Here is a 230,686-nt window from a genome sequence, read left to right as displayed (position 1 = left end):
TGCCCCATCATTAGAAACACGTGCCCTATGTGTTACCTGCTGTATCTAATACCTAAAATCTTACCGCTAGAACCCCAAGCGAAAATACTTGCCATTTTATCTAGAGTCCAGTTGCAAAGGCCGAGTGAAATCGGGCTAATTATGGCGAAGAGAGATACCTCTAGCTGCTGACATCCCTGACCAAGGGCCATGGCCCTTGGGGATCAAAATTCTGAGGACAGCCAGTCGCCCTGGATAGATTTCGTCCAAAGCAAAAAGAAATGATTTCAGAAGCGACCAACAAAGACGATACAGATATAGAAGATTAAACGAAGAAGGAGGCGCTATGCGCCTCCTTGACTTCCCCCATCCAGAAAAAGCAAGCGCCTGGAAATCCCCACTACACTGACCAAACTCCCCCAAGTTGCTTTCGCACGGCCTGTGAATTTCCTTGCGCTTCACTGAGAACCAGTATACACACCAGTGACTTAAGTCACAAATCACTAAAGGTAGAAACCTCTAAAAAAAATTAAAATCTGATGAAATTATTGCCGCAGGGAAGGATTTATCAGCCACAAAGAGGAATTTCACCTCTTTTTTGGACCATAACCTGTTCGTTCAAGCTCGAAAGCCAACTCCGGACCACCGCTACGATTTATGTGTCCATCTTCAAAGACGTGCACAAAGTCAGGCTCGAGCTCACGCAGAAGGCGGGAGTAATGAGTGATGACAAGTACACCTAGCCCCTCTTCCTTAACCATCAAAGCGATACGGCGAGAGACGTCACGCAGAGCATCAATATCTAGACCGGAATCGAGCTCGTCCAAGATCGCAATCTTCGCGCCGAAGGTAGCCAGCTGAAAGGTCTCGGCCCGCTTTTTCTCGCCACCAGAAAATCCAACGTTTACACTTCGCGAAAGAAGCTCTGGCGAAAGACCAATTGCAACTGCCTCTTTACTTAAGTCTTTAGCAGCCAACCTAGCTTCGTCCAAATTCAGCTCACGGGCAAGGTCATCAAAGCTCACGCCCACCAGTTCGGGAGGGTACTGGGCAATCATGAACAACCCAGCCCGGGCCCTTTGGTAGGTCGGAAGATTAGTAAGTTCCAAATCATTCAAAAAAATCCCGCCAGAGGTCACCACATATGGATTCTTTCCCATGATGGTAGATGCAAGCGTCGTCTTGCCTGAGCCATTAGGGCCCATTATCGCGTGGACTTCGCCGGCCTTTATAGTCAAATCAACGCCCTTGACTATCTCTTTGTGGTCTATCTCAATATGAAGATCCACAAGGCGCATGACCGAATCTACTGAGGTCTTGGCAGCTATCGTCATTTGATTGTCACCCATAACTTTCCATCTTCTACGTGAACGTCATAGACGGGCACAGCACGCGTTGCAGGTAGCGTAGTGGGCTTGCCTGTGACAAGAGAGAAAGTACTTCCGTGCTTCCAGCACTCCAGTTCCTTCTCTTGCGAATAGACTTCACCTTCGCTCAATGCATAATCTGCGTGGCTGCATTTGTCTCCAATGGCATAAAAATCATCGCCTATTCTGACAATTGCTATTCGATGACCACCGACCTCGACGCTTCGCGCCTTTCCGACCTCGAACTCTTCAACCGTTCCAAGAGCGATACTATCGTGCATTACAAGGTCTCCCTCAATTTGATATCAACCAATTCATTGATTACCTCAACCGCCTCTGACGAAGCGATCCCCTCCATAATCTCGTTGAAAAACCCCTTAACGATAATCCGCTTGGCACGTTCTGGGTCAATTCCGCGAGATTCCAAATAAAAGACCATCTCTGGATCGATCGGTCCTACTGCTGACGCATGCGAACATCGAACATTGTTCTCTCTGATATCCAAATTTGGCACCGAATCAGCGCGCGCGCCTTCAGAAAGCACGAGGTTTCGATTTGTCTGAAAGGCATCGGAACGCGAGGCGCCCTCTTCAATGCGGACTAAACCAGAGTATACCGAGTGCGAATTCTCCGAAACTGCCCCTTTGAAGAGCAACTCCGAAAAGGTATTTGGAGCATGATGATCCTGGAGAGTGCGAAAGTCTAGCATCTGGCTACCGCTTGCAAAATAAGCAGCCTTCAGGTAGGCCTTGGCATCGGCTCCATCCAAGTGGCTCTCCGCGCGAACACGAGCGTAGCTACCGCCAAAGCTAAAAACGCCAAATTCAAGCTTGGCATGATCGCTAATGCGTGCCGAGCAGTTGGCAACGATATAACCATCTTTAGAAAGGTCTTGAATCTGATAGTGATAGAGGTTGGAGCCTGCCCCTAAGCAACTAAGAAAGTTTGCCCCTACGAAGGAGACAGAAGGCTCCGAAGATATGAACTCAATGACATTTGCTTGGGATCCATCTCCCAAAACCACGACAACGCGTGGCAAAAACGCCACATCCTCACCAGGCACCCTGTAGCTTATGACTATCGGTTCATCAATCTTCGCATTGTCGGCAATCGATATGACGTAATGATCTTGCGAGTACGCCAAGGAGTATGCAGAAAAAAAGTCGTCCATCAATAGATACTCGTCCCAATGAGGTTTTGTTATATCAGAGATATGAGAGACACTGAGAACCTCAGAGTTTTTAGCCCGGTCATAGATGTCCAAAGAACCTGGAGCAACTTCTAGATACAGTGAAGAAGATGCCACGAGAGATGCTTTTAGGCCATCTAATAGCGGTGGAACTCCATCGAATAGCTTGATTATTGGCTTTGAAAGGCCAACTCTTAACGAGAGTGAAGTCAAATCCTCAACTCTCGAATAACGCCAAATCTCCTCGCTGGGAGCTGGAAAGCCAATTTCGATCGCCTTTTTCCGGGCGTCCTCCCGAAGAGAGGTTAGCCAAGAGCCATCCCCTCCTAAAACAGTCTGGTTTTCAAGTTCGAATGCTTGGACGCTGCCAATTTCGCTCGACACGGTCACCTCGATCGCAATTTCAAAAATAATTTCTCCTATCACGATAGTAGAATCCCAATTGGAATTCGCCTACAAACGGATTGTCAAACCTAGTTCTTCAAATTTGCAAAGGAATATCGGCGACTTCAGCCCATTTGCAAGCCAATCCTTCCAGACCGAATTAATGGATCTAACCCGGCCAAGAGCCACAATGTAGGGCAAATCTAGATAATCGAAAAAACCGACAATTTGTTGATGTTAGCATTATGAAATGTCTAGTAACCAATGTATCGAATACAAAATCAATGGCCACATTGGTCACGTAATCCTCTCACGTCAAGAGCGAAGAAATGCAATGAATCCTGCATTCTTCGAAGAATTCCCTCTAGCCATCAAAGAGTTAGTTAAAGATGGCCAAGTCAGAGCCATCGTAATTAGTTCAAGTGGAAATGACTTTACAGTCGGCCTAGATCTAAAAGAGTCGATACTCCATTCACCTGGTGGATCAGTAGCTAAATCGGCTTCGATCATGTACGAAAGAGTCAAAGCTCTGCAGGACTCTTTTTCAGTCTTAGAAAATACTTCGATTCCTGTAATCGCCGCGATCAGCGGATATTGTATCGGTGGCGGTGTCGATTTGATTGCTGCATGTGATATCCGAATCGCATCTGCGGATGCAATCTTTTCCATAAGGGAAGCCAAGATCGCTATCGTTGCCGACCTGGGATCTCTGCAAAGGCTTCCCTCGATAATTCCACGAGGCCACCTTTATGAGCTCGCACTAACGGCTGAGGACTTTGGAGCCGACCGAGCCCTAGAGATAAACTTGATCAATAGGATACTCCCGACAAAAGAAGAAGTAATTGAAGCAGCCTTTGAGGTTGCTAAAAAAATCGCTGCCAACTCGCCGCTCGCCACAGCTGGCACAAAAAATATTCTCAATTCAGTTTATGGTCACCACCTATCTGAAGACCTTGACAGGGTTGGCCTTTGGAACTCAGCCTTCCTGCGCTCAAATGACCTAAACGAAGCCATTGGCTCCTTCATAGAAAAGCGACCCCCTAACTTTACCGGAGAGTAGTAAGGTAGCTGGCAAGGCAGATGGGCCACAAAGACCCAACGTAGTAAGAGGCGGACACCACAGCCAAATAAAAGATCTAAATCACCTTATTGGATTCTCGCTCAATAAGGTGATTTAGCACCTTGTCGAACCGCCATTTCCAAGGTATCCATAAATTGAGCGAAATGGAACGCGACGTGCTAGACCTCAGATTGGGCTTGGTTCGCCCATCGCGTACAACACATCCAGTACGACAAAAGACGAGCTTTTATCGCCGAATAAGCTACCTTACCTAGTCGCGATCTTTGCGTCGGAAAAGGCCTCGCCGTTTCTTCGATTCTTTTAATTCGTTCATCGTGTCAAAGACTGCGGAATTGACAACATCTTCAGCACGATTTAAGAGCTCCTCGATATCGCGCTCTTCGTCTTGCGGGATATCGATAGGAACCACAGGCGGCGAAACCAATTTTCCATGTTGCCAACCAACATCTGCAAGTCTTCGCTCATATTTCGGACAATTATCTGGACACTTCCATGGTGCCTCTGGGGCAAGGCCCAAAACGCAATACCTCGCAACATCGCCCGTATCATATGTACGGCTCTGATAGTTTTTACACTCTTGACGCATCCCCATCCGACATTTCCTTCTTCCAGCGTCGAACCCTTTTGGCAAAGACTAGTCCAAGCTCAACACTTTTGACGAACAATGAAAAATTACATGCTCATTTAACTATGAATACGACCTCAAAACGACCAACCTAAATGGCTCCTAAATCGATCGAATATCCAGTTCAAATGGGCGAAATCAAAGATGGCCAATATGGAGAGACTCAATAACAAAAATATCGGAAACTCAATTCGTTCACGAAGATGCCCCATGGATTATCCATTTAAAAAAACAGATGACTGATTACGTCACCAAGATGAAATCCCGACAAAAACTCAACTAAGAAAATTACCAAGATATTGGGCCGCCTTGAAAACACGATGTTAGAACCCATGGTCTTCCTATGGCAAAATCGAAACTTGCTTTGGTAATGCTTTAATGGGGACCAATTGCCCCAAGGCTCCCCTACGAGCGGGTTGCTTGATCCACATCTAAGTTAGGAGGGCCCAACTTTCCCAAATGATTTAACGGATTAAAAAAAATAGTGATGGGGGAAATCATCACAAAAAGCACTACAACTAATATCTGTCGACCCTTTAGAGGGAGAGAGTGGGGCCCCTTTTAGACTCTCATTGGGTCGCATATTTATTATCGGCAATTATACGCGATCCTTTAGCGATATTTCAGAATCCTCAAAGGTTCAACCTCGATAGTGGTCTCATAAGGTTTTTTCAAAACCCAAACGATGACAAGACGAGACAAAAACGAGGGATACGCAATGGAAGAAAACTTTACCCCCCAAGGTGACACCCCAAACGACAAGAGTTCCGATATTGATCCATTCGACGAAGCGCTCAGCTCACTGGCAGAAAGTGGACCAAAACCAACTTCAGAAGAAGCAATCATTACGAGCCAGAGTTTCGAAGATTTTGAGCCAACAACCTCATTTGAATCCCAAGGCGATCAACCTTCCCAGGAGCAGGCACCGAAGTTCACAAACCCGGGATATCTAAACGAACCGACAGATACGTCAGCAGGTACCAGCTTCAATGGGCAAAACCTCTACACTGCAGCACCCATAGCGCAAAAACAGAGAACGCAAAGGCGAAGAAGAGGAAATGGTCGCCTCTTTGCTGGCGTCGCACTAACAGCCCTAGTGGTCAGCGCAGTTGGTGGATATGGCGGCTACAAGCTAGCTAGCTCCACCACCACAAGCACAACCGTTCCCTCTGCAGTCCAAACAAATGCAACCACAACAGCTCAGGCTGCTGCCGCAATTACGTCGGCCAATGGAGCGATGAGTATCCAAGCTATCCTCGCGAAGGTTGAACCTGCGATAGTGGACATCTCTACCACCGGCGTTCAATCCAATGGCTTCTTCGGAGGCTCTAGCAGCTTCTCGGCTGCCGGTACAGGAATGATAATGACACCCAATGGTAAGGTGCTAACAAATGCACACGTTGTCGCGAATGCAAGTACAATTCGCGTGACTTTACTTGGTCAATCCAAATCATACAACGCTACCGTCATAGGCCGAGATACGGCCCACGATGTAGCTGTACTTCAAATTCAAGGCGCATCCAATCTGCCTACTGTAACATTTGGAAAGTCATCAGCCCTTCAAGTTGGAGACAGCGTTGTCGCTATTGGTAATGCACTGGCACTTCAAGGAATGCCGACTGTGACCCAGGGAATCGTCTCTGGCCTTAATCGAACGCTACAGTCGTCAACTAGCACCCTTAGCGGTCTCATCCAAACCGATGCACCGATCAATCCTGGCAACTCAGGCGGACCGTTGGTAAATGCATCCGGGCAAGTAATTGGAATGAATACCGAAATCTTGACAGGAACCGGTACCGAACCTGCTCAAAATCTAGGATTTGCCGAATCAATAGACTCTGTACTTCCAATCGTCGCCAAGATCGAAGCTCACCCGAACACATTTACTACAACTACCCCTGTCACTGGACAAACGGCATACCTCGGTGTAGCTGTGGAAACACTGACTCCTTCCATCGCTAGCCAACTCGGTCTACCAACATCCCTAAATGGCGCTCTAGTCGACCAGGTCACAGCAGGAGCACCAGCAAATCAAGCTGGAATTACCCCAGGATCCGTAATCACCAACGTCAATTCGAAGGCCATTACCAGTGCATCGAGCCTTGTCACAGCGATACATTCACACAAGCCTGGGCAATCTCTGACTGTCAAATGGGTCAACGCACAAGGCACCAATTCTGCGACGGTGACCTTGGCAGCAGCCCCGACCGCCTAGTCGTCATGACGCACAATAAAAAGCCGATAGGATCAAAGTGACGAATCTCATTCCCAAGGTTTCAACGAGCAGAGAGCCAAAATTGAGCGAACCAACCACAGCCCCTAGAGTTCTAGTTATCGATGACGAAAGCTCCATAACCGATCTGGTCTCACTAGCCCTTGGTTTCCAAGGATACAAAGTAGAAAAGGCATCGGGTGCCAGAGAGGGACTTGAAAAAGTTCGCTCATTCTCTCCAGATATTATTTTGCTTGACGTAATGATGCCAGAGTTAGACGGCTTCGAAGTGGCAAGACGCTTGCGAATGGAAAAGATCGATACGCCGATAATCTTTCTAACAGCCAAAGATACGACTGAGGACAAGGTCTCAGGCCTCAAAATCGGCGGCGATGACTACGTAACAAAGCCATTTTCGCTTGAAGAACTAGCTGCCCGAGTCGATGCAATCATCAGACGCACTAAGAAAGATAATGAGATTTCGACGAGGTTGGTCTTCGCGGATCTCATCCTCGATCTAGAAACGCATGAAGTATTTAGAAAAGGACAACAGGTCGAGCTCACCTCAACCGAGTTCAATCTACTTCAATATCTGATGGAAAATGCCCGACGGGTCGTATCTAAATCACAGATCCTCGATCACGTCTGGCATTACGACTTCGGTGGGGACGCTAACATCGTGGAGACCTACATCTCCTATCTGCGAAGAAAGATCGACTCAGATAGCGAACCTTCGCTCATTCGAACCGTTCGAGGAGCTGGATACTCAATGCGAATGCCCAATAGCTATGACGCTCAATGAGAGATCCAAATACAAAATTTAGGCACTTCATTCAACCAAAATGAAGTGCCAATTTCGAGATGAAAGACATTGGATTGGTTGCAGTAAAGGAAATCCTAAGGCGAAGAATTGAAGCAACTCAACAAAGCCAAGCAGACGCTCGAAATAAAAAACCGAAATCAACACTAAAAGCTAAGCTTCTAATAACAGTGGCACTACTGGTGGCCTTTGGACTTGGGATAGCTGATCTCGCAACGTATACAGCCTTGCAATCTTTTCTCTACCAAAAATTAGACCAGCAGCTCCAAACTACAATTGGATCCACGGCGCAAGCACTTTTCGAATCATTTCAGGGAAGACCTGGCAACGGTTCTATACCAGCCATGGTACCCGATGGGTCTTGGGGAGAAATAGCTTCGGGCGGTAGAATAGTTTTTAGCGTTGCATTCGTTCAACCCGGAACTCTCCAAGGTTCGCCACCCAAGATCCAACTAAGCGGCTCACAGGCAATTAAAGTGAATCACCCAACGACCGTTACAGCTTCCAACGGTAGCCAAATTCAATATCGCGCGTTAGCCATTACTACCTCAGTTGGAAATGTTACAGTCATCTTAGCTATTCCAGAGACTGGTCTACATGCGACCCTATCACGTCTAGCCATAGTCACAACGCTCGTGTCGCTGACCTTACTGGTAATTCTGATCGCACTTGGATTCTATCTAATTGGGATTGGTCTGGCACCTCTTGATCGAATGACCGAGACTGCTGATCAAATCTCAAAGGGCGATTTCTCGCGACGAATCGAAGCAGAATCACGAGATGCAGAAGTTGAAAAACTGGCGGACGCCCTTAATTACATGTTGGGAACGATTCAAGCCGAGATTGAAAAACGCGAAGCCTCCGAAGGGCGTCTAAAGCGATTCGTTGCTGATGCATCTCACGAATTACGGACGCCGCTTACCTCAATCAGAGGTTATGCAGAGCTAATCGAAACCGGCTTGATCTCTAAACCCGAAGATATATACTCCGCCGCCGAACGTATCACAACTGAATCGGTTAGGATGGCGGGATTGGTCGAAGACCTTTTACTTCTTGCTCGGTTGGACCAAGCTCGAGCCCTGCAAAAACTCGACGTAAACTTTTCTCAAATAGTCGCAGCTGTAGTGGCCGATGCCCACGTAGTGGAGCCCAACAGACCACTTAATGCATCTATCGCGCCGGATATACATGTAATCGGAGACCAGCCAAGGCTCACCCAAGTCGTCTCGAACATTATGTCGAACCTAAGAACACATACGACAGAAAATACCCAGGCTGAAATTACCCTAGGGGTGACAGCAGATGAACAGGGGGCTCCAATCTGTCAGCTATCAGTGAGGGATTGGGGACCAGGTCTCTCAAAAGAGCAACTTGACCACGTATTTGAGCGTTTCTACCGAGCTGACCCATCTCGAACGCGATCCCAAGGTGGAGCAGGACTAGGTCTTTCCCTCGTTCAATCGATTACCGAATCGCACAATGGAAAGGTTTGGATAACCTCTGGCGGAATTGGAAAAGGCATTACCATTGGAGTAGAACTTCCAATCGCCAATCAGGGCCCAAACACCGCCCAAAACAACCTGGGATCGATCGATTCACCTTTGAGCGGCGACCCCCCGGTCTCATTCGGTAGCGGATCGTAAAATTCGCCATCACAATCTACTCACTCCTAGATATTATAAATATTAAAGCTACGATAAGACTAGAGCAGCTCATAAAATAGATAAATTAAAAGACAATGCATTCATCTTCATCGGAGCTTCTTCTAGGAATTCAGTCAACTGGCGAAGGTGCTCGTTTGGAAGGACCTTTCCATTGTTTTTTATCAATTTCTACCCGCGGAACACCTTCTGACTCATACTAAGGATCGAAATGGCAATAGAAACATCTGAATTGATAGATGAATTAGAGAAATACGCTGCCCAGATTAGCGAACAGGCCCCCTCCAATCTCGACTTGGCCTTGGCTCACCTTGGGTCGTGGCGTGTAAGCGACCTACTCGAACACCTTTCGTTAGTCTTAGAGAGGGCAATAAATCGCATTGGAAAGACCGAAGAACCCAAAGCTGGCGAAAGTGCGACGGGAACCATCGACCATCTTGAGCAATACACCGAGACTTCGAATCGTCTTATTGCAACGTTGAAAACCACGAGCGATCAAACACCTGCCTGGAATTGGACGGGATCAAATCAAAATAGCGCTTGGTTAAAGCGTCGTACGGCCCACGAAGTAGCGGTACACTCTCTCGACATTGCACTCGCATTGAATTTAGTCCAAGATGTCAATAAATATTTCAATCCAAAATTTGCCAGTGACGGAATCGCGGAATTTGTTAATGTATTTCTGGGCCGATTAAATGCCAAGTACGAAGGGAGTTCCGAGCCATTTTCCATCCATATCCATGCAAATGATGTCTCAGATACCGAATGGGTCTTCCTCTTTGGCACTACGACCATAGAAGCAAAGCAATTGCACCAAAAGTGTGATCTTGCGCTACGCGGTACCGCAAGCGCGCTTTATGGGTGGCTATGGAATCGATTCGCCTACGAGAATCTAGAGCTAATCGGCGATCATACCTTGGCGGACAAATGGCACGAAATCGTAAAAATCTAGTTAACCCTTTACCCCGATGAGCCACTTGCTCAAGAATCGTCTTATTTGATATCGACTAACCCAGCTTTAGAAAAAGTTATCGCAAGATCGCTCTGTTTTGGGTTGGAGTAGCCAATTTTTAGAGCACGCAAAAAAATAACATCTGGTCTGGCGTGTGCCAGTAATGACGAAATAGAGATAGGCCATTGCCAATCAGCAAGCAAACCTTTCACAACGCCAAAGAGAATATCTCCATTTAACATCATGGAGACATCTTTCGACGGCGCCGCCAAAACTAGCCACCGAGCCTAATTCGACCACTCTCAAAAAAGAAGCTACCTTGAACTATTGCTCTCGTTTGCGCTTTTGATAGATCATCGGAGCTTAAAGATTTAACCAGGGATTCACCCAGGATTCATGATCACAAGACCTGCGAACCAAGACCATTATTTAATGGCCACCTTGACCATCTTGGAATTAGCTGATAGAACGTTATTCAACAGAGCATCATTATCTGTTGGAGACTCATCTGGCGAAACCTCTCAAACGATCGAAATAGCGCATCAGGTAGAGAAATCGCAACAAAAGACAATGTTGTGCTTCTAACCAATTATGACCCCTACTTATCCATGCCTATCTCGAACGAGCAAAAAGATTAAGTTATCCACCAAGGTCAATTTATCGAGATGGATGCCCACACAAAGACAACCGATCCCTGAAATTCACAAGCACAACCAACCATGACCGATACCCGCAGTACCATCGAGGTGCTCCCCAGGAGAACTGGAAAATTCCAAGGAGAAGGCAATTATCGTCAAAGAGCTCGCGAGAAAGTCAAAGACCTAAGTGCCGAGCCTCTTTGATGCCAACCAGCCAGCTAAGATCGCCCGAATAACGAACTCACTCCGGCCTTGGAGCGCAATTGAAGCCCTATCCACCCATGATGCCACAGCCCAAACCAAGCCACCCTTAGCCCTAGCTTTCTCTTTTCCTCGAACCACATAATGACTAGGAGAGCCAAGCAAAGCTTCCTTAGGTTTCATGTTTTATACATGGTTCCCAACAATGCCATGGACGAACGCGCCTTTGATTGCCATGTCCAAAAAGCCGCGGGAAAGCCTCAGTACACTTTTATCAACAACCCACTTTACCTAAGTGAAAAGCAATAATGATTTGTATTAAACAACCAAAGCATTCCTTTTGAAAAAATTCATAAAGTAACAAAAATCATAAAGTAACAAATAAGTACTTGGTAGACAACTAATCAACTTCCCGTATTGGCCAGATAGGCCTCTACGATAAGCTAACTCGATAAAAATCTAATAGATCCATCGAACGCCACCTATGGTCTCAACGCGAAGTAAACACCAACCTAACCGGAGATGGTTTTGAAACAAAATAGCCAATCTTAAATCATATTTCTAGCAAAACTGGAGTAATCTTGCCATCAATCTCCCCGATTGCTATAAACGTCTACGAAAATATTGACATAGAGACCTACATGTGATTCTGCCTTCAATAGGGATCTCCCTTCAATAGGTCCAAGTCACGATGGCTAATGTGCTCTACGACAATGTCAGATACTTGAAAAAATAATCTTTAAGGTTGCTAAATGGTTCAACTTAGTCAGAAATTCATTGATTTAGACAGAAAATTTAACGACAATTTATATTTTCTAGAATCAGCAGAACCTGAAAAATTATTTAAAAGATAAATCATACATTGACTACAGCTAGCTTACGTAATCTTTAATAATTCTAAATTTGCCATTTATGACTAAGATTATCCAACTAAGACCTTTTTACGAGCTAGATCACGGCGGATCGATGCAAAAAGATATTTATCCAATCAAAACTCACCAGAATCCACTTCTCGTATCGCCCAGTATGGCTAAAACCCACACAAAAGTATTACCAATGAACTTTAGTAATGACGCCGAGGTGTAATTGACAATGTCAAAGGATTGCTAACATTGGAATGATTGAAATTTCAAAATATTTACTGATATGTTTAACCCAGGCTCAAAATCCGCCGAAAAAAGAGATATTGAAGATAAACCTGACCTAAATCTTCAAAGACAATTTGCACCTTCGAGTCAAAAAGAAATGAGCTGCTTCGAGGACACATCGCCCGACGTAACAAAAGACACACCATCGAACCCGCCGCCAGGGATAGAAATGTCTAGCCGAATCGCACACATCAAGGAATTATTCCGGAATATACATCAATGGAGCTTCCAGAGATCAACAGCCATGTGGGCAGGTCTTAGATTCGATCATCAAAAAGTAACAAATCTTCCAACGTTAAAGATCTTGAGCACCCGAGCCAAAAAGACCCGAAGCTACGGATAAAAGAAAATTGATCATCAGTCGGTCAACAGAGATGAGATCGTGACCGCCCTAATCGAAAAGAATAGTAGAAACCCTGTGAAAACTTCTCTAAGAAAAGCCGCCTTGCTAGGCTCGTCACTTACGATGATAGGTGCCGCGAGCCTAGCTACCGTTTTCTCCAGCACAAATACAGCCTCCGCAGATCCCGCATCGAACACGAAATACACGCCTATTGCCTTCAACCTTTCGAATCTCATCACAAGTCAAGTTGTATCTTCTAGCACTCACTTTGAGCAAACCCTCAAAACCTCCGATGGCAACTACTGGGTATCAACAACGAGTGGGTATTTAATTGAATTCTCCGGTATCTCGGATTCTGCAATAGGCTATATCCATACCGCCGATCAACTCTACGATGGCGTAGTAGTACCTGTTGCTGGAAGTTCTGATCGTCTATATTTCATAAACCAAGGATCAAGCAATTGCACAGTCGTTGAGCTCTCACTAAGCGGATTAACTTTTACTAGCGCTGGATCACTTCAATACACCACTCCGAAATTAAATTGCGTAGTAAATAGTTCAACGGGCAAAGCCCTAAGTGGCCAGTCCTCATATTCGATTGCAACAGATGGAACCAACGTCTATCTAACGCAACCTTCCCTAGTTCTGAACCCTGCCACTACGCGCACTTATTATAACGTTCTATGGGAAATCAAGAATGCAAACAGCACGACAACCACCTCTCTGGCTGCTACTGCATTTATTTTGGACCCCACCGAAACAATTGGGTCAGCGATGGGCATCTACGGTAAATACGCCTATATCGGCGGCGCATCGCACCACATCTATTCCTATTTACTCAGCACTCTTTCCCCTGCAAATAACACTGCATCAAACCCAAATACCCCAAATGTCGTCTATAGCGTACCCTCAAACGGAGGAGGATTCGGAGACTTTCAAGGGGTCACCACCAACGGAAGTAGTTCCGAGCTATGGTTCGTGCGTGAATTCAACAAACAAGTCGGTTATATCCCAATTGCAACCACCGGAAGCATAACTGGGTACGACTATCAGATAGGAGGTAGTCCTAACAACGAAATTGAATCAATGACTTATGATCCACATTCAGGCAATCTATGGATTGCCTCTGGCAACGTAAATGGGGTCCCATATTCCAATGTGAGTTTTGGCTATTTCAACATAAACGCATTGTCAAGTTCAGTAACAGGGACATCTAGCGTAAAAACCCTCACTCCAACTTGGTACAAAACTCCAACAGGAGTAAGTGAAGGAGCCGACGACTTTGCGCTTTACGCCAACGGTAACCCAATCTACTATTTTGGAGGACCAACACTTTCCATCAAAAAGACTGATAGCGTTGGCGGAATAGCTAGTACCTCAAGCTTCACTACCACCGGCGGAAGCACGACGATAGATAGCAACTTCAACTTTACCGTAACTGTCGGTTTGCCGACTCAAATTGGAAATATTCAAAACAGATCCGAATCGAAAACAATAACTGTAACTGACCCCGTACCATCACAATTTAGCCTCGACACCGTTAGCGGCCCTAGCGGAGCAACGCCAAATTGGAATTGTCAAATTAATCATCCGCAAAACTCATTCAGCTGTTCATACACCCCGGCATCGCCGATTGCCCCGGGCACGACACTTCCACCCATAACCGTAGGAGTAAAAGCAAACGCGACTGGAAGCTTTACCAACACCGCCACAGCGGAATCAGAAGACGCCAATCCAGTACAATGGAGTGACACGGTAACGGTCTCCTCGCCCGCTACCACCACGACCACGACGGCTCCGCCAACTACAACGCCGGTAACCGCGCCTAGCCTTTCGACCACGACCACGACGGCTCCGCCAACTACAACGCCGGTAACCGCGCCTAGCCTTTCGACCACGACCACGACGGCTCCGCCAACTACAACGCCGGTAACCGCGCCTAGCCTTTCGACCACGACCACGACGGCTCCGCCAACTACAACGCCGGTGACTGTGCCTAGCTTTTCTTCCTCGACCACGACGCCTCCGACAACACTGGTACCGGTGACAGCACCTTCGACGGCCAATCCGGCAACTACTGTGCCAAAATCAGCTTCACAAGTAGTCGTACCCTCAACCCACACGGGCAAACCATGGGAACCCTGGTCTATTGGTACCTGGCAGCACTATTGGCAATAGTTGGTTCAGTAATTCTCTGGCCACGAGGAAAACAATATAAAAGTAACTCCTAGGATTTCGATCAGCTAGATCTTCGAAAATACCATTAGAGATATTTGGAACAAAAGCCCCGGGCTAGGTAACTCAAACTTTACCTGGACCGGGGTGTCCAAGATAAATAACGCTGAAACTGGTATTTGAACTAAAGGTGCTCGTAGTTGAAATTACATGTCATCTACCACCTTCGAAGCGCCCATAGCGCCACCTTTTGAAACCAAAAGCATTTGGCACCCAAGGCGCCATATCCATACAGAACTTCCACCCGCTGGCTTAAGATTTTCCAATCTAGATCTCAATCGATTTTCCAAAAATAGAAATCACTGCGCATCAAAAAGCATGATAACTAAATCTGATTGGCTTTTCTGCCATCTGAACCCACGGTTACCGAAATCGATGCATGGGAGCCCTCCGTTTTTGGCTCGTGTTCTAAAAAAGTTACGCGGGAATTACCACCATGTAAGCTACGGTTCAGATAAGCAAGCAGATCCCGTCCTGGAGTGAAAAGGTAAGATTTCGGTCAAATCGACGCTCTCTTGAGTTTGCTCTAATTGATAAAGCTAGCTAACACAATGACCATCAAGCAATAGCAACATGGATACGCGTAAATATGTAGCACCTCCAGTAGAGATCCAAACAACAAGGCGCCACGAAGGCGCTCATACTCTTGGTTCTTACCCAAGCTTTTTGCTTGGCACCTACAAAAAGTAGGTACCGGCCCAACTGAACTTTAAGGAATCGACACCCGAAGAAAACACTAACATTGACTCCGACATCTCGCACCAATATGGTCCTAAATCAAAGGTTTACAATCGATATGAAATTGATCGTCGCCATTATAAAGCCGTTCAAACTTGAGGACGTCGCAAACGCACTATCAAAGATAGACATTAAAGGCATGACCGTCTCCGAAGTCCAGGGGTATGGCCGTCAAGCCGGACATACCGAGGTGTACCGAGGAGCAGAGTACCAGACAAGATTTGTCCCAAAGCTCAAAGTGGAGATAGTCGTGGCCGATGAAGCCCTCGATGAAGTTATGGAACTCGTTGTGACCGCAGCCCGAACTGAAAAGATCGGTGACGGCAAGGTTTGGGTGATAGACCTAGACGAACTAATACGCGTTCGAACCGGCGAACGCGGCATTGATGCAATTTAGACAACGACCAGGCAAGTCGGTCTATATGAAATCTGAGATTCGCCCCGCTCTCCTGTCTCATTAAGGCCAGGAGCCACACAAGCATTGTCTATTTTTATACCTTTAAATTTTCCACCAGCGACACTGTCTAAAGCCAATTCATCTCAAAAAAACAAGACGAAACATTTTGGAAACATTCTGGAATTCTGTTAGAAACATTTCCCATTTATTGTGACACGAATCGGGAGTTATCCTAAGCGCAAGCGCCGCCTTCGCTCGGAAAATCACCAGTCGCCGATCAGGGGAGAGATATGAATTTCAATTCGGGAGATACCGCATGGGTCCTAATCGCTGGAGCATTGGTCATCTTTATGACTCCAGGCCTTGCATTCTTTTACGGCGGCATGGTTCGATCTAAAAACGTTCTAGCCATGCTCATGCAAAACTTTGTCGTAATGGGCATAGTTAGCGTTCTTTGGGTCTTTGTAACCTATTCATTGGCATTTGGTGTGGACCTAGGCGGATTTGGAGTGATTGGAACTCTCCATTTCTTTGGGCTGGGTCACATAACACAAGCCGTACCGGGTTACTCTGGCCCGCTGACTCAACATATACCTCCATTGGTCTTTGTCATTTTTCAAATGTCTTTCGCAATCATAACTCCGGCGATCATAACTGGATCCTCTGCAGATCGTCTGGCGTTTGGACCGTTCGTGGTCTTTATAATTCTTTGGTCAATCCTTGTCTATGCGCCTGTGGCGCACTGGGTATTTTCCCCCAACGGTTGGCTATTTAAGCTCAAAGTAGAAGATTTCGCCGGTGGAAATGTCGTTGAAATTAATTCAGGAGCCGCTGGTGTAGCTCTAGCAATTGTTATAGGAAAACGACGAGGGTGGCCACACAAACCGATGGCTCCACATAGCGTGCCATTGGCCCTCTTGGGTGGTGGCATCCTATGGTTCGGTTGGTTCGGATTCAACGCTGGCTCGGCACTAGCCGCCAACACATTAGCTGCCCACGCCTTTATAAATACCAATACTGCAGGCGCATGTGGAATGTTGAGTTGGTTGGTATTTGAGCGACTTCGCGGAGGAAAGTCTACTACCTTAGGCGCGGTCTCGGGTGCAGTAGCAGGGCTCGTAGCTATCACTCCATCGTGTGGCTTTGTTGACATCTACGGTGCCAGCGCAATCGGACTTATTGCCGGATTGGTTTGTGCCTATGCGATCACTTTGAAGTTCAAAGCCGGCGTGGATGATGCACTTGATGTAGGCGGGGTCCACCTTGTAGGTGGAATAGTCGGAACGTTACTTATCGGAGTTGTTGGCACCTCAGCCGTCTCTGGAATCAACGGCATACTCTACGGAGGCAGCGCATTGCTCCTCCTGCATCAGTTGATAGCAGTCCTGGCATGCGGGCTTTATTCGTTTTCGATGACATGGCTGATCGCAAAAACTATCGACAAGACAATGGGCCTAAGAATTTCTCAAGAGCAAGAGAACGAAGGAATGGATACGTCCTTGCACGCAGAATCAGCCTATGAATTTGGCAGTTCCATCCTTGAAGCTTTCAAGTAGCTAGCATAAAACAGCTATGGTAGTTGCCAAACCCACGCCCCTGATTCAGGCCACTACCCAAGGACCATTAGTGCAAGGCACCAAACTCGCTATAGGCAATTTTGATCCTTTTACGAATCGCACGATAAGAAGGCTACTCCAACTATTCAATGTAATTCAGACCGACAAATTACCCCAAAGGTCTCAAGGTGGCGAATCAGACAGTTCCCTTTTCAATCCCTGTCCAAAGCCTTCTGGGCGACGATTCGGGGCTGAGCAATATCTTTCACTCGGTGCCCAAATAAGATCTCCACCACGAGCTCCTAGGGTCCAAGTCGGCAAGATGCAAATATAAAAATGGACCCGATTATAACGTCGGGCCCATTTTCATATACAGGAAATCATCGTGAGATGGCACTTCAAAGGATCAATAAGACTTCAGAACTAGCCTATAGAACCATCCATTTGCAATTCAATCAGACGACTCCATTCAACGGCATACTCCATTGGCAACGTCTTGGTGACTGGTTCGATAAAGCCATTTACAATCAAGCTCATAGCCGCAGACTCGCTCAAGCCACGACTCATGAGGTAAAACAATTGATCGTCACCGATCTTAGAAACTGTCGCTTCGTGGCCAATTTGCGCGTTCTGCTCCTGTACTTCCATATATGGCTTAGTTTCAGAGACGGAGATATCATCCAAAAGAAGCGCGTCACAACGAACAAAGCTCTTAGACCCCTTAGCTCCCTCATCTACGTGCACCAATCCTCGATAGGTGGTCTTTCCACCGTCCTTTGAAATTGACTTGGAGATGATGGTAGATGTAGTCTCTGGAGCCGCATGAACCATCTTGGCTCCTGCGTCTTGGTGCTGACCCTCTCCTGCATAAGCGACAGACAGAACCTCACCTTGTGCTTTAGGCCCCATAAGATAGACCGCGGGATACTTCATCGTCAACTTGGAACCAATGTTGCCATCGATCCATTCAACGCGTGCTTCCGTCTCGGCAATTGCCCTCTTGGTTACCAAGTTGTAGACGTTCGAAGACCAGTTCTGAATCGTTGTATAGGTGATCCGCGCTCCCGGCTTAGCGATTAACTCGACCACAGCCGAGTGAAGCGAATCCGTAGTATAAACAGGCGCAGAGCAACCTTCGATGTAGTGGACCTTTGAACCTTCGTCTGCAATGATCAAGGTTCTCTCGAACTGCCCCATGTTCTCAGCATTTATACGGAAATATGCCTGAAGTGGCATATCCACCTCTACGCCAGGAGGCACATAGATAAACGAGCCCCCAGACCAGACGGCTGAGTTTAATGCAGCAAATTTATTGTCATTTGGTGGGATCACTGTGCCAAAATACTGTCGGACAAGATCGGAATGTTCCCTAACTGCAGTATCCATGTCGCAAAAGATGACACCCATCTCTTCTAGGTCCTCACGGTTTCGGTGGTAGACGACCTCAGACTCATATTGAGCCGTAACTCCAGCTAAGTACTTTCGCTCTGCCTCTGGTATCCCGAGCTTCTCGTAAGTTGCCTTGACCGATTCTGGTAACTGATCCCAGGAAGATACCTGCTTTTCGATTGGCTTTATGTAGTAATAGATATCATCGAAATCAATATCAGGCATATTTACTGCAAACCATTGTAACATCGGCTTGCGCTCGAAGTTAGCCAAAGATCGCATCCGAAAGGCCTTCATCCAATCGGGCTCATTCTTCATCCAAGACATCTCTTTGACGATCTCAGAGTTGATACCCTTCTTTGGCTTGAAGACATAGTCTTCCCGGTCGGACCAACCGAGCTTGTACTTACCAAGATCTAGATCGACAGTACTCATTGGACCTCACTTGAAAATAATAAAAAAGAAAACCAAACGCATTCAAGAATTACTTTAAGACTAGCCCATCTAAGTAATTTCTCCTATACAGATAGGAGAAAATATTTCAAATATCTAAACTAGCTTCAGCTAAAGCAGTCGTCCTTCTGAAATCTCTATCGCCGAAGGTAAATTTCTATCTAGGATCTCGCCGAAACCAAAAAAGGCCAGCACTTAGAAATGGCACCTGCGAATCCAGCGTAATATAAATTTAGTGCAATCGGTATAAACAAATCAAAGCGCCTATAAGGTCATAACTGTGTCAGCAGTTTCAAAGATCTTCAAATCACTAACCCCGCCTAAACTACCACCCAAGAATCCATCCATCCTGCTGGGCCTTGGTGAGCCCCGTATCGACAACTACTTCTGGATGAACGAGAGTGAAAATCCCTCTGTACGCACCTTTATTGACGAGGAAAATGCCTTCGCGCGCACAGTTCTGTCAAATCTTGAACCTCTGCGAGAGAAGGTTTACTCCGAATTTCTAGAGAGAATTGAGCTTGAAGATCACGGTGTACCTCAGCGAAGAAAACATTTCTGGTATTACGGCGCCACTGATAAAGAGTCGCAGTATGAGATTCACTTTCGATACAAAGACAGAGGTTACGGTGAACCCACAATCGTAGAACAAGATGTAGAAGTTGTGCTCAACGAGAACGAACTTGCCCAAGGTCATGAATTTTTTTCGCTAGGATCAACGGCCCTCTCTGACGACGAAAACCTAATCGCCTATGGAATAGATACCACTGGAGCAGAAAACTATGAGATCTACATCAAGGATCTATCAACGGGCAAGACGATCCACATTCCAACTCAGAATGCCACATACGGTTTGGAATTCGATATCCAAGCAAAACGACTCTTCTGGGTCGAAAGCGACGACGCGACTAGGCCATACAAAGTCAACGTCATTGATCTGAACAATATAGAGCAGGGTTCTATGGAACTATACAAAGATGATGACCAGTCGTTCGGAGTTTCAATAGGCCGCTCCAAAGACAACAAGACTCTCATCGTTGACTCAAGTTCAACAACATCTTCTGAGGCGTACTTCCTAGATCTGAGCGATCCACAGGCACAACTAGAGCTATTCCAGAGGCGCACTAACGGCCTGGAGTACTCAGTGGAGCCAATAGGCGATCAGATTTACATCCTCTCAAATCTAAAAAACGATAACTTCCATATCTCAATCTGTCCAAGAGGCCAGATGTCACTGGAAAACTGGAGCGATCTACTGCCCATTGAACCCAATATAAAGATCGAAGCAATCGAGATCTTCGACCATCATCTCGCAATCGAAGAACGACGAGATGGGTTCGCCAGAATTAGAATTGTGGATCTTTTGGATCAAAGTTCATTTGAGATCCCAGTTCAAGACGAAGCTTCGACGCTAGAGTTGAGTGCAAATCCCGAGATGGACGCCAACTCGCTGCGTTATAGCTATACCTCGATGACGACACCACGATCGACTTTCGAAATAGACCTAAAGTCCAAAGAGATCAAACTCCTCAAGCAAACTAAGGTCCTCGGAGGCTTTGATCCGAGCGACTATTCTTCGGCAGTAATAAGAATACGAGCCCGAGATGGCGTCGAAGTTGGCGTATCTTTGATATATCCCCGCGATATCTCACAGGATGGCAACAATCCGGTCGTTCTCTATGGGTATGGCTCGTATGAACATTCCATCGACCCGAGGTTTTCAACTCTTAGGTTATCGCTCTGTTCTCGTGGAGCCATCTTTGCAATCGCCCACATCAGAGGAGGCGGAGAGTTAGGGCGTCAATGGTACCTGGATGGAAAACTCGTTAAAAAGCATAACACTTTCAACGACTTCGTCGATGTCGCGCGAGGCCTAGTAGACCTGGGTTGGACCCAACCAGGCAAGATTATGATCATGGGCGGCAGTGCTGGCGGGATGCTGGTAGGAGCGGCTCTAAACCAAGATCCATCACTCTTTGGAGGAGTGATCGCAGAAGTTCCCTTCGTAGATTGTCTCACCACTATTTCAAATCCAAGCCTACCCCTTACAATACCCGAATGGGAAGAGTGGGGAAATCCATTAGATGACTACACAATTTACAAAGAGATGCTCTCGTACTCTCCATATGATAACGTCGCAGCTGGAGTCGAATATCCTCCGCTTTTAGTCACCTCTGGGTTGACAGACCCAAGAGTCTCCTACGTTGAACCATCAAAATGGGTCGCAAAGATAAGAGAAATAACCACCAATCCAAAGGTGATTTTATGGACAGAGACCTCAGCGGGACATTTTGGCACTTCCGGGCGTTTCAACGAGTGGGAGATGGAATCTCGAATCTACGCATTTGTCTTGGGATGCCTCTTCGACGATATCGAAGAGCTAAATAACAAAGTCAACTAGGCACAATTGTCCATTTGTTCAATAGAGAAAGCTCGCCATCCAAAGCCACCTCAAGAGAGATCCCAAATCGACTGTGAATTAAACCCAAATAGATACCAATAAAGTTCCTCTTGGTACAATTCATAGCCATAGCGCCATTGAGGCAATAAAGATTTTAGGATCCCAAAGCAAAGAAAGGCGCGAATCGGCCACTGGATAGGCATTCCAATTGGGCTACTCCGGCAAACTCAAGGACTTGACCTTTTGGATAACCTTGTAATTGGACAGGTTATCGACTGGCCAAAACACGCAAAATAACTTATCCACCGAATCGAAGTGAGCACTAGGGGCTACTACAAAGTTTAGATCTGCGACCCTTGACTTGGCACAAATGTGAAATTGTAGGGTCCAGGCTTCGATGTAAAGTGAAGCGGTACCCCATTTATCGACAGCGTAGCTACTGTGGAATTTCCCACTCGGATCCACAAAGGACCGGTTGTTGAGATAGTTCGAATCTGGCCAGCCTGCAAGACAGCTTCCCAAGATATCACAGCGCCCGCCGCAGTGCTCTGGGCAACCCAGCACGCACCAGATGTTACTGAGACAACAACGCTATAGCTACCTGTCGGTGCTGGATAGCTGGCCCCCAAATAATTCGAGCTTGATGGCGCGAGAAAAGACGGAACCGTGGTGGTGGTTGAAGCTGTGGTCTTGTTTTTAGGTACTGGCGGAACGGTGGTTGTGACTATATTCGACTTGACTGTCGCCGGGGACTTAGAGAAGGCGAAAAAACCTATAATAACTATCAAAACCAGAGCTACCGAACTCGCTGCTAAAACTGGAGTTGCAGAACCCCTCCCCAAACCTCGTGGCCTATTCCAACCAAAGCGGGGTGAACGACCAAGGCTTTTGTTAGACAGAGATGGATCTAGTGAAGCAGTCTCATCAAAAACAAGTGGAGCGCCAAATCGAGGAGCGAACTCACCCGTTGAATCGAGATTGAACTCATCTAAATTCGGCTCTTTCTTGAAATTGTTAGAAGCAGAAACTAGGCGCCTCGAAACGCTAGGTTCGTCTCCTGAGATACCATCACTAAAACCAACCGACTTCGCAGCTGGGAGTGAAGGTGGATCAGGAACTTTCTCTATGGAATCAGCAGGCAAATTTTGCGGGGGTACCGCGTCACTGGATGCTTTAACTACAAGATCATCACCCTCATGGTTACCACCGGGCTTTACTACTCTAATATGAGGATTCGCCTCGACCGGTATAACCCCAGCGACACCAGGTGCATCACCAGAAATCTTATGCATAACGCCCATAGCCTGATTGTGACGAGCGATTGATCGCCTTTCGCGCGAGTAAGCCGTCGCAAGCCACGACATCAAAAATCCGCCAACTCCGAAAACAATCAGGAGTAGTAGTAGTAGTTTCACTCCAACTCCAGTCAATTAGTCCATGACCCAAATAGGGGAGTATACAAACAATACTCTAGTAGGACTGACCAAATATCTTACGGAGTATCTTCAAGTTGCAGGGGCTTCCTTCAACTTTCCCTCAGGTCAAGCACCTCAGCATCCCCTTGAGGCAAAAGCTCATAAAGCTGCTCTTTCGTCAACTCCTCATGCAAAAGTAATTCGTCTGCCACTTTCGAGACAAGGTCCCTGTGGACTTTGATTATCGCAACTGTCTCGGCATACATCTTCTCCAATAGGTCCTCGAGCAGATCACGTGCCTTAGCATCGTTGACGACATTAGCTACGTCGTCGTTGGGACGCCCAGTGGACGCTAACGAAAGAAAGAGGCCCTCCATTCCATATGTGCCGACGCATCTCGCACCGATCTGAGTTGCATTTATCAAATCTCCAGAAGCTCCAGAACTAGACTCGCCGAGCAGTACCTCCTCGGCGACCATCCCACCAAAAGATATCTTCATCATCGCATGAAGTTCACTTCTAGTCTCAACAAATGACTCCTCTATTCCATCATGAAGGGTCGCACCAAGCGCTGGGCCTCTCTTTAGAATTGAAACCATCTCAACTGTGCGATTCTTTCCACATGCCCAGGTCATAATGGCATGGCCAGCTTCATGGGTGGCGATGGCAACCCTTTGAGAAGTTGGATACGGTTCGACCCTAGCTATGCCAATCGAGACGGTGAGAAGAGCTTCTTCAATATGAGAGTAGCGCATCACAGAAATGCCATATCTAGTTGCAACCACAAGTGCTTCGTCAAAGAGGCGCTCGAGCATCGCAGGAGAATAGCCCGAAGTCTTAGCAGCAATTCGCTCGCGATTGAGCTCGACATCCAAATCATAATCATGAGATCGACTGGTCAGAAAGAAGTCAATCAACTCCATTCTTTCAGAACGAGAAGGGAGTCCAAAACTAATGATGCGGTCAAAACGACCTGGTCGAACCAATGCTGGATCCAGATCAGAGGCCCTATTGGTTGCGGCAACCATCAAGACGTTAGGCACATATGTAGCCTTTGGGCTTCGCCGGGCCAACAAAGGTATGCCACGACCAATACTTGCTCTCCACCGAGCAAAACGACTTGGGATCTCGAAACTCTGCATCTGAACCAGAAGTTCGGAGACAACGCCAGTCACTCCCTCGGTACTTCCGGAACCCAATCCCCTGCGCGCAGCACCAATTGCATCAAACTCGTCTATAAAGCCGATAGCGCCCCCATAGCGAGTTGCCAAGGTTCGCAACGACTTAAAGTAGGCTCTAATCTTTCGGTTCGTCTGACCATAATACATTGCTTGAAATGAGGATGCAGATGCGTACAAAAACGGCACCCCGGCCTCTTTGGCCATAGCCTTTGCCATCATGGTCTTTCCGGTCCCCGGAGGGCCTTCGAAGAGGACTCCCCTTCTAGCCTGTCCACCCATCTCGCTTCCAAAACGATCCCGATACATAAAGAGCTCAAGCGTCTTTTTGATTTCCGCAACCTCAGGAGCTAGGCCTTTGACGGATCCAAAGTCAACGCTAATATCGCTAGGATCAAACCGAACGTGAGGCGATCGTCCAAGCGCCAAAGTCGGCAGAAGCATTACCAAGATAAGCACAATTATCAAAAGCGCTGGGATCAGATAAGGCGAAGAGCCAATATGTATCGACGGGAACGAAATCAGATTATCGAACCACAAATAGGTGCCAAGTCTAGCAAGGCTAAGAAGAGCAACTGGAACCAGTATTCCCAACCATATCAACGAACGTCTCCGACGCCATCTTTTGTGGGTGATGTCGACGTCGGTAGGCGGAACAAACAGCCATGGGCCTGCTTCTTGAATTGTTCGGGTTACGTTAACCATAGTAAATATAAATTAGCACAACACCAGTAGAAAAACACCACTCTGAGCGTTAAATTCCAGAATTAAACTATTTCTTAGGTCCTAAGAGTAACTCTGGGTCGCAAATGTTCAGGAATCGCTGCTCTTAAGGGATTTTTACGATCACGCTCCGAGACCACGGGTTCAGAGACGCCCCAATCTGCGGCAATCTCAGGATCATCATAGGCCACGCCAAGCTCATCAGATGGGTTGTAATAACTATCGACTAGATAGGTTAAGACCATATCGGAGATTGCTGCAAATCCGTGAGCTACGCCAGGGGGGATATAGAGCCCAACTGGGTTCTCCTCCCCTAGTTCGATATTCAATGTAGCACCATTGGTCGGTGATCCAACTCTAAGGTCGTGCAGCACCACCTTGGCTCTGCCAGTGACAACGTACCAGTAATCAGCTTGGTGCAAATGGTAGTGAAGACCTACAAGACTGTCGGCTATCTTATCCGACCTCGAGCCTTGCACCATTTCACGCCCAATTGGAAACCAAGATCGACGGTAAGTTTCAGTGAATTTACCTCTGTCATCGCCGAATGCGATTGGCTCGATGACAATAACGTCAGCAATCGTCGATGATGGATTTATCTGAGACATTTTAATTGAACCTCTTATTTCGACACGCAAAGCCCGAACTTCAAGATCGATATTAGTGGCTCGGCCTCTAGATCTTGGTCAGTCGAACTCCACCACTTTACCTTGCTTTGCGACAAAGACCTCTTTCAAGCTCCCACTTCCGTTGACAAATCCATAGCGCTGCTGAACCTCGCGTAGATATTCATCGTTGTGTGATGGATCGTGGTGAAACATCGCTAAGCGCTTTACATTGGCCGACCTGGCGAAATCTATCGCAAATTCAAAGGTGGAATGCCCCCAAGTGGACTTGGATTCAAACTCATCCTGAGAGTATTGCGCATCATGGATCAAAAGATCTACATCGTCGGCCAAGGCCAAGGCAACTTTATCGACGCCTTGGGCGCCATAGGGCTGCTGATGATCTGGTAGGTAAGCGATCGAGTGCGAACCCATCTCGATTCGAAAGCCAAACGCCAAATTAGAGTGCGCAATCACTCCACAAGTTATCCGAGCAAAAGACCCCTCTAGCCAGAACGAACCTGGCTCATGGCCTACAAATCTCAGCTCTCCGGCGAAATCGTCATAGGGAGAGACTGGGAAATACGGTGGAGTAAAAAGGGCACGGAGAGGATCGAATTCGAGATTGGGACCGTGCACTTCGAGCCATGCTCCGGGTTGATCCAACGGAACAAAAAAGCCAAGCCCTTGAATGTGATCAAAATGAAAGTGACTCAATAGGACGTAGGCGCCGAAGCTACTAAGTGGATCTAACTCCTGTGCAAAATTGCTGAGTCCTGTTCCTAAATCCAAAATTACTGGAACTCCCGCTCCAAAAAGGACTACCGTAGAGGTGTCGCCTCCAAAAGTTGCGAAATCATCCCCAGCTTTTGGCGTCGAACCGCGAGTTCCGTAAAATTTAACTTTTATTGCCACTGGTTTTACAAACTACCCCAAAGATTCCCAAGACAAACGATTTGAGACATCAATCACCTCTTAGGCCGCCTCTAAATGAAGCCAAAATCGTCCGGGTCCACTCAAACTAAGCCGCTTCGCTGCAACATAACCTGAAGATCTTGTGGAGAAGTCGCTGAAAGCATCGCCTCGCTGGAGGAGATAAGCCCACTCTCGATCAGATCAAAAAGAGACCTTTCAAATGTTCGCATTCCATAGTACTCCCCCTCTTTGATAATCACAGGTATCTCCGAACCTTTGGAGGGCTCGAGAATGCACTGGATTATTCGTCCATTTGCGACCATAACCTCCAAAACTGGACGCAACGATGAATCGTTAACTCGAACCAATCGTTGACAGATTACTCCTCGCAAAGATCCAGCCAACGAGGATCTAATCTGTTGATGTTGATGAGAGGGAAAGAAGTCAATAATTCTAGAAACTGTCTCCTTTGCATTTAAAGTGTGGAGCGTTGAAAGCACCAAATGACCCGTCTCTGCCGCCGAAATCGCGGCGCGAACCGTCTCTTCGTCACGCATTTCTCCGATCAAGATAACATCTGGGTCCTCACGCATAGCCGCCCTTATCGCGTCTAGAAATGTAGTGACGTCAAATCCAACTTCGCGTTGATTTATCAAAGAGCAGATGTCGCTATGCAAGGTCTCTATTGGATCTTCGATTGTGATTATATGAGCACTTCGAGTCTCATTAATCCTTTGAACCATCGCCGCTAAGGTAGACGACTTCCCTGAACCGGTCGGTCCAGTCACTAAAATCAGGCCTCTTCTCTCATTGGCAAGCGCAGATACCACCTCCGGTAGATACAACTCTTCGATCGATGCCGGTGAAGAGGCGACCAAGCGAAACGCGATAGAGATATTCCCTCGTTGAAAGAATGCATTCACCCTAAATCGGTTACCATCATGCGATTGGTAGGCATAATCGGCCTGCTTTGAATGCAAGAACTCATCCCACATCTCTGCAGGTATCGATTTGCGAACCAGTTCTTGGACCAAAACTGCAGTTGCCGGGGGTATTCCCCCAATCTCGCTCAACAGTCCCTTGACTCGAATTCTCGGAGGAACGCCGACCTTAACGTGCAGATCGGAACCCTTCCGGGAAACTAAGATCCGCAATAAACCATCTAACACTTCAGGATGCACAACCATGAAATCGGCATTAATACAGCCGCACTTTAAAGTCGTACATCCTACCATTAGCAGCTTTCAAAAGCTAACGGCCACAAGGTTTCTAATCCCAAAACAAAGATCACACCGCTAAAACCCAAGGCAAGACAAGCAAAAAAGGAAAGATTGATCCGCCTGCTGTCTCGCTACTTACGTGTGGGCACATTTGACAGAATAAATACAATGCGGACGATGGGCCAAAAAACAGCAGTAAAAATGTGGAAACGACTAAAAGCGCTTGTTAGTAGCCAAATATAACTAGCCGAGAATGCTTCGCGGAGCCACCAGGCAATAATTTATCGGCTTTGTGCAAAGCTATCCACCAAGAACGCTAACGTCTTTGATCGGCTAGCCCCTTAGGAATTTCGCCAAAAATCAAAGCTACTCTAAAAGATGACTAGATGCCTTTCGATTCGCCCCGTCAAGCGCTATCCAGCTAGTAATCTCGCTCGCAATAGCGGGCTTTGAGATGTAAAACCCTTGCGCCATAGAGCAACCTAACCCGCGAAGTGAATCCATAACGTCAAAGGTCTCAACACCCTCTGCTACAGTAGTCAAACTCAAATTTCTAGCCAAGTCGATTATGGCTCGCACGATCGCATGTCCGCTCTCATCGACATTCATTGAGGTCACGAAAGACGAATCTATCTTTACACTTGAAATTGGCAAATTCTTCAAATACGTAAATGACGAATAGCCAGTGCCAAAGTCGTCTACTGAAACCGCTACGCCCAAATTTCGGAGATTCTCTAAAATGGCTTTAGATCTGCCTGGATCCGCCATTACGGAACTCTCAGTGATCTCGATCTCCAACCACTGCGGACTCACTCCAAATCGCCGCAGGGCAGAGTCAACCACTGCGGGAAATTCAAAATCATGGAGATTTCTAGCAGACCCATTTACCGAAACCCCAATCCTCAATCCCGCTGCATGCCAACGTGAACACTGGTCCAGCGCCGACTCCAACACCCACTTGGTAAGAGGTATCATCAATTCGGTCTGTTCTGCAAATGGCATAAATTGAGATGGCGAAATTGATCCCAACTTAGGATGATCCCAACGAAGAAGGGCCTCGACCCCCGTTACACGATCCGTCGCTAGATCAACTTTAGGTTGATAAACCAGATGGAGTTGGTCGGAGCCTATGGCAGCCGATAGATCTGCGAGTAACGAGAATCTACCTCCATTGAAGCGCTCCCCATTGCCGGCATATATTCCCACTCCGCTATTGGACTGCTTCGCCCTATAAAGTGCCACATCGGCCATCCGAAGTAACTCAAATGCCGTACCAGCGTGATCTGGAAAGATTGCAGCACCAATCGTACCTCGCAATACAACCGGAAAGCCATCAACATCCAGATCCAAAGATATTAGAGCCCTAAGCCTTTCCGCTACTGCTTTAATGTCACCGTCGGATTTAATCTCAAAAGCCAAAAAGCCAAATGTGTCATCACTCAATCTTGAAACTAAATCGCTCGGTCTCTTGGTGCCATCAAGTCGGCCTGCCATTGCTCTTAGCGTTGCATCTCCTGCGGCACTTCCCAATTTGTCATTCAACTCACCAAAATCATCTAGATCAATCAACAAAACGCCAAATCGACCATGACGACGAGACGCTTCAAGAACATAACGTTCGATTTGACGCTCAAATGCCCATCGATTGGGAAGATTCGTAAGCGAATCCAGACCTCTACTTCTCTTAGCTTCAATCGAAAGAGATGCTCCAATGGATATAGCAAAACCGATGACTCCCGCCAATGGGAGAGATTCCAACCCGCTCAAGACAAATGTCGTTACCAAAACGCCAAGCATGATCAGAACTAGGTCGTATACGGTAGTGTCGAAGGTCTCACTCCTGAGGCCCAATATCCATGATGAATCTCTGGAGTTGGACCAATAAATTGAACGTAGCACTCCATGAAAAACCGCGATAAACAAACCGGCAAAGACAACCGTGAAAAGATCCACCCTGTCAAGGGCCAGGCTAGGTACCGCCTCTGGGATCACGCGAAAAACTCGTAGGATCAGTTCTCCAAAGCTAAGTGAGATCATGAGTGACGCACCTGAAAATATAGCTGTCCCAACAGATCGCCTTGCGATCAGCTCAATAAACACCTTGGCAATTGCAATCCCCATAACAAATAGAGGCGATGGATTAACCAAAATCAAAGCGAACAAAAAAGTCCATGAATAGACCTCGGAAGGTCTTTGCTTATTATCTGATCTCCTAAGCACCGAGAAGGATTCTGTGGCTAGATACAAGCCAAAAAGAGTTGTTGTTCGGACCATATGAACCGAAAATGCACTAGCAAAGAGATTGCCGCCGCTTAGGACAATATCTAGGCAAAAAAGGGTTAGCGCAACAATCGAGATGACGATAGAAAACCTACCTTTATGCCACGATCTCGAATCGATCATATTAAACTCTCTTTTTTGAGAAACGACTAACGGCTTATTAATCATTGGCTAAGACGCTGTGCTTATTTTCGAACAATTCAAGGCGCGGGTTTAGCCAAAAATACGATTATCTTTTATGTGCTTGAATATTAAACTAACAAGACTACCACAGTGGAACTCAGCCATCCACTTCAAGAAAAACACAAAACAAAGTGCGTATAAATCGACCCTAAAGCTCTCAAAGGATGAGAGACAATCGATGTCTATGGGGATAAACAAAGGCGTCGACCGAATTACTTCTGTCGACGCCTAGGCCATTTTTATCTTTTGCAGGAGGTGAAAATGGAAACTTTATTATAAATCTGTAAAGCTTACTGAGCCAGTAATCCAGACGACGGGTTCGCAGCGCTATAAAGACGATCGGTATTCGATATCGCGCTAATTCCGTTTCCCGAGGCGATCCGAACATCATAAGAAGCACCACTTACAACAGCCGAGCCAAGATAGATATTCAATTGGGTCGAGTTACCGCTCACATCTGAGGTAGAAATAGATACCGGCCCGATCGCCTCGCCCGCTAAAGGACAGAGCAGGATCTGAGTAACGGGCGCCAAATTTTGACCCTTTACTAAAATCTCCAGGTTCGCATTGTAGATAGTTGAGCTTGGGTTTTGAACTTGAGTCAAGACTGGGGAATCTAAAGACGAGCTAGATGTGCAGTTGTAGACGACAGGAGCGGTTTGAGATGAAGAAACAACCAAAGAGTTTGATTGTCCTGTCGTAGATGGAGAAGGAGTTTGGCTCGGTGACAAAGCAGGAGCAGAAGTTGTATTAGAAATTGTGGCGGGTGTGGAAATTGTGGCGGGTGTGGAAATTGGAGATTGAGACGACGCAACTTGAGTTGTACTAGAACTAAGTATAGGCTGAACTACAGTCGTCGTTGGACGATCATTTGATGAAACGAGACTTGAGAAGTTACCCGAGGCAAGTGTTCCATGACCACCACTGGGAATATAGGTTGTCACTATGAGAGTAGCGAGCAGTGCACCTGCAACAGAAACACTGCTCGCAATCGCGGCCCTCGTTCGAAACTTTAACGTCATCTTATCCCCTGATTTGGTAACCACCTTTTCCTACCACTCATGGTAGGAAAAAAGCTTATGAAGCCATTATATCAAAGATTTATCACTTTTAGTGATATTTTGCTAAAGTTTCTAGTGAATTATGCCGATTAAGGTCAATCCCAAATTTCGCCGGCATAGGGGCGCTGTCGCGCTGGAGCAAATTCTGTCTTCCAAACCATTACTCGTCGCCGGAAATAGCACACTTCAAGGCCATTTTGATTGATTCCCTTGGTTTCAACCACAACGATACCCCTATCTGGTTTGGACTTAGATTCAATCAACTCAAGTACGCGGGTTTCGGCATAGATCGTATCTCCATGGAATGTGGGATTTCTATGGATCAACGATTCGATCTCTAGGTTCGCAATCGCGGCGCCTGAAACATCAGGTACAGACATACCCAGAATCAGAGAATAGACCAAATTCCCCACCACAACATTTCTTCCCTGAACGCTTTCGTGCTCAGCAAAATATAAATTGGTGTGAAGTGGATGATGATTCATAGTGATCATACAAAAAAGGTGGTCGTCCGCCTCTGTGATCGTCTTTCCTGGCCAATGTTTCAATATGTCACCAGGGACAAAATCTTCAAAATAGCGCCCGAACGGACGATCGTAGGTTGTCACTGATTGCCTTCCATCATTGTGAAGTCAGGCATTGCTCGTGTGGCAAAAAAAGCGCTCCAGCTTGGATCGCTATAGCCATTAACTGTCAGTCTCCAAACAAATGACTTACCTGGCTCGAGGGGAAGGGGGCCCAAGTTGATGGCAATATTGACTGGAATTGCCGCTTCAGCAGGCATCTCCTCTGGTCTGCCAACACGAAAGTCACCTCTAACTTCAATTGGACGCGGGCCATCCGGAGTCTCAAAGATAATGGGGTCGCCATTTTGCTCTTCGAGAAATAGTTCCCAATGATGCTCGTCGTCGACGGCGTTAAAGTCAACGTCAATCTTTAGAGCAATTGCCATTGGGGTCGGTCCAGGGCCAACAAGGCTCCAGCCGCCACCGAGGATAAATAGCTTGGCCTCAGAGACCACAGCGGAGTCGCATAAAAGTAATGTAGCATTCACGTCAGATACGCTAGTGTCTTTAGCGTGACATTTGCCATTCCATATCAACTTCGCGACGATCTTTATAAAAGTCCGCTTCTTCGAGCACTCCAACACCTGCGCGATATGACAGGATTTTCCTGCGTAGACGTAGGAGCTGGCGGTGGTGATGTCTCAATTGCTCTGGCAGAACTTTGCGGACAAAATGGGCGTATCTACGCAGTTGATATCGATCCAGTCCGTCGAAATGAGATCGCAACCCATGCGGCACAATTCTCTCAAGTGATCGCGCTAACTCAAGCCGCCCAGGAATTAACGTTGCCAGAACAAGTCGATTTAGCCTACTGCCGATTTCTCTTGTTGGCGGTGCCAGAGCCAAAGATAGTCATATCTCGAATGATCAAAGCGACTAAAAAAGGAGGTTGGGTGATTCTCCAAGAACCGATCACGAGCTGCGGACGAGTAGGTCGCTTACCTCTAAGCATGGACAGTGATTTTGTGGTAGACCCCGATATTGGGGCATCTCTCCTTGAACTTCTCGTAGACCAAGATCTCGAAGTAAAAGACGCATGGATTGAAGCTCCAGTGGGAATTGGCCCAGGAGCAGTATCGTCATACCTCGAGGCCCTTACGGACACTGAAGTACTAGATGAACAGATCGTGCTTCCACCAGTGGTGACAGTAGTAGGACGAGTTAATCGTTAGCCCAAAAGGAAATAGTGCGCCAGAAAAGAGCACTGGGCACCATGAAAGCAAAATAGTGATAACCATTGAGGGAAAAACTAATTTGTATAGACTTCTTCCGTAGTCGAAATTGCCAAATACGCCTTGGCTGCTCCATTTAGGCAGCTGAATCTTTGATCGCAGAAATGGCCCTTGCGACGTAGCGATGGATCTCAAAATAACGAGTGAAGTCGCAAGCTACGCACAAGCTACGCAATCGATACCCGAGAAAGCAAAGATGGCTAGATGAATAATCCATATCTTGAGAAAATGAATAATTTTTGCTATTTGGCAATTCAAAAATAGTGGCGAAATAGGCTAAAATCTCCTTTCATGTACGAACCTGATATGCAGTTAGCGGCCACTGCCGTTGAAACAGCGAAAAAAATTGTCGCTAGCGCAATTGTCGAAATGAAAAACTCTGGAATAGACGCCAACCAAGTGGTAGCTTACGATCTCGCGCATGCGGCATCTGGAGTTGAGGCGGCAAAGGCAATGATCACCTATGGTGCTAACGGTGCGATCGAGGCACGCCTAGCGTGTGCCTTTATCGCAGAAGTAGCTGGAGATCTGGTATCGCGAGCCTTTGGCCGAGAGTCACTCTGGGGTATAAATGAAAATCAATTGGAGACCCTGCACGATTTTGTCCGTCGTTTCCGCGATCCAAATTACGTAAGCAGCCTTGCAAATCAGATGGGACCAACACACCTAGACGTTGACTTCGAGCTGGTAAGAGATACATTTCGCAAATTCGCCCAAGACCAAATCGCACCGCTTGCCGATGAGATTCATCGTAAAAATCTTGACGTACCCGAATCTATAATTTCGGGCCTAGGCGAGATGGGAGCCTTTGGCCTTTCAATTCCCGAGGAATATGGAGGCTTCTCCACCGGCAACGAGAACGACTATCTTGCTATGGTAATAGCCACCGAAGAACTCTCACGTTGCTCTCTTGCGTCTGGTGGATCATTGATCACCCGACCTGAGATACTAGCTCGGGCACTCCTTAGAGGAGGGACACAAGCCCAAAAAGAGTACTGGCTCCCGAAACTAGCCTCAGGAGAGATAATGGCCGCCGTAGCTGTCACCGAGCCAGACTATGGTTCAGATGTGGCTGGATTAACTACGAGCGCGGTTCGCACTGAAGGTGGTTGGCTCTTGAACGGAGTAAAGACCTGGTGTACCTTTGGAGCTCGAGCCGACGTATTGATGGTCCTTGCCAGAACAGACCCGGATCGCTCAAAGGCTCATCGTGGCCTCTCCCTCTTTATTGTTCCCAAGCCCCACGGAGATTCAGGCGGATTTCTCTTTGAGCAAGCTAGCGCCGATGGAGCACCTGCCAAAATGGAAGGCAGGCCAATCGACACTATAGGTTATCGAGGCATGCACTCGTATGAAATTGCCATCGAAAACTGGTTCGTGGCCAACGAAAACCTAGTTGGAGAAGATTCCGGCCTTGGAAGAGGTTTCTACTACCAGATGGAAGGCTTTGAAAACGGAAGAATTCAAACCGCAGCACGAGCAGTGGGAATCATGCAGGCAGCATATGAAAGTGCCGTCGTCTACGCACAAAATAGAAAGGTCTTTGGGGCACCGATAATTGACTACCAGCTAAGCCAATACAAGCTAGGAAAGATGGCGGCGATCATCCAAGCATCGCGCCAACTCGCCTATCAAGTCTGTATTTTGATGGCCAAAGGCGAAGGGGCTCTAGAGGCATCTATGGTAAAGGCCTATGTATGTCGAGCCGCAGAATGGGTAACTCGTGAGGCAATGCAGATACACGGTGGCATGGGCTACGCCGAAGAGTTCCCCGTAAGTCGCCTTTTTCTAGACGCACGAGTCCTTTCAATCTTTGAAGGTGCCGACGAAACCCTCTCTTTGAAGGTCATAGCACGAAAACTTATCGACAGCATAAGTTAATCGTCGAAAATGAAATACTCCAAAATCTCTAAATAGTTCACGAAGACGGCCACAGCCACAAGATTTCAGTAAGTTCCACGCTTTGGACTATCCCGGGATTTGTGGCTGTCGGCTGCAGATGCATCTTGGTTCCTTGGGTAATTTAAGCGAGAATGCTTTGGATTGGACACCTGCACCGCGTTGAAAATGCGCCAACAGATTTTAGCTTTCAAAGCGACTCTAGATAGTCATCGGCGCTATGGCATACAAGGGCTTTCGGTTCGTAAAAAATTTAGATCCATCGAACTTTACAGGGAGACCTCGAACTTTATCTTGAGAGAGTCAACCACAAAGTGGCAAATATGTACTATCGATCGACCATTTAGCCATCGCAGCTTCTAAAAAACTATTTATTCGGGGGCATAAACGAGCCGAAATATCTTATATTGATAGAAACTGTAATATTAATTCGTTCCGGTTGCGATATTTAACCGTTAACTAGATGTGACCTATATCTAACAGCGACACGAGGTTTAGATTCAATGAAACAAGCACGAGACGCTGTTGCCTGGATCGCTATGAATATTGGTATGGTCTTTGCCCTTGTGGGCATCTTCAGCTTTCTGGCAACGCAGAGCATCTTCCAACAGGGTACTCTCGCGAATTCTGCAAAGACAATTATGGCAAGTTCCGCGGTTAGAGCCGACATCTCCAATGCAATCACTTCATCAATAACCAATACATTGGGAATGACATCGCCACAAAGTGCAAACGAGGTAAATCTTGCACTCCAAAAGACCTTCGAAAATGCCTCCGTCCAAAACATATTTGCAAATGCGCTATCGGAGGCTCAGTCGCACTTGAATGGCGCCTCACTTGGCCCCATCACCATAGGAGGTCCAACATTTCAAAACACCCTAGCATCGTCTCTCCAACCGATTGACCCATCCCTAGCGTCTCTGGTACAAAAGACTCCTCTAGTAATCAACATACCTGGCACCTCCCTTCCGAATCTTGGAATTATAAAACGAGCACTTCCTCGAGTCGAGCGTGATGCCTTTGTTGGCGCGGGACTGCTGCTTGGATTCGCATTTATCATTGCAGCTAAGCGAAGACATGTCATTGAAGCGATCGGCTGGAGGCTAATTGCAATAAGCTTCTTCAACGCCTTCGTCTTCTTCATACTTCCACAATGGATAATACCAATGCTCGCAATATCGTGGGGACCAGTGGCCTCCATAGTACTAAAGGCCATCGGTGGACCCGTTATCGCCACCTACATCACGATCTTTGTGACTGGCATTGGTTGCATTAGTTTGCCAAGATTTATTCCATTTCTATAGCCAATATGGCAATCATTCGTATCCCCAGCCACATTCGATCAAATCTATCGCCAAGCTATAGTCGTCATCGCTTGGCCCCTAAGATCTTGGTTTAGCCAAAACTGGTACCAAAACCGGCATAAGCCTAAATCCATCCAAACCAAGATCGAAGGCTCGCTTATCTCTTTTGGAACTGATCCTGGATCTACAACCATCTACCAAAAGGTGACCCACGCAAGAAACCTCCGGCTCCACCTAGTCCTACAAGAACAATTCAACCGCAGTTCAAAGTCACAAAGCTCAATCCAGCTGGTCTCAACTTCAATCAGCGCTCGCCTTTAGGTCGGAGTGCGACCTAGACCTTGACGATAAGAACGATCCAAAGACCCCAGATGCAATCGCCGTTGCACTCTCATACCACCAGAGATCTTGAAAATTACCGAAATTCCCAGATCTCCGTGACGAACCCGCCAAAATTACGACCAAAATAGCAACGCCCACGGCCCCACCAATCTGGCGAGCTGTTTGATTCAACGCGCTTCCAACTCCGAAGTCCGAAGGAGAAAGGTCAGCGACTGCAGCGGCGCTCAGGATGGGAAAGGTCGAACCTATTCCAACTCCCACAATTAAAGACGAGGGCAACCAATGAAAAAGGTAGTTAGGAACTCCTCCGGCAAATATTCCAAAGGAAGCTAAGCCGCACGCATAGATAACAGAACCAAAGATCATCACTATACGAAACCCATATCGTCGGGCTACCTTTCCTGCGAAGCCAGAAACCAGGGCAACGACTATAGGAGTAGGTGTAATAGACAACCCCGCGTCCAATGTAGAAAAATGCCACACGCTAGTCAAGAACAAGATATTGCCCAGTAGCATCGCGAAAAAAGCCATCGCATAGAGAAAGGTAGCCGCATTCGCTGCACTGAACGAACGAATCCGAAAAAGACTGAGATCTACAACGGGTTGTAGATGATTCATTGACCGCCTAATAAACCAGTATCCACTAACCAAAGAAAGAGCAAAGGCCGATAGGACAAAACGAGAGGTCCACCCCCATGATGCACCCTGGGATATTCCAAAGACGACACTCGCAATTGATGTTGTCACTAAAACCACACCGAAATAATCCGGTCGAATTGTCGAAACCGAACGCTCAGATTCAACCAAGCATCGCCTACCAAGAACAAGTGCGACTATCGCGATTGGAATATTTACCACAAAGACCAATCGCCATCCACCAAGAGAGATCAATCCAGCCCCAAGAGTAGGACCGGTAGCGACCGCCAATGCACCAATTCCAGCCCAAAGTGTAACCACCTGCGAACGCCGCTCGGGTGAGAATGCACCTAGAAGCAGACCCAAAGACGCTGGAAGCAATGCCGCCGCCCCGAGACCCTGTACGACCCTTCCCAGAATTACAGTAACCACCGAAGGTGCAAGCGCACATAGCGCCGATCCCAAGGAAAAGATAACGAGTCCGAGATAGAAGGTCCTCCTACGTCCCGATCGATCACCGTATCTACCAGCGCTAACCAGTAACGCTCCAAAGATTATGGTGTAGCCGCTAACCACCCAGGATAGGGCTGCCCGTGAATCATATGGAAATGATTGTTCGATCGAAGGAAATGCGATATTTACGATCGAGAGATCCAACGAAGCCATATAGGTGCCCAATGCAGTAACGAAAAAGGTAAGTCGTTCTGTCTTTAACCTTGGCGCCGAGCTATTGTTATGCAACTATCAATCTTCCATTCCGTAGACCATTGCCCTCTGCACAAAAGTGGCCGAAACCATCGATCTGATCAAGTAAAACCTATAACCGCCAAGTAGTCGAGATCAGCTAGACGTTTGGTCGATTCACAACTTTGCTAACAAATCCTCAACGATAACCCGCAATGCACAAAGTCTAAGACCTAATGCCTAGCCGAGCCACCTGCATTGGCGAAAACCATTTGATATTACCCAACCAAATCGAAGAGTAAATCTATCTCGGAAATCGTCCGCTATCCAAGATATTTTATCAAACTTATGTAGCTCAAAATAGCAAATATCATTTAGAAAAAGCGATTCAACCACGGTCATAAATCCAAATTTATCAATGGTTTTACCTTGAGTAAATATAGTATAATATAGCGAGATAGGTATCTATAATGCATATCCAATCAGATCAATATTCAAAAATGACTACAAGCATGAAATCGTCAACCAAGCAGCCGCCAAGGTCAACTCAGTCTCTAAAAATATCCTATTTTAAATGAACAATCACAATATTCACCTCCGAATCAATGGAATTGTTCTTATGAATATCGATCTTTGAGAAAAACTTTTGCAAGGGCGACTACTGTCCACTGTCCTATCTCATAGAACGAAGATACCTACGGTGCCTACCGACATCCCAAATTAGTTTCCAACTTCCGCTAGTTAGCCCAGTTCAAGTTAGCCCAGTTCAAAAAGAATGCTATTAGTTCGGCCACGTTCTAGCGATTCAAACCCATTTCTTTCATTTTTCTAACCGCATTATCTGCTCAAATTAAATCGCAAAAACAAATTATAGATAGAGTATCTATTATAAAACTTTATTCATTCTATATTAATAATCACAACCTATCATTTGGCTACCTCCGAAAATATCACTCATCATTTATAAAATTCTAGGACAAATTACTCATAAAACGTGTTAAAAATTCGACACTATCTCGAATTTCAACTCATCAATAAAAGGGTTCATCTCTAATCAAAAATGACCCCATTGTTAATTTGATGCAACCAAACTCACAGAGCTTAGTCAAACGATGACCAGGGCGCGGGTTTGAGACTATGCATTAAAAATCAAATCGCCTTCCTCACAATCAGGCCGATCATGGCAGTGGTCTGTCCAACATTCTTCACAGCCCAAAAGGCGCTCCAAAAAAGCAATAGGGCACGAAGACCTTGCCATTCGATTACAGGAATAGATATATACCATAGGGGGTATATATCTATATAGAAAGGAGATCTCAATGAAATTTATTACCTTTATGAACAGCACCACAGGGAGATCCTCGCGAATTATAGCCGGACTAATCTTGATTTTCGCGGGCTTGATTCCAGGAAAGGCCTGGATAGTGATCTCGATAGTTGGACTTGTACCTTTCGTAGCCGGAATTGCCAACAAGTGCATTCTGACTCCGCTCACCCACAACACACCAAGCAACCGATGAGTGAGCGATGGTGGCGATCCCAAGAGCTTAAGCTAGGGTAATGCCACTAGCTTAGCCACATTGCAAGCTCGATTAATTTAATCATAATGCATTAAGGCGAGCCGAAGAGAAGAGGTATCTCCATTTCATCGTCTTCCTACTTAAAGATATAAAATTCCCCGTGTATTCATGCTCTGAACAAATACACGGGGAATTGGTCAATAATCTATCGCCCTAGAGCTGTGGCGTCTTGTATTCAGTCCTCGACGACTCTCTTCATGCCAGCTCTCTCACCTCGAGTAACGAACTTGGTAGCCATCTTTCTTGATGCTTCATCGATCATCTCATCTCCGAACATTACTGCACCTTTTCGATCACCCTCGGTGGCAACTTTGTAAGCGTCCAAAATTGACCAAGCTAGCTCAAACTGTTCGGCGGTTGGCGAATACATCTCGTTTATCACTGTTACTTGATCAGGATGCAAAGCCCATTTGCCGTCATAGCCCAAGGTTACAGTACGATTGCAGTAGTCTCTAAGCGCTTGGCTGTCTTTTACCTTCAAGAATGGTCCATCAATGACCTGCAACCCGTAAGCACGTCCCGCCATCAAAATCTTCGAGAAGACATAATGAAAATGATCACCAGGGTAATTAGGAATCTGAACACCACCCGTCAAAACAGGCATCTCCATCGAAGCTGCAAAATCAGCCGGTCCAAAGACAATTGTCTCGAGGCGGGGAGAAGCCGCACATATCTCTTCGACATTTATCAAACCTAAAGTCGATTCAATCTGTGCCTCGATCCCAATATGACCCTTAGGAAGGCCAGCGTTGATCTCAACTTGGGTTAATAGGCGATCCATGGCTATCACGTCTGCTGCACTCTGGACTTTCGGGAGCATAATCTCATCAAGACGCTCACCAGCATTTCCCACCACTTCAATAACATCGGCGTAAGTCCACTTGGTATCCCATGCATTCACACGCACGCACAATACACGATCATCCCATTCGAGGTTACGTATCGCCTCTACCACCTTGGTCCTAGCACCCTCCTTTTCCAGAGGTGCTACCGAGTCCTCGAGATCCAAAAAAGACATATCGGCCGGAATCGTTGGCGCCTTTGCAAGAAAGCGCTCAGAAGATCCGGGAACTGAAAGGCAGGAACGCCTTGGTAAATTTCTACTTCTATCAGACATTCAAAAATAATAACTCAATTTGATCACGCACTACTAGTCAAAGACCTAAAACTAAATGTCAGCCCCAAAATAAATACCAGCAAAATCCCACTAAGAGATGGGTTTGTTGAAGATAAGTGACAAACTTCACATGACACACAAACAAAAGGTCATCGATCTCAGCCGTATGCGAGAGGGCTTTTCCAGTCTCGGAAAAAAAATACTCCTTCTGTTTTCATCTGTGGCCTCTAGTGAATCTCCAATAGCCCTATAAACAAGGAAGGCCGCTCAAAGGTATCTATCAATAAAAATCCAAAAAGAGTTCAGTTTTCTCGTTGATTCCAATTGAAGCCATCATTGCCCGAACTATAAAAATAATCCCAATGGATTACCTCATAAGGCAACCCATTGGGATTATTAAAAAGCAGAAAACGACTGCTACATCGACCCTGGAGAGCAACTTCCACTCAAAAAAAGCACATCACTAATGAGTAAGCACTTTGACCTTGCACCGGTGGCTACCTAAGGGATTCCTCTAAAAACGGAATCAACCTATCCCAAGCCTGATTTGATGCAGCTGCATCATAGACCTCAGGTCTCGCATCATTGAAAAATGCGTGCTCAGTATTTGGATACACAAAAAACTCCGCATCTTTACCAAGTTCGACCAAGCTGCGTTCCAGTCCCCTGGATACCTTTGGCGGAGCAAAATCGTCGATCTCGGCATAGTGACCTTGGATGGATGCAGTTATCGCCGAATAATCTGGCGCCGCCTCTGGCCAAGGTATTACTCCATAGAACGGTGCAACCGCACCAACCGCATCTGGTCTATTGGCCGCCAAGACTAATGCCAAGCCTCCGCCCATGCAAAACCCAACGACACCGACCTTAGATGTCTCGGCCCGAACCATCAGTTCATCCACAGCACCAGAAAGATCCTTGGCGAATTTATCGATCTCAAGAGCCATCATGTACTTGCCCGCTTCGTCTGGCTCTGTCGCGACTTTGCCGTGGTACAAATCTGGTGCGAGAGCCAAATACCCAAGGGCGGCGAAACGGTCACACACGTCCTTTATGTGATCGACAAGACCCCACCACTCTTGAATTACGACTATTGCTTTGCCATTGCTAGTGGTCGGCGTCGCGAGATAACCAACGCCATTTGTTCCATTACTTGGAAACTCAATCATTTTGCCCATAATTCTAAAGATAGCAGAAAAGTAGATCCAATTAGTTCGATGACCAAAAGACTGTGAAGCAAATGCCACAAAATTCCTCAGAAAGGAATTGAACGATTCAAAACTCAATGAACCAAAGGCGTTTTATCGGCTCATCCCTGGGTTGAAATAGTATTTGGACAGAGATGAAAGCTCTCTGGATCTCAAAAATCTAACGTTATAATCACTCCTTCTTACAAGCAACTCTTTCGAAAGTAATTCTTAGAGCTTTGAAAACCCTAGTCGCTAGAGGTGAATGGCTGAATTCTCAATAAGCGCCGGCCAACTTCGAGTGATCCCATGAAACCATCTTCGTTGCTTTAATTATGACACCAACTCTCTTTGGAGTACTAGAGAGAAATACGAGCGATGCAGCAGGATCAGCCTCTGGGTAATATCTCGAAAAGACTGAATTTCCGATGCTCCTAACGACCTCTAAATCTCGAACTATCTCACAAGTGCCCACTATCTCGACGCCTCTAAGCTGATCATAGCTATTGCCACTCTCCACCAAACAAGTAATAGATGAGTTGCGCTCAAGGTTCTTTACCTTTTGACTCTTGGAATAGGTCCAAAATGCAAGATCATCGCCGTAAAATCCATACCACATAGCGACAAGGTGAATTGCGTTAGACGGCGAGTGAGTTGCGACCGACATTGAAGACGGAAGGTGCAAAAAGGCCGCTAATTCATCCTCGGTCATCTTGATCAGGTCTCTTCTGGTGGCCAATGTGATCTCCTATCGTAAAAAGCGTCCTAAAGTTCCAACATTAGCCAGCAAAAGCGTGGTGTGTCTTGGACCTCACGGATAATTGTCAACATATCCAAGATTTGCACGACATTGCAGGGCAATAGGAGGGAAAACTTGAGGCAAAGTGGCAAATCGAACTTCTCATTGCTAGGCTCTGGCGCGAAAAAGCAGTCAGACAAAGATACGAGATCTGTTACCTGAAGATCCCCACCTGGGGTTTCGGCATTTGCGAATCGACTCGTTCAAAATTTCAAAAGGAAAGTCAAACCCATTAAAATCGAGCGGAAGCCCAACCGAGATGGAGAGCTTTGACTTCAGAGAGCATCGATAGAGATCCTTACTTCGACCCTAATCAGAAAGCCAAGATCACCAAATTAAAATAAATAGGAGATCGAACCAATCGCACGCATTGCCCAAGTGGTGAGTTTATTGCACAAACGGACTTCAAGGGTCCAATGGTTTTTCTCTCAAAAAATAAATAGCACTAGAGATATAAAGTCGCACCAAGAGTCTCTCGCGCAAACCTTTTAGCAATGTCAAAAAGCAAGGATAGGAACTCTCCGGATTACAACGGCATTGCCTTGTCAGACATACCTTTATACGCCGTGAACATATATGCTGTGAATAAATCTCTCTTCTAAATGTAAAGAGATGAGATCCTTATCCTTGATTGTTACTAAGAGACTTGATATCACCTTAAAAAACCAATAGATCGCCTCCCGCTCCAAATCTAGAGTTGGGGAGCCAAGGTCTCAATTGAAGACCTTGAAGAATAGAGTCATAAATATCAAATCAGCCATGTTGGTATGTATAGCCACCTAAGGGCCCAACCACTAGTTACAAAAACGGACGTCAGATCAGTTCGGAGGCAACAGCATCGTTTCTTGTGCTTCTACGTGACCCCATCACATAGGTGACGCTCTCAGGATTAGCCCTAAAACCAGGCAACTCACTGAGGGTAGTTACCTCCTTGTGGAGCTCGCTACCACCTTCAGAACTCCCCAAAGCGAGGGCTCTAATTTGGGCGTCAAATAGCTCGCTAGGTAGCTCAAACCCGAACGGAATTCGGATAATAACCCTAACTCCATCCCCCAGGACTTGGTTGGCTATCGAGATTATGTGACTCGCAATTACAACCCGACCGCCTGAAAAAGAAGATGGCTCCAAAACCAATGCTGAACGATTTGGGGGGTGTGCCTTCCCGATCAACTGAGAGATCGAGTTCATAGGATCGAAATAGTTTATCTTATCTCGAGTATCCAAGGTGTCAATATTCTTACTTGAAACAGAGCGTACTGACCGTCCATTTTCTTTGGTACGGCCAGTAGTCATCGTCTCAAATGCCCGGTTCATATCTAAAAAATACAGAGCCATTCCATTGTCGATCTGGCCAAACAGACCCGATATACTCTGATCCCCTAAAATCTCATCCCGAATCAATTCGACCTCATCACCGACCTCGATAGAGAGTAAAATTCGATTGGCCAGCGTCCACAAAAGACCATTTCTTGGATGTGACTCCAATAGGCGGCGAATTGCGACTAAAAGCATTTCAGGACGGTCCGCAAGCGCACCCAACGAGTCGAGCGCAGAGAGCGCCACTACCTCTGGAGAACGATCATCAAGACCCGCTACATAGCGAAGAATTTCAAGGGGATTCATATTACTAAGTTACCCTATTAATCCACCCTTTGTCATCGCAAAGACGTCTAATGCTTTATCTGCTTCCTCTGGAGTTAGAAGTCCTTCTTCTAATACTAAAGTTCGCAAGTCCTTATTTTCGGCTAAAGATCGCTTGATAATTTTCGCAGCTGCCTCATAGCCAATATAGGGATTCAACGAGGTACCAATAGAAGGTGAAGATAGTGCGTAATTTCTACATCTTTCAACATCGGCCTCAATGCCATCAACACACTTGTGAGCCAGAGCAATTGAGACGGAAGAGATCAACTCAATCGACTCAATTATGTTTCGCGCTATCACGGGAAGCATAACATTTAGCTCAAGGATGCCGGCGCTTCCGCCGAATGCCACAGCGGCATCATTACCGATCACTTGAGCAACCACTTGACATACTGCTTCTGGCACAACTGGATTCACCTTGCCAGGCATAATTGAGGATCCTGGTTGAAGATCGGGGAGGTGGATCTCTCCGAGCCCACAACGTGGGCCTGAAGCCATCCACCTCAGGTCATTTGCGATCTTATACAGAGAGATCGCGATAGTGCGAAGCACTCCTGAAGCCTCCACGAGAGCATCGCGCGAACCCTGCGCCTCAAAGTGGTTTCTAGCCTCAGTCAAGGGCAGGTCCATCCACTCGCGAAGGAGCGCAATAGCTTTAGGCGCGAACTCTTTAGGGGCATTGATACCAGTTCCAACGGCCGTTCCGCCCAAGGGTATCTCGCACACCCGAGGTAGAACTGATTCGATACGCTCAATACCGTAGTCGATTGCTGCACGATACCCAGAAAACTCTTGCCCAAGGGTAACCGGAGTAGCATCCATTAGGTGGGTTCGACCAGACTTGACCACGCTCTCGAATTCAATTGCTTTTGAACCAAGTGAGGCTGACAGTTCCAAAAGCGCCGGAATCAGGTTGAACTTTAGCTCACTGGCGGTAGCCAAGTGAATGGCACTTGGGAAAACGTCATTGGAAGATTGCGAGGCATTGGTATGGTCGTTCGGCTTTACGGTAACGTCAACGAGAATCTCACTTGCCAGAGTTGCTAAAACTTCGTTCATATTCATGTTCGAAGAAGTACCAGAACCAGTCTGAAAGACGTCAATCGGAAACTCGTCGTCGAAGTCACCATTAGCCACGCGCTCTGCAGCGCTGGAAATGGCATTGGCAATTTTCGGATCCAGAGTACCAATTTGAGAGTTAGCCATTGCGCCAGCGGATTTTATGAGCGCTAGAGCCCGTATCAGAGGTTTCGATATCCGAAGGCCTGAAATGGGAAAGTTCTCAACCGCTCGCTGGGTCTGAGCTTGCCACTTAGCTTGTAACGGGACTGCAATGTCGCCCATGGAATCGTGTTCTAACCGGAAGTTTTGGGAATTTGAAGTTGTACTCATCATTCACAAAACTACTACAAATATAAATGCCGTCGCTAATTTGCAATGACCATTATGCCAATGATAACGCTAGCAACGTCATGCTCACCAGAATCAGCTATGAACAACAAATTCGAGACGCATATCCAAACCCATCCCACAAAATCTAGCCTACGCTTAGTCTCCACTGGTACACCAGAGCCTTGGAACCCAAGTATCGTATGGAAAAGCCATCCCTTTAGGTGAGCTAGAAGCAGCTACAATTCCCCATGTAGCCCCCGACACGAGGAGAATAATTAACCGACGACCTCAAAATCACCATTTCGTAAGAGTCAATCAATATGAGAGATTCCCTCTGCTTCCTCCGTGTCAAGGCAGCCAGAATCGTTTCGGAGTCAAGGAATCTCAAAGATAAGTTTTGTCTTATTAGAGGAAAATCCCTCAAAAACGCTCTACCTGCTCAAGTCGATTCGAAGAAGCGTCGATGAAATAAAATATTCCTTAGAACAGACATTAATGTATGGAATCAGCCAAATATCTCTGCGGAGCTTACTATCATATTTGAATTGTGACGAACCTGCCTAACGATGATACGGATTTAGATGCCGAATTCAAAGTGACCGAAGTTCGGTCCAAAAAATTTAGCCGAAAGGCGCTTACCGGAATTTCAGCTCTAGTACTAGGGTTGACCCCGATAGCAACTTTCGCAACTAGCGCATCGGCCGATCAGCTTTCAAGCGCGAAAGCACAAGCATCGGCAATTGCGAGTAAAATTGCTACCCTCAATGCCCAAGTAAGCGCTTACTCTGAAGCTTATGACCAAGCGCAGCTGAAGCTACAAACCCTAAATCAGCAGATCTCAATAAGCAAAGCCTCAATTGCCTCCACAGAAGCAAAGATCGCGGAGCTTAGAAAAAAACTAGCCGCTGAAGCTGTGAATTTTTACACCCAGGGTGGATCAGTCGTTTCCTTTGCCGACGTCTTAAATGGTTCATCCACAGACGTAACCTTGCGAGACGTCTTCGCGGGAACCGTAGCCAACTCACAACAGACATTAATCGCGCAGTTCAACCTTGCAAATGCCAACCTCAACATCGAAAAAGCTAAGTTGGCCTCCGAAAAGGCCCTAGCAACAGCGGCACTAAAAAGCGCAGCCTCTTCAAAAGCCGCCGCGCAGTCCGCGATGAATACTGCGCAATCGCAATTACTCACAGTCAATTCCAATATCGCATCACTGGTCCTCCAGGCACAAAAGCAACAGCAACTAGCCCAAGAAGCCGCGGCCCTGCAGGCCCAAAAGCGGGCCCAAGCTCTTGCTCTTGCACAGCATCTTCAGCTTCAACAACAGCAGCTTCAACAACAGCAGCTTCAACAACAGCAGCTTCAACAACAACGAAGTGCGACTACTACAAGTCGTGCAAATGCTCAACAAAGCAACCCAAATGGCCAACCTGCATATGTAGCAATTCCTCCAGGTACTAGAGCAGGTGCTGCTCCAGCATATGTAGCAATTCCTCCAGGTGCTGGAGCAGGTACAGCAGTGTCGGTTGCGATGGCACAAATCGGTAAAAGTTACGTATTTGGCGGTGCCGGGCCCAACTACTTTGACTGCTCTGGCTTTGTAATGTACGCATGGGCGCACGCTGGGGTCTATCTCCCGCATTCCGCTGCAGCACAATACGACTCAATTCAACACGTCTCACTCAACAGCCTTCAACCAGGGGATTTAGTCTTTTACTTCACTCCCATAGACCACGTTGCAATGTACATTGGCAATGGCGAAGTAGTAGTGGCCGATAATCCTTCATACCCAATCATGGTGCGGAGCCTCTATTGGGACGGAAGTCCCGTAGGAGCCGGACGTCCCTAGATCCAACTTGTAGGTGGATTGATTTTTATCTATGGGTCGTATGCTTGTTTTGCAATGAATGCTGCAAAGATCATAGACAAAACAATCCTATTCACCACTTGCCCAGATCCCACTATCAGCGATGAAGAGTTACTCGTCAGAGTGGCCGGTGCCGGATTAAACGCGGCTGACCTACTCCAAGTTGGAGGGTTTTATCCCCCGCCAAATGGAGTGGTTAGCGATATTCCGGGCTTGGAATTTTCTGGGACCGTAGTTGCTCAAGGATCAAAGGTACCCACGAACTGGATCAATAGACCAATAATGGGTATCGTCGCAGGCGGAGCCCAGGCCGAATTGGTAAAGATTCACTTTAGCAACGCAATAGAAGTTGACCAAACATTACCCCTAGTGAAGTGGTCCGCGATACCAGAGGCCTATACAACGGCTTACGATGCACTCTTTAGCCAAGGTGAGATTAGCGCCGGAGATAGAGTCTTGATCACTGGAGCTACTGGAGGTGTCGGAACTGCCGCTATCGCGCTTGCAAAATTTGCTGGCGCCACAGTCTTTGGAGTATCACGGACCGACGAAGGACTCTTGGCCATAGAACGCCAGGGGGCTATGGCAATCTCGCCATCGCAAATCGCAACATCTGGCCCTTTTGATCTTATACTAGAACTCGTCGGCGGGGTCAATATGGCCTCCAATCTTCAAGCTCTATCGCTTCTTGGCAGGATAGTCATAATAGGAGTCGGAGCAGGGCCAAAGGCTGAAGTCGACCTTCGTATGATTATGGCTAAAAGAGCGACTGTTAGAGGTTCGACACTAAGACCCCGAAGCGTTGGAGAGAAGGCGCAGATTGCGCAGCGAATTCAAAGCCACATCCTACCCGCAATCAAAGATGGAACTTTCGGACCACTCATATCAGCGGTCTACCCCGCATCGAAGGCCGCACTTGCCTATAGCGACTTTAGCAAATCAAAAGTAGGCAAGCTCATCTTGGATTTTTCGATCTAAACGATAATTTCAAATTTAAAAAGGGTCGCCATCTCAAATATTTGCCACCGCGGCTTGATAAATTCAAACCCTTTTACACCCATGCAGGTCAATCCTGTAACTTTGTTGCCTGGTGTACAACCTTTGTTTAATATCCAGTGGCTAAGGTCGTATGTAGTTTTAAACTCGAAGTAAGGAAGGGGACCCTTGATCGAAGATAAAAAGACCAAAATTGTGGCAACTCTCGGGCCCGCTTGTGCCAATATTGATACGGTAGTAGCGATGGCCAAAGCGGGAATGAATGTAGCTCGTCTAAATTTAGCTCACGGAACTCCAGCATCAATTGTACGACTAATTGGACTGGTCCGCAGAGCAGAGCGACATACCGGAAAGATGATATCCATTCTTGCCGATCTTCCTGGTCCAAAGATGAGGATCGGCAAGTTAGACCAAGCGATAGGGCTAAAGGGCGGAATGACCGTAAGGCTCGCCCCTACCGGTTCGCCGGCAGTCGATAATGATATAAATATTCCTGTTGATTTCCCTGGAATCGCCAGAGCGGTTGGACCAGGTTCACTCATCTACCTAGCAGATGGATTTATCTCTCTCAAAGTAGTTCGAGTCGAAGGTGAAAGCATCCTCTGCACCGTTGCTGCAGGCGGAGAATTGTCATCCCACAAAGGAATCAACCTTCCTGGTGCCACCCTTGACATTTCATCACTCACAGATAAGGACGCGGAGCTCTTATATTTCGCCCTCTCCAGGGGGGCAGATGCACTTTCAATCTCTTTTGTCCAACGGGCTGAAGACCTCCATCGGGCAAGAGCTATCGCAGGAGAGCACGGCTTTTCTCCATTTCTTTTCGCCAAGATAGAACATCCAGCAGCACTTCGAGACATCGATGCAATCCTCAATGCGTGCGATGGGATTATGGTGGCACGTGGCGACCTTGGCATCGAACTTCCTCTCGAAGAAATTCCACTGGTCCAAAAAGACTTAATCTTTAGGGCAAACTGTATCGGAAAGCCAGTCATAACGGCAACACAAATGTTGGAATCGATGGTTGACTCGCCAAGACCGACTCGTGCTGAGGTAACAGATGTGGCGAATGCAATCTTAGATGGCACCGACGCAGTAATGTTAAGCGAAGAGTCCGCAATGGGTAAGTACCCGGTTGAAGCGGTTGCAACGTTGGCCAAGGTTGCTCGATACACCGAGGAACACGCCACATTTATACCGTCACGTGAACGGGTTGCCGACTACATGCGCGATCACGCCACAACAATTCCTGAAATTGTCGCCTTATCGGTGCTCTCTGCGGTGGAAAAATTGGATCCGGACTACATCGTCACTCCGACCGAGTCAGGATCGACTCCTAGATCCATTGCCAAGTTCAGAATGAAGCCTTGGATCGTAGCGCTTTCACGAGAAGAAACGACCGCGAGACGCCTAGCCTTTACTTCAGGGGTTGCTCCCTTAGTCATCAAGCCTCATGATACAACCTGGGAGATCAAGACTCGAGAGGTTATGACCGAGATCGACCCCACGACGTCAGTAGTACTCCTAACACAGGGGTCACAAGGCCGAATATCTGGAGACACAAACCGAATCGATATCATCACCATATAGCCGCACTTATCCGATCCCAGTGATCTGAACCTAAATCAGATCACTGGGATCACTTTAACATTTACCGCAGCTATCGGTCTCTTTGCCAAATACCATCTGGACCAGAAAAGGTTCCATGAGACACTTAGGCAGTGCCTTTATGGCTATCACATAGCGATTGAGTTATCAAAAACCACCTTATGAGAGACAGCTAGAATGAAGCAAGCCACCATTTTCTGACGCATATACACTTTTCGCATCCGCACCACCTAAATACGCACATTAAAGCAAACTACGACTAATGCGCTTTACAAAGTTCATGCGCGACGCCACTACAGGGTTACCATCTCGACAAGTCACTCAAAACCACAGACCAAGACCCTCCGACCCACCGGGTCGTAAAAGAGTATGACAAAGAGACAATTCAAGAAACCTCTTGAGCCAGTAGCATTCATCAACTAGCCACTAAGTCAGAGACCACCCGCCATCCACTACAAGCGTTTGGCCAGTAATGTAACTAGAAGCATCCGATGCCAACAGTAGCAAAGGCCCGTCGAGCTCATCGATATTACCACCGCGTCCCAGTGGCGTATTACGATTAATCCAACTCAAACCTCGCCCTTCCTCAAACATTACAGAAGTCATTTCAGAAGGGAACCAACCTGGAGCGATAGCATTGACCCTTATCTTATGCTTGGCCCACTGATAAGCCAACTCTCTTGTCAGATTCACGACACCAGCCTTTGAAGCGGTATAGCTTGCCTGAGGAATAGAGTTCGATGCGATAAGTCCAAGCACCGATGCAACATTTACAATGGTACCGCCACCACCCAAATCAATCATTTTCTGGGCGACAAGTTGCGATAGGACGAAAACCGATGTCAAATTTGTCTCTACTATCCGCCTAAATTGAGCTGGCGACTCCTCAAGGGCCGACAATGGCTCGGCGATTCCGGCGTTGTTGACACAGATGTCTATCTTTCCGAAGCGCTCAATCGTTCTGGCAACCAGATTCTCCAGGTCGTGATCCAAAGTGACGTCACACACCACGTGAATAGAATCTTGCAAGGTGGACGAGAGCGCCGCAATACGTTCTTCTCTCCGTGCTGCTAAAACCACCGACGCTCCCGCCTGTGACAATACCGTCGCAAGGCGAGCACCGATCCCACTCGACGCACCAGTTACAATCGCAACTTTACCCTCTATGCCAAACTGGCCTGGCAAATGCTTTGTCATAGATCTCCTCCTCAAAGCTTTAAAATAGCTCTAAAATATAATTGACCAAAAAGATGGAATCATTACGCTTCCAATGCACTTACTATGTAACGACCATTTCAGTGATCATCGAGAAATCTATGCACCACACAATTTTAGGTGAAACATGAAACCAATACCCATCGTTTTCAATATCGGTCCCGTTCAGGTACACACCTATGGTATCGGATTGGCTATCGCATTCTACGTTGCCTATCGATATTTCGAGAAACGACTTAAAGATTCAGGGATGCCATACAACTGGGTTGGAAAATCGTTCCTGTGGATAATTGCGGCAGCTGTAGTTGGCGCCAGAATAGTCCATGTCATAGCAAATATCTCATACTATTTGAAATTTCCAGCACAAATTCCCTTGATCTGGCACGGCGGCCTCTCTTCGTTTGGCGGATTAGCAGGAGCAATCCCCGTTGGTATTTATCTAAAGCGTAAATATGCTCCAGACCTCCGCATCGCCGACACCTTTGACAAGCTGGTTCCAGCGCTCATTTTAGCTTGGTCGATAGGTCGCATTTTGGGGCCACAGTTGATGTTCCAAGGTGGAGGACGACCTACCAATGCTTGGTATGGTCTACAATACGCCGGGCAGGTCGGATATCGAATACCAGTTCCCATTTTTCAGGCTACTGAAGACTTTATAATCTTTCTGATTCTCCTTAAAATTGAAAAATGGATGACTACAAAAGCTCCACCGTATCGAAGCGGCAGCCTAGCCATAGCTGGACTTTTTCTATGGTCGATCCCAAGATTTTGGGACGAATACTTCTGGCTAGCAGTTCCCCGCCTATGGGATGCAGTAGAGGTATTCTCCATTATTTTGATCATAAGCTCGGCATGTGCATTTCTAATTCTGAACTCGCCAGAAAGACGCAACTCTCAAAACACACAGGTCTATGACGGCGAGGGCGAAGATTCGACCAATACCGGAATGACCAATGCCAACGATAACGAACACATCTTAGTGGATGGCCTTCAACCTGACGAAAACAAACCATCTTAAAGATCACAGAATAGATCATCTAAAACCAAGAAGGAATCTTGACTGAAAACCGCCTTGAAACTACAGCTCTACATACCGACAAATATGAATTCACGATGCTCGATACTGCCATAAATGCAGATAAAGCATTCCATAGAGCCGTCTTCGAGGTCTTCACTCGAAGCCTACCTCAAGGGCGAAAGTACGGAATCGTAGGGGGCCAGCAACGCCTTCTTGAAGCACTTTCTAGATTCAAGTTCTCAAAAGCTGATATCTCCTTTCTTCGTAGAGCTAACTTTTTAAGTGAGCGAACAATAGGTTATCTAGAAAGTTTCGAATTTCACGGCACTATAACCGGACTCCCAGAGGGAAGCTTCTACTTTGGCGGAACGCCGATTTTGAAGATCGAAGGGACCTTTGCAGAGTGCCTAATAATCGAGACATTGGTCCTTTCAATTCTAAATTTCGACTCTGCTCTAGCTGCAGCTGGCGAGAGAATGGTAAGGGCTGCCAATCGACGTCCAATAATCGAAATGGGCTCCCGTCGGATTCATGAAGAAGCGGCTCTAGCCGCAGCAAGGATCGGATACATCGTAGGGATGGCATCTACGTCAAATCTTGGTGCCGCACGCATTTACAATATTCCAGCGTCTGGCACGGCAGGCCATGCATTGGTAATGGCTTTTGAAAATCAAATCGAGGCATTCCATGCTCAAGCTATGACGCTAGGGGCATCATCTACCTTTTTAGTGGATACATACGATCAAGATAGCGGAATTTTAGATGCCATTATGGCTTGCGACGGGGAACCAGGAGCTATTCGTATCGACTCAGGAGATCTTTTTGAAGGTGCCACCAACGCGAGACAACTTCTAGACTCTAAGGGCGCCAAATCGACGAGAATCATCGTCACGGGCGACCTGGATGAATTTGAGATCCAACGTCTGAGAGATGCCCCAATCGATGGCTACGGTGTAGGAACGCGCTTTGTAATTGGCTCAGGACACCCTAGCGCCAATTTGGTTTACAAACTCTCCGAGATTGAAGTCAATGGCGAAATGGTTGGCGTCTCTAAGGCTTCGATCGGCAAGGAGACGATTCCGGGATCGAAAAAAGTAACTCGCCACTTCGATCAAGATGGCCGTTTCATCGCCGAATCTATCGCACCCACGGCAACAGAGAGTTCTCAAAATCAATATTTCATGGCATCGAGCGCAATCGATCCCTATGTAACATTTATCGAGAGAGGAAGAATATCCTTTGGCCTTTCTATCGAAAAGATACGCTCGTTCCACGCAAATCAGATGAAAGCTCTGGAAAGGTTCGTCGAATTGAACGACTAGCGACCCCTATTTCAACACAATAAGGCGCTCTTTGGTAGTTAAATCGACGGTATAATTTGAGATTATCAAACGGAGCGCAGTCGCAACTACCACCTCCACTATCAAAGATCACCTCAAATAAGCGCCAGCCCCAGGGTGAACCATCAAGCATTATTCACCCTGTGCAATAGTTACGATAACGCGTCAACGTGGAGGTCGATAACGCGGCCCAAACCCGCTGGCATCCCAAGAACTCGAACGTCACTCAAGTCCAAACTCTGCGGGTGATGCTCCAATACATAGAGAGTTGGAGCATCTACCTTAGAGACGATGTGCCAGCCCACATGGGCATGTAAACATTTGAATCCACTTCTAGTGCCGCCAACCCCTCCTGAGGGACGAGGACCCAAATAGTCATCTGGAATCAAACCATCGCGGATAGAAGAATACGTTCTGTGGCCATATTCGACCAGGTCAAGGTCAAGACTCTCTCGGATCTCTTTGATAATTCCACCCGACTCTAGCCGTGAAACCGCAAGAGATATTTGTGGGTCACAGAGCCAAAAGAGAGTCGGCATCGGAAGCCTCTCCTCAATTATCGGCCAGCATGCAATCACGCTAGGGATACCTGTGGAGATGCGCCTAGCCACAACCACGAAGCGCCCTTGAGGAGGTCGCCCCAAGAGGCGCTCAACATGGTTGTAGTCGACTTCCGAAGGACCTTCCCAAAGATCAATATTCAATTGAACTTAACCTTTTCGCTTTCTTGAGCGGCGGATTAGTATCATAATCAAAAAGAGCAAACTGCCCACTGCAGCCGGAACGACCCGCTTTATTATTGGCGATCCAGCGACGCCCAAAAGGTCTACCGGAGCAGTTTCAGTAGGTGCAAAGGTCTTCTTTATGGTTGGAGGCTTTTCATCGTCGTTGGAGCTGACCGCCTCTTTGGCCGGAGACGCAGCCGGGTCCGAGGATTGTGGTTCTGCCGAAGGTACCTCTTTGCCATCGTTTTCAACCAGCGCCTCAAGCGATACTACGAACTGACTTAGAAGCTTGTTTGAAACATCAGCCAAGACCCCTCTACCGAACGAAGCAACCTTGCCAGTTATTGCTAAATTTGTCGTAACGGAAACGTTTGTCGAATTCTCATCTCCATCCAGCTGTGCCGTTACGGTAGCCGAGGCGTTACCTTGACCCTTAGTGTCTCGACCTTCTGCCCTGAGAACCGCTGTATGTGTCTCTTTATTTAGCTCTATAAAAGATGCTTTTCCTTTGTAGGCAGCAGTAATAGGTCCCACCTTAACCTTGACTGATCCACGAAATTCATCGCCATCAATCTCCTCGAGAGCAGCTCCCGGGAGACAAGGTGCTATCTTTTCTACGTCAGTCAAAAGCGCCCACGCTTGCTCTATTGGAACATTTACAGAAAACTTATTTACCAATTCCATCTATCCAACTCCTCTTTTGTATCAATATCAATCGGCTCGCCAACACATTCGACCTCTAGCAATTGCTCCGAAAATTGCGAATATAGCGACCTGGCTCCAACCTCGCCCTGGCTCGGAATGAGGTCGAAAAGCTCGCGGGAAATTCGAACCGGGTTACGACGTCTTCCCTCATATGTTGCTACCATAATAGGCGAGGTTTCGCCTGCATGTGCAAGAGTTAACCATGGGGATGAACCAATTAAAGGTTGATCCCCCAAACCAACAATTACCTCGGACGCCTCGAGGCTCTTCGCCCACGCTAGCCCAATCGCCAGAGAAGATGCCATCCCTAAATTGGGGTTAGGATTCAGAAGTGCAACCTCGCCCTCATGCAGTAAATGCGATAGATCAATCACCCCAAAGACCACGGCAATTGGCTCTATAGATGCTCCCCGAAGCCCCGCCAGCGAATGCTCAAAGACTGTAGATCCCCGAAACGGCGCCTCTAATTTATGGGTATCTCCCCTATATCTAGAACCAGATCCACCACAGAGTAAGATCCCAGCCATAACCATTGTCAACGGCTCCTAGGATGAATTGGACCTTCGCCCAGCGCTAATGAGACGGGTACCTTATTGGTCCGTAGTGCAATTATCTCTCCAGCAATGGAAATAGCCGTCTCCTCGGGCGTCCTAGCCCCAATATCTAACCCAATTGGTCCCATTACCCGTGAAAGTTCGTCAGGATCTACGCCTACATCTATCAGGCGTTTGCTGCGCTCTTGATGCGTCCTTCTCGACCCCATCGCACCTATATAGCCCACTTTAGTCTTGAGAGCTCCGACAATTGCTGGTACATCGAACTTTGGATCATGGGTAAGTACACAGATAGCATCTCTTTGTCCAAGTGAGCCACCAATCCGATCTAAATACTTATCCGGCCAGTCCACGACCACCTCGTCAGCCATCGCAAACCTCACACGCGTAGCGAAGATAGGTCGAGCATCGCAAACCGAAACACTATATCCCAACAACTTACCAACTCTAGCAAGGGCAGCAGTAAAATCTACGGCGCCAAAGATAATCATGCGAGGTGGCGGAGCGAAGGTCTCAAAGAGAACCTCTACCTCTTCGAGCTTTGCTTGTCCATTTCTGCCGTAATGACGAACCATGGTCGTGCCAGACGCCAATGCACCTTGACTATCTCGAATGATTACATCCGAAAGGGTATCATTCTCTAAATTCGAATAAATGGCTTTACCGTCGACAATTATCAGCGTTGATCCAACGCTAGGAAGCGCCCCAAAGACTTCAAAGGCCGACAACCCTTCACTGGAGATCTGTAGCTCTACAGGAGCATCATTCCCAGGAACTGCACCGATACCTGAGACCACGGTGGCACGCACAAATGGAGTATTTTCATCCAACAGTCGAGCGACTAGATCATATGGTCGATCCACATTGGGTTCAATTAAGATTCGCAAAGTACCGCCGCAGGTCAGACCCACAGCAAACGCCTCATCATCTGAATAGCCAAAGACCGATACGCTTGGACATGCCTGCACACCAGATGCATCCACATCCATTACAGTATTATTGCCGACGGCTACGCTAGTGACACCCATCGCCGCGAGTGCCTCCATCACCACGGCTCCCTCGACGCAACCGCCAGAAACCGAACCTGAAACTTCTCCTATATCGCTTATTGCCATGGTGGCACCAGGCTCACGCGGACTGGACCCTTCGGTACCTACTACTCGCGCTATTGCTACAGCTTTACCCTGGGCACGCCATCGGATCAAATCAGATAAGACATCCCTCAATGTATGCTCCTTTCAAATAAAAAATCAACCTACCGAACTTGACGGCTCTCTTATAGATGGACGCAGGCCACAACGAGACGCCCTTCATTCACGAAAACGATCGATAAAGTGGTCAAGGGCCTTCAAAATCATGGCGCATCTAAAACCCTAACCAAATTTGCTAGCGCATTCAGGGAATGCCCCTCTACAAAGACGTCGACATAGGGTAGAGCTGCGGCCATTCCGCGAGCCAGGGGTGCATATCCCTCATGAGCCTTTAGGGGATTAACCCAAATAACTTTACGTGCCACCCTATGAAGCCTCGCCATCTCCAAACCAAGATGATCTGGATCCCCTCGATCCCAGCCATCAGAGAGTATTACGACGTTGGCTCCCCTCGCCATTCCTCGCACCCCATAGTTGTTATTAAACTCGCCGATCGTCTCACCTAATCGAGTACCGCCTGAGAAATCTGCAACGCGCTTTGATACGTCATTCAAAGCTTGGTCCGGTTCGCGCCAAGTCAATTCACGAGTAATTCGAGTCAGCCGGGTGCTGAAGGTAAAGACCTCTATTCGGCTACGTGCCAAAACTGAAGCATGCACGAATCGTAGTAGCGCGCGGGCGTAAGGATCCATAGATCCAGAGATATCCAAGATAAAAACGACGCGCCTAAATCGCTTTCCATTGGTCTTATAAACACGTTCTATAGGCTCGCCATATCGAGAAATTGCCTTGGACACGGTTCCTTTGAGATCTAGGAGGCCGCCTCTGCGATCTCTAATCATCCTTCTGGAGCGCTGCTTAGATCCAGAGAATCGCATCATTGACATCATCGCATAAAGTTGCACGAGCTCCACTCGCGTACATTTAGCAAAATCCTTATTAGAAAGTATCTCCTTGGCTGAAAAACGCAATGTTACGTGGTTCTCATCTTCGGGAATATCTTGAGTTTCATCGCTTTGGTCTTCTTCATCACTGGCGATATCTATAAAGAGCGTCTCATGAACTTGGGGCTCGCTAAAGAGTGAATCGTCATCGAAAATACCACCATCAAAGAACTTGGCAAATGCTCGATCGAACTTTGCCAAATCCTCAACGCGCTTTACCAAGGTAACGCGTGCCACCTCGTATACCTTTGCTCTGGTATCTATTCCAACCAGTTCCATTCCTCTCAAAAAAAGAGAAAGAGAATCTGGATCAGCCAAAACCTCATTTGCTCGAAGGTGTTCCCCGAAGCCCACTACTATCTCGTAGGTATTTGCCATATCTCAAACCTTAGTTACCAGGGCTAAGTCCAACTTTAAGAGTTAGCTTGATTTTGCAATCGCCGCCCGCACTAACGCCGACACATCTGCCTCTTTAACTTTCTGCGCGTCTTCTCTATACTTGACTACCGCAGAAAGTGACGCCTCAAAGATTGACTCTGTTATCTCGCTTGCACCTAGTGCTATTAGCGAACGGAGCCAATCGATAGATTCGGCGACGCCTGGCGGTTTAAATAAACCCATCGCACGAAGAGAACCCGACAAAATAGCGACCTGAGAAGCTAAAAAGCGATCCGCTCCTGGTACGCGTGTCATGATGATCGACACTTCGGTCTCAAAGGAAGGGTGATCTACCCAGTGGTAGAGACATCGTCTCTTTAGTGCATCGTGAAGATCACGTGTCCTATTCGAGGTGATAATCACGACCGGCGGGACCGGAGCAAAGATTGTGCCGAGTTCGGGAATGGTAGCCGCATAGTCTGAGAGGGCTTCGAGCAAAAACGCCTCGAACTCATCGTCAGCCCTGTCAAGCTCGTCGATCAATAGGACTGCCGGCAAGGTGGCGCCACCAACCGTTGGCAACTCGTCCCCTGCTGCTATAGGATCTAGAGCCCGAAGAAGGGGTCTGCGAACCAAAAACTTCTCGCTGTAGAGATCGTCCTCTATGGATTCATCCACCTTCAGGCCATTGGTGTCTGATAAAACTTCAACGGTACGTAGATGCAAAAGCTGCCTGGAGTAGTTCCACTCATAGAGTGCTTGGGATACGTCGATCCCTTCATAGCACTGAAGGCGAACCAGTGGAGAACCTAGCAGCCTAGAAAGACTCTTGGCCACCTCTGTCTTTCCAACACCAGGTTCACCCTCCAAAAGAAGCGGACGGCGAAGGCTAAGAGCCAAATAGATAGCGGTGGCCAAAGATTCAGAGGCTATGTAATCACAATCGCGCAGCTCTCGAATGAGCGCACTTGGCGACTCTATCGAGAGCTGCTCACAAATTGATGGCAACTGCGCCAAATCGTCATGGCTTTGACGCGTCTTTGGATCCATCAAACTCCTTTGAATGATTAACTTGAACTTGCCTCTTCCAAGGCTCGTTTTACTAAAACTGAAGCAAGGTGCCGACGATAATCCGCCGAAGCATTTAAGTCTGCGGGGGGATCGATTCCCTCCGCAGCTAAGGCTGCGGCATCAGAGATTGAAGCACCTGAGTTCATAGCTGCCTCGGTAGCTAAAGCACGAAGCGGCATTGAACCCATATTAACCAACGAAACTTTCGTCGATCCATTCCTTACGGCTGCAACTCCTACAATAGCCCAATCCTGAGCCCTTCGGTTGAACTTCTGATACGACCATCCACCATGTATCTTAGGAACCTTGATTTCAGTCAAGATCTCGCCCTCTTCAAGTGCCGTCTCCAAAAAGCCCAAGAAAAACTCCGAAGCCGGGATCTCTCGAGTACCATTTGGCCCCTGAGCAACCATTGTTGCATCTAGCGCTAATACAGCTGCTGGAAGGTCTGAAGCACCATCGCCATGGGCTACGGAGCCACCGATAGTACCGCGGTGACGAACCGATGGATCTCCAACCAAAGATGCTACGTGAGAGAGCATAGGCACGCTTGAGCCCAGCACCGCCGAGACCTCTAGGTCCCGATGTCTCGTCAAAGCACCTACTGCCACGTACTCGCCGCGATCCTCTATATAGGACAACTCGGAGATGCGTCCAATATCAACCAGCTTTGACGGACTCGCTAGGCGCAATTTCATTAGAGGTAGGAGTGAGTGGCCGCCCGCTAAGAGCTTTGCATCCTCCTCGTTCGCAAGAATCGATATGGCTTCAGCCACCGACGATGCTCGAACGTAGTCAAAAGATGATGGAAACATTACCCTTTTAACCCTTCTTTGGTTTGATAACTACAAAAAATATGCAATTGCCATTCATTTTCCGGCATTATTAATGGTCTCCCATACTCGCTGTGGAGATGCAGGCATATCAATATGACTGACACCTAAATGGCTCAATGCATCAATGATCGCATTGATGATAGCTGGAGGTGATGCGATAGCGCCAGCTTCACCGATTCCCTTTACTCCAAGCGGATTTGTCGGGCTCGGTGTAACCGTATGATCCAGCTCAAAGAACGGAAACTCGGTCGCAGATGGCACAAGGTAATCAGCCAATGTGGAGGTTAAAAGGTTCCCAGCTGCATCATAAGATGCCTCTTCATAGAGTGCCTGAGCGATGCCCTGAACCAATCCTCCATGAATCTGACCTTCAATGATCAGTGGATTAATTCGATTTCCACAATCGTCCACCGCTAAATAGCGAACTAACTCGACCTTACCAGTCTCAGTATCAACCTCGACAACGGCAAAATGGCTACCATAAGGGAAGGTAAAGTTAGGTGGATCCCATGTTACCGACGCCTCCAGATTGGGCTCCATTCCGTCAGGGAGGTTGTGGGCGGTAAAGGCCTCAAAGGCTGCTGCTGCAAGTGGGTAGGCCTTCTCTGGAGAACCTTTCACAGCAAATGTGCCATTTGAGTATTCAAGGTCATCCGCTGAAACTTCAAGTTGATGGGCAGCAATTGCTCGCGCCTTATCCAAAACCTTCTCGGTTGCAAGATGTATAGCACTTCCACCCACAGATAACGATCTCGATCCATAGGTATCCATACCATATGGAGCAATTGCAGTGTCAGAGTGCAGCACCTCGATGTCATCAGGGGAAATACCCAACTTATCTGCAACAATCATAGACCACGATGTTTCATGACCTTGTCCATGTGGTGCAGTTCCAGTTACAACCTGAACCTTCGATGTGGGCAAGATGCGAACTGTGGCAGCTTCCCAGCCACCCGCACCGTAGTTCAAGGATGCCAAAACCCTACTTGGGGCAAGGCCACACATCTCTACAAAGAAAGAGAGGCCGACACCTAAAACCTTGGTCGATCCAGCGTCAATCCTTGCCTGCTTCTCCGCAAGGATGGGCTCTATATCCAAGATAGAAAGGGCCTTGTCAAGGTTCGCCGCATAGTCGCCGCTATCGAAGGTAAGTCCAGCTGCAGAAGGATAAGGGAAAGCCTCCTTTGGAATAAAGTTCCTTCGACGAAGCTCAATCGCTGAGACTCCCATCTTGCGAGCAAGGGCATCCACCGCTCGCTCGATTGCATAAGTTGCCTCAGGCCTACCCGCGCCTCTATATGCATCGGTTGGAGTCTTATTGGTAAAGACTCCGGTGCAGGAGAAGGAGTAATTTGGGATGTCGTAGACTCCATGATACAAAAATGCACCCAAGAGTGGAACTCCTGGGGTTACCAGCTGGAGATAAGCGCCCATATCAGCAAGGATATTAACCCTGACGGCAGTAATCTTCCCATTTGCGTCAGCAGCCAGTTCAATGTCTTGGACCTGGCCTCGGCCATGAATCGTAGCAAGAGCGTTCTCGGTACGCTCCTCAGTCCATCGAATCGGCTTACGCAACTTACGAGCTATCGCTAGTGCTAGAACCTCTTCGGCATAGACATTCAACTTCGAGCCAAAGCCGCCGCCTACACTAGGCGCAACGACACGGATCTTAGTTTCAGAGATACCCAAGGTTAGCGCTAACATAACCTTCAAAATGTGTGGGATTTGAGTGGAGGTATATACGGTAAAGTCGCCGCCAAAGGGAGCCGGAACAACCACTAAGGAGCGAGGTTCCATGGCTGCAGGGATCAGTCGTTGCTGAATATATCGTTCTTTGACGGTATGAACAGCATTAGAAAACGCTTCGTCCACTGCATCCTTATTTGGAATTAGCTCCCATAAATAACTCGAATTGGTCGCTAGATCCTGATGGATAACCGTTGAATCCGAAACCGAGTCCTCGAGATCGAGCACCGGAGTCAGCTCCTCATATTCAACCTCTATCGCCTCGATCGCATCGATCGCCGCAGTCTTGGAGTTGGCGACGACGACGGCCACTCCATCACCTACATAGTTCACTTTGCCATTTGCCAAAGGAAAATGCGCTGGGTTCTTCATGTCAGCCGTTACAGGCCAAGCACAGGGCATCGGTCCAGCCCAGTCATCCTTGAGGTCATCATAGGTATAGACTGCGACCACCCCAGCACTGCTCTTTGCCGCTGAGGTATCGATGGAGACGATCCTAGCATGGGCCACTGTCGCTCTCAAAAGCGCAATATAGAGTGCACCTGGGATAACAAGATCATCTGAAAACTTTGACTCACCAGTCAGAAGGCTTGGATCCTCCTTGCGAAGCATACGAGTTCCAATTACACCGCCAGAGGTCTTGGGCTCAGTAACAGTCATTTAGACCTCCGCCGTCTCATTTGCTGCAGCCAGCACAGACTTGACTATATTGTGATATCCCGTACACCGACAAAGATTTCCCTCCAGCCCGTGGCGCACCTCTTGTTCGGTTGGATGTGGGTTCTCGGCCAAGAAGGAAGAGGCGGCCATAACCATACCGGGGGTACAATACCCACATTGCAGACCATGATTCTCCTGGAAAGCTCTTTGAAGCGGATGCAATTCACCGCTAGGGCTTGCCATTCCTTCAATGGTCTTGATCTCTGCTCCATCTGCCTGCACCGCTAACATTGTGCAGCTCTTGACCGACTCGCCATTTACATGCACAGTGCATGCCCCACAAGACGAGGTATCACAACCTACATTTGTGCCGGTGAGACCCACTTGGTCTCGTATGAAATGTACCAACAAAGTCCTTGGCTCGACGTCACGGGTGACGCTGGACCCGTTGATAATCATGGTAACTTCCACGACAATCCTTTCCCGATTAAGGTCAACTAGCTAAAGCTAGCATTTAGTGACACACTTCACAAACCATTTCAAAGAGATTTGCTCTTTTGGCAAAGAAAAAAAATCAAATTTCCCTTTGGCTGCATAAGGTTATTAGCAATCGCGTCTAAATGTCGGTCATTAGTAATAAAAGAAAAGGTAAAAGGTCGGATCTTACGATAACTACTCAGCTAACCTTAACTGATTACAATGTCAATTATTTTGAGAGGAAGTCGGATAATGTTACGTCCCCTGCGTGACACCGATTTCGACAGGTGGAACGAAGTACGAGTTCGATGCGGTGATTGGCTTACCCAATGGGAGCCGCTACCCCCAGAGGGTTGGGGTGACCCAAACGGCAAGCGACTCTATCAATCCCGTTGCGTCGCCCGGGAACAGGAGAGTCGCCTTGGCAGCGCCTATGCCTTTGGCGTATTCCTTGAAGACAACTTTATCGGTGAAGCAAATCTTTCTGGGATTCAACGCGGTCCAGTGCAAACAGCCAACATCGGATACTGGATCGACAAAGAACGCGCCGGCAAAGGATATATCCCTGAGGCGGTAGCGGTAATCTTCAAATTCGCATTTGAAGATCTAGGTCTCCATAGAATCGCGATCTCCATAGTTCCCCGAAATGAACCAAGTCACGGAGTTATAACAAAATTGGGCATAAGACATGAGGGTATTGCTGTTAGATATATTGAGATTAACGGCGCATGGGAAGACCACGATATCTTTGCAATCACAGTTGAGGAATGGATTGAGAGGCGGAGATTTTTCATGGATAACTTCATTTTGAGGACCCCGCACCGATAACTTCTCATAAACCTTTGGGCAATCTTTATGTTTCGGTGGTAGATTCAAATCATGGGCGATGAACTTTTTTTACGTGCGAGTGACCAGGACAGAAATAAGGTCACAAACTTCCTATCGGATGCCCTTGCAAAAGGGTTTATAACGACCGACGAAATGCGGGGTCGTCTAGACGTTGCGATTGCGTCAAAAACTTTTTCAGACCTTCTGACCCTCGTCAAAGATATTCCCGGCGGAGCCGAATTAGTGCGAGACGCTGCGCGCTCTCATATCCGCTCCAACTTCGCCACACCCCAGTCATACTCAACGTCATCGCATCTGGATCTAAGGCCACCACACAACCACAGACATCAAACTAACCGTCATCCGGGTCTTAGGGTCGCCGCATTGATACTTGGGTTCATGTTCTTCTTTCAAATGGCAACTGCTGGAGCTTTCATACTCTTCAAACTCGTCTCTTTCATGTTTATTCTCGGAATAATGATGGCGCCGCTCTTTATAATCTCAAGGATTGTTCGACGATCCCCACGAGGTTCTTTCAGATTGATCAGAAAGCGCCACTTCTAGAAGTAGTAGCCTAACTAAAAGTTTTAGCCACCTATTCCATGTTCCTATATCACCCATTTCCGGTGATATAGGATGTCTCCTTTAGCAATTCATAGTTGCTGGATCATTGCAACTATATGGAACTAACCTTCTCTCAAATCACGACCAATGACGCGTGAGATTTGACAACCCAATCGACCCAAAATACCATGCGCCATCGATGAACCATGATGACGCATCGACCAGTTCTTATTTCACTGCTATCGCACCGTGATCTGATCGCGCTTCAAATGGCCATATTCCATCAAAATTTTCTAAGCACAGGACATGAGACAAACCTTCAAATAGTTCGGGCATTAAAAAGTTGAACCAGGTCCAAATGAAGACCAAAACAAACCCACATCTGGCATAGAACTTCCGCAAACGTCTCAAGAGATGCGGGGATTTAATTTCCCAAAGATAAAGATACAATCCCAAAGATTATAAGCGCGACCTACAAACCGGGTATGTGCATTTAGCATCATTCGCAATAGACAACTCCCATAGAGATATTGAAATCAATCATTCCCATCTACTGGATCGATCGGGGGTGGGACTTGCGCTGCGACAATTACAATAATCGGCACAACGTTGCCCGCTGGAATTATGGAATGTCCTCAATCGTCTTCTTAATGATTGATATAAAAACGAAAACATATGCCTACAACTTGAGCTTGTCGCAACGGCATAAGCACGTCTTCTGCAGGCAATTTATGAAACTTTGATATCTTTGCGATTGACCACAATCTGCGCGACATTTCCCGCATCACCAATCGATTTTATCCATGAGATTTCGTAAAACTTGCAAATCTGTGATCAATTCAACTACTTTAAATCGATATTTAGAACCTCAATCCTTGTCAGGCGATTTTGACGAACAATCGAACTACAAATTTGGCCTGGGTAATTTGGCCTGGGTAATTTGACATGGGTAATCCAGTTTATTTTTACCCATGGGAATACTTAAATGTGAAAGTTGAATATGCAATACTAGCGAATTCTATCACTATTTGACCTTGCTACGAATGATGGAAACCGACCAGTCGCAACCTGATGAAACGGAAATTCGACCAAGAGTTGCGGCCTTACCCAAGAAAGTTCCAGATGATATACCACCAACTTTTAGGGGACGACTAAGAAGCGATGTCGTTGTAATCGATTGACCATTCGTGGCACTTATGATCGACAAAGAGATGCTTAGACTCGCAGACGTCGTCGTATCGATACAATCCACAGACCAAACACCGCTCCATAAAAAAGAGAGATCGATCGGGCGCGATAATCTTGTGCCACTTCCACTTAGTGATATGAGAGTACTTCCCGTCGGAGGCGTAGAGTCATTTACCGAAACATTCGTCACAGCACCAACCTGCGCACTTGAAGGATCAGTCGTACTCGTCATAACTTTAGAGGTACGAACCACACTGTTGGTCGGCGAACCATTAATAATGCTTGTCAACAGAAAAACAGACGCCAGCACGATAACCAAAATCACGCTAGAGACTAACGCATTTGCAAGCCATGGAATCTTCCGTTGTGAGATCTGCTTGTCCATGTCTATAAATTTAACCTCGTAGCCACTTCAAAATCGGCTGGCCATTCTCTTGCTATCTTTACATTCTATTGCGCGAAATCATAACAAGGCGAGGGCTCTCCCTGGCCGAGCCGAACTTTGGAGTTCACGACAAACTAGATCAATCGAAAACACTGAAAGCGCTGGGTCATATTGGATAAGTCTAAAACTGTGGCGGTTTAGATAAAATCTCATCCGAAGGTAAAGTCTTGCAAACTTCAAGACACCAAGGCATCACTTATCAATAGGCACTTGATTGGCTAATCATTGAAGTTATTTTCGCATAAATTACTCAAACACCATGCATATTAGCGTCATCAACCCCATCAACTTGGGATCAAAATCATATATTGGGCGTTTGATAGGTGCTAACTTTAACTTTTAGATCTAAAGGAATAAAACTCCCAATCCGATAGTTATAATTAATACAACTTCCCCCAAAGTTTGTAGGCCTGCTTTCTCTCCCCCCATAAGAAGAGCAGGCCATTTAATTTTTTTAGGGGATCAGAAGTTTTAACGCAACTAATTTTTTTTAGCGGTTGAGATTGCCTGCCATACGCGCATTGGCGTAGTCGGCATCTCTATGGTGGTTACCCCAAACACACTAAGAGCATCGATTACCGCGTTCCAAACGGCTGGAGTCGATCCAATTGTGCCGGACTCCCCAATACCCTTGGCTCCAAGGGGATTCCTCGGAGTTGGGGTTTGAGTATGGAATACTTCAAAGAGTGGAAGTTCGGTGGCAGAGATTACCCCATAATCGCTAAAGTTAGAAGTTGTTGGATTTCCATATTCATCATAGGCGACCTCCTCTAAAAGCGCCTGAGCAATTCCTTGGCCGAGACCACCTTGGACTTGGCCCTCTGCAAGTAGCGGATTTAGCAATCTGCCCGCATCGTCCACGGCTATCATGCGTAAAATCGACACCTTGCCCGTCTCACTGTCAACCTCGACAACTGCCAAATGGGCACCAAAGGGATAGGTAGATCCATCAGGATTAAAGTCCACCTCCGCAAAGAGATCGATGCCCTTTGTCGACGAAGCTTCATATAGTTTCGCCCATGTGACTGCTTTGGTCTTGGTACCAATAATGTAAGCACCACCTACGGCGACATCAAAGACTACGTCAGCCGGATCAGCTTCCAGTAAACTCGCAGCCAACTCCCGCGCTTTGTCAGCAATCTCCTCGCTAGCATTTAGTACCGCGCTCCCTCCAACCTGGAGCGAACGCGACCCAAAGGTTCCAACGCCTCGTGCAACTCGATCCGTATCGCCATGCACAACTTCTATGTCCTCCATAGCAATACCCAGCGTCTCACAGACAATCATCGACCACGAGGTGTCATGACCCTGACCGTGTGGTGAAGTCCCCGTGTAAACGATCGCCTTTGCGTCCTTTAGTATCTCCACCCGGGCAAACTCACCCGAGGGGAATGGATTAGTGACTTCTACATAGGTTGAAAGGCCAAGGCCCAACAAAATTGGATCCTTATCCGCGACTCTTCGTGCCTGAAGTTCCCTCAGTCCCTTATAGTCAGATCTCTCCAAGAGCACTTCCAGTGCTAAGGAGTAGTCGCCAACGTCGTAATTTGATCCCGCTGCACTTTGATAGGGAAATTGATCTGGCCTAATAAAGTTCTTCAACCGCAATTCTGCCGGATCCATCCCCAACTCATTCGACAACAGATCTATTGCTCGCTCAATAGCAGCAGTCGCTTCGGGGCGTCCTGCACCTCTGTAGGAGACGATCGGAGTGGTATTAGTTAGGACCGAAACAGAATTGAACTCATACTTTGGAATCTGGTAAACGCCGGTCCCCATAACCTTGGTCAGATAGGGTAAGAATGCACCCACCATCGGATATGCGCCCGCATCCTGCACTACATCTAGGCGATAGCCAGTTATAATGCCCTCCCGTGTAGCGCCAAGCTCGATTCTTTGGTGCTGGGCCCTACCGTGGCCCAATCCCATCATGGACTGGCTGCGTGTCTCGACCCAACGAATCGGCCTACCCAAGACACGGGAGACACAGGCTATCAAAATCTCCTCAATGTAAACCGTACCTTTAGCGCCAAATCCTCCACCTACATCGGGAGTGATCACCCTTACCATCTCTTTATCCACCCCTAGGGCATCAGCAACCTGGTCCCTGTGAGAGTGGGGGACCTGGGTGGATATATAAAACTCACAGCGATCATCTTCGAGCCACCGAGCAAGCGCACCCCTCACCTCAAGAGGTGCTGGAGCGAGCCGTTGATTGACAAAACTCGATCTAACTACAACATCAGCGTCGTCAAAAAATTTATCGGAAAAGTCACCAGCAAATGTGGTTGCGATATTCGTACCCGCCTCTGGAAAGAGCAAGGTCTCATCTCGCAGTGCTACAAGCGGATCAATAACGGCTTCTAATGGCTCGAATTCAACAAATACGCGCTCAATAGCATCTTCTACTAAGGCTTGCGAGGTTGCAACGACCAATGCTATTGGATCGCCCGCATAGCGCACGTAATCGTCAGCGAGCCACTTTCGAGCCATTGCAGCATTAAACATTCGAGGTGGAGGTGGAGGTGGAATCTCTAGATCACTGTTTACAAAGACAGCTACCACGCCCTCTAGGTCCAAGGCTTCGGTAACATCGATGGTCAATATCTTGGCAAAAGCCATAGATGAAGTCACATATCCTGCATAGAGCATGCCATCAAATTTCAGATCGCTAACATAAACACCCCCGGAGGTAAGAAGTTTCGGATCCTCTTTCCTCAATACGCGGTTACCAAGAATACTCATAAAACTCCCCTAAAATCGAACCGTATTTCAACTCTGATGCACCAAGCCTGGTACACCACCTTTTCGGGCCTCTTGTTTCAAATGGATTCCTTGAAAGATTCAATAAATCAAAGTTCTAAGTTGCATCGCTAAAGCGAGGTAATAAACGCAAATAGGATAGCCACCACTTATTCGAAGTTAGAGAGCCCTCCCATATACACTTTCCATCAATCAAAACCACCCACTGAGAAAGATCAGTAAGACTTTAAGATGGCAGATATTCTTCAATTCCATGAATATCCCAAATCCGCACGCACCAAAAAGTGAATGGAATTTCTAGCATTTCAATTCTCATCCGAACTACTCATGCAAAGCAATCAAAAGGCTATCAGTCCAAAAATGGAAATTCCGGAGGTTATCGATATTCAATAGAGAAAATCCAGAGAATCGCCGATTTTACAGAGAGAAGACTCTAAAGAATTCAGGGGACGATTTCTAACCGTTGGGGCTACCGGAGGGTAGTGGTGCGAGGCTCTTGGCCCCGCTGTAGACCATATTCAAATCTACCTTCGCAAGGTAGGCAATCTCATTTGGGCTATTCAACTTACTTATCTGGGCCAAAAGTTGCCTCTGGCGAAGTTGAAGTTGGGCCAGCTGAGTGTTCGTCGCCGTGAGATTTGTCTTCGCAACAAAATAGGCATTGATAGGCGACCAAAGCAAAATGCCCGCCAAAACTATAGATGAAGCTACCAAAATTAAATAGCCCCTAAAAGGCTTGACAATCTTTGGCTTTGCGTCGATAGTAGTCACATGATAACAATACCATGGTTGTAATTATCCAGTCCACATCTACGTCGATTTGGCCGCGACTAGAGGTGTCAATCGGCCAAATCAAACTGATAAACTCGAGCTCTGAGTTATCACAAGGTCGATAAGCACGTTCCTTGGAGAGGAATGCACTAGAGCAAGATCACAAAGCTACTTCTTTACTCGAGATGCTCCTGCGAAGCGAGCAGTAGCGCCTAGTGCCGATTCAATGCGAAGAAGCTGGTTGTACTTTGCCACACGGTCGCTTCGAGCAGGCGCACCAGTCTTTATTTGACCGGCATTTGTAGCAACCGCAAGATCTGCGATAAAGGTGTCCTCTGACTCACCTGAACGGTGTGAGATAATCGAAGAGTAGCCCGATCTCTTAGCAAGCTCAACCGTATCTAAAGTTTCGGTTAGAGTGCCAATCTGATTTAGTTTGATCAGGATCGAATTCGCGATCCCATCTTGGATTCCTGAAGCCAAAATAGCTGGATTAGTAACAAAAAGATCATCACCAACGAGCTGAATACGGTCCCCCAAACGCTGCGTTAAGAGTTTCCAGCCCTGAGCGTCATTTTCAGCCATACCGTCTTCGATCGAGACGATCGGATAACGATCGACAGCATCTACCCAAAAATCCACCATCTCAGCACTTGAGAGAACGCGGCCCTCTCCATCGAGATGATATGAACCATCGACATAGAACTCCGATGCTGCTGGATCTAGAGCAAGCGCTATGTCAACACCTGGCTCAAACCCCGCCTTCTCAATCGCGGTAACCAAGATAGAGAGCGCATCTGTATTGGCCTTCAAGTTTGGTGCAAAACCACCCTCATCTCCAACCCCGGTCGATAGGCCCATCTCCTTCAACAGGGAAGCTAGCACGTGGTAGGTCTGACTACCCCACCTAAGAGCCTCAGCGAAGTTCGGAGCGCCAATTGGCATAATCATAAACTCTTGGAGATCAATAGAGTTATCGGCATGGGCACCCCCGTTGATTACATTCATCATTGGCGTTGGCAAAAGATGGGCATTCACGCCGCCAAGATAACGATAGAGAGGTTGGCCCAAAGAAATGGCTCCCGCTCGAGCCACGGCCAACGAAACACCCAAAATTGAATTAGCGCCAAGCCGATCTTTATTTTTGGTACCATCTAGGGCGATCATATCTTGATCTATCGCCCGTTGATCAAAGGGCGAACGACCCACCAAAAGCGCCGCTAAGTCCTCATTGACATTTTGGATCGCGCTACGTACGCCTTTGCCTCGATAGCGATCATCGCCGTCTCTCAGTTCAAGAGCCTCAAGCGATCCCGTTGATGCACCCGAGGGTACAATCGCCAAAGCATGAACGCCGTTATCTAATCTGACCTCAACCTCAACGGTAGGGTTGCCTCGAGAATCTAGAACTTCTCTCCCAATAATGTCTTTGATTATGGTCATACCTAACAATCTCTTTTCACTTCGTTGATCCCACGTTGAACCTCGCGGATATCAATTGCAACTGTGTTCATAAAGCTAATACCGACCAAGCCAAGGCCAACTCCGATATAGAGTTCGAAAGATAACAAGGAGGATAATTGCCTCTAGCCTAGTTAGAAACCGTACAAAAAAACTCCTCGAATCAATTGGTAAAATAGGCTTATTGTTGCATTTGCAACCACAAAGAAAATGCCAAGGCCCAAAGAAAGCCAAAATGCCCGGTTTAAGAGCTACAAATCACCTCCAAAAGCTACTCAGCGGCCTCGTCCCCTGAAAACTGACTTGCAAATTGGCGAGCCCTTAGCCTAAGGCCCGACTCAAGGTCAACTCCCATCGCCTTGGAAAGCATAACAATCTCAAATATAAGTTCAAGGAGATCCGCTTCGCTAAATTCCTCCAAGGAGCCAAAAGATCGAATCGAGCGGACCAACTCCGGCATTTCAGGTATCACAAAGCCAAAACCACCCGCCTTTCGTATTACCTTGCCGGCATATAAAAGGCCAGGAAGTGACGATGGAATGTCATCGATCGGAGAGGAGTCTGGCTTTTCCTCCCGTTTTATCTTCTCCCAATTGCTCGCAACTTCGCTAGCTCCATCCACCTTGAGACCACCAAAGACGTGAGGATGGCGGCGAATCAGCTTCTGGCGAATGGCATCAAGGACAAACCGCATGTCAAAGAGGCCACCCTCTTGAGCGATAACTGCGTGAAAGAATACTTGCACAACCAAGTCTCCAAGTTCTGTCCCAAATTCATCGCAATAGATCTGGTGATCAGAGAGAAATTCATCTCCGAGTGCGCCAGAGTTGGAAGTCTCTGAATAGAACTTGTCGATAGCATCCACAACTTCGTAGGCCTCTTCGACCAAATGTTTGGAGAGACTTTGGTGGTCCTGATTAGCATCCCAGGGACACTTTACCCTTAGCTCACGAACTATCTCCAAAAGTGAGGTAAAAGCGCTCGCCGAAGATTCAGTAAAGTCATTCAGAAGAAGTGAAGTCAAATGGTCAAAGGGCAAAGAGGAGACCTCGGCGAGACCAATCTCCCTGACGAGCTCATCATCTAATCCCAAGTGATATAGGTACGTCATGGAATAGGCCTTATCAGCACCAACCAATAGGTCCGCTATGGACATAGCGATGATCTCAGACCACACCTGTCCTATCAAAAGATCTCCAGCGTATCGATCGAAATGATCCAAAAACTCTGTAGAATCGACCAAGGTTAAAGGTGATTCAAACGGGTCGCGATTCAGCCTAGAGAATGCAATGTCCAAGAACGATACGCCGGCTTCAACTTGAATAGAATCCTTGAAGATCTCACACAGATGGCGCACACTCGCCTCTGCTACATTTGGCGAACCTGGAACTACGAAGACTACCTTATTCAACTCATCTAGCTCTAGTTTTCCATGAATTAGAGTCGCCGATTGAGCAAAATCCTCTATAGATACACGCTGACGAACAAGCCCCTCGATAAGCTTGGCCATAGTCTCATAGATCGTATCAAAGTCATCAAATCGATCGTAGAGAAGATCAAAGGAAAAAACTGGCGAAGCACTTTGAGCCAAGCTATCCAGCACCGAAGCCGCACTCGGATGATTGGTTGTTCTAAACACCACAAGGTCGCCCGAGGCAATCTCGGCCATGGCTCCAAGGGTTAGATAAGAGTCAGCACCTGGGCCCATGCCGACGATCGTCAAGAAAGCCATTTAATCTCCAAATTCTAGGTAAATCTACTTAGCAACTTCGCAGCCAACAACCAAAAACCCTAGTAGCTCAAGTGCGACTTATCGATTGAGCCATGATTCTACGAATCTCCAGTCTGCTCAGTGCCATAAGCTAAAAATAGCTACACAAAAAGAGAAAGCCGACAATGCTCCAGGTAAAAACTGCTGGCATTGAATCTGCCTCGTAGCAGCACGCTCAAAAACCACAGCCAAATTGAAGAGGTAGGGGTAAGGGGTAAGGGGTAAGGGGTAAGGGTAAAGGAATCGATAATCATAAGATCTATCGTCTCAACAATACTAAAAGTATTTTTACAAAGGACCGATGTCAAATTGCCTATCACTACTGATTGATCTCTTCACGTATAGAAATAGCCCTTAGTCATCAGGTGCTGCCTTGAGCGGGTGAAGCCGGATAATTGCATCGTCAAAAATTTAAAGGCGCCTGATTATCCGGCCCCCAAAGTCGCAATCGAAGTTGACCATGAGCCACTTAGTCGAGCTATTGCTAAAATAGAATTTCCACAGCGTTTCGATTGGCTTCCCATAACGGGATCCCATAGAACTCCAGACGCATTTCAACCTAGCCAAAGACAATCAAAAGACGATGGCGCAATTAGCACCCACACAAAGGCTGATCTTTGGATGTTAAAAAGAGAGGGATCCTTAGACCATCTCACCATCTCACCCTCTCACCCTCTAACTCAATCCACCTACCACCTATTCGGGGACCTTTCGTGGCAATCTCGATCACTCAGAGTCAATCGCTCAGATAGCACTTCAGAGTCGGCTTTATGGCTTGGGCAACGCAGGAGGGTTTACGGCGGAATTTGAAGTATTTATACTGAAGGTTCCATAAGCAGGGTTCACATTCACGTTAGCCCCCTTAGCCTCGCCAGCTATGAAAGCATTTAGGCTCGCGCTCCCATTCGCTCCAAACTTATCAGAGACGATATTTGCTATCGAGTTGGTAAAACTAATTTGCGTCCTCGAAACGACCATCGGAATGGAATAACTAGAACCGAGCGCCACTGGAGTTAGCGCCTGGTTTGGAACCCCCGTGGCCACTTCACTGGCAAATGCGCTACCAAAGGCACTTGCAAAGTTGGCGTCGAGCCCACAGCCAATATAGCCGCCGTTAGGAGCGGTATTCGTATCAGTTGAATTGCTCCGAGCTAGAGTCACAAAGCTCGCTCCAGCCCTAAGTTGGCTTAGGAGGGATTGTGCTTTAGCTAGGGTCGGTACCAAAATGTGAGCAGCGCAGATCTGATCAAATTGAGTTGGATTTGCCTGATAATAGGAGCGAAGTGCAGGAATCGAGATATTCGCCTTGGTTATATAGGCCTCTAAAACCGTAATATCTGCGGTATCTGAAGTCAAGATGGCCTGATACGACTTAGGAAACTGGTCAAATATAGCGGTGCCACCATATGATCCAACTGCTGTCGCTTTCGCGACTGTCATCTCCGAGGGAGAAATATGCAATCCCAACTTAGCTACAGCTTGGGAAATGAGATCGACGGAGATTCTTCGATTGAGGACTTGATCAACAAATTTGGTCGAAAAAACCTTTGAACCTGCACTGTTAGATGCAAATACTGGTTCTTGGGCTGTTAATTTCGATACAAAAGTCTTGTTAGCAGCTAAAGATGCCAACTCTGAATTTAATGAGGATACAGAGATATAGCTCGATCCTACCGAAGCGGCATATGGAGTCACATTACAGGCTGATGCAGTGATCGCTAGTGCGCCAAAAACGCCCCCAACCATAAGTCTCTTACGAGAAAAGATCGAACTATTGCGATTACCTCTAATAAACATTGAACCCTATCTTTATAAATCTCTATCTAAGCAAAAATGCGCCGAGCCAATTTCACCAAGGCCGAAAAGCCATGAATCTGGCGATATGTCACTCAAAAACCCTATGGCACACAAGCTCAATATCTCAATTTAGTCCTTAAACCAAGATAATCCCAAAAGCACAAGTTAAAAAAACTTCTATCTCTACCTGGAAATTACTCCTCTTCGTCCAACTCCAAATCCAGAGCGGCGATAAAAGTGTCAATCGCGTTTGTGAAGGTCGAAAATGCTGACTCAACGCCAACCCCGCTCACCAATTCGCCTATTGACATGTGAGCCGCAAGCGCTACACCAATTAAGATCTCATGAACCTGAGCGAATGACTCAATCGCAATCTCTTCAATTTGAGCGTCATCTAGATTATCAATACCGCCAACGATAAGGCTCGAGCAGAGTTCAACCATCGAGTCATCAAAGTGATAAGATGCCGAACCCGGAATCACACCCTTATTGATCTCATTCAACAAGAGCAACAGCTCCATCTTGAAAGTCTCATCGACCTCAAGCTCGAAGACAACGGATACTAAAATCTGATCGCTGTCAGGGGCCAAGGTGGCTATATAACCCAGTTCAAGAGTGTCTGTGGTGATTCCGCCAAGACATGTCAAAAGACCATCTTGACTTTCTATACCCCATCCTGATTCCGCCAAAAAAGTTGCAATACTTTGAGCCAAGGGGCTAAGGCTAATTTCCGGTTCTGTCATGATACTCCTGATAAGAATTTGGCATCCAAAAAGGTACCCTAAGAATCTAACCTATCCTCGCCGACTTGATGTTAGCACGTTCAATAAGTAGATCCATAATGGAGAGAATTACCTCTACTGGATCCAAAGTACTATCAACTTCGATCGAGAGAGTCTTAGAGATGTCTCTAAAGTCTGCTTTGGCAAAGCGTCGCCTCAAATTTACAAGGGCACTCAACGCTGGTGAAAATCCAACCATTGTAATCCGCAATCTACTTTGAAATGACGTGCTCTGGATTACACCCTTGACCTCGGTCATAGCCAAATAAAGAGCCCGATTACGAATTCTCGTCACATCGCAGAGGGCTTTGGCTTCATCAGGAACAGGACCAAAACGATCTTGCCAAGCCAATTGAATCGCTGAAATTGCCTCGTCATTTTGACAGTCAGCCAACTCCTTGTAAGTTTCTAACCTAATCTCATCCTTTTCAATGTAACTTCGAGGTATCGTCGCACTCACAGGAATATCAATTCGACATTCAACCGGTAGTGCAACCTCCTCTCCATTTAGATAGGCAATGGCCTCTTTTACCATCTTGACGTAGAGGTCGTATCCTACAGCTGCAATGTGGCCACTTTGAGTATGACCAAGAAGGCTTCCCGCTCCTCGAATCTCAAGGTCACGCATAGCAATCCTAAAACCCGAACCTAGCTCTATCGCCTCACCAATGGTCTTGAGCCGTTCGTAGGCTTCTTCGGTAAGCTTGGTGTTAGGAGCATGAAATAGATATGCATAAGCCTTTACGCCAGCACGTCCAACTCGACCTCGAAGCTGGTGCAACTGCCCTAGTCCCAACAGCTCAGCTCGATCGACAACCAATGTATTCACCGTTGGCATATCGATTCCAGATTCAATAATGGTGGTGCAAACCAAAACGTCGAACTCGCCACGCCAAAAATCTTCGACAATCGTCTCTAGGTGTGACTCTTCCATCTGGCCATGGGCAACCGCCACTCTCGCTTCAGGAACAAGCATTCGAATCCTCGAGGCAACCGCTTCTATATCCATCACGCGATTATGCACATAAAAGACTTGACCCTCGCGAAGAAGTTCGCGGCGAATCGCCTCAGTAACAGCGGCTTCGTCAAAGTCACCCACGTAGGTCAAAATAGGCTGACGCGACCCTGGAGGAGTATTTAAAAGCGATAGATCGCGCAAACCGGTCAAAGACATCTCAAGCGTCCTGGGTATTGGAGTGGCACTCAAGGTCAACACATCCACATTGACGCTAAGCGCTTTAATGGCCTCTTTATGGGTCACTCCAAAGCGTTGCTCCTCATCAACGATCAAAAGACCGAGGTCCCCAAATTTAACGTCCTTCGAAAGAAGGCGATGGGTCCCAATAATTACATCAACACTTCTATCACCTAGAGAGGCAATGATCTCTTTTGCCTCCGAATTCGACAAAAAGCGCGATACCACTTCAACTCGAACTGGAAATGGGGAAAACCTCTCCGAAAAAGTCTGATAGTGCTGCTGCGCCAGAAGAGTAGTTGGGACCAAGATAGCTACCTGCTTGCCAGCTTGAACCGCTTTAAAGGCAGCTCTTATAGCGACTTCGGTTTTGCCAAAGCCAACATCGCCGCAGATGAGACGATCCATGGGTCGATCGCTCTCCATGTCGGCTTTCACTTCGACTATCGCCTTTTGCTGGTCAGGCGTCAAGGTGTAGGGGAAGAGTTCCTCCATCTCCACTTGCCAATTCGTATCTGGAGCATGAGAAAAACCAACTGCTGCTAAACGCTTTTGGTATAGCAGGACGAGCTCTTGGGCTATTCGCTCCACCGAGGCCTTTACCTTGGCCTTCGTCTTTGTCCAATCGGTGCCACCCATTCGAGACAAAGTGGGATTATCACCACCCGAATATGGGGTTAGGGCTCCCATCTGATCGGTTGGAACAAAAAGCTTCGCCTTATCGCGATATTCGATCTCTAAATAGTCGCGCTCAACACCACTTATGCTGCGTCGCACCATCCCAAGATATCGCCCGACTCCGTGATAGTCATGTACTACATAACCGCCCGCGGAAAGGCTATCAAAGAAAGCGCCTACTCCACGAGCGCTGCGGGTAGAGTAGGTCGAGGTGCGACGTACCCTATGACCAGTAAAGTCGCTAGGTCCTATAACCACAAAGCCACCGCGAGCACTTCGAAAGCCAACTTCGATCCCAGAGATAAAACATCCGACTCCGCCTCGGCGTCGATTGCTAAGAGCGACTTCTAGCTCGTTAGTATTGCGAATAGCAAAGGCGCCAACGCCCTCGTCCTTGAGGGAAGCGATAATCCGATTCGCCATCGCAGCAGAGTCAGCGCTGACCAACACACAAAAACCAGCAGTCATGTCACTACGAATGGCCGATACGATAGTCTCACTTCTATGATCGCCGAGACCTACCCCACCAATATCAATTACAGTTGAATCGCTCGACCTAGCAAGTGAATCGCGGAATATCACTTCTCCGCCAAAATCGCCAAAGAGATTGTCGGCTCGTACATACAGCGTCACACTGGAATATTCGTCGCTCTTTAGCCCCCAAGTTGGACCTAGCACCGAGATTAGATCTTCTTCTTCCGAAGCAATTGCGGAGATCCTCTCAACAACTCTGGGTGAGTCAGACACAATAACGGTGTCACCCTTGGTCAATAAAGATTCAAACGCGGTATCAAAGGATGAGAAAAATGGAGTCCAGGACTCCATTCCTTCGAAGTAAATTCCTTGAGAGATCTGTTCAAAGATACCAGATAGGACCCCCATGGAATCGGCTAAGGTCAACGCCTCGCCACGTTGGGAAGCATTTGGGCGAAACTCACGTATTGGAAAGATGGTAGCCTTAGCAAGCGCTTCTGTGCTCAACTGATCTACAAGTGAGAAGTTTGACAATCGATCAATTTCATCGCCAAAAAAATCGATTCGTATTGGCGACGGTAGTCCAGGCGCAAAGAGATCGACGATCGATCCCCTTACCGCAAATTCACCTAAAGACTCAACTTGATATTCACGTCGATAACCAAATTCCCCAAGCGATCGAACGAGTTCAGCCATATCTATGGTTGAACCCACGTTGACCTCAATTGGAGTAAACCCAAGGCTAGAGAGGTCGATCTTCTGAGCTAACGATCGAGCGGGAACGATCCAAATAGCCGTTTTGGAGATAGCGCTCTCCCGATGCGTCAACTCCCAAAGACACCTAAGGCGCATAGCCATCGTCTCCAGACGTGGAGACAATCTCTCAAAGGGCAGAGTATCCCAACTTGGCATAATTGCCGCAAAAAATTCGTCCTGAAATGGTTCTAGGTCCCTAGCCAAGACTTCCGCGTCCGCCATTGAAGGCACTACCACAATGACCCGCTGGGAGTCATTCCTAGCACGAGCGTAACGGGCTACCAAAAAGGCAAACCCTGGCTCTTTTAGATAGACGCTCTTACTTCGAGACAACGAGATCTCATCGAAGACCCCTCTGGAATCCAAAACCTTGGCAAGATGAGAGATTATAGACATATAAAAGCTGAAACGCTAGTTCCTGTTGATTTCATTCATTGCGGCATCGACCCCTTTTCCCAGTACATTCTGTAGGGCAGCTACGCCAAGTTCAAATGCACCTTCATATCCGGCCAGATCGCTCGGCTTCAACTGTGCAAGGACGTAGTCGCGAACCGGTTGCGTCCCAATCGGACGTCCAATTCCAACGCGTATTCGCACAAAATCAGAGGAACCCAGTTGTGCCACAATAGACTTTAATCCATTGTGACCTGCGACTCCTCCACCACGTTTTACCTTTATGGATCCCGGTGGGAGATCTAGTTCGTCGTGTATGACGATCAGATCAGAAGTTTCCTTTAACTTATAACGTTTGGATAGGCCCGCCAAAGCATTCCCAGAATTATTCATAAATGTTTGAGGGAATGCAAAGGCAACGACATCCAGTCCATCTCGATCCTCCGCTAAAAGGCTGTGGCTTCTAAGTGAAGGAATGAGCTTGAGACCTCGATCCTTGACGGCTCTATCTAGGACAATCGCACCGAAATTGTGACGGGTATTCTCAAATTGGCGACCAGGATTTCCTAGGCCTAAGACTAATTTAACAGATCGCAACGGCGATCACCTACTCAGCTTCGCGAAGTCCAGCTTCCTTGCCGACGACGGTATCACTCGGAGTTAGAAGTGTAACTTTCGCGGGCAAGCCCAGTGCAGACGCCAAGATCATTCCATCGACCAGTAACTCCGGTCCGACATCAATAGTCGCAGGAATCTCTGAAGTTGGTCCCGATACCTCTAGGTTGTCGAGTTCAAGCTCAACGCCCTCACCTGCTACCAAAGTCACCGTGACAACGACCTCTTGATTCGCTGAGAGCAATTGAAGGTCCATATGAAGAAGGCTTCGCCGAACTGGATGACGTTGAATATCCTTCACCAAGGTCGTCTGAGGCTTTCCGTCAATCTCAATCTCCAAAATTGCACCCATTAGCTTACGATGAATGACTAGGGCATTAAGTTCTCGAGCAGGTACTGCTATCGACCTTGGTTCGCTTCCCTTTCCATAGATCGTTACTGGCACAAAACCTTGCCTTCTAAGGCGACTTGAAGGTCGGCTACCAAGCTCTCTTCCGCTTAGGGCCTGCAATATGGAATCGGACACTTTTAATAAACCTCGCGTACATCAAAGAACTAGAACGTATGAATTCACTCGTCAAAAAGAGTTGAATATAACCCAAAGCATCCTAGTGGTAAAAAGCCAACACGCCGCCCTAATCGCTCTATAGCCGGCAGGGCAAAATCGTCATGAAAGGTTTTCTCCACCAAAGATATCCGAGACGGAGGTATCCTCAAAGACTGCGCCAATAGCTGCCGCTATTACTTGGGCGACCGAGAGCACCTCCAACTTGGCGATCCTCCTCTCAGGAAGAAGCGGAAGGGTGTTGGTAATTACAACCTTAGAAATTGGCGACTCTTCGAGGCGCTTAGTCGCTGGATCGCTCAAAATGCCATGCGTAGCCATCGCCCAAACTTCAGCTGCTCCTTGGCTTATCAACAACTCGGCTGCAGCGCAGATAGTTCCTGCAGTATCGATCATGTCGTCGATAATAACGCAGCGTTTACCTGCAACATCCCCAACGACATCAAGTGCCTCCACAACATTGGCTTTGCCACGAGGTCGTCTCTTGTGCACAAATGCTAGTTCCATGTCCAAATAGAGCGAAAAGCGAGAAGCAACCTTTACACGACCAGCATCGGGAGCCACGATCACGGTATCGGCGGTGTGGTTGGCCTTCAAATAGTCAATCAATACCGGCATCGCAGTCAAATGATCAACTGGACCATCAAAGAACCCCTGGATCTGACCGGAATGCAGATCTAAAGTTATAATCCTGTCAGCCCCCGCAGTGGCTAGAACGTCAGCCACCAATTTGGCCGTGATTGGCTCACGACCCGAGGCCTTTCGGTCTTGCCTTGAGTAGCCATAGTATGGGCAGACCGCCGTAATTCGCTTTGCTGAGGCCCTCTTAGCGGCATCGATCATATTCAATTGTTCAAAGATCGCCGAATTTACCGGGTAGGCGTGTGATTGGATGATAAAGATATCTTTACCTCTAATCGACTCGCCAAAGCGACAGTAGATCTCCCCGTCTGCAAATTCCCTTAGGTCAACTTGACCCAAGGGTACATCGAGGTGGAGCGCAACTTCGGCAGCGAGTTCTGGGTGCGACCTACCTGAATAGATCTCAAGACGTTTACGAGGGACTAATTCCACATTTACTCCAAAACTACAAACGATCCACTTTTTGACGAATCGTCGATCTTTACACCTGATCGAAGCACCGCATAGGGTCCAACAATAGCATCTTCACCGACCCGACAACCTTCAAGGTCCGATCTCACAACCTTAGCGCCATCTTGGATCACCGAGTCGCTAATACGTACCTCGGGACCAATCTCAGCACCTCGGCCCACCGTCGTTTGACCAATTAAAAATGTACCTGGCCAAATTGTCGTATCTTGGCCGATCTCTACAGTGGAATCTATATAGATGCTGTTCGGGTCCACCAAGTTTACCCCTTTGAGCATGAAGGAGGCATTGATTCGCTCTCGCATCTTCGCCTCTGCACTAGCGAGTTGACGGCGATCATTTACGCCCAAGGCTTCATCTGGGTCAGAAATCTCGTATCCACTTACATGGTATCCCGCCTTAGCAAGAATCTCCACAACGTCAGTAAGGTAATACTCGCCTTGTACATTTGACGGATTCAGCCGACGCAGCGCCGGAGAAAGCACATCCAAGTTAGCCACATAGATCGACGAATTTACATAAGTACAGTCTCGCTCTTGGATTGTCGCATCCTTGTGCTCAACGATCCTGAGCACCTTTTCGTCCTTACCAAAGATCACCCTTCCGTAACCGCTGGGATCCAGAAGATCGGTATAACTCACGCTAAGCGCAGAATTATCTCGTACGTGACTAGCAAATATAGCCTCGATGGTCTCGGCGCGAATTAACGGCGTATCACCGGGAACCACAAGAACCATAGGTGGCGCGTCGATATCAAATGCTATCGGGTCTGGCAAGGCTGTCATGGCAGTTGCCAGAGCGTCGCCCGTCCCTCGCTGAGCCTTTTGTTCGACGAACTCTATATGCATTCCGGCGGGAGCCAGCCTTAGTATGGAGTTCCTTACAACATCGGCACGAAAGCCCACGACGACAACCACGTCGGTTATGCCTGCCTTTAGAATCTCCTCTAAGATATGCAGGACCATAGGCTTACCGCAGATACGAACTAGCGGCTTGGGACGCGACGACTTCATTCGCGTGCCTTCTCCTGCCGCCATGATGACTCCAAAACGTTTGCGCACTTTAGTTTTGTCTTGCATAAAATCATCTACCTCGTATAGCAACTATATCTTGACTCTCGTGGACTTTGGCCTCTTGTTGAAACCTTCATGGCACAAGTAACGCGTAACCGATTCGGCTATATCGTGCATTTGCTATCGGCCAAAATCTGAATGACTAGCCCTCTAAAAGCTAAATCTTAGAGACTAAGACGGTATCCTTATCGAATCTTTATCGGAACAGATAGCTAGCGAATCGGCGTTGGCGAGACCATAACCGAACTCACACTCTGTGGCGCAGAGTTGAATGTCAAAACATTCTGCGCCATTGACGCATTTGAAATCTTCGCCCAGGAGCTACGTGCACTCGTGAGAGCGCTAGAGACTACCTTTGATGAACTAAATTGCGTTGGCAGGGCAATCTTGATCTTCACTGTAGGGGAATTGACTGATCGATCGTCGATCAGAACGACAGACCAGCTACCTAGCTTTTGACTAGCGATTGCCTCAATCCCATTGGGCAGACCAACTACGCCATGTAGAACCGATCCGATGGGCATGAACTTAGAAAAGTTACCAAAAACATAATACCGTTTAGTCAAATAGAACTTATAGTTGTGGTCATTTGGATAGTTAATGTCGTAATAGACGAGGCCGTCATTCCTACCGAGAATGTTGACGTTAGAGGCGCATCCGCTTGAGAGATTGGGCTGGCAGCCAATATTAGGCGAAAGCGCAGTCCACCAATCAAAGGCCGAATCCCCACCATAAAAAAGATCGTTAAAGATGGATTTAGCGAGCCACATACCAGAGACCATGGTTGGATCGTATTGATAGCCAAAACGCTTTCCGTTGAAACAGCAGATCTCCGTCATCCAGGAGTTGAGTCCCAAACGAGCAAAGACACTCTTCATATCGCTTAGGACCTGAGGGCCTGGATAATCATAGCTATGGTGTGCGAAGGCGGCTATGTACTTAATTGCATTGAGATGATGAACCCAGTGGGACACCTCAGGAATAAGCTGGAACGCTATTTGAGATGACTCATCTGCTATTATATGACACCAAGGTGCCGACTTGGCTAGATCCTTTCCCAAAGTGCTCACAAGCAGAGCCCGAACAGGCACAGGGACCCTCATCCCCTCTTGCTTGCACGGCGCCATCGAAAAGTCAGGTTCGTTCATCGGAGAGAGATAGCTAACGTCTATCCCCAAGTGTTTCTTTAGGCCTACCACGACGTGGGTCAAATATCTTGCGTAGGGAGCAACCTGCCGGAACGACAAAAATCCCCGACAACTCAGATGGTTAGAGGTAAAGATTGGTGGGGCCGAATTGACAAAAGCAACTAAATCCTGAACATGATAAGCCTTGGCCATCTTGAGAAAATAGGTTCCCGCTGGGTCGTTGTTGAAGTTATAACTTCCATTTGCATTCAAAAAAGTCGGCGGGGCCTTCCAAGACGTTGTGACCCCGACGCCTCCGCCACCCACATTGTATCGAAATTGGCTCATCTGGAGCCCCTTGGATGAAAAAAGCAACTTTCCGACTTCGAGACGGCTTGACTTGGGCATCGAATACACAGGACCAGACCACCATGCACCAGATGCCCCAAAGCCAGCAATTTTCTGCAACTTCGTCGGAGAAACTACCGCGTTAGGGACTACCGGGGCACCCCTAATTAGCTGTGACACGCGGACCAAGCCCAATGAGAGAAAAAATATCGTCGTTACGACTAAGGTAACACGCAGACTTTTACTCACCGATTTAAGGTCAGCAAATAACCACTTGCTATTTTCTTGGCCCTGCGCATTCATGACAAAGAAAGAACTTACATCCTAAAGATTAAAGACAGGTAACACCAAAATGCCAAAGCTTCAATTCGATCGAATCGATGAGTCTGCCACTCAAGCTGATAGCACTCGTCACAGGCTAAATCACAGGCTAAATCACAGGCCAATCAATCCAAGCCCAAAAGAGGAAGAGCAAATTGGCCTTCACCCGATCACAAAAAGCGACGGGCCGACTTTGGACGAACGTTAGCTCCTAAGTTATCGATCTCACGGCGTAAGCATCCATACAAACCGCGGCAAGTAGGCGACACGTGAACCCCGTCATCGCATTCAGATCTGGGAATCCTAGCGCGGATTGGCTTTGTTCTGAGATTGACGAGAGGGATTCCAGCGAGATAGTGATAGACAGTTATGGCTATAGCTTTAAATACCTCGCCCTAAAAACTCTTCGAAGTAACGAGGAAGATCCGATCCTGCCGGCATCTGTTCACTGCGAACCGTTGCCTTGACGCCCAGATCCCCTAACATATTCTCCAGCATCGCCAAATATTGAATCGCTGAGTTACCAAAAAGCTCACAGACGAAAAAACCATACTCACCCTGGGACAGTTTCCCTATTGTGCCGCGGGCCAACCTGTTAGTTCTTATGGAAAACGAGAGTTTGTGGGTCACAACGTCATAGTCGCTACTTGGGGTTTTACCCGGCTCTAAGACTAGATCAATCACTCCGACAAGCACAGGTGTGAATAATCGCCTTCCACGTTCACCTTCGCGCCTGAGCGCACCAAAAAAGTCCCCTACGCCAAGGGCTCCATTTCTTCTCTTTGACCTCAGATCATCTTCAAAAGCGTCAATCGAACGCTCAAGACAATCTCGCTCTAGTTCAAAGGCCAAAACCGTTGATAGCAAGCGAGCCATCAAATGGATTTCATCTCGATACTGTAAAATCGCCTCATCCATCTTCTGGGTGGAGATGCCGCACAGCGTACCAAAAAGAGAACCGTCCGAATAGGTTATCGGAACCCCTACGTAGGCGCCAAGGCCATGGGTCAAAGCTACTGCCGCTTCCATGTATTGACGAACGTCTTCTAGACAGGGCACGATATTAGGCCCTAGCCCGGCTATCATTCTTGAGCAGATCGAATCGCTCCAGGAAAGAACCGCCCCTGCCTGAATCCCGAATTTTGACCCTGCTACCTCCAAGATCGTCCAATACGGATCAACGGTACGAGTCACCATCCAGAGGTCTAACCCTACCTTTTGCTGCAGATATGTTAGAAGTGATCGTGAGGCATCTTCAAAGCTACCAAACCCGGCCACCGGTGCACTACTTTCAGCGAGCTTGATATCCAAGATCGGCCACCTTTTTTATTTATTGGAAATGAACCCCATCGGCCAAGTCGCATCCAAACATCCCAACCGCCGCTTTGCAGATAAACATTTGAGATTGCTCTACGATTCTTAATCGACACCATATCAATCTATCTTGAACTCTGGCTCGTTTAAAACTAGATCATCCCAGTTGCTAAATTCACCTATCTAAATCACGTATTGAATAGAGTATTACTGCTCTATTCGAATTAGAAACCAACAGGTCTCACTACATCGGTATTATCACGGTATGACCATCACGCAAAAAAAAATTACTAGTAATAACTTGAGATAAATGAGAAAGATATCGAATTTAATCCGGTGGTTTAATCACCACCATTTCAACTCAATCGCTTTTTGCGCATTTCATTTCAGGCAAGTGATAAGTCAACTAGTTATTGAGGTCATTACTCTTATGTCGCAGACTAATGGTCTTAAAAACCAGACAAGCTAAACGATGTAGGCAACATGTCAAAGACCATTCCAAGACACCTCTGGCGGTCCCTATCGACCACGACCTTCGTGAAGTTGTCATATAGTGCAATAATTACCAATTTTATGAACAGATCAATCAGGCATATTTAGATATTAAATGTGCCAATAGCGAAACACCTTATTTCATTATCCTTAGCTGTAGCACAAGAATATAAAAAATAGATTACCTCACGTTAAAGATAAAATTATGGAAGGCAAATAAGTGAATATACCCTTTGAATAATTTCAATCATGCAGTTAACGGGTAAATTAGCCGACCATTGGCACTTCAATCAAGCCATTAAATTTGCAAAATTGTGCCACAATAGTGATGTTCATTTAAGAAATTGCCATCCTTGGGTCAAGTAACCAATCTACCGAAAAATTGCTACCCTAATTCATTCACATAAACTAGCGGCAATAAGAAGGTGGCCGACCACAGTGCATATTCCAGAGGCAAAAGCAATGTTGAGGGATTCGTTTGGCCCATGTGCATTAGAACCAGGCCCAAGCGCACCCGTTGCTACAAATTGCGCAGTTGGAAACCTTTCGCCGAGCATTGCTAAAAATGGGATGCTGCCACCTTCACCGCAAAATCCAGGATCTTTTCCAAAGGCATCCTGGGATCCACGTGAGAGCGCATCCATCAACCAGGGCGCAGGAATATTGGCAACCCATCCTGCGGCGGGCTCCTCGCACTCTATCTCAACGAGAGCCCCATAGGGAGGGTCGTTCGAGAGGAGTTCGACGATCGCATCCTGTGCGGCGAGGGGATCCACCGATGGAGGAATTCTAAGTGAGATCTTAAGTTGGGTATTGGCCCGTAATACATTTCCGCCTTCATCGACATCGGGAATTCCAGAAATTCCGATAGCCGAGAGAGACGATTTCCATGTCTGAGCTAAAATTCGCTGCGCGCCGTCGCCATCCAAAGCTAGACCATCGACAATAGGAAAAGCCCGTGCCAGCGGATCACGAAGTTGACTATCTAACGCGTTCGCGCCATCAATGAAAAACTGCGGAATCTCAGGACGAAGGAGTTGGGGTATCAGTTCACCCGTTCTCTCGTCTTCTATTCTAGACAACAGCTGTCTAAGTATCCGAAAGGACGATGGCACCACGCCGCCAGCTTCACCCGAATGTACGCCGTGCTCTAGAACTTTGACATTTACCCTTATGACTAAATTCCCTCTAAGCGAGGTAGTCACCCAAACTCTTTCAAAGTCCAGGCCACCCGCATCGAGGCATACCACCAAACCAATCTCGCCCAGCACTTCCTTGGCGCGATCAAGATGAGCAGAAAGATCCGGACTGCCGCTCTCCTCGCTTGCCTCAATTATCACAACAGACCGTGGATACGGTAGCCCCCGACGCGCAAGAGCATCAATCGCCAAAAGGGCAGCAAAGATCGAATAACCGTCGTCGACCACGCCTCGCCCATACAGTAAGTCTCCTCGCATATGGGGTTCGAAGGGGTCGGTTCCCTCCATCCAGGGGCCGCTAGCGGGCTGTTTGTCAAGATGACCATACAAAAGGACACCAGGAGCCACAATCTCAGGAGATGAAGGTGGAACTTCGATCACTAAAGCAGGTGTCCGACCTTTGATCTGCGAGACCCAAGCCACGCAACCAGGTATCTCGAGCTGCCCAACGAATGCGCTGAACAACTCGAGCGCTCTTGCAATCTCTCCAGATTCTTCCCAGTGCGGATCAAATGCCGGAGAAAGAGACTTGATGGCTATGTACTTTTCCAGATAGGGAATGGCTACCTGGCGAAACTTCTGGTCGATATCATCTTTAATGCTAGTCACGCCTTAAAACTTAGTCTTAGCAACAAGTCTGTCTGTCGCAATGTCGCCATGGCCGTAAAATTGCCAGAGTCCACTTCACCTATCAACTTCTCGAATGAAACTCTCGCCTAGATCGTCTCTATCGCAAGTTTCTCCTGTGAATAGAGATTACGCAGAACTTTCTTGTCGAACTTGCCAACTGACGTCTTTGGAATCTCATCCACGAAGCTCCACCGTTCAGGTAGCCACCACTTTGCCACCATCTTTAAGATATAGTTTGAAAGCTCTGTTGCACTGAGTTCACTTCCCGGGGCCACAACTACACAAGCCAGCGGCCTTTCATCCCATTTGGAATCTGGTACACCAATCACGGCGGCCTCATAAACCAATGGATGTGACATAATGGCATTCTCTAGCTCAACCGACGAGATCCACTCTCCGCCAGATTTAATCACGTCCTTAGTGCGATCGGTAATTCGAAGGTACCCCTGCGCGTCAATAGTGCCCATATCTCCGGTCTTCAACCATCCCCCATCAAAGCTCTCGGGATTGACACCCTTGTAATAGCTACTTGCTATCCAGGGGCCGCTAACTTGAATCTCGCCTAACGTCGTACCATCATTAGGAGCAACAATGCCTTCGGCATCAACAATTCTGATCTCAACCCCCGCTACCGGGCGGCCAGCTGTTACCTGATATTCGATAGCACGTTCTGGATCGGTTCCGACTGGCGGAATGGCTAGGGTGCAAAGAGGCGATGTCTCAGTCATCCCCCAGCCCTGGACGAGTGAGATATTATATCGATCCCTGAAGCCCTCGATCAATGAACGAGGAACCGAAGAGCCACCAGCCGATAGAATCCTCACAGATGAGAAATCCACCTCGTTGTCTTTTGCGTAATGCAATAGATCATTCCATATCACCGGCACCCCAGAGGCCACAGTTGGAGCGAGTTCGCTAATCATCCTAGCCAACGGGGCAGCCTGAAGAAATCTCCCTGGCATAATCATGTCGGCACCGACCATCCACGCAGCATAGGGTATTCCCCAAGCATTTGCATGAAACATTGGCACTATCACAAGACATCGATCCATGGTAGAGAGGCCAAGCGAGGCGGACGATGATGCTGCAATTGAATGCAACCAAGTTGAGCGATGAGAATAAACAACGCCTTTAGGCTTTCCAGTTGTTCCACTGGTATAGCACATCGCGGCAGCGTCGTTCTCGTCGTCAGGCTCGACAAAGTGACCCACGTCGACACCGTTTGCAATCAACGCCTCGTATTCGTGAAATTGAATATTTGAAGTATTGCCGAAAGCCTCTATCGCGCTGTGGTCGTAGCCACCAACTATGATGACGTCTCGAACACAGGTTGAGCGACCTAAGACTCTCAACAAAAGTCCCAAGACAATCCCATCCGCGATAATGACCTTATCTTGGGCATCGTCCACAATAAATTCCAATTGGTCTGCAAAAAGGCGCACGTTTAAGGTGTGCAAAATAGCACCCATAGAAGGAATCGCAAGGTAAGCCTCAAGGTGCTGATTGTGGTTAAAGCAAAAAGTGGCTACTCTGTCGTCTTTGCCCACGCCGAGGTCACGAAGCGCACCTGAAAGAGCGTGCGCCCTCTTGGCCACCTGAGTATAGGTAAATTCAACGACATTCTCTCCATCGAAGTTGAGGATCTTCGAATTCCCATAAAGCATCTCTCCATGGCGAAAGATAAACGGGACAGAAAGCTTTGATTCCTGCATAGTAGATTTCAAGTTATTTTCTCCCACTCGTTCGATAGCCAGCCCATGTACTCTAACTACAAGGGCAGCTCAATCTTTAACTGCTAAATTCAAGCGACTAAAGTAAACGCTGGGCAATCTAGGCGCCAAAAGCCCAGCTACTTAATTCTTATCCAAATTGCAAAGCAATGCACGCTTATTTTGAACTATCTCAACTTGATAGGTGTAAGAATTTAAGCTAGTCGAATATATCAAGCTGAAACATTGATGAAGCAAAGATATGGCATCTATAGAAGTGATCACTTAAGGAGAGACCAGAATTCGAACCTCCACTTGGCCTCAATACCTTTCGTAACTTCAAATCATCCAACCCAGCATATGAAGTTAGTCAAAGCCGACTCAAAACCTAAGGTTGATAGTAGGCAAGGTATCGGCCTTAGAGGAAATCACTTATCACATTATTTTGACCACCCAATTCAACGACCTAAGATGTCCTAAGTGAGCAAAGATCAAAAAATAGCAATTATTGGCGGCGGGATTACCGGGGCGTCTATCGCCTACCACTTGGCGTCGACAAAATCACTCAACATCTCCGTACTGGACGCAGATGTGGCCAGGGGTGCCACCAGGGTCGCCGCTGGGATGTTAGCACCCGTCGCAGAAGCCGTCTATGGAGAAGAACGCCTCTTAGATACGATGCTTGGAGCTGCACGATACTGGGGGGAACTCGCCGAGAAGCTAAGAGATGACTTCGGTCTGGACGTGGGTCTGCGAAACACTGGATCACTACTGATTGGAGCTACCCCAAATGACACAGTCGAGATCAACCGTGCAAAAAGTTTTTACGACAGACTCGGACTTGCCTGCACCTACCTTTCTAAGAGCGAACTCGATTCGATAGAACCAACCCTTTCACCCATGATTTCTGGTGGTATCTTTACTGAGATTGACAACCAAGTTGACAACAGAAAAGCACACATCGCCCTAATTGAAGCTTCCAAGCGCCTAGGCGTTGACTTCGTAACGCACGACGCGACACAGATAAATCGAATTGGGGACTCCTTCGAAATCTCCCTTGAAGACGAGACTTGCATCAAAGCCGACAAAATCGTTCTTGCATTTGGCGTAACCAAGGATGCCATCAAGGGTGTTCCCGACTTTATCTACGACTCGCTCAGGCCAGTACGCGGAGAAGTAATACGAATAAGGACAAACAAATTCACACCTGCTCCAGAGCGAATTGTTCGCTACTTGGTAGAGGGCAGATCGGGCTATATCGTTCCTCGCCTGGACGGGGAGATTGTTATCGGTGCCACGCAAGAGGAAAAGGGATTTGACGCTAGCACAAAGGTGCGATCCACCTATGAACTACTTCGTGACGCTCTGAGAGTAATACCTGCATTGGGAGAGATGGAGATCGCCGAGATCAACGTCGGCTTTCGGCCAGCCACTAACGACAACTTTCCAATTTTGGGTCAGGTCGAACAAGATCTTTTCTGCGCACTTGGTAGCTTCCGCCATGGAATCCTGCTCTCTTCAATAATTGGCAGGGGAATTGCCGAGATGATCTCTGGGCCTACAACCTCTATCGAACTAGGACTATTTACTCCAAATCGCCTTAGGTAAGCAGTCGCAAATTATAAGGATAGAAATTGGGTAGAAGAATGAAAAACAAAAAAGACACGGTAGAAAGTCAAACAAGACCACGCCATACCTCTGGTAATAAAACAAACCGAGATCGCCCCTACCTGTCGCTTGGGGCCAACCTTAATCAACTAATGGCCTAGGGCAATCCATAGAGGTCCATACAGAGACGGTCTTTATGATCTAATTTGAAAGAGCAATTAATTGAACCTTCGAAAAGACATCGATATAACCATCAATGGCAAGGCTTTATCGATCAATGAATCAATAAGTTTGGCAGCGCTATTGGACGAACTAACCATTCCAACAATAGGGGTAGCAATCGCAATCAACCAAGAAATCATACATAAAAGCCAGTGGACCATGCGAATAATTACAGGTGGCGAAGAAATTGAGATAGTATCGATTGTTGCAGGTGGATAATATCATCTATGACATTCAATAGTAGTTATCTGCCTCGATTCCCATAAATTCGAAAGGAGATTTGACTCCTCCAAGTACTAGGATACCAAGCATAAAACCCGTAGAAATGTACTCGTCTTGGCGGTTTTGATCTGGCACGACTAAAGACATATTAAAACTAAGAACATACGGGACCAAATCGAAAGACCACTGCGAAAAGATATTCAAATGACAACTACCGCACAAGCAAACGCGACCGAACCAGTCACTCCCTATCCCCCGCTAGTCATCGGTGGCGAAGAGGTCTCTTCGCGTCTCATAACCGGCAGTGGAGGCATGACTTCGCTCAGCGCACTAAAGGCAGCATTGATTGCCTCTAAAACATCTCTAACGACCGTAGCAATTCGACGATTCGAGCCGACCAGTTCAATGGGACTTTACAAGCTCCTAGGTGAGCTGAACTTGAAAATCCTGCCCAATACTGCGGGCTGCTATAGCCACAAAGAGGCAATATTAACCGCAAAGTTGGCATCTGAGGTGCTAGGGACGAAGTTCATAAAGATCGAAGTGATCGCCGACGATGCCACCTTGCTTCCTGATCCAATAGAAACTCTACGAGCCACTGAGAGCCTCGCCAATGAAGGCTTTCTAGTTATGGCTTATTGCAGCGACGACCCGATCTTGGCCCGAAGACTAGAACTCGCAGGGGCGGCAGCAGTTATGCCTCTGGGATCGCCCATCGGATCGGGCCTTGGAATACTAAATCCCTACAACATAGAGTCGATCACGAACCACTCAAACGTTCCAGTCATCTTAGATGCAGGCGTAGGTGGGGCATCAGACGTCAGTCAAGCAATGGAACTTGGCTGCGATGGCGTGTTGGTCGCATCAGCGATCAATCGTGCCCAATACCCAGAATTGATGGCGAAGTCTCTCGCGCTGGCGCTTGAGGCTGGATACTTAACAAGAATAAGTGGGCGAATACCCAAACGCGATCAAGCACTTGCTAGTTCACCAACCGAAGGAATGATCGCCCAATAAACCTGATAATCAAATGGGAAAGTAGTAATTCTCACTTAAAGTAGGTCTAAAGGACACGTTTGGTGTGATTTTGACTTATTCTTAATATTTGCTAAGAAAGAAAATAGCGTAGCGATTCGCACTAACAAGGTTGTCAACTCTATGTATCCAGGAACTAGAACACCTCCAGTGGCTCTCACCATCGCAGGCTCGGATTCCGGCGGCGGTGCTGGAATCCAAGCCGACCTCAAGGCCTTTGCTGCCAACGGTGCCTATGGAACTTCGGCCATCACGGCAGTCACGGCTCAAAATACCAAAGGGGTCCTTGCGATCGATCTAATGAGCCCACTCAGTCTCTACGCCCAGATCGATGCGGTTACCTCAGATTTTTTCATACGAGGATCCAAGACTGGGATGCTGGGATCTATCGAGTTGCTTGAGATTGTTGCAGACTTTGCTCGCAGGGGGACTTTACCAAAATTAATCGTAGATCCGGTTATGATCGCCACATCTGGAGACATTCTGAGTCCGCAGTCGATCGTCAGCGGCTATCGCGAATTTCTGCTTCCATATGCTTATGTAGTCACTCCTAACATTCCAGAGGCCGAACTTCTCAGTGAAATCGAGATAACAAACCAATCTGAAATGGTACGAGCCGCACAACTAATTCATCGCTTTGGCCCCAAATACGTTTACATAAAAGGTGGACACCTAGAAGGCGATGAATCGATCGATATCTTCTTCGATGGACAAAATGTATCAAACCTCCGGACCAATCGAATCGCCACCCCAAATACCCATGGAACGGGATGCACCTTTTCTGCTGCTTTGGCAGCCCAAATTGCCTGCGGTCAACCCATAGACCAAGCCATAAGAAACGCAAAGATCTACACAACCAAGGCAATCATGGGGGGATCGTCCTGGGCACTTGGCTCAGGAGCAGGGCCGCTTGACCATTTCCTATGGTCACACCCAGATCAATTCTAGGTCACCCTGCAACTAGGCAACTACTTAAAGTATTCCACTGCCGATGAACACTGAAGGACACAGCTGAAAAGCTCTGCCAGGCCGTGAAAAAGATTAAAGCAAATCTACAAGTCCAAATGAAATCGAACTTGTAATTTGTCAAAACAGATCGATCAACTTCTTACAAAAGGAGACAGGTCCGACAAAAAAGGCCGACGATACCAGAGTGTCACCAAACTTGATTCGTCTTCAGTTCCAACTACGAGCCTGGCTTCTCGAGTCCCCTCCTGTGACATTTATCTAGCAAACCTAAATCTCGCCTTCTCCAATCCAAGGATTGCCCTCTATCTCTACCGGAGCTTTTATAGGATATTCGGCTAAATCTACCTTCTCCAAAAAAGCGCACGGATCTAGATAAAGGGTATATTCCTTCTTTTACAGCAGCCACAGGGTCAATTGGGACCTTTTGCATATGGCGCTTTTGCACTAGAAGAAAATCAAGGTAAAGAACGCCAAAAAGACGTTCTTTACCCAAGGATATCAAAAGAGAGGGGGACTCTAATTCGTTACAATCGCAGATCCGGTAGGAGTAGTCCGTGACAGCCCACTAAAGTTGCTGCGACGAGTAAGCATAAGGTATAGGGCGATCAAAAGTGATAGGAATGCTGTCGCACCAAGTAGTGATGCCGCCGGCACTGATGTTCCAAAGATCCCCAATATGAGGCCTATAAGCGCAAAGCCAATCGAATAGGAGCCATATAGAGCCCCAAACGCCTCGGCGTTTTGCCCCTCTGAGACAGTCGCACCAATAGCCAATGCACGAGCAGTGTTTATAGGAGCTACAAAAAGCCCAGCAATAAACGTAGCAATAAGAATCGACAAAAGGCTGTGCAGGGTCGTCAAAACCACTACCCCACCAGAAAGACCCAAGAGAAACAGGGCCAGTCGGACTCGAATATCAATACGCGATAACGAATGAGAAAAGGCAGTTGCAACCGTTCCACCGGTAATGCTGCCAAGTGAAATCATCGCAATGGCCACTCCGGCAAATCCAACACTTTGATGATTCTCCAGCAAAATGGAGGGTATGGCGATGATGAGCCCACCTTCGGCAACTCCCTCTCCCGCTGAAGCTAAAAAGATCCACAGGCGAGACTTGGAAAACCAAACGCTTTCACCCTTACTCTTGAGCTTCAGCGAGCCGCCTTCAAAAGGATGGCTACCCCTTAAAACCGTTGAATCAGCGTTCGAATTTTGGTTTTTGGTCTCAATACGGCCGCTTCTCTTGAAATAGAAGGCAACTCCAAGACCACCCAGGCTCACAAAAGAAGTGACTATAGCGCCAAAGGCCGAACCGCCGAGAACAACGGCAAACGAGACGACTATTGGCGAGACCAAGAAAAAGACCTCCATTAGCGACGTATCTAGAGAAATCAGGCGGTCACGAGATTTAGCACTGCCTTTGAGCACCTTTGGTCCATCCAAAACAATATTTCGAGAGATACCAAATAAACCTGCTCCGATTCCGCCAATCAAAAGGGAAGATAGTGCAAGAACGCCAAATACAATCGGGTTTGAAACATGGGATGAGAGAACTCCAAATAATCCCCATATAAAAATTAAAGGAAAAAGCAGTCGTATCAGAGCCGAATTTGGATCGATAGAATCACCCAACTTAGCCAGTCGAGACGAAAGAAAGATCTCGCCAATGGTGAAGGCTGAAACCATGAACGAACCCATTGCCAAGGCACTCTTAGTTTTACCCTCTGAAATTACCAACGCAAGGGGGGCCATTGCGATTGGAACCCTAGCTACATTTGCCAAACCCAGACGTCCAAATGAAATGCCTGGAAATGAATCTCTTACCTTTGTGGACGCCACCGAGAAAAATGGACGCACGATATCACTACCTCTTTGAATCCCTTGGGGATTATTATTGACCTTCCACGACGGCGAACTTAATCGACCTTGTCACCACCTATTACTTAGAAAAACCAAGATTAGATGGGAGCCAGCGGCTCAGCAGAATTTATCTTACGTCTACCACTATAGTCGCTCTAGCGTCAGGCCTATCCTTAGAGAGTTCAACAAATCGCCTGGCAATATGGTCATGGCAACTAAAGACTATCACCTGGCGATCGTTGGCGATGGCTATCAAGATTTTAACAATTTCATCTAGTCGCAAACCATCCTGATGGGCGAATGTTTCATCCAGGATAAATGGCAGGTTAACAAGATCGCTCCCAATCCTTACCTTTCGCGTTTGCCCAGCGCTAAAGCGTGTTATCAGGTATGCCAGGTCTGCAGTTCCCCTTGATAGGTCTTTGAACGCCAACAAAGTGCCATCCATCATCTCAAGACCAGATCGATCCAGATCATAGTGAACCCTGACATAACGTCCGCCTGTCGCATCCGTAATGAACTTCGACGAAAGTTCAGAGATCTCCCCTATGCGCTCGCTAGCATATCTCCCCATGGCCGACTCTAAGATCTCGCGGCTTCGAGCGTTGATATACCATTCCCTAAGTCGGCCAACAAAACGCGCCTTTAAAAATTCAATCTCGGTGCTCAGGGTAGTCATTTCATCGTCGGTCGCTAAAAGTGAACTTTGACTTCGAAGCTCACCTAGATCTAAATCAATCTTAGCCACGGTATCCTTAGCGACCAGTTGCGAGGCCTCTAGGTCGGAGACGATCCTATCTATTGCATCCTTTGACGCGACATGCTCGGACAAAAATAGACTCCCATCTAGCCGGTGAGAGAGACTCCGAAGCTCACTTTCTAAGACTTTCATATGAGCACGCCTGTCAAGTAACCAGCGCTGTTGCTCAAGGTGTCTCTCTAGTTGTTCCATGTTCGAGGGGCCAAACGTTTCGATGGCGTTCTTAACCTCTTGAGAGAAGATCTGAAGTCGAAGTGCTTGGAATTGAGCACTTTTGGCTTCGAACTGTCGGTCAAAGTCGTCCTTAGCCTCAACTATCGATGTCGCTTGGTCCAACACAGCCAAAATAACATCTCTTTCAAACGAGAGATTATCTATTGCCAAAATCTCACAGAGCTTAGAATAAGATGCCTCAAAGCTATCAGTGATCTCACGTCCGCTTTTACATTCGCTACTCATCCGAGAGAAGTTCGAGAGATCCTCAATCGCCCCTTTGAGAGCCAATGAGCCTTTCTCACTCAAGAAATAGTCAATCTTATCGACACCCATTTCAGAGAGGCTCGCCGCTACATCGTCCCGAGACCTCACCCATGAACCTGTCATTAGCGTGATTTGATCTTCTAAAGAGTCCCGTTCTTCTGCCTTTTGTCTTTGTAGTGAAAAGATATGGCCAAGTCGATCAGCAAGGCTCACCATCGCAATAGCTTTATCTCTGATAGCTCCAAACTCTATCGACCCCACATAGACGCTCCGAAGATCACCTGCCAACTTATCGATCTGTCGATTTAACGCATCCACCGTACCTAGAGCGTTCCCCAATTTGAGACCGTTGAAACGATTGCTGGCAAAAAAAAGAACGAAAACACCAAAAGCAATGAGAGCAAATGACAAAAGAGCTCTCAGAACCATCGCAGCTCCGGAAAACAAAAAGATAGATATTGCTCCAAGTAGAGAAAGTACCAGAAAGTAAGGAGCGAACCTTAGGACCCCTCTAGTCCTAGACGCCACATCTTCGGCCAATCCTAGAGTCGATCCATATTCGACCTTGCGAGCCTGCAGCGCAATGGCTTCGTCGCAGAGGGAGATAATGGTAGATATCTCTTGATTCAGCTGCGTCGAGAACTCCCTCGAATTCAAGGTGTCACAGCTCTTTATCGACGGTAGGTCAAAACCGCCGAGTGCAGCCATTTCCCTGTTGAGCTGGACATCAAGATCGATCAGTACATCCAAGGTTCGATCTCGAGCGCCTTCGATTGAGGTGATTTGCGCAAGTTTGCCTCTAATTCGAATCAATTCTCCCTCAATTTTCCCCAACATCTCAAGCTTGAGCGGGCTAATAAAGGGGAGACCCTCGACACCCAGTGTCTCTTGGATCTCCCCCTCCAAGCGTTTTAGCGACTCCTCGATAGCGTTGTTACGGGCTTTGGCACGGAAGTAGAGTTCGCGATGCGTCCTCATCTCTTCAAGCAACAAACGAAGGGAGCTTCTGTCAATATCTAGGTTGCCCAGCTCGTCCAAGGAGCTAAGAGCCTCAAGTTCCGCCTTTATGGCTTCATAGTGTCTAACCCTAAAGTCGTTCTCGCTCAAAAGTTCTCGTAGCTTAAATACTTCTGCATCCGTTAATATCCGCGTATCCACAAAGGGCAAAAGAAGAGCGCGTAGGTTGCCGACCTCAGCCTTAATCTCGACTAGTTTGAGGGCAACTTCGTAATTTCTAAGTTCAACTTCAATTTCGTTTAGACCTTGAACTGCGTGACGACGCTCTTGAGTCAGTCGATCGATCGTGGCTAATTTGTCGTCATAGCTCAAAGACCGCCCGAACAGCTCTCTTTTTTTATCTTCTAGCTCTCGGAACTCCTTGGCCATTGACGACAGCGTATCGATGCCAGTGGCTCTTGGTGGCCAAATTCCATCACTATTCGAAGCGTATTTTTTGGCCAATTGAGTGGGGTTTTCACCGCCACCTACCAACCAAGCGCCGGCCATCATCTCTGCAGTGGTGGCCATCGCTATCTTCTCGTTCAAAATTTGCGCCTCTGGGGCGATCGAATAGACGCTATCGAAGGTAAGTGAATCGACTCCAATCAGGGTCCTTCTAATATAGTCCTGATCAACAAGGGTGAAGGTCCCGGGAAAATCATCCGGTGAAGCCCCTGGGTTAAGGTCAGAGCGCAATCTTACAAATATCCGATGACTAGCCTTGTGACTTTGAGCCTCCCTTTGGAGTTCATAGACCATATCTCCAACCCCTATGGTCAAACCTGCCTTTATAGGATAAGACAAAAATTCGCTTCCAAATAAAACAAAGGAGACGACCCGTCGAAGTGTTGACTTTCCTGCTTCGTTTGGTCCGATAACCACATTTAGTGCCCCGCCAAGTTGTAAATTCGAAACTCCTAAAGAGCGCTTGTCTAAAGCACCAATTTGATCCGCCCATATAGTCTTGACGTGAACACTAATGGAGTTGGAGGTCATCTAGCGAGCACTTTCTGTCCGAGCCTGGAGATTGATCAAGACCTCTCCGATAACCCTGCGATCCAGTTCTGCTAGGTTAAAGCCATCTAGGGCATCGCTGCTAGAAAAAGTTGCTCTCACGAGGGCTATGATTTCGCTAGAAACCTTTGACCGCTCTCGAAGACGGGACAGCGAAGTTAAAATTGCCTCCGTCGTCGTCGTGGTTTCCCCTGTACCAAGGTGGCCTCCGTCGGTATTGAAATCCTCGATTAGCAAACTCAAAAAGCCACCTGATTCCGAAATTGAAACTACGTCGATCTCATCTAAGTCAAAATACGAGGCTGTCTCATCACGTATCGACTCCAAAATGACAAAATCCCCGCCACCCCCAGATACAATTTTGTCACCGAGCAAATCCGTATATTCCCTAAGGTGTTCTGCGATACGAATCCTCGAGCTAACCCGACCATTCAAAACCACCCTCAATAAAAAGCGACGCGATGGATGCGAAGTCCCCTCCAAAAGTGTAGATATTTCGCTTGAGACAACCCCATAGATGTAGTCCATGGCATCAAGCGGATCCTCACCCAACTCTAGAGATGAGAGGTCTACCAAGATTTTCTCAAAACGAAAGGTGCCCAACTCGACAAATCTCAGCACGGGAGTAACCTCAGGGCGAATTGAAACTACCAAAGCACCCTTAGCACCCTGTTCGGAAGATTTAAAACTCCGCCCCTGAGTAGTGCCTGAATAGACAACCATTGGCCTTTGCGAGAGCACCTCAAAGGAATGGATGTGGCCAAGCGCAAAGTAATCATATTCGAGACGAGTTATATCGTCCAAATTTGCAGGTGCATAGGGGGCATGTTCTTTGACGCTACCAACATTGGAGTGCAATATGCCAACAGTAACCGCAGATCCATCCAAAGCACTCTTGTGGAGAAACATTGAAGCTAAGTTTCGGCTCTCGTTTCGTATTGAGTAAGAGACTCCAACAACATTGACAACCAGACCGCTGCGGCTAGGGAAAGTAAGAACTTCGGGCTCAGAACTATCAAAAATCGTCAGATTACTAGGAAGATTAGACGAACGCAGCCATTGCTCATCCAGAGGATCATGATTTCCCAAGGCCACACAAACCCGTATCTCGTGCTCAGACAGAGTGTGCACGGCATCCAAAAAGGCCGCCCTTGCTCTTACGCCGACGGAAACACCATCGTAAAGATCCCCGGCTATGGCTACAAAATCACATTGCAGATCGATCGCATTGCGTACAAGAGAATTTAATGCCGAGATAGAGGCTTGCGTCGCAGCATCACGGACTCTTGGGCCATAGCGATCCGCCAAGCCGACAAATGGAGAGTCGAGATGGAGGTCGGACGCGTGTATAAAAGTCACAACTTGGTCGTTCATCTGTTATTTGTTCTCACCTGTGGAGCTATAGCTCGACATTTGACATTCCACATTCCCAAGTCAATCGTTGCCTAAAGCCGACAGTTGAAGCTAATTCCTACTCAGGAAGAGTCCTTGCTCATGGCACTCAGTGGTTGCCCTTCTAAAGCATGACCGCTATTTAAGTAAATATCAGAAGCTACGACTTTAAATACGATACTATCAAAGAGATGTAACAAGAATTGATTTTGGCTCGACTCTAAAATCTACAGGCTAAAGCCAAACCACTTAGCAGCTACAGTTCAAAACTCGAGAAAAGATCTAAGCTAGCGCGCTCTAAAGGGAATTACAAAATACCTAGAATGGCCAAAACTGTCCATTCGAAGATCATTTCGCCTGCTAGTCTCAATTTGAAGTCCAAATTTACCAAGCTAAAAGTTGCGTCTAACGACTGAATTTACCATTTAGACTCTAATTGTTTACCTTTTGTTAAGGTATCCCAGCCTAAGGACGGCGCAATTTGAAGAGAATTTTCCAACGCTATCTTGCTACCCGTGAAATTGCAATTGAAACCGTAATTGACCATCTTGGTAAAAGTGACCTCTTGAAGGCACAGTCTCCAACTTCCATTCGCCAACGAAGAATTCTCTTAGATACTTTGGATTGGCGATTTGCGAGTCACGGGTGGCGTCTCGAACTTCAAGAGATTCCGAAAACTTCCAAATGTGAGCTCGTATTAACCGACGAAAAGGGTGTGAGCTTTCGTGGTGAATATACTGGAAAGCCCACAACCTCGAGTCACCCCCAACCAATCTCAATTCAATCATGCAGTTCGAAAGTGCTAGTCGAAAGAGTCAATGAAGTTGCCCTAGAGATGGCGGTGATCTCAATCGTCGAAGTTGATACCAACCATGCCGAACTGATCCATATTGATTCACATCAACGGCGGGACGCAAGCGTTGAGATCATTGCCAACCCAGCTGCCTTTGAGTTTTGGCTCCATCTAGAGTGCGATTCAGACGACAACGAGTTGATGGACCGCATTCTTGACTTTCTCAAGCGGGCGATGGGGTCATTTTGGAGGGTCGCCCCCAGCCACGACTATTACGATAGCGCACTCAGAAGTGCCAATCGAGCACGCGGCGATTTCGCGGTAAAATTTAGCGTCATTCCAAAAGCAAATGAAAACGTTGCACTTTCGATGTCTACATACCTGTCAAAATCACTCCGAAACGCCAAACTAGCCCTGGATGTCGCGAAACTTCGCGCCGACCAAGAGTCACTTCATCATCTTCGGGTCATTTTGCGTTCCACCCGAGCGATCCTAGAACCCGTGGTCAAAACTTTCAACTCTAGTTCGCTTGAAGATCTGCTCTCAAATGTAAAGTCAATCGCACAAGCCACAAATTCTGCCCGCGACATCGATGTAATAGTCACGTACTTTGGAGAGACCTCTCCGTATAACCCATTCCTGCACAAGCTCAAAGAACGTCAATCTCAGATAAACGAGACGTTAGAACGCGAATTAGAGGAGAGGTTCGTGGCACTCGAAAGCATCTGGCAAGCCAGCATTGCCAAGCTCATCGCGGCATCATCGGGAACCTTCAAAGGGCCGGATGGGAAACTGGAGATAGCCAGTACTCAAACCAAAAAATTCGTCGAAAAAACTATCTCGATGGCAAAAAGCGACTGCCAAATTACGGTTTCAGAGATAGCAAAGAAAAATGATCCATCCTCCCAAGAACTACACGACCTTCGTAAAGACTTCAAACGCCTGAGGTATCTAAGCGAGACCTTCGCCAGCGACAATACGGCTACCACCAACACTGATATCTTTCTCTCCAAAGTTCTCCAAACTGAACTTGGTCTATTTCAAGACGCCACAGTAAGGATGGAGTTTTTAGAGCAAGAAAAAGAAGGACTCGAGGACTCAAATGACCTTGCACCACTTATGTCGCTAATCAATCAAGCACAAACCTCACTACAAGAGACGAAAGCCTCTTCGGTCTTGGCATTGGTGGAACTCTCTGGCAAACCTGGTTGGTCGCACCCATCGCAGATCTCTAAAACTAACAAGTCCAAAAACAGTAAAAGAGCAAACACTTCAAAATCTCTAAGTACCACTTCGAAAAAACACGGCTCCAAGACGTTATGAAGCTACAGACAACGAAAAAAATCCGCCCTAGAAGCACCCAGACAAAGGACGACAAGTGAAGACAATCGCGTTTTACAACCAAAAAGGAGGCGTAGGTAAAACATCATTAGCGATAAACTACGCATACCTCGCCTCCCGGTCGGGCCTTCGAACATTGCTTTGGGATCTAGACCCACAAGCGAGTGCCACCTATGTTCTTAGAGTTAACGAAACCCTAGCGCCAAGGGCCAAGGCGCTTTTAGACAAAAATGTCTCCTTGGAAGATTTAGCCATACGCACCAACTACCAAAGCTTATTTATCGTTCCGGCTTCGAATGCGCAACGACTTCTCTCAGAAAAAATCTTCGATTCAAACTCAGGCAAAAACACGATCTCTAGGGCAACATCATCTGCCAAAGGATCGTTTGATCTTGTCGTAATCGACTCGCCACCCAGCTTAAATAGCCTCTCGGATTCAATGCTGGCCGCAATTGACCTCCTTGTGATTCCCCTACAACCCAGCCCACTGGCTACTCACTCACTGGAAGCGCTGTCGTTACATCTAGAAAAGATCAAGATGATCGATCGAAGTTTCACGGTCTACAACATGGTAGATATCCGCAGAAATGCACATAGAGATGCGATCTCAAATCACGAAAAACTTTCCAATATTCAACTTCTATCGAGCTATATTCCCTATGCGGCAGAGATGGAGAAGATGGCGATCGAACGAGCACCGATTTTCGAAATGAATGGTCCCCATAGACTTGCTATCGCAATTGAATCGCTCTATTTTGAGATTCAGAGCAAACTCGAAAAAATAAAAACTCGCCCTAACAAAAAAGAGTAGTAAAGGTGTGATAGTCAACTTTACATAAGAAGCTTAGAGTCAAATATCTAAGATCAAAGAGAGGTCTAGACTCCGCCGATTTATGAGAGTTTAGACAACGATGCCCGGTAGCTCAACTTTATACTGAACAAAACTCCAACCACACAAGAGATTGACACGAGCAAAAAATCAACCACAAAACTACCAGTAGAACTTTCTACAACTCCTGCCAGCTGTGGACCAACAGCCTGAGTAATTCCAAAGAAAAGGGTTACCAAGGCAAAAGTTCTTGCAAAATCAGAACCACTTTGAAAGTCCGAGATATATGCAGCAACCAAATTCGGGATACCCGACATCCCTAAACCATATGTGATCGCTCCCACTATAACCAATGGGTATGCCCCTTCTACGACAGCCACCCCAGAAAAAGCCATACATATGAAACCACCTACCATAACAATGCCACGATTGGAGATCGAATCGCTAATTCGCCCAGCAAGCACCCCACCAAAGATCGATATAAAACCAACGAGAGCAAAGATAAACGAAGACCATCCAGCCGAATAGTTGTGGTCGTGTTCGAGAGCTGTCACAACAAAGGTCAAAAATATCGCTTGAGCCAAGCCATATGCCATATATGCACCAAAAAGAAAGTTCTGTTCCGGTATTGGTGGAACGTGAGAGGGTTTTACGTCAGAATCTGTCACTTCGAAGAGGTCTACAACCTTTTGTTCACCCTTTAATTTCAATAGCGCAATCAGAGCACTCACCAGGGCAATGAAACCTTCAACATAGAGAATTATCTTCCAAGACCATAAGCCCCCCAGATTCTGAGTCATTCTGGCAAATTGCGCTTCGAGTGTGATGGCGATTCCTATCCCGGCCCCAGTTAGACCCATGGCCCATCCCTTTTTTTCAACACTTACTGCAGAGGCTGCCAATCCAGGAGATTGGATCCAGATCATCGCCCCTCCGAAACCCATCAGGACCATCGCAAAAAAGAAAGTGATGAACGAATTTGTAAAGGCAAAGATCAAAAGGCCACTTGCAGAAAGGAAGAGACCCACACGAATGAGAGTAATGTTGGAGATTCTTCGGGAGTTCAAAGTTACAAAGGTAGATCCCAGCAAATACGAGCCCACGTTTACCGTTCCTAGAGTCCCAGCCAAGGCGACAGAGTGAATAGTCGTACGCACCAAAGACGGAATGATAAGGCTGTAACTAAACCGACCAAATCCCTGTGCAACTGCAGCAAAGAGCATCGACAATCCAATAATGGCTCCCGCACTCTTTGGTCGGGCAACTCTGGTCTCCAATTTAATCCAATCTAAATTTATCTCCAGACCACTCTTGATAGTGATCGACGGGTCGGCACTCAAGAGCGAGCAAGTGGATGTGCATCCTTTGAGACACCAACTCTATCGCACACAAGACACTGAAAGGGAGGTCAAAGATCTATTTAGCCTCTAGTTTGTTTCAAGATAAAAGTATGATCTTTTGCCTCGCAAAAAAAACTGAACCTTAAAAACACTGCGGCTGTGTATCTGGCAGCTTTGTCATTGATTTAGCACAGTTACCCGCCCCGCCAGTAACTCTAGAAACTTGAGGTTGTTAGGTTCAAATCGATAGTTCAATGCGCTGACACAAAGCGCTGACACAAAACAAAGCTTGAAAACTGAATTTCGACCAGCGAAGAAACATCCTTTGAAGCAAAAAGTTATCGTCACTCATTGCCATATCTTAAAATTAGGATTATCGCCCATGACTACCCGACCCTCGTATTAGATCTATCCGATGGAATTTGCCAAGACGCCTTTAGCATGAGTAGCAGTGTCCCTTGTTGCAACGATAAAAGACCACCTATATCGTTTGGTTAGTTGGCTCAAAATTTACTTCGATCGCAATTCGCCCCTTGGGCCAATGCGGCGTGTCCACTTTTTATCCACAGTAGGCGACACTTTTACAACTGTCGCTTTAGCTGGGTCACTTTTCTTTTCGATCTCACCAAACGCTGCTCGCTCGAAAATCACCCTCTACCTTTTGCTGACCGTAGCGCCATTTGGAATTGTGGCACCATTTCTGGGTCCGATACTGGATAGAAATCGCGGTTCTCGACGATTTTTAATCTCAATGTCACTCATAGTCCGGTGTGTGTTGATGTTCTTCATGGCTCGCGACATCAAAAGTCTTTTGCTCTTTCCGGAGGCCTTCACGGTCCTGGTAGCCTCCAAGACGTATTTGGTAGCCAAAGCCGCATTAATTCCCGATCTCGCAAAGCAGATTGACTTCAAACCGGAGGTCCAAAAGTCTCGGAGATGGAAGAGCGGCCAAAACCAAAGCGGTAACCCAAATTTAGTTGCTGTCAACTCAGGAATCTCCCTCCTAGCAGCAGTATCAGGCTTTTTCGGTGGTGCCATTGCAGCCGGAATATTAAAGACCCCACATCTAGGTTCGCCTTGGGTTCTTAGAGTCGGTCTGGTGATATTTGCCTTTGGCGTCACCCAAGTTAGACACCTACATATAAAGCCAAGTCGCCCAAGAAGAGAAGGAGACAACCCCCAAAAACCCAGCGATCCTACTACAGACCCCAATCGAAATCTTAGATTGCCGGATGATCAAAATTCACAATCAGATGAGCCATCTGATGGAACCGCCCGACCTCGATCTCCCCAGTCAGTCCTACTTGCGGCAGCTGCCATGTCGGTACTTAGAGGCTCTGTAGGATTTTTCACCTTCTTCATAGCATTCAATCTCAGACGTACACACGCTCCTGCCTATTACTTCGCACTGATTCTTGCGGCCTCAGCTGTGGGTTCTGCAACGGCCACCGCCTTGACTCCTAAAATTAGGCGCTTGATGCAAGAGGAGATCCTCCTCATCACCGGTTTGGTCTTTGAAGCCGTACTCGGAGTTGTTGGCGCTGCAATCAATAACCGCCAAATAGAGGTACTTCTAGCGCTTATAATTGGATTCGTCGCATCTTCTGGAAAGCTCGCCTTTGACTCTTTAGTTCAATACAACGTTGATCCACTGCTCCAAGGACGAGCATTCGCAAGATTCGAAACTCGATTTCAACTCTCCTGGGTTGCTGGAGGTTTGATCCCAACTATCGTAGTGCTTCCAATAGGAGCAGGAGACCTGACCCTCGCATTTACCGCAATCGTCGCGGCTACTTCCTTTGCATCCGGACGAAATGCGGTTAAAAATATAACCAGATAGTCCTGCGAAACCATATTCGTCCAAACGATGACCTTTTCTATGGACAAAGCAATTCTATGATATACCCATGCCAATTTATGAACTATTTGATCGGATACCAAAGATCGCCAAGAGCGCCTACGTGCATCCAACTGCAACGATCATCGGCGATGTAACCATCGGAGAAGAGTCCACCGTCTGGCCAAATGCAGTGCTGAGAGGCGACTATGGATCAATCATAATCGGATCACAAACGTCGATCCAAGATGGTACCGTGATACACGCAACAGAAGAATTACCGACGATCATTGGCGATAGAGTTACAATCGGCCACATAGTGCACCTCGAAGGATGCACCATTGAAAGTGATTCGTTAGTGGGGTCCGGTTCGATCGTATTACACAGAGCTAGAGTCGAGTCTTTCGCACTCGTGGGGGCAAATGCGGTCGTAGTCGCGGATGTGACAGTCCCAACCAGAGCGATGGCGCTCGGAATCCCGGCCAAGATTTACCCAAATCGTACAAACGAAGTCGACTTTAGCGACGCAGTGGATAAGTATGTACAAAACGGTAAAAAATACAAGTTGGGGCTGAAAGAAGTTACCCAGAGCTAGTACTCCACCTCGAACAAGCAACTTGGCATATCCGCAAACCGCCTAATAGTGACCATCAGAAAGCTATGCAGAAATCTAGGTCAAACGCCAAAATGGCCTGGTACCGATGAAATTCACCGATACCAGGCCATAGCTTCATGATTCTCCTAGCAAGATGATAAGTGAACTCGTGCCAGCGGATTGATCACCTTATGACGTTCACGTGAAATTGCTTTTTCAAAAGAGTCGAATCAAGTTTCTTCAGGGTGCAATACCTGTTGTTCTTAGTTTGCAACCGAAGCTACGATTGCTTGAATTCTTTGAGCAATCTCTGGAGTCAAACTAGAAAGAACCTTAATCGATTCCATATTCTCATTTACCTGGGCGATCGAGGTCGCACCTGTAATTACGGTGGAAACGTTCGGATTCAACAGACACCAAGCAATTGCAAGCTGCGACGGCGTCGCACCAATCTCAGCTGCTAATTTAGCTAGTTCACCAACAACATTGTTCTTTGATGGATCGGTCAAACTTGGAGTAAGCCATTCATAGCCACTAAGTGCACCACGCGATCCTTCGGGAATTCCGTTGACGTACTTTCCACTCAGGAGCCCCGAAGCCAACGGAGACCAAGTTGTCGTGCCCATCTTGAAGTCTCTAAAGATCTCTTCATATTCGACTTCGACACGCTTACGATGAAACAGATTGTACTGGGGTTGCTCTGTCACTGGCTTATGAAATCCGTAACGATCTGCGATCTCATAGGCGTTTCGAATCTCGGCGGCGGACCATTCGGAGACGCCCCAATAAAGGGCCTTGCCACGATCGATGATATCGTTCATAGCTCTAACGGTCTCCTCGATTGGAGTCTCAGGGTCTGGCCGATGACAATAGGCGATATCAATAAAAGAAAGTCCCAGTCGTTCCAACGATCCATCGATTGCATCCAATAAATATTTGCGATTTAGAGTATTGCGCTCGTTGACGCCGTCATTTAGTCCCCAAAAGTACTTAGAGGAAACGAGATAAGAGTTACGCCGCCACTTCAACTTCCGTAGCGCTTTACCCATCAGTTCCTCAGATTGACCTCCTGCATATGCTTCTGCGTTGTCAAAGAAGTTCACACCGGCTTCACGAGCGACTTTCATCGTTGCAACTGCCAAATCCGTATCGACGGCAGTTCCAAAGGTTACCCATGACCCGAGAGACAAGGCTGAAACCTTAACCCCCGACCTTCCTAATCTTCTATATTCCATCTTCGTATCCATTTCATATTTACCAGCAATCAATTATGCCGAACCAGTCATTCTTGCTATCTAATTAAACGCTACCGTAGATAGATGCAAGTCATGCCTTTGGAAAATAGCATCATACTTAAAACGAGCAAGCCAAAAACAAATCAGGCGATTCTAGACACGCGCAAAGGCAACGAATCTTTCGCCTATTCGCGTCACATCAACATCTATCCCAAAGATCTCGCCCACGACACTCGAGGTCAAGAGGGCATTTTTGTTACCGTCGACAACCTTTCGAGCACTATTGATACCAATGATGCGATCAAAGGCCGGGGGAATCTCCTCTAAATGGTGTGTGACTAGTCCAATAGTTAGAGCGGGATTGTTGTGAGCAATCCTCTCAATTCGATTCACCAAAGCCTCACGTGCCCCAAGATCAAGACCCGCCGACGGCTCATCCAAAAGCAGAATCTCGGGCTGTGAAACAAGTGCTCGAGCTATCGCTACCTGCTGGCGCTCACCCATAGAAAGGAGCGAGAAATTTCTCCCGCTAAGAGGATCTAACCCCACAAGTTCAAGCAACTCATGTGCTCGTGCCTCATCTTTAGCAGTCGAAGCAATCCACCAGGGTGAAAATACTTGATCGATACCACTTAGTACGCACTGTAGAACCGTCATCGCACCGTTGAGCCGTTCAATCACCGAACTTCCACAGAGTCCAATGCGTCTCCTCAGGGTACGCATATCGGTGCGCCCTAGCAGCTCAGATAAGATTACAGCCTGGCCACTAGAAGGACGCACCGTGCCACTGAGAACTGTCAGCAAGGTAGTTTTTCCGGCGCCGTTGGGCCCAAGAATCACAAATCTGGCCCCCAAGTCAATCGATAGGTCGAAATCTAACAGCAGATCTCGCCCCCCAGCCTTTACGCCAACTCTCCGAAAATCGATCGCTAGATCTTGCATTGAATTCAAAACGTCCCCTCAGATAATTTGCTACCATTGCAAATCCGTCAAATACTCTACAATGGGCCAAGAGTTCTCTAGGGGATCTCCCCGAGCCATCATTGATGGCCAAAGAAACCGCCTCAAATAAGACCACAGAGTACAAACTCGCCTATTGAAGTATCAATCGAATGCATCGCTATGCATTAGAATAAATCTAAGATTTGGCTCATCCCGCCAAAAGGTAGACGGCAAAGATAGCGACCCCTATCCCAATGAGTTCCCGCGCGGAAGGCTTATACCCACTAGCAAATACCGTAATTATCAGGGTAACCATGGGATAGAGGGCGGTGATAGCCACGACGGTCGGTGCTTTTCCTTGCTTTAGTGCAACGAAAAACAGAAGATAACCAATGACACCCGAAACTGCTGCCAATACGGAAGGTGTGGTTAATACAGGCCGCACTTTGAAAAGTGCAGGCACCGCGATCAATCCTTCAATTATAACAACCGATGCCCATAAGCCAATTGGAGAAGCTCCTTTGGATGCACGCCCGGAAAAAAATCCCCAAACACCCCATCCAATGGATGAGAACACAGCAAGCAGAATCCAATTTTGCTCAATCTTGGCTAGCATCAAATCGCCTTCTATCAAATATTCTTATAATCCCAAGGAATCACGTTAGAGGAAATATTGGACGAAAGTTGAAGAAATCAGGAAAGGTATTGGACTAATCTGCCGAATAACTACATATAGGTAATTTTCAAACTCGCAGGTCTGGTGAAACGAGACAATGAACCTGGCACAACCAACGAGAGTGGCTCACCCCATTTCGAAGGCTTTCGAAGCTATCGCTTCGTCAGTTCAGTTAATTCTAGATCATTTTGGCCTCGACGGAGGGTTCCTTCTTGCGAGGCAAAGCTTCTCGCGATCTCAGGTCTCGGGAGTTATTTTAAGAAAATTTGGGCGATCCTTTGGCGTTCTTAATGGTGACGAAGTACGCATTGCGCCAAGATATTCTCAATTCCAAGATAACCCCACCAAGGTGATCAACCCTTCATCCATTCTCGCCTCGCTTCTCGTCCTTGACAAAAGCGAACAGCCTCTCTGGCTGGAGGTAAACGATGCCTTCCATGTCGGTCCCATAAGGCTGATGGCTGCACTGTCGATAATGCCGGAACTACATGACCTAAACGAGCACCAACTGATTATCTATGACACCCAGCAGTCCATAATCTCATCTGAAGAGATCTCACTTGCCCTGCTTGGTATTGGGCCTCTGGTAGCGCAAATCATCGCGGACGGCTACATCGCGGCGCGGCGCGAAATTCAAACATCTATAGTCCTAAGCGAAGCCGAAAGAGATCCCCTCACGGACGTTCTGAACCGATTCGGTTGGGAACGAGCGATCGATCACCTTCGAAGTGAGAAACCAGGCTCGATCTACTCTGTGGTCACCTTTGACCTCGATAACCTCAAGATAATCAACGATACATCGGGTCATTCAAGTGGCGATCGATATATTGCGAAATTCGCTCAAGTCTTGAAGAACGCTGTCCGAGACAACGACATGGTTGCGCGGGTTGGTGGAGACGAATTCGCAATTTTGGCGCCAAAAATGAATGCATCGAGCGCACGAGACTTTTCGCTTCGAATCGAACAACAACTAATTGCGGCTGGCGTATCCGCTTCCATCGGCCATGCCTCTGGAATGACCCCATTTTCGATCGAAAGGCTCCTCGAGGAATCGGATCGTATGATGTACCAGAGCAAAAGATACAAAAAGACCATCGCCATGACCGGCACCCTCTTTTAAATTCCAAACTAAGCATTATTAGCTTGCCATCGCTCTTTATGATCCGTTACAGGCAAGCGAGTCGTACAAACCCGAATCTGAGCCAAATCAATGCCAGCGCACTTCTGGAGAAAGTGTTGAAATTAGGACAAATATATCCAAAGGCGACACTCGACCAGAAAGGGCCAAAATTAGGGCAATAGCCCAAATCCTCTTCAAGAAAGAATTAGAAGAATACATTTCTAGCCACAACATGACAATTTGATTACGATCCCAAGCAGATCACCCAAGTAGGCCTCAAAGTGAAGTACAGCCTTCATCAGCCCACAAATTTGAGAGCTGTCACCTATTTGCGACAATGAAACGATTTAACCATTAGGTCATAAAAGATCTAGAAACTGCAGAAATTAGGCGAATAAGCACGAAACACACGCCCCTTTGGGAGTTTCTCCGTCAAAGTGCATGAAGACGACTAATTACCTTAACCATGGAAGCTCAACAAGAGATACAAAGGCACCATTGAGGCCGTTGAATTGGACAGTTGGACTCTTCTCACCCGAAGGAGGCCCGACCTATTTGCAACAAAGTCCAGCGGCTCGATTCTCGGCTTCAACTCCTTTTTAGAGCATTCCTTAGCTGGCCCTTGTCAGGGTCGGGCCCAAGCGATGGAATCAAACGCATGCATTGGTTCGTCCTTGCCTCTCATGGGCATATTATTGTTCCAACTAGACAGAATAAAAAAAGGTTGATATAATCTCTCCCTATCCAAAGCGATGAAAATCGTTAGCCCTACTTTCGGCAACCACCCCATGAAAGCCCAGGTAATGACCATATTGGTGTCTGGATTTGGGCACTACAGTTGAGCAATCACCTTCTTGGTTCGAGCTAGGGTATCTACTACTCCAAGAATAGAGTAGATCTCTTTTTGGGTAGAGTTTGGAGTAGAGGAGATACGAAGGTTATGTAGACGTTTGTTATCATCTAACATCGTTACGTTCAAGCGGCTATGGGTAGACACTTGAGCAAGAATGCTGTGAACACTTCTTTTGTCACCGGCTTGAGATAAGCTAAGTGCAATTGCTCCATAGAGGTGATAAGCAACTACTGAAATAAATAGATGAGCAGCGGTACGACTAGCTAGTTGGTGATAGATCGGTCTCATCCCTAGATTGCTCTTTAGGGCTTTGAATGCATCCTCTACCTTTGTTAGGGTCATATAGAGCTTCCAGATCTCTTCTGGTTCTAGATCGTTCCTATTGGTCTCAATCACATATGCACCATAGAGAGTCTCAGCTGCTTCTTTTACTTTTGGTTTCTCAGTCAAAACCAGCTCTTTGACTTTTTGGTCATCGCCAGTTATGGCATCTATCTCATAGCGACGTGCAATAGAGCGATGCTCTTGCTTTAGCTTTCCTATTCTTGAAGCCACAGTTGTGGCATTGGAATATTGACCACGCTTAACTGAGTCAGCTAGTTTGTCAAATGCACTTTGGAACTTAGTTTGCATACCTATAGCAATTGCCTCTTCTTTATCCCTGCGACGCTCTGAGATACATAGGATCTGCTTTATCTTGTTGTCCATGGAGTCACTTGCGTATGGTTGAGCTCTATTGGAATGGTTGGCTTGGGGTTCATTGCTCTGGGAGTGCTTGGCCTGTGGACCGCCAACTTGTGGAGCAGTATCCATCGAATCGATACCGAGGGACTCGCCGCCAAGTGAATGGTTAGCTTGTGGATGAGCGCTGAGTGATCCAGCATCGATGAAATCAACACGCATCGACTCACTGCCCATCGACTCGATGCCCATCGACTCACTGCCTTGTAGATGAACAACTATTTGCTCAGAATCCACCTCAGCACCCAGGTTACCACCCGACTCAGCAGCTTCTCCCTCGGCACCCGACTCAGCAGCTTCTCCCTCGGCACCCGACTCAGCAGCTTCTCCCTCGGCACCCGACTCAGCAGCTTCTCCCTCGGCACCCGACTCAGCAGCTTCTCCCTCGGCACCCGACTCAGCAGCTTCTCCCTCGGCACCCGACTCGGCAACTTCTCCCTCGGCACCCAGGTCAGCACCCGCCTCGGCAGCTTCTCCCTTGTCATCCATCTCACCACCCAGGTCATCACCCAGTTCTTTGATGTAGATGCTCTCATTGGAGGAGTTCTTGATCTCTAAGAAGGTATCTTTTCCTTGGCGTAGTTCAGCTAGATAGTGTCTAGCTGCATTAGCGCGTGTAATTACCAGATAGCTAAGACCATAGGACTCAATCAGTGCGATGTTGTCATAAGTTGCTATCCCTCTATCCATGATAACCGTTGGGAGATCTTCGCTAAAGAGTCCCTGTCTTAGGTGACTAGAGATACTAGATAAGACATCACCAAGGGTTTCAGGCTCTGACTGATTACCGGGATATATGTGGCTATAGATCGGTAGTCCACGATCATCCACCAAAAGGGCAAGACTTACTAAAGTACAGTCGAAGCGCTTCTCTTTGGAGTGGCCATATTGGGCTAGATCATTACCAAGTGTTCGTCCCTCAAAATAGGCATTGGTAAGATCAAATAAAAAGAGACGCTTATTAGTTGGGTAAAGCTCATTCTCGGCTTTGATAAGTGCCATCTCGATTGAGTCTTTAGCTTCGTAGATAGCATCAGCTATCTCATAAATAGCATCTTTACCGATATTGCTAAGGTCTTGGTCTACCAATTCATAGAGTGCAGAGTCCTCTTTTAGGAAGCGATGTGTTTCAAGATCAGAAGAAGGAGCAACCAAACGAGCACATATTACAGCTTTAGCAATCCCTCTCTGCCAAGATTGTTGTCACCTAGCTTGATTTTTGTTTATAAGAGGGCGAAGATGGAATGGTCATGAAAAGGTACCCCAAAGAACTAAAGCAAAAAGTAGTTGCAGCTCTATATGAGCTCGACAATTCAGGAGATGCTACACCTGGTGCTATCGCCAAGATTGCAAGGGATAACGAAATCAATGCAAACGTTGTCTACCAGTGGAACTCAGAGCGCAAGGCTAGTGCAAATTCAGCCAGCGATAAGATCAACAAGATCAAAGCTGTTGTTGACACAGCTGCGATGAATGAGCACGAACTCGGTTCTTGGTTGAGATCAAATGGAGTTCTAGCAGTAGACCTGGAGGAGTGGCGCAACACCCTAGAGTCAGCTCTTGACAACAAGAGTGCTGCTAATAGGGCTCACCAGGCGGAACTTGATAAAGAACGTAAAGCTAGAGTACGAATTGAAGCTGAACTTCGACGGAAAGAAAAGGCGCTAGCAGAAGCTGCTGCTCTATTGGTTCTTCAAAAAAAAGTACGAGAGATCTGGGGGGAAGAAGGGGACGTTTAGTCTCTCCCTCAGATCGAGCTCAAGCTGTAGTTCTCATCAATGAAGCAATAGACGCAGGTGCCAGATGCTACAAAGCCTGTGAAGTGCTCAAGATATCGACTCGTACGTTTAGGCGATGGGAATCTGGTGTAACGGATCGCCGGCGAGGAGCTTCTCATAGACGTCGCTTTAATGCTTTATCGGAGGAAGAAAGAGAAAAGATCATCGAAGTGTGTACTTCGAGTACGTACTCGTCTCTTACCCCTGCCCAAATAGTTCCAAAGCTCGCTGATCAGGGAAGATATATCGCCTCTGAGAGGACCTTTTATCGAGTTCTAGCCGATAACAATCTAAACAAGCGCAGGAGCAGAACAAAGCCGCCGAAGAAGAGAGCAAGACCAGTACACACAGCAGTAAAACCAGGTGACATCTGGACCCTAGATATTACTTGGCTAAATGGACCAGCTAGGGGTATCTACTACTACGCCTATGTGATCATCGACCTTTATTCGAGGAAAATAGTTGGCTGGGAAGTATACGAATCTGAAAGCTCTGAGCAGCTAAAGAGAGTTGTAAAGCGAGCGATAGCTCGAGAGAATATGGCTCCGAAAGTGATCCATAGTGACAATGGGTCACCCATGAAGGGATGGTCACTAGTTGAGTACTTGTATGAGCTAGATGTAAATATATCGCGGTCACGGCCTCGGGTATCAAATGACAACGCTCATATTGAGTCGCTCTTTAAGACGGTGAAGTACTTTCCAAGCTATCCCTATGGAGGATTTGCCACAATAGAAGAATCGCGTAAGTGGATGAGTGACTTCGTTGATCACTACAACAACGACCATCAGCACTCTGGCATCAAATTCGTAACTCCACAACAAGCACACAGTGGCGAACATATTGAGCTACTAAATAGACGGCGCGAGCTCTACGAGGGAGCTCGCAAATCCAAACCAGGACTTCTGGATCTCGGGCAAATGCAGAGACTGGGATCCAGTATCAGAGGTACCTATTATTCCTACGAATAAGTCGGTTGGAGATGGACCAAAAGGGAGACGAAAGGAGGTAGCTTAGATTGTGCGAAAGTGACAACTTCCCTGGCAGGCTCCGCAATTGCTGTCTCTTTTTCACTAAGGCCACACCGTAGTAGTTGCTCTTTGATCTTCAATCTGTCATAGAAGCTACTAGCTATTAGTTCAGGACCTAAGCGCCTAATATCAGATGCCTCTAGAGATGATGTATTGACATTTAGGAACTCGGCATCTTTTGTGATTACTTCAGAATCGGAGCGAAGTGTTTGAGTAACAGAAAAGCTAGAGAGAACTCTATCGGCTATCGACTTTAGTTCTAGGTCACCTTCAAACAAAGACTCAGAGCCAGCTAGTCTCATCGTCAATATCTGAGCTAGCTTCTTGTAGTCCTTAGGATCGATCTCAAGTCGTCCTAGATCCATAACTATCTCTTGGCGTACTTTGTCTCCTTCGCGATAAGACCTAACTAACTGATGCTTTATATATTTAGTTCCAGTTGCCTTATTCTTAGTGGTCTTCTCGCGAATGAACATATAACAAGTATACCAGATGAATTACCTTGTAGGCCAATATTCGCAGCTAACTCTAAGCTTAGGGCACTACATTCGCCACTTGAGAAAACCGAACTTCATCTACCAGCATCTCCAATCTCCAAATAGGGGTTACCCCCAAATAGGGGCTAAAAGGGGGCTTAAACGGGGTCTTGGGGGGAATTCAGCCGAAACTGGGGTTAGAGAAATGGGCGCTGGCTCCGTCCCCCCCTGTGAATAGGAACGGAGCCAACTTTGGTTCAATTTGTTCGACGAGAGCCGCCATTCTCATCACAAAGATGAACCAATACTACTTTCGGTGTTAGTGGCTCTCACCTTGAGTGTTTTTACACCGAAAAATCTTTGTACCCAATTTATCGTCAATACAGATGCCAACTTAAAGACAAGTTTCACTTCGATCCTAAAAATCGAGCGCTATGTCGATAAGCCCGAATGGATTACAGGATCAAAAGGAGCCCCGATGGCACCTACGGTCGTACAAGACGCTAGCTCCAGAAGATACTGTCGATTCCCTGTCTCGCCCCACCTCGAACCAGCCCTTGCTTCACCCTGGTGATCCCAATGAATCGAGATAGATCCAAAACTCCAGAGTTAACCCACATAACGAAATTTACAATATTTAAATCACCTAAACAATAAACTCCTAATCGGCACTCTGTGGCATTCAAGGACACCACGACGGTTACTTCTACAAGGCGATCGATATCTTTGGTCCTTATCTGAACCCATAGTCATGCAATTTGCCTATCAAATAAACGCCCGCCCATAGTGAAGAGCTCAGCGTCAAAGTGTCAACAACCTGTCAAGGTTCATAGAAACTCGAGATTCAGAGAGGATAAAGTAACTGCAAACCGACTGCCTAGCCTCATTCTCCAAAGTGCAGTTGCTTCCTCCGCTAGGACATCGGCGGAGTAGCAGCTAACGTAAATGAAACCTTGCAGATCTCAATGGCCCCTAACAAGTTATAGGGAAGTTCTCAACTGTATGAATCGGAACATTGTAGCTTAGAGACCATCAGTGGAATATAATTTTTAAAAGCCACCTCTTATGCTCCAAATATGAATCGCAGAAAGCTGCGATTCATTTGAAGTCGCACCTAGCCCCTTACCTCTAAACGTGCCTTTACGATGACCCCTCGCAAAGGCTACCAATCAATCGCATGAACTCAAAGCTTTGTTGGTCGCAGCTTCCAACCACACTCGCTTTTATTGAAACGATTTCCAAAGGACACTCGATGATCGATACGAACCCTAGATGCGATTTGAGCCGCATCTGCGATCTAAATGGGGTTACCTTGATCCGATCGAATCCCTTAGAAGGCGAATTTCAATGGAGCAATAACTAAAGCACAGGAACGAGCCAACGAAATCTTCGAGTTACTAGAACCCCTTATCTATCGCATTATGGTTACCTTTACATTTAATGCTTTCGCAAATCGTAGGTAACGCAAATTACAAAGATAACCCGACATGCAAACTTTATTCAAAGACGACTACTTGCGCGCTATTAAACCCTAAATAAAAGGTGCAATTCCCAGTTTTAAAATGCTATTTAGTCATAAATCGAGTTATTGGTCGATTATTTATCGAAGCATAGGATGGAAATCAACCCGGATATCCAAAATATATAAAGTAGCAATGAACTACTTCAACTTCATCCTGGAATTATAGTTACCGAGTCACCGGCCAATCTGTTGCGCTCTCTAAGAAGGAATCCTCTTCCTACGAGCATCAAAAGAGCCGCCACTACACCAGCAATACTCGCCATTGCCCATGCCGTCCCGAATGAATTATGATCTACTACATAGCCAAAGATCAATGGCCCGACAACGGATCCGACAAAGGCGCCAGATTGAGTAGTTCCAGTAGCGCGACCTTCTGCTCCTGGGTGGTTGACAATAATTGCAAAATTAAAGACACCGTTCCATCCCCAACCTGCGGCATAACCAATAACGGTAGCAGGAACAATCAGGTATGAAAGTCCAGTTGCAAATCCTAAATAGCCAATGGATCCAAGACATAACATGGTCGCTATCACGACCAAATGGCGTCCACCGCGCCTATCCGCGAAGTAACCGCCGGCCAAACGTGAAATCAAACTAGTTGCCGAACCTAGTGCGCCCAACAATCCTGCATTACCTGGTGTCCAGTGTGCATGCACTGCATTCTCAACCAAAAATGCACCAAGAGCATTTGCCACTCCAGCGCCGATAGCCATTGCAAGCGTAAGCATCAAAATTGGAGCAAGAGCGATTTTAGGCCGGGTCGCCTTGTCGACCTTTGCAATTATTCTTTCGCCTTCATGTGGCTCTCTCGGAATGGCGATAACGACCAAAAGGGCAAAGAGCGCGCCCATGGCGTACGCATATCTCCAGCCGATCGTCAAAGCAACAGAAGGCACCGCTAGACCTGCTAACAGGGTTGCTACTGGGATCGCGGCCTGCTTCACCCCAAGTGCAAAGCCACGGCGACTTTTGTTTACAGAATGAATGACAAAGAGATTAGCCGCAGGTTGATTAGCACCATTTGCCATACCCGCAATAGCCAAAATAACAATCATGGTAGATATCGAATGCACAAATAATGATATCGATGCCATTGACAGACTTGAAACCGACACACAGATACGCATTATCGTGGGTCCGCCTGCACGTTCAGCCAAGGATCCAGAGGCTAAAGAGACGATCGCTGCAGATGCGAAGAAGACAGCTACCAAAATACCGAGTTGGCCGATGGAAAATTTAAGGCTTTGACGAACCTGCACCGCCAATGCACCGGTAAGAAATACAGGAAACACAGTTGAAGTGGTCGTTGAGATTGCCACTGCGACTCTGTACCCACCGCGAGAACGAAGTTTTAGGGGTTGAGTCGAAGTCAAATGAACCCCACCTCTACTTCTTGTAGAATCAAAGCTTTGTGACTAGCCTGATCAGTAGCGGATCCAATTTCAGATTCCATCGTTAATATCGCCTGTTGTATCTATCCATAACAGCTTAGTCAGTTAGGGTAGATTGCACAGACTATTGTAATGTGCAATGGATTACTCGATAGATCGAGGTGTATTCCGGTATTCGATCCAACCGAGACGATACAATACCGCTAGTTGTCTACAATTTTAATTGCGAGCTCTGGACAAAGCTGTACGGCTCTTTTGGCAGATTCAAGATGAACATCTCGAAGTTTATCGTTATGAACTAATGGGTAGTGCCACTTGTCGAGCTCCATATACTCCTCCAATAACGCAGCACACGTTCCATGGCCGTGACAGCGCGTAGGATCAATGACGATTCTCATTTTCCGCCTATGGACGACATGCCGCTATTCATCTTCGGCGTCGGCAGAAGAACCGATCTATGGTTTACGCCAACGACCGAACAGTTCCCGGACTTATGAAGCTTGATCTCATCTCCAAAGGCGCCTACTGTTGAGCGGACCAATCCGATAACACCATCTGGATGCTGGCAGCCACCTCGATGCTCGACGAGCGGGATTACACTTCTCAGCTCAGCTATACCTTTTTCAACATTTGAAGAGAGGGCAATACGTGCAAATGCCGTCGAAATCTCGGGGAGACCAAAGACGCAAGGGCCACACTGTCCAGCGCTCTGTCGTGAAAGATATTCAACAATTCCAGCAGCCTCAACTACTGGACATGTGTCCTTGGATAGGACGCCTATAATTCCTGCTCCGATATTAAGCTTGCGATCCGCCAAAGTATGATCATCGAAAGAGAAATTAAGATCACTTTCATCTCGGACATTGATCCAACCACCAAAGTAGCCGCCCACCAAAAGAGCCCTGACGGAGGAAGCTCCGGCCTCCCGTAATAGTGCAGCCACAGAGACTCCTGGGTTCACCTCATAGACACCCGGCCTAGCCACCGAACCGGATATGGTAAGCAGTCTTGTTCCCGAGTCATACCCAACACCACCACTACGATACCAATCGCCTCCAAAGCGAAGTATTAAAGCAGCATTTGCAAAAGTCTCCACGTTGGATAGTAGGGTTGGCGCCCCTTTAATACCCGAAGTAGCGAGTCGATCTGTTGAAAACCTAGGAAGAGCAGGTCCGCGCTCAATGCGTCGTACCACAGAGGTCTCCTGACCCGAAACGTATCCAGGTGGGGCCTCTACGACCGAAACGCGTACCTCGTTGATTCCACGATCTCGACGTTCGCGAAGCGCAGCATTGATTGCTACGTGGGCCTCTTTATCTTTGACGTAAATATATCCTGCTTTAGCGCCCAAGACCTCGGCAATAATGGACATCCCATCTAATACCAAATGAGGGTTGGCTCGTAGTAAAGAAGAATCCTTCCTGGACAAAGGTTCTGACTCTGAGCCATTGGCGACGATATAGATAGCCTTCTTGGTTCGAGCGTTCGCTACAGCATCTATCTTTCGATACATCGGGAAACGCGCACCACCGCGACCGGTAAGGTTCGCAACCCTAAGTGTCTCTATAATCATATTCAAACTAAGCCCAGTGGGAATTCGGCCATAGTTTGAGATATGTTCAGCCAAAGTAACTCGAGATTTTGATCGGAGTTCGAAATCACCAGCATAGGAAATATCGGGATTGCCCGTTCTGAGCGAAGTCTCCCAAGATAGGCTCAGGCGACGTGAACCCGACGGTGCCATAATGCTAGTTGAAACGCTTTCATTCATTACTTCAAAACCTCCAAGATAGTAAAATATCCCAATAACCTTTAATGTCCCTCGGAAGATCCTGAGAATTGGAAGGGAGCGCTAAAAGTACCGCTAAAAGTACTGCCGCTTAAGGAGACATTCATCGAAGCAAGGACCTTGCCGCTAGGCCCGCTCAAAGAGAGAACTAGCGAAGAACCATTTGCTTGGGAGACCGTGCCAACATAGGTGTTGGGTTTGGCGACTGTACCAAAGTAAGCCGTGCTGGATTGCAATACAAGTGCCCCATTTTGAGGGACACCATTCAACTGCACTTCAACATAGTCCTGCGAGTTGGCTACCGAACCACGCAATGTCAAAATAACTACACCGGCACTTGTCTGGCTTTGAACCACCGTTCCAGATATCGACCCATTTACCGGCAAAGCAACCGAGGGGGTCGTAGTGGGTGAAGAAGACGAGATTGCGCCTGTCGTAGCGACCGTTGTTGCACTCAATGAAGTTGACTTAGGCAATATAGAAAAGCTAGACGAGGACTTCGCCCACCCTGGCTTTAACGGACCTTGAGATGCCCACGCCAAAATAGCCAGGGGAACTAAACTCAAACTCGCACCGGCCACCAACTTGCGAATTGGCGTCAAACCGCGCTCGCGCGAAGTTCTGAAGATTCCAAAGGCTCCAACTCCCAAAACAAACGCCACATAGATGATCTCGACGATCTTGATCTTGTCGTCAGAGCCTGTCCCAAGCGCATGAAAGAGAACCAGGCCAACCACTGCCCAGGACAGATAGTGGATCTTTTTCCATCTGGAGTGTGGAAACTTATGCCTAACGATAGACGTAGCAATAATGATAAGCATCAAGTCAAAAGATAAAGTCCCAAGGCCGACCCACAGCGGACGGTATTTAGAGACAAAGGGAATAATGGTTGTGGTAATTCCAATCTTTACAAAGGGATCCAAGATAGCAGTTACTATATGAACCCCGAGGAAGATAACTGTAGTAAGCGAAAGTCGCCTATGTAGATCTGGCCCGATAAACTTGCCAATTCCAGCTGGAGTTGACTTAGTGGCCGTCATTATTCCAAGGATTACAATCGCACCTAAAAGCAAAAGTGCGATAATACCGGTAGCACGCGTTATGTACCAAAGCAACTTCGGATTAGATACAATTGATCCAATAAGATTAACATGGCTCATCGCGCGCCCACCAGTGACGACTGCCCTTTGTTTGATAGTTCATTACTAGGCCAGCCACCCAAGCCAATTCCAATCCCATCTGCGGTGCGAACCAAAGCTGGAAGTCCAAAACGAGCCAACATCGCAGGAGCCTCATCTTGGGATAATAGAGCAAAGAGGGTGTAGAAATTGGCCAAAGTAGCACTGGAAGCTGCGACCGTGACACTCGTGTAATCACATTTTATGGGACTCTTGTCGCCAAGAACAATGTGTTCGCGATCATTTCCAGCCCTATCAATCCAACGTCTTGTGAGCCTAGATGATGTAGCCACCCCACCTAAGACAATAGAAATCAACTGACCAGGGGCATCCGAAGAAAGCGAGAGATCGTTTGTGACTTTAATAAGCCAACCGCCTTGAGGAACTTCTCCTTCTACGCGAATATCACCGCCTAGATTGACCAAAACGCCTCCACCACCAGCCTCTATGATTTTGATCGCAAGGTTGTCGGCAATAAACGATTTACCCAAACCACCAAAGTCAATTAAAAGTCCAACCGGACGAGTGATCAAATTATTTTTAGAATCGATCTTGACATCGCCAAAGGTAGTCTCAGCATCGTGGGCATTTTGAACAGCAAATTCATAAAGAATAGAATTGTATGGTGCTACTAACTCAACGAGTTGATGACCAACAGCGGCATCGATTTTGGACTTGCTCTCGCAATATGCCCAATCGTAGAGCTCCAGCAACTCTAAAAGTTGTTCTGAAACCGAAACGGTCTCACTTCTAGCGACATTCAGAGTTGTAAGTTCGGAGTCTGAACGATAAAAGCTAGCTACCTTGTCCATCTGGCGAATGTAGGAATGCGCGGTAGAGATAGCTAACTTCGAATCAGTTGATTTGTACAGAATTATCTGACAGCTAGTGCCAAGCGCGTCAAAGCTCTCAACGATGAAGTCGCTCTCAGACATCTCAAGATCCCCCAGTTGCTGCTACTGGAGCTTGGGCAGCGGGAGCTTGGGCAGAGGGCGTTCCCGCTACGGGAGCCAACGTGGGCGAGGTGCTATTGAGTGCCGACGAACCCGAAGCAGTAGTTCCAGATGAAGCTCCGGTACTGGCTGAGGTTGACGAGGTTGGCGCAGTTGAGACGCCCGGGTTAAGCCTAGCTAGAACCAGCGCAAAAGTTGCTGTTACTGCAATTGAGACCGCCACTACGGTACGATGTAACCTAGATGACCGAGCAAGAGCCACTTCACCGCTCGATCGTCCTGTTGGTCTGGCTGTTGTGTATGTGACAGACATAAATTTCCTCCATAAACTTCTGTGCAATATGTTGTGCTTGAAGACAAGCGCAACGGTTCACTGATAACGTTCTAATTGCTTCAATTGAGATCAAACTGAATAGATCTAAAGCTGCTCTTGGGTCGTGCTGTGAATTCAGTGAGTGTTTCTGCAAAATCCCTTGTTGAAGTGCATTTATGGCTCCCGCTCGAATGAGACGGATTTCACAGGCTCAATTAGATAACGTCGAAGAACCCGACCGCTTCAAAACGAGCTTCTCCTAAAGAATCTTTCCTCCAAAGAAAGAGCCAAGGGCCCCATTGTTTCAGAAAGGGCGAGCTGTGCTTCGAAAGATCATTAGATCTGGCGACGACTCAAAATGAACGAGCAAGATTGCGCTTAAAAGCAAGACAATACTTATATCCAAGATCCAAGGAGGCTAAAGAGCAAAACCGACCATCCTAACATTCATCGAGAGGGCCTTTATCCAATAATCCCCCGCTTGTACCAGTCTTGATTCAATTCATCGAATAGGGCGATAAACTGCGAACACCTTCGAAAAGGTGCATCATTTTGAGTGGTCTCACTATTGATCGCGCTGGTGCAACGGTTGAAACCTCTTGTGAATCTATCCAAACCGTCGCCTCAAAATGTCGCAATACTACATCTCAAAGGTAATGCAGCAAAAACATTACTAGAGGCTCTATTGATCACAGTACTCCCAACTGCCATAATTGCTGAAGCCAACCGAGCTGGCAGTCCTTGAACAAAAAGGGGAAACACCACCCATAAACAACCAATGATCATTTGTTTGATGGGTATTAATATTTTTCACCCATTAGCGTCAGCAAAGAAGTTAAAATGTCGCTAAGATTTTCAGAACGTAAATTCGATTGTCGGAGTGGCGGAATAGGCAGACGCGCTAGCTTGAGGGGCTAGTGCCCGCAAGGGCGTGGGGGTTCAAGTCCCCCCTCCGACACCAAATCATGGTGCTTTTAGCATCGGTTCAAAATAGCTTTTTGTCTTGGTGAATCTCCTTTGAGTTCAAATACTTCAATCTCGCCCAGGCCCATATGGTTGCCATTCATACAATAGTGTCACGCCAGAAACAGCATCGCACTAGTAACTGGGCGTTCGACCTTCGAAATCTTACTTAAGCATTTGGTCTTTTAGATTTGGCCCTTTGCACTGGCATAGATACTTGCGACTCTTGGTAGGCAAGTTATTTAAGTGCCACAAGATATTCATGGTAAACAATTCGGCAAGCCAATAAGTGAACTCGAAATTACCTTTGAAAATTGCTAGGCTGATTTCAACCAAAGGATTACTAAATCTATGGCAATCTATGATGCCTTGGAAGTTCCATTTGACGATCGAGGTGTGCGCCACGAGCAAACAACCTCGTCGAAAAAATTACCCAAAAACTAAAGTTGCCAGAGAAGTCTTGCACATCATTTCGAATCCTCATGAAGTTGTTCAAAGTTGCCTTCATCACCCTCAAAAAGCTTTAGTTCAAACGCTAGAATCCATAGTCGATGCATCCTCCCGGAGCGCTTTGAAGTATTCCCGAGAGAGTCGCACGAGTGTTGACAAAACAAGTCGAATTCGATTCCAATCATCCTCTTCTAAGGTTGCTGATCATCCATTAGAGCATTCACAAAAAGAATTCTTTCGAAAATTGCGTTATCAATCGTTGCAATTGCAAAAGTATCTTCAAAAAGAAATAGTTCTATTTTCCATATTTGCTAATATCGGTAATCAGCTTCATAGGTCATAAGTCATAAATAGAGGCAAGCGGCTTGTCCGTCGCGAGCACATCACTACGATAAGCAATTAGACATCATTTAAACAAATCATCTTCGATGTCGTAATGCATCAACCTTTATAGTCTGCAAAAAGCGCAAATACAAAAGATACCGCGCAACTCTCCTGTAAGTAATCGAAAATTTCCTCAAAAAACAAAATGAATATTGCTTTGATGATCGCACAATGCAAGACCCAATTTTGATGAAATTGATTGCGATAGATAGATCAATCAAATAAAACATTATACTGAGATTAGCTAGTCATAAACTAACTTATTCTTACAATAATAATCGATGCTAGCCTTCGATTATCAAAATTCCACGAAACATACTAAATGCAATAATAATGTAACTTCGAGAACAAACCTATAAATATCGATGACAAATCCGTATGCAAGTCAAAATCCAAGGTATCAACATAGAGAACCTATACAGCTAGTTTTTTAATCCGATTCTGCTTATAAATAAGTAAGGTTATCGATGCTTTGGGGAAAAGGTTTCTGTACGAAATTTTCACACTTATCATCTATCAGCCAACTTGATAATGACTCCCAATACTTTTAGATCAAGAGCAATGATTGAAAGCGCCTAACTCTGTATGAGATATTCTATCACTTTCAAAATACAAAACTAACCCGGTAAAACTTATTTGAATTGAAGATCGCGCTCAAAGCTACTCTTCACCCTCGCGCACTTTATCGGCAAGCCAACCCAGCAAGCTCCGGCTCAATTCTCTTCGACGATCACGATCAATTCCACTGTGGATCTGACGGTGACATTCATTGATTTCGCTATCATGATATCCACTTATGGCGAGAAAAGCATCTACGGGACATTCATTGGCATCTGATTTAGCAGTTGCTCTTTCAAAATAAATATATGCCATATGATAGGCAAGAGCACCTAAGTACGAAGAGATCTCGTTGAACCGCGGTCTTTGCCATTCCTTTTCGGTGACCCATTTATAAATCATCCCAGCAGGCATGGGCTTAGCGATCTCAAAACCTTGCGCAACCGTAGCTCCTAGAAGATGAATCGCTTCTATCTCCGCTCGACTTTCCAAACCCTCCACTATTACATAGCGATCGAAGTCGTCGCCAATTTGAATTATCGTCCTTATCAAAGATAAGTTAGCAATTGGATCATATTTTAACGCCCGAACGATTGACTGATCAACTTTTATAACATCAAATGGCAAACTTGCAAGCCGCTTTAAGCTCGAATATCCTGATCCAAGATCGTCGATGGCCAATCGAATTCCAATCTTAGAAAGCGTACGAACTGCATCAGAATGACGGTCGCCCGTGATCTCCTGATTCTCTACCAACTCAAGTGTGATCCTCTGAGGATCAATTGAATAAGTGTCTAAGTGTTGCTTTAACCAAAGGTTGCTTTGGGGATTAAGCACTGTCGAGGGCGCGATGTTCATTGAAAGATCTATCTTGAGACCCTGGCGATCCCATGCTTGTAACTGTCGTAACGACTGATCTAACCCTTGTAAGAACAAAGTGTCCAAATCGCCATCGCTGAAACTGGGCAGAAATTGTCCGGGCGTTATCACCGAGCCATCAAAGCTAGTCAATCTCGCTAGCATCTCAACCTTGATCGTGTCGCCACTAGCAATATCTACAATGGGCTGAGCGTACATCGTCAAAGCTCCTGAATACAGCAATTTTCTAAAAGCTTCCCCTTCGCGCACCGTCAAACGATTGGGTTTCTCGCCAATACGACGAAACAATTGACTCCAACGCTGACAAAGCTCCATGGAAAACGAGGCACTCCACTTGCTGGAGAACTGATTCGGGTAGGCGCCATGGAGTACGAGAACTGAGCTAGGAGAGCCACGATCTGCAATTGGAATTGCAACTACGGAATGAACACCTAGAGGGTGGAGCAGGTCGTGCCACGATACTGTACGGGGATCTGAAGAAAAAGAATAAGAGAATGTAATCTCACCTGACAACATTGCGGCTGGCACCAAACCCGCGCCTGTTCGAAAGCGACTGTCAAGGCGCGGCAATATTGATCTAGCCACAACCTCTTCAATGGCTCCCTGCAAAAAACCCACGTTGATATCCGGATAAAAAACTCCCTCTAAATTGGGCCTCCACAGTTGGCATCCCAAAATCCCGGTCAGCCCTCCAAGCACTCTGGCTTCGCCCAATATCACATCCAACCAATTTTCGCTCATTTGCGGTAATGGAGACGAAAGAACTGAACGATAGCTTTCGATGGCTTCGTCCATGGCTGTGAGTTGCATTTGAAGGTCCAGTTGCAGTCTGGCCTCTAACGCCGATTGAGTACGCAGACGATCGATGGAACGAATACTCATTTCGTCTAAGGCTGTATCCATAAATTTTCTATATAGATTCGTTATTTCAATCAAAGCACTACTAGAAGTGCCCACATAGGCATGTACTGCACCAAGATGACGCGAAAATTCCTTAAACGGTTCAACTCCGCTGGAGCAATCTATAAGAGTATTTAGGGATTGAACTTGAATGGCCTTTAGGGATTCCAACTCATCCGGGGAGATCTCATTCAGGTTTTTCGAGATGGAACCATCCTGAATCAACCGATCGTAGAAGTCAGATACGAAACTTTGGATTGAACTGGCGACCGTCTTCGAAAGGTTTTCCAGCAAAAAGTTGGCTTCGCTGCCGTATGGATCAATCGTAACGATCTCAACCGCATCTTCAATCTTAGAATCGGCAACCAACCACCATCTTTTGCGGTTACCTTTAAGCTTTTTGATAGCGAACATCGCCGAATCGGCCATCCTAACAAGAATGTCCGGCTCGTCAATAGTGGGGTTTGAGAATGATATCCCCATTGACATTCCAACATTCACCAGATGGCCCCCATCGATCTCAAACGGTGACTCCACAGTCTCGTATAAACGCAGAAGAACTGTCTCAAGTTGTGATTCCAAAGTCTCCTTGCTTAGGCCCTCTAGAATCACAACAAACTCATCACCTCCTAGCCGCGAGGCAAAATCCCCCGAACGCAGGACACTCTTTAGACGTCTAGCAAACTCTTTTAAGAGTTCATCGCCAGATAAATGGCCATAGACATCATTAACTGGCTTGAAGTCATCTAGGTCTATAACGCCTACGGCGAGATGTCGTTCATCGCTACGTGCTCGGGCAATTGCCTCCTCTAGATATTGATGGAGTGCGCGTCGATTCGGAAGATTAGTCAAGGAGTCGAAGTTCGCAAATCGACGTAGCTCGTCGTTGAGTTGATGTCTCCCCGTCACATCTACCGAGGTCCAAACAACCACTTGACTTTCGGAGTCGCCACCATCAAGATAGCGGCCGTGAATATCTACGTAGATTGTCGACCCATCTTTTTTAAGAACTTGAAGATCGCTCAGGCTCCCCTGTCCGCTCGAGAGGACCGATCGACTCAAAGCCGCCATCCTCGCGTTCTCGGAGTCAAGAGTGTAAAGAGTCGAGGTATTCATTCCAATTAGCTCGGTTAGATCACCATATCCCAACATCTCCGCGAACGCTAGATTTGCCTCAATGATTCGACGCGTTGGGTACTCGACTAGGTCAATGCCCGCAACTGTATTGTTTAGCAGGACGTCGCGCATCTTGCCAATTTCGTTACGTTGACGATCGGCCTCGACTCTATCAGTTACGTCAATCTGTGTCCACACAATTCGAGTAATACCATCTCCAAAGTTCAAAAGTCGACCTGACATGTCAAGAAATACCTTTTCACCTGTGATGGTTCGGTAACCAACAGTATCCAAACTCCCAGAGCCGCACATCTCGACAAGCTTGGCTAATTCGCCGACCCGCTCAAATTGTTCATCATCTAGGTACAGGCTGCGAACGGGCTGGTTCCTGAACTCCTCAAGGTCCTTTGCCTTTGCAATATCCAGCAACTTTTGGTTTGCAATCTCGATAACCCGCTCTGGGTATCGAACGACATTTATGCCCACGCCAAGGCTTCCGAGTAATGTTTCATTCATTGCGCTAGTCTTTAGATCGCGTTTCACGAGTTCGATCCGGTGGATCCCTCGCATGAGATCGTTGGCGATCTCGGCCATAAGCTCTTTTACAAATTGATTCGCTGGAAAGTGTCGTTTGTTGTCGAAAGTTACAAGAATCAACGCACTGGGATTCTTTAAATAATTTTTCAAAGGCAATACGACAGCCGTACTCTTTCCCTCAAAAACTCGTCGCCAAGAAAAAATGTGGCGGGTCAAAGTTGAAGGAAGCTCCAAAAAATAAGGAGATCCGGCGTCTAAACCAATACGAACTGCTGGCTTTATAGCCTCAAAATAACCTTCAAAAACCCCAGACCCTTGCGATTCAAACACTAAATCGAGCTGATCAAGCTCACCATTCGTCAATTCAACTATTGCCGACGTTCTAAAACCGCCATCTGAAACGGCGAGATCACAGGCTAGAGCTAAAAGTTCACTCTCCTCATGAACGTCATTAGCTATCTGATTCAGTCGCGCTATATATTTACTCGATGCGCTAATCTGCTTCGCTGCATTGGCTTGACTCCGCTGTTTGCGAAACAATAGGTATAGAACGAGCGAAAGGATTATCGCCAAAAGCGCAATTCCGCCCCTTTCTGAAAAAAAAGGAAATCCATACTCTGCGATAGTCAAAACCAAAGAAGAAGAGTGCCACGCCATCCAAAACGAGTAAAAACTATGAAAAAGAATCACCATAAGCGCCTGGTGGCTAGGTAGACCCTTTTAGCAACATATGTCAGCAAGCAGCAAGCCTCTAGGGTAACGTCTCGCCGAGCGAACTCACCTACACCAACGATCAGCAGATCCATTTCATCTTCCAGTCAAACCGAGTGCGCTGCGATAAAATAACATCGATTCGAAGTCACAAAACGCCACAACCTCGCCTATAAGAACTCAAATTCTCCACAATGCAACCAGAGTATCGATGGCTACTCGCAAAATCAAGGATTGGAGATTTCACAAAGTTGAAAACCCCCTCCTCAGTCCGAAATACAACCTTGGATAACTCAGTAAACATTCAAAATACCATCAATTTGCCGATTGCGATTGCGAAATCTCGCTCCGACAGTTTGCTTCGACCATTCTGGAAAAAAGAAAGACAACTTCCAGCTTGGCACCACACTCTTACACTAGCAAACTAATTCGTAATTGCGAAAATTTGCAATTGCATATTTACATTAATATCGAATGAATCCATTTCAATCTTGAACTGTTCAACCACAAAATACCGAACATACAAATCAGCTTCCAAGACAAAAAGAACGACTAGGGCAATTTACGAGATGGAATCAGGTAATAAAATCCTGATTCAGCCAATGAGAGATCCTGTGAAACTTGATGGGCTTTGACTTAGACAGGCTTAGGGAGCATATCTTACGCCTTGAATTTGAGCCAAAGAGCCCAAACTCAATCTAGAGACCGGCCATGAATGAAGTTCACGCACACGCATCAAAAGGAGTTGTGACATTTCATAAGTCTCACAACTACCAGCACACAAAGTTGACATCACCAGTGCAAATTAGAAACTCTGTGCGCCTCTTGGAGCTCAAAGCAGTCATTCCGTCAAGGGGTTAAGCAAATATTTTAAACCAACGACAATACGAACATTCAAATACGACCACAGCACTTAGATCTAAGTTGTTAGGGCTGAAACCTTTCGATCCGCCGCTGGTCATCTGGCCACTTCAATAAATGACAGACAAATAAATCTAAAGTCTTCTAGCTGGAAGTCACTCTGGTGCATTCGAGAATAGTACCGCTATGATCGCTAGCGATCTCTCGGCCTATCTCGACTAAGTCAATCACACGCTCATCAACGACTCGATAGTAGGCAAAATGTCCCTCACGTCGAACACGTACAAATCCGCAATTTACCAGACACTGTAGGTGAGACGAGACCCTGCTCTGCGCAAGCCTTACATGGGCAACACATTCATTACCAGTGTGTTCGCCGGAAACGAGAAATTCAAGCAACAATAACCGATTGGGATCGGCAATTGCCCTAAAGAACTTCGCTAAAACCAACCTCGTATCCGAAACTCCCGGTATCGAAAGCTCCAGCTCTTTTACATCATTCATAACTCTCAACACTTTGCGAAATTTGACATCGGTTGACTGCATATTTTATATCCGTTTATACGGATATACTTAGATCAATCAAACCATAGAAGTCATAATACCGGAGATTACGCATGAAGAACCTACTCAGTGTCACCGTTATCATAAGTCAAACGAATTACCGCTACGACACCATCTCTGTCGTAGCGATGCTCCTAGAATCAGGTGCAACTTCAATAATGCAAGATGAATCCAAGCACAACATCCGCTTCCTCCTGCCAATCGACAAACCGCTAAGTGAGATAGAAGCCGCATTAGGAAGACTTCATGTTGAGACAATCTCTATCGAGATTGACAATTCAGCTCCTGTTGATGAAAGTAATGACTACGATTTCATCGCGATCGGGAGCGGCTCAGCATCATTCGCAGCTGCAATAAGAGCTCGCGAAGCTGGTCTGTCTGTTGCAATAATTGAAAAAGATGTGGTTGGCGGAACATGCGTAAACGTGGGATGCATTCCGTCCAAGGCGCTCTTGCGCGCTAGCGAGCAAATTCAAGAAAAGCGCCTCAGCTCGAATGGGGCCTTTCGGGTCCAATTCGAAATTAATCAAATGATCAAGAATAAAGATGAATTAGTCAATTCCCTGCGAAGATCCAAATATCTAGAATTAGCAAAAGATTACGGCTTCGATATTATATATGGACACGCATCCTTTGTTGCAAAAGACAAAATCGAAGTAGGTGATCGCGTTCTAGGGGCAAAATACTTCCTAATCGCTACTGGGGCTTCGCCGTACATTCCGCCAATTCCTGGATTATTCTCTACGTCTTATCTAACCTCCACCACCGCGCTAAATACAAAGTCGATCCCCAATCGCCTTTGTATAGTAGGCGCTGGCTCGATCGGACTAGAACTAGGACAGCTATTTATGAACCTAGGTTCCCAAGTCACCTTTATCGAAGCAGGCGAACAGATTGCGCCCCAAGAAGAGGCTGAAATCTCGGCCATTCTAAAAGATACTTTGATCAGCCAAGGTGCAACTATCTATACCTCTGCTCAAATTACAAGAGTGAACGCGAAGGGCAGCAGTCGCTCGATTGAGCTCACATCACAAATGGATAAGGTCACAATCGCATTTGACAAGATACTTATAGCCACGACAAGAAAACCCAATACAAATAGACTTGGATTGGAAAAAGCCGGAGTAGAGGTCACTAAAGATGGCGCAATCGTAGTAAATCATCTCCTACAAACTACCAACCCGCAGATCTACAGTGCGGGCGATGTGATTGGCGGTCCACAATTTGTCTACGTCGCCGCCTATGAGGGCGCACTCGCAGTCGATAATTGCGTCTTGGCGTCGAATCGAAGTCTAGATCTCACGGCCCTTCCAAGAGTCACCTTTACCAACCCTCCTATATCTGGGGTAGGACTTAGAGAGAGTGAAGCTAAAATCTTGGGCCTCGATACCATAACGACCATTCTGCCCCTCGATCAAATCCCAAGGTCCTTGGTGAACGGCCAAACCCATGGAGCAATAAAGCTAGTTGCCGACAAATCCACTAGAAAGCTTTTGGGCGCCAATATCATCTCTGAAGGAGCTGGTGACGTGATACAGGCGGCATCTCTAGCGATCAAATACAACATTTCAATCGATGACCTAGCCTCGAGCTTTCATCCGTATCTAACAATGGCCGAGTCGCTAAAGCTTGCATGTCAATCCTTCACAAAAGATGTAACTAAATTATCGTGCTGCGCATCGTGACCCAGCAATAGACAAATTCCTCGTGTGCAACCGACCGAATTTGGAAACGCTTGACCAAAATGGCCCCAGCACGTTTGAGCTAGTGGCCCCATTCAACTTTCAGTTATCACGACAACCAAAAGTCCAACCATTTATTCCAAAGGTGAAATCTCGGTCGACGCTATATGTGGGGCTAACTCACACGTTCAATGCATCAAATGAATCAATCTACAATGGTAGGAACCGACGCCCCCATATGAGTTGAACTAGAAGGTTCACAACAAATCGCGGCGGGTGTTACTTGGAACTTCATAAACCAAACATCTTGGCTCACTCGAAAATCAAAGGAAGTAAAGTCAACAACTTGAACAATCGAGTCGCAAGAGTTAATTTTGGAGTATCACATTAAACATCCATCGAATTCCAAATCTATCTAGACCTGCCCCCCATAGGGAAGTCCAAGGGGTCTGCGATGGTTGAGCGCAGAATATTGCCCCTTGCGACAGCGCTTCATGGAACTACCTGGCCCCATCGACATCGTCAAGTTCAAGATTGGTAGTTGTACTGTTTCCAATCGATACCTTTTGGCCCAAGGAATCGATCATATCGGCAGCCATTAGCAGATGACTACCAACGACAGACAACTCCATATTTACAAGCCCATTTCTCTCAAAATCGCTTAGTTCGACTTCGCTACCCCTAGGAAATATTTCGCCCATTTTGGCAATTGGTGTAATGTAATCTGTGTCAAACACGGACTTGTAGACGTCAAAGGCCTCTTCAAATTTTCCTGAAAGTTCAAGCAAATACTTATCATTGCCATTTCAACCCCTTGGTTCAAAGCCAAAACGATCATCAAACAAACTACCGAATCGTCTCAGCCACCGCATCATACAGAAAATTACGACGGCGCACGGCACTCAAGCCTTGGGATGAGTCGTTATAAGTCGATCCATGGCGCCTCCGATGTCACTTAGAATTTCCGTCTGTTGGAATATCAAGACCCTATCGCCGATTGGGGAATTATTCATAGAAAATCCAAATCACCACAGACGTCCAAGTCAATAAGTTCAGAGATGGTCTTTGATCTGTAAATTTGAAAGCCTCCCAGAGAAGGTACATCTGCTGTTTCAACGCCGACATCTCAAAAACAGATTTGACCACGTTAGGGGTCAATCTCTCCTGCCGTCTTGTCTTGAGCAGTGGGGTGAAACTCCAAAGCGATAGGATTTATATGTATCTTACGATCCAGACACTATCGCAGTTTGACTTAAAAACGCAATCTAAGTCAAACCGCAATTTGGGCAACGGTATCTATTCCCTAGTGTGGTTGTAGTATGAACGTTGACGTATTGATCAAACGAAATTCCAAATTGACACTTTCCTCCGCCCATGAATCAATCGGAACCGTCTACCTGGGGGACTCCCTTGCGGTTTTGCCAAAGCTAGTGCCGAATTCGGTTTCAATGATTTACATCGACCCACCATTCAATACCGGGATACGCCAGACAAGAACAAACAAAAAGATGGTCCGAGACCCAAATGGCAACCACACCGGATTTCAAGGGCAAAGCTACAGAAGTGAAATTACCTCTACGGTCTCCTACGATGACTCCTTCGATGACTTTATAAGCTTCCTTCGATTGCGTATAAAACTTGCACATAGACTGTTGTCACCGACTGGAAGCCTCTACCTTCACCTTGACTATCGAGAAGTCCATTACGCCAAAGTAATGTTAGACGAAGAATTCGGTCGCGAAAACTTCATCAACGAGATAATTTGGGCCTATGACTATGGCGCCCGTTCTAAGTCAAAATGGCCAGCAAAACACGACAACATTTTGCTCTATTCAAAAGATCGATCCAAATATTACTTCAACTCTGCCGACGTAGACCGAGAACCTTATATGGCACCTGGACTGGTGACACCACAAAAGAGAGAACTAGGAAAGCTTCCAACCGATGTGTGGTGGCACACGATCGTATCTCCAACTGGCCATGAAAAAACCGGCTATCCGACTCAAAAACCCTTAGGAATACTAAGGCGCATGATCACAGCCTCTACCCAGCCTGGCGACACTGTCCTAGACTTTTTCGCCGGCAGTGGCACCACTGGGATAGCGGCAAAAGAACTGGGTAGAAAGTTTCTCCTGGTTGACTCCAACCCAATGGCAATCGATGTTATCAAAGCACGATTTGGCCCTATCGAAGGAATCGATTTTATCGATCTAACAGACCAAACCAACTCAAGCGGTGACTAACACTGAGAACTACCAGCCAGCAAAGATGATCGGAGTCCTTCCAAAAAGTAACCTAGGAAAAGTCGCCTGCTACCGACGGTCCTATAAAGATACTTATAAATTGTTTGGCTATCGTCGAAACATCTCCCAAAACCAGACCCCTTTTTTCTAAAACTCCCATATCCCCCTTAGAAAAAAGATCGCATTTTTGATACTCGAATTGAGAGCGCCTCATCAATCGACCCCGAATACCAACATAGCACATCGCCAAATTCCCCTTTTAGATCGACGTTGACCCTATCTATGGTTGCAATGTGATACGCCCCGGGTTTAATGGAGACTCCATTATCGCAGAACCAATCGGTTCTCTTGGGTACGCATTAGCGTAGCAGAGACGGATGTCAATACCCCTAAAAGCACGATATTTGATGGAATTTGAGCTGTCTGGCGAACTAGTTGTTTAGATTAAATCTTTAAAATATGGCTGGTTCTTTACTATTTAGGACATCTCTCACTACCACCAACTTTGTAACAAACAAATCCACAATCACAACAGAAGCATTTGTGGTGATAGTTGACTTGAAATGCTGGGTACATCAAAATACCTACGGGAACTTTGATGGAGCTCTGGATTTAACGATGGAAGGTTAGTTATCGAGATCGACGTGGGCAACTGGTTCGTCACAATGAGGACAAGGACCACCTGTTCCAATACGGGTACACAAAAGGTTGCATTCTGGGCATCTCTAAAATACCGAGGTAGCGACTCTCGCAGCGGGGACACTCATAGACGACTTGCATCCGCCGGGTATCGGAGGGATCAGACACAGCAGCTTTGACGCCATGGCGGGCTCGATAAGCCGCCTGGCGACAGGCGTCGCTGTGATACTTACGCCGTCTCGAAGCCATAAAGGTACTGCAGCACCACGCGCATATGACCATACTCATATCGTAACGCTATTGTAACGAATGGGAATTGCTGACCAGGATTACGTTATTACTTCCAATAGCCATGGCGGGCTCGATAAGCCGCCTGGCGACAGGCGTCGCTGTGATACTTACGCCGTCTCGAAGCCATAAAGGTACTGCAGCACCACGCGCATATGACCATACTCATATCGTAACGCTATTGTAACGAATGGGAATTGCTGACCAGGATTACGTTATTACTTCCAATAGCCATGGCGGGTTTCTGACTGGTCAGTGCTTGTGGCTCATCGTCGATGAAGCGCACCTTCGAGATCACCTAGGCTTCAAGCGCCGTGGTTATCAACCTCGGTCATATTGACTCCACTGGGATTGGGCAGAAAAGATGTGAGAGAGAACTTGGGTCTTTTATGACAACGCGAAGTACACCTACTAGTGGGCTGCAACTTGCAGCCCACTAGTAGGTGTGGGATTGAGGTGTCGATAACCGGTTGCAATTGTTAGCCTTGTCATGGTTATTCATGGCAAAGCCTAACAATTGATTCGATGAGTCGACCTGATGGTTATAAAAAGAAGAAAAAGCTAGCTTGGCTATGCCACTTTGTTATCACAAGAGGAACTATGGTGGTTATCTTCAAACTCAACTGGTGGAATCATTCCAATTGAGCCATGGAGCCTTCGATTATTGAACCAGTCGATATAGCCAAGTGTCGCCCACTCAAGTTCATCGACGTCAAAGAAGGGCCCATGAGGATTCACCAACTCTGCCTTATAGATGCCATTTGTCGTCTCAGCCAGGGCATTGTCATAAGAATCGCCTTTGGAACCCACTGAGGCGGTAATGCCGACATCAATTAGGCGTTGGGAATATCTAACAGATAGGTACTGTACTCCGCGATCGCTATGGTGTACAAGGCCTGGCGACACCGCTCTTTGGTGAATAGCCATCTCAAGGGCATCGGTTGCCAAGTTTGCCTTAAGCGATGGCGATACCTTCCATCCTAGGATCGTCCTTGAAAATACGTCTGTAACGAAGGCAACGTAGGCCCAGCCAATCTTTGTCTTGACGTAGGTGATATCCGCCACCCACAAGTTGTTTGGCTCATTAGACGTAAAGTTCCTGTTTACCAGGTCTTTCGGGCGTTCTACGAGCTCATTCGCGACGGTGGTTACGACGTAAGTCTTACCACGTCTCACCCCAGAAATACCGAGCTCAGCCATCAAACGCTCTGTTGTGCAGCGCGCGATGTCGATACCTTCGCGCTTAAGCGCACACCAGAGCTTCCTAAGCCCATATACGAAAGTAGTTGTCCTTGTGAATTTTACTTATCTTCGTCTTGAGAGATTTATCACGAATAGATCTCACTGAGGCAACTCGTGATTTATTAGAGTAATAAGTCGAGGAAGCGAACTGTAAGACCCTACAGATCGGCTGGACTCCCCACTTTTGCTTATTGCAATCTATAAAAGCAATTACTTGCTTCGCTTCGCGCTTTGACCGTCCAACTCGGTCGCAAAGAAAATCGAGGCCGCACGTAAAATCTCATTAGCTCTACGAAGCTCTACGACTTCTCGCTCTAGTTGACGGGTGCGCTCTCTCTCATTGAGTAGTTGTTCCTTTAGTCTCACCGACATCTATCGAAGCCTGACGTACCCAAGTACGTAGCGTCTCGGGCGTCATTTACAGCTTCTGAGCAACAGATTGGATAGCTGCCCACTGTGGGGGATACTCACCTCGATGGTCCGTGACCATTCGTATTGCTCGATCACGAACTTCGGGTGAATACTTCTTTACTCTTGCCATAATGATGACTCCTTAACTGAAAGACTAGGAGTCTCCAAGATTTCCGGGGCGTATCAATGGGCTTCAACCTTGGGCTTTGGGGGTTGAATTCAAAAAGGCGATGCAGACCAAGTCCGAAATTGCATCTAGAAGATAATGCAGGGACTCTCGATTAAATTATTCACTGCTACTCCAAAGAAGTTCGTCTTTACAATCCAATGGTTGGTTTGGATCATTCACTCAGAACGATTGGGGCCATTGCAATCGAGCGTTCTCCACGGCGCCACTATAAACACAAGCAGCGATCATTCAAAAGTCAAAATCGAATAGTTCACAAAGAATAGTCAGAGACGCCAACCCAGATAGGAGCAAACTTTTAAGAAACAACATCTCTTCAATCAGCTTGAAATAAGTCTCAACTTCAAAAGAACATCACCAACTCCAGCGCCTTGTCCCTGTACCCATTTCAACCTAGCGTAATAAATGCACTGGAGTTCAAATTCCCACTTGTTATCAATGTCAAAGCTGCATGCAACTCTTCACTAGAGATCGAAGATCCAAAAACTACCTGCTGTGGCACCTGAAATAGTGGCAGTGCAGCCATATCACCCCATATCAATGCATCAATTTTATTATAAAGACGAGAGGAGTTCAATGGATAGACTTGCGCACCAGCCGATCTAACTGTGTTCTTTGTCCCTACTGGAGAGCTACCTAGAATAGATGAATAACTTGCTCCAGCCAAGGGTACAAACGGTTGCACCAAGGGAGCCACCGCTCCTGTAATTGGGATATCAACTATGGCCGCAGTAAATGCTCCAGAAGACAGCGCATTGTTCAATGCACTCTTGCTGTTCTTTGGGTCTGAGGTAACACTCAATCCATAGTATCGCCAGACACTCGCAATCATCGTTGCCACCTTGGAATCCAGGGCAGAGGTAGAGTTGTACACCAAATCGATAGTTGACGAACCTGACGTTGGGTAAAAGATCCCATTGGGGGAATATGTATAGCCGGCCATAATCAATGAGCGCTCAGCTCGAGCGGGATCCCCCAGCATAAAGTATCCTTGTTGATCCTTGTAGTCAGATTGCCCTTCCATGAATAAATTGTTTCCAGGTGGATTGTACTCATAACTAGACAGAGGACTATGGCCGAAAAGATTGCTCCAAAGCGCCCTTCTGTCGATCGCATATGCCAAGCCATTTCGCATAGTTAGAGAGGAGGCAGTTGTATTGAATCGCAATGAGGTGAGAGTCGATCCGCTCACAAATCCAAAAGTACCAGAGGCGCCAGATTGAATGACTCCCGGCGGATAAATATTGGCGCTTAATGATCCAGACGAAGGCGATACCGCAAGACCACTTTCAAAGGTGACCCCAGAGAACGAAGCAACTGCTCCCTTTTTTGCTTTGAAGCCAATAGAGGTAGAAGAGTAATCAGCAATTCGGTAGGATCCGATAGTTGGAAAGGCTAGTTGTCCCAGAGACATAGATGCAACAAATCCATTGGCCTGCATATACCGAGCCGGAAAGACTGGATTAAAAAAGCTCCGCCAGGACGAATCTGGATGAGACAGTGTAACCGTTACCGCACTCCCTGTGCTGTTGGAGACGACTGATGAGATATCGTTGTATCTTGTTGGATCGACCAAGGAAGATAAGTACTTGGGCACAATCCCGCGAACCCCCGCCTTTTGCGACTCCCAAGTGTAGATAAAGTCAAGGGCGGAAAGTGGGTGACCATCGCTCCAGATCGCCTTCTGATTTATTTTATATACAATCACCTGAGGGTTCACCGATACGATTTCAGCTGATGTCACATAAGGAGTGTTAAGTACAAGGTTCCCCCCGGAATCAAGCAAAAACGCGCTTGGCAGAAAGAGTGAATCGACCATCTTCGTGATCGAGGGATCTCCAGATGCTAAGGCCGGATTCAAATTCGAAGGAATTGAAGCAACTGAGATAACCAACGGCCTTCTTGCTACTGGTTTAGCAGACGAGAGCAATGAACAGCCTGCCAAAGTAGTGAGCAAGGCTAGCAAGACACCCACTTGGGCAAATACCCCTATCCCTTTCGGACTTTTGCCCAAGATAAAACCTCTCGGCTCAATAACCACTTATTCGGCCGAGACCATAACGCTGGAGTGTCTTCGGCTCAAATTACTTACCTAAAAATCTTGCGATAGCCTAATATCTTCAAATTCGAAGCGAGAGAGCCACTGCCGAAAACATAAAGACAAGTGCAAATGTGATAGTAATACGGTCTAGGTTACGTTCGGCAACCGTAGAACCTGCGGCTGAAGCTCCAACGGAGCCTCCTAACAGTTCAGACATTCCCCCACCCTTGCCGGAGTGAAGCAAAATCAAAATAATCAAAGCTAGTGCTGAGATGATCTCAATGACCACCAATATTGCGGTAAGCACTCAATTTCCTTCCAAAAACAGACAAAACCAAACCCTAAATTATTTAGAGCACTATTTAGTGCCAAAAACTATCCTCGGATAATTCGGGCAAAAGTCTCAGCATCCAAGCTAGCACCACCAACGAGGAGACCATCCACACCTTCGGTGGCTAGAAGTTCCGGAGCTGAAACAGGAGTCACGGAACCTCCATATTGAATACGAACTGAGTTTGACACGCCTTGTCCAAAAAGAGTGTTGATCTCTTGGCGAATCAGCTGTGCCCCACTTGCCGCATCGTCTGATGTGGCTACCGCACCTGTTCCAATTGCCCAAACAGGTTCGTAGGCTACGACAATCTTCGAGGCAAGCTCACCTGTAAGTTCAGCCATAGCACCTCGAACTTGTCGAGTTATAACTTCATCCGTCAGTCCATCCTGGCGTTCTTGTGCAGTTTCTCCAACGCACAGAATCGGAGTCATTGCTTCACTAAAGACACTCTGAACCTTGGCGGCGACAACTTCATCAGTTTCACCAAAAATTCGACGCCGCTCAGAGTGACCAACAATTACGTATTTCACGTTCAGTTTCGAGAGCATCGACGCTGAAATCTCCCCGGTATAAGCCCCGGAAGGCTCATAAAAGCAATTTTGGGCACCAAGACTAAAGCGCATCTTGTCGCTCTCTATTAGCAACTGAAGAGGTCTAATTGAAGTTGCTGGTGGATGAATACTAATCTCGCTAAAAGAGTAGTCCACGTCTCTCAAACCAAAATAGAGCTTTTGTACAAGCTGAATCGCTTCAAGGTGATTGAGATTCATCTTCCAGTTGCCACTTATTAGGCGATAACGACCAGTTGCTGGATTCGGCTTAAGTTCATAGCCCTTTTTTGCCGACAAAGCTTCTCCTCAAATATAGATTAGGTCAACCACACCAATATAACATTCCATACTACAAGGGCCTAGCAATTACCTGTTGGTCACCCAGTCCTAAAGGAGTTCTCAGTTATAAAACAAGCCCATGCCGAAGAGCAGCGAGACCCGGCAGATCACCCTTCTCTAGAAGTTCTAGAGATGCGCCACCTCCGGTAGATAGGTGACTGATACGAGGCGCCAAGCCGGCTGCGTCAATGGCAGCTGCGGAATCCCCTCCGCCTACCACTGAAAATGCACCACTTTCGGCCACGGCATTTGCAATGGCCAAAGTTCCTCTTGAAAAACGGTCATCTTCAAAGACGCCCATCGGTCCATTCCATAAGATTGTGGCTGCATGATTGATCTCCGCAATAAAAAGCTCAATACTCTTGGGACCAATATCTAGGCCACGAAACCCACTCGGGACATCTTCCCCTAGGGAGACGGGATCGGCTCCTGATTCACCCCGTCCAAATTTTATCGAGCTTTGAAGACCAAGAAAGTCAATCGGGACCACAAGGGTATCGCTACCGGCCAAAAGAGCTTTGCATTCTTCCACCAAATCCACTTCGAAAAGTGAATCCCCTACACTATGACCCATCGCTGCCAAAAAGGTAAATGCCATAGCGCCGCCAATAAGGATCTTGTCGACCTTCGGTTCTATCGCGCGAATCAATGCGATCTTATCCGATACCTTTGCCCCGCCTATAATCGCTACAAATGGCCCCTTTGGTGCCTCCAAAAGACCGCTTAGAACATTTACCTCTTTCGACAGTAGACGACCAGCAGCGGACTTTAAATACTTCGGCGGACCAACCACAGAGGCATGAGATCTATGGCATACTCCAAAAGCGTCGTTTACATAAAGATCCTGACCAGCGATTAGAAATTGCACGAACTCCGGGTCGTTAGCCTCTTCACCCTTGTTGAAACGCACATTCTCCATCACCTCGATCTCTGGGTAGATGGCTTTCAGGTAGTTGCGCACCGGAGCCATGAGATATCTTGGATCTGGAACTCCTTTTGGTCGCCCAAGGTGCGAACAAACCGTCACTCTGGCCCCATTTTTTATGAGATAATCCAAGGTAGGCAAGCTAGAGGTAATTCGAAAAGGATCAATTATGCTTGCATCCAAGTCGTCATCATATTGAAGCGGAACATTCAGATCCGACCGAACCAGCACTGACTTACCAGAGACATCGCCCAAGTCTTCTAGCTGGGGAATATCCATCTAAAAACCTCACCATTTTTCCAACTCAGTATTACTGAAGAAGATCTTTAATTCCATAAAAACAATACGACGACCTCGAAACTCACAAAAAGTCAGATTTTCAATGATCGCAAAAAGCAAGGATCCCCAACTTAAATAATTTGGAGCGTACTTGAGAATCCTTGCAATTTCTAAAAATAATTAAATCGAAGTCGCCATAATGCGAGCCAGATCAACGAGGCGATTTGAATAGCCCCATTCGTTGTCATACCAACCGAACACCTTAACGAGGGTTGTTCCATTATCTAGGTTCATCGCCATAGTCATTGCTGCGTCGATAGTACAAGAAGCAGGTGTTCCGACAATGTCAGATGAGACCAATGGTTCGGTCGAATAAACCAGAACCTTCGACAATGGACCCGAGGTGGCAGCCCTTTGATAAGCCGCATTTATCTCATCCTTGGTAAACTCGCCATTCAAAACCAACGTAGCATCGGTGATCGAACCATCTGGAACCGGAACTCTAAGCGAGGTTCCATCAAGGCGACCTGCCATTGCTTGAAGCACAAGTCCCGTAGCCTTAGCTGCACCCGTAGAAGATGGGACTATATTCGATGCGGCCGCTCGTGCTCGACGTGGATCTTTATGAGCTAGATCGAGAAGGTTCTGATCGTTCGTGTAGGCGTGAACGGTGCTCATAAGTCCCTTATGCACGCCGAAGGCATCGTCTAACACTTTAACCATTGGTACAAAACAGTTTGTAGTGCACGAAGCGTTCGAAACTATGTGATGGATTTTTGGATCATAATCACCGTCGTTCACTCCGACCACAAAGGTCGCATCAACATTAGTTCCAGGCGCTGAAATGATGACCTTCTTGGCTCCGGCATCGATATGAGCCGAGGCTTTATTTCCATCAGTAAATATTCCGGTACTCTCGATTACAACATCGCATCCTAGTTCTCCCCAGGGTAGCGTCTTTGGATCACGCTCAGAGAATACTCGAATCAAAGACTCTCCTACGATGATTCCTTCAGGACTGACTCTAACGTCCACTCCTAAGCGACCATGCGTCGTATCGTACTTAAGAAGATGGGCGTTTATCTCAGGCGACGTCAAGTCATTTACTGCTACGACCTCAATATCGACGCCCTGCTTGGCTGCCGCTCTATAGAAGTTTCGCCCAATTCTACCAAAACCATTGATTCCGACTCGAAGCGCCACTTAAAACCCCCATCTTCAGACCTTTTGGTCATTTAATATTAAACATCCAACAACGGCTTCCACAATATATCGAAATAACAAGAATCAGCCACTACGTAACTAGCTTCCGCCGATATGTTGTCTATCACTGATCAATGCTTGTGGGCATCCGAGGATAGGCAATAACTTGCATATTCGCCAATGACTCAAATTTCGGGACGTGAGCCTAAAAATCGCAGTCACGACATCCACTCAAAGAGAATAGATGTCAACCAAATCCAAAATATCACGGAGACGATCTCGAAAAACCCCGACACTGCCAAATGAGCACTTGAAGGAAATCTTCAAAACCAGTCACCTAAAAAAGTTCGAGCAAGAAAGCGTTCAATCATCCCGTTAATACCAATTCACTTTATCGGCGCGATAAATCGATATTAGTTCGACCTTGGTCCACAAAAGACGATTTCTGCAAATATGAAAAATCATCTTTGAGGTAATTTCCAATGGTGACCGAATTGCTCTGCCAAATGGCTCTGTCATATTGCTCTAAGGCCAAGAGTAACTAAAGCTAGTGGTTTAAGACAATTTCAAAACCAAAACGCCACGTTACCGATGGAATTGTATTTCGGCTTGAATATCGATCGCACTATTTAATGTCACAGTGAAACAAGGTTAAAGTTCAAATGGATTCAAAGATCCAGCTACTCGTCCACTCGCTATACAATAACCGCCTCAAGATGTTTCTGAAGGCGACTAACGTCGTGAATTCGGGTATCATCGCGACAACCCAAGGAGGCGCGAACCAGGTTGGTAGGATCCATCATTTGGATGTCTCCTAATTCGATGGATCGATCATCGTATAGAACTACATCAGGAGTGACTCCGTATCTTCCGATTGCACGAATGTGGTCCACTACGGTCATATTTTGTGCCTCCCCAACCTGAGATGCAAGATTTGCGACATAGACCAGCCTTGCCTTGGAACGACTAAGCGCCTCTCGAATCTCATGAATTTGACATACTGCGATGACACTCGTATAAATCGAACCAGGGCCCAAAACTATGGTCGTAGCGCGTTCAATTGCCTCAACGACAACCGGGGCAACTCTTGGATTATTTGGAAGATGGTGCAACTCCTGAATCCCTGCGGTATTCGAGAGTCTAGCTTGCCCAAGTATTTGTTTACCTTGAAATTCACCCACCAAAGTTATGGGGTCAAGACTCGCTGGAAATATTCGCCCTGCAGCATGTGTCAGCCTAGCAAGCTCCAGTGCCGCTATCATTGGATCCTGGTTTAGAGTTGCCAACGCGGTGAAAATAAGATTTCCAAGAGCATGGCCCCGCAACTCAGATTCACCAAAACGAAATTCCAGCAACTCGCGCCAGAGCGAGTCGCTAGGCACCAACGCTGATATGCAGCGACGAAGGTCACCTGGAGGGATTTGACCGAAGGCTTCCCTCAATCTTCCCGAAGAACCGCCGTCGTCCGCAACGGAAACTATACCTATCGGGAAATGGCCACCTCTGGCTAGAGCATCTAGTGTCACGCCCAAGCCATGGCCCCCTCCTATAGCAACTATTCGACTCGATGAGTGCAAAAATTGGGGAGCAACATCTTCAAGGATCACCTTTCGACATCCCTATGGATTACCTTAGGAATCAGTCCCTGTTCTCTAAAATATCTGGCCAAGACCTCGGTTAGTACTACAGAACGATGCCTTCCACCTGTACATCCAACAGCCACAGTCAAATAGGACTTTCCCTCTTGAATATAAGCTGGTATCAAAAAGTCAAAGAGATAGGTAAGTCTCTTTATAAATTCATTCGTATCCGCCTGCTCTAGAACATAATCCCGAACGGGTTCTTCGAGGCCCGTATGTGGTCTCAGCTCTGGGATCCAGTGCGGATTTGGTAAAAAACGACAATCAAAAAGCAGATCGACATCCCTCGGAGTTCCATAACTAAACCCGAACGAAACAACCGTCACAGTAAGAGTAGAGCTTGATACTGGACCTGAAAAAAGCTCGTTTAAACGACGTTTGAGCTCGTGAACATTGAGATTCGAGGTGTCAACTATGATGTCGGCGATGTCGCGCAAGACCAAAAGCATTCTGCGCTCGCGCCCAATAGCATTTCCAACACCTTCCTCGCCGATAGGATGCCGTCGTCGGGTCGATTCAAAACGCGTTATTAGCGCTTCATCGGTAGCTTCCAGATAGAGCACCTTCACAGTTGCGCCGTTAAATCTAAGCCGCTCAATCTCCGACACCACTCCATCAATAGCCTCATACCCAAAACGTCCTATCACGAAGGCGAGTCGATCGGCATCACTATTTCGATCTGCCAGGTCAGAGACCTTTGATATCAACTCAACCGGCATGTTATCGATCACGAACCAACCAAGGTCTTCCAGCGCTGCCCCAGCAGTAGAGCGGCCTGCACCGGACATTCCAGTAATAAAGAGATACTCTGACATATGGTTCCTCGCCTTAAAAAACACGGCTGTAAAAGAATCGAACCCAACTCGACACGCCTTGAGTTTTAGATATCCTTTCAAAAAAATCTAGTCCATGGTCCAACCATAGATACCTAATCAAGATCTTACGAGTGACCATCAATTTTCCAAGAAGTTCGACCTGGAGTGCCCGGTAAAGAACACCTACGGCTTCCTAGAGAGCATTCATGAAGGACAACGGGTCAATGGACGTATTGATTCATGGAATGCACGACGAGGTACCTTGGAATTACTAGATCTCAAAACACTAAACCAGCCATCTCTATTGATGACTAGCGCCAGCCATCTCCCAGGTTATCAAAGGAACTAACCCATGAGATTTGCGGATCACAAAGATTAATAGTCAATTAACAGCGATCTGGTACCCAGATTACGAAGGACGACCCAAAGTAGAATATTTAATAAGGGTAAAAGCAGACTCAAGGATAACGAATCGACGTGTTCAACCGCCACGTGTCTGACACGTATCGACGCCCTAACCTCATGATCGCCACTACGACTTTTTGAATTTGACTACTTTGCTGTCAGTCAAGCTTTCGGTAGATAAATCATCGCAATCTGTTGAGAAAAACACCGCCTTAGGAGGTGAGTTTCGAGCTGAAAATAGCCTCTACGCTAACTTCATTCATAGACACCCTAACGATGTGTTGCTAGCTCTTTATGAATCGAAGTGCCAGAAGTCGCGGGACGAATCTGGCCTCGTAATACTCGGGTGCAAGATCAATAAAACCCTGTGGTGGAGCCGGCTCCAGCATCTGTGCTAACGACAAACTTGATGAAATGGCGGCATTTATGTAGTGCGAAAGGGGACGATGTACAAATGGAATAAACACATCTTTCTCCACTTCCTCCACATTTTGACTAACCTGAAGATATTTACCAATTCTCCAATACTGTTCCCCAAATGTCGTATCATCAACCCAACCTGAGTCAGGCGTTTGAAAAAGAGGGTGATTTAAGAGAAAGATAAATTGCCCACCGGTTTCCAGCAGCCGAGCAACCTCCTCGAGTGCTTTGGACAGATCCATTATGTGTTCAAAGACTAAACATGCAATCACTGTGTCGAAATGAGCATCCGCCAAAGGAATTGAGGCAGCGTCGGAACGGATGTACTCAATCTCTCCGCCACGCTCCTTTGCTAAAACAAGCTGCTCGGGCGTTGGATCGATTCCAACTAGAAGTTTGCGCTCGAAAAGCTTTGAAAGCGACCGAAGAATTTGCCCCTCGCCCGTTCCCACTTCTAAAACACGCTGCGAGGCTCCCGTCCAATTGGCGATGATCGGGAGTATCTGTTCTACATACTCAGGATCTGCGCCTTCTGTGAACCCCTCCTGCCACCAAGCGGCGTTGTGACTCCAAAGCTCGGCTGCGATGGGTGCGAACTCATCACGTAAATAGTTTTCCTCGAAGCTCATATGCCCATCACCCTTGGTTAGTAAATCAATTCAAAGTCAGCATGGAAAATTATTTACGCCTTCCAGGCTTGTTATGCGAATTTGTTCATTCTACTCTTATCGCAAAAACCCTAGCAACCAAGGGAAAAATGTAACTGACTACACCGACTCAAAGAACAAGCATCTCCACACCAAAAAGACAGATGGAATTTAGTGGAAATCAACCAATTAGAAGCCACTCGGCCACCCTAGGGGCAGCCGTTCTATCTTGTCAATGCATTAGTCGACACCTCTCAATGCGCACTCTCTAGGCAGCCTATGGTATAGCAGATAGGGACGGAGTCGAGATCCAACGACCATTTGCGCAACGACCATTTGCGCAATTGAGAATAGATCTTGGAGATCACATTTAAATTGACCTGAAAATACTCTTTATCCAACAAATAAACATAGGACTAACTGGGCAGGTCGTGCAAGGTCGAATACACTGCAGCACCCACCTCACCTGGTAGCCACCTCAAATTGGATAGCTCTTCGAGAGATGCAGTACGCAACTTTTTAATGCTTCCGTATTCATTGAGTAGTCGCTTTTTTCGTATCGGCCCCAACCCGCGGACATCATCCAAAATAGATTGCGTCATCTCCTTATCACGTAACTGACGGTGAAATGAAATGGCAAATCTATGCGCTTCATCTCGAATCGATTGAAGTAAAAAAAGTGACTCTGAAGTTCTAGGAATTCGAATCGGCTCCGACTCATTCGGACGGTAAACCTCCTCAAACTTCTTCGCCAATGAAATCACAGGGATCTCGTCCTGCAAGCCAGCTTCGCAAAGCGCTTTGTACGCCATCGAGAGTTGACCTTTACCTCCATCAATTACCATCAAAGACGGTGGATAGGAAAACCTTGCCCTTTTCGAATCATCAACCATCGCATCGTCATTGGCATCATTGAGGCGGCGCAGACGTCTAGTAAGAACCTCGTACATAGCCGCAAAGTCGTCATTTTGTTCTATCGATACCTTAAATCGTCGGTACTCTGACTTCTTAGGAAGACCATCTTCCATCACCACCATCGAACCGACGTAATTAGTTCCACTTAGGTGGCTCATATCGTAACATTCAATTCGAAGCGGAAAGATTGGCAAAGATAACTCATCAGCCAGAGCGGTAAGGGCTCGCGATCGGGCATTATGGTCTGATGCCCTCTTTAGGCGATGGCGTCTAAAGGACTCACTAGCATTTGCATTTGCTCGATCCAAAAGTGCCTTTTTATGGCCACGACGCGCAACCCTTATTGACACTAAGTTACCTCGAAGTTCACAGAGCCAATCCTCTATTATCTCAGTGTTCGTTGGTACAAACGGGACGATCAGTTCCTTGGGGAGTTCGGCCGGAGAATCAAAATAAAGTTGCTCAATCAAGACCTCTAGAAGCTCATCCTCCGATAACTCCTCGACCCTATCAACCGTAGTGGATCGCCGTCCACTGACTCTGCCGGCACGCACGACCAGAACGTCTACCTGACATTCAAGTTCATCAAAGCACAAACCAATCACATCAAAATTGTCGTTGGGATTGCCGACCATCTCCTGACGTTCAACAGCACGTTCTAGAGCGCCTAGACGATCCCTTAGCCTGGCAGCGCTCTCAAAATCGAGTTCACTTGCAGCCTTGGTCATATCAGCTCTCAGGCGATCGACAAAGCTTTTAGAATTACCCTTTAAAATCGATTCGAAGTTAGAGACTATCTCGGCGTATTCACGGTCACTTACGAGATTCACACAAGGTCCGCTACACCTTTCGATATGGTACAAAAGACAAGGCTTTTTAACTTTCGCTGCCCGTTGAAACTTGGAATCGGAACATGTTCTAATTGGAAATGTCCGAATAAGGAGGTCAAGCGTCTCCCTTATCGCATAGGTATGCGGATATGGGCCAAAGTAACGAGCACCCTTTCGATGAGGCGATCGTGTTATCACCGCTCTTGGCCAAAGCTGATCAGCTGTAACCATCAAGTAGGGATAACTTTTATCGTCTCTAAGACGAACATTAAAACGCGGTCGGAACTTCTTGATCAGACTAAATTCAAGCATGAGAGCTTCGACGTCATTTGAAACAGTTATCCACTCGACGTCAACTGCCGCTGTTACCATTGCAGCCACCCGGGGATGGAGGCTTTCGATAGGCGCGAAGTAATTTTGAAGACGCGACCGCAAACTCTTCGCCTTGCCGACGTAAATTACTCGACCGTCCTGATCCTTAAACTGGTACGAACCAGGAGAATCCGGAATTGTACCCAGATCAATACGATTTATCAATCCAACTGCTCCAAATACCGAAATATCGCCATCGGCTGCTCACTTACCATCACAGACTAACAAGCCCACCTTGTATATAAATTTTAGATACCAAAAAATCAATAGGCAAAGCAGTCTCCGATCTCTCTTTTTGAACAACCTAGCGATTCGATCTTTAGCTGTCATCATCGGTCGAATTTGAAAATTACCTGACAAATCCATCCTCCGAACTTCAAGCACGATGCTTATCTCTCTAATTGCAACCCAATTCGCTATCAACAACCATTAAACTAAATCGCCTTAGAGGGTAATCCACAAATAGCAAAGACAAAGAGCCCTGCCGGCCAAGGAAATAATGCAACCTCGTAGTTATTGCCTTTGCGAAAGCAAGAGGCGTCTTTACCTAACTACAAGGCTCTCATGCAAATGATTTCAGGGCTTTCATGCAAATGGCAATAATCTTCAAAGAAATTGGGTTTACCAATTGTGGCAAATGAGCTAGTAGTAAAAGGTGCAAGAGTACACAACCTCAAAGAGGTTGACCTGTCGATACCACGAAATAAGCTAGTAGTCTTCACTGGACTATCCGGGTCAGGCAAGTCGAGTTTAGCCTTTGACACAATCTTTGCGGAGGGCCAACGAAGGTATCTAGAATCCCTATCCTCTTATGCACGTCAATTCCTCGGCCAATTGGACAAACCTGATGTAGACCAGATTGATGGCCTTTCTCCAGCAATCTCCATTGACCAAAAGTCAGCACCGCGAAATCCACGGTCGACCGTTGGAACTGTAACCGAGATCAACGACTACCTACGTCTCCTGTTTGCACGAGTAGGCATCCAGCACTGCCACAAATGCGGCCAAAGGGTTGAACGCCAAACACCTCAGCAGATTGTGGATCAACTAATGAAGATCCCAGATGGTACTCGTTTTATGGTTATGGCGCCAATTGTTGAGGGGAGAAAGGGAGAATACTCTGCCCTTATCAAAGAGATTGCACGAAAGGGCTACTCTAGGGCGCGCATCGATAACGAAATCGTGGAGATACAAGGCGATAGCCACATTGACTTGGCACGCTATGAAAGCCACAGCATTGACGTAATCGTAGATCGCCTCAGTCGCCGAGACGGAATTCAACCACGACTAACCGATTCGGTTGAGACCGCTCTCGAACTTGGCACCAGACGTCTCAAAGTCCTCGTATTAACGGACGAATCAAACGCGAACTCTGAGCATGAACTTGTATTTTCAGAGCTTTTAGCGTGCGCAGACTGCGGTATCAGCTTCTCGGAATTAGCGCCAAGAAACTTCTCATTCAACTCTCCGTATGGCGCCTGCGAGGCCTGTTCAGGCATCGGAACGATGATAGAGGTAGACCCAGAACGAATCGTTCCAGACCAAACGCTGTCGCTATATCAAGGCGCAGTGGCGCCATGGTCTCATATGCGCAGCGACTTCTACCTTAGTGGCCTCGAAGCTCTAGCAAAGAAGATGGACTTTGACCTAACCACGCCTTGGTCCGACCTCCCCAAAGAGGTAAAAGACGAGATTCTCCATGGGAGGGGCGGACTCAAACTAAAGGTGAAACTCGGCTCGAGATATAACAAAGGTGAGATCAACCTAAAGTGGGAAGGTGTCATTCCGTGGCTTCGTCGCCGCTTCGAAACTGCATCCTCTGAAGGAGCAAAAGAACAGATAAAGGCTTACATGAGTGATGTGGCCTGCGAGTCATGTCACGGAGCACGTCTCAAACCCGAGTCCCTTGCGGTTTCAGTCGAGTCGCACTCAATTTCATACCTCTCTTCGCTTTCAATTGCCCGTAGCCTCGAGGTGATCGACTCCTTTCATTTTGATGAGCGACGTGCCATAATAACTACACCGATTCTAAGGGAGGTGCGAGCTCGCCTTAAATTCTTAATGGATGTCGGCCTTGAATATCTAACCTTAGATCGAGGTGCAAATACCCTAAGCGGCGGCGAGGCCCAGCGAATTCGCTTAGCTTCTCAGATTGGATCGGGTCTAACCGGCGTACTATATGTCTTAGACGAACCATCGATTGGACTTCACCAACGCGACAACCATCGCCTTATTCAGACTCTAGAAAAGCTCAGAGACCTAGACAACTCTGTAATAGTTGTAGAACACGACGAAGACACCATTAGAGCTGCTGACTATGTGGTAGATATAGGTCCAGGGGCTGGAGAGAACGGAGGACGCGTCGTAGCAACCGGAAGCGTCCAAGATATTATCAACTCCTCCGAGTCTGTAACTGGTGACTACTTGGCCAAGCGAAGAAGTGTCGAATTCCCGGCCTATCCGAGACCGCGCTCCGACAAAAGGATTGAGATTATCGGTGCAGCCGCAAACAACCTAAAGGGAATAGACGTCGAGATACCACTTGGTTGCTTCGTAGCAGTAACTGGTGTTTCGGGCTCTGGCAAATCAACCCTGGTCAACGATATCCTGCGAAACGCGCTGATGCTGAAGATCTATAAGTCTAAAGTTGTCCCAGCAAGACATCGCGAGATACGAGGACTTGAGAATATAGACAAGATCGTAGACATCGATCAGTCGCCTATTGGACGCACTCCACGGTCAAATCCTGCTACATATACCGGGGTCTTCGACAAGATACGTGCCCTCTTTGCAGGTACTCCAGAATCGAGAGTTAGAGGCTACGAGCAAGGACGATTTTCATTCAATATTCGAGGCGGCCGTTGCGAGTCCTGTTCTGGCGATGGGACGATTCGTATCGAGATGAACTTTCTCCCGGACGTCTATGTCCCCTGTGAGCAGTGCAAAGGGACCCGTTACAACCGCGATACCTTAGAGATCCTCTATAAAGGAAAATCCATCGCTGAAGTCCTTGACCTTCCAATTGAAGAAGCCCTCTTCTTCTTCAAAAGCCTGCCGTCCATCGAACGCCACTTACGAACCCTTTCCGAAGTCGGTTTGGGTTATGTTCGTCTTGGCCAGCCCGCTACAACTCTTAGCGGCGGTGAAGCACAGCGCGTGAAATTGGCCACCGAATTAGCCAAACGCCCAACCGGTCACACCTTTTATATTCTAGATGAGCCCACTACGGGGCTGCACTTTGAAGACGTAAGGCGTCTTCTGGTTGTTCTCCAACGTCTTGTCGACAATGGCAATACCGTATTAGTAATTGAGCACAATCTCGACGTGATCAAATGTTCCGACTGGATAATTGACCTTGGCCCCGATGGTGGCGACAAAGGCGGATCAGTAGTCGGCTGCGGCACGCCACAAGAGATCGCTAAGTTGCCCCAAAGTCATACCGGTCGATTTCTGGTTTAAGGTCAGCGCCAATAGCCACAATGCGGTTCAATCAATAACCAAATGTCCGTCAAAAAACACCGCGGCATCTATAGGGTCGCGCCCGGATTGGAAGTCAAGTGCACAAGATGAAGCAAACCCAATCGCCAGAACGAAGAAGGAGAGTTAGACGAGGTGGCAAATCTATTCGTAGACCTCAGTCCATTACGCGACAGTAAGAATTTTCGCCTTCTCTTTATCGGTCAACTCATCTCCGGCCTGGGCGACCAGATCACGATCGTTGCTATCTCATATGAGATCTACAGATTGACCCACTCGTCGCTTCTAGTTGGCTTGGTAAGCCTCGTTCAGCTAATTCCCCTTCTTTTGGCCTCTCTTGGAGGAGGGCCGATCATCGATAGGACAGATCGCAGGCGACTACTCATTTGGGGCTTCGGCGCGTCTACCTTAGCCGGGGTTGTGCTCTATCTAGATGTGATTCCTTCACACCCGTCAATTTGGCCCATCTTTGCCCTGAGCGCCTTTAGCGCTGGTGTATCAGGAATCGTCAAACCCGCACAGAGCGCAGTAATTCCACAAATGGTCGCCAGGGATAAGGTCACTGCAGCCATAGCCATCCGTCAGATGATGTTCCAAATTGGATTAGTCGTTGGTCCGGCAGTTGCTGGCATACTCATCGCGCATTTCGCCGTAGCAACCGCCCTGGGCATCGATGCCCTGACCTATTTAGTCGGAGCAATAGCGTGCTTTTTTCTACCCCCATTGCATCCCGTCGAAAAAAGTAAGAGCAGAGGATTAAAGTCAATCAAAGAAGGGTTTAGCGAAGTTGCATCAAGCCAAATTCTAAAAGGAATCTTCCTAATTGACCTGGTAGCCATGGTCTTTGGGATGCCCCGAGCCCTCTTTCCTGCATTGGCTTTAACACACTTTCATGACGGGGCAAGCGGACTTGGGTACCTCTATAGCGCCTTAGGAGTTGGTGCCTCAATCGGAGCGGTTACCTCGGGATGGGTCACAAACATCAAACGACAGGGATTAGGAATAATACTTTCCGTCCTATCATGGGGAACTGCAATAATTGTCTTTGGAGCTATCAACTCAATCTCTCTTGCACTTTTACTTCTGGCGGTGGCTGGATATGTAGATCTGGTCTCGTCAGTTCTAAGAAATGCAATCCTACAAAGGATCGCGCCTCCGGAGATGAGGGGTCGACTGTTCTCAATACAAATCTCAGTGGTGACTGGTGGCCCTCGCCTTGGCGACCTAGAGTCCGGCGGCGCTAGTGCGCTCCTTGGAACCACGTTGGCCGTAATTACTGGTGGGGTCGCCTGCGTCGCTGGTTCCTTGGCGATCTGGAAGTTACTTCCAAAGTTTTCAAGGTATTCGGCAGGCGAAAAAGCACCATAAATATGTAGAACACTTCAACTATCGGAAAGTAAAATTGGAAATAATTACAACCCATGTGCGCCTTCCACGATGGCTTGTTTGAACAAAAACTAAATTATTTAATCACATCCGGTTGGTTCGAATTACACTTAGTTATTCGACTTGAGATTCATCGCCATCGATTTCCTAACAAAATTGGACGCTTCGAAAGATATCCTTGCGATTCAAGGTGAAAAAATAGCCTTCGAGCCAAGGCAATGACCTAGGAAAATCTTGGAACAAAAGAACATAAACAAGAGGCTGCTAAAAGTCTCCCTAATAACTATGATAACCGCGGTTGCATTCGAGAACCTCGCAGCTACTGCAGACCTTGGAGCCATTGGGGTACACTTTCATACCACAAAGTCACTCGCTCTCATTCTTAGTTTTTTTCTTGTTGCCGAGATAGTTGGGGTTGTCGCTCTATCGGAGCTTTCCAAAGTCCGCGGTCCAAAACTTGCAGTGCTTGTCGGAAGCACACTATTTCAGGTAGGGATAGTACTGGTCTCGCTCAGCCCCAACATTACCTTCCTAATCTTGATGCGAGGCATCCAGGGCCTTGGAGGGGGCGCCTTCGGATCGGTTGGTTATGTAATCATCAATGATTACTTCGATACAACCGAAAGACCAAAGATCTTCTTTGCCTTCTCACTAGCATGGGTTGTCCCGTCATTGATATCACCTGGAATCTCTGGATACCTAGCACAAAACTTTGGATGGCAATTTCCATTCCTAGTAGTACTCCCGATCTCTCTGATAGCGACCTTGGTCCTAGCCCTAGCGCTACCTAAAAGGTCGAAGATAAAGCCTCGAGTACTCGAGTCCAATCCTCTCCTACGAATCGTCTATGCCACAATTTTCGCCGCATCGATCCTTGCGATCCTCCTAGCGCTGGACTCTATTCCACGTATCACACCACTCTTGATAATCATCCCGGGCATCGTCTTCGCTGGCATCGCTGGAAAACGCCTCCTTCCAAAAGTTGCGTTCTCGCAATTCCCAGCCCTTCGAAGGATCATTCTGCTGCGGGTTCTGACAAACTTCGCCTTCTTTGGAATCGACGGCTTCTTACCCCTTGCCCTCTTTAGGGATAGAGGATACAGCCTGGCGTTAGCCGGATCAACTTTGACCCTAGCAAGCTTGAGTTGGAGCGCCGGCTCCTATTTACATTCACGATTCACCAAGCCCAACCATCGAGGAACGCTCTTTCGGCGCGGAATCGCAATAGCTCTAATAGGGGTAGCAATGACAGGGATATCCCTCTATTTTCAAGGTATTGGATCATGGTTCATCCTGGCAGGGTGGACGATCGCTGGCCTTGGGATGGGCATCTCCTACGTCTCGCTCTCTGTCGCCTTACTTGATGTCGCACCTAGAGACCACTTAGATGAATCGAGCTCCGCACTCGCCTTAGCTGACACGACTGGTGTTTCGGTTGGAACTGGCGTCGCAGGCGGACTTATCGCGACCGCATTGGCCATTCATGGCTCCAGGTCTATATCGCACGGACTCGCCTTTGATGCGATTGCGTGCCTTCTAATCCTCGTCATCTCCTTATCGATCGGAAAGAGCATCGACCACAGCGCCAGTCAACCTACATCATTAGCCTAAGCTACCCCCATCCAGAATCAAGGTGAGGGCAACCTTGGATTTGCCAAATAAGCAAATGGCTCATCTCTTCAAGGTCGACAATAGAGGAAAAATTGCTCCCAATTTAGAGCCAACCACCACACATCCACCTAGGTTCAGCTCAGAGAATTATGGGAGCTGCTTTCCAACTATGTCGCTAACCTTGTCCTTGGACTAATCTTGGGTATAAAATTGAAATTGCGTGAATCCTAATTACCAACCAAACCAGATTGCAATCACCGAATATAAAGATGGGATCAGGGTTCCTTTTTATATCTCGACTCGAAAATCAAGAACTGAGATCACAGGCATACGAGAAACAGCAATCGCGATATCGCTCACATCACCAGCCGTTGAGGATCGCGCAAATCAAGAACTGGTAACATTTCTCGCCAAGGCACTTTCAACTCAAAAATCTCTTGTAAATATTGTGATGGGTGCTCATAATCGAAATAAAGTGATCGAGATCACCTCTATGTCACAATTCGAGCTTCTAACGAAGCTGGGGTTAGCCAACAATTAGATCTTGTCACACCCCAAAAAGATGACTACCGATAAATATCACCACCAATTTTAATTTAGAATCTCTCACCCTTTGATGGGTCCTGAGCTTCGTAGCTACACATTCATATAGTTAGGCATAGCGGTCTATCCTCATACAAACAGCTAAAAAATGTATAGCTCGAAGGATTTGGCTTCGGCAAAGGCCTAGGAGACACTTGCATAAGTGGATTGTTACCCGTTTTGGATTTTAAGGTCCGCACTTAATGCCCAACAAGGTATAGTACCTGCATTCTGAGTCAAAAAATGCCACCTGAAAGAGTCGAATTATGAATTGCGCAATTGCCTCCTAGTGACTCTGGTTAGGAAGATTCGTCTGAAGATAAACCAGTCACAAAATCTTCCTTCGAAGATATACCCCAACAGGCAAGGGCGATCTGAAAAAGCCTGAGACCTCCTAGGTCGTCATGGATCTTGAGAACGCCGACCAAATGCCATTCCCAGCGAGCGAGGTGACTCCGTTAAAATCGGCCCCAAGCGCTTTGTGGACATCGTATGGACTCAAATAAATAGGAGTTCGATCTGCGTTTGTAGAGACCCAAAAGAGGGTTCCACTCGGACGTAGTAGTCGCAAAACTTCGTCTCGAAAGAGAAATGAATTCTGAATCACAATTGAATCGAAGCTTTCGTCGCTAAATGGCAAACAACTGGCATCACAATTGATAACCGGCGGCGATTGAGTGGTCATTTTTAAAAGCATGGACAGAGATAAGTCGATACCAACTACCTCCCCGAAGAAATTACAGAGGAGTTCTAGATTAGATCCAGTGCCACATCCGATCTCCAAGCATCTTCCATTCAAATACTGAGCGCGGTTAAGTCCGTCCAAGAGGGCTTCAGTCCTTTCTGCGCCGCTCCTCTGACTCCAGTCTTCTGCCATTGAATCAAAGAGGTCGCCTACTTTTTTAGCACGCTCTTTCGTCCATCCATCCCTCTCAAAAGCGACCTGCCTGACAACTTTTCGCATCGGATGATCCATACCAACGCCAGGGTTCAGTGCGTCAAGAGGTAACAGCGCTCTTTGAAGATAGATAAGAGACAAACCAAGACCTTCCGTAAAAATCGTAGCTAGGAAATTCTATCAACCCAGAATTTCAACTTCCAGGTAACCCGTTGATAAGTGGAATATCTAACAATTAGGACCCCAAATCCAGCTACAAGAGTAGCGTCGATTCTTCTATGTTGCAATTTATTCAACCCACATCAGCGAGATACTTACGCAACTCTTTAATCTCATCTCTCAGTCTTCCGGCATATTCAAAACGAAGGTCGGCTGCGGCTTCGGCCATCTCGGCCTCTAGGGTTTGAACAAGCGCTACCACCTCATTCATATTCATAGTTGCATAGTCCGAGATACCCTTATTTCGTCTTGAATTAGATTTGGGAAGCGGAGCAGTCTTGGATGGTCTCAATTGGTCCAATATGTCTGTTACCGCTTTAGTGATTGTTACAGGGTTTATATTATGCTCTAGGTTGTAGGCCTGCTGGAGGGCCCTGCGACGCTCAGTCTCAGAGATAGCTCTCGTCATGGAATTTGTAATTGTATCCGCATACAAGATCACAAATCCCTCCGAATTCCTTGCAGCCCTCCCGATAGTCTGTATCAAAGCTGTCTCAGAGCGCAAAAACCCCTCCTTATCTGCATCGAGTATCGCAACCAAAGTAACCTCGGGCAGATCCAAACCCTCTCGAAGAAGGTTGATACCCACTAAAACGTCAAACTCACCAAGACGCAGGTCTCGAAGAATGGTCACCCTCTCAAGGGTGTCTATATTCGAGTGCAGATAACGAACCCTAAGCCCCTGTTCAAGAAGGTAATCGCTTAGATCCTCCGCCATCTTTTTCGTTAAAGTAGTCACGAGGATACGTTCATTCTTTTCAATTCGAACGCGAATCTCCGAAAGAAGGTCATCTATCTGATGCTGAGTAGGACGCACGACTACCTTAGGATCGAGCAGTCCAGTGGGCCTTACTATTTGCTGGACAACCTGACTGGATTGGGCGATCTCGTATTTCGAGGGCGTTGCAGACAAAAAGACGACCTGATTGATTCTCTCATAAAATTCATCAAACCTAAGCGGTCGATTGTCCAGAGCAGAAGGAAGCCGAAAACCAAACTCAACGAGGTTCTCTTTTCGACTTCTATCGCCTGCATATTGACCATGCAATTGTGGAATGCTAACGTGGGACTCGTCAATCACCAAAAGAAAGTCCTTGGGAAAGAAGTCCAACAGAGTAAAGGGAGGCTCTCCTGGCGATCGTCCGTCTAGGTGTCGCGAATAGTTCTCAATACCATTACAGAATCCGACTTCAGCCATCATCTCAAGGTCAAATTCAGTTCGCATCCTAAGTCTTTGCGCCTCAAGAAGCCTATTGGTACCCTCTAATTCCCGCAGGCGCTCGCCCAACTCGACTTCGATCGACGCGATGGCCCTTGTCATAGTCTCGTTACTAGCTACGTAGTGGGTAGCAGGAAAGACCACATACTCGGCGAGCTCCTCCGTAACCTCTCCGGTCAAAACGTCGTAACCCTGAATCCGCTCCAATTCGTCACCAAAAAACTCAAAGCGATAGGCCCTCTCTTCATAAGCTGGGTGAATCTCTAGTGTATCCCCCCTAACCCTAAACTTTCCGCGTACGAGATTTTGATCATTCCGGTCGTAGTGGATGTCGACAAGCCTTCGTAAAACACCTCTTAGTTCATAGCTCTCCCCGACCTGAAAGGCGAGCATCCTCTCCGAATATTCGATCGGGGATCCTAGGCCATAGATGCAGGAGACAGATGCCACTACAATCACATCTCGGCGCGTCAAAAGAGCAGAGGTAGCGGCGTGGCGCAATCGATCGATCTCATCATTTACAGAAGAATCCTTCTCGATATAGGTATCTGAGGAAGGTATGTAAGCCTCGGGCTGATAGTAGTCGTAATATGACACAAAGTATTCGACTCGATTATCTGGAAAAAACTCGCGAAACTCACTCGCCAATTGTGCAGCCAATGATTTATTAGGCGCAATCACTAGGGTCGGGCGCTGTACCGCCTCTATAGTCCAAGCTATAGTTGCACTTTTGCCCGAACCGGTAATTCCAAGAAGGGTTTGGAACCTCTCGCCGCGCTGAATTCCATCGCTTAGCTCGGCTATCGCCGTAGGCTGATCCCCTGCAGGCTGATAAGGAGAAACAACTTTGAATTTAGTCACAACATCAATCTAGGGCGCCATCCGAAACTACGATTCCCTTACCTATACCTTTAAAGCCGCAAAAGTTCCCACAAAAAAATGAACCACCCCAACGCCAACTCTTGCCGTTCCGACCAGATTAACAAAAACAACAGGGACTCCCTGCGTCAAACTTACCCAGGACCTGCAAACAATGAAAACTAGAGGCGAATTGATAGAAGTAGCCATTGACCTATCAACGAGGCGAGAGAGCCGGTGACAGGTTTTTTAGATCGACTCCAGCCAAAATCAACTATTGTAGCAGTAAAGATATATTGCGCAAGGGGATCTAATAAATGTCTCGAGTTGACGTACTTGAAGATACCAGAACAGACAATAACGATATCGACGAGAGGGACCGAATGGCCCATATCGTTCTACCTGCCTCAGCTGTTACCGAAGCTATCATCACGGGAAAGCCATGCACAGCCCTTTGTGGCAAGACCTGGGTCCCAACTCGAGATCCTCAAAAGTATCCACTATGTCCCACGTGCAAAGAAGTTGCTCAGGCCAAGGGCTGGAAGATACCAAGCAACTAAAGATTCGATCAGACAAGGTGTGCGATCAGAACATCGCCTCGATCATCTTGGTAGCGAAGTCTTCGAAACAGTAAAGCCATCTGGACTTTCATCCCTCAGTCATACCACCGAACATGAGGAAAAGCTTAAGCCAACAAGCATCACTTTGTCTGGCCATTTAATCTGACAAATATATAGACCAACAGACTTTGAGGTCTGTTTCACAAGAGATCCAAAAGGTTCTGCAAAAATCGATAGAGGCTGAATTACAAACCTAAACTAGCACTTTTATAGCAAATTCAAAGATCTAATGTAGTTGGATATCGCAATTCAATTTAAATATCCAGATTCATGGATATTTATATTGAAAGCCAAATTAGAAGAGAATTGCTACTCCAGTACCTCAGGCAATATCTAATAGGTCGACCAGATCTTCAACCTGTCTCAAAAGATCTTCCTTGGTCGAAGAGTTATCTAGGACGTAATCTGCTACACCAAGGCGCACCTCCCGAGAAACTTGGGAATTTATCCTTGCAAGAGCCTCTTGCCTTGTAATATCGCGGTTGGCTACGATCCGCTCCAATGCAATAGCGGGATCACAATCTACCACTATTAGCGCTTCAAGACCGTATCTAGCTTTACCTCCTCCCTCGACCAAAAGAGGGATGTCAAGCAGGACTACGCCATCAGGATTACCAGCTCCAATTTTTCCAATTCTTCTCGCGATCTCCACTCCTATGGCTGGATGTGTGATGCTGTTCAAGAGCTGCAACTTATCCGAATCATAAAATACAATGGAGGCAAGCTTTGCCCGATCCAATGCACCACTGGCATCGAGGATAGAAGTGCCAAATTCCCCGACAATCTCAAGCAGGGCTGCCGTACCTGGTTCTACCACATAGCGTGCAATCTCATCGGCATCAATGACTTCAAAACCGCTCCTACCTAAATACGCAGCAACCGTCGACTTACCCGACCCTATACCACCAGTCAAACCAAAGATTCGCATAACTCTATCCTAACCAGCCCCAACAATGATACGAAGATGCGACATTGAACTAGCACTCCCACGATTCATCATGGCTATATAAAAAAATACTGTCCCAAACCAAGTGGTCTGAGACAGTATTTATAGTAATTTCCGTCAGTAATAGCTATCGAGCTGTCGCTTTGATAGGTAACTCCTGATGACAAATATTACTCTTGCGAATCCTCTTCTGAGCTCGCCGAGGTGCCCCGCTGGGACTCTAGGTCTGCAAGCCAAGCCTTTTGGGCTTCGGTTTCGGGTTCAAAGTCAACTGCTGAGTAGTCATAGGTACCAATAAAGTTACCATCGTCATCGTAGGCATGCTCACCGTAGATATCTTGATATTCAGCAGCCACTTCGCCACCATCTGCAGCTTGCTTGATGGAGATGCTAATTCGTCGACGTGCAAGATCGATATCGATGATCTTAATCCAAAGCTCTTCGCCAACTTCCACTACATGGTCAGGCGAGTCGACATGTTGGAAAGACATCTCTGAAATATGGACCAAACCTTCGATTCCTTCAGCAACCTGAATAAATGCACCAAAGGGAACCAGCTTAGTTACGCGACCATAAACCAATTCTCCAGGCTTATGTGCGCTTGCGAACTCTTCCCAAGGATCACGCTGAGTTGCCTTGAGGGAGAGCGAAATTCGCTCCTTGGATCGATCCACTTCAAGAATCTGAACGTCAATCTCATCGCCAACTTGTACTACCGAAGATGGATGGTCGACATGCTTCCATGAAAGTTCCGAGACGTGAACGAGGCCGTCCATTCCGCCAAGGTCCACAAAGACACCAAAGGCAACGATAGACGAAACCACACCTTTTCGAACGTCGCCAGGCTTGAGGTTGGCCAAGAACTCTTCGCGCTGCTCTTTCTGAGTCTCCTCTAACCATGCTCGACGTGAAAGAACAACGTTGTTTCGATTCTTATCCAGCTCGATGATCTTAGCTTCCATCATCTTGCCAATGTATGGAGTGAGGTCTCGTACTCGACGAAGCTCTACCAACGATGCCGGCAAGAAACCGCGAAGTCCGATGTCTACGATAAGTCCGCCCTTGACGACTTCGATTACCGCACCCTTGACTGAGCCATTCTTCTCCTTGACCTCTTCTATAGAGCCCCAAGCGCGCTCATACTGAGCTCGCTTCTTGGAGAGGATTAGACGACCTTCCTTGTCTTCCTTTTGGATGACAAGTGCCTCAACCTCGTCGCCAACTTTGACGACTTCAAATGGGTTGACGTCGTGACGGATCGAAAGTTCCCGCGCGGGGATAACACCCTCGGACTTGAAACCGATGTCGAGGAGAACCTCGTCTTTATCGACCCTTACAACTTTACCTTTGACGATATCTCCATCGTCAAAACGAACGATCGTTTGTGCAATCGCATCATCAAATGAGAGATCGCCGAGATCGTCTGCTACTATTACTCGCGGTGTGCCTTCGTCTTCAAGCTGAATTTCTTCAACTTCAACTTCTGGCGCGCTAACCGAATCGGACATGAATGTAGAACGCTTTCTTTACTTACAATTTTGAAAGCAAATCAAAAAAATGATTACGCTTCATCTCAAAGCATATCCACATTTATGATAAACCTCTACCACAATCTAAGTAATGAAGACATACTTTTTCCTCAAAGCATAATAATAGTTAATAATTACTTTATATTACCTAAACGAAATCAAACAATTAGAAGACATTTTTTGCAACGCCTCTTCGATCTATCTAAAAGTTGCCTTGCACGATCTTTTGATTGAAGTCCATTTCGGCAACTTCCTGTAGCGATTCATTTTGAATCCCCCCACTTGTCAACGATGTAGGAGTTGACCATCAGTGGGACCTTCAGGCTCGCCGCATTCTCCATCACGTCGACGACGACGTCTGCAACCTCTTGGGCAACTGGCGTTCTTACTTCCACCAAAACCTCATCGTGCACCTGAAGTATCAGACGTGCATTTTCGGGATCAAGGCTGGTGTCGAGGTTTACAATCGCAAGTTTGAAGATATCAGCTGCAAGCCCTTGAATTACAGAGTTCATGGCCTGACGCTCTGCCCCTTGACGTAGTCGCCCGTTTGGATTAGAAAGATCCGGAATACGTCTTTTGCGACCGAACTGGGTCTCGGTAAAGCCATTCTTGACGGCCTCTTTAACTACTGAATCCATATATTGGCGCAACTTTGGAAAAGCGCCGAAGAAGCTTTGCAAAATGGAATCGGCCTCCCCAACATCGATGTTCAAACGTGTTGCTAGGCCGTATGCCTCCATTCCATAGGCAAGGCCATAAGCGACCATCTTTGCTTTTGATCGTTGCGCGGAGGTTACCTGGCTCGAGGGGATACCAAATACACGAGATGCCAACTCGGTGTGAATATCTGTCCCCAATGAAAAAGCTTCCACCAGACCGGGATCTCCGCTCAGGTGCGCAATTACTCGCAACTCTATTTGTGAGTAATCCGCAACGATTAATTTGGTTGCTTGTGGCGCAACAAACGCAAATCTAAACTTCTTTCCCTCTTCGGAACGAATTGGTATATTGTGAAGGTTTGGATGATCCGAAGATAGTCGCCCAGTCCGGGCAACCATTTGATTAAAGGTTGCATGAATACGGTCATCACCTCCTACTTCAGCTAAAAGGCTCTCACCGTAAGTCGATCGTAGCTTTTCCACCTCTCGATACCGAATAATCAATTCGATGATTGGGTGGATACCTACCAGCTTCTCAAGTGTCGAGGCGTCAGTCGAAAACCCCGTCTTTGTCTTTTTAGGCGGAGTTAGACCCAGATCCTCAAATAGAACTGATCCCAATTGCTTGGTTGAATTTACGTTGAAGGTCCTTCTTGCCATCGATTGTATTTGATTCGACAACTGCCTGGCCTGACGGATGAAATCGTCCTTGAGATCGCTCAAGTAGCCGCGATCGACCAACACACCTACCGCCTCCATCTTGGCTAGGACGACTAAAAGCGGATTTTCTATCGCATCAAGTAGCCAATCACTCTTGTCAGCTTCGATCAACCGTCGAATCTCCAAATCGGCGAGCGCAGCCATCGATGCGATCTGCATAGATGAAACATCATCTTTTAGAGTTGAGAAGAGATCTGGTATCAAATCTCCGCTTCCTCCTTCAACCTGACGGATAGAACCGACTACCTCAGGGGTAAAGGCCTCTAGAACCGAAAATGGATCGTAATCCCCTAGTGAACTGTCGAGCAAATAAGCGCTCAGTCCTAAGTCTGCACCGATTTTTGGAGAAGTAAGCCCTATTGTAAATAGTCTTCGTAAAAACTCTTTGAGTCCAAAGCCAACAAGTGAAAGATCGCCCAAATCTCTAATAAGAGTCTCAAGGCAAAGACGTTCATCTTGGTACTCTAGCGCCACCTTGGTGGTGGCAATTTGGGCAGGTCCCTCTCTTTTTGCCAACCAGATAACATCAATCGAACTTCTTCCTGCCTCGCCTGTGTAGGTAACATCGATGCCAACGGCAAAATCATTCTGCGAAGATCCTATGTCTTTAAAAAACTCTTCACGGGTAACGTCTCTGATCTCTACTGTTGGTTCATTAGTATTGTCATGACCACTGGACAGGTGCCCAATATAGTCAAATGCACCAAGGGTGCGTGAATAAAGTTTCTTCGACTCGATTAGATCAAAAAATTCCTTAGCCTTAGAATCGTCTAGTGGCCCTAGCTCTAAATCCGCAAGCGACAAGGAAAGATCCAAATCTCCACGCAGGTGAGTAAGCTCAAGATTCAGGCGCAGGTTGTCGACGCCAGCCTCAATTGCACGAGAAATCTTGGGGGTCAACGCATCCAAGTTACTCAAAAGCGAATCGAGTGTCCCGTAGGTAGTTGCCAACTTGGCAGCCGTCTTATCCCCTACTCCGGTAACGCCCATTAGGTTATCTGAAGGGTCTCCTCGAAGAGCAGCTAGTAACGGATAATTTTTAGGGGTAGCACCAACTTTTTCCATCACCCCTGCTTCATCGAGCAAGAGATAGTCGCTAACACCCCGACGATTATAAAGCACCTTGACGAATGGGTCTTCTACCAATTGATAGCTATCACGATCGCCCGTTACAAGAATTGTTTCAATCGAAGCACCCTTGCCTAAATTACTCAGGGTCGCCAAAATGTCATCAGCTTCGAAGCCTGATTTAGAGACAACCGCTATTCCTAGCGAACCTATAGCCAAAGATAGAAGTTCCAACTGCTCAACTAGAGCTTCATGAGTTGGAGGCCTATGACCCTTATAGTTTGGATTTAACTCGTCGCGAAAGGTAGGCTCCGGCAAATCAAGTGCCACAGCCATATGCGATGGCTTCCAATTTTCCAGTAGACCATCGAGCATGGACACTAGACCGTAAAGCGCATTAGTGCGTAAGCCAGAAGAGTTGTGCATGGTTTCAAATGGAATTGCAAAGAATGCGCGAAACGCGAGGCTGAATCCATCGACAACGACAAGTCTTTTCATATCTACGCCTTATTAAATCTGAGCCAATGAATGGGTGGAATAGGTATCAAATAGAAATGAACCCGCTAGGTTCACCCTTTGGCCGCGGATATATCCCTAGAGACCCTTATTGAGCCAGCGGGGTAAGCTCCCCAGAGATAACTTTGGTTGCGACCTCTGACATTCGCGCGCGGCTGTCCATAGCGGATCGCTGTATAAAGCTGAATGATTCCGGCTCGGTCATATCATAACGCTCCATCAGTATTCCTTTTGCACGATCGAGCAACTTTCGAAGTTCAAGCTGCGCGCTGAGTGAATCCGAGCGATCCGAAAGTGCTGCGATCTCCTCTTCAAGTGCCCGGGCCTGCGCGAACCGAGCGATTGCAATCTCAATCGCTGGAACCAAATCCGCTGGCTGAAATGGCTTAACTAAATATGCCAGAGCGCCAGCATCTCTCGCCTGTTCAATCAAGGCCCTCTGCGAGAAAGCAGTCAAAATAATTACCGGACAGATCTTATCTTCGCCCACTTCATGGGCAACCTGCAATCCATCGAGGCCCGGCATCTTGATATCCAAAATTGCGAAGTCGGGCTTTAGGGATCGGATCATTTCCAGTCCCTCATCTCCAGTACTTGCTGCGCCAACTACCTCGTACCCAAGCTCTTCAAGAGCTTCCTTCAGATCAAGCCGAATTATCGCTTCGTCTTCTGCGATTACCACACGAGCCATTTGAGCCTCCATTCGATCTCGATCCATCGACCAAAATCCACAAGTTTTGCGGCGACAAAACCGCTCAACTTCGAAAAAAGTTCCGGACAACTACTGCGTAGTATCCCAATACATCTAAAGAAGATAGTCTAGAACAAGGATAAATCCCTCAAACTACACTCAATGCCACATGTCGATGAACCTAGGTCAGAACTTCAAAAAGAGCTAATAATATCAAATAGTTCGCATGAGTCCGGGCATCTGCAAACTCGGCAAAGATTTCAGACTACCCCCAAGGTAAGTCAATATCTCCAAACAAGTCAACGAGTAATGGGCAAATCTAAAAAGGCTGATTGGAAAAGATTTGCCAGAAAAGGTGAGGTAAACCTCAATTAGCTCGCCCGGAGATCACCTTCGCCAGCGAAATGAAGGATCCAGGCGTAAAAAAGAGATCGACCTCGAACCAATCAAACTCGACCGTCTCTAACCAAAGTCAACCGCAACCCATCATCGTAACTTAGATGATCGATGATCTTTTACTCAAATCGAACCTTAACCTCAAACACATTTTGATAACACTTTAATTTTTATATGGTAATCAAATTTGAAAAACCACAAGGATTCTATCCTAAACCCCGCTGTCGGCGAACTAAAGATCTATTTGCAACAGCTCATCCATCCTTGTCTCGGGTGGACTCAGCGATCGCAATCAAAAGACCCAAAGCTGGATACCTCTCATCTGGTTGATCCACAGCCAATGCAAGCTTGACACCCATAATTTGCACTTCGTAACTATTACGAACAATTGCAAAATCCCATAGAGATAGCCGATCCAACCTAAAATAGCAAGTAGCAGCCGCAAAAAGAGATGACGATAAAGATCACGATGACTAGCAACAGGAGAACCACCCCCCCCGTGAAAGCTCCGATAAGACCCCCGAAGCGATCTCTAGGCGGGGTGTGAATAGGTATACGGTTGATTAGAAAAAATACATCTTGATGCGAATACTCATGGTGAAATCAACCGAGCCAATTGCCAAAGAGTCCCATCGAAACTTGAACTTTGAAGTCGTCTTATAAAGGGGATCCTAGTCACCATGGTTTGCGAAGTTGTGGTAGCCAAGGAGACGACGGGGAACCTTTTAAACCTTAATTTGTCCTTTGCCGATAGCCAGAAACTTTCCCGTTCGATCCGAGATTATCAGTGCCGTGATCATCAGGGCCAAGAGCCGCCGAGATGTGACGCTAGATGGATCTAAGCACTGCAATTGTCGCATAAAAAAAAGAATTCAGTTCGATGAAACCAACAGATATCACATCCGTAGAACTTTATCAGAAGATGCCAGATTCAGCTTTGACCATCCGGCATAGTTGCAGTCCCAAATACATCAATCACTCAAAATTGAACGTGGCGTAGCTCATGTAAGCTTTCACCAAAGAAAGATCATCAAAAAAAGAAGATACAAAAATGGAACTTATACATGGAGCGCCACTGTGGCTGGCTGCAACCAACTTTTGGGTTATTCGATCCTCAACAAGCCAGAGGGAGTGCGTTCTAGTAGATGTTCCACCCGAGCCTGCAAAGGTAATCAAGTTCGTCAAAGACGCCAATCTCAAAGTAGTAGCCATCATAGCTACCCATGGCCATATCGACCACATTGGGGGAATTCCAACTGTTGTGGAGGAAAAAGAGTTCCTAGACGACTTGGATCATCAGAAAATCAGAGTGATAGCCCACAAAAATGACATAGAGTTAATCCGAGACCCGATAGGTTCATCAGCGATGCTTGGCCAAGCTCTTCTTCAAGCACGCCTGTCCACCAAAATTCCTGAATTGATCGAGTATCTAGACGACGATGTGACATTCTCTGGAGCTGGATTGTCTTTCGACGCCCTTCATACGCCTGGACACACACAAGGTTCGACGTGCTTTAAAGTCAAGGTTGAGGGTCTCCCGCCCCTCATATTCACCGGAGATCATCTCTTCGCGGGCTCAATTGGTAGAACTGACCTGCCAGGAGGTTCGCTCGATTCGCTAATGGAGTCTCTCGTGACCAAGATCCTGCCACTTTCAGACGATACCGTTGTGCTACCAGGCCATGGCCCCAGCACAACTATTGGCACAGAGCGCCTCACCAACCCTTATATCCAAGAGGCTATCCGCACTCATGGACGCTAGCAAAAATTAGTCTTCATGCCAAATGAATCTAAGTAAGCAGCTTGGCGCCTCTCTGAATTTAACGCCTTTGGCCGATTGACGTCGAAGAGACGCCAAGGACGATCTTCGCAATCCAGCTCTTGCAAGGTTGCTGATAGCTCGAAGATCATAATATCGACCCTTTGCGCTAAACCAATATTCAAAAACACTTTTACGTGAACCGCTCTACCATTGCGCTTAAAGACGACTCGGTTAGTCCACATAAGGGGTCATACGCGGCATGAGCTATCCTAATTGACGACATACATCTCAGGCGACATAAAGCTATTGGACTATTTAATTTTGGCCTAGAGCGCTTGGCGTTCCCAACGAAATCGCGATCTAGGAACTCGATCATTCGAGCGAACCCTAGTTTTCAGATGACAGACCTTGAATAAAAGGCCACAATGACTAGTAAAGAGTTTTGGAATACTCAACTGGGGCTCGATTAACATCTATTGGGATCCGCCAACGCAGAACTTGTTCAAGATCAATACGAAGGTTTTCCCGTCCGCCGAACGTCCAAACCCAACGGGCTGTATTTGATATCGCAGACTTTAATTTTATCGACTCCAAAAGAAGCACAAGACTATGGTGGAATTATCTTTATGCGGATGGCGCATCAACTCAAACAAATAAAAGAGACGTTGAAATACCGATTTGATCTTCATTTGGTAGAAATATGCCACAAAGACCCACTCCACCTGGGAGCGTTAGTCTCCCATCATCCATTCGAAGAGCACTTGGAAGCAATTCGCAATCAAAGTAATCACCGTCGGCGCCTAAGTCGCTCGCCTCAGTCGGCCTTAGAACTCGAATCAAATTCCCATTCAAACGACGAAGTATCGGACTATCGTACATACCCCCGATGTAGAAATTCTTACCAGCCAGAGCTAGCGCATTTGCCGACCTCACAACCTCAAGTATTGATCCCATTCGATCGAGCTTGAGTACCCCGATGTCAAAGTTAACGAGTTTGATATAGTCGCTGACCACAGGAAGCGAAGTCAAACAACCATCCAAGGCGACCCTTCCGCTCTTATTGGAGAGAGAGTCGGCAAGGTTGCTTAGAGAATCAAACTCATAGGGATCCTCAACGTAGGAAAAGCCGATATCGTAGATACTCTCCAGCAGAAATGGCTGGCGTAAACTACAGTTGGCATCAACCGATAGTTCTACAAAACCTTGATTGAGTTCACAAACCTTAGCAAGTGACCCCAATATCGATCCACCCTTGGATCCGTCAACCTTGACTTTGATTCGACGAAACCCTGACTCGATCAAAGCTAGATACTGGGAGTAGTCATAGGAATCATCCGCCTCGGCACCCTCCAGCCCAGATAGGGGCAGAAAACCAAGCGAGCCACCCTGGGGCTCCAGTTCAAAGTCCAAAAGGTCTCCGGAACGATCCACAAGAGCCCCGGCACCGACTCCATATTCAACCTCGCCATGATTCAAATATTGCGCGATAGTCTCAAGTGGACCAATACTATTTTGACGGGCATAAAGATCCAAAAGCGCCATCTCAATTGCGGCTATAGCGGGTCTGTTGCCTCTATAACTCTGCAGCAACCTACCTATAAAGTCGCCGACTGGAATAGTAATCTCCTTAGAGTTCGATTCGTAATAGCCCTTTGCCATCTCCAGAAACAACTCCACAGCCACAAATGCCCCATTGGTGAAGTCTGGGCCATAGCTGGGAAGTGCCAATGTTGGAGCTTCACCAAATCCGAGATGGCCACCGCCTTCCAAAGTCAGGATAACCCCCGATTTAAAGTTATCCCGATGGAGCGAAGAGCGGAGTTCTCTGTTGAATGGGATTTTGATGGTTACAACATCGGCATTTCGGACATTTACGTTTAGATCCATAAGATAACGATAGCCCTATATGAGGCGACAACCAAGGCCGCAATGATTGTCCAAAATTGTGATCATATTGGCTGATCACTTTGCGTGGATGATCATTTGGGTTACATACTGCTCTTATGCGAAAAATGGCTCATGTTAATAACCTGATTAATTCCAATCCTAACAGATCTCAGTGAAATACTCATCGATACGCGAATTCGCCTTCATCTATACTCAGCCCACTTACAAGCAAAAGAATACATTTCAAAATCATCAATCGTACTCATTTAAGATACAACCGTCCTATTAATACTAAAAAAGAGCCTCAAAATCCGATAATCCTGACAAAGGTTTCAGAAATTATCATTAATATCTCCCAGCGAAGTTAACCTACAATAGCAATTACTAAATACCTGTTCGTGATCTATTTATGGCTCTTTCATCCAACTTAGATTCCATCAGCATTACTAGAAAAGACCATAGGAGCTATCAATATTGCACATTAATAAATCCAAATAATCGTCCATGTTTACCCGGCGTTAACATTGCCTCGTTAAGTTCATAACCAAGGTTCGAAGAAATACTTGGAAACCAAATGGCATCACCTTGGTGAGGGGCAAATGAAAGACTTGGTTATAGACCGCGAAGAGGATCCGGGCAATAAGACCTCTCAAAGGACAGATGTCAGTACGTCGAGAACAATTCTCAACGTCCGACATCTTGATATTGGTTTCGGAGACAAGCATGTCATCCAAGATGTAAATTTAGCGATGCCTACAGGGTCAATCGTTTCCCTAATTGGACCAACAGGGTCAGGCAAAACTACGTTTTTACGAAGTGTAAACAGACTAAACGACAAAGTATCGGGCTTTTGGACCAAAGGCAGCATCAATCTCCTTGACCAAGAGGTCCTCTCCAAGGAGATCGACCTTCTAGAGTTACGCCGCCAAGTAGGAATGCTTTTTCAACGACCAAATCCTTTTCCAATGTCAATCAAGGATAACGTACTTGCCGGAATCAAAGCCCACAAAATGGCTCCGCGCGCTGCATACAAAGAGATCGTTCAAGACGCCCTTGAAAAGGTCGGCCTTTGGAAAGCCGTATATGATCGCTTGGATGATTCCCCTTTCAGACTCTCTGGAGGACAACAACAATTATTGTGCTTGGCAAGAAGTCTTGCCGTGCAACCAAAAGTCCTGCTGCTAGACGAACCCACGTCTGCGCTTGACCCGATCTCTGTGGAAGCCGTAGAAAATCTATTTTCCAAGCTCGTCCCAGAGATCACCTTCATCGTTGTGACACATTCCTTGGCTCAAGCCAAACGAATCTCTGATTACACGATGTTCTTTTTCGACGGAAAGTTAATGGAATCTGGAGTGACTTCGGAGATATTCGAAAACCCTCAGATGCCAGAGACCCAATTTTACATCTCCGGACGTATCGGGTAAACAAAAACGTCGATCTAGACAAAAACCACTCTATTGAAAGGAAACGGCATGTTGCCGAAAAAACCTCTATTACTCGCTGGCATCTTTCTGTCAGGCGGGTTGGTCGCATCAGCTTGCGGTAGCTCCTCGTCATCGTCGTCAAACTCGTCGAGCGTTACCACAGCAGCAGCTACGACCGCCGCCCCGTCAGCCTCAACAACTACTGCACCGAACTTTGCATCAGGAGAAAATCCACCGACTGCAAAGGTTGCAATACAAGAGACCGGTTCCACTCTACTTTATCCACTCTTTAACCTTTGGGCACCCGACTATCAAAAGCAATTTCCTAACATTACAATAACTACTGCGGGAACGGGATCTGGGACCGGAATAGCAGATGCTGCTTCAGCCACTGTCGACATAGGTGCCTCGGATGCATATCTCTCCTCCACCCAAACTACCAAGAGTCCAACACTGGTAAATATCCCCCTAGCTATCTCGGCTCAGGAGATCGTCTACAACATCCCTGGAGTAACGACACAACTTGATCTAAGCGGATCGGTCATTTCAAAGATCTATCAGGGCAAGATTCAATATTGGGACGACCCGGCCATCAAAGCCCTAAATCCCTCGGCGACATTGCCACACCTAGCAATCATCCCCGTTCACAGAATTGATGGCTCAGGTGATACCTTCATATTTACGCAATATCTCTCAGCTGTCGATCCAAGCGGATGGGGAAGTAGCGTATCCTATGGAACCACGGTGCCATGGCCAGCCGTATCGACTGCTCTATCAGCAAATGGGAACGGTGGAATGGTGACCACATGCGGCGCCACTAAGGGTTGCATTGCATATGTCGGTGTTAGCTTTGCATCGTCTGCTCAGAAAGCCAACCTTACCATGGCAGCCATTTCAAATGCCGCCGGAAAATATGTAGTCCCAACCCCAACTTCCATTCAAGCTGAAGCCCAAAGCTTCATCGCCAAGGTGCCTAGCAACGAAGCGATCTCGCTTATTTACGGCCCAGGGACAGCGTCTTATCCGATAATCAACTTTGAATACGCGATAGTAAATACAGCACAAACCGATGCGAACAAAGCAGCCACCATCAGATCCGTACTTACCTGGGCGATCGATCCAAGTCATGGGAATGCCGCCTCGTATCTAAGCCAGGTCAATTTCCAACCTCTGCCATCGTCCGTAGCTGCTCTTTCTCTTGCGCAAATTAACAAGATCCAAGCTGGCTAAAAAATAATCCGCTAGAAATCATTCGAATATTTCCAAGCGGCTGTACAAAACAAACGACCTGACTTCCATGTCAGGTCGTTTGTCGAAGAATTAAATACAATCCACCAATTAGACGAGGACTACAAATGGCCACATCTGTTGTTGAAGACGCTTTGGCAAATTCACCCGACGATCACGGAAAATTCATTCCGGCTAAGTTGGGGCGATGGAGTCCGATTACGGTCATTAGTGCACTATCTACCTGCGTACCACTTTTGGTTTTAATTGGGATTTTAACGATTCTCTTCAAGAAGGCATACCCGGCGATCAAGTACAACGGTGGCGGCTTTCTGATTGGTCGCAATTGGCGACCTGGTAACTTCTATGCAAATCCAGTGACTACTAATGGGGTTCAACACCCGTTACTTGCAAGTTATGGTGCGCTTCCTTTGATTATTGGTACCCTCGAATCGTCAGTAATAGCCCTGATCTTCGCCATCCCCTTGTCTGTTGGCGCTGCGGTCATTGTGGCCAAAAAGCTTCACCCAAGACTTAGAGGATTTGTCGGAGCATTCCTCGAGCTTCTCGCAGGCATTCCAAGTGTAGTTTTTGGACTGTGGGGTGCCTTAACTCTCGGTCCTCTACTTTCGCGTGACATCTATCCAGTCATCGCGTCCCACGCCCCCAATATCTTCATACTAAAATACTTCAGAGGTAGCACTGGCGCCGGTGAGGGGCTTTTGACATCATCTTTAATTTTAGGAATAATGATTATTCCTATTATCGCATCGACTACCAGAGATTTGATAGCTCAAGTTCCCAGGCTCGCCGAAGAAGGTGCATTTGCCCTTGGCATGACGGAGTGGGAAGTAACAAGAAAAGTTACCTTTCCTTGGATATCCGCCGGTGTTATCGGCGCTACCGTTTTGGGCTTTGCGAGAGCCCTTGGAGAGACCATGGCGGTAGCTATGGTCTCAGGAGTGGTGCTAGGTTCGTATCCCACGAATATCTACGGCACGTTCACGACCATCGCGGCCACAATTGTAAGTCAGCTTGACTCAGCCCTGACCGACGCAACCGGACTAGCGGTTGAGACATTGGCCGAGGCGGCATTAATTCTGATGCTCATAACACTTCTTGCCAATGTAGGCGCACGCCTACTCGTGAGGCGAGTCGCATCAACGTCGCTACCGATTGGAAGAGGAGTCTAAAAAATTGAGCCAGGATACTTCACGCCACAGTGGAAATCGCAAACTTATCAACCTGGCGGTCATAGTCTTATGTTCTATCGCGCTTGTCTTGGTGATTGCACCTTCGATTTGGATCGTCCTTCAGGTGATCATTCGTGCACTACCACACTTCTCATGGAGCGTCATAACGCAAAACGGGGTAGGTTTGGGAGGCGGCCTAAAGAATGAAATCGTTGGAACGGCTACCATTACCACTGGGGTGATGGTGGTCGCTGGCTCAATTGGAATCCTCTCTGGTATCTATCTCTCACAATTTGCAAAAGGTCGAACCGCTGTAATTCTACGTTCGTCATCTGAAGTTTTAGCTGGAATACCCTCGATCGTCATTGGCTACATTGGATACACGGCCCTAGTGGTTGGACTTCACTGGGGCTTTTCCCTAGGAGCTGGACTATTGACACTTTCGGCAATGGTCGTACCATATATCGCCAAGACGACTGAGGTAGCGCTGCGTCAGGTCCCGACAGCCTACATAGAAGGTGCAGAAGCCCTAGGATTCAAACCGACTCGAATCCTAACAAGAATTTCACTCAAAACTGCCCTTCCAGGGATTGCAACTGGTCTGATAGTCGCTCTAGCAATTTCAATTGGAGAGACGGCTCCCCTTCTGTACACAGCCGGATACTCACAAAATCTACCAAAGCTAGCCCTCACCCACTCTCCTCTGGGATATTTAACCTATGCAGTGTGGACCTTCTACAACCAACCAACCGTAGCGGCCCAAAGGCTCTCTTTCGACGCGGCAATGTTACTTGTGATCTTCGTCCTTGCTTTAATCGCGATATCTCGACTGATTGTCGCTTTTACTCAACGCCATTCTGAGGCAAAAAGGTAGTCACGTCATCTCTTATTTGGCGACAACTAGCAAGACCCGGACCATACCCTTTGGGCTTTGTTATATTTATTTGCTCGCTCAGTTGGCCATGTTGCAAACTATTCATCGGACCATTCGTCAGGCTCCAATCGACAAGACTCTTTTGGTGAAGATCAAAGCCATGGTGCTAAGTCAATTGAACACGGAAAAACGATTGAACGCTCCAAATACTGTCTTATTGAAGTCACGATAATCAGTCGATACAGCTATCGAAGAGAGTGTCCCCTCTTTGAAGATATCCCAATATTCGTCCTCTTCAGGATTAGAGTTACTGGGGGTCGACCCGCCATCATTGTCAGAGAAGCTAGCTCGTTTGCCAAGTTGAGGATTCTGGGCAACTTGAGTTCTAAAGACATATCTGCAAATCTTGGAGGCATTTGAGTCAGAGATGCTGTCAAATTCAAAACCATAAGTTTGATCAGGAAAACGACTTTTCAGACGTCCGTACACCGTTAGAGTAGTTCCTTCAATTAAAAAAGAAATCCTAATTCGCTCGTTATCCCGTATCCCATGAGACGTCTTAATCCGCATCCCACCTTGTGAAATATCAATAGCCACAGCCGTAAAATTAGCGATAGCTCTATCATCTTCTAGAACAAATATCGAAACTCCAAGGACAGTTGAGACTCGAACGAACTCTCGCCGCTGAAGAACAGCGCCCGGATTCAAAAGCCGCACCGAAAGAAGTTTTGGAGATGGATCTTCATTATTTTCCACCACAAATGGTGCTCCAAAGAGGCCAAAACGAACCTTACGATAGAGCACCCCTTTGGAATTTAGACGAAAGCTCTTGGGCGTCTCAAGTATCAACCGGGCCACTCGATCTGACATGTACAACAACGTCGCCGGCAAAGCCGAAGCGGGTACCGAAAAAGCTCCCTCTAAAGACTGAGGCGTTGTCGACGCATCCAGAAAGATTCTGGTTCCCTCTCTAAGCAAAGTCACACTATCTCTCCAACAGATTAAGACGAAGTTCGATGTCTTGCTATCCACTGTCCTACGTGCATCGCATCACCATCACTATCGACACCAAGCACAAAAAGCTTAAACCGATCTAACACGAAAACAATTGGCAAATGCGCTGACAGATATATCTACACAGCAAATGTAGTGATATAAGTCGGCATCAGCTCAACATTCATAAGGAAACCCTATGAAACAAATATTCGACCAATGTTTTAAAGGCTACGGATAATTACTAAAAAATCTAGGCAATTCCATCACGGACTATGAATGGTAAAATTACTCCATGGAACCAAATCGAATACTAGTGCTCGCAACTGAAGCATTTAGGGAGCGGCTTTTAACCATCGAAGATGTCGACCTTACCAACCCGACACCGTGGCCGGGCTGGAACGTTCAAGACCTACTGATACACGTTACCCAAGGGTCAAGAATTGCGGCGTACCTAGCTCAAGGTGCTTCAAATCAAAAGGTAGAGGCATTACCCACCTTGCCCACCATCACCGATGATCTATTCCTGGAGTGTCTCGAATCTCTCGATGAACAACGAGAGTCCCTCGAAGAATGCTGGCCTCAAGACAGAGTAGTTGAGCATCCCGAAGGGGATATTTCGATCGAAACTTTAATCTTATTGAGGTCTTGCGACCTAACAATTCACGCCTGGGATCTAGCTCGAACACTTAGGACCTATGAGGATCTCAACCAAGAACTAACCGATTGCGTCTACGAATCTTCACTATTCATAAAAAACGAACTCAAACGAACAGGCTGCTTCGGGCCTAACCAAATCGCTGAGATAGACAGCTCAAAGAGATCACTCGAACGCCTCCTTGAACTTTCAGGTAGAAATCCCTAGCCGTCTGCGACCGCGGAATATAGATCAAGTACAACCGAAGAGCTATTGTTCCGACTGTAAGCAGCAACAGGGTCTGGATCCAGAAGGCGCGACGCATGCATCAATCTAACTAATAAGGGCCAAATACCAAATAATTATGGCAATCGATCTCCAAAGTCGGCTCCAAGCGAAATTTACACTCGCCACTTCAGCTAATTCTTTGATCCGATCACAGATGCTCCATAATCGGTTATTGTACGCTTTCACACACCTGTGTTATTAGGGCGACTTCTGAATTGAACAGTAGTAAGGCCAACGGGCACATCACCACAATAGGAAAGTCGCAATAAAAGCGTGACAGTCCTTTCTAGCCACAGTCCGGGCTAAACACAGTTCCAATCGGAAATGAGTTACTAAGGATGCTGATTATCGCTCAAAGAAAGACCTATCTCTCTTTGTCAATAGAGCATGTACTGTGTGGAAGAATAAAATATGATCGTAACCATTTCGGGCCTTGGGCGACCGACTTGCTCGGATAACCGATTACAAATGCGGAAACAGAGATCCAACTACAATTTGCGTTCAAATAATCGGCTGGCTTATCAGCATATCGCGTGCCGTGCGCCATGCACGATTGCAAATAGCTTCCAAATCGTTTGCACCAAACCATATCGTGAGTACCCGGAGCGGGATTCGAACCCGCACGCCCTTGCGAGCAAAGGATTTTGAGTCCTTCGTGTCTACCATTCCACCACCCGGGCAAAGTGTAACAAATATCTTACAGGTGCTTGCCCACCAAAGTACGTCTCAAATTAAAAAAACCACTTCATTGACTAAAAAGACCTTGAATCACTTGATCCAAAAAACGACCACTAAAAGAATTTCGAAGCATACATCTGCTTTTACCGGTTGATCCTTGATGCTAATTCCATCAATTTGTAACCTTTGTGTCTTCTTCGGAGTCTATATATGTATGCATTTGAAAGAATTGGTCAAATGTATAAGGTTTAAATTCGAAGAGAGCCCACCAAATGGGCGTAACTCAACTAACAAAGAGATTGCTTCGCCCAAATACAGATGGGTGAGCACCGAGACAAGGACGAAGAATAACTCGATAATTTAATTTCACCCAATGTTGCAGCCGAGCCGCAAACGTGGCAGTCGCTCTGATCAAAAGCATCGAAGGCTAACTCACAGAGGCTCAAGTCGTTTGTATAACTTTGCTAGACGCCTTGGCTCCCATAACATATTATCAACAAACTGTCAAGGCATCTAGGCAATAAAAATCAAGTTACCGATGGTACTAAAGCAGCAACGCCTAGAATTAATAGGAATATGTTTCACGAAATTAAACGTGCAGCAATGAAAGGCACCAAGTGATAGCGTTCACTTTTCCAGGACAAGGTTCCCAAAAACCTGGCATGGGAGCTCCGTGGGTTGACCATCCTTCATGGGAGGTCGTGGCCGATGCGTCTGAAGCAACCAATCGAGATATAGCCTCGTTACTTTTGTACGCTGACCAGCAGACGCTTGCTCAAACTCGCAACACTCAACTCGTCACCTATACAATGTCGATGCTTGTGCTTGATGCTATCGAGAGAACCGGAGTCACTCCTTCAATTTGCGCCGGTCACTCACTAGGAGAATACTGCGCACTTGTCGCCGCAGGTGCCCTTCCATTTGACACGGGTGCAAAACTGGTCGGCGAGCGAGCCGAAGCCATGCAAAATGCAGCTGAAGAGAATCCGGGTGCAATGGCAGCACTTTTAGGAATCGATGACGACGGCGCAGAAAAGGCATGCGATGCAGCCGGAGGCGAAGTTTGGGTAGCCAACTACAACGCTCCAGGCCAAGTCGTACTCTCTGGAAGGCGCGACGCCCTCGAACGTGCCATCGATATTGCACGTGAAATTGGCGCCAAAAAAGCCTTAGTTCTACCTGTAAATGGTGCCTTTCATACCCCATATATGGAGCACGCGAGACAACGTCTTCGCAGAGCACTTTTAGATTCCCGTTTCTACGACGCCGAAGTACCCGTAGTCGCCAATGTCGATGCGTTTCCGTATCGACGTGCAGCAGACTGGATACGGCTTCTCGCGCAACAACTAACATCGCCTGTTATGTGGACTAGGTCACTAGCCAAACTTCGAGACCTAGGTACAACGTTGCTTGTTGAAATTGGTCCAGGTAACGTATTGACTGGCCTTGCTAAACGAGCCGCTCCAGACGTAACTGGCATCTCGGTTCAGACCCCTAACGACCTCGATAAATTGATCATGGCAGTCGAGGCAAACGCTCGCACCGCAGTACCTAACGAGATGGTATTAGGCGAACATCTTTATGCATCTGAACGAATAGTTGTCTCTCCTAACGCAGGAGTATTTTCACTGTCTCACGAGATTGGACTCAAAGATCGAGTCTCAGTTGGAAATAGCCTCGGAGAGGTAAACAGCGAGGCCGTTAGATCGCCATTTACCGGCATTCTAAGCGGATATCTCGCCTCAGATGGTGAAAGAGTAACTACAGGACAGCCAATCGCTTGGCTACGAACCGCATTGGATAACTAAACGTGTTTTATGGATCAAAGATTGTAGGGTGGGGTTCTGCGCTTCCCGACACCGTCGTGACAAACGCCGACTTTGAGGCTCGCCTCGAAACCAACGATGCTTGGATAACCGAACGAACGGGCATCAAAGAGCGTCGATTTGGAGGCACCACATCCTCGCTCGCAATCGAAGCTTCACAGAAAGCATTGGCGAATGCCGGACTAGAACCTAAAGATATCGATCTTTTGATTCTTTCTACGACAACCCCGGAGCAGACTATTCCTGCGACCTCAGCGACAGTGCAAGCAGAGCTCGGCCTCAATTGCGGAGCCTTTGATGTCAACGCGGCATGCGCGGGCTTTGTCTATGCTATGGTCCTAGCCAACTCAATGATTGCAACTGGAGTCAAGCGGATTCTTGTCGTTGGATCGGATACCCTGAGTCGAATAACAGACCAGGAAGACCGCTCAACAGCAGTACTCTTTGCGGACGGCGCTGGCGCTGTAATCATGGAGCGTACAGAGTTACAAGACAATGCCTTTTTGGGATGGGACTTAGGTGTCGATGGAAGTCTCGTGCCTATCCTTTACTGTGATCACGGCGGATACATGAAGATGGAAGGGCGTGAAGTCTACAAGAAGGCAGTTCTAGCCATGGTTGCGTCTTCCAAGCAAGCCTTGGAGCGTGCAGGAATCGCAGCCTCAGATGTATCCCTCGTCGTACCTCATCAAGCAAACCTGCGAATCATAGAAGCGGCAACCAATCGCCTCGGAATCCCGATTGAAAAAACCGCGATAGTTTTAGATAAAACTGGCAATACCTCCTCCGGTAGCATTCCATTAGCCTTGGTTGCAGCCGCTGAGATGGGACGACTTCAAAATGGTGACCATGTTCTCTTCTGCGGCTTTGGAGCCGGAATGACCTGGGCTGCAGCAGTGATACGGTGGGTGGTTTAGTGCAAGAGTCAAGGTGTGTATTTATCACCGGTGGCGCAACTGGAATTGGAGCAGCCACCTCTGAGGTACTTCTTGAGAGAGGATACAAGGTAGCGGTCACCTATCGATCTCGCCACAGTAGTGAAAATCTAACCAAATACGGAGATCGATTCATGGAGGTCTCCTGCGACGTCTCAGATAGCGACTCTATAGATTCCGCTATCGATCAAGTTGAAGCCAAATTCGGTAAGATCGAGATTCTAATCGTAAATGCAGGTATCACAGAAGACACTCTCTTACTTAGGATGTCCCACGACGCATGGGATTCTGTAATCGAAACCAACCTGACCGGAGCCTTTAGACTCACGAAAAAAGTTCTACCATCGATGGTTCGAGCCAGATTTGGTAGAATTGTTTTTGTCTCATCGGTAATCGCAGGGATGGGGGGACCTGGTCAAGCCAACTATGCCGCATCAAAAGCAGGTCTGAGCGGCTTTGCTAGATCTCTAGCTCGAGAAGTGGCAAGCAGAAATATTACGGCCAATGTCATTGCGCCCGGCGCCGTTGCTACGGCAATGACAGCCAATCTGAGCCAAAAGCGCATGGATGAGATGACTTCATCAATTCCAATGCAAAGAGTTGCGGAGCCTTCGGACATATCAGGAGCCATAGCGTTTCTCGTATCGGAAGAAGCTGCGTACATTACCGGGGTGATATTGCCTGTTGACGGAGGACTATCGATGGGCTTTTAGTCCATCGCCGCCAGATCCGCTATCATTTATCGGAAGGAATGCCACTACCTTGGCATAAAAAGGGATAAGCCAGATGGCGGATTCTCATGGGAAACAACAACAACAAAAGAAGGAAGTTGCGAAGATGGACGACGCTAAGGCTTTTGAGCAGTTCAAGGAGTGCGCAGTCAAGGTTCTCGGCGTAAGCCCAGACAAAGTAGTCATGGAAGCAAATTTTGCTGAGGACCTAGACGCTGACAGTCTTGATATCGTAGAGTTGGTTATGGAGTTGGAAGATTCTTTTTCCATAAAGGTGGAGGAGTCTGAACTCGAAGGTGTCGACACAGTTGGTGGCGCCTTCAATTTAGTAAAAGGCAAAATTGCATGAAGATAGCGTGGACACAAGCCGGTCAAAGCATTGAAGCGCCATACCAGGTCGCAATCACTGGTGTTGGCGTCGTGTCCTCAGTCGGTACTGGCAAGGAGGCATTCTGGAATGGAATCAACCAACCCGAATACTCCGGTTCACGACTGATTCCCGATTTCGATCCATCTGTTTATATGGGTGTTAAAGACGCACGTCGTGCCGATAGATACAACCAGATGGGACTCGCTGCTTCGATACTAGCAATGCAAGACACGGGTTCTCTAGAGGTCGACCCGGCCAGAGCTGGCGTATGGATGGGAACCGGCGTAGGAGGGCTCACCACCCTCGAGGCGCAGATAGTTATCTGCCACACTCGCGGAGCAGACAGGGTAACACCTTTCCTAGTTCCAATGATGATGGCAAATTCCAATGCGGCAACCATTTCGATGAAGTTTGGATTTACAAACACCTGTCAAACAACCGCAACTGCGTGTGCGGCTGGAACCCAGGCAATTGGCAATGCTGCTAGGGAGATTGCGACCGGACGTGCAACCGTCATGCTGGCTGGTGGCGCTGAAGTTGCAAGTACACCAACTGCTGTTGCTGGCTTCGCAAATATGACTGCGGCCTCCTCAAGTGGAATATCTAGGCCCTTCGACACCGAGCGTGATGGCTTTTTGATGGCCGAAGGCGCTGGGGTTGTGGTCTTGGAAGAGCTTGGTCACGCAATTGCCCGTGGTGCTCATATCTATGGAATCGTATCTGGATATGGTTCAAATGCGGATGCCCACCATATTACCGCTCCCGCTCCCCATGGAGTTGGCGCGGCCGGATGCATGGAGCTCGCCCTAGCTGATGCGGGGCTAGCTCCTGAGCAAATTGGCCACGTGAATGCTCACGGCACCTCAACTCAGTTGAATGACCGTGGCGAAGCCGAAGCAATTGCAAAGGTCTTTGGACAATCTCGACCGCCAGTCACCTCCATCAAAGGTGCGCTGGGCCACTCACTTGGTGCCGCTGGTGCAATTGAAGCCATCGCTTCATGTCTCACCTTTGAGCACGGGATGATTCCACCAACGGCAAATACTAAAAATGTTGACCCTGAAATCGATATTGATGTCGTGATTGGGAGTGCACGGAGTCTGCCAGACGGGGCAATCATTTCAAACTCATTTGGCTTTGGCGGCCATAACGGCAGCTTGATCTTTTCGAAATATGAAGGATAGCTCGTAGCTAGAATCACAATAACTCCGTAATAACAAGTCTGATGATTTTGATTACCTGCTTTCAGGCCAAAACCCCATAGAGAAACTCTCATTTATGGGGTTTTGGCCTTTAACCGCGGCAGTAGTAGCTATAAAATTTCGCTAAACTCGCTACTTTCGCGATCAACTACTACTTACTCCACGGCGATTCCGGAGCTTTCAAGCGCAAATAAACATCTCAATATGACAAGTGCCCAAAGAGGACGATCGATAAAACCACCTCGATAAAAAATTCGGGCTTATCATTAATCGATCTATCATCAATGTCAATTTTTAATGAGCATTAGAAGACTTACCGATTTGAGTCATGCGCACGCAATCAAAAATAACTACTGACCCAAATAGTGCAATCAAATGGTCAGTAGAAGTCAAACCATCCATGAAGACAAGTGATCAACTCTGCTTATCCAGTTACATTTTTGCCTTGAGCCATTTTGGGTATCAATCTCGATGTGACGACAGCAATCAAAAGGTAAACGAATCCAAGATAAAGATGGCGGAATCACTCGATTTGAGCAAAATTAAACAAAACTGAGCAACTCAGTTAGATAGCACTGCGGTACGAGGCGACACCCAACAAGAACTCCGAGATAGCGTTGGCCATGAAGATCCAAAGTGGTGCACGTAAAAACAATTCCTTAATCGATAGGGTAAAATTGCCAATTCAAAGCTCCTAAAAGGACTTTCATACCAATAATCTGCAAGCCTTGGTAAGGTTTAACTCTGTGGAATCACAAAATATAGATGCAGCAACAAACGTAGAAGAGGCCAGCCAAATCCAGGCACCTTCTGATTATTCGATAGGATCATTTTCTAAAAACGGACCATGGGTAGTCGACCTCGACCATTATCTCTGGCTTGGAGGTATAGATCGGCTAAGGCGCCGAAGCCAGGAATCCGTACCACGCCTTTTGGCCCGAAAAAAGCTTCCTCCCACCTCCCGAGTAGTCAAAGTAGGCACCTCGATAGCGATAGCGCTAGTCATGTGGAAACTCAAAGAAAAGCCCAAAGGGAATCCCATCTCAAGGATTGGACTTTCTAGGCGACTAAAGGTCTCCTTTGAAGCACTCGGTCCGACTTACGTTAAACTCGGTCAAATTATCTCGTCAGGTGAAGGAATTTTTCCCGAGGAGCTTGTAACTGAATTCAAAGAACTCCGTGATAGAGTGCGCCCAGAACCATTCGAGATTGTCAGAAAGACAGTTGAAGAGGACCTTGGCGCAGAGCTCGAAGAGGTATTTCTAGAGTTTGAAGAAAAGCCAATAGCTTCAGCATCTATCGCCCAAGTCCACCTGGGTCGCCTTCGCTCGGGAGAACAAGTCGTGGTAAAAGTCCAGCGAAGTACCGTTGGCGACCTGGTCACACGCGACCTTGCAGCGATGGCATGGTTTGCACCCGCACTCATTGGTCGAATTCCAGTCTCAGCGCTAGCAAACCCCCCTGCTCTCGTTGAACTATTTGCTGAGACCATCGTCGAAGAGTTGGACTTTCGTTTAGAGGCGGCCAACATGTTAGATGTAGCCAGACTGCTCGCCGAGACTGATCAGCGAGCCATCGTTGTTCCAAGACCCCACCGTCGGTATGTTACGCGCCGGGTCCTAGTTATGGAACGTCTAGAAGGCTTTGCCTGGGACGACGCAATCGGAATGCGCAATGCGGGAATCGACACTTCAGCGGTTCTCAGGGCCGCCCTTGTCGGTTTCATGGAAGGTGCCATGCTCTTTGGAATCTTCCATGGAGACCTTCATGGAGGCAATCTTCTGGTTCAAAAAGATGGTACTGTTGGACTACTTGACTATGGAATAACCGGACGGCTTAGCGAGGAAAAACGACTGGCATTTCTACGGCTGCTTATGGGCGGTACGGTAAACGACGTTAGAATGCAAACCAGCGCCCTGCGCGACCTAGGAGCCCTACCAATAGATACCGATATCGAATTGGTAATAGCAGATCTGGGGCTTGATCGTCCCACCAAAGACCCGACTTCAATGTCTCCAGAAGAGCTTACCAAAGAGATCCGTGAGCTTACCAAAGCACTTTTAGGTTATGGGGCAAAGTTGCCTAAGGAGCTAATGCTCTTTATAAAAAACATGATATTCCTAGACTCATCAATCGCGAAGCTCGCCCCCGATGTCGATCTATTCTCTGAGATCACATATTTAGCTGCTTACTTTGCAACCAAGCATGGGGCTCGAATCGCAGCTGACGTGGGAGTAGACCTTCGTGAAGTGCCTGTCGATCTCGAAGGAGTCAAAAACTCACTGGGCCTCGAACAGCAAACAAACGCCATTACCTATCGTGAACTCCGAGAACGAAGAGAGATCATCCGAAGCCGAATGGAAGAAAATGCCCAACGATCACAGCGAAAATCGAAGTTTTTACCGAAGAAAAAGCACTAGGGTCACCGAAGTAAAAAATTAAATAACCACGGCGCAGCAGCGATCAGCAAATAGGTTCTTCTGCGCCATCTAGTTATTGCGCTATCCAAGCAAAAAACAATACGATCGAATTTTGGGAATTTTCCACTAGCTTTAGGTCCAAACCGCCTCGATAAAGCATCGACCGCCAAGGAGCTGAGTTAGTCATGCAGGGTCGCTCTAGGCGATGGGCTCCAATATCCGCCATCTAGAGGCGAAATTTCATTTGGAGGGACCATTGGAGCATCGATCAATCGTCAACATAGGTACATGCTCAATTAAATGTAGCCATTGAAGGTAGCGAAGCCCGTCATTTGCCCGAGACAATCTCTCCAATACCCAGAGAGATTGCTCGACATCTCAAGCCGCCAAACATATGACCTAATTCGATCCTTGGCCTTGGCGAAAGATCATATAGTTAGGGCGCGGCCGAGCATGGGCATGAAAGTGATCGGGGATCTGTCGTCGAATCTTATCTATGAAAAATTCACGCTCACCAAAATAAGAACTGGCCGCTTTTGTTAACTTTTCGATCAGGTCATCAAGCAGCTCTTCTGACAGATCAACACTGTGTTCTCGTAGAACAACCATTGGAACGTCGCAGGATTCACACAGCGCCACGAAGCAAATATCGTCTTCATAGAGCCAAGGCGTAATCTTTATCGCTTGGCAAAGCTCACAATCCGGGAATGTCATTTTTACCACCTCGCTCGGAAAGTTCACAAGAGAAATACCATCTAGGACAATTCGAGATCTCAACTCTATCTAAAATTGTCCAAGATTTTTTATATACAAGCTAAAAGCATTGAGAGGAGTTAACACCTAAAGGTCATCTAGGCCGGAGCGCAACGAGGAGATAAAGGCATAGGCACCATTTGGTCCCTCGCCATCGAGTAGTCGCTTGACCAAGGCAGACCCCACTATCACACCGTCACTAACTTGAGCAACTTCTTTCGCCTGCTGAGGAGTAGATATGCCGATCCCAACCAGGACGACCCGATCTGTAATAGCCTTTAGGGAAGATGCAACCTTCGAGGCACTCTCTGCAAGGCTAGCTCGAATTCCGGTAACGCCCATCAACCCAACACCATATACAAAGCCACGGCTAGCGCTGGCAATCTCCTGGCTACGCGAGATAGACGAAGTAGGCGCGACTAAAAGAATATTTGCTATCCCTATCGACTCTGCATAGTCTGACCACTTGTGTGACTCTTCCAACGGTAGGTCCGGAAAGATAGTTCCAGTTACTCCGCCCATCGAGAGCCACCCGCCAAAACGTTCAAATCCACTGTGAAAGACAAGGTTGCAATAGGTCATGGCAATCAACGGAACGTCGATATCCAACTTCTCCAATTGAGCAAAGATGGAAGCTGGAGTCACCCCTCGATCGAGCGCTTGCTGGGATGCTGCTTGAATAATCGGCCCATCCATAATGGGATCTGAAAATGGAATTCCGATCTCGATCGCGTCAGCTCCAGCCTCAGCGATAGCCTGAATAGTCTCTAACCAGCTGTCGTCATAGCCCCCTGTCACATATGGCACGAGGATCTTACGACCTTTTGCTCGCTGGCTTCTTAGCCTCACCTCAAGACTACAAGAGGTTTCATTCTCTATCAAAATCTCACCCAAATCTATTGAAAATAACCAAGCATATGTGCAACGGTCTCAGCATCTTTATCGCCTCGACCAGACATCGTCAAAAGCACACTGGAGCCAAATGGAATCGCCTTACCAGCCTCTCTGACGATATAGGCCAGGCCATGAGCTGGTTCTAATGCCGGAATAATTCCCTCGGAACGTGCAAGTAGCTGAAAGGCACTTAGGACCTCTTCATCATTCACACTCTCATATTGTGCGCGTCCAATAGCACTCAAATAGGAGTGCTCGGGGCCTACACCGGGATAGTCCAAACCCGCCGAAACTGAATGAGCCTCCTGTAGCTGACCAAATTCATCTTGTAAGAACTGGGAACGCATTCCATGGATAACACCCGGCACACCACGGCCCACTGCAGCTCCACCAGCTGGTTCAACACCTATAAGAGCCGACCGAGATTCAACAAAGGCGTGGAAGGTGCCTGCTGCGTTGGAGCCTCCCCCAACGCACGCTATTACAAAATCTGGATCATTGCCAATTAGCGCATTGATCTGCGGTCGAGCCTCTTCGCCTATAATCTTTTGGAACTGTCTTACCATATAGGGATATGGATGCGGCCCCATAACTGAACCAATGCAATAGTGGGTATCTTCTACACATGCAACCCATTCGCGCATTGCCTCATTAATCGCATCCTTCAGCGTCCTAGATCCCGAAGTGACAGCAACGACCTCCGAGCCCAACAACTTCATCCTAAACACATTGAGCGCTTGACGTTCGGTATCTAATTCGCCCATATAAACGGTGCATTTAAGGCCAAGTAGCGCCGCTGCTGTGGCGGTAGCAACGCCGTGTTGGCCGGCCCCAGTCTCTGCAATAATTCTGGTCTTACCCATACGCTTGGTCAAAAGGGCTTGACCGATCACATTATTTATCTTGTGGCTACCCGTGTGATTTAGGTCTTCCCTCTTCAAATAAAGTTCTATTCCAAGAGAGCGTGAAAGGTTGTTACACTTTGTGACCGGAGATGGTCGCCCACCGTAACTATTGAGAATCGACAGGTATGTGGCCATAAACTCTGGATCAGCCCATGCCTCATTAAATGTCCGCTCGAGTTCCACGACTGCATGGTTTAAAGACTCAGGGATATATCGACCGCCAAAGTCCCCGAAGCGGCCATCAAAATCTCCACTAATTGCTTTTGGATCCTGGCTAAGATTTGTCAAAGGTGTTCCTCCCAATTGAAGATCGGCGAACTTGAAGTAGCACTTATGCTATCGCCAAGCGGGTCCCTATCTAGAGTCACAAATGCAGACTTCGCATTTGAAATAAAAGCGCGAAGCGCAACGGGGTCTTTCTTTCCAGGAGCGGACTCTACCCCACTTGAGACGTCAACCCCATATGGTCTAACCGTGGTAATAGCCTCTCGAACATTTTCGCTATTTAGTCCACCTGCCAAAATAATCCTTTTGGGCATGTGTTCTGCCTCAATGATCGACCAATCAAAGGCCTTTCCTGATCCAGGCTGTGCACTATCGACTAAAAGTGCATCTACTGGATAGCGAAAAAAAGATCTAATCGACATTCCATCTGCCGGAAGCGCCTTGATGAGGTAGTTGAGCCTCAATCGCAGCGATAACACGGTCTCGACACTCTCGTTTCCATGCAGTTGAGCACCGCCCAGCCCAACCGAATGAACTATTCTGACCAACTCATCTGGATCCTCGTTTACAAATACACCGATAGTCAAAATTTCACTTGGCAAGCGTTTGATAATATCGCGCGCAACATTGACAGAGACCATCCGGGGAGAGGGTGCAAAGATAAAGCCAAGGGCATCGGCTCCAAGCGCAACCGCCAAAAGGGCATCTTCCTCATTTGTGATACCACATATCTTGATAAACATTTCCGACAACGCCCTAACTTGGTTGGCCACTTAAAACAAATTCGGCAGTGCTATTCCTAGGAGACCCCGAGCGAACAAGTGATTCACCAATTAAAGCTGCATCAAAACCGGCCGCCAAAAGCTCGCTCATCTGCATCGGTGTGGAGACGCCAGATTCAGCCACCTTGATAGCCGACGATCCAATTAGTGGAGCAAGACGACTTGCAAGATAGGTGTCGATCGAAAAATCTCTCAAATTACGCTGATTTATTCCGATAATTTGGGCCCCGATGGCCAGTGCTATCTCAATCTCGGCCTCATCGTGCGTCTCTACTAAAACATCCAACCCAACTTCGAGAGCACAAGAATGTAGGTCTCTAAGCTCATTGGCCTCTAAACCAGCGACGATCAAAAGAACTGCGCTGGCACCGTGAATCTTCGCATCGTAGATATCTCTTTCATCTACAGTAAAGTCCTTGCGCAATATAGCAATCGGCAATGAAGAAGCTACGACATCTAGGTCATCCAAAGAACCACTGAAGAACTCACGATCGGTTAGAACTGAAATTGCCCTAGCTCCGCCTTGGCTATACATGGTCGCAAGAGCTAGTGGATCTCTGATTTCATTTAGTTCCCCCCGTGAGGGCGATCGCCTCTTACACTCTGCAATTACAGATACACCCAGATCTTGCCGGAGGGCACCCGCCAGAGACGGTGGAGCCTTTATTTCCAAAGCTTGATCACGGAGATCTCTTCGATCACGACGATCAGCCTTTGATCGATCTCGATGCCATTGCATTATCTTTTCTAAGTATGTGCCTTCAACGCCCACTTACGATCAGATCTACCTTTGTCTTTAAAACTTTAATTTCCAAAATGGGTTGCACCCAAGGCTAGCCAGACCAAAGCACTAAACCTCCCAAGAAGAGCCAAATGCGAGGATTGGCTGTATTCTGCCCATCTATCAATTCCATGGATCAATCTCTAGAGAGGTATGCATCCTTACATTTTATGAGAATCGTCTCGAAATCGAAAGATGTGGCAATTCGAATAGATCCTACAAGGGGCGCGACTGCCAAACTGAAAAGCCTTGCGTTGTCTATAAATCGCTAAAAGCCTAGAAGGTGGCCCATTAGGTTGGCGTACCCGAATCATTTGAACTCTTTGATTTTGAGCGAAAAATACTTTAGACGAGAGACACATAAGGGTCGTGGAGGATTTATCCAGGATTCCGCTTATGTGGGCAAAGGCAAAAAACTAATAACTGAAATAGAGCTATTTAAGGTACGACTATTGATTTGTATCTATTTGACTACAATTAACTCCAAATCAAAAGCACCGATCTAGCGACTCTTAAATTCCAATTATATAAACGCCCTAAAGGAAGTCACGATCCAAAAAGCTCATCAGATATCCTAAAAGTCACTGATGAACCTCATTGATCATATTTTCCTAAACATCTCCATCTAGTTTAAGTGACAGGCAAGACCATCAAGGCGGAACCAATTGACAAATAGCCAAAATGTGCTAACGATTGCAATCATCGAAGACGATCCCGATATCGCTGACCTTTTAAACAGCTATCTTCGAAAAGAAGGCTACCGAGCCCTAATAGCCGGTGACGCCCATTCCGCTCGCCAACTAATCGAAACCGCAAGCCCATCGCTGATCTTATTGGATCTTGGTCTACCAGGTGGAGTAGATGGCCTTGAATTGCTCAAGGAGATTAGAGGTAAATCCCAGGTGCCAATAATGGTGGTCACGGCTCGAGATGGCGAGATCGACCGAATTTTAGGACTTGAGCTAGGAGCAGACGACTATGTCGCCAAACCGTTTTCACCTCGGGAAGTAATCGCACGCATAAAGGCGATACTGCGGCGAACCGATACCTCCACGCCAGCACCCACACCACAGATGGAGGCTGGAAATATCAAAATTGACACCTTCGCACACCGTGTTACATGTAGCGGCATTGAGGTTGCTCTTACCACTAAGGAATTTGAGCTCCTGCGATACTTGGTACTGAATCGCAAGATTGCCCTGAATCGAGATCAGATTCTCGAGGCAGTTTGGGGTGTCGAGTGGTTTGGAGATGAGCGCACGATCGACGTTCATATTCGACAGTTGCGCAAAAAATTCAAAGACGAGTTGAATTTAGTGACCCTATGGGGAGTTGGATACAGGCTCGAGTGAATCAAGATCACCACTAAGGACTGTAGCTCGCAACGAACAAAGATATTTACGAAGATCAATAAGATGAAAGGTCACCTAGAAAATGCGACATCGACTAGCACTAACTATATCATTGGTAGTACTAGTGGCTCTCATCGTTGCGGGAACCGGAGTTGTCCTAATCCTAAGGGCCCAAGTCCAGCATGGAGCGGTCGTTCAACTAAGCAAAGAGGTTGAGACGATCGCCAACCAAGCAAATATTGCAAATGCTCAAATCCTAAGGTTGATCCGGATCGCAGCCGCTTTGGACGGCGCCAAATTAATTCCAATCAACCAAACCACCGGGATGCCCCTCTTCAACCTACCGCGGCCACTGATCGCCTCGATATTTTCGCCAACAAAAATCCTTGGAGGCTATGGCCAAAGTGGAGTCTTTAGAAACTTTGCATACGCGGCACTACCAATTCATACCGGTGTCGGCTCGCCACAATCTAGGTTAAACCTCTTAGTTATCACCCGTGCGATTCCGCCAATTCATACCGCAATCATCTTCCTAGCGATCACCATGCTGACTGCCATCCTTATCGCAATAGTTGCAGCTGAGGCGCTGACCTTCAGATTGACAAAACCAATACTTGGAGTAATCGCCACAACCTCCAAAATCGCCAAAGGAGACTTTGAGGCTCGCATTCCAGATGACCCGCAGAGATTTAAAGAACTTGACCTTCTGATCGAGTCGATCAATACGATGGCGCAAGATCTAGCGGAATCAAAGGATGCTCAAAGTCAATTTCTCCTTGCGATTTCACATGATCTTAGAACGCCTCTGACATCGATCAAAGGTTACGCAGAAGGGATTATAGATAGTGCGGTAGAGCCCAACGACGGTGCCAAGACGATTCTAAACCAGGCAAACCGCCTAAGCCGCCTCGTAGGAGATCTACTAGATCTAGCAAAGCTCCAGGCCAACACCTTCTCACTCTCCATTCAAAAGATTGACCCCAAGATGATTGCCGACCAGGTAGCAAGGGTTCTTGGGGACAAAGCAAGGCGAAGTCAGATCGACTTTAAATACCTTCCCTTTTCAACTTCATCCGATCTTGAGATCCAAGGCGATCCAGATCGATTGATTCAAATTCTGACCAACATCGGTGATAACGCCTACAAGTTTGCAGCCACGCGCATAGCACTTACATGTTCGATACAAGACAACGAGATAAGAATCACTATCGCAGACGATGGTCCAGGAATTTCAGAAACCGCCAAAGAGGCAATTTTCAAACGCCCTTACCAAGCTGGAGATACTAAAGCAAGAGAGGTTGGCTCGGGCTTTGGCCTTCTGATTGCATCGCGACTGGCACAAAACATGAACGGTAGGATCTCTTATAAATCTCCCTTTGTAGAAAATAGCTCCGGAACGGCTATGACGGTTGCCTTTGATCGATCAGATTTAAATCTGGACCTCTAATTTCAACAACAAAGACTCGATGGAAGCGCTAGTTCAAAAGATCGCAGCTACTTTGACTTCCTTGGCCGTTTCGCCCAGGAAGGTTAGATTATCTGTCACAAAAGCTCTAGTGACCCTCATAAAGCCGACGGTCTCATAGCTAGAGAGATCATCTAGAACGATCTTGGGATTCAATTTAGCCAACTCTAAAAGATCGTGGGAAACCGCCGCTATTGAGGTAACAAAGCCTACGCCTTTAGAGTTCTGAAATACCTCCGCACCAAGTTCATCACTAAATCCAGTCCCTGCAAAGGCCATTACCAACGATGGCGCCTTCGCCCCTCTCGAATCCACCCTCTCAACTAACTCTTGGCCCGTATAGCAACCTTTAGTAAATGAGGCATAGCGACCAAGCTCACCAATTGAATTAGGAAGTGCCCCTAAAGCTATATCTCTGATGGAAACCGGCCAATTCGAGATCGCACAAAGGCCGATGTAGCTCGGGTCAATAGCGCCATCGAGAACCGATTCCTCGCCTCGATATGGTCGCGCCTTTTGGTAATATCCGGGAAGTGATCCGCTGGTGGCAATTGCGCTCTCTGAAAATGAGTCGTCGGTATCAACTACCAAATTAAGCCAACTATCTACTTCGATCGTTGCCTTAGTTCGAATCAAAAACATCCGCAATCGCACTAGCACTGCCTCCAATGCGGCAGCCGGAACTATTAGGACAAATTCATCTTTGCTAATCCTATGGATTTCAGCCAAGGATACCAGATGGCCATTTGGCTCAAGAAGTAGAGTTGGTGAGGTCTCCCCGACTCCCAGTTCCAAGATATCGGCCGATAGTTGCGAATGAAGATATTTGGCAGCATCGGCTCCCGAAATATTTAGAGAAACCGCGACATTAAAAAACAACATAACTATCAGAATTCCTATTTTTCGATGATCGAGACCTCTCGATACCACCAAAGTAACGAGGAGATAATGCAAAAGAGACGGATGCGTGCTATCTACAACGCTTAAGTTCTGAAAATAATTCATTCCTCAAATGATCAGCCAACGCCAAAGCCGCCGCACCGGAGTTGTCCTGTTTGATGGGCCAAAAATATCGGGCCAAAAATCCAACAATCTAGCGCTATCTCTCGAGCCAGCGAAGATGTGATTCGCTCCCGTCGATGCCTACGAAGCATAAATCCATCATCGATCTAAGGACCAATGTGCTACCCCAAAGCTACCATCGCCAAGTTGGCTGCCATCACCAACTTGGCGAGCCTCAAATCGAAAATAGCACATAAGTGTTCTCGTGGTAGCGGCCCTTTGAATCAAAAAAATCATCTCACCTTGCAAATCGTAACGACCACTCAAAGGGCCGACATGGCCTAAATCTTATGAAAAATATTCAAGGCTCGATTGAAAACGATCCAATAGAAGCTACAGAACCCGAGGCTGATGATTGCTCGAGATATGATCTAAAGCGGCGTCACATAGGCACCGGTCAGGCCTCCATCCACCAAAAAGTTCGAAGCGGTCATAAAGGATGCGTCGTCCGAAGCCAGGAAGGCGACGGCAGCGGCGACTTCGCTCGCCTCTCCAAAGCGTCCCATCGGGATATGCACAAGGCGTCGTTGAGCTCGCTCAGGATCCTTAGCGAATAGCTCTTGAAGTAATGGGGTGTTGATCGGTCCAGGGCTAATTGCATTCACCCGAACACCAGATCTCGCAAATTGAACCCCGAGTTCACGCGTCATCGCCAAAACTCCACCCTTAGAAGCTGTGTAAGAGATCTGCGACGTCGCTGCACCCAAAGTTGCGACAAAGGATGCGGTATTGATAATGCTTCCCTTTTTCGCCGCCAACATATGAGGTAGCACCGCTTTGCAGCAAAGAAAGACCGACTTGAGGTTGACATCTTGCACACGCTGATAGGCGTCGATTGAGGTATCAAGGATTGAATCGTCATCGGGAGGAGAGATCCCGGCGTTATTAAAGGCTATATCGATTCGACCAAATCGATCTATAACTTGCCCGACCATGGCATCAACGCTCGCAGGATCAGCTACATCGGTCTCAATCGCCAATGCACCAAAATCTGAGGCCACCTTGAGTGCGCTAGTGATGTCAAAATCTGCAACCACCACCTTTGCCCCCTCCGAGACAAACCTCTCAAGAGTAGCCTTTCCTATCCCAGAGGCACCGCCAGTAATTATTGCGACTCGATCTTCTAAACGACGCATTCCCTAAAATCTCCTTCTCAATGCGGCCTGAACTTAGCCAGAGCCACCAAATCGTTACTAAAACTACTTATTTGACCCAAAAAATTAGCTGCTGCTATCGCCTTGGGGCGGCAACCAACCACTCCTGTGCCTCTTTGCCAAGGGGTTATATCTCAGTGCTTATAAAGACATTTTTAACTTCACAGAACGAATCGGGCGCATCCGGTCCAAGCTCACGGCCAAGCCCCGACATCTTATATCCCCCAAATGGCGTCGAGTAACGTACCGATGAATGCGAGTTGACCGAAAGGTTCCCACTTTGTACACCCCGAGCAACTCGAAGGCCACGTCCAAGGTTGGACGTCCAGATGGAACCCGAAAGGCCATAGTCTGAATCATTTGCGAGCGCTATCGCCTCTTGCTCATCTTTGAACTTAGTAACCGTTACCACCGGACCGAAGATCTCCTCGCGAAATAGGCGATGCGACGGATCAATACCGCCGATAACAGTGGGTGGGTACCAAAACCCCGGCCCCTCAGGAGCACTACCCTTGAACAAAACTAACGACTCATCGACATATGAACGCACAGATTCTCTGTGTGATGCCGTAATCAACGGACCCATCTGTGATGTTTCGAGACTAGGATCCTCGACCCTCACCCCTTTGACCGCCTCTTCAAAACGCTCCATAAACTTGTCATATATGCTCTCTTGTACCAACAGCCGAGAACGAGCACAACAATCTTGACCAGCATTATCAAATACCGAAGAAGGGGCAGATGCAGCCGCTTTGTCAAGGTCAGCATCGTCAAAGATAATGTTGGCACTCTTTCCACCCAACTCCAAGGTGACGCGTTTGATTTGATCGGCCGCCAGTCTCTGTATGCGACTTCCAACTGCGCTCGATCCAGTAAAGACAATCTTACGTATTGCTCGGTCTAAAACCATAGTTTCGCCAACGTCGCTCCCAGAGCCGGTCACCACTTGAAAAACGTCCTCTGGGATGCCAGCTTCAAGGGCGAGTTCCCCCAATCGGATAGCAGTCAGTGGAGTCACCTCTGCTGGCTTCAATACGACAGTGCACCCAGCTGCTAGAGCGGGCCCAAAGCCCCATGATGCAATCGGCATGGGAAAGTTCCACGGCACAATTATCCCCACAGGGCCAATTGGCTCTTTGAAAGTAATGTCAATACCTTGAGCCACAGGAATCTCACGACCTCCAAGGCGCTCTACGGACCCTGAATAATAGGCAAGAACGTCAGCTACATTGTTGGCTTCCCAAATTGCATTAGAGATAGTGTGGCCAGAATTTGCCACCTCAATATCGGCCAATTCCTTGACGTGGGATCGAACGGTCTCGGAGAAATTGCGCAGTAACGCAGCCCTCTGAGATGGTGGCACCAACTTCCAAGAAGCGAACGCCGAAGTTGAGCGCTCTATTGCCCTTGAAGTTTGTTCGGGGGTATTTCGAACAACCTGGCTGATTTGAGATTCATTTGACGGATTTACAACGTCAAAAAGAGAACTAGACATTTGTCAACTACATCCTTTCGAAACTTCTGAATCGTTCCCAGTCGGTCACGGAACGATTAAAAGCATCCAATTCGACCTTTGCCATATTGGCATAGTGGTCAACAACATCATCGCCAAAGCTGGCGCGATTGAAGGCGGAGGATGAAAAGTCATCCAGCGCACTTCTGAGCGTATCTGAGACTCTGGGAAGATCACCATCATAGGCACTCTTAGGATAAGGCTCCTCCAGCGTCATGCCCGAGTCAACACCATCAAGGCCACTAGCGATCATTGCTGCAATAACTAGATAGGGGTTTGCATCCCCACCGGGCAGGCGGTTCTCATATCTCAGACCAGGGCCACGTCCGACAAGACGTATGGAGCATGTTCGATTATCGATACCCCAAGCAATGGCCGTCGGCGCGAAGGATCCTTCCACGAAGCGTTTATAGGAATTTATATTGGGGGCCATAAAGAGAGTCGTCTCTCGCATGTGCGCCAACTGGCCTGCGATGAAGGCGCTTCCAAAGTTGGAAAGCTTCTTAGGATCAATAGGATCAACCATTGTTAGCGAGTCATCAAGACCACGTATCGACAGGTGGGTATGACAAGAAGATCCTTCCCGCTCGTTGAACTTGGCCATAAAGGTTATCGACTTCTTACGTGCCGCTGCGATCTCCTTGGCACCCAACTTGTAGACAACGTGATTATCCGCAGTCCTAAGTGCGTCACTATAGCGAAAAGCAATCTCGTGCTGGCCTAGATTACACTCGCCCTTAACCGACTCGACCTCCATGTTCGCACCGGTCATTCCAAGGCGGATCTCGCGAAGCAGACCATCTATCCTTGAGACCCCCAAGAGGGAGTAGTCGACATTGTACTTATTTGCGGGCTTGAGATTTCGATAACCTTCCTCCCAAGCCTCTTCGTAGGAGTTCTCAAAGACGATGAACTCCAGTTCAGTTCCGACAAGTGCCCTAAGTCCACGATCGGCTAGACGCTTGAGTTGCGCCTTTAGAATTGACCGGGGAGCCTGCCTCAGAATCGAACCGTCTTCCCACACCACATCGGCTTGAACCATCGCGGTATTTTGTTGCCAAGGAATATAGCGAAGGGTAGACATGTCGCAGGTCATCACCAAGTCTCCATAGCCACTCTCCCACGAGCTTATCTCATACCCAGATACCGTATTCATGTCGACGTCACAGGCAAGAAGGTAGGAGCAACCCTCGGTTCCGTTCGCGACAACCTCAGAAAGAAAAAAGGAGGCAGATAGCTTCTTTCCCACCAACCTTCCCTGCATATCCGTAAACGCAACGATAATGGTGTCTATCTCACCTTGTTCGATATCAGACCGAAGTCGTTCATAGGTAAGGCTACGATCACCTAAATTCAAATCGGGATAAGGCACAACTTCTCCTTAGTAAAATCTCACTGTCGACTCAACGCCTATTAGTTGATCAAAGCTACCAAATGAATGCTAAAGCTAGTGCGCGATTTACGACAAGTATCTAAAAATTAACCCTATCTCCAGGCACCATATGAAGAGCATGATTTCAGGTAGCAGACAGCCATAAAGGTTTTTTCTTGTGATCATTCTGGAGAAAAGATACCGCCACTAGCGTTCAAAGGAAACATGGCGACAATGTGACACCTCATCATAGATTTACGCTCCAACGACTCACTGACTGACTAACTGACTGACTGCCAATGCCGAAAAGTTGGTACTTCAGTTGGAGCTGATACCACACAAAGCTAATCAACCTTAATCAACTTTACCTTGTTCCTAAGAGTCTCCCAGGCGGTCTACTTGCTATCGTTGCTAGCTGAAGTCCCTGCTCGTCAGAGTGCTACCTGAGGGAGGAAGTGATGATCCAACGCGTAATTGGCCCAATGGAGGTGCAGGTTCAATGGAAACCACTCCCACCAAACAGCCATGGCCAACCAAGATTGTGATCAAGGCACAGCCAAGGAGACGCGTTGGAAGATAGTCGCAGTGGACCCACAGGGATCGACCGGCATTACAGTACCTGGATTACTTAGATATAGGCTTCGGGCAAAGAGATGGAAGGCCGACCCTAAGGCCGGCCGATTTGCCGAGTGGTAGTAGCAATGATCCTGTGAGACCACCCGGGCGAATAATCCATTCTTGTCGTTGGCTAGTCAACACTCGAGCGTGAGAAATTCTACATTTACGATGGTGGAACTTGTATAATGAGTAAAGTTGGCGAAGAGCCTTTTGTGGGTCTAGTTGCGAAAGCTTGGACAAGTCGTTGCGGCCGTTGCTGATAAGCATTCGCTCAGCTAGATAATTTAGGTCCCATTTTCCCATCGGCTTTAGCGCCATGGTGAATGCCCGTCTCTCGGGCGGCTCCACAAAATAACGCACTGTAGAGGTGTCGCACAAAACTACTATCTACAATTACAGATCTACCAGGGTACCGATATCTAGCACTACAAGGCAACCCGAATCTCGCAACTCTCGGTACTTTGGTTTTAAAAGGAGCTCGCTTTTACCTGGTCCCCGTGGTGCTGCGGTGAAAAATTCGCGAAACAAAGAGTTCCAAGGATCCCAGAGGAATTCCTGCCTCTTTACCTTGCCTGCTGCGCCAGATCACTTTATATCCTTTAGGGAGCGAATCCTCAGGTACCGGCCGAAATACATTTTCAAACACCAGCAAGTACAAACCCCATAAAACGATAACTCTGACCGATTTCATAGGGATGTTTAAGTAAAGAAGCATAAAAAACGGGAAGGTCACCATTGCCAGGATTATGCGTCGGATATGAGGATCGTTCCGCATGAATTTACGGACGCCTTTGAAATTCATTGTCCACCCTCTCTCATATATCTATCGAGCTGAATGTGCAGGTTGAGCACCTACGAGCCCAATCCATTCAGCTTGGAATTGATTTTGCGGATCTCCACTCCCTTGACGACAAGCACAGCTCCGACCGTTGTATCTATAGGTTTTTAGATTAAATCTCATCTTCTTGAGTCGCCTTAAGTGCCTGCAGTTCACCTTTGACTCTGTGATAGAGAATGCCGTAAGTCACGATCGTGACAACTAAGTCGAGAAGAATCTCTAACTGAAATCCGTGACCAACATGGTAAAAAATAAGCACCAACGCAGTAGATCCAAAGAAGACAAGGAAAATCCACAATCCAAGTTCTTTGCCGACGCGAAACACATTCACCTTCGCCATCATGGTCTCGCCGTATGCGCAGGACTCGCTAGAGATCCAATAGCCATAATCCAACCCCATGCACCAGTCTCAGATGCACAGCCCACAGCGAATTGAACTCCTGCTGTCTGAATCTCGCTGGAACCCAACGCTATCACTCCAAAGCCTGCGAAAAGACATGCCCCACCAGCTTCCACAAGCAGCTTGACCAACGGAACGTCCGATGCGCAAAAACTTACCGGACCGAACCTAGCCAAATCGTAGTTAGTTTCTGTGCAAAGGTGCAGATTATTTGGACCGTAAGTCGCAGGACCACTGAAATATGTAGTTCCGCCTCCGCCTATAAGTAAGTTCGGTTTGGGAAGTGGGATCGAAGAAAGTTGGGATGCGCTTGCTGCTAGGGGTGCCGATACGAAGGTCGCTGCACTAGATAGAACCGCCAATGCCCCCAAACCAACTGCGATCCTTCCTGTTATTCTTTTAATACCCACCGTAAACATCCCCTCTTTGTTATTAGCTATCATGCTGATAGCGTTCGTCAATACGGCTGGTAGAGCGAGTTCACCTATCGTGGATAAGCCCTTGATTTATTGATTCTGCCATAAAGCATCCCCATGGTTACCACCACATTCGAAGCTAACCTCCGTAGTCATAGAACACTAGGAGTAACGCTAGCTAATTATTTTGGGCTCGGCATCTGCCCAAAAGATGATTTTTCGGTTTTTCGGGTGTAATTTCTTAGCAGATTACTCACAAAAGATACTTAGATTGTGGTCTTTCCGGCTTATAAAACACCCAAAGAAATGATAGATGTAGCGAAATCGATGTGGCGAACAACTTTCTCCAAGTGTAAGCATTGCGAGCTTCCTTGCAAATACTTAGCCATTGGGAAAAAGTCTGACTTAGCAGACCTAAAAGGTACCAATCTAATTGTCCGGGCAGAATGTGATTTCTAAATCAGGTGGCTGTCTCGCATTGGGGACAATAGGCCAGAATCCATAAAGGCATTTTGGTCAATTAGCAGTAGCGGCTTCGAAAAGCCCGTAGTCAAAGGCACCTTAGAGATCTCTTTGTCTAGTTCTTGTTGTAGGCCGAAATTCAAAGCCACCCGTCACCGCCTCGTTTGATCCTTGAAACGGTAACAGATCAAACAGCGGTGAGATTTGTTGGAGCAAAATAAATATTTATAATTCAAATTCAATGGTACATTCTGGCAATCGGTTACTATAATTCCAGCTCAGAGATGTTTACTAATTCACGATTGATCTCGACAATATTAGCTTTAGCAACTTAAGATTCTTGTGCTCATGTGGCACCTTCACACTCGTTTGTGCCAAAAACACGCAATAATCACGCCTTTGTTGAACATCTTTTCATCATCAATACTCTCCACTCTCACCGACACTTGCTTGGCTTTAGATGTATCAAATACACCATTTGAAGTTCAAGATAATCTCATCTGCCTATTCATGAACGCAACAATCTAACTAGCAATTGATGAACCATTTAAAGCCGATCGCCTCTAAAGCGACTTCATAAATAGGGAATTTCAACCCCTAGTCACAGTCAAATCCGAAATGCCCCTCCTATTGGTCGGAGTTACTAATCCATCAGAGTTACTTAGCGGTTTTGAAGTACGAGTGACCTATGCAAGCCTTAGCAGAGCCGACAAAATAACTCTCGAGGTAGCCGACAGCGACCACCTCGAGCTCAGATTAGTCACAAAATGCGATACGGCTAATGGTAGAAAAAGTGCACAGATACAGGTCGTGGTTGAAACCTACAGCCGGGAAGAGGACTGACTGAACGGGACTACCGGTGTCAACCCTGACGACCTCGTCACCGCTTTCAATCTCCAAAATTACCATTTGTGCGATATTTCGCTCCAGATCATAGTCATCGCTTACCACCAACCCCTCGTCTCTGAGGTAGACCATATGGCCACCGTGATTTTGGGAACGGCTCCATCTCTGAGTCATATTTCCCAAGTCATCAAAGTCGAAGGCCGTAACAATGCCATTTCCGGAGTCATATCCAACTGCGATCCGACGTTCAAAATCTACAAGCGGAGGATTGGCCACAACACCCTTGGACAGGTCACTAATTCGCCCCGATGTAACTTGGCCCGATACCAAATCCACTCGAAACAATCGGACCTCACTTGACAAAGTTCCAACACCTATAAGGGTGCCGTTATAGCGATAGGAATCATCTCCGTTATCTAAAAACCAGGCACTAGAGTCCCCCACAACCACATCCCAAGCTGATCCTTGACTCTCGGTGGTCTTATATAAAGGCAAAAACTCCGAGTCCAACTCCAATTTGCCTCGAAATCGAACCCGCATCAAGGTCCGATCGCCAGCAACATAGATATCGTTAGCGACTGAACTTATTCTGGCTATCGATGGCTCTGAGAGTTCGATCACATCCAACATCTCAAGACTATCTGGCTCCAGAACCACTAAATGCGACGGCATCTGCTCTGATTTTTCAAGGACATTACCCGGACGAGAGCCGGCAAAATCCTTAGTGGCTATAGTTCCATCCTCGAGAATTACCAATCCATTGTACGGTTTGACTCTGGGTAGCTCTTTCGAGGCGAGAAGGACCAATTCTGAACTTAGGCGACTGATGTGATTGCCAAAAACAACATAGATCGAGCCGTTTGAATGAACGGCAATGCTTCCGGGCCATGTGGGTCCACCCTCTAGCTCCAAAGAGGTGACTATAGGTTCTAGCGATATTGGATCGATCTTTTCTACAAAGCACTTAGCGTTGTCGCCGCTTCCGTGGCGCAAAAGGTAGATCTCCCCTGTGTCTCTAGTTACCACCATCGTGGCAAGTGGTACAAAACGCGAAGTAACCTCTACATTTTTGCGCCCACCAATGAGACCAAGGTCGCCAGAGTGGTTCGCTATTCCAAGGCGAGAGGGCCCTCCATCTTCACCGGACCAAATTGAATTGTAATACCCCACCGACATAGCAATCAAACCGGAGCTTGGAGGATACGTCTTTTACCCGGGTGCCTAGGAAGGCTCTCCCAAATACGATCGACAAGCCCATCACGAATCGAAGTCAAGGAGGGATCACCCCAACGGTTATGGTGCTGGAGTGGATCCTGGACGATATCGTATAGTTCGCCTTCAGATCCATCATGAGAAGTACCTGGCTGATAGGTAGTACATACCCATTGATCAGCCATAATAGTGCGCAAATGAACATTTACGCCAAATAGTTCACTATCCCACTCGGTCAGCACGCACGAAAAATCCCGATTCGTTGCGTCCTCGTCGCTTATTGGAAGGGCCTTTCCTTCCATCCATGACTGAGGTGAAACTCCAGCAATTTGACAAAAAGTGGGCGCCAAATCCAATAGTCCAACCGGCTTAGTAACCGTTGATGGCCTAATTCCCGCCGACGGGGCTGGTCGCCATATCAACGGCAATCGCATTAAGCCATCTACATGATATGGCCCTTTGAAGAGCAGTCCGAAATCACCCTGCAATTCGCCGTGATCGGTGGTGAAGATAATGTCCACATCGTCATAGCATCCTTTTTCAATCAACGAAGTGATTACTCTGCCAATTGCTTCATCGATCAACTCGCACTCAACGGCATTTCGAGCATTAACCTCGCGGACCTGGTCGGCCGTCAAGGTGGCTGGGACCCATGAACTTGGCGCTTCGTAGTTCGAGATAAGGGTTCCATCGTACCACGCTCTCCAATGTCGAGGCTTATCGTCTAGGATCGCCTCACGCTGACTCTGGGACTCGATATAGCCATTAGGCAGGGGTACGTCTTTCCAATTTATTCTCGCGACCTCAGATTGAGGCGGATCCCATGGATGGTGCGGGTCTGGAAAGCTCATCCAGCAAAACCAATCCTCGTCATTGCCCAAGGTGTTGAGCCAAGAAATTGTGCGGTCTGCTACCCAATCGGTATGGTACAACTCCTTTGGAACCGGGTTAACATGCACCTGAGGGGCCCCTGTATCGCCATCACCCTCCGAATTAACATCGAAGGACGAATTCAAAACGCTATAGAATCCACCGATTACCTCCGGATGGTTTTCCAAAAGCCAACGCGAATAGTGAAATGGGCCAACTGGTCCGTGCGCAGCTGACTCCATATGCTCAAAACCACGATACAAGCCCAAAAGAGGAGAAGCCGAACCTTGGCTCATCGCATTTTCCTCAAAACGTAGAAATGGATCCAAAAATGGTTGAAAGTGAGCTTTACCAATGAGGGCGGTTCGATAACCTACTTGATTTAAGACACTAGCCACAGATGGAGCCGCAACTGGAAGAGGTACGCCATTCATCCAAACACCGTGCGTACTTGGGTACTGGCCAGTCAACATGGTTGAACGTGAAGGCATACACACTACCGATTGAGGGTGCGCTCGCTCAAAGCGAACACCCGTCCTAGCCAGTTGATCTACCACCGGTGTCGATGCCAAAGTCCCACCATTGCACCCTAAGGTATCGTATCTCTGTTGATCGGTGGTAATAAAAAGAATTTTCCGAGCCAATTAAACCTCACCTTTTGTATTTTTATCCTCTAAGATTTCGCGAAGATTCTCGAGCGCTGCACCGGCTGCACCGCCAATGATCAAGCCAAAGTTGGCTGGTTCCGCATCAACGCTATAGATAACGAGAGATCTCTCTTCATCAACCTCGATCACGTCTATGGTTGATAGATGTTCCTTGACGATCGGAGCTATTATCCGATATTGAAAACGATGAGCAACAGGATCAATCGTCACGATGGTCTCAGGCAAGCTAAGGCCGCTGCCTAAAACAATCACGCGTGTCGTACCCTCTAGAGTTGCAGAGGCAATCCCCACAAACCATCGAGAGATCGCAAGAGGATCGCCAATCATCTCCCAAATCGTTTCAATGTCAGCTTTGATAAAAACCTCATAGCGAATTGATGCCCGCTTTTGCATTTCTTTTATTCTTCCTTACGGTTTAGACTACCTTGGCCATGTGATCCTCTTGATGCATATTCACTCTGTCGAATAATTCCCATGATGGCATCGAAAAGACAATCTCGAATCTGGGCCATCGACAGGTTTTGGTCATTGACCATAAGACAATAGGCTTCAAATGAGGAGAGGACGTCAATGGCCAAGAGAGTCATATTCGAATCCATTGATTCACTCGAAGGTAAAAAATCACCCAATATCCTTGCAATTTGGTGTCTTAAAAATCTCCTATTTCTTGAGATTTCTTCTTGAAGTATAGGTTGAAAAGGTGCGTTCAATCGGGCGACCATTGCGACTGGGGAAATTGCACTAAATAGCGTAATACGTTGATCAATGAGTGCTCCAACGCGATCATTCAATGTAGCATCGGCATTCAGCTTAACTTCTAACAAAGGCAGGGATCGATAAATCGCTCGAGCAATCGCGCTACGAACTAGATCGTCGGTATCGCTAAAGTAGCGAAATATAGAGCGACCCGAAACACCAGATGCTATGCCAATCTCTAATACGCTTGGCCTAAGGTTGCCGTTGGAGTAGAGATTTAAAAGTCCATCAACGACTAGGAGTCGATTTCGTTCACGACGGCTGCGACGACCATCTGGGTCACCCGGTGTCTCCTCTTCAAAGAAAGAAGCTGAGCCCAGGATTACCTCAAACTCTACAATTGCGCAATTAGTACTAGGTACAGTAGTCGTGCTAACAGAATCGAGATCCTCGTGGCTATCATGGTCGCAATCGCCATCAAGACATGCTGCTTCACATTTAGAAGCCTGTGATAGTATCGAAAATGCCACAAAGAGAGACTTGCGAAGAAGCAACTCATCTATTGGCTTCAGACTCGATCCATCGGTGGTCACCGAAGTGCTCATGCTCTTTGCAATTCCGTATCCAATTCAATTTCCAATTCATGTTCGATCGCTAACCCAAAAGAGCCAACATACCCAAATCCCATAGCGCCAAAATGATTCCGGCTACGGCACGAAAATTTAGATCGTCCCAATTTCGTCAAAAGCAAGCCTAAAACCCTGGCTCCAATGTATGTAATATCCAGATATAGAAGATCTCAATACAAATTTATGATCCATATACTTTTCAACGTACCTCAAGAGGCAAGTACTTAAGAACCTTTAAAATCGTGCGAACTCGACCTCAAAAGAACTCTAAAATCGTGCTAACTCGACCTCAAAGCAGCAACATCCTAACCCTAGTCCATCCCTAGTCCATCTCTAAGGTACCAGATAAACTCCTCCATTACCCTTGCCAAATCGACCCAACGCACAAAAAATCAAAGATAGATATCCTTTGAATCTCATACTAACCCAACTTTTGTCAGTCAATATGTCAAAACAATGATAACTTTGAATTATTGGAGATAAGTTCGGTACACGATGAGAAAAGATCGCTTAGGTAATTTTCCACGCCATCAGAGATGACACCAACAAAAAAGCAAAGACAAGGACCTAAGGTGATCAACGAACCATTATTCGGCGGCAAAATCGGCCGAACATATCAAGAGTCAACGCCACATTGGCCGGATCCGCCCTCTGGGGTCGGCCAACCAAATGTGATAACTATCATCTTGGATGACACTGGATTCTCACACCTTGGATGCTATGGATCGACCCTTGCAACCCCCAACATCGACGCCCTAGCCGCTGGTGGCTTGCTTTACACCAACTTTCACACTACGGGCCTTTGCTCTCCATCGCGGGCAGCAATTATCACCGGACGTAACCACCACAGCGTTGGAACGAGAGGGGTATCCAATTGGAACACCGGATATCCAAACATGCGAGGTGGCGTCTCAAAAAATGCAGCTACCACACCCGAACTGTTGCGCTCTGCCGGATATGCCACCTTTGCAGTTGGCAAATGGCACCTAGCTCCCATGATCGAGACATCGGCCGGCGGCCCTTACGCTAACTGGCCGCTACAACGGGGGTTTGATCGCTATTACGGCTTTTTGCAGGGAGAGACAGACCAGTTCTACCTTGAATTGACCTATGACAACCACCATATCGATCCACCCAAAACTCCAGAGCAGGGTTATCACGTCAGCGAAGACATAGTTGACCACTCGATCCTATGGCTTAGAGATCTGCTGTCGATTCGTCCAGATCGACCATTCTACCTCTACGTCGCATTTGGTGCAACGCATGCCCCACACCAAAGCCCACTTCAATATCGCCAGAAGTGGCGAGGGGCTTTCGACAGCGGCTACGACGTAATTCGACAACAATGGTTCGAGAGGCAGTTGGAAAAAAAGATAATTCCCCTCAACACCACCCCCTCACCGAGAAATCCGGGGGTGCCGCCTTGGGATGATCTAACGGAAAATCAAAAGAAGTTTTCGGCTCGCCTCCAAGAATCGTTTGCTGCAATCCTTGAACACACCGACCACCAAATTGGCAAGTTAATGACGTTCCTAACAGAACAAGACAAGTTAGACAACACACTGATTCTGCTTCTCTCTGACAATGGAGCAAGTCGCGAAGGAGGACCCTATGGGGTCAAGGATGAATTTAGCTTTTTCAACGGCAAATTAGAAGACATCGACTACATAGTTGAAAATAATCTAGATGAAATCGGGGGTCAATATTCACATTCGAACTACCCCTGGGGAGGGGCCCAAGCTGGCAATACACCTCTTCGCTGGTACAAACAAAATACCTACGGAGGTGGGGTTCGCGATCCGCTAATAGCACACTGGCCAGCAGGAATCCAAAACCCAGGTGAGATAAGGACCCAGTTTTGTCACGCAATAGACATCGCAGCAACAGTGCTTGATGTAACTCAAACCACCTTTGTCCAAGACAATGAAGGCCAGAAGCAGATTCCGCTGCATGGCCAATCCATCGTGCCAACCTTTAACGATTCAATGGCACCTCCAGTTAGAAACTCGCAATATTTCGAACAGATCGGCCACCGTGGAATCTACCTAAATGGTTGGAAGGCAACCACTTACCATGAACAAGGAACCCCGTACGAAGACGACGAGTGGGAACTCTTTGACCTATCAAAAGACTTCTCTGAGTGCCACAACCTCGCCACCAAATACCCTGATCGCCTAAGTGAGATGGTGGATACTTGGTGGTCTATAGCAAAAGAGATGGGCGTCCTTCCACTAGACGATAGAACTATAGAACTTTTTGGAGTTGAAAACCTTCCAGCAACACCCCATAGCGGATACAGCTATAAGTACCTTCCACCGATCTCTCACATCCCAGCAGATGCCTGTCCAACTCTCGGTGGTCGACTTTGGACCCTAAATGCAACAGTGGGAATATCAAAGAGCGATCCATCCGGTGTCATTTACGCAAGAGGAAGCCACAATGTGGGCCATAGCTTCTTTATAATCAACGGGGAACTCGTCTTTGACTACAACGCTCTAGGCGAGCACCACCAGGCTAGATCACCGATATCTCTTGTCGCAGGGCCTCACCTTCTCTTTGCAAAATTTGATCGAGAGGGCCAAGGAGGTAGCCTTTCGGTCGGGGTTGGCACCGATACCCTAACAACAGTGCAAATACCGACAGTCATCAGGATGCTTGGCTCGATGGGAATGGACCTTGGGCGCGATGGCCTCTCAAACGTCTCGCTCGACTACAGCGGCGACTTTGCCTTTACCGACAAGATCAAAGAGGTTACTTTTGAAATTCGATCGAGAAAGAGCAAAAAAGATCTCGAAACCATAGCGACCATAGAGATGTCGCGAGAATAATTTGGAGGTAAAAAATTGAATGATCCCGTGCTAAGAATCGACTCGATTAGAAGAAGAATGCACGCGATGCATTCGCTCTACTATGACGCAGTGGCAACGATGACAATCGATGATGTCAACCATTTTGAACGAGAAGGCGTCTTACCCATTGCCTTTAGCCTCTTTCATATAACGAACATGATCGACACCTCATTTTTGCTAATGACGAATACGCCTATGATTTGGAATTCGAAGTGGCAAGATCAGATCGGTCTCACCATCCCTGATCACGGCAAAAGCAAAACGGTATCAGAGATGGTTAACCAAAGAATTGGTGGTTACGGGGCATTCAAAGAGTATATGGGGCTGGTCTTTTCGCGTACCGAGCAATGGCTAGAGACATTAGATTCCAGCGATCTTACAAAGATTATAATTGCGAAACCGTTTCCACCTCAGATCGCATCAACCTTTAGCGCCCGGGTCGCCGGCGAAGAAGGAATCACTCTTGAAGATGCGATCGAGTGTTGGATCTACCAACACGGCCTTCGCCACATGGGCGAGATTGAACACGCCAGAGGGCTAGTGGGCCTTGGCGGTATGACTTCTTAGGTTGCAAGTCCCCAATTAACCAACCAGAGATCAAAAGACAACACAAATCACAAGAAAACCGCAGCTCAACATGAGATATAGTCCTTGTGCTTCAATTTCCTCAAGGACAGATTCACTACCACCTAAAACAAAAGGAACTACCAGGCTATGAAAGCTCTACGAACTCCAGAGTCCCAACTTGAGCCAATTACGGACTTCCCGTTTAGTCCTCGCTATGAATCACTTGACGACTTTTAGAGGCTCTACACTGCGATGTACCTATATTGATGAAGGAGATAGCGATGCTCCCGTAGTTCTTTTAATGCACGGTGAACCATCGTGGAGTTGCCTCTTTCGAAAGATGATCCCCCCGCTTCTAAAAGCGGAATTTAGATGTGTAGCACCGGACCTAATTGGCTTTGGACGAAGTGACAAGCCAACTCTAACTACCGACTATACCTTTGGCCGTCATGTCAACTGGATGCACGAACTAATCATAAAAAATTGCCGCTAGACGAGATAACACTATTTTGCCAAGACTGGGGTGGCCTTATTGGCCTTAGAGTAGTTGGCATGGAGGCCGATTGATTTGCTCGATTGGTGGTTGCAAACACCGGCCTCCCAACCGGTAATGCAAAGGTATCTAAGGCATTTAGCGCATGGCGTGACTTTTCGATCCAATCTGAACAATTTCCAATAGGCGATATTGTAAATGGCGGATCCCTAGGTCGTCTCTCTCAAGCCACAATTGACGCCTATAGCTCCCCTTTCCCGGACGATATCTACAAAGCTGGAGCGCGAATCTTTCCGACCCTAGTCCCAATTAGTCCAGACTACCCTGCTCACCAGGATAATTTAGCCACATGGGAGACACTTTTTAAATTTGTAAAACCTGTCTTATGCGCATTTTCAGACAGCGGTCCAATAACAAAAGGGGAGAGACGAAGTTTATAGAGACAATTCCCGGTGCAAGTTTAGTTCAACATCATACGATCTTGAATGCTGGTCACCTTCTCCAAGAAGCGAGCTCCCAAGAACTTGCCCAGATGATTATCGACTTGATCAAAACCACAAGTTGACCACCAACAACCTACATCAAGATCAGCATAACCTTTAAGCCCTATCAACCTTTATTTATCAACCTTGATACATAGACCTAGATGTTGAACGATAAACCCGAGCAATCAGAAATAAAAAGAAAACCACGAACAAATGAGCTAAGTTAGGGGTGATTTCACTCCTTGGTTAAACTTCCCTTAATGGGTGAATTCTTTTTCATATTATTGCCTCGTGAGACTATCTAGCGAAAGGTCACAGTTGTCTAATTTCGACTCGACCATCGACCTAAATAGAGCCACCAGAATCATCAATAGCGCCATTCAACATCGCGTCGATCGCGCCTACCAACCAAGCGTAATTGTGGATCCAAGCAGCCACCTCGGATCCACCAACCCCACCAAAAGGCTCAACAGAACCATCTGTCGACCTAGGCATAGACCTAGTAACCACCTCGTAAGAGTCAAAGCGACTTCGAAAGACCTCTCTTTTGCAACTGCTCACAAAGCTCTGGGTGACGAAGCAACATCGCCACTAAAGAACAAAGATTTAACCACGACCAAGATCGCACGCATCCTTGATGTGACGACTATCTTCTTCCTAGTACCACTAGGAATGAATCTTTCCGACTCAGATTTTTACGCAAAAGAGTTTTTCCCTGAAGCTCAGTTCACAGATGAACTCTCAAATAAAACAAGCCACCATAGGCCAAAAGAGATCACCATCCACCGATCCCCACCAGCATTTTTATTGGTTTCGGTAATCGAGAGCCACCGAAGCATACTCCGACCGAGAAGATCGGTGCATGCTACCCCACTAGGCCAAGGACGCCAATCATGCAGCTTTCAACTTAGCAGGGATACACTTTCCCAGAGGGTCAGAGTCACAATTAGCAGATCTAACCCTAGTGATAATACCCTGAGAAAAAGAGTCCGACTTCCCTTTGAAAATCGGCCATTGGATTTAGTTCCAATTTTAAAGAAGAGGCTAAGGATCACAAAAGCTACCATCGTCAAACTTGATGATGTGACAATCCTCAAAAGACTCGGGCGATTGATACTAGAGCCGCAAGTCCGCCTAAAACGCATCAACAAAGTTATGGCACTATTTGGATTAAAGGTAATCACCCAAGTGCAAAAAGCACACACAACTCGGCTATTTGCGACGCCGTTGGCGCTTTCATCATTATTCAATGACGATGGAATGAACAGAGATAGAGTGGTCGCTCCGCTATGGCCTAGCGGCAATATATGGACTGTATTCAATGGCTCTTAATGAAAAAAGCACCCATCGAAATGGAGGCAAAGAAGATGGTAATAGATATGGACAAACTGCTCAAAGATCTTTCTTTGGAATCTGAGGTCTTGATAGACCTTTTGGATCACCTTGACGACTTGGCTTGGAATATCCAAACACCGGCAGAGGGTTGGACGATTCAGGATCAGGTAAGTCATCTAGCTTACTTTGACAACGCAGCCACCCTTGCACTGAAAGAACCAGATAGATTCAATTCAGAGTTAGCAAACGTAATCGCCTATGGAGAAGATTTTCCCAATGAAATTGCAAAGCAGAACCACAATATGGCGCCAGACAAACTCCTGGAGTGGTTCAAAAGTGCTAGAACCGCTCTAATCTCTTCGTTTCATGGAGTAGACCCGCGCTCTCGATTACCCTGGTACGGTCCCGATATGAGCGCAGCAAGCTCAATCACTGCGCGCCTCATGGAGACATGGGCCCATGGTGTAGACATTGCAGATGCCCTAGGGGTTCGGGTCATCCCCACGAATCGCTTGTTCCATATCGCACACCTTGGATATGCCACCATGCCCTTTGCCCATTTGCTAAGGGAAATACCGATTCCTCAAGTTTCAATTGGAGTGGAGCTGATTGCGCCAGATGGTTCAAAATGGACCTTCGGGCCGCCGGATCCGGCCGAGGTAGTTTCTGGAGACGCTCTCGACTTTTGTTTGGTGGTAACTCAACGACGGAACCTCGCTGATACGACAATTATAACTAGCGGTCCCAACGCTGCAAACTGGATGCAAATCGCACAAGCATTTGCAGGTACACCTGGTCCAGGGCGAAAGCCAACCCTCAAAGAAGAATCAAAAGCGAATTAGCTACCCACGAATGGAGAGTCTCGAAATGAAAACCAAGAGAGCGGTCCGAATCGCAAATTGCTCCGGCTTTTACGGTGATCGTATGCAAGCAGCCCTAGACATGGTCGAAGGCGGCCCAATCGACTTTTTAACGGGAGATTACCTAGCGGAACTGACAATGCTTATTCTTTGGAAGTCGCGACTGAAAGATCCTCGTGCAGGCTATGCAAGGACATTTCTCACCCAGATGGAACAGGTACTTGGCACCTGCATGGATCGCGGCATCAAAGTTGTGAGCAATGCCGGTGGACTGAATCCGTCAGGACTAGCAAATGATATCCGCCAACTAGCAGCTCGCCTTGGTCTAAACCCGAACGTCGCCTACATTAGCGGCGACGACATCGCCCCAGAGATTCCCAGTCTTTTAGAGGCTGGATACGATCTTGAAAATCTTGATACAAAGATAAGTCTCAAAAACTCGAATATCCAAGCACTTACAGCAAATGCCTACTTGGGGGATGGGGCATTGTTGAAGCTCTAAAAAACAACGCCGATGTCGTTATTACAGGGCGTGTTACCGATGCATCCTTGGTGGTTGGACCTGCCGCCTATTGGCATGGTTGGGAGCGAACTGACTTCAACGAGCTAGCTGGCGCAGTAGTCGCCGGTCACATAATTGAATGCGGACCGCAAGCAACTGGCGGGAACTATCCATTTATTGCAGAGATCACCGATAGGCGTTACCCTGGATTTCCCATCGCTGAAGTGGCATCTGACGGAACCGCGGTCATAACCAAGCACCCAAATACCGGTGGCTTGGTGAGCGTTGGAACCGTAACAGCACAGCTCCTCTATGAGATAGCCGAGCCCCAATATTTAAACCCCGATGTGATAGCACACTTCGACACCATCGACCTCAAAGAGATCGGCACAAACCAAGTGGCGGTCTCTGGGACAAAAGGAAGCGCTCCGACACAAGACCTAAAGGTCGCCATCAACTATCTCGGTGGTTTTCGCAATACTATGACTATGGTGCTTACCGGCCTGGACATCCAAGATAAAGCACAATGGGCCCAGGATGAGCTCTTTGGTATTCTTGGCGGAAAGGAGAGATTTGAGTCAGTCGACATACAGCTGATTCGTTATGATCAAATGGACGCACCTAGTAATGAACTCGCTATCGCTCATCTGAGAATAACTATAAAAGATTCCGATCCAGGCAAAGTCGGAAGAGCCTTTTCAGGTGCAATAGTAGAGCTCGCCTTAGGTGGTTATCCAGGATTTCATGCCACCTCAATTCCCACTTCAGAAAGTGCCTACGGCATTTACTGGCCAACGCTCATTCCCGCATCTCTCGTCAGCCACGAGGTAGTTCTAAGCGACGGATCAAGGTTACCGATACCACATACCAATCAACAGGATGGGACCATAAGTCATACAGCCCAAAAACCAACAAAGTCAGAGCCTAAAATCTCTAAGGTAATCAGCAGTAAAACTCATTCGATCCCCTTAGGTCGCCTATTTGGCGCTCGCTCGGGAGATAAGGGAGGTAATGCAAATGTTGGCCTCTGGGCACGTAACGACCTTGCCTATGAATGGCTCTTGGAGAACCTTGGGATAGATACTTTCAAAGATCTACTGACGGAAGCAAAAGATTTAGAAGTGCGGAGGTTTGAACTTCCAAACCTAAGAGCTATCAACTTCGTAGTGGTTGGTCTACTCGGCGAAGGAGTGGCATCCTCGAGCCGCTTAGACCCCCAAGCCAAGGGACTTGGTGAATACATTCGGTCAAGACACCTAGGGATTCCCGAGCAACTAATTCCCATTGAGTTCATACCCAAATAAGAATCCATGCTGGGAGAAAGCAATAGCAGGAAGCGATTTTCGAGGCAAAAAGATACGGGAAAGTCACTGAGATCGATTTTCGCAACTCGATTTTCAAAGGGGACCCTCAGTGAGAGGTTTTTCAGGGTCACTGGTCGCGCCTAAAGACTGCGATCTGACCCTAGATTAATCCCGATTCCTTTGGAATTTGCCGGTCATAGCGGCGATAGATGCGGCCTCCAAAAGTGCTTTGGCCTTATTGTTGCACTCTTCATCCTCACCGATAGGATCCGAATCAAAGACTATTCCGGCTCCTGCTTGAAGATGGCCCCGTCCGCTTGGCTCAACAAGCAAAGTTCTAATCGAGATAGCCACATCCATATTTCCGGCCAGATCGAAGTAACCAACTACTCCAGCGTATGGACCTCGCTTGTAGCTTTCAAGTTCATTGATAATTTGCATAGCCCTGACCTTGGGAGCGCCCGAAACAGTACCAGCTGGCATCGTCGCCTTCAGGACATCGATTATCGTCACCCCTTCGCGACGCTTAGCTGATACCTGCGACGTAAGATGCATGACTCTCGAATAGCGCTCAAGGGTCATAAGTTCATCGATATGCTCACTGCCATATTGCGAAATTCTTCCCAGATCATTCCTCGCCAAATCAACCAGCATCGTATGCTCAGCTAGTTCCTTGGGGTGCTCAATCAGCTCAGCTGCCAGCAATAGATCCTCGGCCTGAGTGGTACCCCTAGATCTAGTTCCAGCAATAGGACGCGAAATGACCTTCTGACCTTCCACTCTTACAAGAGGCTCCGGCGATGAACCTGCGATCTTGATCTCTGGAAAGTCGACAAAATACATATAGGGAGATGGGTTTTTCAACCTGAGGACCCTATAAAAGGACAACGGGTCACATTCGAGATCGAAGCTAAACCTCTTCGAAAGGACGACCTGAAAGATATCGCCGTCCAATATATGTTCTTTGGCAATCTCTATCGACTCGACAAAGGAGTGCTGAGAGATAGATACCTCTAAATTCGATAGAACAATGCCGCTTTGAGAGATCGGAGCCACAAATGGCGAGACAGATATATTGGAGACGCGACGCTCCAATTCGTCCAAACGGTCATTCGCTTCGTCGTAGAGGCGTGAGTGCACGCCACCACCTGAGTCGCCTGGGACAACAACTGTGGATATCAAAAAGACTCGCTGTGCAAGGTGGTCAAAACATGCCAAATCCCCAATGAGAGCACATATGGCATCAGGAAAACCAACTGGATCTGGATTTCTCGCTCCAATATCTTCGACCTCTGAGATTACGTCATATCCAACAAACCCCACAAAACCACTTTGGAGAGGAGGGAGTTCCGCCATTGGCTCGGTAGCGAGCTCACCTAGAAGTCGATCGAATTGATCTAAATAGCTGCCATCAGGGTCAATCGCCAACGATCGCGCAAGTTCGTGATCTTGGGTCACAAAGGAGACCTTTGAGTCAGTGAGGCTAAGAACACCTAGTGGGCGTATACCAATAAATGAATAGCGCGACCAACGTTCGCCTCTCTCGACGGATTCAAGCAAAAATGAGTGACTCTCTCCGCTAGCAAGGGCTCGATAGACCGAAACCGGAGTCAGCTCATCTGCCAATATCTCCCGATAAACAGGAACGATCATGCTTTGAGCCGCACGATCTAAAAATTCTTGCCTCGATAGAAATCGCACGAACTAAACCAACTTTCAATTAATCCATCCATCAATGGGCTCAACGCGCAAAGCTTCATTAGAGTTAGCTAGCAAGAAGGAGCGCTGACTTTGGTAGATACCTATCAATCAGGCTAAGATGCCATTTTGGAGTCGGCGATCAAATCCCGATAAAAACAAGAGTAGTTCCCGGTATGACATGCCCCAGATCCCCGCTGGATCACTTTTATGAGTAAGGTATCCCCATCGCAGTCATAGAGGAGCGACATTACCTCTTGAATCGCTCCCGAGGTGTCGCCTTTAGCCCACAGCTCTTGGCGGCTTCGCGAATAAAACCAAGTTCTACCACTGGATAGGGTCAGACGTAGCGACTCTAAGTTCATCCACGCCATCATTAAAACTTCATTGTTGGTCGAGTCTTGAACGATAGCAGGGACTAAACCATCTGAATTAAATTTTACTAACCTTTCTAGATCGATCTCGTCGTGGGTCACAGGTAAAGTCCCGTTTCATTTACAATTCGCACCGATGCCACAGCGTGAATGTCTCGCTCCTTTAGAATCACGTAGTCTTCACCTTGGACTTCAACCTCAAACCGATCCTCCGGATTGAAGAGGACCTTATCTCCTGGAGATATCGATCGAACGGCTGGACCTACGGCAACGACCTCGGCCCAGGCAAGTCGCTTGGCTACTTGTGCAGTAGCTGGAATTAGAATGCCCGATCGAGAATGGCGCTCGCCCTCGGATTGAGGAGTTGTGACCAGAACCCTATCGGCCAACATTGTTATAGCTTGCTTTGAATCTTCCACTTAACTCTCAAAAAATGTTGAATGAAATTTAGATACTAGTTGGTCGATCCTATAGTTCTTTTTCTTTCGATTCGCCAATCAACTTTAGATCGGCCATCGCTACTCCAAGATGCGATTTGGTCTAACCGGTATTGATTGTGCTAGCAGTGCATCTTTTACCTCTGCGACCGAAAAGGTGCCAAAATGAAAGACCGACGCAGCCAAAAGCCCAGTAACTCCGCTAATCTTTGCTCCTTGGACAAAATGATCCAGTGAACCCGCTCCCCCCGATGCAATAATAGGAACGTTCGTAGCGCCCGCTACCGCCGAAAGACCCTCGAGATCAAAACCTTCCTTAGTCCCATCTCTATCCATAGAGGTCAATAAGATCTCTCCCGCACCAAGTCGCTCTCCCAGGATAGCCCAGCTCTTCAACTCAATACCGGTAGGAGTTCGTCCGCCATGGGAGTAAACCTCAAAGCTTGAACCGGTCCATTTTGAATCAATTGCCAAAACAACACATTGTGAACCAAATTCATTGGCTATCTCACATATCAAGGCGGGTCGCGCAAGGGCTGCGGAATTCAAGGCGACTTTATCAGCGCCAGCACGCAAGATTGCACGAGCATCACTTACACTTCTAATTCCTCCACCAACCGTGAGAGGGATAAAGACCACACTTGCTGCTCGTTTTATCAGATCGATAGTGATGGGTCTGTTGTCAGATGACGCTGTGATATCCAAAAAGACCACCTCATCGGCACCACTTCGATCGTAAAAACTGGCAAGTTCAACCGGATCTCCAGCATCTCGCAAAGAGAGAAAGTTGGTTCCTTTGACAACGCGTCCTTCATCTATATCCAAGCATGGAATCACCCGTACGCTTTGCATAGCTTTACCGCCTCCATAACGTCGATCAATCCCTCATGCACAGCTTTTCCAGAGATAACCCCGAAGATGACCTTGGAGTCTGAATCCCTATCAACCATCTTGACCAAATCACTAAAACCAGAGACACCGCCAGAGGCTATCAAATCTACGTCCGCATCCGCCGCAACTTTGCCAGCGTCAAAGAGCGTCTCAAAGTCGGGACCCTCGAGCGTTCCATCCCTTGAGATATCGGTCAGAACCAAGGCACTCGCGCCCAGTTCTATGGTTCGCGCTAGGGCCACTTCAAGTGTTACATCGCTTCTTTCTAACCAGCCATTGAGAGCACAGACCTTCTGGCCATCTTCATTGCGATAGTCAAGACCCGCCGCAATTGCACCAGAAAAGTTAGAACATAGTTCTCCAAATAGTTCTGGATCAGAGACGGCCTTCGTCCCAATAATCAATCGTGACACACCGCTCTCAACCAAGCGTTGAGCATCATCCATACTTCTAATACCACCGCCAACTTCAATTTTCACGCCAGCGTCGTTGGATATTGCCACCAAAGTACCAATTAGTTCTTGATTGTTACCGCTTTGACGAGCCGCATCCAAATCTACGATATGAATCCAGGAGACACCGCAGTCGATGAAGTTTCTTACCTGATCCAGCGGCGAGTCATAAACTTTAGCCATGTTGTAGTCACCCTTATAGAGGCGCACCGACTCGCCACCCAAAAGATCGATTGCGGGTATGAATTCCACCTTTTCACCTCACTCTAAATAGTTACTAAAAACCAATTTCCACTAAAGCCAGCCCACAAGCCAATATCCCAGAACCCATATCCCATTTGCGAAGTTCTAGCCTTATCGCCATTAACTGTAGCTATCGCCATTAAGCCAGAGCCATAGGCCAGCTACTCTTCTCGGCTCTTTTTGGCGCAGAGAAATAACAACTTGAAATTTCAAGTTATCACTAAAGAGCAGCACTATTCTCCATTTCCTTTTCTTTTTATCCAAGTGCATTTCATTTAGAGATGTTTCTATTCGTTAAAAGCCACTTTAGATCGATGAAATTCGAACAAAGTTAGCGAGCATTGTCAATCCATCGGTGGAAGACTTCTCGGGATGGAATTGAGTGCCAAAAAGATTTCCCTTTTGAATCGCTGCGGTAAAGTCATGGCCGTAGTTGGAGATAGCTGAAGTATCTACACCAACAGGCGCCCCATATGAATGGACGAAATACATCCACGTCTCTTGGCCCAGCCCACTAAATAGAGGCGACTTTGAAAAGCGATCTTGAATCGCAATCCGATTCCACTGCATCTGAGGAATTCGCAGATTAGTCTTAAGCAGTTCAATCCGACCTTCGATAATCCCAAGGCCCGCTTCGTTAGGTGACTCGTCGGAGCCCTCATAGAGCATCTGAAGACCGACGCAAACTCCTAGCGTTGGTAGAGAGCGACCAACCGCCTCATATATAACGTCATGAAAGCCAACATTTCGAAGAGCTTTCACACAAGCCCCAAAGGAGCCAACCCCCGGAAGCACAAGGCCCGAATAATGTGAAAGTGGAAATTGGCTATCCACCAAATTCACATCGGCCCCAATTGACTCTAGCGCCTTAGCAACTGAGGCCAGATTTCCAATTCCATAGTCCAAGACTGCGATACGATTCTTCATATAAATCTCAATCTCCCCAGCTTGCCGAGTGCAAAAGTATCACAAAAATTCTCTAGACCAAAATAGATAAACCAAAGCCTGCCATCATTAGCAACGAGGCCAAGCACCTTTTATCTTTCATTTATCATTGTGGGCTACGCCAAGACACCTTTGGTTGAAGGCACTCCCATCGAGGTACGAGCAGCAGCCATCAAGATGGCTCGCGCGACTCCCTTGAAGGTAGCCTCCAAAATATGGTGAGCATTCTTTCCTCGCCTCAAGTCAAGATGTAGGCAAAACCGCCCAGCAAAACAGAATGCCCTAAAAAACTCCTCCGCTAAACAAGGATCAAAGGGCGGGCTTCCAAGCGGATTAGAAGATGGAAAGTCGATGCCGTAGTAAAGGTAGGGTCTGCCAGAGAGGTCGAGCGACACTTCAACAAGAGCTTCATCTAATGGCAGTGTCAAAGAAGAAAAGCGAGAAACACCCATTTTGTCCCCTAGAGCCTCAGCAAAGATCGTGCCAAGGACGATTCCAACATCCTCAACAAGATGATGTGCATCTACTTCAATATCTCCCTTGGCTGAAATTGAGATATCGCAAGACGAATGTTTAGAAAGCTGAGTCAGCATATGGTCAAAAAATGGAATCATGGTGTCAATCTCAGATGATCCGCTCCCGTCGATGACAATCGATGCCTCGATTGAAGTCTCTTTAGTCACTCGTCGACAACTGCCGGCTCGAGCTACCCGACCTTCATCTAAACCATCAATTGTACTCATCAATTTTTCTCCAGTGTTATCATTGCCACCTAGACATTAATGCATCGTTCTCCTCGACAAGGTTGGTCTTTTCAATTGGGCCAACCTGTCAAGTCACAGTTTGGATTTTTTGAAGCTAAAGGAGCTCCAAAGACTCCTCTAGTGCCGCCAAAAAAGCGTCGTTCTCGGCCTTTGTACCAATGGTGACCCTAAGGCAGTCGTCAAGTCGGGGCCACCTCGACCAATCTCTCACCAAGACACCACGCTCCAGCAACAACTCCCAGAGGCGATGGCCGTGGCCAATTTTGGGTCTAAAGAGGATGAAGTTGGTGGCTGAGGGCCAAAAGGAGAGATCTAAAGAGCCAAAGCGATCCTGCACCCTCTCGCGCTCTGAAATCAAAAAGGATACCCTCTCCTCCATCTCGGCAATATAGTCGAAACTCAATTCGGCAAGCAGGGCTTTCGAGGCATCCAAGTGGTAAGGTAGTGCAACTCGCCACAGCGTCTCAATAATTTTCTTATCTGCGATAGCATAACCAATACGCATGCCAGCAAGTGACCATATCTTAGAGAAGGTTCGCACTACGACCAAATTGTCGTATCTCTGGATCAAAGGCACCGAACTCTCGTCGTTGAATTGCCCATATGCTTCATCAACGACGACAAGGCTACCAAAGCGGCCCAAAAGGGTATCCACCAATCCACTTTCTTCAAGAAGGCCGGTTGGATTGTTTGGAGTACAGACAAATACAAGATCAGCCTTAGAGACCTTTAGGTCATCGATTCCTCGATTTAGATCCACCAGAAGCCGACTATCGCGCTCAAGTGCAACATATGGGGTTGAGGTAACTCGTGCTATCGTCTCATACATTGCATATGTGGGTTCGAATGATGCTGCCACTCTAGTGTCGCCGCCATAGCCAAGCAGTATCGACTGTAGAACCTCGTTCGAGCCATTCGCGATGAAGACCTGCTCGGGAGATACACCGTGGAAATCGGCAATTGCTCTAATCGCCCCCTTCGCAGACCTGTCGGGGTATCTGTTTAGGTTCATCCCCCCAACAGCCTTTGTCCAAGCCTCAAGGAGTTGTCCAGGCGGCGAAAATGGAGACTCGTTGGTATTTAGCCGTATTGGGACATCAACCTGTGGTGAATGATATCCCGCGAAGACCCCTAACCCATCTCTTGGAGCGACTGTCACTTCTTTAATCTCATCTTTGCTGCCTGTCCATGAGCCCAAAGACCTTCAGCTTTTGCGATTGCTTCAACGTGCGGAGCTATATACTCCATCGCGGATTTAGAAACCTCAACAGCATGAATACGCTTTTGAAAATCGACCACGGAAAGCGCAGAGGCAAATCGGGCCGTTCCATAAGTTGGAAGGACGTGACTTGGCCCAGCGATGTAATCACCAACACTCGCAGGGGCATAAGGCCCCAAAAAGACCGCACCTGCATTTCGAATCAGAGGAACCATCTTTTCATATTTAGTACTCAAAATCTCCAAATGCTCAGGCGCAATCGCATTTGAGACCTCAAGAGCTTGCTGGAAATCTCGCACAAGAACTACATATCCACCTTCGTTGAGAGTCATGGCGGTCTCTTTTTGTCGCGGAGACTTCTCGAGTAACGTTTCACACAACGAAGGTGCCCTTGCAGCCAAATCCTCATCCCAGGTTATCAACCAGGCCAGGCCATCTGGACCGTGCTCGGCCTGAACTATCACATCCATGATTGCCCACTTGGCATGCACAGTGTTATCGGCAATTACCACAACTTCACTAGGACCAGCAAAAGAGGTTGGAACACCTACCACCGAAGAGACTTCGCGCTTCGCTTGAGAGACGTATATATTTCCTGGACCCACTATGACGTCTGCCTTACGAACAGTTTCTGTGCCATAAGCCATCGCGGCTATCGCCTGTGCTCCTCCGATTGAATAGAGATGATCGACAGAGGCAATGTGAGCTGCCGCAAGAGTAGCGTCATCCACGGTTCCATCGCTACGTGGCGGTACGCACAGGATGATCTCCTCTACCCCAGCAACCCGGGCTGGAATTGCAGTCATCAATACAGAACTTGGGTAGCGAGCCTTACCGCCAGGCACATAGCAACCAGCTACCGCAACCGGAACTGTCATTTGCTGGACAATCAATCCATTGTGATGAAATTCGCGATCTTCGTGAAGTTCAATCTCGTAGTAGCCCGAGATAGCCTCAGCCGCCACCTCCAAAGAGTTTCGAAGACCAGGATCCAAGCCGCTATATGCAGCCTCCATCGCGTCACGCGTCACCTCTAGCTCTTTAAGGTCAACCTTGTCGAACTTCTTAGTCATTTCAAAGAGAGCTCGATCGCCTCGTTGTCTTACTTCATCACATATTTTTCTAACAGCTTCAACTGGCGGTTCGCCTTGAGCTTTGGGTCGGGGCAATACACTAAGGTAATTACCGCTGGATTCTCTGAGATCAAGAGTCTTTAGCATCGTATCTAAAGACTAATAGCCAAAGTCAATACAATAATTGCATATAGGACCTCAAAATCTTCTACCGCCCACCTCAAGATCGCCAATCAACTAAGTTCGAAGCGTCACGACTAATGTTTTATCAGGGTAAAACCATTTGAACGGATCAAGGCAAAATCATTCAATGAGCTCACACAATGCAGAATTATCGTCCATCCAAAGTGCTCTCGAAGAGATCACCCATCGAATCAAAGTTATAGCAGATACAGCTACCGCGGATCCAAATGATGCATCTAGCCCTCACCTAGTTGCACTCGAACGATCTCTAGCTAGTGCCATTAGAAGTATCATAAAGGCTCAAAAGGCAAAGTGAGATAGGTAACGTCTGGGTTTGCTCAAAGGCAATATCACAATAAAAAAACAAGAACTGCTTTAATGGTCCTTCCACTAAAGCAGTTCTTGTTTTTTGGTCCCTAGTCAAAAAGTTCGCCCTTATTAGAGAAAAGCTAGTCCTTCGAATCTCGACGCAGTAAAAACCGCTGAATCTTACCGCTTGGGGTCTTGGGAAGGGCTTCGACGAAATTCACAAATCGGGGATAGGAGGTCTTTGAAAGTCGATCTCGAACGACTTGACGAATCTCCTCGGCGAGTTGGTCACTTGGCACCTCGCCCTCGCGTAGCACTACGTAAGCGCTAATAGCTTCGCCCCTTAGCTCGTCGGGGACCCCAATTACCGCGCACTCCGCAACAGCCCTATGCGCCATAATCGTTGACTCAACTTCAAACGGACCTACTCGATACCCTGCAGTCAAAATCACGTCGTCACTTCGACCCGCAAAGAAGAAGTTACCTTCATCGTCCATCGACGCCACGTCACCACTTAGGTAATAGCGGCCATCGCTAGAGAATCGCTCCTTTGTCTTTTCTAGGGCGTTATAGTACCCAGGGAACCAAAAAAGTGGCGACGCATAGGTATCAATCGCTACTTCGCCATCAATCCCAAATCCAAGTTCAACGAAGTCAGAACTAAGCACAACAGCCCTAAAGCCCATAGTGTTTTGACCCATCGATCCTGGTTTCACACTACGCCTCAGTCGTTCATCAAAGTGGTTATTTATCATCATGCCAAGCTCAGTTTGACCGTAATGGTCACGAATCTCAACACCAAGGGATTTAGCAGCCCAATCGATAACCTCAGGATTCAATGGCTCTCCGGCACTCGACATCCTCTCAAGCTTCGTGGGAATCACCTTATCGGAAAGGGCGGCTCTCATGGCGCGATAGGCCGTAGGCGCTCCAGCAAAGTTGGTCACATTGTATCTTTGCCAGATTCCTTCAATGTTCTTAGGATCAAATGGGAGATTCAAAAACAGAATCGAATGGCCAAGACTCAAAGGTCCGATAACGCCATAATAAAGGCCATATGCCCATCCTGGATCCGCCAAGTTCCAATAGGTGTCACTGCTTCTAATTCCTATACCAAGAGTCATGTAAGCCTCAAAGGCAGCCAACGCCCAGATAGGAACAGGAACACCTTTTGGAGTTCCCGTGGTTCCAGAGGTGTATATAAGAACGATCAACTCCATGGGATCTATATCTACGAAGTCGAGATAAGGCTCCTCGCTAAGAGCTTGAGCAAACGAGACGTCCCCGTCTACTTGTGTCTCCCCAACAACTATCACCTTGGCAATCGAACGTGAGAGGTCATCCAACTTAGCAACGTTTGCGCTATTAGTTACGACAAAGGCCGATTTAGAGTCTTCGACCCGAAATGAGATAGCATCGGTACCAAAGGCCGTAAATAACGGAACATAGACAGCGCCTAACCTCCAAATGGCTAATGCTGTAATGAGAAGCTCTGGACATTTTGGAAGCAAAACTCCTACACGATCACCGCGTTCGACCCCATGTTCAAAAAGATACGCCGCCAAGCGTGCCGACGAATCCCCGAGTTCATCTAGCGAATATTCTCTTGAGGAAGTTTCATCCACATAGATCAAACCACCCCTGCCATCTTTCGAGTGGCTCAAAATAGTCCGAGCCAAGTTATTAGGTCCCGACTTATATCGAGCCAATAGATCACTTAGGTAATCGTCAAGCCCCTTGCCCACATCTTCCATTTCCATGGCCTCCCCCTACGAAAAATTCAAACGAATACACCGTCTGCACAGACCGCAATCTACAACCACTAGGTAAAAAAATAAAATCGAAAGCAACAATCGCTCGCCAAAACCATGCAAGAAATTGCCCTATCGTTTCATCCATCACCAAGGTCGACCTCGCCTCATAGTCGTAGCAAGAGGCCATCCACGTGAAATATCCGATTCGCGGCTACGAGGGAACACGGCGGTCGCAAAATAAAATCGACGCCGATCTATAAAATCTCTGCACCATGCCTTGATCTAAAGGGAGATTACGTTAATCCCGTTGATCAGTGGCAATTGGTATTAGCCGATCGTGAACGTATAATACCGCTTCAGGTAAGCACATGGGGTGATTATTAGGCTCGTAGCAATAGTTGCACCAACCAAAGAGGCTGGAAGATTCCATAGTTAATGATCGGCTTCTAAAGCCAAAAACCATTCTGGCCAAAGAGTTAGATTCAAAAGTATCAAAACTTCCAATGCTCAATTTGTCCTTCGATCCACATTAATACTTCCACTACATTAAAAAACAAAGAATTAAGAACTGAGTTTGGGTTAGATAAACCTCCACAAGAACAAGGTAACAATCAATCAGCCCCATGAAACCGGCTGGCCCAGTTGAAATGGCCCAGTTGAGGTGGGACCTGATCTCACAAATAAGAAATATCTAAGTTTTCACTTATCGAGAAATCATCAATTACCCCAATAATGTGAAAGTGAATCAAATCGATCCTATCTTCAGGCTAAACAAGAATGGTCATGGCCATCCAACCTCACCCACTACAAAATTAGCAATTCTTTGATTAGAGCCACGTTCCTAAGGCATAACAAGGCCGATTTGACGAGATTCCCACTGCCCAAAGAACCACCAGGCGCCCAAGCGAAACGACACTTCCGAGAAGCTCGTCGACAAAAGGCACAAAGAATGAGAGATTTGGGTATCGAAAGAACTTCAGATCCGCATCCAACTCCCTTGAGTTCGCATCCTCAAAAATGCTTGGCCCCAAAAATGCCAAATTCGAACGCTTCAAAAGATAAGGGTAAAATTTAATGCGAAACAAGAAAATTGTCTATGTTCTAAAACGATTTCCACGCCTCTCAGAGACCTTTATCCTTGAAGAGATGCTTGGCCTTGAAAAAAAAGGCTTTGAGCTCCTCGTTCTTGCTATGGCTGACCCAAAGGAAAAGTTCATAGATCCAGACGTAGCCCAACTGCGAGCCTCGGTTATATATCTGGGCGAAGAAAAGCCAAACCAAAGCCCTATCGAGCTTTGGTCACAGATAATAAAAGAACACCTCTTCCTCAGCAAGTCCGACCCCCAAACCTACAAAGAAGTTATAGGAAGTCTGGTAATTCATGGTAATTTCACGGCATCCATGAAAAATATCGCATGGGGGATCAAGATCGCTCGCCTGTGTCAAGGGGAAGATGTTGGCCACATACATGGTGGTTTTGCTCACTCACCTGCAAGTGCCGGAATGATAGCCGCCAGAATCCTAAAGTTGCCATTTTCGATGGCGGGCCACGCAAAAGACATCTATACATCCTCGCCAGATTCACTCGCACGCAAGATCTTGCAAGCTCAATTCATATTGAGTTGTTCCAGTCGGGCTCGAGATGAGATACGAAGTAGAACACTCGATCTACTTCCCAAGGGCGAACTCGACAAACTCCTTTTAGTCCACCATGGAGTGGACTCAAATAGATTTCGTCCCCCAGAAACTAAACCATCGGAGCCTAACGGCGGAGAAATTACCCTCTTAGGAGTAGGGAGACTCGTCGAAAAAAAGGGTTATGCAACTCTCATCGATGCATTCGCAAAGGTTGCATGCGAACGTGAAGGTGTAAAACTTCGCCTAGTTGGAGACGGTCCACTTAAGAGTGAACTAAAAGATATGGTCAAGTCCTACCAGCTACAAGATCGAGTGCAGTTCTTAGGGGCTCTCGAGAGAGACGGCGTACTCAAAGAGATGCAGTCCGCAGATATCTTTGTACACCCCTCGATAGTCCTTAAAAGTGGCGACCAAGATGGAATTCCTAACGTTCTCTTAGAAGCAATGGGCTGTGCCCTAGCGGTTGTTGGGGCAGACATTCAAGGCATCAAAGAGGTAATCACCAATGACCTCAACGGAGTAATAGTAAAAAGTGGAGATACTAGTGCTCTGGCCGGTGCAATCGTGGAATTAGTTGATTCACCTAAAAAACGACAAGCAATAAGTTCTAAAGGGAGGCAACAAGTAGTAAGGAACTACTCCAAAGAGGCAGCGATTGAGACGGTTTCATCATTGATGGCCATCTCGCTAGATAGCCTCCCAGTTCCATAGCTCCAAAGTGAAAAACCAAAGAAAACCCATCTTGAGCTACCCAAGGTCATTCAATAGGAGGTCAATCTTTAGCTAAGGCTATGAAAGCTGGGCACAGATCAGCCAATGCACATGCATGGCATCTGGGTTTTCTAGCTACACATACAGCCCTACCGTGAAGTATCATTCGAAGGCTCAAGGCCCCTCGATCCCGTGGTGGAACCATCTCATTGAGTTCAAGCTCGATCTTTACGGGATCCGACAAAGTGGTAAAGCCCAATAACTTGGAGAGTCGCATCACATGTGTATCAACAGGAAGGCCCGGCTTGTCGAAGGCTACAGACAATACAACATTGGCGGTCTTTCTCCCGACACCAGCCAGAGAGGAGAGACCCTCCATTTCATTGGGTAGCTCACCACCGCCCTCAAGGACGGAGCGGGCCATCGCGATCAAATTTTTTGCCTTATTATGGTAGAACCCCGTGCTCTTGATGATCTCCTCGACGTCAACGATATCCGCACTTGCAAGCAAGGTAGGCGTACCATAACTTTCAAAAAGTTTTGGCGTTACCATGTTGACGCGTTTGTCTGTGCATTGAGCAGAGAGAATAGTCGCAGCTAGCAGCTGAAAAGGTGTGCTAAAGTCCAATTCGCAAAGTTCGCGAGCCGTACCGGGATAGAGGTCACGCAAACGCGCAATAATCTCGGCACGTCGCTCATCTTCGCTCGAATCTCGAAAGCCGTCGTTAATCATTGACTCAGATCCTAAGAGTCCATTAGAGGAACTTGGGAGGAAGAATTTGCGAAATACTCGCCCATAAGGGTCTCATCTTCAAAAACACCTTAATACAAAAGCCAAATTTAAAGATCAACCCAGGGGTTTGTTACCCCTAGAACCCCTTGGTTTACCTGAAATGGTCGCATCATGTTATAGAAGAAGACAAGCATTCATATTCAATTTCCGGCTGTAGGACTAACGAGATCAAGCGGGTCGGCTAGAGCCCTTAAGTATCGAAAAAGAGTAAAGAACACCCAGGAAGATCGCCAAAGTCACAATATGAACTCCGCTACACCAAAGGCAGATCGCGTTGATAACCAGCAATTCAGCGTAGACCAACCACAGCACAAAGGCGATCGATGCGATGCTCATCGCCGTTCGCAAATAAAGCAAATTTCGTCTCGAAAAAAAGAGAGGAAAATTAACAATCGAATAGACGATAAAAAACCCAAGCCCCAACATGGAAACCGGAATTCCAAGAAAATACGATTGAGCCGAAGTCGTCACCTTTGCACAATTGATCGTTCCATTTTCAGGACAAGCCAACACCGCAGTGGTCGTGAAATGTGCATAAACGAGGTACGAGGAGATTGCGACACCTACCAAGCTCAGGATAAAGATGGCCCATGGCAACCATTTAGGAAGTAGGTCAACGTCCAAAGATGTTGATTTGGACTCGATGTCAACAGAACGCGCCAACAGAACTCCTTGCTTCGTCTATCCCTACTAGCTAACAACCAACTTAGCAACTCAAAGGGTCGACTTGTCGCCTTTTGCCATAGTGTAGGTCATCGCAGGGTCAATGCACTAACAAAAAAGGTTGAGTTTATCAAATAGATAAGGCGTTGGGCCCACCACGGAGACCCGATCCGAGCCTTGTGCAGAGTTCCCAGCTACTGCCCTTGTTCTAAATTACCCGAAAATGCTAACTTCAAGAAGCCGAGGGAGTCAAAGATAGAGCATCAGAGGTCCCTCGCATGGTCAGATCTGCACACATCCTTGAGATACCATCAACAAGCCTTACCGTTGGAATGTATCTCAGATTATATTTCGCACTATTAACATTTGCTATAGGTGTTGGAAAATCCAAATAGTCGTCCTTGTTGGAGCGAACTTCAATTGGACAAGCAAGTGCACCTTCGAGGAGATCAGCCAGTTGCAAAAAGGCTACTGGTCCACCACCAACATTTACAGCGCCTACATATTTCGATCTAGCGGCACAGATAAGCGCGCTAACCGCATCGTCGATATAGGTCAAATCTCGAGTCAGAGTTAGGTCTCGAGGTGCCATCAAGTACCCTCTAGCGAGAGTCTCACTGATTAGTCGAGAGATCAACGAGCCGGGCGCATCGCCAACACCATACAAAGGGAAAAATCGCAAGGATAGTACCGAAACCGTCGGCAAATCCAAACCGGAAAGTATCCGCTCTGCTTGAAACTTAGTGTGACCCACAATATCTCGGGGTCCGCATCTCATATGCTCATCGATTAATCGCAAATCATAGTGGCCATAAACCCGCCATGAAGAGGCATTCACAACCCTTATGGGCCAATCACAGCGGGCGAGCGCCTTGGCTAACATTGAAGTAGCTATGGTGTTATCTGCCAAGACCCGAGGAAAGTGATCAATATCGATCCGTTGATCCGAATTACCAGCTAGATGAAAGAGGCAGTCAACACCACCCAATAGCTCTCCGATGTCATCGACCGTGAGATCCGCCTCACAATAGGTAAACATCTCCTCGACACCGCTACCTCGAAGGTCATGTGAAAGTATCCTCTTTGTCGAAGTGTTGGGCGTAACATCCACGCCTAAAACCCGATGGCCATCCGCGAGCAACCTTTCAGCGAGGCTGGAGCCTAAAAATCCGGAGACACCGGTGATCAAAAAACTACCCAAAACAAACCTCCGAATCCGCGACTAACGCCACTACTCACCACTTCATGTTTAACCAAAAATCTTAAAAAAACATGATCAAAAGCTGTGTGTTAGCCTTCCTCATGTGGAAGATCAATAGACAACCAGAGTACATAAGGTGAAAAAAATTAATTTATTATCGGACAACATCCGGTCCCTCATCAAAATAGAGCCCCCGAGAAAGTTACAAACATCGAACCATTCGCACTCCATGGCAACTTAGCATTCGCCACGCAATGAAACTTCGTTTCGAACCCCAGCAACCAACGACAGATCTGAAGTTATTGCGAAAAAATAAGTTACCCCAGAAAGGCTGGCCCAGATTGCCCCGCCGAAGACACATCGAACATTCATCACACCAACCAACGCTGGATCATAAATAGGCCATCGATTGCGCATCTGCGATAATTATTAACTAGATCAACTCCAAGCCCACTATTGGAATACCCTTAGGGGTATAATGGTTACAGTCTACAAAGGAATCTTAGGAAAGGTCACTATGTCTACCCTCGCACTAACAGTAGATAAATTTGAAGAGACAATAAAAAACAACGATATCGTGCTCATAGATTTCTGGGCAGCTTGGTGCGGACCTTGTCGTTCGTTTGCCCCAGTCTTTGAAGCCGCATCTAAGGAACACCCAGATATCGTCTTTGCCAAGGTGGATACCGAAGATCAGCAGCAGCTTGCTGCCTCGTTCCAGATTCAATCGATACCTACTCTAATGGCCTTTCGTGACCAGGTACTTCTTTACTCGCAACCCGGAGCGCTTCCTGCTAGCGCCTTAGCTAGCCTGATATCTCAGATAAAAGAGATAGACATGGACGATGTGCGTTCAAAGATTGAAAAAGCTCAAAGTCACGACCACACGCATTAAAGAACCCAAACCTCATATAAAAGCAAGTTGGACGTTACACACCCTCTCCTAGCCGTAACGTCCAACTATGCCGAACTAGCAAATCACCAGATGCAATCAGACCCGAAAACACCTCTCTGATACCCCGAACCTCTTCGTGCGCAACCTCGGTGAAGCTCTAGCTAACTAAATAAATCGGAATTCAAACCCAGGCGTCAACCTCGCCACGCACCTTTAAATAACTAACTCTGCGTACTCTTCTAGATGAAAAAACAAAACCAGAAGCGCTTCGTCCAAAACACCGAAACCAAGAAACGCTGCACCAGAAGCACAATTGACAAAAGAACCATGACAAAAGACCCACAGTAAACAACCCGGAGCACCTAAAACATTTGGAATAGGGTCTGATTGCAAGATTTCAACGCCAAGCTGACCACTTGCTGGTACCTCTTCGACGCTGATCGGTCAAAATCATGAGATGATGAGCCATCGGTCACTCCGGCCACTATGGCGCCAAAGAGCAATCTAAATATTGGAAAAACAAGGGCGCCGCGCCATTACCATTCAAAGATCCACTCCTTATGGGAAAGCCCAACATTAGCCAAAGCAAGAGAGAGAGGGCGACCGCGATTGTAGGTAATAGTGTCGCGAGTTACTTCTGCGTAGGTCAAGGCAAAGGAGTTAGAAGGACATAGTCGGCCATCGCTCGATACAAACTACCAACAATTCTCTCTTTATCTAAAAGCGAACCAAAGTCACCTAAATTAAATTCGAGAGCAGCTTGTAGTAAGGAAACCCTGTTAGCAAGCGCATCGCGTGCACCCACAGCCACAAACTCAAAATACTAACGACAACTCGTAAATATTCGTCCGTCACCGATTGGACCACGTCCAGGGACCACAACGCCAAAATCAAGGTCCTTGAGAGCATCAATTGTCGATAACCATCCAGCAACCGATCCCATTAACGCAAAAGAGGTACCTTTATTAAAGGCCAAATCACACCGGCAACCAAAACTTTACTCTCAGGTCGATAGACCACCACATGGCCTATAGTGAGAGCTGGAAAACCTAAATGAATCAAATCAACACTGAGATCTTCCAAACAGACTGTAGCGCGGTCACTAAATATAATATCGGGCGAGCGCTTTGTGATCTTACCCCAATGGACTTCATTAGAGTTATCATCAGGAGGAAGTTACTCCGAAAAGGCCATCTCCTGACGACAGTTCTCATGAGCTAATACGTGTTCCGTATCGACAAAATCATTCCAATTGGTATGGTAACCAA

Annotated in this window: 174 protein-coding genes, 2 tRNA genes and 4 pseudogenes (1 of these 180 only partly in view); 66 read left to right on the top strand and 114 right to left on the bottom strand. The window is 47.1% G+C overall.

Annotated elements, in window-relative coordinates:
• Positions 1 to 566: 566 nt before the first annotated feature.
• Genes sufC through sufD form a run of 3 tightly spaced genes read right to left on the bottom strand, consistent with a single transcriptional unit; the run spans position 567 to position 2,961 of the window.
• On the bottom strand, positions 567 to 1,328 hold the full coding sequence (gene sufC / locus ACIDITHRIX25_RS85155; RefSeq protein WP_235347673.1) for a Fe-S cluster assembly ATPase SufC: 762 nt from the start codon (positions 1,326 to 1,328) through the stop codon (positions 567 to 569).
• Positions 1,310 to 1,627: a non-heme iron oxygenase ferredoxin subunit gene (locus ACIDITHRIX25_RS85150; protein WP_052605068.1), complete on the bottom strand. Its 318-nt coding sequence runs from the start codon at positions 1,625 to 1,627 to the stop codon at positions 1,310 to 1,312. The genes sufC and ACIDITHRIX25_RS85150 overlap by 19 nt, the downstream gene beginning before the upstream one ends.
• A complete protein-coding gene (gene sufD / locus ACIDITHRIX25_RS85145; protein ID WP_201732120.1) occupies positions 1,627 to 2,961 on the bottom strand; it encodes a Fe-S cluster assembly protein SufD in 1,335 nt (444 codons plus the stop codon). The genes ACIDITHRIX25_RS85150 and sufD overlap by 1 nt, the downstream gene beginning before the upstream one ends.
• 208 nt (positions 2,962 to 3,169) lie before the next feature.
• Between sufD and ACIDITHRIX25_RS85140 the strand changes: the two genes are divergently transcribed.
• The gene (locus ACIDITHRIX25_RS85140) at positions 3,170 to 3,979 is read left to right on the top strand and encodes an enoyl-CoA hydratase-related protein (RefSeq protein WP_052605070.1); all 810 of its coding nucleotides are present in this window, start codon (positions 3,170 to 3,172) and stop codon (positions 3,977 to 3,979) included.
• A 271-nt stretch (positions 3,980 to 4,250) separates the two neighbouring features.
• On the opposite strand, the gene ACIDITHRIX25_RS85135 is transcribed toward ACIDITHRIX25_RS85140, so the two are convergent.
• Positions 4,251 to 4,586, bottom strand: a complete 336-nt coding sequence (locus tag ACIDITHRIX25_RS85135) for a hypothetical protein (protein WP_201732119.1) — start codon at positions 4,584 to 4,586, stop codon at positions 4,251 to 4,253.
• 757 nt (positions 4,587 to 5,343) lie between these two features.
• Between ACIDITHRIX25_RS85135 and ACIDITHRIX25_RS85130 the strand changes: the two genes are divergently transcribed.
• The 4 genes from ACIDITHRIX25_RS85130 to ACIDITHRIX25_RS85115 all read left to right on the top strand — a co-directional run bounded on the left by ACIDITHRIX25_RS85130 (position 5,344) and on the right by ACIDITHRIX25_RS85115 (position 10,270).
• Complete coding sequence (locus ACIDITHRIX25_RS85130; RefSeq protein ID WP_160291752.1) at positions 5,344 to 6,840, top strand: S1C family serine protease; 1,497 nt, start codon at positions 5,344 to 5,346, stop codon at positions 6,838 to 6,840.
• An 82-nt stretch (positions 6,841 to 6,922) separates the two neighbouring features.
• On the top strand, positions 6,923 to 7,639 hold the full coding sequence (locus ACIDITHRIX25_RS85125; RefSeq protein WP_052605103.1) for a response regulator transcription factor: 717 nt from the start codon (positions 6,923 to 6,925) through the stop codon (positions 7,637 to 7,639).
• A gap of 59 nt (positions 7,640 to 7,698) precedes the next feature.
• Entirely contained in the window at positions 7,699 to 9,300 is a 1,602-nt protein-coding gene (locus ACIDITHRIX25_RS85120) for a sensor histidine kinase (protein WP_201732118.1), read from the top strand.
• 229 nt (positions 9,301 to 9,529) lie between these two features.
• Positions 9,530 to 10,270, top strand: coding sequence for a maleylpyruvate isomerase N-terminal domain-containing protein (locus tag ACIDITHRIX25_RS85115; RefSeq protein ID WP_201732117.1), 741 nt, complete (start codon positions 9,530 to 9,532; stop codon positions 10,268 to 10,270).
• A gap of 41 nt (positions 10,271 to 10,311) precedes the next feature.
• Here ACIDITHRIX25_RS85115 and ACIDITHRIX25_RS85110 read toward each other — a convergent pair whose 3' ends face one another.
• On the bottom strand, positions 10,312 to 10,515 hold the full coding sequence (locus ACIDITHRIX25_RS85110; protein WP_052605075.1) for a hypothetical protein: 204 nt from the start codon (positions 10,513 to 10,515) through the stop codon (positions 10,312 to 10,314).
• A 2,160-nt stretch (positions 10,516 to 12,675) separates the two neighbouring features.
• Here ACIDITHRIX25_RS85110 and ACIDITHRIX25_RS85105 point away from each other — a divergent pair.
• From ACIDITHRIX25_RS85105 to ACIDITHRIX25_RS85095, 3 genes are all read left to right on the top strand, one after another.
• Complete coding sequence (locus tag ACIDITHRIX25_RS85105; protein ID WP_201732116.1) at positions 12,676 to 14,778, top strand: hypothetical protein; 2,103 nt, start codon at positions 12,676 to 12,678, stop codon at positions 14,776 to 14,778.
• A gap of 853 nt (positions 14,779 to 15,631) precedes the next feature.
• Positions 15,632 to 15,970, top strand: a complete 339-nt coding sequence (locus ACIDITHRIX25_RS85100) for a P-II family nitrogen regulator (protein ID WP_052605104.1) — start codon at positions 15,632 to 15,634, stop codon at positions 15,968 to 15,970.
• A gap of 290 nt (positions 15,971 to 16,260) precedes the next feature.
• Positions 16,261 to 17,526 (top strand): ammonium transporter, encoded by a 1,266-nt coding sequence (locus tag ACIDITHRIX25_RS85095; protein ID WP_201732115.1) that lies wholly within the window; start codon positions 16,261 to 16,263, stop codon positions 17,524 to 17,526.
• Between the two features lie 423 nt (positions 17,527 to 17,949).
• On the opposite strand, the gene sufB is transcribed toward ACIDITHRIX25_RS85095, so the two are convergent.
• The gene (sufB, locus tag ACIDITHRIX25_RS85090; protein ID WP_201732114.1) at positions 17,950 to 19,350 is read right to left on the bottom strand and encodes a Fe-S cluster assembly protein SufB; all 1,401 of its coding nucleotides are present in this window, start codon (positions 19,348 to 19,350) and stop codon (positions 17,950 to 17,952) included.
• A 298-nt stretch (positions 19,351 to 19,648) separates the two neighbouring features.
• Between sufB and ACIDITHRIX25_RS85085 the strand changes: the two genes are divergently transcribed.
• Positions 19,649 to 21,769, top strand: a complete 2,121-nt coding sequence (locus tag ACIDITHRIX25_RS85085; protein WP_052605082.1) for a S9 family peptidase — start codon at positions 19,649 to 19,651, stop codon at positions 21,767 to 21,769.
• A gap of 341 nt (positions 21,770 to 22,110) precedes the next feature.
• Here ACIDITHRIX25_RS85085 and ACIDITHRIX25_RS85080 read toward each other — a convergent pair whose 3' ends face one another.
• From ACIDITHRIX25_RS85080 to ACIDITHRIX25_RS85040, 9 genes are all read right to left on the bottom strand, one after another.
• On the bottom strand, positions 22,111 to 23,184 hold the full coding sequence (locus ACIDITHRIX25_RS85080; protein ID WP_201732113.1) for a DUF4115 domain-containing protein: 1,074 nt from the start codon (positions 23,182 to 23,184) through the stop codon (positions 22,111 to 22,113).
• A gap of 110 nt (positions 23,185 to 23,294) precedes the next feature.
• Entirely contained in the window at positions 23,295 to 25,067 is a 1,773-nt protein-coding gene (locus ACIDITHRIX25_RS85075) for an AAA family ATPase (RefSeq protein ID WP_082058537.1), read from the bottom strand.
• Positions 25,068 to 25,141: 74 nt separating this feature from the next.
• Positions 25,142 to 25,693 carry a dTDP-4-dehydrorhamnose 3,5-epimerase family protein gene (locus ACIDITHRIX25_RS85070; protein ID WP_082058538.1) on the bottom strand — a complete coding sequence of 184 codons (552 nt, stop codon included), beginning with the start codon at positions 25,691 to 25,693 and terminating at the stop codon, positions 25,142 to 25,144.
• A 78-nt stretch (positions 25,694 to 25,771) separates the two neighbouring features.
• Positions 25,772 to 26,605, bottom strand: coding sequence for an MBL fold metallo-hydrolase (locus tag ACIDITHRIX25_RS85065; protein WP_201732112.1), 834 nt, complete (start codon positions 26,603 to 26,605; stop codon positions 25,772 to 25,774).
• Positions 26,606 to 26,706: 101 nt separating this feature from the next.
• Positions 26,707 to 27,792: a type IV pilus twitching motility protein PilT gene (locus ACIDITHRIX25_RS85060; protein WP_502756225.1), complete on the bottom strand. Its 1,086-nt coding sequence runs from the start codon at positions 27,790 to 27,792 to the stop codon at positions 26,707 to 26,709.
• Positions 27,793 to 28,191: 399 nt separating this feature from the next.
• The gene (locus ACIDITHRIX25_RS85055) at positions 28,192 to 30,228 is read right to left on the bottom strand and encodes a putative bifunctional diguanylate cyclase/phosphodiesterase (protein ID WP_201732110.1); all 2,037 of its coding nucleotides are present in this window, start codon (positions 30,226 to 30,228) and stop codon (positions 28,192 to 28,194) included.
• Positions 30,229 to 30,578: 350 nt separating this feature from the next.
• Positions 30,579 to 31,334: a hypothetical protein gene (locus ACIDITHRIX25_RS85050; protein ID WP_213333488.1), complete on the bottom strand. Its 756-nt coding sequence runs from the start codon at positions 31,332 to 31,334 to the stop codon at positions 30,579 to 30,581.
• A gap of 110 nt (positions 31,335 to 31,444) precedes the next feature.
• A complete protein-coding gene (locus ACIDITHRIX25_RS85045) occupies positions 31,445 to 31,957 on the bottom strand; it encodes a MaoC family dehydratase (RefSeq protein ID WP_052605091.1) in 513 nt (170 codons plus the stop codon).
• Entirely contained in the window at positions 31,954 to 32,403 is a 450-nt protein-coding gene (locus ACIDITHRIX25_RS85040) for a DUF6941 family protein (protein ID WP_152625908.1), read from the bottom strand. The genes ACIDITHRIX25_RS85045 and ACIDITHRIX25_RS85040 overlap by 4 nt, the downstream gene beginning before the upstream one ends.
• Positions 32,404 to 32,427: 24 nt before the next feature.
• Here ACIDITHRIX25_RS85040 and ACIDITHRIX25_RS85035 point away from each other — a divergent pair, with 24 nt between their 5' ends.
• From ACIDITHRIX25_RS85035 to ACIDITHRIX25_RS85025, 3 genes are all read left to right on the top strand, one after another.
• On the top strand, positions 32,428 to 33,087 hold the full coding sequence (locus tag ACIDITHRIX25_RS85035; protein WP_201732108.1) for a class I SAM-dependent methyltransferase: 660 nt from the start codon (positions 32,428 to 32,430) through the stop codon (positions 33,085 to 33,087).
• Positions 33,088 to 33,438: 351 nt separating this feature from the next.
• The gene (locus tag ACIDITHRIX25_RS85030; RefSeq protein WP_201732107.1) at positions 33,439 to 35,028 is read left to right on the top strand and encodes an acyl-CoA dehydrogenase family protein; all 1,590 of its coding nucleotides are present in this window, start codon (positions 33,439 to 33,441) and stop codon (positions 35,026 to 35,028) included.
• A gap of 521 nt (positions 35,029 to 35,549) precedes the next feature.
• Positions 35,550 to 36,350, top strand: a complete 801-nt coding sequence (locus tag ACIDITHRIX25_RS85025; protein ID WP_201732106.1) for a hypothetical protein — start codon at positions 35,550 to 35,552, stop codon at positions 36,348 to 36,350.
• Positions 36,351 to 36,650: 300 nt separating this feature from the next.
• Here ACIDITHRIX25_RS85025 and ACIDITHRIX25_RS85020 read toward each other — a convergent pair whose 3' ends face one another.
• The gene (locus ACIDITHRIX25_RS85020; RefSeq protein ID WP_201732105.1) at positions 36,651 to 38,069 is read right to left on the bottom strand and encodes an MFS transporter; all 1,419 of its coding nucleotides are present in this window, start codon (positions 38,067 to 38,069) and stop codon (positions 36,651 to 36,653) included.
• Positions 38,070 to 39,331: 1,262 nt separating this feature from the next.
• On the opposite strand from ACIDITHRIX25_RS85020, the gene ACIDITHRIX25_RS85015 reads away from it, so the two are divergent.
• Positions 39,332 to 39,532, top strand: coding sequence for a YgaP-like transmembrane domain (locus tag ACIDITHRIX25_RS85015; RefSeq protein WP_201732104.1), 201 nt, complete (start codon positions 39,332 to 39,334; stop codon positions 39,530 to 39,532).
• Positions 39,533 to 39,767: 235 nt separating this feature from the next.
• On the opposite strand, the gene ACIDITHRIX25_RS85010 is transcribed toward ACIDITHRIX25_RS85015, so the two are convergent.
• From ACIDITHRIX25_RS85010 to ACIDITHRIX25_RS84990, 5 genes are all read right to left on the bottom strand, one after another.
• Positions 39,768 to 40,709 (bottom strand): HpcH/HpaI aldolase/citrate lyase family protein, encoded by a 942-nt coding sequence (locus ACIDITHRIX25_RS85010; RefSeq protein ID WP_201732103.1) that lies wholly within the window; start codon positions 40,707 to 40,709, stop codon positions 39,768 to 39,770.
• A 497-nt stretch (positions 40,710 to 41,206) separates the two neighbouring features.
• Positions 41,207 to 41,956: a dienelactone hydrolase family protein gene (locus ACIDITHRIX25_RS85005; RefSeq protein ID WP_201732102.1), complete on the bottom strand. Its 750-nt coding sequence runs from the start codon at positions 41,954 to 41,956 to the stop codon at positions 41,207 to 41,209.
• 217 nt (positions 41,957 to 42,173) lie between these two features.
• Positions 42,174 to 42,635: a pyridoxamine 5'-phosphate oxidase family protein gene (locus ACIDITHRIX25_RS85000; protein WP_201732101.1), complete on the bottom strand. Its 462-nt coding sequence runs from the start codon at positions 42,633 to 42,635 to the stop codon at positions 42,174 to 42,176.
• Positions 42,636 to 43,508: 873 nt separating this feature from the next.
• On the bottom strand, positions 43,509 to 44,318 hold the full coding sequence (locus tag ACIDITHRIX25_RS84995; RefSeq protein ID WP_052605133.1) for a hypothetical protein: 810 nt from the start codon (positions 44,316 to 44,318) through the stop codon (positions 43,509 to 43,511).
• Positions 44,319 to 44,327: 9 nt separating this feature from the next.
• Complete coding sequence (locus ACIDITHRIX25_RS84990) at positions 44,328 to 45,734, bottom strand: class II fumarate hydratase (RefSeq protein WP_249685827.1); 1,407 nt, start codon at positions 45,732 to 45,734, stop codon at positions 44,328 to 44,330.
• A 544-nt stretch (positions 45,735 to 46,278) separates the two neighbouring features.
• Here ACIDITHRIX25_RS84990 and ACIDITHRIX25_RS84985 point away from each other — a divergent pair.
• The 3 genes from ACIDITHRIX25_RS84985 (at position 46,279) to pyk (ending at position 50,184) form a co-directional block, all read left to right on the top strand.
• Entirely contained in the window at positions 46,279 to 47,580 is a 1,302-nt protein-coding gene (locus ACIDITHRIX25_RS84985) for a C40 family peptidase (protein WP_201732100.1), read from the top strand.
• 18 nt (positions 47,581 to 47,598) lie between these two features.
• On the top strand, positions 47,599 to 48,576 hold the full coding sequence (locus ACIDITHRIX25_RS84980) for a zinc-binding dehydrogenase (protein ID WP_201732099.1): 978 nt from the start codon (positions 47,599 to 47,601) through the stop codon (positions 48,574 to 48,576).
• Between the two features lie 186 nt (positions 48,577 to 48,762).
• The gene (gene pyk / locus ACIDITHRIX25_RS84975; protein ID WP_052605138.1) at positions 48,763 to 50,184 is read left to right on the top strand and encodes a pyruvate kinase; all 1,422 of its coding nucleotides are present in this window, start codon (positions 48,763 to 48,765) and stop codon (positions 50,182 to 50,184) included.
• Between the two features lie 444 nt (positions 50,185 to 50,628).
• Here pyk and ACIDITHRIX25_RS84970 read toward each other — a convergent pair whose 3' ends face one another.
• On the bottom strand, positions 50,629 to 51,399 hold the full coding sequence (locus ACIDITHRIX25_RS84970; protein WP_052605139.1) for an SDR family NAD(P)-dependent oxidoreductase: 771 nt from the start codon (positions 51,397 to 51,399) through the stop codon (positions 50,629 to 50,631).
• A 145-nt stretch (positions 51,400 to 51,544) separates the two neighbouring features.
• Here ACIDITHRIX25_RS84970 and ACIDITHRIX25_RS84965 point away from each other — a divergent pair, with 145 nt between their 5' ends.
• Positions 51,545 to 52,435 (top strand): prolipoprotein diacylglyceryl transferase, encoded by an 891-nt coding sequence (locus tag ACIDITHRIX25_RS84965; protein WP_201732098.1) that lies wholly within the window; start codon positions 51,545 to 51,547, stop codon positions 52,433 to 52,435.
• A 38-nt stretch (positions 52,436 to 52,473) separates the two neighbouring features.
• The gene (pncB, locus tag ACIDITHRIX25_RS84960; protein ID WP_201732097.1) at positions 52,474 to 53,757 is read left to right on the top strand and encodes a nicotinate phosphoribosyltransferase; all 1,284 of its coding nucleotides are present in this window, start codon (positions 52,474 to 52,476) and stop codon (positions 53,755 to 53,757) included.
• A 170-nt stretch (positions 53,758 to 53,927) separates the two neighbouring features.
• Here pncB and ACIDITHRIX25_RS84955 read toward each other — a convergent pair whose 3' ends face one another.
• The 9 genes from ACIDITHRIX25_RS84955 to ACIDITHRIX25_RS84915 all read right to left on the bottom strand — a co-directional run bounded on the left by ACIDITHRIX25_RS84955 (position 53,928) and on the right by ACIDITHRIX25_RS84915 (position 63,007).
• Entirely contained in the window at positions 53,928 to 54,479 is a 552-nt protein-coding gene (locus tag ACIDITHRIX25_RS84955; RefSeq protein ID WP_201732096.1) for a DUF501 domain-containing protein, read from the bottom strand.
• Positions 54,480 to 54,485: 6 nt separating this feature from the next.
• The gene (locus tag ACIDITHRIX25_RS84950) at positions 54,486 to 55,184 is read right to left on the bottom strand and encodes an SRPBCC family protein (RefSeq protein ID WP_201732095.1); all 699 of its coding nucleotides are present in this window, start codon (positions 55,182 to 55,184) and stop codon (positions 54,486 to 54,488) included.
• Positions 55,172 to 55,738 carry a nucleotidyltransferase family protein gene (locus ACIDITHRIX25_RS84945; protein ID WP_201732094.1) on the bottom strand — a complete coding sequence of 189 codons (567 nt, stop codon included), beginning with the start codon at positions 55,736 to 55,738 and terminating at the stop codon, positions 55,172 to 55,174. Before ACIDITHRIX25_RS84945 ends, ACIDITHRIX25_RS84950 begins: the two co-directional genes overlap by 13 nt.
• Positions 55,739 to 55,740: 2 nt before the next feature.
• Positions 55,741 to 56,985 (bottom strand): XdhC family protein, encoded by a 1,245-nt coding sequence (locus tag ACIDITHRIX25_RS84940; RefSeq protein WP_052605145.1) that lies wholly within the window; start codon positions 56,983 to 56,985, stop codon positions 55,741 to 55,743.
• Between the two features lie 128 nt (positions 56,986 to 57,113).
• Positions 57,114 to 58,232, bottom strand: coding sequence for a vWA domain-containing protein (locus tag ACIDITHRIX25_RS84935; RefSeq protein ID WP_201732093.1), 1,119 nt, complete (start codon positions 58,230 to 58,232; stop codon positions 57,114 to 57,116).
• A gap of 42 nt (positions 58,233 to 58,274) precedes the next feature.
• The gene (locus tag ACIDITHRIX25_RS84930) at positions 58,275 to 59,282 is read right to left on the bottom strand and encodes an AAA family ATPase (protein WP_082058549.1); all 1,008 of its coding nucleotides are present in this window, start codon (positions 59,280 to 59,282) and stop codon (positions 58,275 to 58,277) included.
• A 17-nt stretch (positions 59,283 to 59,299) separates the two neighbouring features.
• A complete protein-coding gene (locus tag ACIDITHRIX25_RS84925; RefSeq protein ID WP_052605147.1) occupies positions 59,300 to 60,118 on the bottom strand; it encodes an FAD binding domain-containing protein in 819 nt (272 codons plus the stop codon).
• A gap of 54 nt (positions 60,119 to 60,172) precedes the next feature.
• Positions 60,173 to 62,548, bottom strand: a complete 2,376-nt coding sequence (locus ACIDITHRIX25_RS84920) for a xanthine dehydrogenase family protein molybdopterin-binding subunit (RefSeq protein ID WP_201732092.1) — start codon at positions 62,546 to 62,548, stop codon at positions 60,173 to 60,175.
• On the bottom strand, positions 62,549 to 63,007 hold the full coding sequence (locus ACIDITHRIX25_RS84915; RefSeq protein WP_052605191.1) for a (2Fe-2S)-binding protein: 459 nt from the start codon (positions 63,005 to 63,007) through the stop codon (positions 62,549 to 62,551).
• A 270-nt stretch (positions 63,008 to 63,277) separates the two neighbouring features.
• On the opposite strand from ACIDITHRIX25_RS84915, the gene ACIDITHRIX25_RS84910 reads away from it, so the two are divergent.
• Both ACIDITHRIX25_RS84910 and ACIDITHRIX25_RS84905 read left to right on the top strand, forming a co-directional pair.
• Complete coding sequence (locus tag ACIDITHRIX25_RS84910) at positions 63,278 to 63,853, top strand: GNAT family N-acetyltransferase (RefSeq protein WP_052605149.1); 576 nt, start codon at positions 63,278 to 63,280, stop codon at positions 63,851 to 63,853.
• Positions 63,854 to 63,904: 51 nt separating this feature from the next.
• Entirely contained in the window at positions 63,905 to 64,417 is a 513-nt protein-coding gene (locus ACIDITHRIX25_RS84905; RefSeq protein ID WP_052605150.1) for a DUF1707 SHOCT-like domain-containing protein, read from the top strand.
• A 1,024-nt stretch (positions 64,418 to 65,441) separates the two neighbouring features.
• Here ACIDITHRIX25_RS84905 and ACIDITHRIX25_RS84900 read toward each other — a convergent pair.
• The 16 genes from ACIDITHRIX25_RS84900 to ACIDITHRIX25_RS84825 form a co-directional block, all read right to left on the bottom strand.
• Positions 65,442 to 65,990 (bottom strand): hypothetical protein, encoded by a 549-nt coding sequence (locus tag ACIDITHRIX25_RS84900; RefSeq protein WP_213333486.1) that lies wholly within the window; start codon positions 65,988 to 65,990, stop codon positions 65,442 to 65,444.
• A 540-nt stretch (positions 65,991 to 66,530) separates the two neighbouring features.
• Entirely contained in the window at positions 66,531 to 68,795 is a 2,265-nt protein-coding gene (locus ACIDITHRIX25_RS84895; protein WP_201732090.1) for a xanthine dehydrogenase family protein molybdopterin-binding subunit, read from the bottom strand.
• A 474-nt stretch (positions 68,796 to 69,269) separates the two neighbouring features.
• Entirely contained in the window at positions 69,270 to 69,584 is a 315-nt protein-coding gene (locus ACIDITHRIX25_RS84890; RefSeq protein WP_052605155.1) for a septum formation initiator family protein, read from the bottom strand.
• A 168-nt stretch (positions 69,585 to 69,752) separates the two neighbouring features.
• Positions 69,753 to 71,027 carry a phosphopyruvate hydratase gene (gene eno / locus ACIDITHRIX25_RS84885; protein ID WP_201732089.1) on the bottom strand — a complete coding sequence of 425 codons (1,275 nt, stop codon included), beginning with the start codon at positions 71,025 to 71,027 and terminating at the stop codon, positions 69,753 to 69,755.
• 289 nt (positions 71,028 to 71,316) lie between these two features.
• A complete protein-coding gene (locus ACIDITHRIX25_RS84880) occupies positions 71,317 to 72,777 on the bottom strand; it encodes a MazG nucleotide pyrophosphohydrolase domain-containing protein (protein WP_052605157.1) in 1,461 nt (486 codons plus the stop codon).
• Between the two features lie 807 nt (positions 72,778 to 73,584).
• Positions 73,585 to 74,613, bottom strand: a complete 1,029-nt coding sequence (locus ACIDITHRIX25_RS84875; protein WP_052605159.1) for a peptidylprolyl isomerase — start codon at positions 74,611 to 74,613, stop codon at positions 73,585 to 73,587.
• 194 nt (positions 74,614 to 74,807) lie between these two features.
• A complete protein-coding gene (locus tag ACIDITHRIX25_RS84870; protein ID WP_052605160.1) occupies positions 74,808 to 75,356 on the bottom strand; it encodes a YbjN domain-containing protein in 549 nt (182 codons plus the stop codon).
• Between the two features lie 46 nt (positions 75,357 to 75,402).
• Complete coding sequence (mfd, locus tag ACIDITHRIX25_RS84865) at positions 75,403 to 78,894, bottom strand: transcription-repair coupling factor (protein ID WP_052605161.1); 3,492 nt, start codon at positions 78,892 to 78,894, stop codon at positions 75,403 to 75,405.
• Between the two features lie 15 nt (positions 78,895 to 78,909).
• Positions 78,910 to 79,488, bottom strand: a complete 579-nt coding sequence (gene pth, locus ACIDITHRIX25_RS84860; protein WP_201732088.1) for an aminoacyl-tRNA hydrolase — start codon at positions 79,486 to 79,488, stop codon at positions 78,910 to 78,912.
• A gap of 10 nt (positions 79,489 to 79,498) precedes the next feature.
• Positions 79,499 to 80,032 carry a hypothetical protein gene (locus ACIDITHRIX25_RS84855; RefSeq protein ID WP_082058551.1) on the bottom strand — a complete coding sequence of 178 codons (534 nt, stop codon included), beginning with the start codon at positions 80,030 to 80,032 and terminating at the stop codon, positions 79,499 to 79,501.
• Positions 80,033 to 80,173: 141 nt separating this feature from the next.
• Positions 80,174 to 81,145, bottom strand: coding sequence for a ribose-phosphate diphosphokinase (locus tag ACIDITHRIX25_RS84850; protein WP_052605164.1), 972 nt, complete (start codon positions 81,143 to 81,145; stop codon positions 80,174 to 80,176).
• A 2-nt stretch (positions 81,146 to 81,147) separates the two neighbouring features.
• The gene (locus ACIDITHRIX25_RS84845; RefSeq protein WP_201732087.1) at positions 81,148 to 82,260 is read right to left on the bottom strand and encodes a bifunctional UDP-N-acetylglucosamine diphosphorylase/glucosamine-1-phosphate N-acetyltransferase GlmU; all 1,113 of its coding nucleotides are present in this window, start codon (positions 82,258 to 82,260) and stop codon (positions 81,148 to 81,150) included.
• 206 nt (positions 82,261 to 82,466) lie between these two features.
• The gene (locus ACIDITHRIX25_RS84840; protein WP_201732086.1) at positions 82,467 to 84,032 is read right to left on the bottom strand and encodes a glycoside hydrolase; all 1,566 of its coding nucleotides are present in this window, start codon (positions 84,030 to 84,032) and stop codon (positions 82,467 to 82,469) included.
• A gap of 399 nt (positions 84,033 to 84,431) precedes the next feature.
• Entirely contained in the window at positions 84,432 to 85,361 is a 930-nt protein-coding gene (locus ACIDITHRIX25_RS84835) for a hypothetical protein (protein WP_201732085.1), read from the bottom strand.
• A gap of 890 nt (positions 85,362 to 86,251) precedes the next feature.
• Positions 86,252 to 87,664, bottom strand: a complete 1,413-nt coding sequence (locus ACIDITHRIX25_RS84830) for a M20/M25/M40 family metallo-hydrolase (protein WP_201732084.1) — start codon at positions 87,662 to 87,664, stop codon at positions 86,252 to 86,254.
• Positions 87,665 to 87,771: 107 nt separating this feature from the next.
• Positions 87,772 to 89,409 (bottom strand): long-chain fatty acid--CoA ligase, encoded by a 1,638-nt coding sequence (locus tag ACIDITHRIX25_RS84825; protein ID WP_152625916.1) that lies wholly within the window; start codon positions 89,407 to 89,409, stop codon positions 87,772 to 87,774.
• A gap of 465 nt (positions 89,410 to 89,874) precedes the next feature.
• Between ACIDITHRIX25_RS84825 and thiO the strand changes: the two genes are divergently transcribed.
• The 4 genes from thiO to thiD all read left to right on the top strand — a co-directional run bounded on the left by thiO (position 89,875) and on the right by thiD (position 93,429).
• A complete protein-coding gene (thiO, locus tag ACIDITHRIX25_RS84820; protein ID WP_201732083.1) occupies positions 89,875 to 91,002 on the top strand; it encodes a glycine oxidase ThiO in 1,128 nt (375 codons plus the stop codon).
• A 222-nt stretch (positions 91,003 to 91,224) separates the two neighbouring features.
• Positions 91,225 to 91,443 (top strand): sulfur carrier protein ThiS, encoded by a 219-nt coding sequence (gene thiS / locus ACIDITHRIX25_RS84815; RefSeq protein WP_052605170.1) that lies wholly within the window; start codon positions 91,225 to 91,227, stop codon positions 91,441 to 91,443.
• Between the two features lie 207 nt (positions 91,444 to 91,650).
• Complete coding sequence (locus ACIDITHRIX25_RS84810; RefSeq protein WP_052605171.1) at positions 91,651 to 92,463, top strand: thiazole synthase; 813 nt, start codon at positions 91,651 to 91,653, stop codon at positions 92,461 to 92,463.
• 141 nt (positions 92,464 to 92,604) lie between these two features.
• Positions 92,605 to 93,429 (top strand): bifunctional hydroxymethylpyrimidine kinase/phosphomethylpyrimidine kinase, encoded by an 825-nt coding sequence (gene thiD / locus ACIDITHRIX25_RS84805; protein WP_201732082.1) that lies wholly within the window; start codon positions 92,605 to 92,607, stop codon positions 93,427 to 93,429.
• Between the two features lie 537 nt (positions 93,430 to 93,966).
• Here thiD and ACIDITHRIX25_RS84800 read toward each other — a convergent pair.
• The 3 genes from ACIDITHRIX25_RS84800 to ACIDITHRIX25_RS84790 all read right to left on the bottom strand — a co-directional run bounded on the left by ACIDITHRIX25_RS84800 (position 93,967) and on the right by ACIDITHRIX25_RS84790 (position 99,937).
• Positions 93,967 to 95,307 carry an MFS transporter gene (locus tag ACIDITHRIX25_RS84800; protein WP_052605173.1) on the bottom strand — a complete coding sequence of 447 codons (1,341 nt, stop codon included), beginning with the start codon at positions 95,305 to 95,307 and terminating at the stop codon, positions 93,967 to 93,969.
• Between the two features lie 130 nt (positions 95,308 to 95,437).
• Positions 95,438 to 98,545 carry an AAA family ATPase gene (locus ACIDITHRIX25_RS84795; protein WP_201732081.1) on the bottom strand — a complete coding sequence of 1,036 codons (3,108 nt, stop codon included), beginning with the start codon at positions 98,543 to 98,545 and terminating at the stop codon, positions 95,438 to 95,440.
• A complete protein-coding gene (locus ACIDITHRIX25_RS84790) occupies positions 98,546 to 99,937 on the bottom strand; it encodes a metallophosphoesterase family protein (protein WP_052605175.1) in 1,392 nt (463 codons plus the stop codon).
• A gap of 499 nt (positions 99,938 to 100,436) precedes the next feature.
• Here ACIDITHRIX25_RS84790 and ACIDITHRIX25_RS84785 point away from each other — a divergent pair, with 499 nt between their 5' ends.
• Entirely contained in the window at positions 100,437 to 102,071 is a 1,635-nt protein-coding gene (locus ACIDITHRIX25_RS84785; protein ID WP_052605176.1) for a CHAD domain-containing protein, read from the top strand.
• 55 nt (positions 102,072 to 102,126) lie between these two features.
• Positions 102,127 to 102,900, top strand: coding sequence for a ParA family protein (locus ACIDITHRIX25_RS84780; RefSeq protein ID WP_052605177.1), 774 nt, complete (start codon positions 102,127 to 102,129; stop codon positions 102,898 to 102,900).
• Positions 102,901 to 102,980: 80 nt separating this feature from the next.
• On the opposite strand, the gene ACIDITHRIX25_RS84775 is transcribed toward ACIDITHRIX25_RS84780, so the two are convergent.
• The gene (locus tag ACIDITHRIX25_RS84775) at positions 102,981 to 104,195 is read right to left on the bottom strand and encodes an MFS transporter (RefSeq protein ID WP_152625917.1); all 1,215 of its coding nucleotides are present in this window, start codon (positions 104,193 to 104,195) and stop codon (positions 102,981 to 102,983) included.
• A gap of 514 nt (positions 104,196 to 104,709) precedes the next feature.
• Here ACIDITHRIX25_RS84775 and ACIDITHRIX25_RS84770 point away from each other — a divergent pair.
• Both ACIDITHRIX25_RS84770 and ACIDITHRIX25_RS84765 read left to right on the top strand, forming a co-directional pair.
• Complete coding sequence (locus ACIDITHRIX25_RS84770; RefSeq protein ID WP_052605180.1) at positions 104,710 to 106,098, top strand: MFS transporter; 1,389 nt, start codon at positions 104,710 to 104,712, stop codon at positions 106,096 to 106,098.
• A gap of 67 nt (positions 106,099 to 106,165) precedes the next feature.
• Complete coding sequence (locus ACIDITHRIX25_RS84765; RefSeq protein ID WP_052605181.1) at positions 106,166 to 106,690, top strand: gamma carbonic anhydrase family protein; 525 nt, start codon at positions 106,166 to 106,168, stop codon at positions 106,688 to 106,690.
• A 263-nt stretch (positions 106,691 to 106,953) separates the two neighbouring features.
• On the opposite strand, the gene ACIDITHRIX25_RS84760 is transcribed toward ACIDITHRIX25_RS84765, so the two are convergent.
• The 3 genes from ACIDITHRIX25_RS84760 to ACIDITHRIX25_RS84750 all read right to left on the bottom strand — a co-directional run bounded on the left by ACIDITHRIX25_RS84760 (position 106,954) and on the right by ACIDITHRIX25_RS84750 (position 109,483).
• Positions 106,954 to 107,925, bottom strand: coding sequence for a potassium channel beta subunit family protein (locus ACIDITHRIX25_RS84760; RefSeq protein WP_052605182.1), 972 nt, complete (start codon positions 107,923 to 107,925; stop codon positions 106,954 to 106,956).
• A 153-nt stretch (positions 107,926 to 108,078) separates the two neighbouring features.
• Entirely contained in the window at positions 108,079 to 108,867 is a 789-nt protein-coding gene (locus ACIDITHRIX25_RS84755; RefSeq protein ID WP_052605183.1) for an ABC transporter ATP-binding protein, read from the bottom strand.
• Positions 108,868 to 109,075: 208 nt separating this feature from the next.
• Positions 109,076 to 109,483: an EamA family transporter gene (locus ACIDITHRIX25_RS84750; protein WP_052605184.1), complete on the bottom strand. Its 408-nt coding sequence runs from the start codon at positions 109,481 to 109,483 to the stop codon at positions 109,076 to 109,078.
• 157 nt (positions 109,484 to 109,640) lie between these two features.
• Here ACIDITHRIX25_RS84750 and ACIDITHRIX25_RS84745 point away from each other — a divergent pair, with 157 nt between their 5' ends.
• Positions 109,641 to 110,663, top strand: coding sequence for a GGDEF domain-containing protein (locus ACIDITHRIX25_RS84745; RefSeq protein WP_052605185.1), 1,023 nt, complete (start codon positions 109,641 to 109,643; stop codon positions 110,661 to 110,663).
• An 832-nt stretch (positions 110,664 to 111,495) separates the two neighbouring features.
• Here ACIDITHRIX25_RS84745 and ACIDITHRIX25_RS84740 read toward each other — a convergent pair.
• Complete coding sequence (locus ACIDITHRIX25_RS84740) at positions 111,496 to 113,439, bottom strand: IS1634 family transposase (protein WP_502756226.1); 1,944 nt, start codon at positions 113,437 to 113,439, stop codon at positions 111,496 to 111,498.
• 68 nt (positions 113,440 to 113,507) lie between these two features.
• Here ACIDITHRIX25_RS84740 and ACIDITHRIX25_RS84735 point away from each other — a divergent pair, with 68 nt between their 5' ends.
• Together ACIDITHRIX25_RS84735 and ACIDITHRIX25_RS84730 are read left to right on the top strand one after the other, a co-directional pair.
• On the top strand, positions 113,508 to 113,996 hold the full coding sequence (locus ACIDITHRIX25_RS84735) for a hypothetical protein (protein WP_052604628.1): 489 nt from the start codon (positions 113,508 to 113,510) through the stop codon (positions 113,994 to 113,996).
• Positions 113,942 to 115,006, top strand: coding sequence for an IS3 family transposase (locus ACIDITHRIX25_RS84730; RefSeq protein ID WP_201732150.1), 1,065 nt, complete (start codon positions 113,942 to 113,944; stop codon positions 115,004 to 115,006). The genes ACIDITHRIX25_RS84735 and ACIDITHRIX25_RS84730 overlap by 55 nt, the downstream gene beginning before the upstream one ends.
• Here the strand turns inward: ACIDITHRIX25_RS84730 and ACIDITHRIX25_RS84725 are convergent.
• The 7 genes from ACIDITHRIX25_RS84725 to ACIDITHRIX25_RS84700 form a co-directional block, all read right to left on the bottom strand.
• A complete protein-coding gene (locus ACIDITHRIX25_RS84725) occupies positions 114,997 to 115,542 on the bottom strand; it encodes an IS1634 family transposase N-terminal domain-related protein (RefSeq protein WP_201732079.1) in 546 nt (181 codons plus the stop codon). The two genes, ACIDITHRIX25_RS84730 and ACIDITHRIX25_RS84725, sit on opposite strands and share 10 nt — an antisense overlap.
• Positions 115,543 to 117,213: 1,671 nt before the next feature.
• Positions 117,214 to 118,437, bottom strand: a complete 1,224-nt coding sequence (locus ACIDITHRIX25_RS84720; protein ID WP_052604632.1) for an MFS transporter — start codon at positions 118,435 to 118,437, stop codon at positions 117,214 to 117,216.
• Between the two features lie 221 nt (positions 118,438 to 118,658).
• The gene (locus ACIDITHRIX25_RS000000104345) at positions 118,659 to 118,853 is read right to left on the bottom strand and encodes a ferredoxin (protein ID WP_052604633.1); all 195 of its coding nucleotides are present in this window, start codon (positions 118,851 to 118,853) and stop codon (positions 118,659 to 118,661) included.
• Positions 118,850 to 120,226 (bottom strand): NADH-ubiquinone oxidoreductase-F iron-sulfur binding region domain-containing protein, encoded by a 1,377-nt coding sequence (locus ACIDITHRIX25_RS84715; RefSeq protein WP_052604634.1) that lies wholly within the window; start codon positions 120,224 to 120,226, stop codon positions 118,850 to 118,852. Before ACIDITHRIX25_RS84715 ends, ACIDITHRIX25_RS000000104345 begins: the two co-directional genes overlap by 4 nt.
• 41 nt (positions 120,227 to 120,267) lie before the next feature.
• Positions 120,268 to 121,404 (bottom strand): ferric reductase-like transmembrane domain-containing protein, encoded by a 1,137-nt coding sequence (locus ACIDITHRIX25_RS84710; protein ID WP_052604635.1) that lies wholly within the window; start codon positions 121,402 to 121,404, stop codon positions 120,268 to 120,270.
• Entirely contained in the window at positions 121,401 to 122,357 is a 957-nt protein-coding gene (locus tag ACIDITHRIX25_RS84705) for an FAD:protein FMN transferase (RefSeq protein ID WP_201732078.1), read from the bottom strand. The genes ACIDITHRIX25_RS84710 and ACIDITHRIX25_RS84705 overlap by 4 nt, the downstream gene beginning before the upstream one ends.
• A 1-nt stretch (position 122,358) precedes the next feature.
• Positions 122,359 to 122,688: a hypothetical protein gene (locus ACIDITHRIX25_RS84700; RefSeq protein WP_201732077.1), complete on the bottom strand. Its 330-nt coding sequence runs from the start codon at positions 122,686 to 122,688 to the stop codon at positions 122,359 to 122,361.
• Positions 122,689 to 123,562: 874 nt separating this feature from the next.
• Here ACIDITHRIX25_RS84700 and ACIDITHRIX25_RS84695 point away from each other — a divergent pair.
• Positions 123,563 to 123,649: transfer RNA gene (locus tag ACIDITHRIX25_RS84695), tRNA-Leu, on the top strand.
• Between the two features lie 1,496 nt (positions 123,650 to 125,145).
• Here the strand turns inward: ACIDITHRIX25_RS84695 and ACIDITHRIX25_RS84690 are convergent.
• Entirely contained in the window at positions 125,146 to 129,105 is a 3,960-nt protein-coding gene (locus ACIDITHRIX25_RS84690) for an EAL domain-containing protein (RefSeq protein ID WP_213333484.1), read from the bottom strand.
• Between the two features lie 1,086 nt (positions 129,106 to 130,191).
• On the bottom strand, positions 130,192 to 130,551 hold the full coding sequence (locus ACIDITHRIX25_RS84685; protein ID WP_201732075.1) for an ArsR/SmtB family transcription factor: 360 nt from the start codon (positions 130,549 to 130,551) through the stop codon (positions 130,192 to 130,194).
• A 113-nt stretch (positions 130,552 to 130,664) separates the two neighbouring features.
• Between ACIDITHRIX25_RS84685 and merA the strand changes: the two genes are divergently transcribed.
• Complete coding sequence (gene merA / locus ACIDITHRIX25_RS84680; RefSeq protein ID WP_201732074.1) at positions 130,665 to 132,296, top strand: mercury(II) reductase; 1,632 nt, start codon at positions 130,665 to 130,667, stop codon at positions 132,294 to 132,296.
• Positions 132,297 to 132,793: 497 nt separating this feature from the next.
• On the opposite strand, the gene ACIDITHRIX25_RS84675 is transcribed toward merA, so the two are convergent.
• Positions 132,794 to 133,081 carry a hypothetical protein gene (locus ACIDITHRIX25_RS84675; protein WP_201732073.1) on the bottom strand — a complete coding sequence of 96 codons (288 nt, stop codon included), beginning with the start codon at positions 133,079 to 133,081 and terminating at the stop codon, positions 132,794 to 132,796.
• 531 nt (positions 133,082 to 133,612) lie between these two features.
• Between ACIDITHRIX25_RS84675 and ACIDITHRIX25_RS84670 the strand changes: the two genes are divergently transcribed.
• The 3 genes from ACIDITHRIX25_RS84670 to ACIDITHRIX25_RS84660 all read left to right on the top strand — a co-directional run bounded on the left by ACIDITHRIX25_RS84670 (position 133,613) and on the right by ACIDITHRIX25_RS84660 (position 135,650).
• Entirely contained in the window at positions 133,613 to 134,536 is a 924-nt protein-coding gene (locus ACIDITHRIX25_RS84670) for a DNA-methyltransferase (RefSeq protein WP_201732072.1), read from the top strand.
• 774 nt (positions 134,537 to 135,310) lie between these two features.
• On the top strand, positions 135,311 to 135,481 hold the full coding sequence (locus ACIDITHRIX25_RS84665; protein WP_201732071.1) for a hypothetical protein: 171 nt from the start codon (positions 135,311 to 135,313) through the stop codon (positions 135,479 to 135,481).
• A gap of 10 nt (positions 135,482 to 135,491) precedes the next feature.
• Complete coding sequence (locus ACIDITHRIX25_RS84660) at positions 135,492 to 135,650, top strand: hypothetical protein (RefSeq protein WP_201732070.1); 159 nt, start codon at positions 135,492 to 135,494, stop codon at positions 135,648 to 135,650.
• 383 nt (positions 135,651 to 136,033) lie between these two features.
• Here ACIDITHRIX25_RS84660 and ACIDITHRIX25_RS84655 read toward each other — a convergent pair.
• The 10 genes and pseudogenes from ACIDITHRIX25_RS84655 to uvrC form a co-directional block, all read right to left on the bottom strand.
• Positions 136,034 to 137,246 (bottom strand): annotated as a pseudogene (locus tag ACIDITHRIX25_RS84655) (IS3 family transposase).
• Between the two features lie 445 nt (positions 137,247 to 137,691).
• Entirely contained in the window at positions 137,692 to 139,317 is a 1,626-nt protein-coding gene (locus ACIDITHRIX25_RS84650) for an ABC transporter substrate-binding protein (protein WP_201732069.1), read from the bottom strand.
• 106 nt (positions 139,318 to 139,423) lie between these two features.
• Positions 139,424 to 139,651, bottom strand: coding sequence for a preprotein translocase subunit SecG (gene secG / locus ACIDITHRIX25_RS84645; RefSeq protein ID WP_052604647.1), 228 nt, complete (start codon positions 139,649 to 139,651; stop codon positions 139,424 to 139,426).
• Between the two features lie 68 nt (positions 139,652 to 139,719).
• Positions 139,720 to 140,526, bottom strand: a complete 807-nt coding sequence (tpiA, locus tag ACIDITHRIX25_RS84640; RefSeq protein WP_235347599.1) for a triose-phosphate isomerase — start codon at positions 140,524 to 140,526, stop codon at positions 139,720 to 139,722.
• Between the two features lie 106 nt (positions 140,527 to 140,632).
• Positions 140,633 to 141,772 carry a phosphoglycerate kinase gene (locus ACIDITHRIX25_RS84635; protein WP_201732068.1) on the bottom strand — a complete coding sequence of 380 codons (1,140 nt, stop codon included), beginning with the start codon at positions 141,770 to 141,772 and terminating at the stop codon, positions 140,633 to 140,635.
• Between the two features lie 180 nt (positions 141,773 to 141,952).
• On the bottom strand, positions 141,953 to 142,975 hold the full coding sequence (gene gap / locus ACIDITHRIX25_RS84630) for a type I glyceraldehyde-3-phosphate dehydrogenase (RefSeq protein ID WP_052604649.1): 1,023 nt from the start codon (positions 142,973 to 142,975) through the stop codon (positions 141,953 to 141,955).
• Between the two features lie 695 nt (positions 142,976 to 143,670).
• Positions 143,671 to 144,582, bottom strand: coding sequence for a gluconeogenesis factor YvcK family protein (locus tag ACIDITHRIX25_RS84625; RefSeq protein WP_201732067.1), 912 nt, complete (start codon positions 144,580 to 144,582; stop codon positions 143,671 to 143,673).
• On the bottom strand, positions 144,579 to 145,430 hold the full coding sequence (gene rapZ / locus ACIDITHRIX25_RS84620) for an RNase adapter RapZ (RefSeq protein WP_052604651.1): 852 nt from the start codon (positions 145,428 to 145,430) through the stop codon (positions 144,579 to 144,581). Before rapZ ends, ACIDITHRIX25_RS84625 begins: the two co-directional genes overlap by 4 nt.
• Positions 145,431 to 146,119: 689 nt before the next feature.
• Positions 146,120 to 146,884 carry a class I SAM-dependent methyltransferase gene (locus tag ACIDITHRIX25_RS84615; protein WP_052604652.1) on the bottom strand — a complete coding sequence of 255 codons (765 nt, stop codon included), beginning with the start codon at positions 146,882 to 146,884 and terminating at the stop codon, positions 146,120 to 146,122.
• 434 nt (positions 146,885 to 147,318) lie between these two features.
• Positions 147,319 to 149,184, bottom strand: a complete 1,866-nt coding sequence (gene uvrC / locus ACIDITHRIX25_RS84610) for an excinuclease ABC subunit UvrC (RefSeq protein WP_052604653.1) — start codon at positions 149,182 to 149,184, stop codon at positions 147,319 to 147,321.
• Positions 149,185 to 149,649: 465 nt separating this feature from the next.
• Between uvrC and uvrA the strand changes: the two genes are divergently transcribed.
• The 4 genes from uvrA to ACIDITHRIX25_RS84590 all read left to right on the top strand — a co-directional run bounded on the left by uvrA (position 149,650) and on the right by ACIDITHRIX25_RS84590 (position 156,034).
• Positions 149,650 to 152,478 carry an excinuclease ABC subunit UvrA gene (gene uvrA, locus ACIDITHRIX25_RS84605; protein ID WP_201732066.1) on the top strand — a complete coding sequence of 943 codons (2,829 nt, stop codon included), beginning with the start codon at positions 149,650 to 149,652 and terminating at the stop codon, positions 152,476 to 152,478.
• Between the two features lie 153 nt (positions 152,479 to 152,631).
• Positions 152,632 to 153,864, top strand: coding sequence for an MFS transporter (locus ACIDITHRIX25_RS84600; RefSeq protein WP_052604656.1), 1,233 nt, complete (start codon positions 152,632 to 152,634; stop codon positions 153,862 to 153,864).
• A 252-nt stretch (positions 153,865 to 154,116) separates the two neighbouring features.
• Positions 154,117 to 155,493: an MFS transporter gene (locus ACIDITHRIX25_RS84595; protein ID WP_201732065.1), complete on the top strand. Its 1,377-nt coding sequence runs from the start codon at positions 154,117 to 154,119 to the stop codon at positions 155,491 to 155,493.
• A gap of 220 nt (positions 155,494 to 155,713) precedes the next feature.
• Positions 155,714 to 156,034 carry a DUF167 domain-containing protein gene (locus ACIDITHRIX25_RS84590; RefSeq protein WP_052604658.1) on the top strand — a complete coding sequence of 107 codons (321 nt, stop codon included), beginning with the start codon at positions 155,714 to 155,716 and terminating at the stop codon, positions 156,032 to 156,034.
• A 435-nt stretch (positions 156,035 to 156,469) separates the two neighbouring features.
• Here ACIDITHRIX25_RS84590 and ACIDITHRIX25_RS84585 read toward each other — a convergent pair whose 3' ends face one another.
• Both ACIDITHRIX25_RS84585 and uvrB read right to left on the bottom strand, forming a co-directional pair.
• Positions 156,470 to 157,114: a class I SAM-dependent methyltransferase gene (locus ACIDITHRIX25_RS84585; protein WP_201732064.1), complete on the bottom strand. Its 645-nt coding sequence runs from the start codon at positions 157,112 to 157,114 to the stop codon at positions 156,470 to 156,472.
• 151 nt (positions 157,115 to 157,265) lie between these two features.
• Entirely contained in the window at positions 157,266 to 159,272 is a 2,007-nt protein-coding gene (gene uvrB, locus ACIDITHRIX25_RS84580; RefSeq protein ID WP_152626017.1) for an excinuclease ABC subunit UvrB, read from the bottom strand.
• 314 nt (positions 159,273 to 159,586) lie between these two features.
• On the opposite strand from uvrB, the gene ACIDITHRIX25_RS84575 reads away from it, so the two are divergent.
• On the top strand, positions 159,587 to 159,829 hold the full coding sequence (locus ACIDITHRIX25_RS84575) for a DUF3039 domain-containing protein (protein WP_052605718.1): 243 nt from the start codon (positions 159,587 to 159,589) through the stop codon (positions 159,827 to 159,829).
• A 382-nt stretch (positions 159,830 to 160,211) separates the two neighbouring features.
• Here the strand turns inward: ACIDITHRIX25_RS84575 and coaE are convergent, their stop codons facing one another.
• The 4 genes and pseudogenes from coaE to ACIDITHRIX25_RS84555 all read right to left on the bottom strand — a co-directional run bounded on the left by coaE (position 160,212) and on the right by ACIDITHRIX25_RS84555 (position 166,048).
• Positions 160,212 to 160,817 carry a dephospho-CoA kinase gene (gene coaE / locus ACIDITHRIX25_RS84570; protein WP_052605717.1) on the bottom strand — a complete coding sequence of 202 codons (606 nt, stop codon included), beginning with the start codon at positions 160,815 to 160,817 and terminating at the stop codon, positions 160,212 to 160,214.
• Positions 160,818 to 161,008: 191 nt separating this feature from the next.
• A pseudogene (rpsA, locus tag ACIDITHRIX25_RS84565) lies at positions 161,009 to 162,343 on the bottom strand (30S ribosomal protein S1); the annotation flags it as partial.
• A 284-nt stretch (positions 162,344 to 162,627) separates the two neighbouring features.
• The gene (gene polA / locus ACIDITHRIX25_RS84560; RefSeq protein ID WP_201732063.1) at positions 162,628 to 165,312 is read right to left on the bottom strand and encodes a DNA polymerase I; all 2,685 of its coding nucleotides are present in this window, start codon (positions 165,310 to 165,312) and stop codon (positions 162,628 to 162,630) included.
• 106 nt (positions 165,313 to 165,418) lie between these two features.
• Positions 165,419 to 166,048: an ANTAR domain-containing response regulator gene (locus ACIDITHRIX25_RS84555; protein WP_052605715.1), complete on the bottom strand. Its 630-nt coding sequence runs from the start codon at positions 166,046 to 166,048 to the stop codon at positions 165,419 to 165,421.
• 1,420 nt (positions 166,049 to 167,468) lie between these two features.
• Between ACIDITHRIX25_RS84555 and ACIDITHRIX25_RS84550 the strand changes: the two genes are divergently transcribed.
• Positions 167,469 to 168,179, top strand: a complete 711-nt coding sequence (locus ACIDITHRIX25_RS84550; protein ID WP_052605713.1) for an MBL fold metallo-hydrolase — start codon at positions 167,469 to 167,471, stop codon at positions 168,177 to 168,179.
• Between the two features lie 645 nt (positions 168,180 to 168,824).
• On the opposite strand, the gene ACIDITHRIX25_RS84545 is transcribed toward ACIDITHRIX25_RS84550, so the two are convergent.
• Positions 168,825 to 170,066, bottom strand: a complete 1,242-nt coding sequence (locus ACIDITHRIX25_RS84545) for an enolase C-terminal domain-like protein (RefSeq protein WP_052605711.1) — start codon at positions 170,064 to 170,066, stop codon at positions 168,825 to 168,827.
• A 599-nt stretch (positions 170,067 to 170,665) separates the two neighbouring features.
• Between ACIDITHRIX25_RS84545 and ACIDITHRIX25_RS84540 the strand changes: the two genes are divergently transcribed.
• The 4 genes from ACIDITHRIX25_RS84540 to ACIDITHRIX25_RS84525 all read left to right on the top strand — a co-directional run bounded on the left by ACIDITHRIX25_RS84540 (position 170,666) and on the right by ACIDITHRIX25_RS84525 (position 174,787).
• Positions 170,666 to 171,493 carry a phosphate ABC transporter ATP-binding protein gene (locus tag ACIDITHRIX25_RS84540; protein ID WP_082058651.1) on the top strand — a complete coding sequence of 276 codons (828 nt, stop codon included), beginning with the start codon at positions 170,666 to 170,668 and terminating at the stop codon, positions 171,491 to 171,493.
• 48 nt (positions 171,494 to 171,541) lie between these two features.
• A complete protein-coding gene (pstS, locus tag ACIDITHRIX25_RS84535; RefSeq protein ID WP_201732062.1) occupies positions 171,542 to 172,723 on the top strand; it encodes a phosphate ABC transporter substrate-binding protein PstS in 1,182 nt (393 codons plus the stop codon).
• Between the two features lie 125 nt (positions 172,724 to 172,848).
• Positions 172,849 to 173,913 (top strand): phosphate ABC transporter permease subunit PstC, encoded by a 1,065-nt coding sequence (pstC, locus tag ACIDITHRIX25_RS84530; protein ID WP_082058647.1) that lies wholly within the window; start codon positions 172,849 to 172,851, stop codon positions 173,911 to 173,913.
• A gap of 4 nt (positions 173,914 to 173,917) precedes the next feature.
• A complete protein-coding gene (locus tag ACIDITHRIX25_RS84525; protein WP_052605709.1) occupies positions 173,918 to 174,787 on the top strand; it encodes a PstA family ABC transporter permease in 870 nt (289 codons plus the stop codon).
• A gap of 171 nt (positions 174,788 to 174,958) precedes the next feature.
• On the opposite strand, the gene ACIDITHRIX25_RS84520 is transcribed toward ACIDITHRIX25_RS84525, so the two are convergent.
• A complete protein-coding gene (locus ACIDITHRIX25_RS84520; RefSeq protein WP_052605708.1) occupies positions 174,959 to 175,771 on the bottom strand; it encodes a flagellar brake protein in 813 nt (270 codons plus the stop codon).
• A gap of 304 nt (positions 175,772 to 176,075) precedes the next feature.
• Here ACIDITHRIX25_RS84520 and ACIDITHRIX25_RS84515 point away from each other — a divergent pair, with 304 nt between their 5' ends.
• Positions 176,076 to 176,645: a maleylpyruvate isomerase N-terminal domain-containing protein gene (locus ACIDITHRIX25_RS84515; protein WP_052605707.1), complete on the top strand. Its 570-nt coding sequence runs from the start codon at positions 176,076 to 176,078 to the stop codon at positions 176,643 to 176,645.
• A 657-nt stretch (positions 176,646 to 177,302) separates the two neighbouring features.
• On the opposite strand, the gene ACIDITHRIX25_RS84510 is transcribed toward ACIDITHRIX25_RS84515, so the two are convergent.
• Positions 177,303 to 177,385, bottom strand: a tRNA-Leu gene (locus ACIDITHRIX25_RS84510).
• Positions 177,386 to 178,000: 615 nt separating this feature from the next.
• On the opposite strand from ACIDITHRIX25_RS84510, the gene fabD reads away from it, so the two are divergent.
• The 6 genes from fabD (at position 178,001) to ACIDITHRIX25_RS84480 (ending at position 184,867) form a co-directional block, all read left to right on the top strand.
• Positions 178,001 to 179,191, top strand: coding sequence for an ACP S-malonyltransferase (gene fabD, locus ACIDITHRIX25_RS84505; protein WP_268749156.1), 1,191 nt, complete (start codon positions 178,001 to 178,003; stop codon positions 179,189 to 179,191).
• Positions 179,192 to 179,193: 2 nt separating this feature from the next.
• On the top strand, positions 179,194 to 180,126 hold the full coding sequence (locus ACIDITHRIX25_RS84500; RefSeq protein WP_052605705.1) for a beta-ketoacyl-ACP synthase III: 933 nt from the start codon (positions 179,194 to 179,196) through the stop codon (positions 180,124 to 180,126).
• On the top strand, positions 180,126 to 180,857 hold the full coding sequence (gene fabG, locus ACIDITHRIX25_RS84495; RefSeq protein WP_152626016.1) for a 3-oxoacyl-ACP reductase FabG: 732 nt from the start codon (positions 180,126 to 180,128) through the stop codon (positions 180,855 to 180,857). The genes ACIDITHRIX25_RS84500 and fabG overlap by 1 nt, the downstream gene beginning before the upstream one ends.
• Positions 180,858 to 180,930: 73 nt before the next feature.
• The gene (locus ACIDITHRIX25_RS84490) at positions 180,931 to 181,224 is read left to right on the top strand and encodes an acyl carrier protein (RefSeq protein ID WP_283770449.1); all 294 of its coding nucleotides are present in this window, start codon (positions 180,931 to 180,933) and stop codon (positions 181,222 to 181,224) included.
• Positions 181,221 to 182,429 (top strand): beta-ketoacyl-[acyl-carrier-protein] synthase family protein, encoded by a 1,209-nt coding sequence (locus tag ACIDITHRIX25_RS84485; protein ID WP_052605703.1) that lies wholly within the window; start codon positions 181,221 to 181,223, stop codon positions 182,427 to 182,429. The genes ACIDITHRIX25_RS84490 and ACIDITHRIX25_RS84485 overlap by 4 nt, the downstream gene beginning before the upstream one ends.
• A 764-nt stretch (positions 182,430 to 183,193) precedes the next feature.
• Positions 183,194 to 184,867: an ABC1 kinase family protein gene (locus ACIDITHRIX25_RS84480; protein WP_082058646.1), complete on the top strand. Its 1,674-nt coding sequence runs from the start codon at positions 183,194 to 183,196 to the stop codon at positions 184,865 to 184,867.
• Positions 184,868 to 185,266: 399 nt separating this feature from the next.
• On the opposite strand, the gene ACIDITHRIX25_RS84475 is transcribed toward ACIDITHRIX25_RS84480, so the two are convergent.
• The 5 genes from ACIDITHRIX25_RS84475 to trpC all read right to left on the bottom strand — a co-directional run bounded on the left by ACIDITHRIX25_RS84475 (position 185,267) and on the right by trpC (position 189,198).
• Positions 185,267 to 185,581 carry a hypothetical protein gene (locus ACIDITHRIX25_RS84475; RefSeq protein WP_152626015.1) on the bottom strand — a complete coding sequence of 105 codons (315 nt, stop codon included), beginning with the start codon at positions 185,579 to 185,581 and terminating at the stop codon, positions 185,267 to 185,269.
• Positions 185,582 to 185,707: 126 nt separating this feature from the next.
• Complete coding sequence (trpA, locus tag ACIDITHRIX25_RS84470) at positions 185,708 to 186,502, bottom strand: tryptophan synthase subunit alpha (RefSeq protein WP_249685824.1); 795 nt, start codon at positions 186,500 to 186,502, stop codon at positions 185,708 to 185,710.
• Between the two features lie 14 nt (positions 186,503 to 186,516).
• Positions 186,517 to 187,707: a tryptophan synthase subunit beta gene (trpB, locus tag ACIDITHRIX25_RS84465; protein ID WP_052605700.1), complete on the bottom strand. Its 1,191-nt coding sequence runs from the start codon at positions 187,705 to 187,707 to the stop codon at positions 186,517 to 186,519.
• Positions 187,704 to 188,387, bottom strand: a complete 684-nt coding sequence (locus ACIDITHRIX25_RS84460) for a phosphoribosylanthranilate isomerase (RefSeq protein ID WP_082058645.1) — start codon at positions 188,385 to 188,387, stop codon at positions 187,704 to 187,706. Before ACIDITHRIX25_RS84460 ends, trpB begins: the two co-directional genes overlap by 4 nt.
• A 13-nt stretch (positions 188,388 to 188,400) precedes the next feature.
• Complete coding sequence (gene trpC, locus ACIDITHRIX25_RS84455; RefSeq protein ID WP_052605699.1) at positions 188,401 to 189,198, bottom strand: indole-3-glycerol phosphate synthase TrpC; 798 nt, start codon at positions 189,196 to 189,198, stop codon at positions 188,401 to 188,403.
• 674 nt (positions 189,199 to 189,872) lie between these two features.
• Between trpC and ACIDITHRIX25_RS84450 the strand changes: the two genes are divergently transcribed.
• On the top strand, positions 189,873 to 190,559 hold the full coding sequence (locus ACIDITHRIX25_RS84450) for a response regulator transcription factor (protein WP_200891254.1): 687 nt from the start codon (positions 189,873 to 189,875) through the stop codon (positions 190,557 to 190,559).
• Positions 190,560 to 190,641: 82 nt separating this feature from the next.
• The gene (locus ACIDITHRIX25_RS84445) at positions 190,642 to 192,006 is read left to right on the top strand and encodes a HAMP domain-containing sensor histidine kinase (RefSeq protein WP_052605697.1); all 1,365 of its coding nucleotides are present in this window, start codon (positions 190,642 to 190,644) and stop codon (positions 192,004 to 192,006) included.
• Between the two features lie 33 nt (positions 192,007 to 192,039).
• Here the strand turns inward: ACIDITHRIX25_RS84445 and ACIDITHRIX25_RS84440 are convergent, their stop codons facing one another.
• From ACIDITHRIX25_RS84440 to ACIDITHRIX25_RS84425, 4 genes are all read right to left on the bottom strand, one after another.
• Entirely contained in the window at positions 192,040 to 192,906 is an 867-nt protein-coding gene (locus ACIDITHRIX25_RS84440) for a YgfZ/GcvT domain-containing protein (protein ID WP_201732061.1), read from the bottom strand.
• Positions 192,907 to 193,457: 551 nt separating this feature from the next.
• Positions 193,458 to 194,222, bottom strand: coding sequence for a 3-oxoacyl-ACP reductase (locus ACIDITHRIX25_RS84435; RefSeq protein ID WP_052605695.1), 765 nt, complete (start codon positions 194,220 to 194,222; stop codon positions 193,458 to 193,460).
• Between the two features lie 145 nt (positions 194,223 to 194,367).
• Positions 194,368 to 195,735, bottom strand: coding sequence for an aldehyde dehydrogenase family protein (locus ACIDITHRIX25_RS84430; protein WP_052605694.1), 1,368 nt, complete (start codon positions 195,733 to 195,735; stop codon positions 194,368 to 194,370).
• A gap of 7 nt (positions 195,736 to 195,742) precedes the next feature.
• Positions 195,743 to 197,125 (bottom strand): glutamine synthetase family protein, encoded by a 1,383-nt coding sequence (locus tag ACIDITHRIX25_RS84425; RefSeq protein WP_283770448.1) that lies wholly within the window; start codon positions 197,123 to 197,125, stop codon positions 195,743 to 195,745.
• A 525-nt stretch (positions 197,126 to 197,650) separates the two neighbouring features.
• Here ACIDITHRIX25_RS84425 and ACIDITHRIX25_RS84420 point away from each other — a divergent pair.
• The gene (locus tag ACIDITHRIX25_RS84420; protein ID WP_160291812.1) at positions 197,651 to 197,821 is read left to right on the top strand and encodes a hypothetical protein; all 171 of its coding nucleotides are present in this window, start codon (positions 197,651 to 197,653) and stop codon (positions 197,819 to 197,821) included.
• 872 nt (positions 197,822 to 198,693) lie between these two features.
• Here ACIDITHRIX25_RS84420 and ACIDITHRIX25_RS84415 read toward each other — a convergent pair.
• The 7 genes from ACIDITHRIX25_RS84415 to ACIDITHRIX25_RS84385 form a co-directional block, all read right to left on the bottom strand.
• Positions 198,694 to 198,924 (bottom strand): hypothetical protein, encoded by a 231-nt coding sequence (locus ACIDITHRIX25_RS84415; RefSeq protein ID WP_052605691.1) that lies wholly within the window; start codon positions 198,922 to 198,924, stop codon positions 198,694 to 198,696.
• A complete protein-coding gene (locus ACIDITHRIX25_RS84410) occupies positions 198,921 to 199,391 on the bottom strand; it encodes a hypothetical protein (protein ID WP_201732059.1) in 471 nt (156 codons plus the stop codon). Before ACIDITHRIX25_RS84410 ends, ACIDITHRIX25_RS84415 begins: the two co-directional genes overlap by 4 nt.
• A gap of 461 nt (positions 199,392 to 199,852) precedes the next feature.
• Positions 199,853 to 200,008: a hypothetical protein gene (locus tag ACIDITHRIX25_RS84405; protein ID WP_160291811.1), complete on the bottom strand. Its 156-nt coding sequence runs from the start codon at positions 200,006 to 200,008 to the stop codon at positions 199,853 to 199,855.
• A gap of 607 nt (positions 200,009 to 200,615) precedes the next feature.
• Positions 200,616 to 201,881, bottom strand: coding sequence for a hypothetical protein (locus ACIDITHRIX25_RS84400; RefSeq protein ID WP_201732058.1), 1,266 nt, complete (start codon positions 201,879 to 201,881; stop codon positions 200,616 to 200,618).
• 5 nt (positions 201,882 to 201,886) lie between these two features.
• Positions 201,887 to 203,431: a sulfatase family protein gene (locus ACIDITHRIX25_RS84395; RefSeq protein WP_201732057.1), complete on the bottom strand. Its 1,545-nt coding sequence runs from the start codon at positions 203,429 to 203,431 to the stop codon at positions 201,887 to 201,889.
• Positions 203,432 to 203,848, bottom strand: a complete 417-nt coding sequence (locus ACIDITHRIX25_RS84390; RefSeq protein ID WP_052606500.1) for an SRPBCC family protein — start codon at positions 203,846 to 203,848, stop codon at positions 203,432 to 203,434.
• 5 nt (positions 203,849 to 203,853) lie between these two features.
• Positions 203,854 to 204,756, bottom strand: a complete 903-nt coding sequence (locus ACIDITHRIX25_RS84385; RefSeq protein ID WP_201732056.1) for a TetR/AcrR family transcriptional regulator — start codon at positions 204,754 to 204,756, stop codon at positions 203,854 to 203,856.
• A gap of 596 nt (positions 204,757 to 205,352) precedes the next feature.
• On the opposite strand from ACIDITHRIX25_RS84385, the gene ACIDITHRIX25_RS84380 reads away from it, so the two are divergent.
• From ACIDITHRIX25_RS84380 to ACIDITHRIX25_RS84350, 7 genes and pseudogenes are all read left to right on the top strand, one after another.
• Positions 205,353 to 207,608: an arylsulfatase gene (locus ACIDITHRIX25_RS84380; RefSeq protein ID WP_201732055.1), complete on the top strand. Its 2,256-nt coding sequence runs from the start codon at positions 205,353 to 205,355 to the stop codon at positions 207,606 to 207,608.
• Between the two features lie 15 nt (positions 207,609 to 207,623).
• Positions 207,624 to 208,196 (top strand): hypothetical protein, encoded by a 573-nt coding sequence (locus tag ACIDITHRIX25_RS84375; protein ID WP_052606503.1) that lies wholly within the window; start codon positions 207,624 to 207,626, stop codon positions 208,194 to 208,196.
• A 223-nt stretch (positions 208,197 to 208,419) separates the two neighbouring features.
• The gene (locus ACIDITHRIX25_RS84370) at positions 208,420 to 208,689 is read left to right on the top strand and encodes an alpha/beta fold hydrolase (protein ID WP_201732054.1); all 270 of its coding nucleotides are present in this window, start codon (positions 208,420 to 208,422) and stop codon (positions 208,687 to 208,689) included.
• Between the two features lie 83 nt (positions 208,690 to 208,772).
• Positions 208,773 to 209,129 (top strand): alpha/beta hydrolase family protein, encoded by a 357-nt coding sequence (locus ACIDITHRIX25_RS84365; protein WP_200891292.1) that lies wholly within the window; start codon positions 208,773 to 208,775, stop codon positions 209,127 to 209,129.
• 363 nt (positions 209,130 to 209,492) lie between these two features.
• Positions 209,493 to 210,506 (top strand): hypothetical protein, encoded by a 1,014-nt coding sequence (locus ACIDITHRIX25_RS84360; protein ID WP_201732053.1) that lies wholly within the window; start codon positions 209,493 to 209,495, stop codon positions 210,504 to 210,506.
• Positions 210,506 to 211,351, top strand: coding sequence for a TIGR03084 family metal-binding protein (locus ACIDITHRIX25_RS84355; protein WP_201732052.1), 846 nt, complete (start codon positions 210,506 to 210,508; stop codon positions 211,349 to 211,351). Before ACIDITHRIX25_RS84360 ends, ACIDITHRIX25_RS84355 begins: the two co-directional genes overlap by 1 nt.
• Positions 211,352 to 211,376: 25 nt before the next feature.
• Positions 211,377 to 213,175, top strand: a pseudogene (locus tag ACIDITHRIX25_RS84350) (acyclic terpene utilization AtuA family protein).
• Positions 213,176 to 213,340: 165 nt separating this feature from the next.
• On the opposite strand, the gene ACIDITHRIX25_RS84345 reads toward ACIDITHRIX25_RS84350, so the two are convergent.
• The 9 genes and pseudogenes from ACIDITHRIX25_RS84345 to hisD form a co-directional block, all read right to left on the bottom strand.
• The gene (locus tag ACIDITHRIX25_RS84345; protein WP_052606522.1) at positions 213,341 to 214,828 is read right to left on the bottom strand and encodes an anthranilate synthase component I family protein; all 1,488 of its coding nucleotides are present in this window, start codon (positions 214,826 to 214,828) and stop codon (positions 213,341 to 213,343) included.
• A gap of 188 nt (positions 214,829 to 215,016) precedes the next feature.
• A pseudogene (hisI, locus tag ACIDITHRIX25_RS84340) lies at positions 215,017 to 215,334 on the bottom strand (phosphoribosyl-AMP cyclohydrolase); the annotation flags it as partial.
• 11 nt (positions 215,335 to 215,345) lie between these two features.
• Entirely contained in the window at positions 215,346 to 215,639 is a 294-nt protein-coding gene (locus ACIDITHRIX25_RS84335; RefSeq protein ID WP_052606506.1) for a GroES family chaperonin, read from the bottom strand.
• A 126-nt stretch (positions 215,640 to 215,765) separates the two neighbouring features.
• The gene (gene hisF, locus ACIDITHRIX25_RS84330; RefSeq protein ID WP_052606507.1) at positions 215,766 to 216,536 is read right to left on the bottom strand and encodes an imidazole glycerol phosphate synthase subunit HisF; all 771 of its coding nucleotides are present in this window, start codon (positions 216,534 to 216,536) and stop codon (positions 215,766 to 215,768) included.
• Positions 216,518 to 217,279: a 1-(5-phosphoribosyl)-5-[(5-phosphoribosylamino)methylideneamino]imidazole-4-carboxamide isomerase gene (locus ACIDITHRIX25_RS84325; RefSeq protein ID WP_052606508.1), complete on the bottom strand. Its 762-nt coding sequence runs from the start codon at positions 217,277 to 217,279 to the stop codon at positions 216,518 to 216,520. Before ACIDITHRIX25_RS84325 ends, hisF begins: the two co-directional genes overlap by 19 nt.
• A 297-nt stretch (positions 217,280 to 217,576) precedes the next feature.
• Positions 217,577 to 218,197, bottom strand: coding sequence for an imidazole glycerol phosphate synthase subunit HisH (gene hisH / locus ACIDITHRIX25_RS84320; RefSeq protein ID WP_052606509.1), 621 nt, complete (start codon positions 218,195 to 218,197; stop codon positions 217,577 to 217,579).
• A 134-nt stretch (positions 218,198 to 218,331) separates the two neighbouring features.
• Positions 218,332 to 218,958, bottom strand: coding sequence for an imidazoleglycerol-phosphate dehydratase HisB (gene hisB / locus ACIDITHRIX25_RS84315; RefSeq protein WP_052606510.1), 627 nt, complete (start codon positions 218,956 to 218,958; stop codon positions 218,332 to 218,334).
• Positions 218,959 to 219,073: 115 nt separating this feature from the next.
• The gene (gene hisC / locus ACIDITHRIX25_RS84310; protein ID WP_160291866.1) at positions 219,074 to 220,138 is read right to left on the bottom strand and encodes a histidinol-phosphate transaminase; all 1,065 of its coding nucleotides are present in this window, start codon (positions 220,136 to 220,138) and stop codon (positions 219,074 to 219,076) included.
• Positions 220,135 to 221,418, bottom strand: coding sequence for a histidinol dehydrogenase (gene hisD, locus ACIDITHRIX25_RS84305; RefSeq protein WP_052606511.1), 1,284 nt, complete (start codon positions 221,416 to 221,418; stop codon positions 220,135 to 220,137). The genes hisC and hisD overlap by 4 nt, the downstream gene beginning before the upstream one ends.
• Before the next feature lie 163 nt (positions 221,419 to 221,581).
• Between hisD and ACIDITHRIX25_RS84300 the strand changes: the two genes are divergently transcribed.
• Positions 221,582 to 221,770: a hypothetical protein gene (locus ACIDITHRIX25_RS84300; protein WP_052606512.1), complete on the top strand. Its 189-nt coding sequence runs from the start codon at positions 221,582 to 221,584 to the stop codon at positions 221,768 to 221,770.
• Between the two features lie 133 nt (positions 221,771 to 221,903).
• Here ACIDITHRIX25_RS84300 and ACIDITHRIX25_RS84295 read toward each other — a convergent pair whose 3' ends face one another.
• Entirely contained in the window at positions 221,904 to 223,517 is a 1,614-nt protein-coding gene (locus ACIDITHRIX25_RS84295; RefSeq protein ID WP_052606525.1) for an AMP-binding protein, read from the bottom strand.
• Between the two features lie 1,074 nt (positions 223,518 to 224,591).
• On the opposite strand from ACIDITHRIX25_RS84295, the gene ACIDITHRIX25_RS84290 reads away from it, so the two are divergent.
• On the top strand, positions 224,592 to 225,866 hold the full coding sequence (locus ACIDITHRIX25_RS84290) for a glycosyltransferase family 4 protein (RefSeq protein ID WP_052606514.1): 1,275 nt from the start codon (positions 224,592 to 224,594) through the stop codon (positions 225,864 to 225,866).
• A 61-nt stretch (positions 225,867 to 225,927) separates the two neighbouring features.
• On the opposite strand, the gene nth is transcribed toward ACIDITHRIX25_RS84290, so the two are convergent.
• The 3 genes from nth to ACIDITHRIX25_RS84275 form a co-directional block, all read right to left on the bottom strand.
• A complete protein-coding gene (nth, locus tag ACIDITHRIX25_RS84285; RefSeq protein WP_052606515.1) occupies positions 225,928 to 226,599 on the bottom strand; it encodes an endonuclease III in 672 nt (223 codons plus the stop codon).
• 228 nt (positions 226,600 to 226,827) lie between these two features.
• Positions 226,828 to 227,322, bottom strand: coding sequence for a vitamin K epoxide reductase family protein (locus ACIDITHRIX25_RS84280; RefSeq protein ID WP_052606516.1), 495 nt, complete (start codon positions 227,320 to 227,322; stop codon positions 226,828 to 226,830).
• A 232-nt stretch (positions 227,323 to 227,554) separates the two neighbouring features.
• Positions 227,555 to 228,523 carry an NAD-dependent epimerase/dehydratase family protein gene (locus tag ACIDITHRIX25_RS84275; RefSeq protein ID WP_052606517.1) on the bottom strand — a complete coding sequence of 323 codons (969 nt, stop codon included), beginning with the start codon at positions 228,521 to 228,523 and terminating at the stop codon, positions 227,555 to 227,557.
• 517 nt (positions 228,524 to 229,040) lie between these two features.
• On the opposite strand from ACIDITHRIX25_RS84275, the gene trxA reads away from it, so the two are divergent.
• Positions 229,041 to 229,418 (top strand): thioredoxin, encoded by a 378-nt coding sequence (gene trxA, locus ACIDITHRIX25_RS84270; protein ID WP_052606526.1) that lies wholly within the window; start codon positions 229,041 to 229,043, stop codon positions 229,416 to 229,418.
• Between the two features lie 1,176 nt (positions 229,419 to 230,594).
• Here the strand turns inward: trxA and ACIDITHRIX25_RS84265 are convergent.
• Positions 230,595 to 230,686, bottom strand: partial view of an MBL fold metallo-hydrolase gene (locus ACIDITHRIX25_RS84265; protein WP_152626098.1) — the end only. The gene runs 103 nt beyond the window's last position; only the last 92 of its 195 coding nucleotides appear in the window; its start codon lies beyond the right edge, outside the window; it ends in the stop codon at positions 230,595 to 230,597.

This window comes from Acidithrix sp. C25, assembly GCF_904848545.2.
This window is presented reverse-complemented; position numbering and strand designations above follow the sequence as displayed.

Bases quoted from the DNA above. Each gene is read 5' to 3' on its own strand.
- ACIDITHRIX25_RS84920 (WP_201732092.1), bottom strand. From the start codon at position 62,548: ATGACTGTTACTGAGCCCAAGACCTCTGGCGGTGTAATTGGAACTCGT.
- ACIDITHRIX25_RS84875 (WP_052605159.1), bottom strand. From the start codon at position 74,613: ATGTTTATTAGAGGTAATCGCAATAGTTCGATCTTTTCTCGTAAGAGA.
- ACIDITHRIX25_RS85095 (WP_201732115.1), top strand. From the start codon at position 16,261: ATGAATTTCAATTCGGGAGATACCGCATGGGTCCTAATCGCTGGAGCA.
- ACIDITHRIX25_RS84435 (WP_052605695.1), bottom strand. From the start codon at position 194,222: ATGCGTCGTTTAGAAGATCGAGTCGCAATAATTACTGGCGGTGCCTCT.
- ACIDITHRIX25_RS84880 (WP_052605157.1), bottom strand. From the start codon at position 72,777: ATGGCTTTCTTGACGATCGTCGGCATGGGCCCAGGTGCTGACTCTTAT.
- ACIDITHRIX25_RS84420 (WP_160291812.1), top strand. From the start codon at position 197,651: ATGGCCAACCAAGATTGTGATCAAGGCACAGCCAAGGAGACGCGTTGG.
- ACIDITHRIX25_RS84895 (WP_201732090.1), bottom strand. From the start codon at position 68,795: ATGAGTATTCTTGGTAACCGCGTATTGAGGAAAGAGGATCCGAAACTT.
- ACIDITHRIX25_RS84345 (WP_052606522.1), bottom strand. From the start codon at position 214,828: ATGATCGTTCCTGTTTATCGGGAGATATTGGCAGATGAGCTGACTCCG.
- ACIDITHRIX25_RS84575 (WP_052605718.1), top strand. From the start codon at position 159,587: ATGTCTCGAGTTGACGTACTTGAAGATACCAGAACAGACAATAACGAT.
- ACIDITHRIX25_RS84735 (WP_052604628.1), top strand. From the start codon at position 113,508: ATGAAAAGGTACCCCAAAGAACTAAAGCAAAAAGTAGTTGCAGCTCTA.
- merA (WP_201732074.1), top strand. From the start codon at position 130,665: ATGAAGAACCTACTCAGTGTCACCGTTATCATAAGTCAAACGAATTAC.
- ACIDITHRIX25_RS84300 (WP_052606512.1), top strand. From the start codon at position 221,582: ATGAGCTCACACAATGCAGAATTATCGTCCATCCAAAGTGCTCTCGAA.
- ACIDITHRIX25_RS84440 (WP_201732061.1), bottom strand. From the start codon at position 192,906: ATGTTGTTTTTTAATGTCGCGGTTTCTCTAAATATTTCGGGAGCCGAT.
- ACIDITHRIX25_RS85055 (WP_201732110.1), bottom strand. From the start codon at position 30,228: ATGATCGATTCGAGATCGTGGCATAAAGGTAGGTTTTCTATCGTCATC.
- pstC (WP_082058647.1), top strand. From the start codon at position 172,849: ATGGCCACATCTGTTGTTGAAGACGCTTTGGCAAATTCACCCGACGAT.
- ACIDITHRIX25_RS84295 (WP_052606525.1), bottom strand. From the start codon at position 223,517: ATGGAAGATGTGGGCAAGGGGCTTGACGATTACCTAAGTGATCTATTG.
- ACIDITHRIX25_RS85130 (WP_160291752.1), top strand. From the start codon at position 5,344: ATGGAAGAAAACTTTACCCCCCAAGGTGACACCCCAAACGACAAGAGT.
- ACIDITHRIX25_RS84710 (WP_052604635.1), bottom strand. From the start codon at position 121,404: ATGAGCCATGTTAATCTTATTGGATCAATTGTATCTAATCCGAAGTTG.
- ACIDITHRIX25_RS85115 (WP_201732117.1), top strand. From the start codon at position 9,530: ATGGCAATAGAAACATCTGAATTGATAGATGAATTAGAGAAATACGCT.
- ACIDITHRIX25_RS85070 (WP_082058538.1), bottom strand. From the start codon at position 25,693: ATGTCTCAGATAAATCCATCATCGACGATTGCTGACGTTATTGTCATC.
- ACIDITHRIX25_RS84910 (WP_052605149.1), top strand. From the start codon at position 63,278: ATGTTACGTCCCCTGCGTGACACCGATTTCGACAGGTGGAACGAAGTA.
- ACIDITHRIX25_RS84745 (WP_052605185.1), top strand. From the start codon at position 109,641: ATGAACCTGGCACAACCAACGAGAGTGGCTCACCCCATTTCGAAGGCT.
- hisD (WP_052606511.1), bottom strand. From the start codon at position 221,418: ATGCTAAAGACTCTTGATCTCAGAGAATCCAGCGGTAATTACCTTAGT.
- ACIDITHRIX25_RS84725 (WP_201732079.1), bottom strand. From the start codon at position 115,542: ATGTTCATTCGCGAGAAGACCACTAAGAATAAGGCAACTGGAACTAAA.
- ACIDITHRIX25_RS84705 (WP_201732078.1), bottom strand. From the start codon at position 122,357: ATGTCTGAGAGCGACTTCATCGTTGAGAGCTTTGACGCGCTTGGCACT.
- ACIDITHRIX25_RS85025 (WP_201732106.1), top strand. From the start codon at position 35,550: ATGAAACAAGCACGAGACGCTGTTGCCTGGATCGCTATGAATATTGGT.
- ACIDITHRIX25_RS84490 (WP_283770449.1), top strand. From the start codon at position 180,931: ATGGCGGATTCTCATGGGAAACAACAACAACAAAAGAAGGAAGTTGCG.
- ACIDITHRIX25_RS84970 (WP_052605139.1), bottom strand. From the start codon at position 51,399: ATGACAAAGCATTTGCCAGGCCAGTTTGGCATAGAGGGTAAAGTTGCG.
- ACIDITHRIX25_RS84515 (WP_052605707.1), top strand. From the start codon at position 176,076: ATGGAACCAAATCGAATACTAGTGCTCGCAACTGAAGCATTTAGGGAG.
- ACIDITHRIX25_RS84430 (WP_052605694.1), bottom strand. From the start codon at position 195,735: ATGTCTAGTTCTCTTTTTGACGTTGTAAATCCGTCAAATGAATCTCAA.
- ACIDITHRIX25_RS84765 (WP_052605181.1), top strand. From the start codon at position 106,166: ATGCCAATTTATGAACTATTTGATCGGATACCAAAGATCGCCAAGAGC.
- ACIDITHRIX25_RS84460 (WP_082058645.1), bottom strand. From the start codon at position 188,387: ATGTTTATCAAGATATGTGGTATCACAAATGAGGAAGATGCCCTTTTG.
- ACIDITHRIX25_RS84790 (WP_052605175.1), bottom strand. From the start codon at position 99,937: ATGAACGACCAAGTTGTGACTTTTATACACGCGTCCGACCTCCATCTC.
- ACIDITHRIX25_RS84925 (WP_052605147.1), bottom strand. From the start codon at position 60,118: ATGTTTCCATCATCTTTTGACTACGTTCGAGCATCGTCGGTGGCTGAA.
- ACIDITHRIX25_RS84445 (WP_052605697.1), top strand. From the start codon at position 190,642: ATGCGACATCGACTAGCACTAACTATATCATTGGTAGTACTAGTGGCT.
- ACIDITHRIX25_RS84415 (WP_052605691.1), bottom strand. From the start codon at position 198,924: ATGATGGCGAAGGTGAATGTGTTTCGCGTCGGCAAAGAACTTGGATTG.
- ACIDITHRIX25_RS84335 (WP_052606506.1), bottom strand. From the start codon at position 215,639: ATGTTGGCCGATAGGGTTCTGGTCACAACTCCTCAATCCGAGGGCGAG.
- ACIDITHRIX25_RS84935 (WP_201732093.1), bottom strand. From the start codon at position 58,232: ATGGCAAATACCTACGAGATAGTAGTGGGCTTCGGGGAACACCTTCGA.
- hisB (WP_052606510.1), bottom strand. From the start codon at position 218,958: ATGAGTACAATTGATGGTTTAGATGAAGGTCGGGTAGCTCGAGCCGGC.
- ACIDITHRIX25_RS000000104345 (WP_052604633.1), bottom strand. From the start codon at position 118,853: ATGAGAATCGTCATTGATCCTACGCGCTGTCACGGCCATGGAACGTGT.
- rapZ (WP_052604651.1), bottom strand. From the start codon at position 145,430: ATGTCAGAGTATCTCTTTATTACTGGAATGTCCGGTGCAGGCCGCTCT.
- ACIDITHRIX25_RS84290 (WP_052606514.1), top strand. From the start codon at position 224,592: ATGCGAAACAAGAAAATTGTCTATGTTCTAAAACGATTTCCACGCCTC.
- ACIDITHRIX25_RS84950 (WP_201732095.1), bottom strand. From the start codon at position 55,184: ATGGAATTGGTAAATAAGTTTTCTGTAAATGTTCCAATAGAGCAAGCG.
- ACIDITHRIX25_RS84685 (WP_201732075.1), bottom strand. From the start codon at position 130,551: ATGAATGATGTAAAAGAGCTGGAGCTTTCGATACCGGGAGTTTCGGAT.
- ACIDITHRIX25_RS84615 (WP_052604652.1), bottom strand. From the start codon at position 146,884: ATGAGCTTCGAGGAAAACTATTTACGTGATGAGTTCGCACCCATCGCA.
- ACIDITHRIX25_RS85010 (WP_201732103.1), bottom strand. From the start codon at position 40,709: ATGTCTGATAGAAGTAGAAATTTACCAAGGCGTTCCTGCCTTTCAGTT.
- ACIDITHRIX25_RS85030 (WP_201732107.1), top strand. From the start codon at position 33,439: ATGTACGAACCTGATATGCAGTTAGCGGCCACTGCCGTTGAAACAGCG.
- ACIDITHRIX25_RS84905 (WP_052605150.1), top strand. From the start codon at position 63,905: ATGGGCGATGAACTTTTTTTACGTGCGAGTGACCAGGACAGAAATAAG.
- trxA (WP_052606526.1), top strand. From the start codon at position 229,041: ATGTCTACCCTCGCACTAACAGTAGATAAATTTGAAGAGACAATAAAA.
- ACIDITHRIX25_RS84670 (WP_201732072.1), top strand. From the start codon at position 133,613: ATGAACGTTGACGTATTGATCAAACGAAATTCCAAATTGACACTTTCC.
- ACIDITHRIX25_RS84485 (WP_052605703.1), top strand. From the start codon at position 181,221: ATGAAGATAGCGTGGACACAAGCCGGTCAAAGCATTGAAGCGCCATAC.
- ACIDITHRIX25_RS84355 (WP_201732052.1), top strand. From the start codon at position 210,506: ATGAAAAAAGCACCCATCGAAATGGAGGCAAAGAAGATGGTAATAGAT.
- pstS (WP_201732062.1), top strand. From the start codon at position 171,542: ATGTTGCCGAAAAAACCTCTATTACTCGCTGGCATCTTTCTGTCAGGC.
- hisH (WP_052606509.1), bottom strand. From the start codon at position 218,197: ATGAAGAATCGTATCGCAGTCTTGGACTATGGAATTGGAAATCTGGCC.
- ACIDITHRIX25_RS84995 (WP_052605133.1), bottom strand. From the start codon at position 44,318: ATGAATCCCCTTGAAATTCTTCGCTATGTAGCGGGTCTTGATGATCGT.
- ACIDITHRIX25_RS85110 (WP_052605075.1), bottom strand. From the start codon at position 10,515: ATGATGTTAAATGGAGATATTCTCTTTGGCGTTGTGAAAGGTTTGCTT.
- ACIDITHRIX25_RS85015 (WP_201732104.1), top strand. From the start codon at position 39,332: ATGAAATTTATTACCTTTATGAACAGCACCACAGGGAGATCCTCGCGA.
- ACIDITHRIX25_RS84930 (WP_082058549.1), bottom strand. From the start codon at position 59,282: ATGGATCCAAAGACGCGTCAAAGCCATGACGATTTGGCGCAGTTGCCA.
- ACIDITHRIX25_RS84870 (WP_052605160.1), bottom strand. From the start codon at position 75,356: ATGACAGAACCGGAAATTAGCCTTAGCCCCTTGGCTCAAAGTATTGCA.
- ACIDITHRIX25_RS84715 (WP_052604634.1), bottom strand. From the start codon at position 120,226: ATGAATGAAAGCGTTTCAACTAGCATTATGGCACCGTCGGGTTCACGT.
- ACIDITHRIX25_RS85060 (WP_502756225.1), bottom strand. From the start codon at position 27,792: ATGGTTGTGCATCCTGAAGTGTTAGATGGTTTATTGCGGATCTTAGTT.
- ACIDITHRIX25_RS84900 (WP_213333486.1), bottom strand. From the start codon at position 65,990: ATGGACAAGCAGATCTCACAACGGAAGATTCCATGGCTTGCAAATGCG.
- nth (WP_052606515.1), bottom strand. From the start codon at position 226,599: ATGATTAACGACGGCTTTCGAGATTCGAGCGAAGATGAGCGACGTGCC.
- ACIDITHRIX25_RS85120 (WP_201732118.1), top strand. From the start codon at position 7,699: ATGAAAGACATTGGATTGGTTGCAGTAAAGGAAATCCTAAGGCGAAGA.
- ACIDITHRIX25_RS84550 (WP_052605713.1), top strand. From the start codon at position 167,469: ATGGAACTTATACATGGAGCGCCACTGTGGCTGGCTGCAACCAACTTT.
- hisF (WP_052606507.1), bottom strand. From the start codon at position 216,536: ATGCAAAGCGTACGGGTGATTCCATGCTTGGATATAGATGAAGGACGC.
- sufC (WP_235347673.1), bottom strand. From the start codon at position 1,328: ATGGGTGACAATCAAATGACGATAGCTGCCAAGACCTCAGTAGATTCG.
- ACIDITHRIX25_RS85075 (WP_082058537.1), bottom strand. From the start codon at position 25,067: ATGGTTAACGTAACCCGAACAATTCAAGAAGCAGGCCCATGGCTGTTT.
- ACIDITHRIX25_RS84760 (WP_052605182.1), bottom strand. From the start codon at position 107,925: ATGGAATATAGAAGATTAGGAAGGTCGGGGGTTAAGGTTTCAGCCTTG.
- polA (WP_201732063.1), bottom strand. From the start codon at position 165,312: ATGAAAAGACTTGTCGTTGTCGATGGATTCAGCCTCGCGTTTCGCGCA.
- ACIDITHRIX25_RS84555 (WP_052605715.1), bottom strand. From the start codon at position 166,048: ATGGATCGAGATCGAATGGAGGCTCAAATGGCTCGTGTGGTAATCGCA.
- ACIDITHRIX25_RS84795 (WP_201732081.1), bottom strand. From the start codon at position 98,545: ATGACCTCCAACTCCATTAGTGTTCACGTCAAGACTATATGGGCGGAT.
- ACIDITHRIX25_RS84540 (WP_082058651.1), top strand. From the start codon at position 170,666: ATGAAAGACTTGGTTATAGACCGCGAAGAGGATCCGGGCAATAAGACC.
- ACIDITHRIX25_RS84810 (WP_052605171.1), top strand. From the start codon at position 91,651: ATGACAACTACCGCACAAGCAAACGCGACCGAACCAGTCACTCCCTAT.
- ACIDITHRIX25_RS84945 (WP_201732094.1), bottom strand. From the start codon at position 55,738: ATGGTTATGGCTGGGATCTTACTCTGTGGTGGATCTGGTTCTAGATAT.
- ACIDITHRIX25_RS84915 (WP_052605191.1), bottom strand. From the start codon at position 63,007: ATGATTATCAACGGGTCCAGCGTCACCCGTGACGTCGAGCCAAGGACT.
- ACIDITHRIX25_RS85150 (WP_052605068.1), bottom strand. From the start codon at position 1,627: ATGCACGATAGTATCGCTCTTGGAACGGTTGAAGAGTTCGAGGTCGGA.
- coaE (WP_052605717.1), bottom strand. From the start codon at position 160,817: ATGCGAATCTTTGGTTTGACTGGTGGTATAGGGTCGGGTAAGTCGACG.
- ACIDITHRIX25_RS84845 (WP_201732087.1), bottom strand. From the start codon at position 82,260: ATGCAAGACAAAACTAAAGTGCGCAAACGTTTTGGAGTCATCATGGCG.
- ACIDITHRIX25_RS84390 (WP_052606500.1), bottom strand. From the start codon at position 203,848: ATGCAAAAGCGGGCATCAATTCGCTATGAGGTTTTTATCAAAGCTGAC.
- ACIDITHRIX25_RS84755 (WP_052605183.1), bottom strand. From the start codon at position 108,867: ATGCAAGATCTAGCGATCGATTTTCGGAGAGTTGGCGTAAAGGCTGGG.
- ACIDITHRIX25_RS84475 (WP_152626015.1), bottom strand. From the start codon at position 185,581: ATGACATTCCCGGATTGTGAGCTTTGCCAAGCGATAAAGATTACGCCT.
- ACIDITHRIX25_RS84545 (WP_052605711.1), bottom strand. From the start codon at position 170,066: ATGGATCTAAACGTAAATGTCCGAAATGCCGATGTTGTAACCATCAAA.
- ACIDITHRIX25_RS84990 (WP_249685827.1), bottom strand. From the start codon at position 45,734: ATGATGAGTACAACTTCAAATTCCCAAAACTTCCGGTTAGAACACGAT.
- ACIDITHRIX25_RS84635 (WP_201732068.1), bottom strand. From the start codon at position 141,772: ATGGATATTCCCCAGCTAGAAGACTTGGGCGATGTCTCTGGTAAGTCA.
- eno (WP_201732089.1), bottom strand. From the start codon at position 71,027: ATGACCATAATCAAAGACATTATTGGGAGAGAAGTTCTAGATTCTCGA.
- ACIDITHRIX25_RS84965 (WP_201732098.1), top strand. From the start codon at position 51,545: ATGAAACCAATACCCATCGTTTTCAATATCGGTCCCGTTCAGGTACAC.
- ACIDITHRIX25_RS85135 (WP_201732119.1), bottom strand. From the start codon at position 4,586: ATGCGTCAAGAGTGTAAAAACTATCAGAGCCGTACATATGATACGGGC.
- ACIDITHRIX25_RS84840 (WP_201732086.1), bottom strand. From the start codon at position 84,032: ATGAATGCGCAGGGCCAAGAAAATAGCAAGTGGTTATTTGCTGACCTT.
- ACIDITHRIX25_RS84400 (WP_201732058.1), bottom strand. From the start codon at position 201,881: ATGTCGGTGGGGTATTACAATTCAATTTGGTCCGGTGAAGATGGAGGG.
- ACIDITHRIX25_RS85100 (WP_052605104.1), top strand. From the start codon at position 15,632: ATGAAATTGATCGTCGCCATTATAAAGCCGTTCAAACTTGAGGACGTC.
- ACIDITHRIX25_RS84385 (WP_201732056.1), bottom strand. From the start codon at position 204,756: ATGAGCACTTCGGTGACCACCGATGGATCGAGTCTGAAGCCAATAGAT.
- thiD (WP_201732082.1), top strand. From the start codon at position 92,605: ATGTATCCAGGAACTAGAACACCTCCAGTGGCTCTCACCATCGCAGGC.
- ACIDITHRIX25_RS84700 (WP_201732077.1), bottom strand. From the start codon at position 122,688: ATGTCTGTCACATACACAACAGCCAGACCAACAGGACGATCGAGCGGT.
- ACIDITHRIX25_RS85140 (WP_052605070.1), top strand. From the start codon at position 3,170: ATGTCTAGTAACCAATGTATCGAATACAAAATCAATGGCCACATTGGT.
- mfd (WP_052605161.1), bottom strand. From the start codon at position 78,894: ATGTCTATAATCTCTCATCTTGCCAAGGTTTTGGATTCCAGAGGGGTC.
- ACIDITHRIX25_RS84750 (WP_052605184.1), bottom strand. From the start codon at position 109,483: ATGCTAGCCAAGATTGAGCAAAATTGGATTCTGCTTGCTGTGTTCTCA.
- sufB (WP_201732114.1), bottom strand. From the start codon at position 19,350: ATGAGTACTGTCGATCTAGATCTTGGTAAGTACAAGCTCGGTTGGTCC.